The 230,686-nt window shown below is 36.2% G+C and carries 215 protein-coding genes, 20 tRNA genes, 2 rRNA genes, 26 pseudogenes and 5 riboswitches (2 of these 268 cut by a window edge); of the genes and pseudogenes, 181 read left to right on the forward strand and 82 right to left on the reverse strand.

Annotated elements, in window-relative coordinates; genetic code table 11:
• From QRE67_RS03920 to QRE67_RS04025, 22 genes are all read left to right on the forward strand, one after another.
• Positions 1-1,789: ribosomal RNA gene (locus QRE67_RS03920) — 23S ribosomal RNA — on the forward strand (it extends 1,133 nt beyond the left edge of the window).
• Between the two features lie 99 nt (positions 1,790-1,888).
• Positions 1,889-2,004: ribosomal RNA gene (gene rrf / locus QRE67_RS03925) — 5S ribosomal RNA — on the forward strand.
• Positions 2,005-2,009: 5 nt separating this feature from the next.
• A tRNA-Val gene (locus tag QRE67_RS03930) sits at positions 2,010-2,085 on the forward strand.
• A 9-nt stretch (positions 2,086-2,094) separates the two neighbouring features.
• Positions 2,095-2,178, forward strand: a tRNA-Tyr gene (locus tag QRE67_RS03935).
• A gap of 20 nt (positions 2,179-2,198) precedes the next feature.
• Positions 2,199-2,273: transfer RNA gene (locus tag QRE67_RS03940), tRNA-Gln, on the forward strand.
• A 5-nt stretch (positions 2,274-2,278) separates the two neighbouring features.
• A tRNA-Lys gene (locus QRE67_RS03945) sits at positions 2,279-2,354 on the forward strand.
• Positions 2,355-2,366: 12 nt separating this feature from the next.
• Positions 2,367-2,447 (forward strand) — tRNA-Leu (locus QRE67_RS03950).
• Positions 2,448-2,476: 29 nt separating this feature from the next.
• A tRNA-Gly gene (locus QRE67_RS03955) sits at positions 2,477-2,551 on the forward strand.
• A 16-nt stretch (positions 2,552-2,567) separates the two neighbouring features.
• Positions 2,568-2,656, forward strand: a tRNA-Leu gene (locus tag QRE67_RS03960).
• A gap of 3 nt (positions 2,657-2,659) precedes the next feature.
• A tRNA-Arg gene (locus QRE67_RS03965) sits at positions 2,660-2,733 on the forward strand.
• A 9-nt stretch (positions 2,734-2,742) separates the two neighbouring features.
• Positions 2,743-2,816: transfer RNA gene (locus QRE67_RS03970), tRNA-Pro, on the forward strand.
• A gap of 12 nt (positions 2,817-2,828) precedes the next feature.
• Positions 2,829-2,901, forward strand: a tRNA-Ala gene (locus tag QRE67_RS03975).
• A 15-nt stretch (positions 2,902-2,916) separates the two neighbouring features.
• A tRNA-Ser gene (locus QRE67_RS03980) sits at positions 2,917-3,009 on the forward strand.
• A 95-nt stretch (positions 3,010-3,104) separates the two neighbouring features.
• Positions 3,105-3,197 (forward strand) — tRNA-Ser (locus tag QRE67_RS03985).
• 26 nt (positions 3,198-3,223) lie between these two features.
• Positions 3,224-3,300: transfer RNA gene (locus tag QRE67_RS03990), tRNA-Met, on the forward strand.
• A 2-nt stretch (positions 3,301-3,302) separates the two neighbouring features.
• Positions 3,303-3,378 (forward strand) — tRNA-Asp (locus tag QRE67_RS03995).
• Between the two features lie 6 nt (positions 3,379-3,384).
• Positions 3,385-3,460 (forward strand) — tRNA-Phe (locus QRE67_RS04000).
• Between the two features lie 15 nt (positions 3,461-3,475).
• Positions 3,476-3,551: transfer RNA gene (locus QRE67_RS04005), tRNA-Thr, on the forward strand.
• A 3-nt stretch (positions 3,552-3,554) separates the two neighbouring features.
• Positions 3,555-3,625: transfer RNA gene (locus QRE67_RS04010), tRNA-Trp, on the forward strand.
• Positions 3,626-3,637: 12 nt separating this feature from the next.
• A tRNA-Ile gene (locus tag QRE67_RS04015) sits at positions 3,638-3,714 on the forward strand.
• Positions 3,715-3,717: 3 nt separating this feature from the next.
• Positions 3,718-3,792 (forward strand) — tRNA-Asn (locus tag QRE67_RS04020).
• A 1-nt stretch (position 3,793) separates the two neighbouring features.
• Positions 3,794-3,865: transfer RNA gene (locus tag QRE67_RS04025), tRNA-Glu, on the forward strand.
• 216 nt (positions 3,866-4,081) lie between these two features.
• Here QRE67_RS04025 and QRE67_RS04030 read toward each other — a convergent pair.
• The gene (locus QRE67_RS04030) at positions 4,082-4,261 is read right to left on the reverse strand and encodes an Arm DNA-binding domain-containing protein (protein ID WP_286123640.1); all 180 of its coding nucleotides are present in this window, start codon (positions 4,259-4,261) and stop codon (positions 4,082-4,084) included.
• A gap of 860 nt (positions 4,262-5,121) precedes the next feature.
• On the opposite strand from QRE67_RS04030, the gene QRE67_RS04035 reads away from it, so the two are divergent.
• From QRE67_RS04035 to QRE67_RS04080, 11 genes are all read left to right on the forward strand, one after another.
• The gene (locus QRE67_RS04035; RefSeq protein ID WP_286123641.1) at positions 5,122-5,829 is read left to right on the forward strand and encodes a 4'-phosphopantetheinyl transferase family protein; all 708 of its coding nucleotides are present in this window, start codon (positions 5,122-5,124) and stop codon (positions 5,827-5,829) included.
• Between the two features lie 205 nt (positions 5,830-6,034).
• Positions 6,035-6,748 (forward strand): ABC transporter ATP-binding protein, encoded by a 714-nt coding sequence (locus tag QRE67_RS04040; protein ID WP_286123642.1) that lies wholly within the window; start codon positions 6,035-6,037, stop codon positions 6,746-6,748.
• A gap of 136 nt (positions 6,749-6,884) precedes the next feature.
• Complete coding sequence (locus QRE67_RS04045) at positions 6,885-7,466, forward strand: TetR/AcrR family transcriptional regulator (protein WP_286123643.1); 582 nt, start codon at positions 6,885-6,887, stop codon at positions 7,464-7,466.
• 18 nt (positions 7,467-7,484) lie between these two features.
• Positions 7,485-8,189 (forward strand): hypothetical protein, encoded by a 705-nt coding sequence (locus tag QRE67_RS04050; protein WP_286123644.1) that lies wholly within the window; start codon positions 7,485-7,487, stop codon positions 8,187-8,189.
• Between the two features lie 207 nt (positions 8,190-8,396).
• Positions 8,397-9,140 (forward strand): DUF4097 family beta strand repeat-containing protein, encoded by a 744-nt coding sequence (locus QRE67_RS04055; RefSeq protein WP_286123645.1) that lies wholly within the window; start codon positions 8,397-8,399, stop codon positions 9,138-9,140.
• A gap of 20 nt (positions 9,141-9,160) precedes the next feature.
• Entirely contained in the window at positions 9,161-9,382 is a 222-nt protein-coding gene (locus tag QRE67_RS04060) for a hypothetical protein (RefSeq protein ID WP_286123646.1), read from the forward strand.
• Between the two features lie 22 nt (positions 9,383-9,404).
• Entirely contained in the window at positions 9,405-9,596 is a 192-nt protein-coding gene (locus QRE67_RS04065; RefSeq protein WP_286123647.1) for a hypothetical protein, read from the forward strand.
• 21 nt (positions 9,597-9,617) lie between these two features.
• On the forward strand, positions 9,618-9,707 hold the full coding sequence (locus QRE67_RS28570) for a thioesterase domain-containing protein (protein WP_353507065.1): 90 nt from the start codon (positions 9,618-9,620) through the stop codon (positions 9,705-9,707).
• Between the two features lie 83 nt (positions 9,708-9,790).
• A complete protein-coding gene (locus QRE67_RS04070; RefSeq protein ID WP_286123648.1) occupies positions 9,791-9,973 on the forward strand; it encodes a hypothetical protein in 183 nt (60 codons plus the stop codon).
• Between the two features lie 630 nt (positions 9,974-10,603).
• Positions 10,604-11,023 carry a CBS domain-containing protein gene (locus QRE67_RS04075; protein ID WP_286123649.1) on the forward strand — a complete coding sequence of 140 codons (420 nt, stop codon included), beginning with the start codon at positions 10,604-10,606 and terminating at the stop codon, positions 11,021-11,023.
• A gap of 917 nt (positions 11,024-11,940) precedes the next feature.
• Positions 11,941-13,092 (forward strand): DUF3965 domain-containing protein, encoded by a 1,152-nt coding sequence (locus tag QRE67_RS04080; RefSeq protein WP_286123650.1) that lies wholly within the window; start codon positions 11,941-11,943, stop codon positions 13,090-13,092.
• A gap of 285 nt (positions 13,093-13,377) precedes the next feature.
• Here QRE67_RS04080 and QRE67_RS04085 read toward each other — a convergent pair whose 3' ends face one another.
• Entirely contained in the window at positions 13,378-13,713 is a 336-nt protein-coding gene (locus QRE67_RS04085; protein ID WP_286123651.1) for a hypothetical protein, read from the reverse strand.
• Between the two features lie 6 nt (positions 13,714-13,719).
• Positions 13,720-14,871 carry an SH3 domain-containing protein gene (locus QRE67_RS04090; protein WP_286123653.1) on the reverse strand — a complete coding sequence of 384 codons (1,152 nt, stop codon included), beginning with the start codon at positions 14,869-14,871 and terminating at the stop codon, positions 13,720-13,722.
• A 556-nt stretch (positions 14,872-15,427) separates the two neighbouring features.
• Positions 15,428-15,536, forward strand: a riboswitch (TPP riboswitch).
• Positions 15,537-15,597: 61 nt separating this feature from the next.
• Positions 15,598-15,700, forward strand: a riboswitch (TPP riboswitch).
• Between the two features lie 183 nt (positions 15,701-15,883).
• Here QRE67_RS04090 and tenA point away from each other — a divergent pair.
• The 19 genes from tenA (at position 15,884) to QRE67_RS04190 (ending at position 32,803) form a co-directional block, all read left to right on the forward strand.
• The gene (tenA, locus tag QRE67_RS04095; RefSeq protein ID WP_286123654.1) at positions 15,884-16,579 is read left to right on the forward strand and encodes a thiaminase II; all 696 of its coding nucleotides are present in this window, start codon (positions 15,884-15,886) and stop codon (positions 16,577-16,579) included.
• Positions 16,548-17,297 (forward strand): ABC transporter ATP-binding protein, encoded by a 750-nt coding sequence (locus QRE67_RS04100; RefSeq protein WP_286123655.1) that lies wholly within the window; start codon positions 16,548-16,550, stop codon positions 17,295-17,297. The genes tenA and QRE67_RS04100 overlap by 32 nt, the downstream gene beginning before the upstream one ends.
• Entirely contained in the window at positions 17,294-18,046 is a 753-nt protein-coding gene (locus tag QRE67_RS04105) for an ABC transporter permease (RefSeq protein ID WP_286123656.1), read from the forward strand. The genes QRE67_RS04100 and QRE67_RS04105 overlap by 4 nt, the downstream gene beginning before the upstream one ends.
• On the forward strand, positions 18,043-19,044 hold the full coding sequence (locus tag QRE67_RS04110; protein ID WP_286123657.1) for an ABC transporter substrate-binding protein: 1,002 nt from the start codon (positions 18,043-18,045) through the stop codon (positions 19,042-19,044). The genes QRE67_RS04105 and QRE67_RS04110 overlap by 4 nt, the downstream gene beginning before the upstream one ends.
• Before the next feature lie 10 nt (positions 19,045-19,054).
• Complete coding sequence (gene tenI, locus QRE67_RS04115; RefSeq protein ID WP_286123658.1) at positions 19,055-19,675, forward strand: thiazole tautomerase TenI; 621 nt, start codon at positions 19,055-19,057, stop codon at positions 19,673-19,675.
• The gene (gene thiO, locus QRE67_RS04120; RefSeq protein ID WP_286123659.1) at positions 19,668-20,792 is read left to right on the forward strand and encodes a glycine oxidase ThiO; all 1,125 of its coding nucleotides are present in this window, start codon (positions 19,668-19,670) and stop codon (positions 20,790-20,792) included. The genes tenI and thiO overlap by 8 nt, the downstream gene beginning before the upstream one ends.
• Before the next feature lie 195 nt (positions 20,793-20,987).
• On the forward strand, positions 20,988-21,191 hold the full coding sequence (gene thiS / locus QRE67_RS04125; protein WP_286123660.1) for a sulfur carrier protein ThiS: 204 nt from the start codon (positions 20,988-20,990) through the stop codon (positions 21,189-21,191).
• Between the two features lie 2 nt (positions 21,192-21,193).
• Complete coding sequence (locus tag QRE67_RS04130; RefSeq protein WP_286123661.1) at positions 21,194-21,964, forward strand: thiazole synthase; 771 nt, start codon at positions 21,194-21,196, stop codon at positions 21,962-21,964.
• Entirely contained in the window at positions 21,957-22,976 is a 1,020-nt protein-coding gene (locus tag QRE67_RS04135) for a thiazole biosynthesis adenylyltransferase ThiF (RefSeq protein WP_286123662.1), read from the forward strand. The genes QRE67_RS04130 and QRE67_RS04135 overlap by 8 nt, the downstream gene beginning before the upstream one ends.
• Before the next feature lie 16 nt (positions 22,977-22,992).
• Positions 22,993-23,805 (forward strand): bifunctional hydroxymethylpyrimidine kinase/phosphomethylpyrimidine kinase, encoded by an 813-nt coding sequence (gene thiD, locus QRE67_RS04140; RefSeq protein ID WP_286123663.1) that lies wholly within the window; start codon positions 22,993-22,995, stop codon positions 23,803-23,805.
• 94 nt (positions 23,806-23,899) lie between these two features.
• A riboswitch (cyclic di-AMP (ydaO/yuaA leader) is annotated at positions 23,900-24,045 on the forward strand.
• A 96-nt stretch (positions 24,046-24,141) separates the two neighbouring features.
• Positions 24,142-24,540, forward strand: a complete 399-nt coding sequence (locus QRE67_RS04145) for a hypothetical protein (RefSeq protein WP_286123664.1) — start codon at positions 24,142-24,144, stop codon at positions 24,538-24,540.
• 16 nt (positions 24,541-24,556) lie between these two features.
• On the forward strand, positions 24,557-24,787 hold the full coding sequence (locus QRE67_RS04150; protein WP_286123665.1) for a hypothetical protein: 231 nt from the start codon (positions 24,557-24,559) through the stop codon (positions 24,785-24,787).
• 536 nt (positions 24,788-25,323) lie between these two features.
• Positions 25,324-25,467: riboswitch (cyclic di-AMP (ydaO/yuaA leader) on the forward strand.
• A 101-nt stretch (positions 25,468-25,568) separates the two neighbouring features.
• Positions 25,569-25,670, forward strand: coding sequence for a signal peptide protein (locus tag QRE67_RS04155; RefSeq protein WP_286123666.1), 102 nt, complete (start codon positions 25,569-25,571; stop codon positions 25,668-25,670).
• Positions 25,670-25,750 carry a K(+)-transporting ATPase subunit F gene (gene kdpF / locus QRE67_RS04160; protein WP_000972376.1) on the forward strand — a complete coding sequence of 27 codons (81 nt, stop codon included), beginning with the start codon at positions 25,670-25,672 and terminating at the stop codon, positions 25,748-25,750. Before QRE67_RS04155 ends, kdpF begins: the two co-directional genes overlap by 1 nt.
• A gap of 19 nt (positions 25,751-25,769) precedes the next feature.
• Positions 25,770-27,437: a potassium-transporting ATPase subunit KdpA gene (gene kdpA, locus QRE67_RS04165; protein WP_286123667.1), complete on the forward strand. Its 1,668-nt coding sequence runs from the start codon at positions 25,770-25,772 to the stop codon at positions 27,435-27,437.
• A gap of 13 nt (positions 27,438-27,450) precedes the next feature.
• The gene (gene kdpB, locus QRE67_RS04170; protein ID WP_286125183.1) at positions 27,451-29,550 is read left to right on the forward strand and encodes a potassium-transporting ATPase subunit KdpB; all 2,100 of its coding nucleotides are present in this window, start codon (positions 27,451-27,453) and stop codon (positions 29,548-29,550) included.
• Positions 29,551-29,569: 19 nt separating this feature from the next.
• Positions 29,570-30,151 carry a K(+)-transporting ATPase subunit C gene (gene kdpC, locus QRE67_RS04175; RefSeq protein ID WP_286123668.1) on the forward strand — a complete coding sequence of 194 codons (582 nt, stop codon included), beginning with the start codon at positions 29,570-29,572 and terminating at the stop codon, positions 30,149-30,151.
• A gap of 66 nt (positions 30,152-30,217) precedes the next feature.
• Positions 30,218-31,363 carry a KdpD-like non-kinase potassium sensor gene (kdpDN, locus tag QRE67_RS04180; protein ID WP_286123669.1) on the forward strand — a complete coding sequence of 382 codons (1,146 nt, stop codon included), beginning with the start codon at positions 30,218-30,220 and terminating at the stop codon, positions 31,361-31,363.
• Between the two features lie 585 nt (positions 31,364-31,948).
• On the forward strand, positions 31,949-32,803 hold the full coding sequence (locus tag QRE67_RS04190; RefSeq protein ID WP_286123670.1) for a patatin-like phospholipase family protein: 855 nt from the start codon (positions 31,949-31,951) through the stop codon (positions 32,801-32,803).
• Between the two features lie 241 nt (positions 32,804-33,044).
• Here QRE67_RS04190 and QRE67_RS04195 read toward each other — a convergent pair whose 3' ends face one another.
• Positions 33,045-34,346, reverse strand: coding sequence for an NCS2 family permease (locus QRE67_RS04195; RefSeq protein ID WP_286123671.1), 1,302 nt, complete (start codon positions 34,344-34,346; stop codon positions 33,045-33,047).
• A gap of 233 nt (positions 34,347-34,579) precedes the next feature.
• Between QRE67_RS04195 and QRE67_RS04200 the strand changes: the two genes are divergently transcribed.
• The 3 genes from QRE67_RS04200 to QRE67_RS04210 all read left to right on the forward strand — a co-directional run bounded on the left by QRE67_RS04200 (position 34,580) and on the right by QRE67_RS04210 (position 36,979).
• Entirely contained in the window at positions 34,580-35,446 is an 867-nt protein-coding gene (locus tag QRE67_RS04200) for an SDR family oxidoreductase (RefSeq protein ID WP_286123672.1), read from the forward strand.
• Between the two features lie 224 nt (positions 35,447-35,670).
• Positions 35,671-36,432 carry a L,D-transpeptidase gene (locus QRE67_RS04205; RefSeq protein WP_286123673.1) on the forward strand — a complete coding sequence of 254 codons (762 nt, stop codon included), beginning with the start codon at positions 35,671-35,673 and terminating at the stop codon, positions 36,430-36,432.
• A gap of 274 nt (positions 36,433-36,706) precedes the next feature.
• Entirely contained in the window at positions 36,707-36,979 is a 273-nt protein-coding gene (locus QRE67_RS04210; protein ID WP_286123674.1) for a hypothetical protein, read from the forward strand.
• A gap of 65 nt (positions 36,980-37,044) precedes the next feature.
• On the opposite strand, the pseudogene QRE67_RS04215 reads toward QRE67_RS04210, so the two are convergent.
• The 8 genes and pseudogenes from QRE67_RS04215 to QRE67_RS04255 form a co-directional block, all read right to left on the reverse strand.
• Positions 37,045-37,256: pseudogene (locus tag QRE67_RS04215) on the reverse strand (PfkB family carbohydrate kinase); the annotation flags it as partial.
• Between the two features lie 153 nt (positions 37,257-37,409).
• Complete coding sequence (locus QRE67_RS04220) at positions 37,410-37,625, reverse strand: DUF1540 domain-containing protein (RefSeq protein WP_286123675.1); 216 nt, start codon at positions 37,623-37,625, stop codon at positions 37,410-37,412.
• A 72-nt stretch (positions 37,626-37,697) separates the two neighbouring features.
• Positions 37,698-38,099: a thioredoxin family protein gene (locus tag QRE67_RS04225; RefSeq protein WP_286123676.1), complete on the reverse strand. Its 402-nt coding sequence runs from the start codon at positions 38,097-38,099 to the stop codon at positions 37,698-37,700.
• Entirely contained in the window at positions 38,096-38,530 is a 435-nt protein-coding gene (locus QRE67_RS04230) for a disulfide formation protein C (protein WP_286123677.1), read from the reverse strand. The genes QRE67_RS04225 and QRE67_RS04230 overlap by 4 nt, the downstream gene beginning before the upstream one ends.
• A gap of 144 nt (positions 38,531-38,674) precedes the next feature.
• On the reverse strand, positions 38,675-39,556 hold the full coding sequence (locus tag QRE67_RS04235; protein ID WP_286123678.1) for an LCP family protein: 882 nt from the start codon (positions 39,554-39,556) through the stop codon (positions 38,675-38,677).
• Between the two features lie 101 nt (positions 39,557-39,657).
• Positions 39,658-39,906, reverse strand: a complete 249-nt coding sequence (locus QRE67_RS04240; protein ID WP_286123679.1) for a YhdB family protein — start codon at positions 39,904-39,906, stop codon at positions 39,658-39,660.
• A 121-nt stretch (positions 39,907-40,027) separates the two neighbouring features.
• Entirely contained in the window at positions 40,028-40,525 is a 498-nt protein-coding gene (locus QRE67_RS04245; protein ID WP_286123680.1) for a PCYCGC motif-containing (lipo)protein, read from the reverse strand.
• A 562-nt stretch (positions 40,526-41,087) separates the two neighbouring features.
• Complete coding sequence (locus QRE67_RS04255) at positions 41,088-41,681, reverse strand: hypothetical protein (RefSeq protein WP_286123681.1); 594 nt, start codon at positions 41,679-41,681, stop codon at positions 41,088-41,090.
• Between the two features lie 237 nt (positions 41,682-41,918).
• Here QRE67_RS04255 and QRE67_RS04260 point away from each other — a divergent pair, with 237 nt between their 5' ends.
• The 6 genes and pseudogenes from QRE67_RS04260 to QRE67_RS04285 form a co-directional block, all read left to right on the forward strand.
• Entirely contained in the window at positions 41,919-42,479 is a 561-nt protein-coding gene (locus QRE67_RS04260) for a nitroreductase family protein (protein WP_286123682.1), read from the forward strand.
• Between the two features lie 172 nt (positions 42,480-42,651).
• Positions 42,652-44,070, forward strand: coding sequence for a SpoVR family protein (locus QRE67_RS04265; protein WP_286123683.1), 1,419 nt, complete (start codon positions 42,652-42,654; stop codon positions 44,068-44,070).
• 159 nt (positions 44,071-44,229) lie between these two features.
• Positions 44,230-45,453, forward strand: a complete 1,224-nt coding sequence (locus QRE67_RS04270; RefSeq protein ID WP_286123684.1) for a WXG100 family type VII secretion target — start codon at positions 44,230-44,232, stop codon at positions 45,451-45,453.
• A gap of 16 nt (positions 45,454-45,469) precedes the next feature.
• Positions 45,470-45,937, forward strand: coding sequence for a hypothetical protein (locus QRE67_RS04275; RefSeq protein ID WP_286123685.1), 468 nt, complete (start codon positions 45,470-45,472; stop codon positions 45,935-45,937).
• A 102-nt stretch (positions 45,938-46,039) separates the two neighbouring features.
• Positions 46,040-46,507: a hypothetical protein gene (locus QRE67_RS04280; RefSeq protein ID WP_286123686.1), complete on the forward strand. Its 468-nt coding sequence runs from the start codon at positions 46,040-46,042 to the stop codon at positions 46,505-46,507.
• A gap of 27 nt (positions 46,508-46,534) precedes the next feature.
• Positions 46,535-47,167, forward strand: a pseudogene (locus QRE67_RS04285) (SpoVR family protein); the annotation flags it as partial.
• Between the two features lie 84 nt (positions 47,168-47,251).
• On the opposite strand, the gene QRE67_RS04290 reads toward QRE67_RS04285, so the two are convergent.
• Entirely contained in the window at positions 47,252-48,850 is a 1,599-nt protein-coding gene (locus QRE67_RS04290) for a restriction endonuclease (protein ID WP_286123687.1), read from the reverse strand.
• A gap of 186 nt (positions 48,851-49,036) precedes the next feature.
• On the opposite strand from QRE67_RS04290, the pseudogene QRE67_RS04295 reads away from it, so the two are divergent.
• Positions 49,037-50,408 (forward strand): annotated as a pseudogene (locus QRE67_RS04295) (SpoVR family protein).
• Positions 50,409-51,163: 755 nt separating this feature from the next.
• Here the strand turns inward: QRE67_RS04295 and QRE67_RS04300 are convergent.
• Complete coding sequence (locus QRE67_RS04300) at positions 51,164-52,477, reverse strand: STAND family AAA ATPase (protein WP_286123688.1); 1,314 nt, start codon at positions 52,475-52,477, stop codon at positions 51,164-51,166.
• A 60-nt stretch (positions 52,478-52,537) separates the two neighbouring features.
• Complete coding sequence (locus tag QRE67_RS04305; protein WP_286123689.1) at positions 52,538-54,310, reverse strand: metallophosphoesterase; 1,773 nt, start codon at positions 54,308-54,310, stop codon at positions 52,538-52,540.
• Positions 54,311-54,672: 362 nt separating this feature from the next.
• On the opposite strand from QRE67_RS04305, the pseudogene QRE67_RS04310 reads away from it, so the two are divergent.
• The 10 genes and pseudogenes from QRE67_RS04310 to QRE67_RS04355 all read left to right on the forward strand — a co-directional run.
• Positions 54,673-54,800, forward strand: a pseudogene (locus tag QRE67_RS04310) (SpoVR family protein); the annotation flags it as partial.
• A gap of 132 nt (positions 54,801-54,932) precedes the next feature.
• Positions 54,933-55,568: pseudogene (locus QRE67_RS04315) on the forward strand (SpoVR family protein); the annotation flags it as partial.
• Positions 55,569-56,016: 448 nt separating this feature from the next.
• Complete coding sequence (cdr, locus tag QRE67_RS04320) at positions 56,017-57,681, forward strand: CoA-disulfide reductase (RefSeq protein WP_286123690.1); 1,665 nt, start codon at positions 56,017-56,019, stop codon at positions 57,679-57,681.
• A 181-nt stretch (positions 57,682-57,862) separates the two neighbouring features.
• Positions 57,863-58,126: a metal-sensitive transcriptional regulator gene (locus tag QRE67_RS04325; protein ID WP_286123691.1), complete on the forward strand. Its 264-nt coding sequence runs from the start codon at positions 57,863-57,865 to the stop codon at positions 58,124-58,126.
• A gap of 132 nt (positions 58,127-58,258) precedes the next feature.
• Positions 58,259-58,954, forward strand: a pseudogene (locus tag QRE67_RS04330) (DsrE/DsrF/DrsH-like family protein); the annotation flags it as partial.
• Positions 58,955-58,988: 34 nt separating this feature from the next.
• Positions 58,989-59,216: a sulfurtransferase TusA family protein gene (locus tag QRE67_RS04335; protein WP_286123693.1), complete on the forward strand. Its 228-nt coding sequence runs from the start codon at positions 58,989-58,991 to the stop codon at positions 59,214-59,216.
• Between the two features lie 226 nt (positions 59,217-59,442).
• Positions 59,443-59,811, forward strand: coding sequence for a rhodanese-like domain-containing protein (locus QRE67_RS04340; RefSeq protein ID WP_286123694.1), 369 nt, complete (start codon positions 59,443-59,445; stop codon positions 59,809-59,811).
• 13 nt (positions 59,812-59,824) lie between these two features.
• Positions 59,825-60,121: a rhodanese-like domain-containing protein gene (locus QRE67_RS04345; protein ID WP_286123695.1), complete on the forward strand. Its 297-nt coding sequence runs from the start codon at positions 59,825-59,827 to the stop codon at positions 60,119-60,121.
• 311 nt (positions 60,122-60,432) lie between these two features.
• Positions 60,433-60,912 (forward strand): DsrE/DsrF/DrsH-like family protein, encoded by a 480-nt coding sequence (locus tag QRE67_RS04350; protein ID WP_286123696.1) that lies wholly within the window; start codon positions 60,433-60,435, stop codon positions 60,910-60,912.
• 141 nt (positions 60,913-61,053) lie between these two features.
• Positions 61,054-61,584 (forward strand): annotated as a pseudogene (locus tag QRE67_RS04355) (sulfite exporter TauE/SafE family protein); the annotation flags it as partial.
• 66 nt (positions 61,585-61,650) lie between these two features.
• Here QRE67_RS04355 and QRE67_RS04360 read toward each other — a convergent pair.
• Complete coding sequence (locus QRE67_RS04360; RefSeq protein WP_286123697.1) at positions 61,651-62,925, reverse strand: LCP family protein; 1,275 nt, start codon at positions 62,923-62,925, stop codon at positions 61,651-61,653.
• Between the two features lie 547 nt (positions 62,926-63,472).
• On the opposite strand from QRE67_RS04360, the gene QRE67_RS04365 reads away from it, so the two are divergent.
• Complete coding sequence (locus QRE67_RS04365; RefSeq protein ID WP_286123698.1) at positions 63,473-64,471, forward strand: YhdH/YhfP family quinone oxidoreductase; 999 nt, start codon at positions 63,473-63,475, stop codon at positions 64,469-64,471.
• Positions 64,472-64,570: 99 nt separating this feature from the next.
• Here the strand turns inward: QRE67_RS04365 and QRE67_RS04370 are convergent, their stop codons facing one another.
• Positions 64,571-66,226 (reverse strand): Na/Pi cotransporter family protein, encoded by a 1,656-nt coding sequence (locus QRE67_RS04370; protein WP_286123699.1) that lies wholly within the window; start codon positions 66,224-66,226, stop codon positions 64,571-64,573.
• 318 nt (positions 66,227-66,544) lie between these two features.
• On the opposite strand from QRE67_RS04370, the gene QRE67_RS04375 reads away from it, so the two are divergent.
• On the forward strand, positions 66,545-67,420 hold the full coding sequence (locus tag QRE67_RS04375; RefSeq protein ID WP_286123700.1) for an Ig-like domain-containing protein: 876 nt from the start codon (positions 66,545-66,547) through the stop codon (positions 67,418-67,420).
• 21 nt (positions 67,421-67,441) lie between these two features.
• On the opposite strand, the gene QRE67_RS04380 is transcribed toward QRE67_RS04375, so the two are convergent.
• On the reverse strand, positions 67,442-68,644 hold the full coding sequence (locus QRE67_RS04380) for an MFS transporter (RefSeq protein WP_286123701.1): 1,203 nt from the start codon (positions 68,642-68,644) through the stop codon (positions 67,442-67,444).
• Between the two features lie 120 nt (positions 68,645-68,764).
• Between QRE67_RS04380 and QRE67_RS04385 the strand changes: the two are divergent.
• A pseudogene (locus QRE67_RS04385) lies at positions 68,765-69,100 on the forward strand (phospho-sugar glycosidase domain-containing protein); the annotation flags it as partial.
• 239 nt (positions 69,101-69,339) lie between these two features.
• On the opposite strand, the gene QRE67_RS04390 reads toward QRE67_RS04385, so the two are convergent.
• The 3 genes from QRE67_RS04390 to QRE67_RS04400 are packed head-to-tail and all read right to left on the reverse strand — an operon-like array spanning position 69,340 to position 72,298.
• Positions 69,340-70,497, reverse strand: coding sequence for an ABC transporter permease (locus QRE67_RS04390; protein WP_483298698.1), 1,158 nt, complete (start codon positions 70,495-70,497; stop codon positions 69,340-69,342).
• Positions 70,498-70,523: 26 nt separating this feature from the next.
• The gene (locus tag QRE67_RS04395; protein ID WP_286123703.1) at positions 70,524-71,198 is read right to left on the reverse strand and encodes an ABC transporter ATP-binding protein; all 675 of its coding nucleotides are present in this window, start codon (positions 71,196-71,198) and stop codon (positions 70,524-70,526) included.
• Positions 71,195-72,298, reverse strand: a complete 1,104-nt coding sequence (locus QRE67_RS04400) for an efflux RND transporter periplasmic adaptor subunit (protein ID WP_286123704.1) — start codon at positions 72,296-72,298, stop codon at positions 71,195-71,197. Before QRE67_RS04400 ends, QRE67_RS04395 begins: the two co-directional genes overlap by 4 nt.
• 201 nt (positions 72,299-72,499) lie before the next feature.
• On the opposite strand from QRE67_RS04400, the gene QRE67_RS04405 reads away from it, so the two are divergent.
• The 3 genes from QRE67_RS04405 to QRE67_RS04415 all read left to right on the forward strand — a co-directional run bounded on the left by QRE67_RS04405 (position 72,500) and on the right by QRE67_RS04415 (position 75,207).
• A complete protein-coding gene (locus QRE67_RS04405) occupies positions 72,500-73,234 on the forward strand; it encodes a YwaF family protein (protein ID WP_286123705.1) in 735 nt (244 codons plus the stop codon).
• Positions 73,235-73,316: 82 nt separating this feature from the next.
• The gene (locus QRE67_RS04410) at positions 73,317-74,201 is read left to right on the forward strand and encodes an ABC transporter permease subunit (RefSeq protein WP_286123706.1); all 885 of its coding nucleotides are present in this window, start codon (positions 73,317-73,319) and stop codon (positions 74,199-74,201) included.
• Between the two features lies 1 nt (position 74,202).
• A complete protein-coding gene (locus QRE67_RS04415; RefSeq protein ID WP_286123707.1) occupies positions 74,203-75,207 on the forward strand; it encodes an ABC transporter permease in 1,005 nt (334 codons plus the stop codon).
• A 230-nt stretch (positions 75,208-75,437) separates the two neighbouring features.
• Here the strand turns inward: QRE67_RS04415 and brnQ2 are convergent, their stop codons facing one another.
• Positions 75,438-76,757: a branched-chain amino acid transport system II carrier protein BrnQ2 gene (brnQ2, locus tag QRE67_RS04420; protein ID WP_286123708.1), complete on the reverse strand. Its 1,320-nt coding sequence runs from the start codon at positions 76,755-76,757 to the stop codon at positions 75,438-75,440.
• 167 nt (positions 76,758-76,924) lie between these two features.
• Between brnQ2 and QRE67_RS04425 the strand changes: the two are divergent.
• Positions 76,925-77,071 (forward strand): annotated as a pseudogene (locus QRE67_RS04425) (DUF421 domain-containing protein); the annotation flags it as partial.
• A gap of 145 nt (positions 77,072-77,216) precedes the next feature.
• Here QRE67_RS04425 and cotJC read toward each other — a convergent pair.
• From cotJC to QRE67_RS04440, 3 genes are read right to left on the reverse strand one after another with little or no spacing between them, the layout of a single operon-like run.
• Positions 77,217-77,786: a spore coat protein CotJC gene (gene cotJC / locus QRE67_RS04430; protein ID WP_286123709.1), complete on the reverse strand. Its 570-nt coding sequence runs from the start codon at positions 77,784-77,786 to the stop codon at positions 77,217-77,219.
• Positions 77,787-77,798: 12 nt separating this feature from the next.
• Positions 77,799-78,062, reverse strand: a complete 264-nt coding sequence (locus QRE67_RS04435; RefSeq protein ID WP_286123710.1) for a spore coat protein CotJB — start codon at positions 78,060-78,062, stop codon at positions 77,799-77,801.
• 8 nt (positions 78,063-78,070) lie between these two features.
• Positions 78,071-78,286: a spore coat associated protein CotJA gene (locus QRE67_RS04440; RefSeq protein WP_286123711.1), complete on the reverse strand. Its 216-nt coding sequence runs from the start codon at positions 78,284-78,286 to the stop codon at positions 78,071-78,073.
• A 155-nt stretch (positions 78,287-78,441) separates the two neighbouring features.
• Here QRE67_RS04440 and QRE67_RS04445 point away from each other — a divergent pair, with 155 nt between their 5' ends.
• Both QRE67_RS04445 and QRE67_RS04450 read left to right on the forward strand, forming a co-directional pair.
• Positions 78,442-78,831, forward strand: a complete 390-nt coding sequence (locus QRE67_RS04445) for a VOC family protein (protein WP_286123712.1) — start codon at positions 78,442-78,444, stop codon at positions 78,829-78,831.
• A gap of 78 nt (positions 78,832-78,909) precedes the next feature.
• The gene (locus QRE67_RS04450; protein WP_286123713.1) at positions 78,910-79,689 is read left to right on the forward strand and encodes a DUF2935 domain-containing protein; all 780 of its coding nucleotides are present in this window, start codon (positions 78,910-78,912) and stop codon (positions 79,687-79,689) included.
• A gap of 20 nt (positions 79,690-79,709) precedes the next feature.
• Here the strand turns inward: QRE67_RS04450 and ku are convergent, their stop codons facing one another.
• The gene (gene ku, locus QRE67_RS04455; protein ID WP_286123714.1) at positions 79,710-80,534 is read right to left on the reverse strand and encodes a non-homologous end joining protein Ku; all 825 of its coding nucleotides are present in this window, start codon (positions 80,532-80,534) and stop codon (positions 79,710-79,712) included.
• Between the two features lie 145 nt (positions 80,535-80,679).
• On the opposite strand from ku, the gene QRE67_RS04460 reads away from it, so the two are divergent.
• From QRE67_RS04460 to QRE67_RS04475, 4 genes are all read left to right on the forward strand, one after another.
• Positions 80,680-81,231 (forward strand): spore coat protein, encoded by a 552-nt coding sequence (locus QRE67_RS04460; RefSeq protein WP_286123715.1) that lies wholly within the window; start codon positions 80,680-80,682, stop codon positions 81,229-81,231.
• A gap of 345 nt (positions 81,232-81,576) precedes the next feature.
• The gene (locus QRE67_RS04465; protein ID WP_286123716.1) at positions 81,577-81,858 is read left to right on the forward strand and encodes a YkvA family protein; all 282 of its coding nucleotides are present in this window, start codon (positions 81,577-81,579) and stop codon (positions 81,856-81,858) included.
• 10 nt (positions 81,859-81,868) lie between these two features.
• A complete protein-coding gene (locus QRE67_RS04470) occupies positions 81,869-82,474 on the forward strand; it encodes a DedA family protein (protein WP_286123717.1) in 606 nt (201 codons plus the stop codon).
• A gap of 429 nt (positions 82,475-82,903) precedes the next feature.
• Complete coding sequence (locus tag QRE67_RS04475; RefSeq protein WP_286123718.1) at positions 82,904-83,110, forward strand: hypothetical protein; 207 nt, start codon at positions 82,904-82,906, stop codon at positions 83,108-83,110.
• Between the two features lie 205 nt (positions 83,111-83,315).
• Here QRE67_RS04475 and bcaP read toward each other — a convergent pair whose 3' ends face one another.
• Positions 83,316-84,719, reverse strand: coding sequence for a branched-chain amino acid transporter BcaP (gene bcaP, locus QRE67_RS04480; protein ID WP_286123719.1), 1,404 nt, complete (start codon positions 84,717-84,719; stop codon positions 83,316-83,318).
• 243 nt (positions 84,720-84,962) lie between these two features.
• Here bcaP and QRE67_RS04485 point away from each other — a divergent pair, with 243 nt between their 5' ends.
• The gene (locus QRE67_RS04485) at positions 84,963-86,090 is read left to right on the forward strand and encodes a cation:proton antiporter (protein WP_286123720.1); all 1,128 of its coding nucleotides are present in this window, start codon (positions 84,963-84,965) and stop codon (positions 86,088-86,090) included.
• A gap of 161 nt (positions 86,091-86,251) precedes the next feature.
• Here the strand turns inward: QRE67_RS04485 and QRE67_RS04490 are convergent, their stop codons facing one another.
• Complete coding sequence (locus QRE67_RS04490; protein ID WP_286123721.1) at positions 86,252-87,163, reverse strand: DMT family transporter; 912 nt, start codon at positions 87,161-87,163, stop codon at positions 86,252-86,254.
• Positions 87,164-87,388: 225 nt separating this feature from the next.
• Between QRE67_RS04490 and QRE67_RS04495 the strand changes: the two genes are divergently transcribed.
• Together QRE67_RS04495 and QRE67_RS04500 are read left to right on the forward strand one after the other, a co-directional pair.
• Positions 87,389-87,883, forward strand: coding sequence for an Lrp/AsnC family transcriptional regulator (locus tag QRE67_RS04495; protein WP_286123722.1), 495 nt, complete (start codon positions 87,389-87,391; stop codon positions 87,881-87,883).
• A 308-nt stretch (positions 87,884-88,191) separates the two neighbouring features.
• On the forward strand, positions 88,192-88,752 hold the full coding sequence (locus QRE67_RS04500; RefSeq protein ID WP_286123723.1) for a hypothetical protein: 561 nt from the start codon (positions 88,192-88,194) through the stop codon (positions 88,750-88,752).
• Between the two features lie 289 nt (positions 88,753-89,041).
• On the opposite strand, the pseudogene QRE67_RS04505 reads toward QRE67_RS04500, so the two are convergent.
• Both QRE67_RS04505 and QRE67_RS04510 read right to left on the reverse strand, forming a co-directional pair.
• Positions 89,042-90,283, reverse strand: a pseudogene (locus tag QRE67_RS04505) (erythromycin esterase family protein); the annotation flags it as partial.
• A 638-nt stretch (positions 90,284-90,921) separates the two neighbouring features.
• Positions 90,922-91,125, reverse strand: a complete 204-nt coding sequence (locus tag QRE67_RS04510; protein ID WP_286123724.1) for a hypothetical protein — start codon at positions 91,123-91,125, stop codon at positions 90,922-90,924.
• A gap of 673 nt (positions 91,126-91,798) precedes the next feature.
• Between QRE67_RS04510 and QRE67_RS04515 the strand changes: the two genes are divergently transcribed.
• Positions 91,799-92,008, forward strand: coding sequence for a hypothetical protein (locus QRE67_RS04515; protein ID WP_286123725.1), 210 nt, complete (start codon positions 91,799-91,801; stop codon positions 92,006-92,008).
• Here QRE67_RS04515 and QRE67_RS04520 read toward each other — a convergent pair.
• Positions 91,994-92,956, reverse strand: coding sequence for a helix-turn-helix transcriptional regulator (locus tag QRE67_RS04520; RefSeq protein ID WP_286123726.1), 963 nt, complete (start codon positions 92,954-92,956; stop codon positions 91,994-91,996). The two genes, QRE67_RS04515 and QRE67_RS04520, sit on opposite strands and share 15 nt — an antisense overlap.
• 110 nt (positions 92,957-93,066) lie before the next feature.
• On the opposite strand from QRE67_RS04520, the gene QRE67_RS04525 reads away from it, so the two are divergent.
• Together QRE67_RS04525 and QRE67_RS04530 are read left to right on the forward strand one after the other, a co-directional pair.
• Entirely contained in the window at positions 93,067-93,546 is a 480-nt protein-coding gene (locus QRE67_RS04525) for a GyrI-like domain-containing protein (protein WP_286125184.1), read from the forward strand.
• Positions 93,547-93,568: 22 nt separating this feature from the next.
• Positions 93,569-94,033 (forward strand): DUF8821 family protein, encoded by a 465-nt coding sequence (locus QRE67_RS04530; protein WP_286123727.1) that lies wholly within the window; start codon positions 93,569-93,571, stop codon positions 94,031-94,033.
• Positions 94,034-94,265: 232 nt separating this feature from the next.
• Here QRE67_RS04530 and QRE67_RS04535 read toward each other — a convergent pair whose 3' ends face one another.
• The 3 genes from QRE67_RS04535 to QRE67_RS04545 all read right to left on the reverse strand — a co-directional run bounded on the left by QRE67_RS04535 (position 94,266) and on the right by QRE67_RS04545 (position 99,067).
• The gene (locus QRE67_RS04535; RefSeq protein WP_286123728.1) at positions 94,266-95,465 is read right to left on the reverse strand and encodes an ABC transporter permease; all 1,200 of its coding nucleotides are present in this window, start codon (positions 95,463-95,465) and stop codon (positions 94,266-94,268) included.
• Between the two features lie 171 nt (positions 95,466-95,636).
• The gene (locus tag QRE67_RS04540) at positions 95,637-97,061 is read right to left on the reverse strand and encodes an amino acid permease (RefSeq protein ID WP_286123729.1); all 1,425 of its coding nucleotides are present in this window, start codon (positions 97,059-97,061) and stop codon (positions 95,637-95,639) included.
• 153 nt (positions 97,062-97,214) lie between these two features.
• A riboswitch (Lysine riboswitch) is annotated at positions 97,215-97,396 on the reverse strand.
• A gap of 231 nt (positions 97,397-97,627) precedes the next feature.
• Positions 97,628-99,067 (reverse strand): NADP-dependent glyceraldehyde-3-phosphate dehydrogenase, encoded by a 1,440-nt coding sequence (locus QRE67_RS04545; RefSeq protein ID WP_286123730.1) that lies wholly within the window; start codon positions 99,065-99,067, stop codon positions 97,628-97,630.
• A gap of 789 nt (positions 99,068-99,856) precedes the next feature.
• On the opposite strand from QRE67_RS04545, the gene QRE67_RS04550 reads away from it, so the two are divergent.
• From QRE67_RS04550 to QRE67_RS04570, 5 genes are all read left to right on the forward strand, one after another.
• Positions 99,857-101,611: an ABC transporter ATP-binding protein gene (locus QRE67_RS04550; RefSeq protein WP_286123731.1), complete on the forward strand. Its 1,755-nt coding sequence runs from the start codon at positions 99,857-99,859 to the stop codon at positions 101,609-101,611.
• Positions 101,608-103,608, forward strand: a complete 2,001-nt coding sequence (locus QRE67_RS04555; RefSeq protein ID WP_286123732.1) for an ABC transporter ATP-binding protein — start codon at positions 101,608-101,610, stop codon at positions 103,606-103,608. The genes QRE67_RS04550 and QRE67_RS04555 overlap by 4 nt, the downstream gene beginning before the upstream one ends.
• A 548-nt stretch (positions 103,609-104,156) precedes the next feature.
• Entirely contained in the window at positions 104,157-104,954 is a 798-nt protein-coding gene (locus tag QRE67_RS04560; protein ID WP_286123733.1) for an amino acid ABC transporter substrate-binding protein, read from the forward strand.
• A complete protein-coding gene (locus QRE67_RS04565; protein ID WP_286123734.1) occupies positions 104,941-105,642 on the forward strand; it encodes an amino acid ABC transporter permease in 702 nt (233 codons plus the stop codon). Before QRE67_RS04560 ends, QRE67_RS04565 begins: the two co-directional genes overlap by 14 nt.
• Positions 105,643-105,673: 31 nt before the next feature.
• Positions 105,674-106,408, forward strand: coding sequence for an amino acid ABC transporter ATP-binding protein (locus QRE67_RS04570; RefSeq protein ID WP_286123735.1), 735 nt, complete (start codon positions 105,674-105,676; stop codon positions 106,406-106,408).
• A gap of 44 nt (positions 106,409-106,452) precedes the next feature.
• On the opposite strand, the gene sasP is transcribed toward QRE67_RS04570, so the two are convergent.
• Positions 106,453-106,656, reverse strand: coding sequence for a small acid-soluble spore protein, SasP family (gene sasP, locus QRE67_RS04575; protein ID WP_286123736.1), 204 nt, complete (start codon positions 106,654-106,656; stop codon positions 106,453-106,455).
• A gap of 343 nt (positions 106,657-106,999) precedes the next feature.
• Here sasP and QRE67_RS04580 point away from each other — a divergent pair, with 343 nt between their 5' ends.
• A complete protein-coding gene (locus QRE67_RS04580; protein ID WP_286123737.1) occupies positions 107,000-107,245 on the forward strand; it encodes a hypothetical protein in 246 nt (81 codons plus the stop codon).
• A gap of 16 nt (positions 107,246-107,261) precedes the next feature.
• On the opposite strand, the gene QRE67_RS04585 is transcribed toward QRE67_RS04580, so the two are convergent.
• Positions 107,262-108,653 (reverse strand): YheC/YheD family endospore coat-associated protein, encoded by a 1,392-nt coding sequence (locus QRE67_RS04585; protein ID WP_286123738.1) that lies wholly within the window; start codon positions 108,651-108,653, stop codon positions 107,262-107,264.
• Between the two features lie 366 nt (positions 108,654-109,019).
• Here QRE67_RS04585 and QRE67_RS04590 point away from each other — a divergent pair, with 366 nt between their 5' ends.
• Together QRE67_RS04590 and QRE67_RS04595 are read left to right on the forward strand one after the other, a co-directional pair.
• A complete protein-coding gene (locus tag QRE67_RS04590) occupies positions 109,020-110,156 on the forward strand; it encodes a DUF445 domain-containing protein (protein WP_286123739.1) in 1,137 nt (378 codons plus the stop codon).
• Positions 110,157-110,511: 355 nt separating this feature from the next.
• Entirely contained in the window at positions 110,512-110,868 is a 357-nt protein-coding gene (locus tag QRE67_RS04595) for a YlbF/YmcA family competence regulator (RefSeq protein WP_286123740.1), read from the forward strand.
• Between the two features lie 38 nt (positions 110,869-110,906).
• Here QRE67_RS04595 and QRE67_RS04600 read toward each other — a convergent pair whose 3' ends face one another.
• The gene (locus QRE67_RS04600; protein ID WP_286123741.1) at positions 110,907-111,521 is read right to left on the reverse strand and encodes a DNA-3-methyladenine glycosylase; all 615 of its coding nucleotides are present in this window, start codon (positions 111,519-111,521) and stop codon (positions 110,907-110,909) included.
• A 134-nt stretch (positions 111,522-111,655) separates the two neighbouring features.
• Here QRE67_RS04600 and QRE67_RS04605 point away from each other — a divergent pair, with 134 nt between their 5' ends.
• From QRE67_RS04605 to QRE67_RS04615, 3 genes are all read left to right on the forward strand, one after another.
• Positions 111,656-112,528, forward strand: coding sequence for a Cof-type HAD-IIB family hydrolase (locus QRE67_RS04605; RefSeq protein WP_286123742.1), 873 nt, complete (start codon positions 111,656-111,658; stop codon positions 112,526-112,528).
• Between the two features lie 371 nt (positions 112,529-112,899).
• A complete protein-coding gene (locus QRE67_RS04610; protein WP_286123743.1) occupies positions 112,900-114,390 on the forward strand; it encodes a coproporphyrinogen III oxidase in 1,491 nt (496 codons plus the stop codon).
• A gap of 247 nt (positions 114,391-114,637) precedes the next feature.
• A complete protein-coding gene (locus tag QRE67_RS04615) occupies positions 114,638-116,194 on the forward strand; it encodes a fatty acid--CoA ligase (protein WP_286123744.1) in 1,557 nt (518 codons plus the stop codon).
• 578 nt (positions 116,195-116,772) lie between these two features.
• Here the strand turns inward: QRE67_RS04615 and QRE67_RS04620 are convergent.
• Positions 116,773-116,865 (reverse strand): annotated as a pseudogene (locus QRE67_RS04620) (class I SAM-dependent methyltransferase); the annotation flags it as partial.
• Positions 116,866-117,316: 451 nt separating this feature from the next.
• On the opposite strand from QRE67_RS04620, the gene QRE67_RS04625 reads away from it, so the two are divergent.
• The 6 genes and pseudogenes from QRE67_RS04625 to QRE67_RS04650 all read left to right on the forward strand — a co-directional run.
• The gene (locus QRE67_RS04625; RefSeq protein WP_286123745.1) at positions 117,317-117,637 is read left to right on the forward strand and encodes a PadR family transcriptional regulator; all 321 of its coding nucleotides are present in this window, start codon (positions 117,317-117,319) and stop codon (positions 117,635-117,637) included.
• 71 nt (positions 117,638-117,708) lie between these two features.
• Entirely contained in the window at positions 117,709-118,053 is a 345-nt protein-coding gene (locus tag QRE67_RS04630; RefSeq protein WP_286123746.1) for a DUF1048 domain-containing protein, read from the forward strand.
• A 171-nt stretch (positions 118,054-118,224) separates the two neighbouring features.
• Positions 118,225-118,986: an ABC transporter ATP-binding protein gene (locus QRE67_RS04635; RefSeq protein WP_286123747.1), complete on the forward strand. Its 762-nt coding sequence runs from the start codon at positions 118,225-118,227 to the stop codon at positions 118,984-118,986.
• Positions 118,987-119,736, forward strand: coding sequence for an ABC transporter permease (locus QRE67_RS04640; protein WP_286123748.1), 750 nt, complete (start codon positions 118,987-118,989; stop codon positions 119,734-119,736).
• A gap of 64 nt (positions 119,737-119,800) precedes the next feature.
• Positions 119,801-119,893 carry a carboxymuconolactone decarboxylase family protein gene (locus tag QRE67_RS04645; RefSeq protein WP_286125185.1) on the forward strand — a complete coding sequence of 31 codons (93 nt, stop codon included), beginning with the start codon at positions 119,801-119,803 and terminating at the stop codon, positions 119,891-119,893.
• Positions 119,853-120,101: pseudogene (locus QRE67_RS04650) on the forward strand (Tn3 family transposase); the annotation flags it as partial. The gene QRE67_RS04645 and the pseudogene QRE67_RS04650, both read left to right, overlap by 41 nt.
• A gap of 294 nt (positions 120,102-120,395) precedes the next feature.
• Here QRE67_RS04650 and QRE67_RS04655 read toward each other — a convergent pair.
• Complete coding sequence (locus tag QRE67_RS04655) at positions 120,396-120,866, reverse strand: hypothetical protein (protein ID WP_286123749.1); 471 nt, start codon at positions 120,864-120,866, stop codon at positions 120,396-120,398.
• A 203-nt stretch (positions 120,867-121,069) separates the two neighbouring features.
• On the opposite strand from QRE67_RS04655, the gene QRE67_RS04660 reads away from it, so the two are divergent.
• On the forward strand, positions 121,070-122,542 hold the full coding sequence (locus tag QRE67_RS04660; RefSeq protein ID WP_286123750.1) for a SulP family inorganic anion transporter: 1,473 nt from the start codon (positions 121,070-121,072) through the stop codon (positions 122,540-122,542).
• A gap of 238 nt (positions 122,543-122,780) precedes the next feature.
• On the opposite strand, the pseudogene secA2 reads toward QRE67_RS04660, so the two are convergent.
• Positions 122,781-123,023, reverse strand: a pseudogene (gene secA2, locus QRE67_RS04665) (accessory Sec system translocase SecA2); the annotation flags it as partial.
• A gap of 901 nt (positions 123,024-123,924) precedes the next feature.
• Between secA2 and QRE67_RS04670 the strand changes: the two are divergent.
• The 5 genes from QRE67_RS04670 (at position 123,925) to QRE67_RS04690 (ending at position 127,285) form a co-directional block, all read left to right on the forward strand.
• Positions 123,925-124,713 carry an enoyl-CoA hydratase gene (locus QRE67_RS04670; RefSeq protein WP_286123751.1) on the forward strand — a complete coding sequence of 263 codons (789 nt, stop codon included), beginning with the start codon at positions 123,925-123,927 and terminating at the stop codon, positions 124,711-124,713.
• 61 nt (positions 124,714-124,774) lie between these two features.
• Entirely contained in the window at positions 124,775-125,110 is a 336-nt protein-coding gene (locus QRE67_RS04675; RefSeq protein WP_286123752.1) for a YjcN family protein, read from the forward strand.
• A gap of 56 nt (positions 125,111-125,166) precedes the next feature.
• Complete coding sequence (locus QRE67_RS04680) at positions 125,167-125,493, forward strand: nucleoside triphosphate pyrophosphohydrolase (protein ID WP_286123753.1); 327 nt, start codon at positions 125,167-125,169, stop codon at positions 125,491-125,493.
• A 99-nt stretch (positions 125,494-125,592) separates the two neighbouring features.
• A complete protein-coding gene (locus QRE67_RS04685) occupies positions 125,593-126,642 on the forward strand; it encodes a M42 family metallopeptidase (RefSeq protein ID WP_286123754.1) in 1,050 nt (349 codons plus the stop codon).
• 520 nt (positions 126,643-127,162) lie between these two features.
• Complete coding sequence (locus QRE67_RS04690; protein ID WP_286123755.1) at positions 127,163-127,285, forward strand: YjcZ family sporulation protein; 123 nt, start codon at positions 127,163-127,165, stop codon at positions 127,283-127,285.
• A gap of 805 nt (positions 127,286-128,090) precedes the next feature.
• Here the strand turns inward: QRE67_RS04690 and QRE67_RS04695 are convergent.
• Complete coding sequence (locus QRE67_RS04695; RefSeq protein WP_286123756.1) at positions 128,091-128,381, reverse strand: hypothetical protein; 291 nt, start codon at positions 128,379-128,381, stop codon at positions 128,091-128,093.
• A 475-nt stretch (positions 128,382-128,856) separates the two neighbouring features.
• Between QRE67_RS04695 and QRE67_RS04700 the strand changes: the two genes are divergently transcribed.
• The 3 genes from QRE67_RS04700 (at position 128,857) to QRE67_RS04710 (ending at position 130,622) form a co-directional block, all read left to right on the forward strand.
• A complete protein-coding gene (locus QRE67_RS04700) occupies positions 128,857-129,213 on the forward strand; it encodes a nucleotide excision repair endonuclease (protein WP_286123757.1) in 357 nt (118 codons plus the stop codon).
• Positions 129,214-129,363: 150 nt separating this feature from the next.
• Positions 129,364-130,317: a TRM11 family SAM-dependent methyltransferase gene (locus QRE67_RS04705; protein ID WP_286123758.1), complete on the forward strand. Its 954-nt coding sequence runs from the start codon at positions 129,364-129,366 to the stop codon at positions 130,315-130,317.
• A 170-nt stretch (positions 130,318-130,487) separates the two neighbouring features.
• Complete coding sequence (locus tag QRE67_RS04710) at positions 130,488-130,622, forward strand: hypothetical protein (protein WP_286123759.1); 135 nt, start codon at positions 130,488-130,490, stop codon at positions 130,620-130,622.
• Positions 130,623-130,725: 103 nt separating this feature from the next.
• On the opposite strand, the gene QRE67_RS04715 is transcribed toward QRE67_RS04710, so the two are convergent.
• The 3 genes from QRE67_RS04715 to QRE67_RS04725 form a co-directional block, all read right to left on the reverse strand.
• On the reverse strand, positions 130,726-130,911 hold the full coding sequence (locus QRE67_RS04715; RefSeq protein ID WP_286123760.1) for a hypothetical protein: 186 nt from the start codon (positions 130,909-130,911) through the stop codon (positions 130,726-130,728).
• 395 nt (positions 130,912-131,306) lie between these two features.
• Positions 131,307-132,830: a sensor histidine kinase gene (locus QRE67_RS04720; protein WP_286123761.1), complete on the reverse strand. Its 1,524-nt coding sequence runs from the start codon at positions 132,828-132,830 to the stop codon at positions 131,307-131,309.
• The gene (locus tag QRE67_RS04725) at positions 132,820-133,509 is read right to left on the reverse strand and encodes a response regulator transcription factor (protein ID WP_286123762.1); all 690 of its coding nucleotides are present in this window, start codon (positions 133,507-133,509) and stop codon (positions 132,820-132,822) included. The genes QRE67_RS04720 and QRE67_RS04725 overlap by 11 nt, the downstream gene beginning before the upstream one ends.
• Positions 133,510-133,784: 275 nt before the next feature.
• Between QRE67_RS04725 and QRE67_RS04730 the strand changes: the two genes are divergently transcribed.
• The 11 genes from QRE67_RS04730 to lhgD all read left to right on the forward strand — a co-directional run bounded on the left by QRE67_RS04730 (position 133,785) and on the right by lhgD (position 143,572).
• Positions 133,785-134,021 carry a hypothetical protein gene (locus tag QRE67_RS04730; protein ID WP_286123763.1) on the forward strand — a complete coding sequence of 79 codons (237 nt, stop codon included), beginning with the start codon at positions 133,785-133,787 and terminating at the stop codon, positions 134,019-134,021.
• Positions 134,014-134,232, forward strand: coding sequence for a hypothetical protein (locus QRE67_RS04735; RefSeq protein WP_286123764.1), 219 nt, complete (start codon positions 134,014-134,016; stop codon positions 134,230-134,232). The genes QRE67_RS04730 and QRE67_RS04735 overlap by 8 nt, the downstream gene beginning before the upstream one ends.
• A 145-nt stretch (positions 134,233-134,377) precedes the next feature.
• Positions 134,378-134,782, forward strand: a complete 405-nt coding sequence (locus tag QRE67_RS04740) for a DUF4352 domain-containing protein (protein WP_286125186.1) — start codon at positions 134,378-134,380, stop codon at positions 134,780-134,782.
• 95 nt (positions 134,783-134,877) lie between these two features.
• Positions 134,878-135,195 (forward strand): transposase, encoded by a 318-nt coding sequence (locus QRE67_RS04745; protein ID WP_286123765.1) that lies wholly within the window; start codon positions 134,878-134,880, stop codon positions 135,193-135,195.
• Between the two features lie 874 nt (positions 135,196-136,069).
• On the forward strand, positions 136,070-137,509 hold the full coding sequence (locus tag QRE67_RS04750) for an amino acid permease (RefSeq protein WP_286125187.1): 1,440 nt from the start codon (positions 136,070-136,072) through the stop codon (positions 137,507-137,509).
• 40 nt (positions 137,510-137,549) lie between these two features.
• Positions 137,550-138,878 (forward strand): 4-aminobutyrate--2-oxoglutarate transaminase, encoded by a 1,329-nt coding sequence (gene gabT / locus QRE67_RS04755; protein ID WP_286123766.1) that lies wholly within the window; start codon positions 137,550-137,552, stop codon positions 138,876-138,878.
• A 23-nt stretch (positions 138,879-138,901) separates the two neighbouring features.
• A complete protein-coding gene (locus QRE67_RS04760; protein WP_286123767.1) occupies positions 138,902-140,344 on the forward strand; it encodes an aldehyde dehydrogenase family protein in 1,443 nt (480 codons plus the stop codon).
• Between the two features lie 38 nt (positions 140,345-140,382).
• Positions 140,383-140,736 (forward strand): DUF3870 domain-containing protein, encoded by a 354-nt coding sequence (locus QRE67_RS04765; protein WP_286123768.1) that lies wholly within the window; start codon positions 140,383-140,385, stop codon positions 140,734-140,736.
• A gap of 161 nt (positions 140,737-140,897) precedes the next feature.
• Entirely contained in the window at positions 140,898-141,050 is a 153-nt protein-coding gene (locus QRE67_RS04770; RefSeq protein ID WP_286123769.1) for a hypothetical protein, read from the forward strand.
• A 268-nt stretch (positions 141,051-141,318) separates the two neighbouring features.
• The gene (gene glaH / locus QRE67_RS04775) at positions 141,319-142,257 is read left to right on the forward strand and encodes a glutarate dioxygenase GlaH (protein WP_286123770.1); all 939 of its coding nucleotides are present in this window, start codon (positions 141,319-141,321) and stop codon (positions 142,255-142,257) included.
• 82 nt (positions 142,258-142,339) lie between these two features.
• A complete protein-coding gene (lhgD, locus tag QRE67_RS04780) occupies positions 142,340-143,572 on the forward strand; it encodes an L-2-hydroxyglutarate dehydrogenase (RefSeq protein WP_286123771.1) in 1,233 nt (410 codons plus the stop codon).
• A gap of 385 nt (positions 143,573-143,957) precedes the next feature.
• Here lhgD and QRE67_RS28580 read toward each other — a convergent pair whose 3' ends face one another.
• Positions 143,958-144,110 (reverse strand): IS3 family transposase, encoded by a 153-nt coding sequence (locus QRE67_RS28580; RefSeq protein WP_353507067.1) that lies wholly within the window; start codon positions 144,108-144,110, stop codon positions 143,958-143,960.
• A 234-nt stretch (positions 144,111-144,344) separates the two neighbouring features.
• Here QRE67_RS28580 and QRE67_RS04785 point away from each other — a divergent pair, with 234 nt between their 5' ends.
• A complete protein-coding gene (locus tag QRE67_RS04785; RefSeq protein ID WP_286123772.1) occupies positions 144,345-144,515 on the forward strand; it encodes an aspartyl-phosphate phosphatase Spo0E family protein in 171 nt (56 codons plus the stop codon).
• Positions 144,516-144,701: 186 nt separating this feature from the next.
• Here the strand turns inward: QRE67_RS04785 and QRE67_RS04790 are convergent.
• The 3 genes and pseudogenes from QRE67_RS04790 to QRE67_RS04800 form a co-directional block, all read right to left on the reverse strand.
• Positions 144,702-144,896, reverse strand: a pseudogene (locus tag QRE67_RS04790) (DDE-type integrase/transposase/recombinase); the annotation flags it as partial.
• 149 nt (positions 144,897-145,045) lie between these two features.
• Positions 145,046-145,192 (reverse strand): hypothetical protein, encoded by a 147-nt coding sequence (locus QRE67_RS04795; protein ID WP_286123773.1) that lies wholly within the window; start codon positions 145,190-145,192, stop codon positions 145,046-145,048.
• Between the two features lie 362 nt (positions 145,193-145,554).
• Positions 145,555-145,773: pseudogene (locus QRE67_RS04800) on the reverse strand (transposase); the annotation flags it as partial.
• Positions 145,774-146,001: 228 nt separating this feature from the next.
• Here QRE67_RS04800 and QRE67_RS04805 point away from each other — a divergent pair.
• Positions 146,002-146,166: pseudogene (locus QRE67_RS04805) on the forward strand (recombinase family protein); the annotation flags it as partial.
• Between the two features lie 1,071 nt (positions 146,167-147,237).
• Here the strand turns inward: QRE67_RS04805 and QRE67_RS04810 are convergent.
• Positions 147,238-148,659, reverse strand: coding sequence for an IS4 family transposase (locus tag QRE67_RS04810; RefSeq protein ID WP_286121022.1), 1,422 nt, complete (start codon positions 148,657-148,659; stop codon positions 147,238-147,240).
• A 65-nt stretch (positions 148,660-148,724) separates the two neighbouring features.
• On the opposite strand from QRE67_RS04810, the gene QRE67_RS04815 reads away from it, so the two are divergent.
• Complete coding sequence (locus QRE67_RS04815; RefSeq protein WP_286121021.1) at positions 148,725-148,985, forward strand: DNA-binding protein; 261 nt, start codon at positions 148,725-148,727, stop codon at positions 148,983-148,985.
• Positions 148,986-149,276: 291 nt separating this feature from the next.
• On the opposite strand, the pseudogene QRE67_RS28585 reads toward QRE67_RS04815, so the two are convergent.
• Positions 149,277-149,463, reverse strand: a pseudogene (locus QRE67_RS28585) (hypothetical protein).
• A 233-nt stretch (positions 149,464-149,696) separates the two neighbouring features.
• On the opposite strand from QRE67_RS28585, the gene QRE67_RS04820 reads away from it, so the two are divergent.
• From QRE67_RS04820 to QRE67_RS04870, 11 genes and pseudogenes are all read left to right on the forward strand, one after another.
• Entirely contained in the window at positions 149,697-150,458 is a 762-nt protein-coding gene (locus QRE67_RS04820; protein ID WP_286123774.1) for a hypothetical protein, read from the forward strand.
• Between the two features lie 120 nt (positions 150,459-150,578).
• Entirely contained in the window at positions 150,579-151,433 is an 855-nt protein-coding gene (locus QRE67_RS04825; protein WP_286123775.1) for a phospholipase C, read from the forward strand.
• A 414-nt stretch (positions 151,434-151,847) separates the two neighbouring features.
• Positions 151,848-153,131, forward strand: coding sequence for a hypothetical protein (locus tag QRE67_RS04830; protein WP_286123776.1), 1,284 nt, complete (start codon positions 151,848-151,850; stop codon positions 153,129-153,131).
• A 226-nt stretch (positions 153,132-153,357) separates the two neighbouring features.
• Complete coding sequence (locus tag QRE67_RS04835) at positions 153,358-153,669, forward strand: heavy metal-binding domain-containing protein (protein ID WP_286123777.1); 312 nt, start codon at positions 153,358-153,360, stop codon at positions 153,667-153,669.
• A gap of 582 nt (positions 153,670-154,251) precedes the next feature.
• Positions 154,252-154,723: pseudogene (locus tag QRE67_RS04840) on the forward strand (response regulator transcription factor); the annotation flags it as partial.
• Positions 154,720-155,799, forward strand: coding sequence for a sensor histidine kinase (locus QRE67_RS04845; RefSeq protein ID WP_286123778.1), 1,080 nt, complete (start codon positions 154,720-154,722; stop codon positions 155,797-155,799). The pseudogene QRE67_RS04840 and the gene QRE67_RS04845, both read left to right, overlap by 4 nt.
• Positions 155,800-155,875: 76 nt before the next feature.
• Positions 155,876-156,373 carry a DM13 domain-containing protein gene (locus tag QRE67_RS04850; RefSeq protein WP_003202815.1) on the forward strand — a complete coding sequence of 166 codons (498 nt, stop codon included), beginning with the start codon at positions 155,876-155,878 and terminating at the stop codon, positions 156,371-156,373.
• Between the two features lie 246 nt (positions 156,374-156,619).
• Entirely contained in the window at positions 156,620-157,036 is a 417-nt protein-coding gene (locus QRE67_RS04855) for a hypothetical protein (protein ID WP_353507053.1), read from the forward strand.
• A 13-nt stretch (positions 157,037-157,049) separates the two neighbouring features.
• Positions 157,050-157,250, forward strand: coding sequence for a helix-turn-helix transcriptional regulator (locus QRE67_RS04860; RefSeq protein ID WP_286123780.1), 201 nt, complete (start codon positions 157,050-157,052; stop codon positions 157,248-157,250).
• An 80-nt stretch (positions 157,251-157,330) separates the two neighbouring features.
• A complete protein-coding gene (locus tag QRE67_RS04865) occupies positions 157,331-157,543 on the forward strand; it encodes a hypothetical protein (RefSeq protein WP_286123781.1) in 213 nt (70 codons plus the stop codon).
• Positions 157,544-157,625: 82 nt separating this feature from the next.
• A complete protein-coding gene (locus QRE67_RS04870) occupies positions 157,626-157,823 on the forward strand; it encodes a DUF3955 domain-containing protein (RefSeq protein ID WP_286123782.1) in 198 nt (65 codons plus the stop codon).
• Between the two features lie 1,550 nt (positions 157,824-159,373).
• Here the strand turns inward: QRE67_RS04870 and QRE67_RS04875 are convergent.
• The 3 genes from QRE67_RS04875 to QRE67_RS04885 form a co-directional block, all read right to left on the reverse strand.
• A complete protein-coding gene (locus tag QRE67_RS04875) occupies positions 159,374-159,763 on the reverse strand; it encodes a hypothetical protein (RefSeq protein ID WP_286123783.1) in 390 nt (129 codons plus the stop codon).
• Between the two features lie 260 nt (positions 159,764-160,023).
• Entirely contained in the window at positions 160,024-162,258 is a 2,235-nt protein-coding gene (locus QRE67_RS04880) for an N-acetylmuramoyl-L-alanine amidase family protein (protein ID WP_286123784.1), read from the reverse strand.
• 769 nt (positions 162,259-163,027) lie between these two features.
• Positions 163,028-163,270 carry a hypothetical protein gene (locus tag QRE67_RS04885; protein ID WP_286123785.1) on the reverse strand — a complete coding sequence of 81 codons (243 nt, stop codon included), beginning with the start codon at positions 163,268-163,270 and terminating at the stop codon, positions 163,028-163,030.
• A 124-nt stretch (positions 163,271-163,394) separates the two neighbouring features.
• Between QRE67_RS04885 and QRE67_RS04890 the strand changes: the two genes are divergently transcribed.
• A complete protein-coding gene (locus QRE67_RS04890) occupies positions 163,395-163,556 on the forward strand; it encodes a hypothetical protein (protein WP_286123786.1) in 162 nt (53 codons plus the stop codon).
• A gap of 120 nt (positions 163,557-163,676) precedes the next feature.
• Here QRE67_RS04890 and QRE67_RS04895 read toward each other — a convergent pair whose 3' ends face one another.
• Positions 163,677-163,994 (reverse strand): DUF1433 domain-containing protein, encoded by a 318-nt coding sequence (locus QRE67_RS04895; RefSeq protein ID WP_286123787.1) that lies wholly within the window; start codon positions 163,992-163,994, stop codon positions 163,677-163,679.
• Positions 163,995-164,217: 223 nt separating this feature from the next.
• Positions 164,218-164,517 (reverse strand): DUF1433 domain-containing protein, encoded by a 300-nt coding sequence (locus tag QRE67_RS04900; RefSeq protein WP_286125190.1) that lies wholly within the window; start codon positions 164,515-164,517, stop codon positions 164,218-164,220.
• Positions 164,518-164,612: 95 nt separating this feature from the next.
• Here QRE67_RS04900 and QRE67_RS04905 point away from each other — a divergent pair, with 95 nt between their 5' ends.
• Both QRE67_RS04905 and QRE67_RS04910 read left to right on the forward strand, forming a co-directional pair.
• Positions 164,613-165,851, forward strand: a complete 1,239-nt coding sequence (locus QRE67_RS04905) for a lipase family protein (RefSeq protein ID WP_286123788.1) — start codon at positions 164,613-164,615, stop codon at positions 165,849-165,851.
• 10 nt (positions 165,852-165,861) lie between these two features.
• Complete coding sequence (locus QRE67_RS04910) at positions 165,862-166,158, forward strand: hypothetical protein (protein WP_286123789.1); 297 nt, start codon at positions 165,862-165,864, stop codon at positions 166,156-166,158.
• Positions 166,159-166,203: 45 nt separating this feature from the next.
• On the opposite strand, the gene QRE67_RS04915 is transcribed toward QRE67_RS04910, so the two are convergent.
• Together QRE67_RS04915 and QRE67_RS04920 are read right to left on the reverse strand one after the other, a co-directional pair.
• A complete protein-coding gene (locus QRE67_RS04915) occupies positions 166,204-166,488 on the reverse strand; it encodes a hypothetical protein (protein ID WP_286123790.1) in 285 nt (94 codons plus the stop codon).
• 385 nt (positions 166,489-166,873) lie between these two features.
• Positions 166,874-167,226 (reverse strand): annotated as a pseudogene (locus tag QRE67_RS04920) (Tn3 family transposase); the annotation flags it as partial.
• A 181-nt stretch (positions 167,227-167,407) separates the two neighbouring features.
• On the opposite strand from QRE67_RS04920, the gene QRE67_RS04925 reads away from it, so the two are divergent.
• Entirely contained in the window at positions 167,408-167,638 is a 231-nt protein-coding gene (locus tag QRE67_RS04925; RefSeq protein WP_286123791.1) for a hypothetical protein, read from the forward strand.
• Positions 167,639-167,718: 80 nt separating this feature from the next.
• Entirely contained in the window at positions 167,719-169,452 is a 1,734-nt protein-coding gene (locus tag QRE67_RS04930; protein ID WP_286123792.1) for an ABC transporter ATP-binding protein, read from the forward strand.
• A 281-nt stretch (positions 169,453-169,733) separates the two neighbouring features.
• On the opposite strand, the pseudogene QRE67_RS04935 reads toward QRE67_RS04930, so the two are convergent.
• Positions 169,734-169,938 (reverse strand): annotated as a pseudogene (locus tag QRE67_RS04935) (YflJ family protein).
• Positions 169,939-170,230: 292 nt separating this feature from the next.
• Between QRE67_RS04935 and QRE67_RS04940 the strand changes: the two are divergent.
• Both QRE67_RS04940 and QRE67_RS04945 read left to right on the forward strand, forming a co-directional pair.
• Entirely contained in the window at positions 170,231-171,412 is a 1,182-nt protein-coding gene (locus QRE67_RS04940; protein ID WP_286123793.1) for a TerD family protein, read from the forward strand.
• A gap of 45 nt (positions 171,413-171,457) precedes the next feature.
• A complete protein-coding gene (locus QRE67_RS04945) occupies positions 171,458-171,931 on the forward strand; it encodes a hypothetical protein (protein ID WP_286123794.1) in 474 nt (157 codons plus the stop codon).
• Between the two features lie 418 nt (positions 171,932-172,349).
• Here the strand turns inward: QRE67_RS04945 and adhP are convergent, their stop codons facing one another.
• Together adhP and QRE67_RS04955 are read right to left on the reverse strand one after the other, a co-directional pair.
• Complete coding sequence (adhP, locus tag QRE67_RS04950; RefSeq protein ID WP_286123795.1) at positions 172,350-173,372, reverse strand: alcohol dehydrogenase AdhP; 1,023 nt, start codon at positions 173,370-173,372, stop codon at positions 172,350-172,352.
• A 642-nt stretch (positions 173,373-174,014) separates the two neighbouring features.
• Positions 174,015-174,722 (reverse strand): IS6 family transposase, encoded by a 708-nt coding sequence (locus QRE67_RS04955; RefSeq protein ID WP_286123796.1) that lies wholly within the window; start codon positions 174,720-174,722, stop codon positions 174,015-174,017.
• A 357-nt stretch (positions 174,723-175,079) separates the two neighbouring features.
• On the opposite strand from QRE67_RS04955, the gene QRE67_RS04960 reads away from it, so the two are divergent.
• From QRE67_RS04960 to dnaB, 4 genes are all read left to right on the forward strand, one after another.
• Positions 175,080-175,775 (forward strand): hypothetical protein, encoded by a 696-nt coding sequence (locus tag QRE67_RS04960; RefSeq protein WP_286123797.1) that lies wholly within the window; start codon positions 175,080-175,082, stop codon positions 175,773-175,775.
• Between the two features lie 348 nt (positions 175,776-176,123).
• The gene (locus QRE67_RS04965; RefSeq protein WP_286123798.1) at positions 176,124-176,957 is read left to right on the forward strand and encodes a hypothetical protein; all 834 of its coding nucleotides are present in this window, start codon (positions 176,124-176,126) and stop codon (positions 176,955-176,957) included.
• 391 nt (positions 176,958-177,348) lie between these two features.
• Positions 177,349-178,209: a DnaD domain-containing protein gene (locus QRE67_RS04970; protein WP_286123799.1), complete on the forward strand. Its 861-nt coding sequence runs from the start codon at positions 177,349-177,351 to the stop codon at positions 178,207-178,209.
• Positions 178,206-179,498 (forward strand): replicative DNA helicase, encoded by a 1,293-nt coding sequence (gene dnaB / locus QRE67_RS04975; RefSeq protein ID WP_286123800.1) that lies wholly within the window; start codon positions 178,206-178,208, stop codon positions 179,496-179,498. Before QRE67_RS04970 ends, dnaB begins: the two co-directional genes overlap by 4 nt.
• Before the next feature lie 201 nt (positions 179,499-179,699).
• Here the strand turns inward: dnaB and QRE67_RS04980 are convergent.
• Both QRE67_RS04980 and QRE67_RS04985 read right to left on the reverse strand, forming a co-directional pair.
• A pseudogene (locus tag QRE67_RS04980) lies at positions 179,700-180,956 on the reverse strand (DHA2 family efflux MFS transporter permease subunit); the annotation flags it as partial.
• A 12-nt stretch (positions 180,957-180,968) separates the two neighbouring features.
• Complete coding sequence (locus QRE67_RS04985) at positions 180,969-181,121, reverse strand: hypothetical protein (protein ID WP_286123801.1); 153 nt, start codon at positions 181,119-181,121, stop codon at positions 180,969-180,971.
• Between the two features lie 135 nt (positions 181,122-181,256).
• Between QRE67_RS04985 and QRE67_RS04990 the strand changes: the two genes are divergently transcribed.
• Positions 181,257-182,072 carry a TetR/AcrR family transcriptional regulator gene (locus QRE67_RS04990; protein WP_286123802.1) on the forward strand — a complete coding sequence of 272 codons (816 nt, stop codon included), beginning with the start codon at positions 181,257-181,259 and terminating at the stop codon, positions 182,070-182,072.
• Between the two features lie 227 nt (positions 182,073-182,299).
• On the opposite strand, the gene QRE67_RS04995 is transcribed toward QRE67_RS04990, so the two are convergent.
• Positions 182,300-183,112 carry a hypothetical protein gene (locus QRE67_RS04995; protein WP_286123803.1) on the reverse strand — a complete coding sequence of 271 codons (813 nt, stop codon included), beginning with the start codon at positions 183,110-183,112 and terminating at the stop codon, positions 182,300-182,302.
• An 86-nt stretch (positions 183,113-183,198) separates the two neighbouring features.
• Here QRE67_RS04995 and QRE67_RS05000 point away from each other — a divergent pair.
• Positions 183,199-183,390: pseudogene (locus QRE67_RS05000) on the forward strand (DnaB-like helicase C-terminal domain-containing protein); the annotation flags it as partial.
• Between the two features lie 241 nt (positions 183,391-183,631).
• Here QRE67_RS05000 and QRE67_RS05005 read toward each other — a convergent pair.
• From QRE67_RS05005 to QRE67_RS05015, 3 genes are read right to left on the reverse strand one after another with little or no spacing between them, the layout of a single operon-like run.
• Entirely contained in the window at positions 183,632-184,312 is a 681-nt protein-coding gene (locus QRE67_RS05005; RefSeq protein ID WP_286123804.1) for a DUF1266 domain-containing protein, read from the reverse strand.
• 12 nt (positions 184,313-184,324) lie between these two features.
• Positions 184,325-185,623: a J domain-containing protein gene (locus QRE67_RS05010; protein WP_286123805.1), complete on the reverse strand. Its 1,299-nt coding sequence runs from the start codon at positions 185,621-185,623 to the stop codon at positions 184,325-184,327.
• Complete coding sequence (locus QRE67_RS05015; RefSeq protein ID WP_286123806.1) at positions 185,620-187,323, reverse strand: molecular chaperone HscC; 1,704 nt, start codon at positions 187,321-187,323, stop codon at positions 185,620-185,622. Before QRE67_RS05015 ends, QRE67_RS05010 begins: the two co-directional genes overlap by 4 nt.
• Positions 187,324-187,415: 92 nt before the next feature.
• On the opposite strand from QRE67_RS05015, the pseudogene QRE67_RS28825 reads away from it, so the two are divergent.
• Together QRE67_RS28825 and abc-f are read left to right on the forward strand one after the other, a co-directional pair.
• Positions 187,416-187,502: pseudogene (locus QRE67_RS28825) on the forward strand (hypothetical protein); the annotation flags it as partial.
• Positions 187,503-187,890: 388 nt separating this feature from the next.
• Positions 187,891-189,519, forward strand: a complete 1,629-nt coding sequence (gene abc-f / locus QRE67_RS05020; RefSeq protein WP_286123807.1) for a ribosomal protection-like ABC-F family protein — start codon at positions 187,891-187,893, stop codon at positions 189,517-189,519.
• Between the two features lie 329 nt (positions 189,520-189,848).
• On the opposite strand, the gene QRE67_RS05025 is transcribed toward abc-f, so the two are convergent.
• The 4 genes from QRE67_RS05025 to QRE67_RS05040 form a co-directional block, all read right to left on the reverse strand.
• Positions 189,849-190,403 carry a hypothetical protein gene (locus QRE67_RS05025; RefSeq protein WP_286123808.1) on the reverse strand — a complete coding sequence of 185 codons (555 nt, stop codon included), beginning with the start codon at positions 190,401-190,403 and terminating at the stop codon, positions 189,849-189,851.
• A gap of 375 nt (positions 190,404-190,778) precedes the next feature.
• Positions 190,779-191,810 carry a S66 family peptidase gene (locus QRE67_RS05030; protein WP_286123809.1) on the reverse strand — a complete coding sequence of 344 codons (1,032 nt, stop codon included), beginning with the start codon at positions 191,808-191,810 and terminating at the stop codon, positions 190,779-190,781.
• A gap of 426 nt (positions 191,811-192,236) precedes the next feature.
• On the reverse strand, positions 192,237-193,412 hold the full coding sequence (locus QRE67_RS05035; RefSeq protein WP_286123810.1) for an MFS transporter: 1,176 nt from the start codon (positions 193,410-193,412) through the stop codon (positions 192,237-192,239).
• A gap of 358 nt (positions 193,413-193,770) precedes the next feature.
• Positions 193,771-194,082, reverse strand: coding sequence for an ArsR/SmtB family transcription factor (locus QRE67_RS05040; protein ID WP_286123811.1), 312 nt, complete (start codon positions 194,080-194,082; stop codon positions 193,771-193,773).
• A 247-nt stretch (positions 194,083-194,329) separates the two neighbouring features.
• On the opposite strand from QRE67_RS05040, the gene QRE67_RS05045 reads away from it, so the two are divergent.
• The 3 genes from QRE67_RS05045 (at position 194,330) to QRE67_RS05055 (ending at position 197,274) form a co-directional block, all read left to right on the forward strand.
• Positions 194,330-196,000 (forward strand): IS200/IS605 family accessory protein TnpB-related protein, encoded by a 1,671-nt coding sequence (locus QRE67_RS05045; protein WP_286123812.1) that lies wholly within the window; start codon positions 194,330-194,332, stop codon positions 195,998-196,000.
• 463 nt (positions 196,001-196,463) lie between these two features.
• Positions 196,464-196,643: a hypothetical protein gene (locus QRE67_RS05050; protein ID WP_286123813.1), complete on the forward strand. Its 180-nt coding sequence runs from the start codon at positions 196,464-196,466 to the stop codon at positions 196,641-196,643.
• 271 nt (positions 196,644-196,914) lie between these two features.
• Complete coding sequence (locus QRE67_RS05055) at positions 196,915-197,274, forward strand: DUF805 domain-containing protein (protein ID WP_286123814.1); 360 nt, start codon at positions 196,915-196,917, stop codon at positions 197,272-197,274.
• A gap of 366 nt (positions 197,275-197,640) precedes the next feature.
• On the opposite strand, the gene QRE67_RS05060 is transcribed toward QRE67_RS05055, so the two are convergent.
• Entirely contained in the window at positions 197,641-198,003 is a 363-nt protein-coding gene (locus QRE67_RS05060; RefSeq protein WP_286123815.1) for a hypothetical protein, read from the reverse strand.
• Positions 198,004-199,007: 1,004 nt separating this feature from the next.
• Between QRE67_RS05060 and QRE67_RS28830 the strand changes: the two are divergent.
• The 4 genes and pseudogenes from QRE67_RS28830 (at position 199,008) to QRE67_RS05085 (ending at position 202,878) form a co-directional block, all read left to right on the forward strand.
• Positions 199,008-199,522: pseudogene (locus tag QRE67_RS28830) on the forward strand (IS6 family transposase).
• Between the two features lie 124 nt (positions 199,523-199,646).
• Entirely contained in the window at positions 199,647-200,345 is a 699-nt protein-coding gene (gene sdaAB / locus QRE67_RS05075; protein ID WP_286123816.1) for an L-serine ammonia-lyase, iron-sulfur-dependent subunit beta, read from the forward strand.
• 22 nt (positions 200,346-200,367) lie between these two features.
• On the forward strand, positions 200,368-201,258 hold the full coding sequence (gene sdaAA, locus QRE67_RS05080) for an L-serine ammonia-lyase, iron-sulfur-dependent, subunit alpha (protein ID WP_286123817.1): 891 nt from the start codon (positions 200,368-200,370) through the stop codon (positions 201,256-201,258).
• A gap of 300 nt (positions 201,259-201,558) precedes the next feature.
• Positions 201,559-202,878, forward strand: coding sequence for an aromatic amino acid transport family protein (locus QRE67_RS05085; protein ID WP_286123818.1), 1,320 nt, complete (start codon positions 201,559-201,561; stop codon positions 202,876-202,878).
• 101 nt (positions 202,879-202,979) lie between these two features.
• On the opposite strand, the pseudogene QRE67_RS05090 reads toward QRE67_RS05085, so the two are convergent.
• Positions 202,980-203,069 (reverse strand): annotated as a pseudogene (locus QRE67_RS05090) (IS6 family transposase); the annotation flags it as partial.
• Between the two features lie 104 nt (positions 203,070-203,173).
• Between QRE67_RS05090 and QRE67_RS05095 the strand changes: the two are divergent.
• Together QRE67_RS05095 and QRE67_RS05100 are read left to right on the forward strand one after the other, a co-directional pair.
• Positions 203,174-204,604, forward strand: coding sequence for an IS4 family transposase (locus QRE67_RS05095; protein ID WP_286121019.1), 1,431 nt, complete (start codon positions 203,174-203,176; stop codon positions 204,602-204,604).
• A 645-nt stretch (positions 204,605-205,249) separates the two neighbouring features.
• On the forward strand, positions 205,250-206,002 hold the full coding sequence (locus QRE67_RS05100; RefSeq protein ID WP_286123820.1) for a class I SAM-dependent methyltransferase: 753 nt from the start codon (positions 205,250-205,252) through the stop codon (positions 206,000-206,002).
• Between the two features lie 152 nt (positions 206,003-206,154).
• Here QRE67_RS05100 and QRE67_RS05105 read toward each other — a convergent pair whose 3' ends face one another.
• Complete coding sequence (locus QRE67_RS05105) at positions 206,155-206,685, reverse strand: GNAT family N-acetyltransferase (RefSeq protein WP_286123821.1); 531 nt, start codon at positions 206,683-206,685, stop codon at positions 206,155-206,157.
• Positions 206,686-206,913: 228 nt separating this feature from the next.
• Here QRE67_RS05105 and QRE67_RS05110 point away from each other — a divergent pair, with 228 nt between their 5' ends.
• Complete coding sequence (locus tag QRE67_RS05110) at positions 206,914-207,294, forward strand: VOC family protein (RefSeq protein ID WP_286123822.1); 381 nt, start codon at positions 206,914-206,916, stop codon at positions 207,292-207,294.
• A gap of 62 nt (positions 207,295-207,356) precedes the next feature.
• Here the strand turns inward: QRE67_RS05110 and dhaQ are convergent, their stop codons facing one another.
• Together dhaQ and dhaS are read right to left on the reverse strand one after the other, a co-directional pair.
• A complete protein-coding gene (gene dhaQ / locus QRE67_RS05115; protein WP_286123823.1) occupies positions 207,357-208,355 on the reverse strand; it encodes a DhaKLM operon coactivator DhaQ in 999 nt (332 codons plus the stop codon).
• A 12-nt stretch (positions 208,356-208,367) separates the two neighbouring features.
• Complete coding sequence (dhaS, locus tag QRE67_RS05120) at positions 208,368-208,940, reverse strand: dihydroxyacetone kinase transcriptional activator DhaS (RefSeq protein WP_286125192.1); 573 nt, start codon at positions 208,938-208,940, stop codon at positions 208,368-208,370.
• A 274-nt stretch (positions 208,941-209,214) separates the two neighbouring features.
• Here dhaS and dhaK point away from each other — a divergent pair, with 274 nt between their 5' ends.
• Positions 209,215-210,966 (forward strand): dihydroxyacetone kinase subunit DhaK, encoded by a 1,752-nt coding sequence (dhaK, locus tag QRE67_RS05125; protein WP_286123824.1) that lies wholly within the window; start codon positions 209,215-209,217, stop codon positions 210,964-210,966.
• Between the two features lie 219 nt (positions 210,967-211,185).
• On the opposite strand, the gene QRE67_RS05130 is transcribed toward dhaK, so the two are convergent.
• On the reverse strand, positions 211,186-212,259 hold the full coding sequence (locus QRE67_RS05130) for a DUF5105 domain-containing protein (RefSeq protein WP_286123825.1): 1,074 nt from the start codon (positions 212,257-212,259) through the stop codon (positions 211,186-211,188).
• A gap of 584 nt (positions 212,260-212,843) precedes the next feature.
• Positions 212,844-214,046, reverse strand: a complete 1,203-nt coding sequence (locus tag QRE67_RS05135; RefSeq protein ID WP_286123826.1) for an ankyrin repeat domain-containing protein — start codon at positions 214,044-214,046, stop codon at positions 212,844-212,846.
• 183 nt (positions 214,047-214,229) lie between these two features.
• On the opposite strand from QRE67_RS05135, the pseudogene QRE67_RS05140 reads away from it, so the two are divergent.
• The 4 genes and pseudogenes from QRE67_RS05140 to QRE67_RS05155 all read left to right on the forward strand — a co-directional run.
• Positions 214,230-214,724, forward strand: a pseudogene (locus tag QRE67_RS05140) (ABC transporter ATP-binding protein); the annotation flags it as partial.
• Positions 214,725-214,872: 148 nt separating this feature from the next.
• Positions 214,873-215,184, forward strand: coding sequence for a heavy metal-binding domain-containing protein (locus QRE67_RS05145; RefSeq protein WP_207995569.1), 312 nt, complete (start codon positions 214,873-214,875; stop codon positions 215,182-215,184).
• A 245-nt stretch (positions 215,185-215,429) separates the two neighbouring features.
• Positions 215,430-215,777 carry a PadR family transcriptional regulator gene (locus QRE67_RS05150; RefSeq protein ID WP_286123827.1) on the forward strand — a complete coding sequence of 116 codons (348 nt, stop codon included), beginning with the start codon at positions 215,430-215,432 and terminating at the stop codon, positions 215,775-215,777.
• Positions 215,764-216,762, forward strand: coding sequence for an HAAS signaling domain-containing protein (locus QRE67_RS05155; RefSeq protein WP_286125193.1), 999 nt, complete (start codon positions 215,764-215,766; stop codon positions 216,760-216,762). The genes QRE67_RS05150 and QRE67_RS05155 overlap by 14 nt, the downstream gene beginning before the upstream one ends.
• Before the next feature lie 292 nt (positions 216,763-217,054).
• On the opposite strand, the gene QRE67_RS05160 is transcribed toward QRE67_RS05155, so the two are convergent.
• Positions 217,055-217,528 (reverse strand): MarR family winged helix-turn-helix transcriptional regulator, encoded by a 474-nt coding sequence (locus QRE67_RS05160; RefSeq protein WP_286123828.1) that lies wholly within the window; start codon positions 217,526-217,528, stop codon positions 217,055-217,057.
• Between the two features lie 153 nt (positions 217,529-217,681).
• On the opposite strand from QRE67_RS05160, the gene QRE67_RS05165 reads away from it, so the two are divergent.
• The 5 genes from QRE67_RS05165 to QRE67_RS05185 all read left to right on the forward strand — a co-directional run bounded on the left by QRE67_RS05165 (position 217,682) and on the right by QRE67_RS05185 (position 221,701).
• Positions 217,682-218,266 (forward strand): DUF3238 domain-containing protein, encoded by a 585-nt coding sequence (locus QRE67_RS05165; RefSeq protein ID WP_286123829.1) that lies wholly within the window; start codon positions 217,682-217,684, stop codon positions 218,264-218,266.
• A gap of 129 nt (positions 218,267-218,395) precedes the next feature.
• Positions 218,396-218,980: a DUF3238 domain-containing protein gene (locus tag QRE67_RS05170; RefSeq protein WP_286123830.1), complete on the forward strand. Its 585-nt coding sequence runs from the start codon at positions 218,396-218,398 to the stop codon at positions 218,978-218,980.
• Positions 218,981-219,054: 74 nt separating this feature from the next.
• A complete protein-coding gene (locus tag QRE67_RS05175) occupies positions 219,055-219,681 on the forward strand; it encodes an FMN-dependent NADH-azoreductase (RefSeq protein ID WP_286123831.1) in 627 nt (208 codons plus the stop codon).
• 164 nt (positions 219,682-219,845) lie between these two features.
• Positions 219,846-220,976: an MFS transporter gene (locus QRE67_RS05180; RefSeq protein WP_286123832.1), complete on the forward strand. Its 1,131-nt coding sequence runs from the start codon at positions 219,846-219,848 to the stop codon at positions 220,974-220,976.
• A gap of 116 nt (positions 220,977-221,092) precedes the next feature.
• The gene (locus QRE67_RS05185) at positions 221,093-221,701 is read left to right on the forward strand and encodes a 2OG-Fe(II) oxygenase (protein ID WP_286125194.1); all 609 of its coding nucleotides are present in this window, start codon (positions 221,093-221,095) and stop codon (positions 221,699-221,701) included.
• Positions 221,702-222,594: 893 nt separating this feature from the next.
• Here QRE67_RS05185 and QRE67_RS05190 read toward each other — a convergent pair.
• The 3 genes from QRE67_RS05190 to QRE67_RS05200 form a co-directional block, all read right to left on the reverse strand.
• Positions 222,595-223,314 carry an aspartate/glutamate racemase family protein gene (locus QRE67_RS05190; protein WP_286123833.1) on the reverse strand — a complete coding sequence of 240 codons (720 nt, stop codon included), beginning with the start codon at positions 223,312-223,314 and terminating at the stop codon, positions 222,595-222,597.
• Positions 223,315-223,578: 264 nt separating this feature from the next.
• Positions 223,579-224,121 carry a DJ-1/PfpI family protein gene (locus QRE67_RS05195; protein WP_286123834.1) on the reverse strand — a complete coding sequence of 181 codons (543 nt, stop codon included), beginning with the start codon at positions 224,119-224,121 and terminating at the stop codon, positions 223,579-223,581.
• 359 nt (positions 224,122-224,480) lie between these two features.
• Positions 224,481-224,621, reverse strand: a complete 141-nt coding sequence (locus QRE67_RS05200; protein WP_286123835.1) for a YflJ family protein — start codon at positions 224,619-224,621, stop codon at positions 224,481-224,483.
• 136 nt (positions 224,622-224,757) lie between these two features.
• Here QRE67_RS05200 and QRE67_RS05205 point away from each other — a divergent pair, with 136 nt between their 5' ends.
• Positions 224,758-225,117: a hypothetical protein gene (locus QRE67_RS05205; protein WP_286123836.1), complete on the forward strand. Its 360-nt coding sequence runs from the start codon at positions 224,758-224,760 to the stop codon at positions 225,115-225,117.
• A gap of 28 nt (positions 225,118-225,145) precedes the next feature.
• On the opposite strand, the gene QRE67_RS05210 is transcribed toward QRE67_RS05205, so the two are convergent.
• A complete protein-coding gene (locus QRE67_RS05210) occupies positions 225,146-225,331 on the reverse strand; it encodes a YhzD family protein (protein WP_286123837.1) in 186 nt (61 codons plus the stop codon).
• Between the two features lie 502 nt (positions 225,332-225,833).
• On the opposite strand from QRE67_RS05210, the gene QRE67_RS05215 reads away from it, so the two are divergent.
• The 3 genes in view from QRE67_RS05215 to yhaM are tightly spaced (at most 41 nt apart) and all read left to right on the forward strand, a layout consistent with a single transcriptional unit that may run on beyond the window.
• On the forward strand, positions 225,834-227,075 hold the full coding sequence (locus QRE67_RS05215) for a metallophosphoesterase family protein (protein WP_286123838.1): 1,242 nt from the start codon (positions 225,834-225,836) through the stop codon (positions 227,073-227,075).
• Positions 227,072-229,999: an ATP-binding protein gene (locus tag QRE67_RS05220; RefSeq protein WP_286123839.1), complete on the forward strand. Its 2,928-nt coding sequence runs from the start codon at positions 227,072-227,074 to the stop codon at positions 229,997-229,999. The genes QRE67_RS05215 and QRE67_RS05220 overlap by 4 nt, the downstream gene beginning before the upstream one ends.
• Before the next feature lie 41 nt (positions 230,000-230,040).
• Positions 230,041-230,686, forward strand: partial view of a 3'-5' exoribonuclease YhaM gene (yhaM, locus tag QRE67_RS05225; RefSeq protein ID WP_286123840.1) — the 5' portion only. The gene runs 299 nt beyond the window's last position; 646 of the gene's 945 nt are visible here — the first part of the coding sequence; the start codon lies at positions 230,041-230,043; its stop codon lies beyond the right edge, outside the window.

Here is a 230,686-nt window from a genome sequence, read left to right on the forward strand (position 1 = left end):
AGTGCGTAATAGCTCACTAGTCGAGTGACTCTGCGCCGAAAATGTACCGGGGCTAAATACACCACCGAAGCTGCGGATTGATACCTATGGTATCAGTGGTAGGGGAGCGTTCTAAGGGCAGTGAAGTCAGACCGTAAGGACTGGTGGAGCGCTTAGAAGTGAGAATGCCGGTATGAGTAGCGAAAGACGGGTGAGAATCCCGTCCACCGAATGCCTAAGGTTTCCTGAGGAAGGCTCGTCCGCTCAGGGTTAGTCAGGACCTAAGCCGAGGCCGACAGGCGTAGGCGATGGACAACAGGTTGATATTCCTGTACCACCTCTTTATCGTTTGAGCAATGGAGGGACGCAGAAGGATAGAAGAAGCGTGCGATTGGTTGTGCACGTCCAAGCAGTTAGGCTGATAAGTAGGCAAATCCGCTTATCGTGAAGGCTGAGCTGTGATGGGGAAGCTCCTTATGGAGCGAAGTCTTTGATTCCCCGCTGCCAAGAAAAGCTTCTAGCGAGATAAAAGGTGCCTGTACCGCAAACCGACACAGGTAGGCGAGGAGAGAATCCTAAGGTGTGCGAGAGAACTCTGGTTAAGGAACTCGGCAAAATGACCCCGTAACTTCGGGAGAAGGGGTGCTTTCTTAACGGAAAGCCGCAGTGAATAGGCCCAAGCGACTGTTTAGCAAAAACACAGGTCTCTGCGAAGCCGTAAGGCGAAGTATAGGGGCTGACACCTGCCCGGTGCTGGAAGGTTAAGGAGAGGGGTTAGCGCAAGCGAAGCTCTGAACTGAAGCCCCAGTAAACGGCGGCCGTAACTATAACGGTCCTAAGGTAGCGAAATTCCTTGTCGGGTAAGTTCCGACCCGCACGAAAGGTGTAACGATTTGGGCACTGTCTCAACCAGAGACTCGGTGAAATTATAGTACCTGTGAAGATGCAGGTTACCCGCGACAGGACGGAAAGACCCCGTGGAGCTTTACTGTAGCCTGATATTGAATTTTGGTACAGTTTGTACAGGATAGGCGGGAGCCATTGAAACCGGAGCGCTAGCTTCGGTGGAGGCGCTGGTGGGATACCGCCCTGACTGTATTGAAATTCTAACCTACGGGTCTCATCGACCCGGGAGACAGTGTCAGGTGGGCAGTTTGACTGGGGCGGTCGCCTCCTAAAGTGTAACGGAGGCGCCCAAAGGTTCCCTCAGAATGGTTGGAAATCATTCGTAGAGTGCAAAGGCATAAGGGAGCTTGACTGCGAGACCTACAAGTCGAGCAGGGACGAAAGTCGGGCTTAGTGATCCGGTGGTTCCGCATGGAAGGGCCATCGCTCAACGGATAAAAGCTACCCCGGGGATAACAGGCTTATCTCCCCCAAGAGTCCACATCGACGGGGAGGTTTGGCACCTCGATGTCGGCTCATCGCATCCTGGGGCTGTAGTCGGTCCCAAGGGTTGGGCTGTTCGCCCATTAAAGCGGTACGCGAGCTGGGTTCAGAACGTCGTGAGACAGTTCGGTCCCTATCCGTCGTGGGCGCAGGAAATTTGAGAGGAGCTGTCCTTAGTACGAGAGGACCGGGATGGACGCACCGCTGGTGTACCAGTTGTTCTGCCAAGGGCATAGCTGGGTAGCTATGTGCGGAAGGGATAAGTGCTGAAAGCATCTAAGCATGAAGCCCCCCTCAAGATGAGATTTCCCATAGCGTAAGCTAGTAAGATCCCTGAAAGATGATCAGGTTGATAGGTTCGAGGTGGAAGCATGGTGACATGTGGAGCTGACGAATACTAATAGATCGAGGACTTAACCATATAATATGAAGCAATGTTATCTAGTTTTGAGAGAACATAAAAAAACTTGTTGACTTTTTATTTCAATCAGGTATAATAGTGTTTGTCTCAAAAAAATAGTCTGGTAATGATGGCAGAGAGGTCACACCCGTTCCCATACCGAACACGGAAGTTAAGCTCTCTAGCGCCGATGGTAGTTGGGACCTTGTCCCTGTGAGAGTAGGACGTTGCCAGGCAAAGTGGAGGATTAGCTCAGCTGGGAGAGCACCTGCCTTACAAGCAGGGGGTCGGCGGTTCGAGCCCGTCATCCTCCACCATATTATGTCGGAGGGGTAGCGAAGTGGCTAAACGCGGCGGACTGTAAATCCGCTCCTTCGGGTTCGGCAGTTCGAATCTGCCCCCCTCCACCATTTTATAATTTCTTAATTAATGGGCTATAGCCAAGCGGTAAGGCAACGGACTTTGACTCCGTCATGCGCTGGTTCGAATCCAGCTAGCCCAGCCATTTAAGAGCCATTAGCTCAGTTGGTAGAGCATCTGACTTTTAATCAGAGGGTCGAAGGTTCGAATCCTTCATGGCTCACCATTTTAAAATTTTGCGGGTGTGGCGGAATTGGCAGACGCACCAGACTTAGGATCTGGCGCCTTTGGCGTGGGGGTTCGACTCCCTTCACCCGCACTTTTAATCTAATAACTCATACATGTCTTGCGGAAGTAGTTCAGTGGTAGAATACAACCTTGCCAAGGTTGGGGTCGCGGGTTCGAATCCCGTCTTCCGCTCCAATTTTCAGTATGACATGCCGGGGTGGCGGAACAGGCAGACGCACAGGACTTAAAATCCTGCGGTGGGTGACCACCGTGCGGGTTCGACCCCCGCCCTCGGCACCATATGCGCCCGTAGCTCAATTGGATAGAGCGTTTGACTACGGATCAAAAGGTTAGGGGTTCGAGTCCTCTCGGGCGCGCTTTATTAACGGGAAGTGGCTCAGCTTGGTAGAGCACCTGGTTTGGGACCAGGGGGTCGCAGGTTCGAATCCTGTCTTCCCGATAGTTTTAACATGGGGCCTTAGCTCAGCTGGGAGAGCGCCTGCCTTGCACGCAGGAGGTCAGCGGTTCGATCCCGCTAGGCTCCACTTTAATATGAATATGGAGGTATACCCAAGTCCGGCTGAAGGGATCGGTCTTGAAAACCGACAGGCGGCGAGAGTCGCGCGGGGGTTCGAATCCCTCTACCTCCTCCATTTATTTTAAAGGTTTTTTTTGTTATCAAGAGCAACTCACTCATCGGGATTATAACTCGAAAGTAATAAATTGAATTTATTAGATTCAATTTCACGGAGGAATACCCAAGTCTGGCTGAAGGGATCGGTCTTGAAAACCGACAGGCGGTGAGAGCCGTGCGGGGGTTCGAATCCCTCTTCCTCCTCCATTTTTTATAAAAGAATATTGTATCGTCGCGGGGTGGAGCAGTCTGGTAGCTCGTCGGGCTCATAACCCGAAGGTCGCAGGTTCAAATCCTGTCCCCGCAACCAATGGTCCCGTGGTGTAGTGGTTAACATGCCTGCCTGTCACGCAGGAGATCGCCGGTTCGACCCCGGTCGGGACCGCCATTTTTTGGCTCGGTAGCTCAGTCGGTAGAGCAGAGGACTGAAAATCCTCGTGTCGGCGGTTCGATTCCGTCCCGAGCCACCATTTATACATAAACATGCCGGCTTAGCTCAATTGGTAGAGCAACTGACTTGTAATCAGTAGGTTGGGGGTTCAAGTCCTCTAGCCGGCACCACTTAGGGGCATAGTTTAAAGGTAGAACTGAGGTCTCCAAAACCTCCAGTGTGGGTTCAATTCCTACTGCCCCTGTATTAAAGTTAAGGGCCTATAGCTCAGCTGGTTAGAGCGCACGCCTGATAAGCGTGAGGTCGATGGTTCGAGTCCATTTAGGCCCACCATATTCCGCAGTAGCTCAGTGGTAGAGCTATCGGCTGTTAACCGATCGGTCGTAGGTTCGAGTCCTACCTGCGGAGCCATGGCCCGTTGGTCAAGCGGTTAAGACACCGCCCTTTCACGGCGGTAACACGGGTTCGAATCCCGTACGGGTCATAGACTTTATAGTCGTCAGAAATGTTGATTTAACAACGCTTCTGACGGCTTTTTTTGTTTTGACCCAAATTCTAGAATTTCAACCAATTTATCAATCAATCAATTGCTTCTTTATTCCATTCTTTTGTGACATGTAGATAAATTCTTCTTGTCGTTTCAGATCGTTCATACTGTCTGAAGCATTCTTTCATAACCGTACTAAAATTTTTCTTACTTTCAGATACGTATTTTCCTCCTTTTACTTCTTGCAATTATCAGTTCAGCATCTCCTTTTGAAGTAAATTCTCTGCGTGTAGTATATTTGTATTTTCTTGTTTCAGGATCAATTCTTACCAATATTTTGAATAACCAACGTGTTTCACCTTTTTTATTTTTATTCTCTTTAAAACATGCCATGATTTTTCTCCTTCCGTGACTTGCGCTTTTCGGGATTTTCTAAAATATGGTATACTCTACTTGTGAGGGAGGAGTACCAATCTTAGAAATTTTAATTCTAATGGTTGTGCTCTCTTTTTGCGTCAACACATTCTTCATTTGTTCTAACTATATAAATCCATTTTGATTTTTCGACATATAAGCTGCGGCTATGGATAACAAAAGGTGACCTGCACTCGTCTTCTCTCTTTGTTTTCACTATGTCTGGGCAGGAAAAGGATCTGACCGCTTCTATGCATGGCCGGATGCTCTCTCCCACCTAAAAAGAAGGGGTTTATGTCGTTTTTTAAATTTGTATTTATATAACTGCTCATAATGATGAATTATTTCTTCCAGTAGATGCTGTTGATAAAAATTCAATTCCGCTTCTTGAATGAGTAATGATAATACATAATATCCATCATCATCCCAAGCTTTCACCAATAGTTTCACTGCGTTATAGTCTAAACAAACAACTTGAAAAGTTAAACAACAACAAATTAACACGATAAAAATTAACTAGATTTATGGAACAGAATTTGCGGACTGAACAAGAAAAGCTTGAGGGATTGTTAGCGGTTAGTGATGAGCGAATCAAAAGGATGATTAAGTAGATTGTTTAGATAAAGTGAAACTTTAATCAGTGGGGGCTTTCTTCATCCCCACTGATTATTAGCCCTCACCAATCGGGCTTTTACGAGATAAAATTGATATAGTCGTAAATTGCAATGAAAATTCGGGATTTGTAAGAATTTTGATCATCATATTTTGATTTAAAAATGACGCACAATTCATATTTTGCTAAAAAGGCAGAGAGAGAAAAATGAATGGAGGCATATTTTATGATTTTAATTGTAAAAATGGATATCAACAATTATGACCTTGCCACTTTAATGAGGTTGTTGCCTTTTTTAGAACAGGAGACGCAGTTGCAAGTGTCTCGTTTTCAAATGCCCGAGGACAAAAAGCGAACTCTACTCGGTAATTATGTAGCGAAGCACTTAATTGCACGATATACTCAGCAAAATATAGAACACGTACATTTTACGACTAATGCATATGGTAAAAAGATAGTACAAAAAAGTCCTATTTCATTTAATCTTTCTCATGCTGGTAAATGGGTTGTGATTGCCTTATCAACAAATGAGTCAATTGGTGTTGATGTTGAAAAGATGGAACCGATCGATATTTGGGAGGTTGCGACATTCTTTAGCATAGCAGAACAACGGTATTTAAAAGGATTAGTGGGAGAAGAAGCGCAACATGCATTTTATCGTATATGGACAGCGAAAGAAAGCTTTTTGAAATGTATTGGTAGGGGATTAAGTCACCCGCTAGATGAATTTATAGTTCCGCTTCACTCTTCCGCTCAACCACAATCAATTGAAAGTGCAACTGTACACAGTAATACGATTCAAGTATATTCATTTCAAATTGATTCTGAACACTGGTGTAGTATTAGTACAAATGATTTCAAATTTCCGGTAGACATAATGACGTTATCTAAGGATTTTTCAGTCTTAACAAGTGAACAGATGCAGATAAAATAGCCTTAGGATCATCCTCAAATTGGCTATAATTACAGTTGACTAAGTATCGATAACTCAAATAGTGGTTCCTATGACTATTGAGCAACTACTAACGGAATTATGAAAAGAAGTCTATCTATAAAAAAGATAGACTTCTAAAATCCTGTATATTATAATAGTTGTATTAAATGGAAAATTTTATCTATTCCGAAAGGAGTTGATGCGAATGAATGATGGTATTGACATTAAGCATTTGGTCAAAAAAATAGATAACCATGTGATTCTAGATGACGTTTCTCTGGAGATTCCAAAAGGAGCAATTTATGGTATTTTGGGTGCAAATGGAGCTGGAAAAACAACGCTTATGAAAGTTATTTTGAACATGCTAAAGGCATCTAGTGGAGACATTACAATTTTAGGGCAACCAATCGACAGGAGAAATCACCCTGTGTTGAGCGAAGTTGGCTGTTTAATTGAAACACCTATTTTTTACGACCATCTAACAGCAGAGCAGAATCTAATGATACATTGTCAGTATGTTCACCCGATGTTTATTCAAAACATTCAGGAAACGATGGTTCTTGTAGGGCTTGAGGGTAAGGGAAATCATGCTGTTCATACTTTTTCTCTAGGAATGAAACAGCGCTTAGGTATTGCACGCGCACTAGTGACAAAACCTAAAATCCTCGTTTTAGATGAGCCGATTAATGGACTAGATCCTAAAGGAATCGTAGATATGCGAAATTTATTGCAGGATATCAACCAGAAATATCAAACGACAATTTTAATCTCTAGTCACATCATTTCAGAATTGGACAGATTGGCAACCCATATTGCTATTTTGGATCAAGGGAAAGTCATGAAAGAATTTACAATGAGTGCACTTCGTGAAAGCGGTGTTGATTTAGAGGATTATTTTCTAACAATGTTGCATGCATAAATTTTCAAAGAATATTTACTATCCACTTAACTATTATTTTTTTTTGTAATACAATGAACTTATGACTTCAAAAATTTTTATAGTCATAAATACATATAAGTAAATGCAATTTAAATAGGAAAGAGTGGAGAAAAATATGGCTAGAGGATTTACAACAGAAGAAAAAGTGAAAATTAAGGAGAATCTACTAAAAGAATGCGAAAAAAGCTGGGTTGAGTACGGTTACAAGAGAACGAACATTGACTTGTTATGCGCAAAAGTAGGCATTTCAAAAGGAGCATTCTACATTTTCTATCAAACAAAAGAACAGTTATTCTGTGATGTCATGGATCAGATGCAAGAACGGTTGATTCGTTACATGAATGATGAAATTACCCGCAATCCTACAAAAGAAGGGTTCATGAATGGGTTCAAAAAAATGTATCAAGAATATGGGAAAGGAAACTGGGTGAGAAATTTAACTAGTCCGGAGTTTGTTGTCCTTCTGAATAAACTGCCTAAAGAGCGTTTGGAAAATCACAATCCAGATTACACCATGTTTATATTAAGAGATGCCATCGAAAAAAGTCATTTGGTCTTAAAAGTATCAGAACAAAAGGTAATTGGAACTTTATCAGCTTTGTTAGCAATTTTAGGGAGCAAGGATTCCTTAGGCTACGACCATTATGAAGTCTTTGAATTATTGCTTCATAGTGTTATTGATGAATTATTTGAATAATAAATTTGGAGGGAATATGTGAAAAATCTCGTTGCAATTGAGCTGCAAAAAATTAATCTAAAAAACCAATTCTTAGTTTTGCTCTTATGTAATTTATTGATTCTTTTTTTAAGCGTTACTTTAAAAATATTAGTACCAAATCAAATTGAAATGGTTTCCCAGAATGGGGCAGCACTTCCTGCAGTCCAGCTAGAAACAATGACAATTATTGATACTTTAATAAAAGCTGTCTTCATTGTATGGGAAGCCGTTTTGCTTGCTGAGATGATTGTTGCAGAGTTCAAAACCAAAACTGCACTTATGTTTTATACGTATCCTGTTAAGATCACTAAAATTATTTTGGCTAAATTGCTTATTATTTTAAGCATGATGTTTGGATATATGCTGTTGTCTGAGGTTTTTCAAAATAGTGCATTCTATGTTCTTGGTTTGTTTGTACCATCAATGGGTTATCAAATGAATGTAAGCATGTTGCCAGCTATTTTTGTAACAACAATTGCGAGTTTGTTATTAGGGCTGATTTCCTTGTGTGTGGGAATTATGTATCGTTCAACAGTTGGAACTGTGGTGACTTCTATTTTGATATTATGTGTGGTCACTTCCGCAGCGGCCGGTCCTGGGGGGATGATTTCTAAAGTTGCAGTTGCACTAGTCCTAGGGGGGATAGGTTTGATTTCAGGCGGATACGCCCTCAAAAAGATTGCGAGAGAAGAATTGGTTTAGGGGGAATGATTAAAATATAAAGAGGTGTTGGATTTTGGGTAAGGCATATAAAATGAGTTCCACACAAATTAGATGACAATCTCTTGTGCCAATACGATGGGAGCAAGTAAACCAGTAAAAATCATATCTACTATTTCATATACAATCATTTCTTGAGTACCGCTCAAGGAATATTTGAAGGCAAAGAAAGAAGGGAATGAGGGCCAAGTGAAAAAAGCAATACTAGAGAACATGCAATTAATGTTGGAAAGACGTTATATTTCTACCACGTTAAAAAATATAGACATTTACTTGGAGAGAGGTTTGTTAGACATTCAAACAGAAGATAGGGAAGATATTTATGTCGGATATTATTTATCCAATAAAGACAGAGAAAAATCATTTACCTATAAATCTAGTATTGTAGGACAGACATTACATGTGCAGTTGAAACGTAAAAATCTATTTGTGCCATTCAACTTTTTTGATGGCCTTGTACTGAAAATCCGTATTCCTAAATATTACCGTGAAAATATCAATATAGCTACTGCAACAGGACAAATTTTTGTGACACAACAGCAGGCACATTTTAATGAATGTGTTGTTAAATCTACAACTGGCAATATTTCTTTGCTTGAAGTGGATGCAAATCAACTAACTGTAACGTCGACTACAGGAAACATTCAAGTAAAAGTGCCTCTTTCTCAAGAGTTTGATAATGATCGGTTTAAAATAAAAACCACCGCTGGAAAAGTGGTAATTGATGCGATGAATCTCTACCATAAAATGTATGTAAAATCTGTAACCGGAGATATTGTTTTAGGTATAGATAGTCAACTTACCAACTACGATATTCATTTTAAAAGTGTTTCTGGGCGCACGCCTGCAACAAGCATTAAGACAGCCAGCTCTGAAGCTTGTCAAATATATGCAAATACAGTAGCGGGCAATATTTTGTTCGAAAAAAATTAATAAAGAATAGGAGTTTTATTATGTCTTCATTACAATCATTTATGCCTCATATTGATGAATCGACTAGACATTTAGGAAATATGATTTTTATAGGATTTGGTGGTGTTTGTATTTTAATTGGTCTGTTTGTGATGCTTATCAATCGTCGAAACAGTACCAAAATTAGAAGAAATATTGGATTAGGTTTACTGATCGTAGGCGTTTTGTCGCTATTGAATAACTTAATGCAATTACTATATTGAAATCAAGGAGGTATGTAAGGAAATGACAGAAGCTGTATGGGTGTGTTTTCCTCACGCCGCAGGGAATGGCAACCATTATCGTGATTTATTGTCAGCTAACTTTTCAGTGTTAGGCATTGATTATCCGGGTCACGGTAGTCGGGTCCATGAAGCACTTTGTACAGATATGAAGCAATTATTAGACGATGTGGAACAAATGATAAAAAATCAGTGAGAGAAACTAGAAGGAAAGCGTATTTTCTTTTTTGGTCATAGCATGGGCGGTGTGATCGCTTATGAGATTGCTAAGCGCTTAGAAAAAAACAATTTTCCATTGAAGGTTTAGTTATTTCTTCTAAATCTTCTCCAACATACGATTTAGAGCATCGTGTTTCTTATCAAAGAAATAAAGATGAAGTGGACGGTTTGTTGCGAAAATTAGGTGGTACTCCTGCAGAAGTGTTGGAACATGAAGAATTATGCGAATGGGTTAAGGAAATCTTGTTTGCAGATTTAAGAGCCTTGCACTCTTATCAAACATTAGGTGTGCGAACAAGGGAGAAAGTAGTACCTGTGAATGACCCCTCCTTAACAATCTTACGAGTTGTTTGAAGAAGGGGACTTCTGTTGGAGTACTGTTAAATATTCCAATTCACTTGTTGTGCGGAACAGAAGATGTAGTAAGTGCTGAAAGTATGGAAAGTTGGGCATGTTATACTCGTTTTCCGTGTCAGATACTACAATTGCAAGGGAATCATTTCTATTTTATAGAAAGTAAGAACGCTTTTGAAGCGATACTTTAAGGCATTTTACAAAAAAGTCAGATTGAAGTGTTCGTCTGAATGAAAGCCTATGATTAAGAAGCTGTTAAATGCCAACTTGAAAAAGGCGCTTAATGGATTTTTTCAAGTTGGAAGTTGGTATCCTTTTTTCAGATTCCGTGCAAGTCCTTATACGTGCTTTTTCTAATCTTCCTTCTTTTTACATTAATGGTATCAAAACCTTAACTTACGCTATCTACATAGTTTTCGTTATTGAAATTCTCTTTATAAAGGAAGTTGTTGGGAAAGGATTTAATGAGTCCCGTACAGCCCATAATGAAAGAGTCAGCAATTTGCTGGCTCTTTTTTCTTGAGAGAAAAATCATGTAAGAGTTCAATTCTTTCTTAACATACCATGTGAAATAAATAAAGGGAATTTGGAAAAGCTATAGTATGTATAAAAAGGAGGGAATAGAATCACATGACAACAGTAAGAGAATTTATGAGTACCGATATTGTACAATGTACACCGTTAGATAATGTATATGAAGCGGCTGTGAAAATGAAAGAAGAAGCAATTGGTATGATTCCAGTTGTAGAGAACAATCAAGTAGTTGGTCTTGTTACAGATCGTGATTTAGTTGTACGTGGAATTGCGGAGAAACATCCGGGCTCTAATAAAATTACAAATGTGATGACCACGGATATAGTTTCAATATCCCCTAACGATCCCATTGAAAAGGCAACAGAGTTAATGGCACGATATCAAGTAAGAAGACTACCAGTAGTAGAAAACGGGCAACTCATTGGAATGTTAGCACTAGGTGATTTAGCAGTAACAGAACAAGCGGATGATCAAGCAGGATTTGCTTTAAGTGAGATATCAGAGCATACAGAATAAAGAGTGAGTCTTAACACTTTTTCAAAGGAAATAACCTATATAAATACAAATTAAAAAATCGACATAAAACCCTTCTTGTTAGGTGGGAGAGAGCATCTGGCCATGCATAGAAGCGGTCAGATCCTTTTCCTGCCCCGTGCGAAGTGAAAACAAAGAGAGAAAACGAGTGCAGGTCACCTTTTGTTATCCATAGCCGCGGCTATATGTCGAAAAATCAAAATGGATTTATATAGCGTCTCTAGGTATCAAGTGATAGTGTGTCGGATACCTTTTACTAACACTACATAGCAAAAAAGTTGTTAGTATTATGTATCCGAAATGCTATACTGGACATATGTAAGAGCGTTTAGTCCTGTGCCTTCAATTTATTCAACTAAACACCAGAGGAAAATAAAAGACATCGATGAAGCGCTTTAATTTATTTCAATTTCATTTGAAGTTTTGTTAACAACTCTTCTTATTAACGTTTAAAATTATGAAAGTGCTATACTAGTAAATATAAATTCTATACATGGTTATTAATATGATGATATTAATAATTGAGATATAATCTGGTGAATGAACCCTTCTTAACATTCTAACGAGCTGTTTGAAGAAGGGGCTTCCTGTTTCATAGAGCGTTGCTGATTGGATACACAATCAGTCTGACATACTCTCCACAGGCGTCGTTTATACTGTTCGGACACAACCTTGCCCTACAGTCATAAAAAGAACGTATGTTTGTTATTATTCCTATCACTAGCATACACTATGTTGCAAAAAAAGGAAATAAAAGCTTCGTGCTGTTCACGACCACCATTCATCCCTTTCCTACCACCTGGGCCATGCCCTGCACACGCTTGAGGAAGGGGACTTCTGTTGGAGTACTGTTAAATTTTTAGGTGCTTTACATATATAAAAAATGGAGGGGGAATTATATGAGGGCTGTACAGAGCAATCCTAATTGGAATTTGGTTACGGATGCGTATGTTGAACCAGATAATTTTGCGGATTTATTTTCTTTACTTGTACCTGCTCGTCCAAAAGGTGAAGGGAAAGATAGAACAATTTTAGCATGGAAAGAAAAAGAATTTTATAAAAAAGATAATTTAGCTCCATTTATCTTATATGGAATGAATAAAGTGGAGGACTTGCCACAATTTCATAAAGATGAAATACCAACTTTGGTTCGAATTGTTCGTTTATGTCAGGAAATCGGATGGTATAAAGAAGCCTATACATTTATGGTAAGTCAAAGATTAGATGAATTTGTACATACATCAATGGAATATGAAACATGGGATATTTTGACACAAGTTGTAGCTTGGAATTATTTAATTATAAAATATAGAGTCGGTGAATTAGAAAATAAAGACGTAATGATTTGGGAAAGAATTAAATTTAATGAAGAATGTATTGAAAAATGTAATAAACTATTGTCTCATAAAGAAATGATGGAGCTTACATTCTTTTATCTATGTAAGCAGGCAAAAACATTATCAAAGGAGCAACTAGATCAAGAAATGATGAGTTTAGCAGTATACTGTAATAAATATGTTTATGATTTATACATATTTGACTTATTAAAAAAATATCGTAAGTGTACTGATTTTTTAACATACTATGGACCTAGTCGTTCTGTTATTGCATGTCAAAGAGCTGTAATTGCTCAAATCTCTGACCGTCTTAATCCGTTAAAAACAACGCATGTGGATGATTATTTATATGTAATGAAAGAAATGATGGAGCATATGTCGTTTGAGTTTATGGATAAATATGAAAATTTCATTGGAAAGCTGTTATCATATGTACCATTTTTTGAAATGATCCAAGTTCCACAACATGCTTATTATTGTGAAGAGTTGATGTATATTTGTAAGGGAATTGAATACAAAGAAGAAATGCTACGTAATTATATATTTATACAATTGCATGATTGCTTGCCATCATTTATTAAACAATTTTTAAAAAATAAGCGTTATGCAACCATTCATGATATTTTATTTTATTGGTGTGATGATGAACAGAGAATGGGTTTAGAGAAGAAATATAATTTGAGCTTTATTTATGAGCGATATGCTTGTGGATAGCAGCTCTATCTATATAAATTAAAAAATAAAAGCATCTCATTTCAAATGAGATGCTTTTATATAAATACAAATTAAAAAACCGAAATAAAACCCTTCTTTTTAGGTGGGAGAGAGCATCCGGCCATGCATAGAAGCGGTCAGATCCTTTTCCAGCCCAGACATAGTGAAAACAAAGAGAGAAAACGAGTGCAGGTGACCTTTTGTTATCCATAGCCGCGGCTATATGTCGAAAAATCAAAATGGATTTATATATTTTTAATAATCGGTGTATAGCATTCACTCTCTCTATGTTTCTTGCTGTTGTTTCTTACGATAGTCAGGCACGTATATATACTGGGATACAACAAGTAGAATGGCCAGAAAAAATACAGGGAATATAGCAGATCCATGTAAGCCGCTAGAAATCACATTTGTGATAAAACCACTTAGGATAAAAAATGCAGTATACACATGAGAAATTTGTTGTTTTAAGCGAATTTTGAATGCTTCCATCAAGATTTCAAACGTAACAAATAAGATGGTGATAACTAAAAAGACAACATTTGTATTGTAAATTAATAAACAATAAATTAGACCCAAAAAAGCTAGATACTCAATAATTAATGGGATATTACGTGGCATACGATATTACCGAACTAAGTAAGGCAGTGGGTCAACTGCGTTTGTTTTTTCAAAATTCCATTCACCGTTATGTAATTCAAAATGGAGATGTTGTCCAAAAGAATGACCTGTATTTCCCATATGGCCTAATAATTGCCCCATTTGAACTTGATCACCAGCTTGTACAGCACGATCTTTCATATGAGCATAAACCGTTGTATATAATTTTCCTTTTATGTGATGAGTAACGAATACGACGTTACCATAGCTTGCAGAATAGTAGGATTTCAAAACTTTACCTGCAGCCGCAGCTTGAATAGAAACATCTCCAGGAGCTGCAATATCCACACCATAATGCATTTGTTCCCAACTAATATCGAATGTTGAGCTAACTTTACCTTGAGCAGGGAATTTGAAAACAGCTGGAATAGAAGGAGTATCCTGCTTTTCTTGTGGTTGTTTTTGTAGTATATAATGTTGTGCGACATATCCATAACCGGAGCCAAAACGAATTTTATACCAAGTACCCACTGTTTCTACCACTTGTACTTGGGTACCATCTTGTAAAGAGCCAATTGCGGCGGTATTTGTTCCTGCACCACTACGGACTTTTAATGTAGGTGCTGCAACATAATAGGAAGGTGCACCCTGCACAGTCATACCTTTTACTAATGGTTGTGAACTACTAGATACAAAGTCCCTCTTCACGTATCCTACTTTTCCATTGTGAGAGATTTGATACCAATCGCCATGTGTTCCTTGAATGGTAATGAATTTACCGTTTGGTAATACATCAAGAATAGAAGAGTGTGTATTAGGTTCAGAACGAACGTTTAGTACATTTGTATTTACAATATATTGGTTGTTAAGCTGAGCTGGTTTTGTAAATGAAATATCACTCTTTTTTATGTAACCAGTTTTATTTTGTACGTTTACCTTATACCAATCTTGTATTGTTTCAAGAATTGTAACGGGTGTGTTATATGTAATAATGGCAATTGAATCACCATTCACTTCAGCATTTTGATATAACTCTACTGTTTCTGTTGTTACATATCCAATTTTTTCTGTCGGCTTTTGTTGGGCTGCTGCAGTATGCATGTCTATCTCAGTCATGGACGGAAGCAGGGAAGCCGCTGCAACAGTAGCCACCGTAAAAGCTGTAGCTTTCATTTTCATCTAATAATGGACCCCCCTCATAGGATGTATTATTACATTGTTCATTATAGTATAAAGATATAATATTTGTGCGTTGTTTACATCAATGTAATAAGATTAAAAACCTTTTTTAATTGTATAGAAATATATTAAAAGGATAACAGATTTATAACAATTAGGAAACGCATGAAAAATATTCGCGTTTTCTAAACATACAATTTATTTTTACAATAATATATAGTGGGATTTTCATCAGTAGAGAGGCTTTTACCTATTAATGGTGAGCCATGCCATGAGGATTTCTTTATGTATATAAATACAAATTAAAAAACCGACATAAAACCTTTCTTTTTAGGTGGGAGAGCATCCGTTCATGCATAGAAGCGGTCAGATCCTTTTCTTGCCCAGACATAGTGAAAACAAAGAGAGAAAACGAGTGCAGGTCACCTTTTGTTATCCGTAGCCGCGGCTATATGTCGAAAAATCAAAATGGATTTATATATCATATAAACCATTCGTGTAGCTTAAAACAGTTGCTGATGATTGATGACAGTGTTATACTGACTATGTTAATTTAATATTGTGCTAGGAGAGCTGGTGTTGCCGGCTGAGAGTAAGACCGAGAGTCTTTAATCCTTTCACCTGATCTAGATTATGCTAGCGTAGGGAAGCAACTTGGACATGAATGTTAGGTCCCCGTTTCTTTATGTTAAGAAACGGGGCTTTTTTATTTGAAAATTTTATAGAGAAAACCACTAGGGGTGCTGTGAATGCTGAGAGAGGATTAATCCTTAACCCTTACAGACCTGATCTAGGTAATACTAGCGAAGGGAAGTGGAACGACAAATAGATGCTCATTTATTTGTTGTAACCACTTCTTATATATTAGGAGTGGTTTTTTTATTTTTCCGGATCTAATGGGCAGTAAATCTCCATCTCCAAGTCATGAGTAATTAGAGAAAAGAGGGGGAAACCTGCCCGCTGATGGAAGTTGCAATGTACATAAATAGAGATAAAGGAAGGGGAAATACAAATGAAATTTTGTGAGAGATTATATGAAATGGTTCAGCCTGTTTGGGAAAAAAGTCATAATCATCCGTTTGTGACTGGAATGGGGGATGGAACGTTAGAAAAAGATAAATTTCAATACTACATTATACAAGATTATTTATATTTGCTAGATTACGCAAAACTATATGCAATTGGAGTTGTAAAAGCGACGAGCCCACAAGTTATGGCGAAATTTGCTGAACAAATAGATGGTATTTTAAATGGAGAAATGACCATTCATAAGCAGTATGCAAAACGTCTCGATATTTCTGTGCAAGAGATGGAACAAGCGAAACCATCTGCTAAAAATTTAGCATATACGAACTATATGATGTCTGTATCACAAAATGGTACACTTACCGAATTAATTGCAGCATTACTTCCATGTATGTGGAGCTATTGGGAAATTGGAAAGCGTTTAAATGATATTCCAGGAGCGAGAGATCATGAATTTTTTGGCGAATGGATTCAAGGATATAGCTCAGAAGAGTACGGAAACCTTTGTACTTGGTTAATGGATTTATTAAATGAATTAGCTATTGGAAAATCTGAACAAGAACTAGCTCGTTTAGAAGAGATTTTCTTATATTCCAGCCGCTTTGAATATTTATTCTGGGATATGGCCTATCGTAAGGAGATGTGGGGTTTTGAGGAGCAAGAGCATACTACAGTTTCATAATGTTTCCTTTCATTATGATGAAAAGCCAATCATAAATAGTCTTAATGCTAACATACAAGAAAAAGAGTTTGTTAGCATTATTGGACCGAGTGGCTGTGGCAAAAGTACATTATTTCGTCTTATTACAGGATTAGAAGAACCGACGGCTGGAACGATTCAACTGACAGAAACAACAAGTCATCCTGTAGGATATATGCCACAAAAAGATATGCTTTTACCATGGAGAACCATTATTGAAAATGCAGCGCTGCCGCTAGAATGTCAGGGGATAAAGAAAAAAGAAGCTCATACAAAGGCAAAGGCGCTTTTAGAACAATTTGGTTTGCAAGGATATGAGAAAAAATATCCGAAGGACTTATCAGGTGGTATGCGGCAGCGTGTTTCATTTATCAGAACGCTATTAACTGGCGGAGAAATTTTATTATTAGATGAGCCGTTTAGTGCACTGGATGCATTAACGAAGGCCACATTGCAAGAATGGCTGTTTGAACAATGGAAACATTGGCAAAAAACAATTCTATTTATTACGCATGATGTGGAAGAAGCACTTTACCTTTCCAATCGAATTTTTGTTGTGACGGAGCAACCTATCACAACTTTGACAGAGCGTGTTGTTCCACTTGGAGCTGATCGTTCAAGAAAAGATTTGTATAAGCCGGAAATATTAGCTTTAAAAGATGAGCTGCTTGGCATGTTGCAAAGGCAGGTGTTCGTATGAAACGTGTTACAGAATTTTTACCTGCACTGATTGTGAGCAGCATTTTACTTGTTAGCTGGGAAGTGGGAGCTAGGATTGTAGATGAGATGTACATATTGCCATCTCCAACTGCAATTCTAGCTAAAATGTGGGCTTTACGTGACATATTACTGACTGTTCATTTACCAGCGACGCTATACGTAGTATTGATAGGCGTTGTTATTTCTATCGTGTTAGGCGTTGGATTAGCGATGGTAATGAGTGCGAGTACATGGATGGAGAGAGCGTTTTATCCGCTTTTAGTTGCTTCACAAACAATTCCAATTACAGCGCTAGCGCCATTATTTGTTTTGTGGTTTGGTTATTCGATTTGGAGCAAAGTAATTGTTACCGTTTTGATTACGTTTTTCCCGATTGCAGTAAATACGTACGATGGTCTGCGTAGTACGAAAAAGGAATGGGAAGAGCTGTTAGTTACATACGGTGCCACGAAAAAAGATATATTTTTAAAGTTAAAGTTGCCATCTGCACTCCCATACTTTTTCTCGGCTTTAAAAATCGCGGTGCCACTTAGTGTAATTGGTGCCGCGATCGGTGAGTGGCTTGGTGCACAAGCTGGTCTTGGATACTTTAGTAAACGAATGATGACGCAGTTAGACGGAGCAGGCGTATTTGCACCGATTGTATTGTTATCATTGCTTGCTATTTTCTTTGTGTTACTTGTTTCTATATTAGAAAAGAAATTTATTAGTTGGAGGAAACATTCATGAAATTATTCAAACGCATCTTTGTGTTTACATTATTAGTTGCAATGATTGCAGGATGTTCTAGTAATTCATCATCAGAGAAGAAAGAAGCTGAAAAAGAAGTAACAGTTATGCTCGATTGGTATCCAAATGCGGTTCATAGCTTTATCTATACAGCAATTGAAAAAGGATACTTTAAAGAAGAAGGAGTGAAGGTCAATATCAAATTTCCTTCTAACCCAACAGATCCATTAACGTTAGCGGCGGCGGGAAAAGTAACAGTTGGTTTATACTATCAACCAGATGTTGTCATTGCAAAAGCAAATGAACAAATTCCAGTGAAATCAATTGGTACGGTTGTACGCTCACCATTAAACCACGTTGTATCTTTAAAATCAGCAGGGATTACTTCACCAAAAGATTTAGAAGGGAAAACAGTTGGTTATTCTGGAACACCTTTAAGTGAGGCGTATTTGAAAACGATGATAAAAGAAGATGGTGGTAATCCAAACAATGTGAAAGTAGTAGATGTTGGGTTTGATTTAGTACCAGCATTAATTACGAAAAAAGTAGATGCTGTAACAGGAGCATACATTAACCATGAAGTTCCAGTTATGCGTCATCAAGGTCATGAGCCAGCGTACTTTAACCCAGCTGACTATGGCGTGCCAAATTATCATGAACTTGTTTTTGTAACAGGTGATAAAACATTGAAAAAGGATAAGGAAGCGTTGCAAGCATTTTTACGCGGTGCAAAAAAAGGATTTGACTTTATGAAGAAAAATCCAGATGAAGCACTCAATATTTTATTAGATCATCAAGAAAAAGAAAACTTCCCACTTGTTCCAGAAGTTGAAAAAGAAAGTATGAAAATTTTGTTAGAAAAAATGGAAACGAAAGATGAGCCATTTTTATCAGATACAAAAGAGTCGTGGGAAAAACAAAATAAATGGCTGAAAGAAAAAGGCATGACAAAAGAGAATGTTCCTGCAAACGAATTATTTGAAAACATTTTAAAGTAGGCGAATGAATATGAAAGACGAGCTCCATGTTATCTCAAATGGTCAGATGGCATTCAAAGAGTTAGCGAATGTAGCGATGCAAATTGAGAGTGAGATTGATTATTTGCATATTCGTGAGCGTGAAAAAAGTACGAAAGAATTATATGAAGGTGTGGAGGGTCTCTTAAAAGGGGGCTTTCCAGCTTCTAAACTTGTGATTAACGATCGAATTGATATTGCAATTTTGTTAAATATCCCACGTGTACAATTAGGCTATCGAAGTACTAATGTCGGGTCTGTGAAAGAAAAATTTTCTTATTTGCATGTTGGATATTCTGTACATTCTCTAGAGGAAGCGATAATTGCCTTCAAAAATGGGGCAGATTCACTTGTTTATGGGCACGTATTTCCGACAAGTTGTAAGAAAGGTGTTCCAGCAAGAGGGCTAGAAGAAATTTCAGATATGGCAAGACGGTTAACGATACCCATTACAGCAATTGGAGGTATAACGCCTCAAAATACAGCGTACGTGCTTCAAGCTGGTGTGACTGGCATTGCAGTGATGTCTGGAATTGTAAGTGATAGAGAACCGTATGAGCAAGCAAGGCTATACAAGGAAACAATACGAAAGTGGGCGGAAAATCATGAGTAAGATATATGATGTAGCCATTATTGGCGGTGGTGTAATTGGTAGTTCAGTTGCACATTTTCTAGCGGAAAGAGGTTACCGAGTAGCAATTGTTGAAAAGCAAAGGATTGCATCTGAAGCTTCTAAGGCGGCTGCGGGTTTACTCGGTGTACAAGCGGAGTGGGATGAGTACGATCCATTATTTGAGCTTGCTAGAAAAAGCCGTGCAATATTTCCACACCTTGCAGAAGCTTTACGTGAAAAAACGGGTATTGATATTGGGTATGAGGGAAAAGGAATTTATCGTATTGCTCAAAATGAAAATGAGGCGACAAGGTTGCTTCACATCATGAAGTGGCAGCAGCAAATAGGAGAAGCGTCCCATTTTATTTCTGGGGAGCAGCTTCGTGACAAAGAGCCCTATCTATCTCCTTCTATTATTGGGGCGGTGTATCATCCAAAAGATGGTCATGTCATTGCACCAGATCTTACCAATGCGTTTGCGCACTCTGCCGCGATATCTGGTGCAGATTTATACGAACAAACAGAAGTGTTTGATATTCAAATTGAAAAGAATCAAGTAAAGGGAATCGTGACAAATGAAGGTACGATTTTATGTGAAAAAGTCGTGATTGCTGGTGGCTCTTGGAGTACAAAGCTACTTCACTATTTTGAGAAAGACTGGGGTACATATCCTGTAAAAGGTGAAGTTGTTGCCGTGCATAGCCGTAAGCCGCTTTTACAAGCACCTATTTTTCAAGAGCGGTTTTATATCGCACCGAAACGCGGCGGGCGTTATGTCATCGGGGCAACGATGAAGCCTCATACCTTTAATAAATCTGTACAACCAGAAAGTATTACATCGATATTAGAACGTGCTTATACGATTCTACCAGCCTTAAAAGAAGCAGAATGGGAAAGTACATGGGCTGGATTACGTCCGCAATCTAATCACGAGGTGCCGTATATGGGGGCGCATGAAGAAATAAAAGGACTATATGCTTGTACCGGTCATTACCGAAACGGAATTTTATTAAGTCCAGTTTCTGGTCAATATATGGCTGATCTAATAGAAGAAAAGCAAGGAAATCATTTGCTAGATTCATTGCTTTCTAAATCGATTTATATAAATACAAATTAAAAAACCGACATAAAACCCTTCTTTTTAGGTGGGAGAGAGCATCCGTTCATGCATAGCCGCGGTCAGATCCTTTTCCTGCCCCATGCCAAGTGAAAACAAAGAGAGCAAACGAGTGCAGGTCACCTTTTGTTATCCATAGCCGCGGCTTATATGTTGAAAAATCAAAATGGATTTATATAGAAAGGGGATGGAAGCTTGAACTTAAAAATTAACGGCAAGCAAGTAGAGGTGCCAGGTGATGTAAAAACAGTAGCAGGATTGCTGACACATCTAAGCTTAGATACAAAAATTGTTGTAGTAGAACGTAACCAAGATATTTTGCAAAAAGAAGACCATCAAGATACATCTGTTTTTGATGGAGATCAAATTGAGATTGTAACTTTTGTAGGAGGCGGTTGATTATGTTAAACATTGGACCATTTACTTTTCATTCTAGACTTTTATTAGGAACAGGGAAATTTTCTGATTTTGATGTGCAACGAAAAGCAATTGAAGTATCAGAGGCAGAAATTTTAACATTTGCGGTGCGTCGCATGGATATCTTCGATGCGGACCAACCGAATTTACTAGAAAAAATTGATGTGAAAAAATATACGTTACTTCCAAATACAGCGGGAGCAAAAAATGCTGAAGAAGCAGTGCGCATTGCAAAGTTAGCAAAAGCATCTGGACTTTGTGACATGGTAAAAGTAGAGGTTATCGGTGATGATCAAACATTATTACCGGACCCTGTTGAAACGTTAAAAGCATCTGAAATGTTATTAGAAGAAGGATTTATTGTTCTTCCTTATACGTCTGATGATGTTGTATTAGCGCGTAAATTACAAGAATTAGGCGTTCATGCGATTATGCCAGGTGCGTCACCAATCGGTTCAGGACTTGGTATTGTAAATCCACTTAACCTAAGCTTTATCATTGAACAGGCAACGGTACCTGTTATTGTTGATGCTGGGATCGGTAGCCCAACTGACGCAGCATTTGCGATGGAATTAGGAGCAGATGGTGTTTTATTAAATACAGCTGTATCTGGTGCGAAAGATCCTGTCAAAATGGCAGAAGCAATGAAACTAGGTATTCATGCTGGTCGTTTAGGTTTCGAAGCAGGACGTATTGCTCGTAAACGCTGTGCAACAGCAAGTAGTCCATTAGAAGGAATGAGCGTAGTTGAATAATCGATATTCTCGCCAAGAGCTATTTTCTCCTATTGGGGAAAGAGGCCAGCAAAAAATAGGAGAAAAACATGTGCTAATTATCGGTGCAGGAGCACTTGGTAGTGCAAACGCCGAGATGCTTGTTCGAGCTGGTGTTGGTAAAGTAACGATTGTTGATCGCGACTATATTGATTGGAGCAATTTACAACGTCAGCAGCTGTACTGTGAAGCTGATGTGGAAAGTAATCTTCCAAAGGTAGTGGCTGCAAAACGACGCTTGCAAGCGATTAATAGCCATGTGGTTGTAGACGCATATGTGCAAGATGTAACAGCAGAAGAGTTAGAACAGCTCATTACGGATGTAAATGTCATGATTGATGCAACTGATAACTTTGAAACGCGTTTTATTGTAAATGATATATCACAAAAATATTCGATTCCTTGGATTTACGGGGCATGTGTAGGTAGCTACGGTCTTTCTTATACGATTTTACCAGGAAAGACGCCGTGCTTATCTTGCCTACTACAATCGATACCGCTTGGCGGAGTGACTTGTGATACAGCAGGGGTTATTTCACCTGCTGTATCACTTGTTGTGTCGCATCAAGTGACGGAAGTACTTAAAATTTTAGTAGAGGATGAGGAAGCGCTTCGCGACGGACTTGTATCGTTTGATGTATGGAAAAATGAATATTCATGCATGAATGTTCAAAAGCTGCGAAAGCAGAATTGCCCATCATGTGGCGAGGAGGCAATCTATCCATATTTAAGTAAAGAAAATACATCTAAAACAGCTGTTCTATGTGGAAGAAATACGGTTCAAATTCGTCCTCCACATAAAGAGCAACTTGACTTTGAACGATATAAAGGGATGTTGCAAGATCGTGTGGCTGATTTAACAGTAAATCCATACTTATTATCATTTTCTGTTGATGGAAAGAGATTGGTAGCATTCCAAGACGGGCGTGTTCTCGTGCATGGAACGAAGGATATGATAGAAGCAAAAACAATCTATCATCGTTATTTTGGATAGAAAAAGGGTGAGTGAGATGAAAGTGAATAAAGCATTAACGATTGCTGGATCTGATAGCGGTGGCGGCGCAGGCATTCAAGCTGACTTAAAAACGTTCCAAGAACTCGGTGTGTACGGAATGACAGCCATTACTGCGATTACCGCACAAAATACGCTCGGTGTACAGGGTGTGTACCCTGTTGCAATTGAGGGCATTCAGGAGCAATTACATTCGATTGGTACAGATTTAACACCGGATGCCGTCAAACTAGGCATGCTATTTAGTAGTGAGATTATTGGTGTTGTTGCAGAAAATATTAAGAAATTTGATTGGAATAATATTGTACTAGATCCTGTTATGATAGCGAAAGGTGGGGCATCGCTCTTACAACAAGAAGCAGTTCAAGCATTGAAAGAGCATTTATTGCCAATCGCAACGGTAGTCACTCCAAATGTACCAGAAGCGGAAGTGTTAACTGGAATGGAGATTCATAATATTGAAGATAGTAAACAGGCTGCGAAAGTGTTGCATGAGTTAGGAGCGAAGTATGTTCTCATGAAAGGTGGTCATGCGGCGTATCAAGGCGATGAAGTCATCGATTTATTATTTGATGGCGAGAAGTTTATTGAGTACAGAAGTGAACGAATTGATTCAAAACAAACACATGGTAGTGGTTGCACATTTGCATCCGCTGTAACGGCTGGCTTAGCAAAAGGATATCGTACCCAAGAGGCAGTTCAAGAAGCTAAAAGATTTATTAGCATAGCGATTGAACAGCAATTAAATATCGGAAGTGGTCATGGTCCGACGAATCATTTTGCTTATAAACATCAAAAAATACATGCATAAACATTCATATTTTTAAGAGAAGCCAGTTGAAAAAACTGGCTTTTTTATTATTTACTTTTTCCAAAATTAGGGGTAGTATATCATCCATAATCAAATTTCTAGAACGCTGAGTCCAGTATATGGAACGGAGGAACCAAATTGTGCATTGTCACTAGGGGTGAGTCTTTCATAATGAAAGTAGGGCTACTCTCAAAGTCCGAATCCGACAGCTAACTTCGTAAGCGTATTGAGAGGGGATGGTGTAACGATGGATACATCGCTTCATCGATCCGATTAGTGTAAAAGAATCGTAAATTATTATATCGAAATTCTTTTATACTAAGGAGGATGACGTGCATGGATAGGGAAAAAGAATTGACACTCATTTGTGTAGGAGAAGAGAACAAAGTAAATAGTTTACGAGAATTAGCGCCTTTTCAAAGCGATATGATTATTTTTACAGTAACTGAATACGTAGCCGCTGAAGTGCGGGCATGTGGATTTGAAAAAACATATTGTTGTAATGAAGAACAGAAGCTAACAAGTATTTGTAAGGGAGTTAAAAAAGTAATTTTGCTAGGAGATGAACTCCCAACGGTTAGCTTTTTTACAGAACGTATTCGCTTTTCCTTCCAAGCACCCATTACGGTTGTCACAAGAAATAAACAGTATCCGGTTCGGCTCTATCAAACAATTGGAGCTAATTTTGTAGTGTTTACGAATTGTGATAACATTTCATTTTTATTTTTTGAGTAGGGCGGAGGAAATGAATATGAAAGTGTTGTTATGTCATGATATAGCAAACCGATGGGCAATATCACTAGAAAGAGTGCACGAATTAGTAATGCAGGATATGGCCTTTCCAAAGCCATATGTAGTACTGCCGCTAGAAGGTGCAAGTTTATATTTAGAGAATGATATTATCGAGTATGAAAAGAAACATGCAGAGCTAATGCGAGTATGTTTTCGAGGGCGTAATTTGTGCCACTTTTATAATTATTAGATTTGTAATATAAAAGGAGCGAATTCCGGGTACTATGAAAATGGTATTTGGATTATGAGCTCCTTTTTAATTTGTATAAATACAAATTAAAAAACCGACATAAAACCCTTCCTTTTAGGTGGGAGAGAGAATCCGTTCATGCATAGAAGCGGTCAAATTCTTTTCCTGCCCAGACACAGTGAAAACAAAGAGAGAAAACGAGTGCAGGTCACCTTTTGTTATCCATAGCAGCAGCTTATATGTCGAAAAATCAAAATGGATATATATATATCGCTAATAAAGTAAAAAGATGGTTGATATTGTAAATAAAATAGTGCGATTTTCTTCTTGTATTTTCAAAATAAATTTACATAAAATAGTATTTTCAATGAAAACAAAAGGAAAGACAAGGAAACAGAAGATAAAATACATATAACAATGAATGTAAGCGGTTAAATGATAAAATTCTTTCTGTTTTCAGGTAATTTTGTTCTTTACAAGTCAAATATAGAGGAGTATATTTACAATCATAAATTATTCATAATATTTCCAAAAACAACCTGATATCGCTGAGTCCAGAAATGGAGCGGGGGAACCAATTTTGTGCATTGTCACTTGGGGTGAATCTTTCATTACGAAAGTAGGGCTACTCTTTAGGCCCGAATCCGACAGCTAACTTCGTAAGCGTTTGGAGAGGAGGTTTACTTTTGTGTTGTTCATTTTTGAACACTGAGTAGAGCCTCAGTGTTCTTTTTTTAATGGATATATGGTAAAATTTTACAATTAAAAGTGAGGGATTTGTATGCTTGATGTCGTGATGGTCGGAATATTTGTTGTATTAGCAGCGTCTATGGTGGGGCTAGCAAAATGGTCAGATAAAGTTGTGAAGGAAGGGAAGCAATGATGATGATTGCGTTATCGATTATTGTTGCAGCAATTACGGTGTATTTAGTTTACGCGTTATTAAATCCAGAAAAGTTTTAATTAGGGGGAAGCATTTATTATGATTTGGATTGCAGTTGTAATCACAATGTTGTTATTCATTCTTGTTGCAAAGCCAACAGGCATTTATTTAGAGAAGGCTTTTCAAGGAAATAGTAAATTAGATAAAGTGTTTGGGCCTTTTGAAAAGATTATTTTTAAAATTACAGGTGTTAAAGCGTATAACCAGAGTTGGAAGCAATACGCTTTATCGTTAGTTGCACTCAATGGTTTCATGATCATTGTCGTGTATTTCATCTTTCGCTTACAAGGAGTACTTCCATTAAATCCAGCTCATATTGAAGGAATGGAGCCAACGCTTGCTTTTAATACAGCGATTAGTTTTATGGCTGATACAAACTTGCAGCATTATAGCGGTGAAAATGGTTTGTCTTATTTATCGCAACTAATCGGGATTACATTTTTAATGTTTGCCGCACCAGCAACAACGTTAGCACTTGTTATGGCTTTTATAAGAGGATTAGCTGGGAAGGAACTTGGTAACTTTTTCGTAGACTTTACACGAGCTTTAACAAGAGTCTTTCTTCCAATCGCATTTATAGCAGCATTGATGTTTGTTGCTCTTGGTGTACCACAAACATTGGACGGAGCGGTTACAGCTCAGACGATTGAAGGTGTGAAACAAAGTATTTTACGCGGTCCGGTTGCTTCATTCGTTTCAATTAAGGAACTTGGTAACAATGGAGGTGGGTTCTTTGGTGCAAACTCTACACACCCATTTGAAAATCCAGGTCAACTTAGTAACATCTTGCAAATGATGCTCATGATGCTATTACCAACAGCTTTACCATTTACGTACGGAAGAATGGTCGGTAATAAAAAACAAGGACGTATCCTTTTCGTTTCACTGTTTATGGTATTTTTAGTCGGATTTACAACGATTGTTTCATCTGAATTACATGGAAACCCAGCGTTAAATCAAATTGGTATGGAAAATGTGCAAGGTAGTACAGAAGGAAAAGAAGTACGATTTGGAACAGTTTTCTCTTCCTTGTATGCGACAGTAACAACTGCGGCAGAAACAGGTGCTGTTAACACAATGCACGACACGTTAACACCGATTGGTGGATTAGTACCACTTGTCAATATGATGTTAAATACAGTGTTTGGCGGGGTTGGAGCAGGTTTTGTTAATATCATTATGTACGCAATCATCGCTGTCTTTATATCTGGACTAATGGTAGGACGTACACCAGAGTTTTTAGGGAAAAAGATTGAAGGAAAGGAAATGAAATTAATTGCAGTCACGATATTATTTCATCCGTTGCTCATTCTAGGATTTTCAGCATTGGCTCTTTCAACGAATTTAGGAACAGATGCAATCTCACATTCAGGATTTCATGGTTTAACACAAGTTGTATATGAATATACTTCTTCAGCTGCTAACAATGGTTCCGGATTTGAAGGATTAGGCGATAATACACCATTTTGGAATATTACAACCGGTATAGTCATGTTCTTAGGACGTTATTTCAGTTTAATTACAATGCTAGCTGTTGCATATTCATTGAAAGAGAAAACAGTAGTACCAGAAACAGTAGGAACATTCCGCACAGATAATGGTTTATTTGGAGGCATTTTCATTGGAACGATTGTAATCGTTGGTGCATTAACGTTCTTCCCAATGTTAGTACTAGGACCAATCGCAGAATTTCTTACATTGAAGTAATGGAGGGTAAATGATGAGACCTGTAGTGGTAAAAGATAAACAATCTAATCAATCGATTACATCGTCAAAAATAGAAATGGAAAGTGAAGTCAGACAAGCAAAAACAATGGATCGTGACATTATTACAAATGCAATGAAACAATCATTTGCGAAGCTAAACCCGAAAGTGATGGTGAAAAATCCAATCATGTTCGTGGTAGAAATCGGATTTGTTATCACTTTGATTTTATCGTTTCTACCAAGCTTATCTAGTAGTATACCAGGTTGGTTTAATATAACAGTTTCTCTCATTTTATTATTCACTGTCTTGTTTGCTAACTTTGCAGAAGCATTGGCAGAAGGACGCGGGAAAGCGCAGGCAGATTCTTTAAAACAATCAAAGAAAGATGTATTTGCGAATGCAGTAAAAGAAAATGGAAAAATCGTTCAAGTTTCAGCAACGGAGCTTAGAAAAGGTGACGTTGTAATTGTGAAACAGGGAGAAATGATTCCGAGTGACGGTGAGGTTATTAAAGGATTAGCATCCGTTGATGAATCCGCAATAACTGGGGAATCTGCTCCAGTTATTAAAGAAGCAGGTGGCGATTTTTGTTCGGTAACAGGCGGCACAATGGTGGTAAGTGATGAGATTACAATTTCTATTACAAGTAATCCAGGTGAGTCATTTATAGATAAAATGATTTCCTTAGTAGAAGGAGCAGCTCGTCAAAAAACACCGAATGAAATTGCTCTTAACACAGTATTAACAAGTTTAACACTTATTTTCTTAATCGTTGTTGTGACGCTACCAATCTTTACGAATTATTTAGGATTTAAACTCGATACAGCAGTACTTGTTGCACTCCTTGTTTGTTTAATCCCAACAACAATTGGTGGGTTATTATCAGCAATTGGGATTGCCGGAATGGACCGGGTGACAAAATTTAATGTATTAGCAATGTCAGGGAAAGCTGTAGAAGCAGCTGGTGATATTAATACAATCATTTTAGATAAAACGGGTACCATTACATTTGGGAATCGGATGGCACATACATTGCTTCCTGTAGGAAATGAAACGATTGAACAAGTAGCAAAATGGGCAGCACTTGGATCAGTACTAGATGAAACACCAGAAGGTCGTTCTGTGATTGAATATGTGAAGTCAAAATCTTTTTCCTATAATAGAGAGCTTGCAGAAAAAGGTGAATTTGTTCCATTTAAAGCAGAAACAAGAATGAGTGGCGTGGACTTACCTGATGGTGTAAAAGTACGAAAAGGTGCAGTTGGTGCAGTAATAGAGTGGGTACAAGCACAAGGCGGTACGATTCCAAAAGATTTGAATCAAAAAGCAGATTTAATTGCAAAAGAGGGCGGGACACCACTTGTAGTTGCAGTGGATCATCGTATTTATGGATTAATATATTTAAAAGATACTGTGAAACCAGGCATGCGTGAGCGTTTTGAACAGCTTCGTCAAATGGGGATTAAAACAGTCATGTGTACAGGGGATAACCCATTAACAGCAGCAACTATTGCAAAAGAAGCAGGCGTGGATGAATTTGTGGCAGAATGTAAGCCGGAAGATAAAATTGCTGTTATTAAAGCAGAACAAGAAAAAGGGAAACTTGTTGCGATGACAGGTGATGGTACGAACGATGCGCCAGCTTTAGCGCAAGCTGATGTTGGGTTAGCGATGAACAGTGGTACAACAGCTGCAAAAGAAGCTGCCAATATGATTGATTTAGATTCTAATCCAACAAAAATTATTGAGGTTGTAGGGATTGGGAAGCAGCTATTAATGACACGCGGTGCATTAACAACATTTAGTATTGCGAACGATATCGCAAAATATTTCGCAATTATTCCAGCGATGTTTACGTTGGCCATTCCGCAAATGGAAGCACTTAATGTCATGAAGCTAACTTCACCGTTATCAGCCATTTTATCAGCACTGATATTTAACGCCATTATTATTCCATTACTCATTCCTCTAGCAATGAAGGGGATTGCGTATAAACCAATGAGTTCCAATGCACTACTTGGTCGTAACTTGTTGATCTATGGACTTGGCGGGGTAATTGTTCCGTTTATTGGAATTAAAGTAATTGATATGATTGTGGGATTGTTTATTTAAGGAAGAGGGGAAAAGGAAAATGTCCGAAAAACAAAGTATACTTTCACCTGTCATTCGTGTAACCTTTACGTTTCTTGTCGTGTGTGGGCTTTTATATCCATTGCTTGTAACGGGAATTGCGCAAGCTGTTATGAAAGATAATGCGGACGGAAGTCTTATATATAATGAGAAGAATGAAGTAATCGGTTCAAAACTAATTGGTCAAGATTTTAAAGATCCACGTTATTTTCATGGGCGTGTCTCTAGTATAGAATATAAAGCAGAAGCATCTGGATCTAATAACTATGCGCCATCGAACCCTGATTTAGTAAAACGTGTAGAAGAAAGTGTGGCAAACTGGAAAGAAAAAAATCCAACGGTTCCAGTTACTGAAGTACCGATGGATTTAGTAACGAATTCAGGTTCTGGGCTCGATCCTGATATGAGTCCACAAGCTGCTTATGTACAAGTGGATCGCATTGCAAAATTAACAAACATTTCAAAAGAAAAATTGAATCAGTTGATTAAGTCTCAAACTGAGGGACGTGCACTTGGACTATTTGGAGAAGATCGTGTAAACGTTTTGAAACTAAATATTGAGTTGCAAAAAATGATGAAATAGTAACTAGTACTACCTCAATCTTTCGGATTGAGGTAGTACTGGTTGGTAAGAAAGGTTGTGTTTGTAATGTATGCAGATGACCATAAACCGCCATTTCAAAGGCGAACACCTGAAGAATATCTAGAATATATTCGTCAACAAAATCTTGGGAAACTTAAGCTATATGTTGGTGCGGCACCAGGCGTTGGAAAAAGCTATAAAATGTTGTTCGATGCACAAGAAATGAAAAAAGAGGACATTGACATTGTTATTGGTTTAATTGAAACGCATGGGAGACAAGAGACAGCAGAAGCAATTGCTGATTTAGAAAAAATTCCTTTAAAAGAAATGAACTATAAAGGGAAGATATTTTATGAGCTTGATGTAGACAGGATTATAAAAAGGGCGCCGCAAGTGGTCATTGTTGATGAATTGGCGCATACGAACATACCAGGATCTAAATATAAAAAACGCTATATGGATGTAGAAGAGCTATTAGAGGCGGGAATATCGGTATTATCAGCATTTAACATTCAGCATTTAGAAAGTGTTCATGATATCGTGGAACAAATAACAAATGTAAAAGTACGAGAGCGCATTCCAGATTTTATTTTGCAAAAAGCAAATGAAATTCAGCTTGTTGATGTAACGCCTGAAGTATTAAGGAAACGATTAATGGACGGAAAAATATATAGAGAAGAAAAAATTCAGAGGAGCTTACAAAACTTTTTTACGATTAATAATTTAGGTGCTTTGCGGGAGTTATCGTTACGTGAAGTTGCGGATGATATGGATGAAAAAATTAGTCAATCAGCGATGGAACCAATTGGTGTAAAAGAAAAAATTCTTGTATGTGTGCAGTTCACTTCAACAGCAGAAAAGTTAATTCGGCGTGGTTGGCGCATGGCGAATCGATTGAATGCCGAACTATATGTATTAAACGTAGAAAGAGAAGAGATAGAATCTTTATCGACGGCAAAGAAGCAAATCATTGAAGAATGGAAATTGTTAACAAAACAATTTGATGCAACTTTTTTATTAGAAGAGGCGAAAGGAATGAAGCCAGCTGATGTCATTATTAAAGTTGCAAAAAAATTGCAGGCTACACAAATCTTGCTTGGACAATCCGCAAGAACAAGATGGGAGGAAATTCGAAAAGGTTCAATTGTAAATGAAATTATGCGGCAAACGAAGCATATTGATATTCATATTGTCGCTGATCAAAGAACGTAGTGAAAGAGAGAATCTCCAAATACAGCAAAATAGCTGTTTTCGGAGATTCTCTCTTTCGTTTAACGGGCAAAGGAAATGAGATTTATCCCGCTATTCGCGGACAGTAAGACCTCCACCTAAAAATTCAGCGAAAGCAAAGAAGTTAGGTGGGGGCTGATTAAAGTTTCACTTTATATAGCACATAAGAAGTTACATCAACAAGCTGGAGATAAATGGTTGTTACTTTTAGGTAAGTACACAGAAGAGGAATTAGCACTTATTCAACGTTTTGATTTTTCGACATATAAGCCGCGGCTATGGATAACAAAAGGTGACCTGCACTCGTTTTCTCTCTTTGTTTTCACTGTGTCTGGGCAGGAAAAGGATCTGACCGCTTCTATGCATGACCGGATGCTCTCTCCCACCTAAAAAGAAGGGTTTTATGTCGGTTTTTTAATTTGCATTTATATAGAAAAGTAGTATGAAGAATTTTCCCCCTCATTTCAAGTCGTCTCAATATAGTTTCAGTAAAATCTTATATATAATAGAAAGAGATACTTAACAATGTGAATAATTAAAGAGTCTATATAAAGAGGAGAGAGAGCAATGCTTGAAAATACGGGTTTAGTATTAGAAGGCGGCGGTATGCGCGGCGTATATACAGCTGGGATACTAGAATACTTTATGGAACAGGATTTATATTTTCCATATATCGTTGGTGTCTCAGCTGGTGCGTGTAATGCAGCGTCGTATCTTTCAAGGCAAAAAGACCGAAATAAAACAGTCAATATTGAGTATGTAACGCATCCAAGATATTTATCTTATAAAAACTTTTGGAAAAAACGTCAGTTATTTGATATGAATTTTATTTTTCATGAAATTCCAACGCAGCATGTGCCGTTTGATTTTGACACATATTTCAATAGTACGGAGCGCTTTCTTGTAGGAACGACAGATTGTGAAACAGGCCAGCCCATGTATTTTGAAAAAGATGGTACGGCAGAAGAGGCATTAACATTATTACAGGCATCTAGTTCATTACCATTTATAGCTCCTATTGTAAATTTTCGTGGGAAAAAGTTATTAGATGGTGGCATTTCTGATCCTATACCGGTTCGGAAAGCACAGCAAGATGGTTATGAGAAATCAGTTGTTATTTTAACGAGAAATCATGGGTATTCAAAAAGAAAATCCAAGTTTGGTTGGATTGCAGCAAAAGCATATAAAAAGTATCCAAACCTTGTGAATACGATGCTAGCTCGTTATGAAATATACAATGAGACACTGCATTATATTGAAAAAGAAGAGGCAGCTGGTAATTTATTTGTTATTCGTCCAGAGGTGCCACTGCAAGTGGATCGAATGGAAAAGGACCCGCAAAAATTGCAAGGTTTGTATGACCAAGGATATGAAGATGCAGCAAAACAGTTTGCTGGTTTACAGGCGTTTTTACACGGATAGAATTAAGCGTTAATAAAAAATGTTATGGATAAAGTGAAACTTTAATCAGTGGGGGGGTTCTCCATCCCCCACTGATTATTAGCCCTCACCAATCGGGCTTTTACGGGCAGTTTATCCCCCACCTAACTTCTTTGTTTTTGCTGAATTTTGAGGTGGGGGTATTACTGCTCGTTAATGCGGGATAAATCATATAAAAAGCCTTGGCTCACATCATTGGTGAACCAAGGCTTTTTGTTATCTATTAGTGCGGTAAGAAAATTAACTGATAAGCGAACAAAATACCAAATACGTATACAAGTGGATGTACTGCACGGAATTGACCTTTTGCTATTTTCATAAGCGGGTATGTAATAAATCCAAGTGCAATACCCGTTGCAATGCTTGATGTAAGTGGCATGCTTAAGATTACTAAGAATGCAGGGAATGCTTCATCAAATGCATCCCAATTAATATGACGAACAGAACCCATCATTAGGCTACCAACGATAATTAAGGATGGAGCTGTAATTGCTGAAACACCTGAAACTGCACCGACCAATGGACCAAAGAATGCAGCGACTGCAAAGAGTACCGCAACTGTAATTGTTGTCAAACCAGTACGGCCACCTGCTGCTACACCAGCGGATGATTCGATGTATGCTGTTGACGGTGTTGTCCCAAACATAGAACCGATTGTTGCTGAGAAAGAATCGGACAGAAGAGCACGTCCAGCTTTCGGAAGTTTACCGTCCTTTATGAATCCACCTTGCTCTGCAACACCAAGTAATGTACCCGTTGTATCAAATAGTGTCACAAGGAAGAAGGAGAATACAACACCGTATAGTCCGTAGTTAATAACATCAGAAACTGCAGTGATTGGATTTGAAACGATGATTCCTTCTGGTAATCCAGGCATAGAGGTAATACCTTCTGTGAACGTTAACTGTCCTGTAAAGTAAGCGATAATACCTGTTAGTAACATTCCAAAGAAGAATGCACCGTTCACGTTTAAGGACATAAGTACTAATGTAATACCAAGTCCAGCTAATGCTAGCAGTACAGGAGCAGAATGAAGGTCTCCAAGTCCAACTAAGTTTGATTCATGTTTTGTTACAATACCTGTCAGGCGTAAACCGATAAAAGCGATAAATAAGCCAATACCAGCTGTAATAGCATATTTTAAGTTTTCAGGAATAGCTTCCATTAATTTTGTACGGAAAGATGTGAATGATAGCAAAATTAAAATCATACCTGCTACGAATACAGCAGAGAATGCAACTGCAAATGTCATGCCTTCATGAGCTTTTACAACAGAGTAAGAGAAGTAAGCATTAAGTCCCATACCTGGTGCGATTGCAATTGGTAGATTTGTGAAGATTGCCATAAATAATGTTCCGACAACAGCCGCAATAATTGTCGCTGTAAATGCTTGTTCAAACGGAACGCCTGCATCACCAAGGATGACGGGATTTACGACAATAATATATGCCATTGTTAAGAAGGTAATTATACCTGCCATAATTTCAGTTTTAATAGAAGTTTTATGTTTTGAAAGGTTAAACATATAAACATCCTTTCTTTTTACGAATGATTATCACAACAGTTATATATAATATTCGTTTTTTTGTTATTTTGCAAGAGCTTTATATAAAAAGATTTATAACAATTGATATTTTATGTCTTGATTTCGAATATTAATCACAAAAAATGCGTATATGTTTCGGGTTTTAATGTATAAGTACTTTTCATAATTGTGTACATCATAAGAAAGAGAAATGAGAAGGAGCTGAATGATGCATGTCAGAACAAAAAAAATTTCTAACATTGCCAGCACAGCATCAAAATAAACAACCAGGGATAGAATCGATGATGAATCCCCTTCCAGAGTATGAAGATCCAAATTACCGAGGTAGTGAGAAATTAAAAGGAAAATATGCACTTATTACAGGTGGAGATAGCGGAATTGGAAGGGCAGTATCTATCGCCTTTGCAAAAGAAGGTGCACATATTGCAATTGCTTATTTAGATGAACATGAAGATGCGAAAGAGACAAAGCGCCTTGTCGAGACGCAAGGTGTGAAATGCATATTACTACCAGGGGATTTGAGTAGTGAACAACATTGTAAGCACATTGTAAAGGAAGCGGCTTCGAAGCTAGGTGGTTTAAATATCGTTGTAAATAATGTTGCAGAGCAACATCCACAGCAAAGTTTAGAATACATTACAGCGCAGCAGCTTGAACAAACATTTCGTATTAATATTTTTTCTTATTTTCATGTTACAAAAGCAGCGCTAGCACATTTAAAGCAAGGAGATGCTATTGTAAATACAGCGTCAATCGTAGCATATGAAGGAAATGAACAACTCATCGATTATTCTGCAACAAAAGGAGCGATTGTTGCTTTTACTCGTTCGCTTGCAAAAGCGTTAGTGCAAAAAGGTATTCGTGTAAATGGTGTTGCGCCAGGGCCGATTTGGACACCGCTTATTCCAGCGAGTTTTGATAAGAAGAAAGTATCTGAATTTGGAAGTAACGTACCGATGAAAAGACCAGGACAGCCATATGAATTGGCGCCTGCATATGTATACTTAGCTTCAGGTGATTCTACATATGTATCAGGACAAATGATTCACGTAAATGGCGGGGTAATCGTGAATGGATAAAGTGAAACGTTGATCAGTGGAGAGCTTCATCCCTACCTAACTTCTTTGCTTCTTGAAGAACTTTGAGGTGGGGTTATTACTGCTCGCAAATAGCGGAGTAAAAAGAAAATGAGGATGGAAAATGCCTCATTTTTTTTCGTTAATAAGAATAGAACTCGTAGTAAAAGCTAATTGTACCACTGTATATTGTGGTCAATTTCGAAGTGGCTGTTGAGGTGACCTGGATGAAAAAAATATGTTTCCTTGCAATATTCTTTTTTTGCTTCCCGATGAGCATTTTTGCAAATACAGATCATTTATTACTGATCAATCTTTCGACAAATCAATTATCTTTTTTTGAAAATGGAAATTACGTAAGGACGTTTCCAATTTCAACAGGAAAGGTCAATACTCCAACTCCTCTAGGGACATTTTGCATTATTAATAAATATAAAAATAAAGAATATCATCGTAAGAAAATTCCGGGTGGAGCGCCGAATAATCCGCTTGGTACAAGATGGCTCGGCTTAAATGAAAAGGAATATGCAATTCATGGTACAAATCGAGAAGGAACGATTGGAAGAAGAGAATCAAATGGTTGTATTCGCATGCATGACCGCGATATACAATGGCTGTATGAACGTGTACCTGTGCAGACAAAAGTGATTATCTCTCAGTTTCATACATCTCCAGAATATGCAGCGCATAGGCTCGGGTATCGTGTTGTGAGTTGGCATGGGCGTGTATTAGAAGAAGAACAAATTGGAACATTGACGCTTGTGGATCGTATGAACATATATTGGCAAGAGCCCAATGGTCAGTTTACCGAAATAAAAACGGTATTGCCGAATGAAAGATATGCCGTTTATTCCCGAGGAGAAAATGGAGTATATTATATAGGAAATAATTTGTATATTATGGATGAAACAGGAGAAAAAATTCGTTATGAACAAGTACCTGATTCAATTTTAAGTAATATATATAAACGGAAATATAAAGTGCAGTGAAAGCTACCGAGTTGAGGCGGTAGCTTTTTATATTATAATGAAGAAAGTAAAGATTGACCAATTCGCAACTATTATTTTTCTTTGAATATAATACAGTAAAGATAAAGTGAAACTTTAATCAGTGGGGGTTTTCTTCATCCCCCACTGATTATCAGCCCTCACCAATCGGTCTTTTATGGGTAGTTTATCCCGGTCTAATTTCTTTGGAATCCTCACAATTTTGGATTTGGGGATATTACTACCTATTAATGCGGGATAAGGAGGCAGGTGCGCTGTGAAGAAAGGAAATAGTAAATTTGCCTTTAAAATATTTTTATTAACCTGTTGCTTATTTATTATTTATTTGTATATTTCACTTGTTTTTTCTCTTTACATTCCTTATATTGATTTATTACTTTTAGTGGGCTTTATTTGGTCTTTTGTTGAGGCGAGAGAAGGGGAAGATGGAGTATATCGCTGGATAACGCTGTGTGGAACTGTTTTTATTTTAATTGTGTATATGGCTGTGATGCATGATGCTTGGAAATATGGATTCGCGATTGTGTAAGAGCTCAATTGGTGGAAGCGTTCCATCAGCAGGATAAGGTAAAACGTACTGATGGAAGCTTTACCTTATCCGTATGTTTGTACATCTTCAAGCGTTGGAAGGGAAGCGATTGCTCCGTAGTTTGTGCAAGTTAAGGCTCCAACTTTATTCGCAAAAGAAGCGAATTCGCTTAGAGTTGTAAAGCTCTGCTCTTCTTTTGAAAATTGATATAGCATTCTCCAACAAAGGCAACGCCTGCACCTATTGTGTCCATTTGCTGAATGGAAGATGAAGAAATATCATGACATACAAAGTCGGTTAATAATTCACCAATACAAAAAACGTGTCTCATCCTGTTTGCTCCTTACATGTTTTTTCATACATATTATGAAAGAAATGAGAGAGAAAAAAAGGAAAATACCCATCTCCAGAGGGGATGGGTATTTGTGTATTAATATTTTGGTCTAAATGTTTGGCAACATGTTTCAACGCTTGTTGATGCTGAACTTTCTAGCATTTCTCCAGTTAAAACTGCATTTGTATAAGAGTCATCGCCTGCTTGCGCTGCATTTTGAGCGTCAGGCTGAACGACGATAGCACTAGCTTGACAAAAGTTACCTTGTCCCCAAAATGAACAATTGGAAACAGAGCAGCGTACGTCTGGCATAGAATCCCCTCCTTATACATTAGTGTGGGAATTTACACACGTTTCATGTATAAAGGAAGTTTCCTTTTCTTGTTACTTTTTGTTCTCGTTAAACCATTTTTTAAATTTATCTTTTGGTTGTTCACCACTAATACGGCTTACTTCTTTTCCATCTTTGTAATGGATAATAATCGGTGTACCTTCAATTTTAAATTCGTCCCATCCAGCTGGATACTTTTCTAAGTCAATAACTTTCATGTCAATGCTCATATCTTTTGCCATTGGAACAACGACAGGTGATACCCTTTTACAATGTGAACAATTTGTTTGGTAGAAGTAAATCGTTTGGTCTTTTTTAGCTTCCATATTCTTTTGAAGATCTGTAAGAGAGATACTATTTGTGTAGTAATCGTCTTTATTTTCCATTTGTGTTATAGCAGAAATAGCTACAAGTAAGGCGATTATAATACTGCCAAATATAAGTATTTTTTTCATTTTTTCATCTCCTTATTTGTTCTGACTAAAATAAAGCTACAAATTGCAATGATAACAAAAGCGATAAGTGCTAAAAACGGGATTGTAATGAAGCCAAACCAGTTTATATATTCTCCCGTACAAGGCACACGCCCGCAAACGGCTCCTGCTTCTGAGAATGCAGAAATTTTTTGAATTGCGTAATGATATAACGAAATACAGCCACCGATGCTTGCAAGCGGTAAAGAATATGTAGCAATACGGTAGTCTTTTTTCACAACTGCAATGCCAAGCAATAAAACAAATGGATACATAAAAATGCGTTGATACCAACATAACGTACATGGTTCAAACTTCATGACTTCGGAAAAGTATAAACTTCCAAGTGTAGCAATAAAAGAAGCTCCCCAAGCAGTAAACAATGTATATTCTTGTTTTTTCTCACGTTTCATATTTTTTACCTCTCTTATAATAGTTACATACTAAATTATAGTATGAAGCGTATAAGAAAATAAAGAGAAAATATTTTTAATACGGAAAGCTTTGTATGAAGAAAACTGGAAAATAAAAAAGAACAAGGCTAATATACCTTGTTCTTAAGGGAGGTTTACAGCTTTTGAAGTGTGGAAAAAATTTTGGATTGCTTCTTTGTTTTTTTCGGGATGAACTTTTAATACAGAACCAGCATGTTCAATAAGAGCGGGCTCATATCCGTTATCAATCGGAATTCGCATCGTTTCCATTTCTTCAATGGGTTGAAACAAAAGGCTACTTCCAAGTGTAAAGAGCGTTGCTATATCTATATTTGTTTTTATGTATGGTGACAGTTCATGCGCCATCATCGGCAAGTCAAGTACACCGTCTACAGATTGGACTTTATCGGTAAAGGTTTGTTTTAATGCTTGCAGCACTTCTTGCTGGCGTTTGACGCGTCCGAAATCACTTTCGGTATCATGGCGAAAACGGGCGTATTTCAGTAATTCTTTCCCATGAAGACGTTGTAAGCCAGGTTGTAGATGGAATCCCATATCATCGATAATCGCTTGTGTAACATGGACCTCAATTCCTTCAGGTGCAACTGTATCAACAATTTTAACAAATGCTCCAAAATCTACAGTTACATAATGGGAAACATTGATTCCGAAATTATGTTGAATGGTCTTTCGTAATAATTCAGGACCACCGTAGTAATAGGCGGCGTTGATTTTATTATACTTTTTATCATAGGAAGGAATTTCCACATAGCTATCTCGCATAATAGAAGCGAGTTTTGCTGTGTGGTCTTTTTTATTATACTGGGCAACCATAATGGTATCAGCGCGAGCTTGTTGTTCACCACGTGAATCACTTCCGATAATTAGGACATTCCACACGTTTTTCTCTTGTTTCGCACCTTGAAATGACTCAGGTTTAGCTTGTTTCTCACAACCGATTAGCAATATAGTGATGCAGAGAAATAAGTAAAAAGGTTTATGCAAACAATCACGTCCGTCCATTAAATAATTGATATATGTATTATGAACATTCTTATGGAAAAATATTCAAAAAACGCTATTCTCAAAGGAGAATAGCGCATAGGTTATATTTGTACGTGCTCTACTTCTTCTACATGTGACTTTTGTGATGCATGGTCAATGTATTGAAATAAGAGTTGAAGCTGTTTATCCAATTCTGGTAGTTCTTTTCCATATTTATAAGCATGTAAAAAGTGTTCAATGCGCTTAGAAAATAAATGATCATCAGTTTGCACCATTAAAACAAGCAACTTGTCCCAATTACAACAATACGTGTAATAGAGAGCTTTATCGTAGTCGTTATATGTGTACATTGTGTACCCTCCTTACTGAGGAGTTATATATAGTGTACGACAAGAGAGGAGAAATACACTTGAAAGAATTTGTTAAGGAAAATGAGGAGTGAAAAATAAAAAACGAGGAATTTCCTCGTTTTTACGCTTTTGGCATCGGCGTAGGTGTTGGTTTTGCATAGCCTTCTTTATATTTTTTGTCGATATAATTTCGGATTTCAAGGGTGGATTTTCCTTTTTGTTGCATGGATGCGGATTCGGCTGCAATTTCTAAACAGTTCATACATGTTGTTGCATGAGAATCCCAAACAACTTCGCCATTTGATTTGATCTCATGAATAAAGCAATTTTTATTGCTTTTATGTCCCACACTTTCACCACAACCGCAGTAACAAGGTATCCATTCTAATAGGTCAGCGTTTTTTCCCGCAGTAGCATAAATTTCTTTCATTTGCGGATCTAATTTTTCCAAAAAGGTTGGCAGTGTGTCAACTCCTTTTGTTGTTTCTTGGATATCACCTTGCTGTGAGTGAGAGGCATGTTCTTCTTTTGGTTCGGAAGATTGTTTCTTGTCTGCGGTACCGCAACCAGCAAGTATGAGGCTGCTTATTACAAATAGAGAGAATAGATACTTTTTCATATATTTACCCCTTTACTTTAATATTAGTTAAATTGTACCAAATTCTCTAGTTATATCCTATGTAAAAGTTTGATCCTGCTATTCCCAGACAGTAATATCTCGACCTCAAAGTTCGGCAGGAAGCAAAGAAGTTAGGTGAGGGCTAATAATCAGTGGGAGATGAAAAAAATCCTCACTGATCAAAGTTTTCCCTTATTTATTTTTTTTAGTCGTAAACAAATAGAGTGCCACAGGAAAAAGCAAGGAATATAGACGTATACGAGATACAAACCAGCTTTAGAAACGAAAGTATTGAGTGCATTTACGTTCTCTCGATTTGTAAATAATGAAGAAATGATCAATATGAGTATGATGGAAAATGGAGTAGTGATTTTAAAGGAATGCGGAAAGAGCGTTTCATTAGTAAGCGCAACATAATCTTCACCTCTTTCCCTTATATGGAATACTCTAGTTAGTTTTTTGGGAAGATCTTTTTCTATGTTTGTATAAAAGGTTAATATGCATGTTTAGTGGTAGAAAAGATAAGAAAAACGAGAAGCAGTTGCTCCTCGTTTTTCTCTGCCTACTCCGTCTTTTTTGCTTTCACAGACTGTATTAATTTGTGCATCTCTGCTCGTATATCTTCTTTTTTTACATTTAGTTTATCCGCGATTTGTTTTATATGCATACCATCTTTTTTCATTTGTAGTACATCATTTAGCGGTGTATTACTTTTTTGCGCAATGATGGTAAGAATTACAAGGTGGCGTAGATGAATATTATAATCTTTCATCGTTTTCTTCACTTGTTCGGGCGTTGATTTTTGCATCTCCGCTACTTTTTGAAGTAATGCTTCTTTCATTTCTTTACTCATATGATGTTTATGTAGTTTCTTTGGATCAACACCGAAATGTTTCGCTGTGTCTTCCCAAGATTTCGTTTGTTTATAGTATGCTAGTACGGTGTTAATATCTTGTTTAGTTATTTTTGCAAGGTGTGCTGCTTTCCAAATTTCATGCTTTTGATAACCTTGTTGTTCTAATGATTTTAGTTGCTCTTCTGAGATTAATTTATGATGCATCGTAATCTCTTTTGGTGTGGAAGCGGATGCTGGAAATACTACAATTCCGCATAGCAATGCTGCAGCCAAAAGACTTGAAATGAATTTTTTGTACATATATATTCCTCCTAATTGAATAAAATGGAAAACGTTACATGTAGCATGTCCCCAATCTGTGAAAAACTTGTGAACATTCTAAGTTTTTTTCTTCACAACATGAGGAGAAAATTTTTATTAGTTTTCTAACATAAAACATTGATTAACGGTAGAAAACTAAGTTATAATCGAAATTGATAATCTTTATCATTGAAAATAAATATCATGTATATAGATGAAAATAAGGGAGAGAGAAATGTGACTACATATACTTCCATTGCAAATGTTATTAAAGAGAGACGATCGATTCGTAAATTTACAGATAAAGCAGTAGCAAAAGAATTACTAATTGAATTATTAAATGACGCAACGTGGGCACCAAATCATCGCCATCGCGAACCTTGGCAATGTAAATTATTTATCGGAGAAGGACGTAAGACATTGGTAGAGGCTGTGTTAAACTCTTTCACAGACGAAGAAAGAGAAAAAAGAGGCCAAATATTATCGGATCGCTTTATGAGTACACCAGCTCAAATTGTTGTCTATATGGATGAAGATCCGCGCCAAGTACAGCGTGATGAAGACTACGCAGCGGTATGTGCATTTATGCAAAACTTCCAATTGCTAGCATGGGAACGTGGATTAGGAGCTGTTTGGAAATCAGGTGGATTGAATTACAATCCTATATTTATGGAAGGAATCGGATTAACAAAAGGACAGCGTATTGTCGGAATTCTTCATCTTGGTTATTTCGATAAGGCACCTGAAGGAAAAGCGCGTACGCCGATTACGGAGAAGTTAGAAGTGTTTGAAGGTTAATATATAAAGTGAAAATTTGATTAGTGGGGGTATCATTGTCCGCGAATAGCGGGATAAAGAGAGGCATTCTTGTTTTGGGACAAGAATGTCTTTTTATTATGCAATCAATCTTCATGAAAGCTTGTTTTCCTTCATACACTTTCATAAGGGAAAGTGTAAGGAGGGAAAAGATATGAGAAGTAGTGATGATAAAGCGCTGCAATATGCAATTGCCGAAATTACTGAAATTGCAACAGGGTTTGGACTTGATTTTTATCCGATGCGATATGAAGTATGCCCAGCGGAAATTATTTATACATTTGGTGCGTATGGGATGCCAACACGCTTTTCACATTGGAGCTTTGGAAAGCAGTTCTTTAAAATGAAGTTACATTACGATTTAGGGCTGAGTAAAATATATGAGTTAGTTATTAACTCCGACCCATGTTATGCCTTTTTATTAGATACAAACGCATTGATTCAAAATAAATTAATTGTGGCACACGTATTGGCACATTGTGATTTCTTTAAAAATAATATTCGATTCTCAAATACGAAGCGCGACATGGTAGAAAGTATGGCGGCAACGGCAGAACGAATTAAAGCATATGAACATAAGTATGGAAAAGATGAAGTAGAAACGTTTTTAGATGCTGTTTTGGCAATTCAAGAACATATTGATCCATCGCTTATGAGACCGAAGCTTGCTTGGAGTATAGATGATTTAGAAGAGGAAGAAGTAGAAACAAAACGAGCATCACAGTATGACGACCTATGGAACTTAGATGACCGAAATAAAAAACGAGAACGACCAAATATGAGAAAGAAAAAGAAAATCCCACCGCAGCCAGAGAAAGATTTACTCCTCTTCATTGAAGAATACAGCCGGGAATTGGATGAGTGGCAACGTGATATTTTAACGATGATGCGAGAGGAAATGCTGTATTTCTGGCCGCAGCTGGAAACAAAGATCATGAACGAAGGCTGGGCTTCGTATTGGCACCAACGCATCCTTCGTGAAATGGACTTAGGTTCAGATGAAGCGATTGAGTTTGCAAAGTTAAATGCAGGTGTTGTTCAACCATCAAAAACAAGTATTAATCCATACTACCTCGGCATTAAAATCTTTGAAGATATTGAAGAGCGTTATGACAATCCGACCGAGGAAATGAAACGCCGCGGTGTGAAACCTGGATCAGGGCGGGAAAAAATGTTTGAAGTGCGTGAAATCGAGTGGGACGTATCGTTCCTTAGAAATTACTTAAATAAGGATCTCGTTATGCGAGAAGATATGTACTTATTCCAGCGCCAAGGCAAGGAATATAAAGTCGTTGATAAAGATTGGGAAAACGTTCGCGATCAGCTCGTCAATATGCGCACAAATGGTGGTTTCCCGTATTTAGTAGTTGAAGATGGAGATTATTTGAAGAATGGTGAGTTGTATATTAAGCATTCTTATGAAGGAATAGAGCTTGATTTGAAATACTTAGAGAAAGTATTGCCATACATTCATCAGCTATGGGGAAGAACGGTGCATATGGAGTCGAGTGTGGAGAATAAAGGTGTTGTGTTTTCATATGATGGGAAGATGGTGCACCGGAAGTATGTGTGAAGTTACTGTTAAACAGTGGCTTCTTTTTTTGTGGATATTATTTACAAATAAAACAGAAACGAAGATGCAATTTTTTGTATAATAAGAATAGTTAAATGTTAAAGAATGTATACAACAAGAATCAACAGCGATTCTAAGGAGAAAGGTGGAACAGGTGAGTTGGTAAAAATCCAAGTGAGACCTGATACATTAGAAGAAATCGCAAGTTCTTTTGCACGAGCAAAAGAAGATAGTAAAAAAAGGATTCAAGATTTGACATTGACTATTTTTAATTTACAGATGCAGTGGATTGGAACATCGCAGCAACGATTTTATTCAGACTTTTTCGAAGCGAAAAAGCATATGGAATCATACATAAAACACTTGAATTTTACAGAATTAGAGTTAAGAAAAATTGCGAGAAAGTTCCGAGAGGCAGATGAAAAAGCATATGGGAACTATGATGTACTGGAGGAAATATGGACAGGTGTTCAAAGGGGAGCAGGTAAGGCAGTAGAAGATACTGTTGAAGGAGTGAAAGACTTTTTTGGAGATGTAAAAGAGTTTGCAGAAGATTTATGGACGGATCCTGAGGGAGTATATGAGGATATAAAAGAAGAAGTAAGTGATTTTATAGAGGATCCTTTCGGGAAACTAGAAGAGTTTGCAGATCATTCCGTTCAACAATTAACACAAACATGGAATGTATTATCGGATTCATTTATCCGCGATGTTATATATGGAGGTGCTGAGGATACTACGGCATGGTTTGCATATGCTTTGACGAGCGTAGGGCTTGGCGTAGCTGGAACAAAGGGGACAGGCGCTTTAAGGAATGGAGTTAGATGGGGTAGGGATTTACCTTCTATGTTTTCTTATGAAATGAGAGGTGGCTTGAGCCCTGCATATGGAGGGAATTCGTATCTGCGTCGTCCTAATATGGAATCTCCATCCAATGATACATTCCGATATTCAATGGCAGGAGTAAGTAGAGAATACAGTCACTTGAAAGATTTAGATAATTTTAAAGTAGGAACAAAAGAAGATGCATTGAAACATATTTTTCAAGGTGAATTGACGAAAAAAGGAAAAGCAATAGGGTTTCATTATAAAGGGACTGAAAATGCTCAGGGAAAGATTATTGGAGAAATAGAGGGACCGAACAAACAGGGGATTTATCAAGCTAATGTAGCAATTGATGGCAAATTAAAGAATGCTAAATCAACGTTTTTTCCAAAAGATTGGACTGAACAACAAGTAATTGACTCTATTAATGAAGCATTTAATAATAAAGAGTTATATAAAGGAAATCGATATATTGGAATTACTACTAATGGTATAAAAATAGAAATGCAAATTAAAAATGGAAAGATTACATCAGCGTATCCTATATATACCCCATAGAAAGGAAGGATCGATAGTGATATTAAAATATCCTTATAAAATTAAAATTCATGAAAAATTTGGTAGTGTTAGAGTGGAATTTGAAAATGAACAAGAACCAAAAAATAATGAATTGATTTCTTTGTTTTTTGGAAGTGATGTACAACCATCTATTGGCTCTGTTAAGGATACAATTGGAGAATTAGATTCTGTGCTTAATGGTAAAAAAGAAAAATTTGAATGTAGTTATAATGGGAGTTATATTGAAGTGGATAAACATCAGGTAATAATCGAAGAATTATTTCCAGATGATGATGATAATCCTTTAACATGTCAAATTGAAACAATTGAATTAAGAAAATTACTATTAATATGGTATCGAGCTGTTGTAACATATCAAAATAAACAAGGAGTAATAGAAATAAAAGAAAAAGAAGAAGCATTAGATTGGATTGAAGAGCAACAAAAAATCGGTGATAAGTTAGAAGAGAATTTGGAAAGATAAATTGCTTAAACAGAAGCAGAATAGAGATAGAAATGCAAAGTAAAAAAGGGAAATTATATCAGTAAATCCTGTATATTCATGATTTTGAAAGAGAGGAAAATTATGCAATTAAAATACCAATATCATTTTACTAAATTGGAACGATTTAATGATGTAATGATTGAATTAAACGAAAATGAGACATTATACAACCCAGATTTAATAACGATTTTCTTTAGTAGTGATATTCAAAGAGCTCATTCATCTGTAAAAAAAGCGATTGGAGAATTCGATAAGGTTTTAAGTGGAGTAGAAGAACAATTTCAATGCAGTTACAATGCAACGGACATTGAGATGGATCGATATAAAACAGTAATAGAGGAGCTGTACCCAGATGATGAAGATCATCCATTACAGTGTGAAATTGAAACAATAGAATTAAGGAAATTACTTTTAGTGTGGTTTGAAGAGTTGACCCAGTATAGATATACACGAGGAAAAATTAAAAAAAAAGAAAAAGAAATAATATTAAACTGGATTGAAGAGCAACAAAAAATCGGTGATAAGTTAGAAGAGAATTTGGAAAGTTAAATAAAATAAATAGCACCTTAACAATACGAAGGCTGGGCTTCGTATTGGCACCAACGCATCCTTCGTGAAATGGACTTAGGTTCAGATGAAGCGATTGAGTTTGCAAAGTTAAATGCAGGTGTTGTTCAGCCATCAAAAACAAGTATCAATCCATACTACCTCGGCATTAAAATCTTTGAAGATATTGAAGAGCGCTATGACAATCCGACCGAGGAAATGAAACGCCGCGGTGTGAAACCTGGATCAGGGCGGGAAAAAATGTTTGAAGTGCGTGAAATCGAGTGGGACGTATCGTTCCTTAGAAATTACTTAAATAAGGATCTCGTTATGCGAGAAGATATGTACTTATTCCAGCGCCAAGGCAAGGAATATAAAGTCGTTGATAAAGATTGGGAAAACGTTCGTGATCAGCTCGTCAATATGCGGACGAATGGTGGCTTCCCGTATTTAGTAGTTGAAGATGGAGATTATTTGAAGAATGGTGAGTTGTATATTAAGCATTCTTATGAAGGAATAGAGCTTGATTTGAAATACTTAGAGAAAGTATTACCGTATATTCATCAGTTATGGGGAAGAACGGTGCATATGGAGTCGAGTGTGGAGAATAAAGGTGTTGTGTTTTCATATGATGGGAAGATGGTGCACCGGAAGTATGTGTGAAAGCATTTATAGTTAAGTATTAATTAAAGTGAAAAGTAAAATATGCAATTTGAAAAATAACGGGGTAAATTTACCCCGTTATTTTTATCTATTTAATGTTATATTAAGAGTCGAATAGCCGAATTTGTTAAACAAGTATAAAAGATTTTGACCATCAATAAGCGTAATTGGCTTATCCTTTATAAATGCGACGGAGTCTTTTCCGAATGAACTTGTTGTTACTAAAATTCCCTTTGTTGCCCCTTCGTGAAGCATAGTTCCATATAAATCACGTACTGCGGATACAGGCACCGTCATATTATATCGTTTTGCCTGAATAATAAATTTACCACCTTTAATTGGATCAGGATCAAAGGCAATAGCATCTACTCCGCCATCGCGACTGGCTTGTGTCACTTTGACTTCGGCACCGTCTTCATTAAACATTTTTTCAAATAATTCTCTGACTAGATGTTCAAAGTCTTCCCAATGCATAGTAGCTAAGTTGTCTGCAGAAGTAAGATTAGCTAAAACCTCTTTTGATTCTACAAAACGTTTGTCAGTCGTTTGTAGAGTCATAATGGGTTTGACAGGAGCTAATGTTGTAAGCTTACCTGCAAATAATCCTTTTAGACTTTGAATACACTTTTTGTAGTCTACTCTGTCCAATTTTATGGATTCAAATTCTTCTCGGGATGCTTGTACAGAAATAATGCATGAGGTAGAATCATTCCCTGTTGCTTCGTCTATATAACTAATCCATCCATTAAATACAACAATATCTACATCGTTGTTATATACAGCTTCAAAAATTTCATGGATTGTTCTTAATGTTATTTGGAATACTACAGATTCATAAAATTCTTCAAACTCTTTCTTTTTCATTTCGACTGATTTGACTTCTTTTCTTGTAGCGATATATTTGTACTCAATAATATTGGGAATTGAAGCTGGATTAGGGAGTTTATATGATACAAGTAGTGTATTTAAATCTTTTCGAAACTGTACATCATATTCTTTCTCAATTCCATCAGGATAAAGAGAGTTCTCTAATACCACATTTACATATTTCTCAATTGCTTCAGATTCTCCTAATTCAAACTGTTTTTGCCAGTTCGTGATGCTGTCATTGTATTGTAGTTGTTCTAACTCAAATGTTTCTTTTTGATGAAGGTGTTCTTTGAGAGCATCTTCTTTTTGCTTTTCGTATGTATCATAGGCTTCATCGTATTCTTTCAAGGCTTTTTCATAAGCCTCTTTCGCCTGTTCTTCTAACTGAATTCTTTTACGTTTGAGAGGCGATATAAATTTCTCTAATATTCCTTCGGCTGGAACGTTATATGTTTGTTTGAAACTATCTAGACTAGGTTTTTGTGTATTAAAAGAATCGTGTACAAATGTTGGATAAGTGTCATACTTCTTTTGGGATTTCCAATCTAGGGTGTCGTCAACTTCTAGGGTAGTATTTAAAATATTTTGATACTCACTAATTACTTCTTGAGCAGCGATTGTGTCAAACTCTGTTTGCATTTTTATATCCTGAATCTTGTCTCGTTCACGCTGTTTCATTTCTGCCTGTGCCCATTTTTGTTCTTGCTCTTGTATCTTTAGATTCAATTCCCAAGAGGAGGCAGCTTTTATTAGTTTACTTTTTCTTAAATATTCATTACTAATGGTTTTTTGATAATGGTATCGATTTGCCATGCTTACACGCCCTTTACAAGTTCAAAATATCCTTTTCTATATTTTACCTGCATAACAAATTAGAGTAAAGATATGGAAGAAGGTGTGAAGTCAGTTTAGTGAGATTCTTAAAATAGTTCTCTTTTAGGAAGGAAACAGGTATGAAATATGATTAAATAACGTGAATTAGAATATTCTATAGAATAGATTTTAGAGAGTTTTGAAGGGTTCAGGCTCGATTTTTATCCGATGAGACATTAAGTTTGTCCTGCTAAGATTATATACATTTAGTGCATATGGAATGCCTACTCGTTTTTCACACTGGAGCTTTGGAAAGTAATTTTTTAAAATGAAGCTTCATTATGATCTAGGACTAAGCAAAATTTATGAATTGGTAATTAACTCGAATCCATGTTATGCGTTCTTATTAGATACAAATAGCCTTATTCAAAATAAGTTGATTGTTGCACATGTATTGGCACATTGTGACTTTTTCAAAAATAATATTCGATTTTCAAATACTAAACGAGACATGGTCGAAAGTATGGCTGCGACCGCAGAACGAATTAAAGCATATGAACACGAATACGGAAGACAGGAAGTTGAAAAGTTTTTAGATGCGGTACTGGCGATTCAAGAACACATTGATCCTTCATTGGTAAGAAATAAACTAGCGTGGACAATGGATGATATGTATGTGGAAGAAAAAGAAGAAAGAAGAAAAACAGATTACGATGATTTGTGGGGATTAGATGATGAGAAGAAAAAGAGAGAGTCTCCACTTATTCGTAAGAAAAAGAAATTCCCACCGCAACCAGAAAAAGATCTATTGCTGTTCATTGAAGAATATAGTCGTGAATTAGAAGAATGGCAGCGAGATATTTTAACGATGTTGCGTGAGGAAATGCTCTATTTTTGGGCGCAAATGGAGATGGGAATAATGAATGAGGGTTGGGCAAGTCTGTGGCATCAAAGAATTTTACGAAAAATGGATTTAACTTCAAGTGAAGCAATTGAATTTGCAAAATTAAACGCAGGTGTAGTTCAGCCATCTAAAACAAGCATTAATCCGTACTATCTAGGAATTAAAATGTTTGAACACATTGAAGAACGTTATGACAATCCGACTGAAGAAATGAAACGAAGAGGGGTTAAGGCTGGATCAGGTAAACAGAAGATTTTTGAAGTGCGTGAGCTGGACAGTGACACATCCTTCATTCGTAATTATTTAACAAAAGAGCTTGTAATGCGAGAAGATATGTACTTGTTCCAAAGGCAAGGAAAAGAGTACAAAGTTATAGATAAAGAATGGACACATGTACGAGCTCAGCTTGTAAATATGAGAACAAACGGTGGATTTCCATATTTGATGATTGAAGATGGCGATTACCTAAAAACTGGTGAGCTATACTTAAAGCATTATTATGAAGGAATTGAACTTGATTTGAAATATTTAGAGAAAGTATTACCTTATATATATCAACTATGGGGAAGAACAGTTCATATGGAATCCGTTGTGGAGAATAAGGGTGTTGTGTTTTCTTATGATGGGAAGATGGTGCATAGGAAGTATGTGTAAAAAAGGCAGTTATCTTGGATATGAAAAATCTAAGATAACTGCCTTTTTTCAGTATTTTCTTCTGATAAACAAGAGGATATTACTTATGTGTTATTCCTTTCAACTCTCTGTAAAATGCCTTGTATAAAAACTATTGCCCCTTTAATAATAATATTTTGAACTTCTTTCTTGGTTATAGATACTATATATGTATCCATATTTTCAGCCCCATTGTGTAGGTGGATAGTTTTGAAGTTCTTTCAGCTGGAATAATATTTATTATATCTTGTCCTTGTTCTCTCACAAAAGAAAACATCCAATAGACGCCTTCGTGAGTGAACATATTCCTTACTGTATTAAACATATTTGCTACCATTTCAACCGTTGTAGGCTGAGAAGGGCTACAACGGTTGAATATTACGAATTAATATAAGTTGATCTTCTTGTGAAATACAGTCTTAAAAAAAATCTTGAAAAGTATCCTTTCCCGATTGTATCTTCTCCATTTCGTTAGCTAACGTTATATGTCTGTAAAGTTGATGAAGAGCTCTTTTGGGTGCTGGATTAGAATGATTTTCACATATCAAGACAAAATCTATAGCTTCTTGTTTCGATTTAAAATAAGGATTACAAAAAGTAATTAATTCAGGTATCAATTTTTTAGCAAAGCCTCTGTATCCTCTTTAAAAAATGCACTTAATCCTTTGAACATTAATCTTAACCTCATTTATTTAATCTAATGGGGAACAACATGAAATAAACTTAAAAGAAATATACTAGATTGCTTCATCTTTACTTTGTATTATCATAGCCTTCTTATTTAAATCCGTTATCATTCTAGTTTTGACTTGAACTTGCTGATTTAGCGTGCCGTCTGACGTTACATCGAAAATTAAATTGTTTAATTGATTAATGTCATTTTCAGAATGATGATAAAATAAGCGATAATAAAGTAATTTAATCATAGCTGTTTCTTTAATAAGTTTTGATTTATTATTTTTTAAAAATTGTTTCATAAATCCAATATAATTTTCTAATCTGAGATCGCTGTACAAGCAAATTAACATAAACTTTTCAAAATCAGTATCTACTTCTTCTATAACTTCCGCTATAATTTTTTTTAATTTAGGTGTTCCTAAGCTATCTAAAATAGAATGCTGCATAATAATAGGTATACCGGTCTTTAAAATATATTCATATTTCTTCAGCATTTCTTTTTCAAGTTCTTCCCCCTGCATATCATCTGCAATCTTATCTAGTACAGCCTTATATAGTACGCCAATAAGCTTAGTAAATCGGTTTATACTCTTTTTTACAGCTTCTTTTTTTACTTTTTTCTCTACGAGCTCTAAGTTTTTAACTAAACTAGAATATAACATCAGATTGTCCATGAATTCAATTTCAGATGCACGCTTTCTATGTTGAGTGGAACTATCTATTTCTTTGGGTGACTTTGGTACATCGCTCGATTTTTTTACATCTAAAATTTCATCTTGTTGTTCTTCAGTCATTGTAAACTCACTTAGCATTTGTTTCAGCTCTTCAGATTTAAGTTTTTCTGACACGATTGCATCGATAGGTAAATTACCGATCTTTTCTATGTCTATTATCTCATCTATAGCTTCAAAAGATTTCATTAAGCGTTCTTCAAGAATCTCTAAAATACCATGACTATTCTTCCTTGTTAATCCTGCTAGGTATATTATTTCATTCTGATATAATAAGTAATAAGGCTCTGAAAGAATTTTGTCACGAAACTCCTTATTCTCTTCCATCAACATATACTTGGCTACAAATAACTCATAAAAACATTGGAAACGGAAAAATACTTTACCATTTCCACGTACTAAAATACCTTTTTTAAAAAAGACGGATTTGAATTTTTCTAGCGGTGCATCTAGCCCCTTACTTTCAAAATAATCGATTGTGAAACGCCCAAATTCTAATTCCTCCAAGTAATAATTTTCTTGCATGGTCATTTCTGCCGCGAAACATGATAAATAGTCAATTTTAATTGTGTAATCCAAAGTTTCATATTTTACTTCATCAGTATGTAGTTTTTCTAATAATATTTCGATAAAGCGATCCACAAGAGATGCTTCATTTATTGGTATAAATTGTGATTGCTTTTCAATAATACTCAACAACAATTAAATATTAAGGGGAGTTTTAGGTAACCCCACCGTTGTAATTATTTTGGTGATTCTATCCAAGATGATATCGTGGTCAATATGGTTTTGTGGAAACCAATTTTTAATTAACTTACGTGTTTGATTTCTTGTATATGAATATACATAATACGTTTCAAAATTATTAGATATAATGGGCGTTTCTTTTATTTTAATTGTTTCAAGTACATCTTCATCCATACTCAAAATTACTTTTATATTTGGATAGGTTTTCATAAATTCATCAAGTTTACTAAGTTTCTTGTCATTTTGGCACTCAAAATCATCAACTAATAAAACAATGTTTTCGGAAGCTAATAATTCTTCAAAATCAACATTAGTCACGTTATACTCTTGGAAATAGTTAGAAACAGCTTTTTCAATTATATTTCTACCTTGAGGTAATTCATTGAAATTTAAAAATATTGGTAATTTCAATGAACCTAAATATTCATTGAAATAATAATAACCAATGTAGTTTAATAATGTAGTTTTTCCTATTTCTTTTTTCCCTACGAAAATTAAATTTTGATTTTGAGACAAAATCGTCTGTAATTCTTCGAATGTCTCTGGATTTGTTTTCCCAAAGCTTTCAGGTTCCTTAGATAATAAAGGTGAAACATAAATATCTTTCAAGTGTTTCGGTGCAGATGTATCAATTGAAAGTGATGTAATCAATTTCTCATTTAAACTTTGAATGACACCTTCTTTCATACGCATCTTTATTTCAATTTTTTTTTTTTGTATTAACTCTTGTACTAATTGTTCCTCACTAGTGTTATTTCTAGTAGGAATTGTATATCGTACTTCCCCGTTTTCAACAAAATTCAAAGCTTTATCAAATTCACGTCTTTTATCATAATACTGGCGTAGTAGCATATGAACTTCGCCAGTGTCTGTATCATAGGTTGTTAACGCATAACCGTTAAATTCCCTACCTTCGAAGATTGCTCCACAACGATAAAAAATTGTAGTGTGTACCGTGTTTACAATCTGGTTAGGATCATGAGCATGTAGATGACCATGGAAAACCATATCAAAATTTTCAATTAGCATTGACTGAATGGACTCTTTATCAAAGTCTTTTAGCCAATCCAATGGATGATGAAACATAGCAATTTTAAGATCTACATCACTCAAATCATTTAAGGCATTATCAATTTGTCTTTCCCCAATTAATAATTTACCTCTATCATCATCCCCCCCGAATGCACACCATGAAGAGTTTAAGCATGCAATTCCTATTCTAAATCCGTTTTTTTCAAATACATATGTAGAATAAAGATTGTTTCGAGAAACTTCATATTGGTTACCTTTGTCATAAAATAATTCAAGAAATTGATAATAATCTTCTAATCTTCTAAATAATACATCTTTATTTCTTCTTTCATCATCAATAAAAGTATTCAACTGGTCACGGTTGAGAAACTTGTCACTTAAATTACCATCAACATAAGGATCAATCTTATCCCTATTAACATCATGATTCCCTGGAACGAAGAATATATTGTCCTTATCTTTGTTAATACTAGACAACAATGGATTGATAAACTCAGTTTCCGCAATATCGTACTCATAATTCCCATCTAGTCCCTGAGAACCATTGTTAATAAGATCACCGTTAAATAGAACGAAGTCAACATCTTTATCCAGCTTTTGAACATCCTTGAAAAAAGCATTTAAAACAATTTTGACATCCTTTAATCTTGATTTGGAAATATGTAAATCAGAAACATTTAGAAATGTAATCTTCAAAATTTGTTCCTCCTCATGATATTAAAAATCAAATTACCCAAAGAAAAATTTGAATTTTGAGGTGAATTTATGGAATTTGAAAAAATTATTAAGTTGTTGAAAAGAATAAAAAGTAAAGAAGCTCAGAGCTTATTATTACGACAATTAGAAAAAAAGATTCCTGATGAATCTAAGCAAATATAAATCTATCCGTAAGAAAATATAAATCTATCCGTAAGAAAATTATACCTCATAAGGGATTTTTTCCCATCGTAATCTATGGAATAAGATACATCTTCTATTACTACTTAGTTTTCTTTATTTGATTGAATTTTCATAATGTAATCATCGAAATGTATTGTGAATAAGCATCTTAATCATATGAAGGCTGGGCAAGTCTGTGGCATCAAAGAATTTCGAAAATTCAATGGACTTAACTTCAAGTGAAGCTATTGGATTCGCAAAATTAAACGCAGGTGTAGTTCAGTCACCCGAAACAAGCATTAATCCATAGTATCTCGGAATCAAAAATTTTTAACACATCGAGGAACAACGGTAACAATCGATCCGAAGGAATGAAATGAATGGATATTTTATGATGGATGAGGACGAATAAAGAGTTGAATTTAGAGCACCTTAGCAGAACGAAGGCTGGGCTTCGTATTGGCACCAACGCATCCTTCGTGAAATGGACTTAGGTTCAGATGAAGCGATTGAGTTTGCAAAGTTAAATGCAGGTGTTGTTCAGCCATCGAAAACAAGTATTAATCCATACTACCTCGGCATTAAAATCTTTGAAGACATTGAAGAGCGCTATGACAATCCGACCGAGGAAATGAAACGCCGCGGTGTGAAGCCAGGATCGGGTCGGGAAAAAATGTTTGAAGTGCGTGAAATCGAGTGGGACGTATCCTTCCTTAGAAACTACTTAAATAAGGATCTCGTTATGCGAGAAGATATGTACTTATTCCAGCGCCAAGGCAAGGAATATAAAGTCGTTGATAAAGATTGGGAAAACGTTCGCGATCAGCTCGTCAATATGCGGACGAATGGTGGTTTCCCGTATTTAGTAGTTGAAGATGGAGATTATTTGAAGAATGGTGAGTTGTATATTAAGCATTCTTATGAAGGAATAGAGCTTGATTTGAAATACTTAGAGAAAGTATTGCCATACATTCATCAGCTATGGGGAAGAACAGTGCATATGGAGTCGAGTGTGGAGAATAAAGGTGTTGTGTTTTCATATGATGGGAAGATGGTGCACCGGAAGTATGTGTGAAAGCCGCCTCACATGAGGTGGTTTTTATTTTTGATGTTTTGCACCTATTGAGGTGATTTCTTCTTTAATAATAGGATTAATTATAGAGGGATTTCCTACATTTCCTAACATTGTTTCAATTTTGTGAACAAGTAGAAATATTGAGCTCCAAATATTGCACTAATGTTTTTTTACATTTATTATATACCTATACGGGTATACGTAATTTAATCTTGCTGCATTTATCCCGCTATCGGTAGGCGGTAAGACCCTCACCTCAAAGTTCAGCAAAAAGCAATGAAGTTAGGTGGAAGATAAACTGCCCGTAAAAGCCCGATTGGTGAGGGCTAATAATCAGTGGGGGATGAAGAAAACCCTCACTGATTAAAGTTTCACTTTATATCTCTGTGTGTAAAAATCAAAACACGAAGGGAAAAAAATTGAAAATGATTGAGGAGGTAAAAGAAAGATGAGTAAAAAAATCCTTGTAGTTGGTGGAGTTGCTGGTGGAGCATCAGTTGCAGCGCGTCTCCGTCGTTTAAGTGAAGATGATGAGATTATTATGTTTGAGCGCGGAGAGTATATTTCGTTTGCCAACTGTGGACTGCCATATTATATCGGCGGAGTCATTCATGAAAGACAAAAGCTGTTAGTGCAAACAGTAGAAAAAATGTCAAAGCGTTTTAATTTAGATATTCGTATTTTAAGCGAAGTCGTGAAAATTAATAAAGGAGAAAAAACAATTACTGTTAAAAATGTAGTAACAAATGAAACGTATGAAGAGTCTTATGATATTCTGATTCTCTCACCAGGTTCTAAGCCAATTTTCCCGCCTATTCCAGGTATCGAAACAGCAAAAGCGTTGTTTACATTACGAAATGTACCTGATACAGATCGTATTAAAGGATATATTGATGAAAATAAACCTCGTCATGCCACTGTAATTGGTGGAGGCTTTATTGGAGTTGAGATGGCTGAAAATTTGAGAGAAAGAGGAATTGAAGTAACACTAGTGGAAATGGCAAATCAAGTGATGCCACCAATTGATTATGAAATGGCAGCATATGTACAAGAACATATGGAAAACCATGGAGTTCAGCTCATTTTAGAAGATGGAGTAGATGCTTTTGAAGAAGATGGAACAATTATTCGCTTAAAAAGTGGTGCGAAAATTCATACAGATATGATCATTCTTTCTATCGGTGTTCAACCTGAGAGTAGTTTGGCTAAAGATGCTGGTCTTGAACTGGGAGTTCGAGGCACAATTAAAGTAAATGAAACACTACAAACTTCTGATTCATCTATTTATGCCATTGGCGATGCGATTGAAGTCAAAGACTTTGTGACTGAATCAGAAACAATGATTCCACTAGCGTGGCCAGCAAATCGTCAAGGTCGTATGTTAGCGGATATTATTCATGGTAATACAGAATCTGTATATAAAGGAACAATGGGTACATCGATTGTGAAAGTATTTGAATTAACGGTAGCTTCAACAGGAGTAAACGAGAAAGTATTAAAACATTTAGGTATACCCTATGAGGTAGTTCATGTACAAGCAAACTCTCATGCTGGTTATTATCCAAATGCATATCCAGTGTTATTAAAACTCATTTTTAATAAGGAAACAGGAGAAATGTATGGAGCGCAAGGCATAGGACGTGATGGAGTCGACAAGCGTATTGATGTTATTGCAACAGCAATGAAAGCAAAACTAAAGGTAATGGATTTACCTGATTTAGAATTAGCATACGCACCACCGTATTCTTCTGCTAAAGATCCTGTAAACATGGTGGGGTATGTGGCAACCAATATAATTGAAGGTCTTGTGGATACCGTACAATGGCATGAGATCGATGATATCGTCGAAAAAGGTGGATATTTAATTGACGTGCGTGAACCATATGAATTAAAACAAGGAATCATTAAAGGGTCTGTCAATATTCCATTAGATGAACTACGGGAGAGATTAGATGAAATCCCAATGAATCAAGATATATATATTACGTGTCAACTTGGTATGAGAGGGTATGTAGCGGCACGTATGTTAATGGAGAAAGGGTATAAAGTAAAGAATGTAGATGGTGGTTTTAAATTATATGCGACTGTTTTGTCTATGAATGTTTCACATTAAAAGTCATTCTGTTTTTTTGTTTAGAATACATGATCAATTTTTAAAAATTAGGGTTTACAAAATACCCCTTGAGGTATAATGTAAGAGATGAGTTCAAACAAGGACTTCACTCAAAAATTGATTTTGACATGATCATAAGTAATGTAATTATATATCTATAAAAGCATTTGGAGGTAGAGAATTGGAATACAGTGAAGATGTTAAAAACCGTCTCAAGCGAATTGAAGGTCAAGTTCGTGGTGTTCTTCGTATGATCGAAGAAGGTAAAGAGTGTAAAGACGTGATTACACAGTTAAGCGCATCAAGATCTGCAATGGATCGTACAATTGGGTTAATTGTAGGAATGAACTTAGAAAAGTGTTTGCGAGAACAATTTAAAAAAGGCGATATGTCAAATGAAGATTTAATAAAAGAAGCTGTACAGCTTCTTGTAAAAAGTAGATAATCTGTCAAACGAATGCGTTGACAGATTTTAAAAATAATATCAATATACCCATACGGGTATGAGTATAAAGAACGGAGGATATAAATCTAAATATAAGTTTACAAAGCAACTTACGGAAGGAAAAGAGCAAATGTTTCAAGTATTCCTGAACTCGTAGATATGGCCAAAGAGTTAGGTATCAATATGATTGTGTGTCAAATGACAATGGATGTGATGAACTTGAAAAAAGAAGACTTAGTAGAGGATATTGAAGTTGGCGAAGCCATCACATATTTAGAGTTCGTAAAAGATGCGGAAGAAGTCGTATTTTCTTATGAACGACTTGTAGAAGGAACAGTGATTGCAGTTGGAACAACAAAAATTGACATTCAAGTGATCTATTCACCAGGACATACAATTGGAAGTACATCATTCATTATAGATGGTTTCTATCTTCTATCAGGTGACATTCTATTTGTAGATTCTATTGGTCGTCCAGATCTTGCAGGTAAAGCGGAAGATTGGGTAAGTGATTTACGTAATACTTTATATAAACGTTATAAAGTATTATCCCAAGATTTAATCGTTTTACCAGCTCATTATTCTAAAGTGAGTGAAATGGATGAACAAGGCATGGTTAGCGCAAAATTAAAAGATTTATTTGTACAGAATGCGGGATTAAATATTGAGGATGAGGCAGAGTTTCGTAGAACAGTTACAGAAAATTTACCACCTCAACCAAATGCATATCAAGACATTCGTCAAACAAATATGGGGAAAATCAATCCAAGTGAAGAAGAAAAACGCGAAATGGAAATTGGACCAAATCGCTGTACGGTTCACGAATAAATCAAAAATAAACATACTATCGGGGGTATATAAAATGGATGCAAAACAAGTATTAGACACAAAAGGATTAGCATGCCCAATGCCAATCGTAAGAACAAAAAAAGCGATGGATGCTTTACAATCTGGAGAGATTCTAGAGGTTCATTCAACAGATAAAGGAGCTATAAAGGATATTCCAGCTTGGGCACAAGCTGGCGGACATGAAGTATTACAACATATTGAAGAAGCTGGTGTGCTAACATTCTGGATTAAGAAAGCGTAAGAGAAAGAGGCTGCTCTATGAATACATCAGCTTAACACAATGTATATGTAAATGATAAAAGGTTGTGTTCGGAGTAAAGTATTGTGATTAGAACCTTTTGAATCATGTTAAGTCGATAGCAACTCCATGATACAAGTAGTGAAAAAATTATGTAGAAGTAAAATATTAGAAATGTATGCAACGTAATGATGAAAAGTGAACAACAAAGGATTGGAGGTCATGTTGTATGAGTACGAATATGGCATTGAATATCGTTTTCATTGTACTTATTTCTTGGTTTATTGTATCTCGTTTTTTACCAGTTAAGGGAGTAAGAAATATAAATGGAAAAGAACTCAAAGAGGAGATGAATAAAAAGAATAAACAATTTATTGATGTTCGTACACCAGGAGAATTTAAAGGTAATCATATTCACGCTTTTCGTAACATTCCATTGAATGAGCTAGTACAGAAAGCAAATAATTTAGATAAAACCAAAGAAGTGGTAGTAATTTGCCAGAGTGGAATGAGAAGTAAACAAGCAACAAAAGTATTAAAGAAACTAGGATTTAAACACATTACAAATGTTTCAGGCGGTATGAATGCTTGGAACTAAGGAGGCATTACAAATGAAAGAAATTACAGCTAAAGAATTAGAAAATAAACTTATGAATGATGAAGAATTAAACATGATTGACGTGCGTGAAGTAGAAGAAGTTACAGAAGGAAAAATTCCAGGAGCGCTTCATATTCCACTTGGCTTATTAGAGTTTCGTATGCATGAATTAGATAAAAACAAAGAGTATATCATGGTATGTCGTTCTGGTGGCAGAAGCTCGCGAGCAGTTCAATTTTTAGAGAGTAATGGTTTTCTAGTTATTAATATGAACGGTGGCATGTTAGCTTGGGAAGGAAAACTAGAATAATAGTCAAGTGTATGAAAAATGATATGTATAAATACAAATTAAAAAACCGACATAAACCCCTTCTTTTTAGGTGGGAGAGAGCATCCGGCCATGCATAGAAGCGGTCAGATCCTTTTCCTGCCCCATGCGAAGTGAAAACAAAGAGAGAAAACGAGTGCAGGTCACCTTTTATTATCCATAGCCGCGGCTTATATGTCGAAAAATCAAAATGGATTTATATGAAAGAAAATGCAAAGACTCTCAGGAAAGAAAGGACTTTGCACGAACTATTGATTACCACGTGGGTATGAGTGGAAACGGGAGGGGTTATCATGGGACAACAGAAAAAGACAACAATTGTATTGTTTAGCGGAGATTATGATAAAGCGATGGCAGCGTATATTATTGCAAATGGTACAGCAGCGTATGATCAAGAGGTTACGATTTTTCATACATTTTGGGGACTTAATGCGCTTCGTAAAGATGAGCATGTCCCTACAAAGAAAAATTTCTTAGAAAAAATGTTTGGAAAAATGATGCCTCGTGGTGCTGATAAGATGAGCTTATCTAAAATGAATTTTGCTGGTATGGGACCGAAAATGATTAAGCATGTGATGAAGAAACACAATGCAATGCCTCTACCAGGTTTAATTGATATGGCAAAAGAACAAGGAGTTAAACTGGTAGCTTGTCAGATGACAGTTGATTTATTAGGGCTAAAAGAAGAAGAAATTATGGAAGATGTAGAATTTGCAGGAGTGGCAGCGTATTTAGCAGATGCTTCTGAAGGAAATATAAATTTATTTATTTAAATTTTAGACTTAAAAAAACCCCAACGGGTAGTGGTATTGAGCATGTTGTGACATGAAAAATTTGTTTGACGTGTATGGAAGGTATTCAATTATAGGATACATTTTCGCAAAAAAGGGGAAGGGGAAGAATGAACATGAGCCTTAGTTTTATTTATGGGAACGAGCATTTTAATGGGGAGTTTTGTAGGTAGTCTAGGTTCAAAGATACTAGATGAGAGCCAAATTAATATTGTGTATGCAATTTTAGCTACGATTGCAGCCTTTATGATGTTTGTACCGAAAAAGAACCGTGAGGATATATCATTAGAGGCACTTACTTATAATAAATGGTTAGCTAGTGCATTAGCATTTTTAGTCGGGGCATCTGCGGGAATTGTTGGAGCTGGAGGAGCATTTCTATTAGTACCAATTATGCTCGTTATTCTCAAACTTCCTACGCGTGTAACAATCGCAACTTCATTAGTGATTACCTTTATTTCATCTATAGGTATTATGATTGGAAAAATTACGACTGGACAAGTTGTGGTACTTCCTTCTATTATTATTGCTATCGCAAGTCTACTTGCTTCGCCTATCGGAGCGAGTATAGGTGAAAAAATGAATCAAAAAGTATTACAGTGGATATTAGCGATATTAATTGTCGCAACATCGGTTAAAATATGGATACAGTAGAATAAAGTGAAATGAAGAATAAAAAACATAAAAAAAATCAGCCCTACCTCCATAGGGCTGATTTTTTTATTCATTATCATTCGATGTTGTTTCTGTCTCACCATTATTATTGCTTTCGTTATTGCTGTTGCTATCCTCGGAGTTGAGAGTACTATCGTTATTGTTGTTGCTGTCCTCGGAGTTGAGAGTACTATCGTTATTGCTGTTGTTGTCCTCGGAATCTGCTTCTTTTACTTTCTCGGAACTCTCTTTTTTCTTGCTCTCTTTTTGGCCTTTCTGTGAGTCAGTTGTTTTATACTCAGATAGCCCAAGATGAGTACGAAGTTGATTTGTTAGATCTGTTACATCTTTTTCTTCAGGTACATAGTAGTATGTACCACCGCTACCCGGACGACCACATTCATCATCACCAGCTGACATATAACAATCTTTACCGGTAATTTGTAATTTTTCAATTGAAGAATCTGAACCGTATTTATAGAATGACAACATCTCATCAAATGTTAAGTTCGTAACAAATTGTCCGTTAATATCATCAATAATAGTTCCTACTTTTGTAACAGAGTCAAGACTTGTTAGTTTTTTGAGAATGGCTTCGATAACAAGTTGTTGACGTTGTCCACGCATTGCATCACTATCAATATGGCGTGTTCTAGCAAGGGCAAGTGCTTCTTCACCGTTTAATTCTTGTACCCCTTTTTTGAGGTGGATTGCACCAGCATTATCGTTGCTATCTTGTTCAGTAAATTCTACAGGTACATCAACTTCAATGCCGTCTAAGTCATCAACAATTTTCATAAATGATTTAAAGTTGAATTTTACGAAGTAATCGACAGGGACGTGAAGTAATTTTTCAACTGCATCAATACTAGCCTGTGGTCCACCATCTTTACCATTTTTGGCAGAACCGTATGAATGTGCATGTGTAATTTTATCGTTCTTTTTTTCTACTGGAATATAAGTATATGTGTCTCGTGGAATGCTTAAAAGTTTAACGGTTTTACTATCTTTATTAAAAGTTGCAAGTAACATTGCATCTGTCCGTACAGCACCACCGTATTTTTTGCCACGTACGTCGCTTTCATCAACACCCATTATTAATACAGATACATTATTAGAAATAGGTTTAACTGCTTTATCACGTAAGTCAGACTTATCGCCACGCTCTAAATCGTGAGCGGCATTTCGAACGGCAGAGGATGCTTTATTTACTAAAAACCATGTATAGCCGCCTCCTACTATAAAAAATAATAAAAGGATACTTATAATGATTTTGGTCTTTTTCTTACCTGTTTTCTTATTATTTCGTGTATTTTGTTGCAAAAGTGGGTTTTGCTCCATTTCATATACTCCTTCATTTGGATTGAAATACGACACTCATACCAACTAATTATAATGAATCCTAGCGAAAAAAGACATTACAAATCATTAACAATTCGTAAAAATTCAAAATATTTTATGAAAAGTCAGATTTTTCGACTTCATTTGAAGGGGAATTAAGGAAATATGAGTAATGAAACACACATAATTCATTCTATTGGAAGTTTCGACATATAAGCCGCGGCTATGGATAACAAAAGGTGACCTATACTCGTTTTCTCTCTTTGTTTTCACTATGTCTGGGCAGGAAAAGGATCTGACCACTTCTATGCATGGCCGGATGCTCTCTCCCACCTAAAAAGAAGGGTTTTATGTCGGTTTTTTAATTTGTATTTATATAGAAATACGTGCTATGAGAAAATAGTAGGGAAGTATGATTTGTTGAAATATGTTCAAGAGAGCGATTACTTGGTACTTTATTGGTCTTATATAATAAAGTAGAACGATGTCAATGTGCCCGTTTAATCGGGATAAAATATAAAGTAGGCAAATAAAGGAGAGAGACAGCATGAATGGTACAACATTCCAAGCGATGCTTGTAAATGAAAGAGAAGGAAATCAATTTGAACGAAGTATTGTAGAGAGAAGTATAAGTGACCTACCAGAAGGAGAAGTATGTATTCGTGTTCATTACTCCTCATTAAATTATAAAGATGCACTTTCAGCAACAGGGAATAAAGGGGTTACAAGAAAATATCCGCATACACCAGGGATTGATGCAGCGGGTGAAGTTGTTAGTAGTACAGATGCTTCCTTAGAGCAAGGCGATCAAGTCATTGTAACGGGATATGATTTAGGAATGAATACATCTGGTGGATTTGGCCAATATATTCGTGTGCCAGCATCATGGGTCGTTCCTTTACCTGAAGGACTTTCACTAAAAGAAAGTATGATGTATGGAACGGCAGGTTTTACGGCTGCCTTATCTGTGTATAAGTTAATGGCATCAGGTGTTACACCAGAGCAGGGGAAAGTTCTTGTCACAGGAGCGACAGGTGGAGTTGGTAGCGTTGCTGTTAGCATTTTAGCCAAGCTAGGATATGAAATTGTGGCGGCAACTGGAAAACAAGACGAGAAGGATATGCTGCGTCAGTTAGGTGCAAAAGAAGTAATCAATCGTGATCAAATCAATGACCAATCTGGAAAACCGATGTTAAAGGGCGTATATGCGGGTGTGATTGATACTGTTGGTGGAAATACATTGGCAACGGCCCTTAAAGTTGTTCAATACGGAGGTAGTGTGACAACATGTGGTAACGTTGCGGGACATGAGCTTGCAACATCTGTCTATCCATTTATTTTACGCGGTATTAACTTGCTCGGGATAGATTCTGTGCAATGTTCGATGACAGTAAGAAAGCAAGTTTGGTTATTATTAGCGGAAGAATGGAAAAATCCAGAGTTATTACGTTATACAGTAGAATGTAAGTTAGAAGGATTAGATGAAAAGATTGAACATATATTACAAGGGAAATTAAAAGGGAGAACGATTGTAAATCTATCATAAAGATTATGTTTATTAATTGTATAGTAGTAGATTTTGTTGTTAATTAAATATTAAATAGAGGGGAGAAAAGACGACCTTATAAAAGGTCGTCTTTTCTTACTATAGTGTTTGCTTTAATACTACTTTTCCTTTTTCACCTAAAACAGCATCTGCAATATTTACAGCGTGGTCACCAATACGCTCTAAGTTACTTACCATATCAACATAGATGATACTTGCATCGCCTGAACAGCTACGTTCATTTAGACGCATGACATGACGTTTACGTAGAACACGTTCCATTTGATCAATTTTACGTTCTTTCGTAATTACAGTTTGTGCAAGTTCTACATCGAAGTTTGTTAAAGCTACAATTGCATCTTGTAACGTAGATGTTGTTAATTCAAGCATTTCATTTAATTCTGCCATTGCTATATCTGATAGTGAAGCACGATTAGATATCTGGAAGTCCACAAGTTCTACTAGGTTTTCTACATGATCACCGATACGTTCAATATCACCGACAACGCCTGCTAATACAGATTGTTTTTCAGAATCAACGGATGATAGTGGTTTTGCTGAAAGAGACACTAAATACTCTGTAATTTTTTTATCTAAATTGTTAATGGCTCCTTCTAATTGAGCAACCATATCGGCATGTTTCTTTTGTTTTGTATTTAAAAATTGATTTGCTTCTTTTAGTCCGTGTAATGAGAATTCCGCCATGCGTACAATTTCTTTTTGTGCTTCTGTTAAAGCAATGGCAGGAGATTGTTCAATGAAAATTGGGTTGAGATGTTGCGGCTTGAAGTCAATTGCTGCATCTTCCCCGCGTATGATTTTTGTTACAATCCATGCTAAAACAGCGATGAACGGGAACTGAATAACTGCATTAGTTACGTTAAATGTTCCATGTGCAAAAGCAATTGTCATTTCTGGATTTAAGTTTAAGGATTGCTGGAAATAAGTAATTAAGTTTGTAAATGGAACTAATAAAATGGTAAAGATAATGGTTCCAACAATATTAAAGATAACGTGAACTAATGCTGCACGTCTTGCTGCGATAGAAGTACCAATTGCTGCTAAGACAGCAGTAATTGTTGTTCCAATATTATCACCAAATAATACAGGCAGGGCAGCTTTTAAATCGATTGCCCCTTGACCAAATAGTTCCTGCAAGATTCCGATTGTTGCACTTGAACTTTGTACAATTAAAGTAAATATTGTACCAACGATGACCCCTAGAATTGGACTGTCGCTCATGCTTACCGTTAATTCCTGGAATGATTCTAGAGAACGTAGTGGTTTCATACCAGTGCTCATTAATTCTAAACCAAAGAATAACATACCGAATCCGAATATTACTTGACCTAGAGATTGTACTTTTTTATTTTTAAAGAAGAATAATAGGATAGCTCCAACTGCCATAACAGGAAGCGCATATTCTCCGATTTTGATTCCGATAATAAATGCTGTAACAGTTGTCCCGATGTTAGCACCCATAATAACACCAATGGCTTGTCTAAGTGTCATAAATCCAGCACTTACAAGTCCGACTGTTAAAGCGGTTGTTCCCGAACTAGATTGAATGAGTACGGTAACTAACATACCAGCTAATACGCCCATAAGTGGGTTTGTTGTAAAGCGATCAAGGATATCACGAAGGCGATCACCTGCTGCTTGTTGCAGTCCATCTCCCATGTACTTAATCCCGAATAAGAAAATACCTAATCCACCAATAAATTGGAAGATCATATCTTGAACATTAAATTCCACGTATTCCACTCCTTAAATTTCATGTACGGTGTAATTATTAACTAAACGTTGGGGTACTGTAAACGGTTTATTGATAAAATTTACACTAATTTTACAAATGGATAAAAAGTTTACATTTGTGTAAAGGAATCACTGGATTTAATTGGTTTTAATATTGTATGTAGGGTTTTATTGTAAAGAAACCACATTTTATTTAAAAGTTCTTTTCGTAGTGTTTATTATCCATGTATATGGAAGTAAGTGAAAAAAATATTAATATTCATCAGAAAAATGGTAAAATAAGTTAGGGAGAACAATACTACATAAGTGGGGATGGTAATGAATAAATTGGGGAAATATGCAATGCTGTTAGTTATTTTATGCGGAGTAGGCTTAGCAGGTTGTAATTCTGAAAAACAACAGGCTGATACAAAAGTAACGAAGGAAGATCAATTTGAAGAAGTTCCCGTACAGGCATCTATTACTGCTAAAGAGCCAATGGAGATAGATTTAAAACATAAAATTGATCCTGGAACAGTGACATCTGAATCTGTTTATGTGATGGATGAAGAAAACGCGAAAGTAGAAAGTAAGCTGAAAATAAATGGAACAAAGCTCATTATCGAGCCGCTGAATAAAGAGAAACAACAAGGTACATATACTGCATTTGTAACAAGTAAAGTGAAAGCAGCAGATGGCTCTGAAATTGGAAAACCGTTGAAAGTAGTTTTTAAAGTGAAAGAAGATCAAAAGGAAAGTGCTGCTGAACAAACAGAAAAGAAAAATGAACCCCAAGTAAATGAAAATGTACAAAAAGAAGTGGACAGTACAAAAGATTTTACATCGTATAATGGAGTGTGGACAGATTCAGACGACTATTGTGGAAATGGGGTTTTTGCCACAATACAGTTTAGTGAAAAAAATGTAGCGAGAGTTCAATTAGGTGCGCAAATGCATGCTCAAAAATCGAGGAATTGTGAAAATGCTAAGCCTGATGGAGCACAGGAAGGAGCTATTGTTACATTTGACAACAATGGAGTTGGAACATTCTCATTTACAAATATAAGAAGTAATGTATTGCAAAAGGCAACAATTCAATTAGCTGGAAATAAGGTTCTGTTAACGACAAAAGTTGTTGCTTCTGGAGAATATGGATCTGAGACATATTTTGGAGATAATGTAACAACAAAATTAAAGTATCATCGTGATAAATAAGAACATGAAAAAGCTGCTGGTTCATCCAGCAGCTTTTTCATGTTCTTTATCCATCCGCTTTTGCTTTCGTACATTTGTAATGTAAATAAAGAGAAAAGCGATAAGTAAAACAGACGAATAACGATATACAGTGGCATAGTCAGTAAAGTGTGCGATAAATCCAAAGATAATTGCCCCGGCCCCAATGCCAAGGTCAAATACGGAAAAGAATGTTGCTGTTGCAACGCCGCGGCGATGTGGTGCGACGCGGTCAATCATCCATGCTTGCAGTGCAGGTTGGATCGCGCCAAATCCGCTTCCGTAACAGCTTGCGGCAAGAATTAAACTTGGTATTGTCGTTGTATATGACAGAAGAATAATCCCTGCGAATGTCAGGATAACGCCAGGAATAATAACAAATGTGTGACCTTTTGCATCGTATAGTTTTCCAGAGAATGGACGTGTTACGGCAATTGCAAGTGCGTTAAATAAAAAGAAAAGGCTAATATCAGCAATGCCAACCTGTGTAGCGAATAACGTGATAAAGCTACCGATCCCCCCGTACATTAATGTGATACACAATATTAATAATGAAGGAAGTAAAGCTTTTTTCTCAATAAATCCATCTAAAAATGATTCTTGTGTATGCTGAATTGGTTTTGCGGTTGCTTGAATCGTCAGTAGTTTTGTTAATATTAATGAGACAACTGTGCAGGATAGGGCACATAAAAAAAGAATTGTAAAATTGTACGTTTGCATAAGCCATAGTCCAATGAGGGGACCTAGCGCCATCGCTATCGTTCCGGATAATCCGAAATATCCCATTCCTTCACCACGGCGGGCAGCTGGAATTAAATCGGAGACAACGGTTCCATATGTAGTGGTTGTAATACCAAAACCGGTTCCATGTAAAATACGAACGGCGAGAAGAAGAAAGACAGTTGAGGCAAAAAGATAGCTACCCATGGCGAGTAAACAAATGGCAGTTCCAATCATTAAAATCATTTTTTTACTGTATTTTTGTAGTACATTTCCTGTTAATGGTCGAATAATGAGTGCTGCTACAGTAAACATCCCAACAACAAATCCAATGTTTGAACTTGTGCCACCAATCTCTTTTACATAAACAGGCAAAGTTGGAATTAACATTTGAAACCCCAAAAACATACATAAATTTGCTAGAATAAGAGCCATAAACTCTTTTGTCCATAACGGTTCTCGCTTTACGAGCACTGCTTCTCCCATATATTCAGCCCCTATTTATTTTTTCTTTGTTCTCTCGAGTATATGTATTGGTCAATGTAACAGTCAAGAAAGCTGAATTGAAATGACGTAACAATTTTTCGACGAAAAAATTTACAAATTTATGAAACAACTACGGATTTAGATCGGAAAATTGTATTAGAAGAGCCTCATTTCTATCGTGGGGATGTGTCTGAATATATGATCCGTTCAACACAAAGCCGTGTGAAATATAAAAAAGAAGATTTTAAACCGCATAATACAAGAGCGATTAAACGTGGTGATATTCTCATTGATAATGAGCAGTATGGGCAGTATAAAGGTGAATTACAAATTGCCTTAAAAGATATGGTTAATACGGGAAAAACGAATGTGGTCGGTCGTGTAATTGAAGAAGAGATTTTCCTGCTAGATTATTTACAGGCTTGGGATAAATTTGGATTTACGTTAAAGAAATAGTCTCTATAATAAATCCATTTTAATTTTTCGACATATAAGCCGCGGCTATGGATAACAAAAGGTGACCTGCACTCGTTTTCTCTCTTTGTTTTCACTATGTCTGGGCAGGAAAAGGAACTGACCGCTTCTATGCATGGCCGGATGCTCTCTCCCATCTAAAAAGAAGGGTTTTATGGCGGTTTTTTAATTTGTATTTATATAAATAGAAACAAAGCTGCCTATGAAGGCAGCTTTGTTTCTTATTCATATCGTAAACATTCAATTGGATCAAGCTTCGCAGCTTTGTTCGCTGGAAGTAAACCGAATAGAATACCGATTAGCATAGATAATGCTACGGAAGTAAGACCTAATTTTACTGAAACAACAAGTGGCCATCCGGCGAACATTGCCACAATCCAAGCAAAGAAGATACCGAGCATGAATCCAATGAAACCACCTAGAGCAGTTAAGATACAAGACTCAATTAAGAATTGCAGTAATACTTTTCCGCGCGTTGCACCAAGTGCTTTACGGATACCGATTTCACGTGTGCGTTCGGTTACAGATACAAGCATGATATTCATAACACCAATACCACCAACTAATAGTGAAATTGCTGCGATACCACCGAACACACTTTTTAAGATGCCTGTAAATCCATCGATTTCTTTTAAGGCGTCTTGTGGATCGGGAACGCTGAATTTTCCTACGTGTTCTGGTTTTTTCATATCATTCAGTTTTGCTACAACTGCTTTTTGAACGGTTTGTTTATCATGGCCAGAAGCGGTTTTTACTGTAATACCGTCGTAATTATTTTTTCCAAATAATACTGGCCAGTTCTCTGCAGAAATTGCACCTTCTTTAAAGTCCATACCACCCATCATTGCTTTAGTAGAATAGACACCGACTACTTTATAGGGAGTACCTTTTATATCTACATATAAGTTTGGTTCCCAAGAAGAGAATAATTTATCGAATGCATCTTTGTTTAATACAATGGTATGTTCAGGTTTATCTAAGTCTGAAGCTGTTAAAAAATTTCCATGCTCTAACTGAATATTAGCTTCATCGTTGAAATAATCGCCTTTAATGCCTTTAAGGTCGACATCAAGTTCTTTTTTTCCAGCATAAATTTTTTCTTTAGATGAAACGTTTGGATATACGTCTTTTACGCCGGGAGTTTTTAAGACACTTTCATACATGCTTCCAGAGATTTTTCCATCCATATCAGAATAGTCGTCTGTTCGATAATTGACTTGAAACTCATCTTGCTTTTCTTTTCCAATTTGTTCACGGAACTTTGCGTTTGTTCCATCACCGATAGAGATAATGGTAATAATTGCACTGACTCCAATAATAATCCCAAGCATCGTTAAAACTGAACGCATTTTATGAGCGAAGATGGAGGATAGGGCCATGCGTATATTTTCACTTGTGTTCAAAATTAACCTCTCCAATCTTGGACGATAATTCCGTCACGAATTACAATTTGGCGTGCTGCCGCTTCCCCGATTTCACGATCATGGGTAATCATAATGATTGTTGAGCCTTGTTTGTTTAATTCGTAAAAGAGATCCATAATTTGTTTACTTGTTTTTGTGTCTAATGCACCGGTTGGTTCATCCGCTAAAATGAACTTTGGATTATTAACAATCGCACGAGCGACCGCAACACGTTGCTTTTGACCACCTGATAATTCATTTGGCAGGTGAGTTGCACGATCTGCCAGACCTACTTTTGTTAACGCGGCTAATGCACGCTCACGTCGTTCTTTTTTATCGATCCCAGCGTAAATAAGCGGTAATTCAACATTTTGCAGTGCTGTTAAACGAGGGAGTAGCATAAAGTTTTGGAATACAAATCCAATTTCTTTATTTCGAATATGTGCGAGTTCCGTTTCAGACATGCTAGAAATGTTTTGCCCAGCTAATGAGTAGGTGCCAGTTGTTGGTTTATCTAGGCAACCAATGATATTCATTAATGTCGATTTACCTGAACCAGATGGACCCATAATGGAAGTGAATTCACCTTGGTTAAGTGTTACATCAATACCGTGTAAGATTTGAACTGTTTCTTCACCGTTTTGAAAGGATTTCGTGATGTCTTTTAAATCAATCATTCTACGACAACCTCCATACCATCTTTTAAGTCTTTTTCTGGTTTAGAGATGATTTGGTCACCTTTCTTTACGCCAGTAACTTTTGCTTCGCCATCTGTTTCAAATTCAACTGTAACTGCTTGTTCTTTTGCTTTACCGTCTTTAATGATGAATACAACATTTTTATCACCTTTTTTCACGATACTGCTTTTCGGAACGACTGTACCACTTGCTTCACCTGACTTGCTTGTTACATATACGTGGAAACCAGTTTGTAATTCTTCATTGTTATCTAATGTAACGATAAATTGATAGTTAGATACTGTTTTGTTCTCATCCACGCTCTTTAATGGAGTTGTACTGATTTCTGTTACTTTACCTGTCCATGTTTTACCTGCTACCGTTTTTGATGTAACAGTTACTTCTTGCCCTATTTTTACTTGCGCTAATTCATATTCAGATAGTTGTCCTTTTACTTTTAATGGACCAGCAGTGCGAAGTGTAATACCACTCATACCAGTTTTTTCATCCATACCTTTTGTGATATCTTCAACTACGCCATCAACTGGGCTTGTTACAGCAAGTGTATTTAATTTTTCGTTATTTGCTTGAATCATTTGTGTTGCTTTTTCTACTTCGAATTTTTTCATTTCAAGCTGCGCTTCTTGCCCTTGAATCTCAGATTCAGTTGCTTTTAGCATTTCTTGTGGAGAACCAGCATTCTTATCTTTTTGCAATTTTTGCTTCGCTGCATCAATTTGTTTTTTTAGTAATGCTACTTCTTTTTCAGCTAACTTTTTTTGCATCTCTGCTTCCGTTACGCCTAACTTAATTGAAGGGTCATTATATTTAAATAGCAGTTGTCCTTTTTCTACTGTATCGCCTTTTTTAACAGAAAGTTCATATGTTCCTTTTGATGGATCAAACGCAATGGTTTCTGTTCCGTTTGGAATCACTTCACCGCCAAATTTTTGTGCGTTTTGTATGCTTTTTTCTGTCACTTTATAACCGCTGTATGCCATAGCTACGTCAGAACCACCACCTGCAAAAGCAAAATACGATCCTGCTGCGATTCCGATTGTTACTAAACCAGTAAGTAATACTTTATTTTTCTTTTTCATTTATCTCTCACCTTTTCGTTCGTTTTAGTATCTGTTTCTAAGTATAGGAGAGAGAGAGAATATGACAAATCGTTTTAACTTACAATAACATTACAATTTTGTAAGGTTGAGATGTTACGATATATATAGATGAAAAGCAGATTACTTGACGGTCTTTTTCTTTCTTACAATAATGTTGTATGTAGCAAAGGAGGAAAGAGAGTGGACAATTATTTTAGTGCTTTTCCAATAAAGTCATTTGTTCCATATTCGAAACAACATGTAATTATACTTCTTCTTATCGGTATAGGAGCTTATTTTCTTTATCATTGTCAGGGTATACTCCGCGAGCAGCAATGGAATATAATGATTCGATATACAATTGCCTTTCTTTTTATAGGAAGTGAAATTGGACTTGATGTGTGGCAAGTGAAGGCTGGAATTTTTCAGTTAAGTACATCATTGCCATTTGAGTTGTGTACGATTAGTTTATTATTAGCAACAATTATGATGTTAACAAAAAGTTATCGAATCTATGAGATTGTTTTTTTTACAGGTATTATTGGGGCATCACAAGCAATTTTAACGCCAAATTTACAATATGCTTTCCCGCATTTTCGCTTCATAGAATATTTCATCGCACATGTATTACTCATTTGGGCACCACTCTTTATGACGTGGGTGGAAGGGTATCGCCCTACTTTTCAATCGATTAAACGTACGATGATCTTTTTAAATATAATCATACCGATTGTGTCGATTGGGAATTACATGACTGGCGGTAATTATATGTTTTTGGCACATAAACTAGAAACAGCATCATTGCTTGATGTGTTAGGGCCTCATCCGTATTATATTATTTCACTTGAAATCGTTGCATTTATGGGATGCTTGCTATTATATATGCCATTTGCGAGAAAAGAAACGAATATACAAAAAGAATCACTAGGCTCATAGTCTAGTGATTCTTTTTGCACAGAAAATATTTACAATTCTGAAAATTATTTATAGAATAAATTTATGGGGAGGGAAGGGGAGAATGTCTAAAAGGATCGTAGTTCATAGTTTTGAAGTTTTGTTACAATTATTTCTATCTATTATAGGTATCATTTGCGTAGGAGCTTTACCAGGGTTATTTCAAGGTTTGCAAATGAATGTTTCTAATTATATACAGACACTAAAACAACTAGGTGTGGGACTATTACATATTTCATCATTAACGTATATTCCGATTACACAGAGTAAACACCCAAAGCCACGCGACTTATTTCCACAATTGTTTGTACACTATAAAGAGACAATGATTGTCTTTTTAGCTTCATTTTTTATTTCACTGATTGTCGCTTTTGTCATTGTATACATTTTATTACGAAGTAACGAAAAGTTCCAAAAAAGAATCAAATCTTTTCTACTATTGTTAGAGTCTATTCCAGATATTTTACTGATTATCGGTTCTCAGCTCTTTGTTATTTGGATTTTTCAACAAACGGGTATTTTAGCAGTAAATATTGCAGGGGTGGGCGGGAAATCTGTAATTGGTTTGCCAATTATATGTTTAAGTTTACCCACTACCATCATGTTTGTTAAATTGCTAATGCTGCGCTTTGATACGGAATTGGAAAAAGATTATGTGCTATTTGCAAAAGCAAAAGGACTAGATACATTTTATATTTTAAATCATCATGTTTTGCGAAATGTATTATTAAGTACGTTATATTTTGCAAAAACAAATATTTGGTTTATGTTATCCAATCTATATATTATTGAGTATTTGTTTAACACGCTTGGTATTTTTATATTCATCAGAGAGCATCCGACAGTTGAAATATTTACGGTAAGTTTACTGTTACTGTATATACCAATTTTCATTATCTTTAAGTTAGCTCATTATTTTGTTCCTGCTTCCATAAAGGAGGCGAAATAAGATGTGGTCATTCTTAAAGCGCGATAAGCGTTTTTGGTTCGGTCTTCTATTCTTGGTAAGTATAGTTCTAGCTAGCATTGGAAATACAATATGGAACAACGGAGAGATTCGCAGAGTATCTATTTTGTATGATTATGATGGAAAAGGTGGTGTACTAGCAGCTCCTTTTCCACCATCATGGCAATTTTGGTTAGGGACGGATCGAAAAGGATATGATTTATTGCACTTAATTGTAGAAGGTGGGAAATGGACGATTGGCATTGCTCTTCTTATTGCGTTGTTGCGTGTTCTGTTTGGTATCCTTTTTGGTGTCCTTTTAGGGACGTATGTAAAACGTGGCTTTGCAAAAATAGAAGCGTTTTTTGATAGTTTTACAGTCATTCCGATGGTTATGATTGCCTATTTTATGTTGCGGAGTGCAATTGTGTTTGGAAATGGTGAAATGACATCTTCTTTTTATGAACGAGCATCGTTTGAAGTTATTTTATTGACAGTTCTTGCAGTGCCAACACTTGCAATTTATGTAGCAAATGAAGTACGGAAATTATTTACAGAAGAATTTATTGATGCTGCAAGAATACTTGGGGGGAGTAAACGACATATTGTCTTCAAACATATATTTCCTCATTTGTATACAAGCTTTGTTATTGTCTTTATCCAACAATTTGTACAAACGCTTATTATTTTATTACATTTAGGAATGCTTGGTTTATTTTTTGGTGGGACAATTGTTTTTTATGGTGAGGATATAGATTCTGTTACTCATGAATGGTCTGGTTTAATTGGGGCGTATTTTAGATCTTTAACGGTTCATCCATGGATTCCTCTTGTACCCATTATGTTTTTTGGTTTAACCATTTTTTCAGGGAATATCATGGTGCTAAGCATACAGCAAGCAATGGCGAAGGCTAGATTGGGAGAAGGAGTAAAGACAGAGAAGATAGAGGAAACAAAGTCTTTATCCCAGCCGAAAGAAGATTTATTTACGTTTAAGCATACTATATAAATACAAATTAAAAAACCGACATAAAACCCTTCTTTTTAGGTGGGAGAGAGCATCCGGCCATGCATAGAAGCAGTCAGATCTTTTTCCTGCCCCAGACACAGTGAAAACAAAGAGAGAAAACGAGTGCAGGTCACCTTTTGATCCATAGCCGCGAAGGTAGTAGTGGTAAAAGAGGCTGGTCGCACATTAAAAGAAGCACTCATTCTTGTACGAATGAGTGCTTCTTCACTTTATTTTGTAGAAACTTCACCTTTTATCTGTGTCTGTGGTAGGAAGTAACCGATAATACCGCCAACGATTGCTGGAACAATCCACCCAATTCCTAATTTGTAAAAGGGAATTGTACTTACGATAGATGAAATAGCAGCTGGCATCATTCCTACATTATCAAGTGCGTGAATGCAGCTAATGATAAATGCCGCAACCATTGCACCGATGTATACAGATGGTTTACATCTCGTATATCTATCAATAAATGATACGAAAATTAAGATGATTGTAATCGGATAGAGAATAATTAACACAGGTAATGTAATTTTGAGTAATAAGCTTAATCCTAGGTTTGAAACGATAAAACTAAAGATACAAACATATAATACGAGTTTTTTATAAGAAACATTTTTCAATATACTTGTGAAATAGTTAGCGAAAGCACTGACTACACCAATAGCTGTCGTCAAGCAAGCAAATATAATGGCGATGCTGAGTAGAATATTACCGCTTGTCCCAAATAACTGATACATCACAGTTGCTAACAGCTGTCCGCCGTTTTCAAATTGTCCTAGGTTTCCGCTTGATGCCCCGATATATCCGAGTAAGAAATAAACGATTGTTAAGAAGAGAGCAGCAATGCTTCCGCAAATAATCGTATATTTTGCAATTGCCGTTTTTTCTTGTACACCATTTTGACGAATGGCATTGACGACAATGGTTGATAAAACGAGAGCACCGATTGCATCTAATGTTAAAAACCCTTCTAAAAATCCTTTGAAAAATGGAATCTCTTTATAATCACCAACGGGAGTTACAAACGAACCTGCTGGGGAAATAATGGCTTTTGTTGCCATAATAGCAATGATTCCAAGTAAGATTGGCGTTAATATTTTTCCGATATGATCAACTAATTTGGATGGGTTTAATGATAAGAAGTAAACAACCGTAAAGAAAATAAAGCTAAAAAGTAACATGGAATACCATTGTTCTTGGAAAAGTGGTGCGATTCCAATTTCATATGAAACAGATCCAGTTCGTGGAATAACAAATAGTGGTCCGATTGAAAGATAGATAATAATGGCTAATACTGCTGCAAATTTTGGATGAACACGACTTGCTAGATTTTTGAAACTACCACCTGCAAGAGCGACAGCAACAATTGCTAATAATGACAACCCTACATCCGTAATAATAAAACCTGAAATAGAAATCCACATATTTTCCCCTGAAGAAAGCCCAAGAAGAGGCGGGAAAATCATATTACCAGCACCGAAGAAAACCGCAAATAGCAATAAGCTAATCGAGAGAATTTGCGATGGCTTTAAAGTTGTGCGCATATATAGAAAATCCTCCTAAACATCATTTTGTCGAAAATTCAAATAATTTGTCGAGTAACTGTTTTAATTTTAAAGGTCTGATGATTAGAAAGCAACAGGAAATTTTAAATTATTTAAAAATTAATGCGTTAAGTTGAATAATTATACTTTTTGTATGTCCCTAATCTATGGTGACATTTTTGATCGTTAAACTACTTGGGAAAACACAAATTAACCAAATTATACCATTCAACTTTATTTCTGCTCTTGTTTTAGGAAACTTCGTAGGGGATGCTGTTTATAATAAAGAGGCCCATGTGGGGAGAATCATATTTGTGGTTACAGAAAGAGTTAAAGATGCAAAAAACGGATTTGAAAGAAGTTTGCTATGCGGATTGGACAAAAGGGGAACACCTTTTTATTCGAAGATATTAGTAAAAAAATATGCACATATCCTTTTGATATGTGCATACAAAATAGTTAAAAATAAATTTGTCTGTCTCGTTCTTCTTTTAATATTTCAACAGCTTCACGGAAACGTTGGGAATGAACAATTTCACGTTCTCGTAAAAAGCGTAAACTATCATTTATATCAGGGTCATCTGACAGGTTGATAAGCCATTGATAGGTTGCTCTCGCTTTCTCTTCTGCTGCGATATCTTCATATAAATCTGCGATTGGATCTCCTTTTGCCTGTATGTATGTTGCTGTAAACGGAACGCCCCCTGCGTTGTGATAAAATAATGCACTATCATGATTGGCGTACTGAGCATCAAGTCCAGCTGCTTTCATTTGTTCCGGTGTTGCGTCTTTTGTTAATTTATAAATCATTGTTGCAATCATTTCAAGGTGTGCAAATTCTTCTGTTCCGATGTCTGTCAATAAACCAATGACTTGGTCTGGAATCGTATAGCGTTGGTTTAAATAACGGAGGGCAGCAGCTAATTCTCCATCTGCACCGCCATATTGCTCAACTAATAATTTTGCGAGTGCTGGATTACAAGTACTGACTTTTACAGGGTATTGCAATTTTTTTTCATATATCCACATATTGTATCTCCTTTATATTTGCCATGGCCAAGGACCTTTGCTCCAGTCCCATGGAGCGTTAGAGTAGCTATTTCCATACTGCTGAAGTGGACCATATTTCTCCTCGATTTGTTGTTTTAATAATCTACGTTTATAGGAAAAATCATTAAATTGTTTAATAGCAGTAACATCATCTGGATGTGTGTCTAAATAAAGAGTAAGCTCGATTAATACAAAATCAAGTTCTTGCAGTTCTTCCATCCATGTATAAAATTCATCTGGCAATGTTTGAGCCACGATTGTTCTCACCGCCCTTTCTTATATGGATTTTCGTAATAATCATAAAAAGCAGGCCATAAAGTGCCTTTCTTTAATGCTTCTTTTGGTGGGAATTGTGGCAAATTTGGTGGTTGAAATCCCATATATAAATGAGGAGGAGTTGAGTAATATTTCTTTCCAATGGGAGGGCAAGGATCTTTTGGACTATGGTACGGTGTGTATGATTTCATAAATTTATCCATGATATAAACCTCCTTTGTAAAGTGAAATTTTGATCAGTGAGGGGGATTACTGCCCGCGAATAGCGGATAAAACGATATCACTATGTATTGTATTCAGACATAATTGCCATTTATGACTCATATAGAAAAACTAATAGGGACAAGGGGGAGAATATGTGGATAACATTAAAAACTCTATTGTATTAGAGGTACGAAATTTGAAGGAAACACTATATTTTTATGAAGGTGTATTAGGGCTTGAGCCTAGTATGAAGCGTCCACAATTAGATGTACCTGGAGTATGGTACGATATCGGCTCAATAAGGATTTGTTTTATAGTAAATAAGAAAAGAAGAGATGTATCTGATGAAACATTATCGACGCAAATAGAATTAAATTTACCGTTTTGTGATCTGGAAAAGGTCCAGAAAAAGTTAGAATTCTATCGTGTGGCATATAAAGAAATAGCAGATGACCATGAGGAGAAAAAATCTATCATTGTGTATGATCCAGATCAATATAGGCTTCAAATTGATTCATCAGTTAGAAGGAAAGAAAGTAGTTAAAATTCCCGCTCTGTACATACAAGCATGTTTCACAAATATAAATAATAAGGAATGTATGTTGCAAGGGGGCGTAATAGAATGGACCGAACGTATGAAGAAAGTGCGTTGTTTGAACATAAATTTTGGTTGAAGGTTTTAGGTGATCATGCACAGTTTATGGCAGATGCACTAGCTCCAAAAGAAACGGAAGATATTCAAACAGCGATGGGATTTGTGCAAACCTTTGATAGGTTTTTACGTAATATTCACACTGTTGATTTGGTTAACTTTGCGAAAGAGGCAAAAGAAGTAGCAGAGAAGTTTAGAGAATTTAAGCTGAGTATATTAAGAAAGCAGTTAGAAAGAAAAGTTGTTATAAATTTTACATCGATATTTCTCAATCATATGGTGAATGAATTGGAAGAGTACATAATCGTACTAGAATATTTAATAAAAGCAGAAGTACCACCTGTTTTCCATGAATTACATTATCACCTCGTTTGGTTAACGGATGCAGCGGGGCATGCTGGTGCAATAACAAGCAAGTTAGACCTTGTTGAAAAACGTTTGAAAGAGAAGAGTGAAGAGTATGAAAAGCATTTTGAGCAATTTTACTTAAAAGCTGTGGAAATGACCGGTTATTTGCGGACAGAACTACACTCTTTTCCGGCTTTAAAAAAATTTACAAAAGATGTTTCATTAGAACTGACATTATTTTCGCGGTTTCTTCATGAATTGGAGGAGTTAGAGTTATCTGAGCAAATATTAGGTACATTATCTGGAAGAATGGCAGATCATATGGCAAGAGAAGAATGTTATTATTTATTGAAATTAGCGCAGGCTTCTGGATTGGAAATACCAAAGTGTAATCCGCTTTAAGAATACACAAAAAGCCGCAATTATGTGGCTTTTTGTGTATTTGTTTTTTCTTTTTTCTTGATTGTTTGTTGTTTTACTTGTTCAATGCTAGCATTTAATGTTTCCATAATATTTATAATATCTTTTGGATGGGACATGATTTCAGTCTCTTGTTGTTTTTCAATTTTTTCTTCAATAAAATCAAGAAGGGCTTCTCGATATTCATCTGTATATTCTTCAGGAACAAAGGGAGTTGTAAGGTGATGAATTAAGTTCATTGCTGTAACTACTTCTTGTTTTTGGAGTGGTGTCTCTTCGTTCTTAGGGAGATTTGGAATGTCTCTTATGTTTCGTATTTCATCTGGATAGTGAATAGTTTGTAGAATGAGTCCTTCTTGAAAACTACGAATAATAGCTAAATGTGTTTTTTTGCGAACGGAAATATGAACAAGTCCAAGTTTGTTTGTTCGTTCAAGTGCTTCTTTTAGCAATAAATATGCCTTTTCTGAACCTGATGTAGGACCGATAAAGTAAGAACGGTCGAAAAAAATAGAGTCAATTTCATCGTTTTGAACAAAAGAAAGAATACGAATTGCTCTTGGTTCAAGTGCTTTTTGTAGATCAGCTAATTCTTTATCTTCCAAGATAATATATTTATGTGGCTCGTATTCATAAGCTTTTACAATATCTTCTTCATTAATGTCATCATCCGAACAGTCAGGAGCAATCTTTTTATATTTAATCGGAGTAAGGCATTCCTTATGAAGGTGTAGAAACTTAATATCTTTTTCTTCTACAGCACTATATAATTTGATGCCAATTTTTAATAAACCAAGTGAGAGAGAGCCTTTCCATATTGTATGCATATGAGTTTCCTCCTTATAGAAAGAAGATGGATATATGTATTATATGGATGTAAGAAAACCTCTATTCATTCTTCCACTTTTCGTATAGTATTTCTCTCTTCTTAGGGGATGCTAGAAAGTGAATGTGGAAAAGGAGGAATAATAAATGCAATTAGCTACACATGAATTACGAGACTTAAGTGAATTGATTATGGGCTGTTACAACACGATTAATACAATGGCTACCTACATTCAACAAGCGCAGGAACTTGAATTAAAGCAGATGTTACAGCAGCACTTTCCGCTTCATGTACAGGCCTATAATTTAAAAGTGGGATTTGTACAAAGTGAGTCGACTCCAAATATTTCACAGTTTCAGCCCTCAAAATTAAATCCAATATTAGCTTCTTTTACACAAGCATCTGTCCGAGAATACCCATCAATTACACCAAGTATGGCTGCACAGCCGGCCAATGATCGATCAATTGCTACAGGTTATTTATTACATCAAAAATCTTCGGCATTAAATTATGCGGGCTCTTTATTAGAATTTGCAAACCCAGATTTAAGAACAGTTTTGGAAATCTCATTTTTAAATAGTAGTCGACATGCTTATGATATTTGGCAGTATATGGTGAAGAAAGGATATTATCCGCTATCACCAGCACCGCAATCTGAAATACAAGCGATAGCAAGTATCTATCAGCCGTTACAATAAAGCGAAGGGTTTTACGGGTAAGTTTATCTTCCTCCTAACTTCTTCGATTCCTATTGAACTTTGAGGTGGAGGTATTACTGCCCACAAATAGCGGGATAAATAGAAAAGGATTGACAAGTTCTATCAAATATTTTAAGGTTATTTTATAAAATTGCGTATATAAAGGGGAGTAACTTATTACAATAAAGTCGTCATTACAGGGAGAAACCCTCGGCTTTATTGGCAACAATTTTGTTGTTAGTGAGACCTTTACCAGCAATGGTAAGGGCCCCTTATTGTCTTTTTAGGACCTTTACCATGTTTGGTAAAGGTCCTTTCTGTATATAGAAAAAGGAGAGGTTCTCAATGAAAAAGTTTATCAACCGATTTCGATTCATGCTTCAGTTTCGTCGATTTGGCCCATTTTTATATGACTTTTTTACATCAAAAGAAGTCGCTGTTCAGAAGAAAATCATATCAATTGGTCTTCTAATTGGATATGTAGTATTTCCATTTGATATAATTCCAGATTTTCTTTTCTTATTTGGTGTGCTAGATGATATTGCGGTCATTACGTTTATCTTACAGCAAATTGTGAAAATCGCACCGCCTCACCTACAAGAAAAATATAAATTGAACAAAGGATAGGAGTTAACAAATGGAACAGTTTATTTTAGATGTGATTGAATATTTAAAGCAGTTTTCTTATTTTGGTGTCGTTCTAGCATTAACATTTGAATTTATTCCGGCAGAAATTGTATTGCCACTTGTTGGGTACTGGGTGTATGAAGGTGATATGAATTTTTGGCTAGCAGTATTAGCAGGGACAATCGGAGGAACGACAGGACCATTAACACTATATGCTCTTGGTTATTATGGTGGTCGTCCTTTATTAATCAAATATGGGAAATACTTTTTTATAAAAGAAGAACAAATTCAAAAGGCAGACGATTTTTTTGGGAAATATGGCCCGATTGTAGCATTTGCTGGGAGATTTGTCCCAGGAGTTCGTACACTTATATCCGTTCCATGCGGAATGGCAAAAATGAATATTTGGCAGTTTAGTATTTACACATTTTTAGCGATGCTACCTTTAACGACTATATATGTATATGTAGGTATGAAGCTTGGACCTCATTGGAACAAAGCAGGTGCGATGGTAGAACAATATATGTTACCAATGCTAGGAGTAGTTTGTATTGTTGTAGTGGGAATTTTAATCTATAAATTTGTGAAAAAGAGAAATAAAGCAGAGTCTATGTGAAAATATATAAATACAAATTAAAAAACCGACATAAAACCCTTCTTTTTAGGCGGGAGAGAGCATCCGGCCATGCATAGAAGCGGGTCAGATCCTTTTCCTGCCCAGACATAGTGAAAACAAAGAGAGAAAACGAGTGCAGGTCATCTTTTGTTATCCATAGCTGCGGCTTATATGTCGAAAAATTAAAATGGATTTATATAGATGAATTATACATGGAAAATATGGTTTACACATTAGCTATAAAGTTTATCCCGCTATTTGTGGGCAGTAATACCCCCACCGCGAAATTCGGCAGGAAGCAAAGAAGTTAAGTGTGGGATAAAGAAAACTTCACTGATCAAAGTTTCATTCTATACCATTCTTCGCCATGAAGGGGAATTCACTTTATGTTAGAATAAACATAGATGAAAAACTAAAGGAGCGAATTACGTGGAACAGAAAAAGATAAAAAGAATCCTTGAATATATATGGATCGCCGTAGTGCTTCTCGTTGGATATTACTTTTTGAAAGAAAAAAGCATATGGGTTCTTTTTCTTATGACATTTTTATTAGCTGGACTAGGAACGTTGTTTATTAACTTTTTCTTTGAGAGTATGAATGCTTGGAAGAAGAAAAAGGAAGAAGCAAAACGATAAAGAAGGATGAATATGCAGAAGTGGAAACTGGCATATCAACTTGTTGTGATAATAATTGTAATCACAACAAATTGTGAACTATGCTTCATCACTCGGAGATTGGGCCTGGTTTACAGCTTGCATCGGCATACTTTTCATTCTACAAACGGTAACAGGAAAAGAAACACGAACGTAAGGAAGCTCGCCAATGTGGCGAGCTTTTTCTTTAGGCTTCTTTTTTCTCATCGGTATTTTTTTCGGTAAGTAAATGGCTATTGCGTCTAGAATAGAAGAAATAGACGCATAGTCCAATTGCAAGCCAGACAGCAAAGCTTTTCCATGTTGTTGCAGAAAGGTTAATCATTAAATATATACAACAACAGATTGCAACGATTGGTAATACGGGTACGAATGGAGCGCGGAAACCTCGCTGTAAATTTGGATGTGTTTTTCGTAAAATAAGTACAGCGAAGCAAACGAATGAAAAGGCGGTTAGTGTACCGATATTTACTAAATTCGCAAGCAAATGTAGATCTAGTAAGCCTGCTAATAATGCGGCTGCAATCCCAGTAATCCATGTGTTTAATAACGGTATTTTTACTCTTTGATTGACGCGTGCCAATGCTTTTGGAAGGAGACCATCCCGGCTCATCGCGTAGGAAACGCGAACTTGTCCATACATAACGACTAAAATAACGGTCGTCATTCCGGTCATTGCTCCGACGGCTAATAAACCAGCAATTGTATCTTCACCAACAAACTGAAGAGCAAAAGCAACTGGGTCCGAAACATCTAACTGCGTATAAGGAACCATCCCTGTTAACACAAAGGATACAATCATATACAAGACAGTACAGATGAGAAGGGAACCGATAATACCAATCGGTAAATCACGCTGTGGCTTTTTCGTTTCTTCAGCGGCTGTTGCAATGGCATCAAAGCCTAAGAAAGCAAAGAAGACTGTCGCTGCACCTGTAATGATTCCATCATATCCAAATGGTAAAAACGGTGTCCAGTTTTCTGGTTTTACATATTTGGCACCTGCTACGATAAAGGCAATAATTACCGCTAATTTAATTAATACCATTACGTTATTAATGCGAGCGCTTTCGCGGATTCCGCGGCTAAGAAGTAGTGTAATAAAAAGTAAAATACATACAGCTGGTAAATCAATTATTCCCCCCTTTCCCATACCGGGGGCCGAGGCAATGATGGCGGGTAGATGAATGTTAAAACCATGCAGCAATGATTGCAAATACCCTGACCAGCCAACAGCTACCGCTGCAACGGCTAGCAAGTATTCAAGCATTAAACACCAGCCAACAATGAACGCAACAATTTCTCCAACTGTCATATACGCATACGTGTAAACGCTTCCGGAAATAGGGATGGAGGAAGCGAATTCTGCATAACAGAAGGCAACACAAGCACAAGTAAACGCAGCAATCAGAAAGGATAACATAATACCCGGACCAGAATGCTTAGCAGCTACGATCCCTGTTAAAACGAAAATGCCTGTCCCAATTACAGCTCCAATGCCTAAAAAGGTTAAATCTAATGCAGTTAATGTTCTTTGCAGCTGCCGTGATGATTCAGTCGTCAACGGTTTTTTTCGTAATAATGATTTCACATGGACTCTCCTCTCTCCTGATCAATCGCCACACCTGCGAATTATAATATGAGTCCATTACAAAATAGTATGTAAGTGAATAGAGGTACAGTTGTGTATTGTTTTAAAAATATAGGATTGCTGTAATAATTTTAATATAATTCAGAATATTTTGTCAAATAAAATTATAACAAATAAAATCATACTTTTAAGGAAAAACTATCTTCAGGAATAAAAGCACTTTTAAAAGTAGGAGAAGATATTATGCTGTTTTATTTTGAACTTGTCGTTATCTTACTTTGTACGAAGTTGGCTGGTGATATTAGCGTTAAACTTGGTCAGCCATCTGTATTAGGTAAATTAATTATCGGAATTATTATCGGTCCCGCTGTCTTTGGAATTATTAATAGTTCAGAGCTTATTGATGAACTAAGTGAAATTGGTGTATTGTTACTAATGTTTATTGCGGGGCTGGAGACCGATTTAGAGGAATTAAATCGTAATCTGAAATCTTCGTTTGCGGTAGCGGTAGGCGGTATCATTTTTCCATTTTCCGGCGGGTATCTTGCAGGTTTAGCCTTTGGAATGCTACAATCGCATGCGATTTTTCTAGGGCTACTCCTTTGTGCTACTTCTGTGAGTATCTCTGTTCAAACATTGCGAGACTTAGGAAAAATGAACACGAGGGAAAGTACAACAATTTTAGGAGCTGCTGTTTTTGATGACATCATTGTTGTCATTTTGTTAGCATTTGTGATGAGTTTTTTAGGTACACAAGATGTAAATCTCACACTTGTGATTGCAAAGAAAATCATCTTTTTTGTCAGCATTGTTCTGATTGGCTGGAAGGGTGTTCCGTTTATTATGAGAATGTTGTCACCACTTCGCGTATCAGAAGCATTAATTAGTGCCGCACTAATCATTTGTTTCTCATTTGCGTATTATAGCGAGGCTATGGGGATTGCTGGGATTATTGGGGCGTTTGCAGCAGGAATCGCTATTTCACAAACGACATATAAGCATGAGGTAGAACATAAAATAGAGCCTATTGCTTACGCAATTTTCGTGCCAGTCTTTTTTGTTAGCATCGGTATGGAAATTACGTTTCAAGGAATCGGGGATCAAATATGGTTTATTGTCATTATGACTATTATTGCGATACTGACAAAATTAATTGGATCTGGTTTAGGAGCACGATTAACCGGTTTCAGTATACAGTCTTCTATTAGTATTGGCGCTGGTATGGTATCGAGGGGAGAGGTGGCCTTAATCATAGCTTCCAATGGACTTGCAGCGAATATGCTAGCGAAGGAAAATTTTACATCTATTGTCATCGTTGTTATTTTAACGACAATTATTACACCGCCGCTATTGAAGAAATATTTTGTATAAAAGAAAGGAGCTTATTGCATTTTGATAAGCTCCTTCGTTATGGCTCGATCCCGCACGCGATGTGATTCGTTCTGTTGAATCAAGAGCACAGCATTTTTTTAGAACCAGAATAATCTTTAAGATATCGGCATTTTTTTGATATACAGATCATGCTATACAACTTATAAATGACTACGTGCAAAAGTTGTGCTTGGCTGAGGTACGACTGTTTTAAAATGGGAAAATAAATAACAGCCAGTAACCACAACGAAAGTGCCGACGATTTGAACCCACGTAATTTGTTCTCCTAGGAAAAGAAACGCTAAAATAGCGGTAAAGATTGGATTGAAGTTTAGAAAAATACCGGACGTAGTTGCTCCTAATTTTTGAACACCAATATTCCAAAATACCATACAGACAACAGTTGAGATTACACCTGTGTATAGTAATGAGGTGATAAATGAAGCGTCGATATGAGAAACAGTAAAATGAGAAATGTTAAATGGAAGCAGTATGATGACACCGAAAATTCCAGAATATAATGTCGCCATCATCGGTGTTGTTTTCTTTGTTGCCCATTTGCTGCAAACAGAATAGATACCCCATATACAGACAGCGGCTATCATCCATAAATCCCCGCTATTGAAATGTAATGAAAATAACAGTGCTATATTTCCTTTTGAAAGTACGAGAACAACGCCAAATAGAGAAAGAATCATAGAAAGCATTTGAAGCGTGTTTATTTTTTCTTTTAAGAATAAAGACGAAAATAGAGCAATTGAAATTGCATTTAATGTAGAAATGAGTCCAACGTTTGTTGCAGATGTTTGTTCTAGTGCTAGAAATTGAAAAATGTTGAAGAGAACAACGCCAGTTAATCCCATGAATAGTAAGGGAAGGATTGCACCACGCGGCGGCAAAATTTTCTTTTCTTTGAACCAGACAAGCGGTAATAGGCAAATGATCGCAATCATCCATCGTAAGCTAGTAAGAGTCATCGGAGAAGCATGATCGACAAGTGATTTTCCAACAACAAAGTTTCCACCCCAGAGTAAGCTTGTTAACAGTAATAAAAAAACATAAAAGTATGGCATATCATGAAACCCCTTTTCAAAAGTAAGAAAGATGAATAACTGAATTGTAAATAATTTTAACATTTTTCTTGTTTATCTTATATGTTGTTTTGTATAATTGATAAAATTCAAAATAATAATAGATAAAGTGTCTTGTTTAGCGAATTTTATTCGATTTTTCGATGAGTAGGATATATTTTTTCGAAGAATCGTCGGTCAGAAAAGAGAGAACAGGGGGTTACTTACATGGAATCGTCCATTATTAAAGTGTTAGATGATTTAGACCTTCAAATTTTAGATGTGTTGCAAAAAGAAACACAGGTAAGCAACGCAGAGCTTGCGCGCCGCGTCAATTTGTCACCGCCTGCGATGCATGCACGGGTAAAACGCTTGGAAAGTGAAGGGTTTATTGATAAGCAAGTTGCGATATTAAATCAGGAGAAACTCGGCTTTGATTTATTATGTTTTATTTTTATGAGCACAAACATTCATCAAGCTGAAAAACTAGAAGTATTAGAAAGAGAATTGAAATCTATGCCTGAAGTACTGGAATGTCATTGCTTAACAGGGGAATACGATTATCTTTTAAAAGTAGCAAACCGAGATCGGAAGGAACTAGAGTATTTTATTAGAAAGCTAAATAAGCTTGGGATTACGCGGATTCAAACGAGCTTAGCGCTAAGGGAGATTAAGTATTCAACTGTGTTGCCGATACGAAATGAGAAAACAAGCACCGAATGATAGTGGTGCTTGTTTGGATTGTCAACACTAATAATCGTGCTTTGTTAGGTTCACCCGAGGGTAAAGTATTTTTCCTAACAGATATACAAGTTTCAGAAAAAGGAAATATAGTAACTAATTATTCTTTAAATCAGTTTATTAAAGAACATGAGATTTCTGGCCTAGAGTGGAATACTCTTTATGAAATTACAATTTAAGATTCGAAGAAACAATAAAAAGAGTTTCCAAACATGCATGCTTCTTTGTAAGTTAAATTTATTCAACTAACGCATGCGTTAGTTGAAGCTCACGATTTGAGGGTGTAGAGAATGAAGTTTGAATATCAATTAACTGGTTTAGGTTGGGCTGAAGGAATTATTGAAATCAATAATCAGGAACACTATTTTGAAATTAGTTATCTAACAGATGGATTAGGGGATTTTTTGAATGGACTTATGCTGTTAAATAAATATTGTGTTCCAGATGATGAGTGTAGAGAAAATGTTAGTTTAGAATGGAACTCTGAACCAGCAGGTACAAATATATTTTTACAATTGATAGAAGATAATACGCTTTTTATAAAGGTTATAAGTTATAAAGACCTTAATTTGAAACTGAGTCCAGAAGTAGAAATAGAAACAAAATGTTCTTATACTGAATTTTTACGAAACGTAATTAAGGAAATAGATTTATTAATAAAAAAATATGGAATCGTAGGATATCGTAAAACATGGTATGAGCATGATTTTCCTTTAAGTACTTTTTTAAAATTAAAACACTACATTGTTAATTCAAAAAGATATACTACGCAATTGGTAGAAGTGTATGGAGACGGATTAGAAAAAACCGATTTACAAAATGATCTTGATTTATTAATGATGAAAATTTAATTTCTAATTCAACTAACGCATGCGTTAGTTGAATTACAGCAAAAGATGTTGTTGTGGTAAATGAGGTCATATGTAGTACAAAAAAGGATAGATGCAATCAGGTATTCTTCCCTGTTGATCTATCCTTTCCTTTGAATCATTCTTTTATAAAAATGTTTAATCACCTCTGTGACCCTTAAACCATTAAATGGCCCTTTAATGGTTTAACATGACTGACGTTTTTAAACAACTTTATTGTCACTTACACTACCATCGATACCATACCGCGTTGAGCCACATTATTACAGATTTATTGATTTAGTTGAGATGGACTCACTTTTTGAATTTGAACAAGTATGTCAAACGATTTACCTAATGATATATCAACAGTTTTTGGTATGTCAGGGCCTTCGGTAGTTATTCCAGAAAAAATTGGATGTTGTTTGTTTAACCAAGTTTTTGTCACTCCGTTTGCCTTACGTAAATCAATAAAAAATTGGTTGTTTTTGACTTGTCCAAGGGCGTAGTTATAACTGTTTGAATTATCTGATTTTAACGTTCCATATGGGCCAAATTCATGGTTACTATTATAAACATTATATCGTCCTTCATAAACAGATGTTCCAATAGATACATACCGTTTTCCATAATGTTCTGCTAAATGTTGCCCAGCTACTTTAGGGTATATAAAAGGTATCATATTTGTTTTCGAAACGTGTCCATTATGTCCCCATACAATTGTTTTTCCTAAATGTTCTTCTGTCCACTTCGCATTTTCATACATTGCAATATCATGTTTCAAAAAAAAGTCTGACGGTTTATCAGGAAATGATGCTGCCACTGTAGTAAACTGCTCGATAATACGGGCATTTTGTTTTATCCATGCGAACTCTTTGGATTTTCCATTTAGATTACTTTTATTTTGTTCTAATAAAGCACTGATTTGTTTAGCATCTGAAATATATTTTTCTTTATTTTCTTTCGTAAGGCTGCCAAAGATATTAATATCCTTTGTTACAGGAATAAGGCCTTTTATCTTCTCTTCTAAACTAGGCACAAGATCTGGATTATTTCTTTTTACATATTCTGTTATATTATTATAAACATTTTCGTTTACTGATTGTATATCCATTCCAATGACACGCACTTTGGATTTATGTTTTGGATCAGCATTGTATTGGCGTATCCATTTAAATAGATTTACTATTTCTTTCGTGTTAAATTCAGGCGATAGATGTTGGCTTGGGTTCCCTTTACCAGTAAGAACATAACGATCAAGCTTCAAAGCTCTGTCCCATCCCTCTTCTAAAACTAAGTTGGTAAAGCCCTTTTCAGATACTAAATAATTAACAATGCGATGTTTCATTGTAAAAACTTCATGAGCCCCATGCGTAGCTTCACCTAAACCTACGATTGAAGCTGATCCTACCATATCCTTAAGTGGTTTTAAATCATTAAGAGATGCAGTTGGATTAGTTGTTTTTAAAGGCTTTGCATGTTCTTCTAACCATTCGGCTATTGGATTTGTATTGTAGGGAGCTGTAACTCCGATAATCATTTTTTTTTTCATAAAAGCCTCCTAAAATACTTATTTATTAGTTTTTTGATATGTTCAAAGAGCTTCCGATTGAATCATTAATTCTCCTCTCACTGTTATATAAATACAAATTAAAAAACCGACATAAAACCCTTCTTTTTAGGTGGGAGAGAGCATCCGGCCATGCATAGAGGCGGTCAGATCCTTTTCCTGCCCAGACATAGTGAAAACAAAGAGAGAAAACGAGTGCAGGTCACCTTTTGTTATCCATAGCCGCGGCTATATGTCGAAAAATCAAAATGGATTTATATAAGATAAATTTATTCTAGTTCCTAAAACTCACTTATTTCTTAATAGATTCTTAAGAAACCATTAATTTACTCATGTCAATACAAAAAACAAAATAATCTGCCACTCAAAAATACAGGGAGCAGGTTATTTTGTTATTCATTTCGCAAGCTTAATGCTCAAGTTAGTCATTTTCAAAAAACATACTTCTAAAATTCTGCCAATCCAACTGAGGAAAAGAAACAATTATGAAATCAATTAGAATGGCTGACTATGGTGAAGAAAACATAACCAATATTAGATAAGAATATATGCAAAAAGCGAATTACTCTTAGAATGATTCGCTTTTTGCATAGCTTTCTTTTCTAGAAAACATCTTCTTGCGCTAGGACATTGGGTGCATTTGGTTCCATTAAAAGATCTTTCAGTTCACCGATTTCGGAGAGGGCGACGAGGATATAACCACTAATTAAGACAATGAGTCCAATGACTCTTAATGTTTGCAGGCTAATATTTCTTTGGTTTTCCTCAGAATTATTTTCGGGCGTTGAATTGGGCGTATGGTTCATAATAGGGCTCCCATCATTTTGTTTATATTTATAAGGATATAAAATATATTCGTTTTTCATAAAAATCCGGAAGTATAGTCATTTTCACTATATGAAAAATGCCTAAAAGAAGTGATTGGAAATCTGGAGATACTTTTCTAAGTGGAATAAAAAAAACCGCAATTCGCGGTCTATTTGTTTTGCTATCGGGTGTTTTTATTCAAGGAGGAGTCAGTAATTTATAACATATTTGTTGATTTACAATAAAGTTATTTAAAAAAGCCCATTTAGTTATTCAACAATCGGGCCAGATTCTGGAGTAACGTCCGAATGATATAGAAGGGTGCTTAGTCACTATGAACTGCACCCCAATTGTTAGACATAACTGACAATTGGAGGTGCAGTTTTTATCTTGTTTTCATATATCACCTCCCAAATTCTTAATTCTTATAATTAAAATATTTCAATTATTAAGAGTTTTTCCCTACATTAATAGATACTTTTTTATAGACTTGCCTTCAGAAATCTATTACTGTGCTATTGGTATGCTCATTTTACTGTTATAACAAGTTCTTGTATTGCACAATATATGTTGTATAGGGGGAGTGACAGCTTCGCTGGTACTACCCAAAATATGCAGTTAATAGAAGAATTGCGGACAGATCGGGAACGGATGAAAGAAATGCAGGAGTGATTGAAGCGAATAGAGGAAGCTGATCAAGAGCGGGCAAAAGCAGATCGGGAAAGGTTTGATCGTATAGAAGAGCATATAAAGGCCTTCAAGAAGCAGCGGCAGCAAGTAAAAAAAGTTTTCTCTGGGTGTGCGGAAATAAGGGGTAACTGGCAACTGGCCAAGCTCAAAATTATTTGGGTTTTAACTGGCCACTGCTTATGGGCTGTATAAGCATAATCTCTCTTGTAAACTTTCTAAGACTTCTTCTGGCACTTCCCTGACCTTGATATCCCCACCTAGGAAAAGTAGCCAATTTGTTATTTCGGTCAATTCTTCGGGCTTATTAACATTGATAAAAGCCTTTAGAATGGCTGTGGTTTGGTAAGGATTCGTATAGGAAATTGAAACTTTTAAAGGATGGTATTTTTTGAACTGGGCAATCGCTTTTGGACCAAGTTCAAGGACAAGGTTGATTACTTCTTCCTGCTTACTTAGTGTTTCTAAAATCTTTTTCTTACTTAATCTTTTTTTCATCGGGTAGGGTTTGACATTGGTGAGATGGTCGACAGGAAAAATCTGCTTCTTTTCTTCCTTTAAGTCAAAGCCTTCAATCAGCCAAAGGCCTTTTTCATGATAAAGGTGCAAGAGATAAATTGGATAAGACTTTATTACCTTCTCTTCTTTGATAGTAATCAATAAATAGCTATCCAAAAGAAGGATTTGGATGAGTTTTTCTAACATGGGATGGGGGAGGTCTGAAAGTTCAAGTAGGTCGGGATTATTGGGGTTGGTCCCTTCAAAAAGCAAGATCTGATTTAAAAGAACAAGGTCATCTTGCTGGTTTTCTGAGATGAGGCCTAGTAATTTTTCAGCTAAAGACTGACGACTCTTTAGATAGGGGAGTTGTTGATTTCTTGTGGCCATAAAGGCAATAAAAAGAGCTTTGACCTCATTATCGGTAAAGCGAACATCAGGCAGGACAGAGTTGTGCATGACAAAATAACCCCCATCCCTTCCAACTTCAGCGACAAGTGGCATCCCCATGGCCTCAATTTCTCTGATATCTCTAATAGCTGTCGAACGAGAGATGTTAAATTCTCGCATGATTTCAGAAATTGTAAAGTGAGCACGGTTGTTGATATACCGCATGATGATATTAATCCGTTCAACTTTTTTCATCTGGACTCCTAAACAGTATCATTTTTTGACATGATTTAAGGCTATCATATACCCATCAAGTGAAGAAGACAAGTCATTTGATTAATTTAAAAAAGAGGAAGGTTTTGAATATGGCCGATTATACCCTAAAAGAAAAAGACAGCTTTATCGTTTTAGGTTTTGGAACTGAGCTAAAGAGCGATTACACAGACTTTGCTGGCTTAAACAAGGAAAAGTCAGACTTTTGGCAGGCCGTCAGCCAAGATGGAAGGCTTGACACTTTAAAAGCCATAGCCACAAATGACTACGTTTTTGCCGTGAACGAAGCGGTGAATAACAAGATGATGCATTATGCTGGCGTCATGACAGAGGCATCGGCACTAGAAGAAGCCAGAGTTATCCAATTTCCTAAGGGGGAATACCTAGTTGTTAAAGGGGAAGGGAAGACGGCTGATGAATTGAATAATAAGCTTGCTGGCCTTGCCTTTGGTCAAGTCTTGCCAGAAGCAAAGAATTTTGCCTATGTTGGTGGGCCAAATGCAACGGTTGAGATGGGGCAGCGAAACGGCTTAGTTTTTGGTGAAATGTGGATTCCTGTTGTTAGGAAATAAAGAGATAAAAGGAGGGATGGAAATGTCCTATATCGTTGATTTTAAAAATGTGTCTACGGTTGGTTTAGAGTCTTCACCTGTAATAGAAGCGCTTGCTGGTTTACGTGCTAATGAAGCCCGTTACTTTATGAACAAATACAAGCATGAATTTACAGTTGTACCAGCTAGCGAAAGCCAGGAGACCCTTGATTATGTGAACCGAATTTTGAAAGAAGAACGTGATATTGAGTTTGCGGCCAAACCTTTAGAAACGTCGCGTTTTCAAGTGGAAAATATCAAAATTGCCTACGTCTTTTATGAGGATGGTCTTGCGGTCAACGTCATGTATACGGTTGATGATCCTAAGAAGCGGGCCGTTGGTTTTAAGCTTTCTGAGGGGATGGAGGTACCAAAGGAGCTAGAAGGGAAGTTTAAGTTTGCTAGGCAGAAGTCTAAACTAGCTGGAACAATTCGAGGTTCGTTTTTTGTAATTAAAGGAGAATATTAAAGTAAGCAAAAGCGCAACTGAAGGGGATAAGATGAAACGCTCAACCAAACGAATCATAGAAGTGTTCCCAAAATTTAGAGGTAAATAAGCGATTTTAGGACTAAACCTATATTTTGGTTATTCCTTTAAAGGGCGCGTTTGTTGAACAAGAAGTAAAAGGGTATTACATATTAGTCATGTATAATATGTAACACCCTTAATTTTTTATGGCTTTTTACAATTATGATTTCAATTATAAAGAAGAAATTCGTTTTTTTGTTTTGGGCAGAATAATAAATTTCATGAAAAACATTCCAATTATAGCAGTGAAAAGAGTAGGTAAGAACTGTTGAGTGCGAGCAAGTATAATAGCGGTAAACACTATTAATTGCACGCATGTTACGAAAAAGACAAGCGTAAGAAATTGGCGTATTCTTTCTTCATAAGAAATGGGATATAATACTACGATATTATTTCCTGAAAAATACTTCCATAGGGCACGAAGTTGGATAGACGACATGTATAAGAGACATAAAGTAACTAAGCCTTTCGCAAGTGGAGTAGGTACATAATATACAACTCCGATGCCGACGATAGTCAATCGAATGTATATTCCAAAATAATCATTGGTCCGAAGAAAGGCTAAAGTGTACAAATATAAGAAAGTAGATTGCTTTTTATGTAGGAAAGGTTCCAGCCAACTTGTAAGCCATGTTCTTTGTTTTACTTGTTTCTTTAGTTGCGGAACATCTGTAAAAAAGTTAGCAAACTGATAAAAGCGCATGTCCATTTTTTCTTCTTGTTCGATTACATATTCCCACCCAATTCGTTTAGGGGCTTGTTTTAATGTATAAAAAAGAAAGAAGAGAAGAAGTAATAATCCCACTCCTAATAAAACAAACGAAACAGATTGAAAGAGCATATATACAATAAGTATGTTACAACTTGTCCGAATGATGAACCAAAGATGAGAAGTATGTCGATCTCTCCACATCCAACTTATGCATATATTCCATCCTTTTACAATTGCTAAAATGAAACATATCGTACCTACAAAAGGAATGGTTACGTGTAAAGTTTGCATCGCAAGTGGTGTAATGATGAGTACAGCACATAGCAATAGAAAAAGCTGAATGACATAATTATATAGAAGAGATTGTTTAAAATAAGATGTCAATTTCTCTTCAAGTGCCAGTAGATAGACAGCATCAGGCTTTTGGATAAAAGTACGAATAGGGCATCTAGTTACAATGATTGTCAGCAGAGATATAATGATGAATAATGAGACTCCTTTAGAAGGAGATGTTTTAAGAAATTTTGCGTAATAATATGCACCAATACATGAGACGAAGATGAAGCTGTATAGTAGACCGCTAATCATGCGTGCAAAGTACATGATGACGTTTTGAAGATGTTTTTGAAAACGAGCACCCCATAATGTTTCAATTGTCATGTTTCTCACCTCTGTCTTTTATTATAAAGTGAAACTTTAATCAGTGGGGGTTTTTTCATCCCTCATCTATCTTCTTTGCTTTCGCCGAATTTTGAGGTGGGGGTATTACTGCCCAAGAATAGCGGAATAAAGGTTTCTTTCTTATACAAAAATAAAAACGAGCAAATTGCTTTATGCAACATGCTCGTTTTCATTTTGAGAATTTTTTTTATTATCCCGCTTCATTAATGGATAGAAGGCAAAGCCGATTACAAATAATCCAATCCCAAGTAGGAATGTTTTTAAGTCTGCGGCTCCTGTTTTGATGACCCATAGTGCATATACAATTGCTATGGTCGCGACAATACCATCCATAATGCGCGTACCTTTTTCATTTTCATATGTTTCACCAGTTGCGACGAGTTTTAATTGGAAGATTGGTGAAACGAGATATGGAATTAAGTAAGCCAGCGTTGATACGGTAATAACAAATGTATACGCTTCGGCAATCGTTCCTGATAGTGTTGAGAATAAGAACACTTGCGACATAATATTTGTTAGTCGCAAGGAATGAATCGGACTTCCCTTTTTGTTTGTTTTTGCAAAGAATGAAGGGAAGAATCCTTCTTTTGCTGCTTGATACGGTACTTCTGAGCTTAATAAAATCCAGCCTAGAATGGAACCGAATAAGGAAGTAAGGGCAAGAAGTGCCATTAATTTCCCACCACCATGTCCCATTGCAGCATTTAATGCATCTGCTAATGGACGTTCAGAAGTTTGTAATTTATCAATGTGAAGAACACCCATTGTTAAAATGGTAATTCCTAAATAAATTCCTACTGTTAAGAGTAAGCCCGTTACAGTTGCTCGTTTCACAACTTTGGGGGATACAGCGCGATTCGATAATAATACAGCTGATTCGATCCCAATAAATGCCCACAATGTTGTGAGAGCGGCTAAGTTTACTTGTGAAAGTAGTCCATGTGAAACGCCTTCTTTATCGATCATCGCTGTATACCATTGACCAAATTTTGAGGCTTGAAATGCAAATAATGTCACAACGATGAACAGAAGGAATCCAGTAACTTTCGTTGTTGTTGCTAAAAAGTTTAATTTTCCAGCTCCATTTACACCGTTTGTTAAAATCAAATGTGTGCCCCATAGCAAGAAAGAACAGATGGAGAACGTAATGAGTTTTCCAACTTCAATATCAAAAGAACCAATTGAAAATAAAAGACGCGTATCTTTCATAATTGGGAAGAAAAGCGATAAGTAACCCGCAAAAGATGTAATAATAGCAACGTTACTCGCCCAGTTTGCAACCCAATAGCCCCAAACCATGCTAAAACCAGCCATTTTTTTCTTTTTTGGTGATTTGAATAAAGCGTATGCGTGACTTTGTGGCCCTGTTGTTAAATCAGGACGACGAATTGCTAAATTACCGAAAACAAGCGCTAGCATTAAAACACCAAATCCTGTTGTTAACCAAGCTAACGTAACGCCGAGCGGGCTAGCTGTTTGTGCCAATGTACTTGGCACCATAAAAATACCAGCGCCAACCATGTTACCGACAACAAATGCTGTCAGTACCCAAAAGCCCCATTTTTTCTGTTGCATAAAAGAATACCTCCAAAGTTAGTATAACCAAGTCAAGCGAGGAGATATGTATGTCTTCCGAAAAAGGAAGAAAAGCAAGTTCCATACAAAACAAAAAAAAGCACGTGGAATTGTCGTTACGCGCTTTCTATCTTATAAGAAACCCACGACATACCTCTCGATAGCTCTCCACAAGCAAAATGCCTGTGACAGTTCTGCACCTATTCAATGCAGACCCAGCAAGAATGTACAGTGGGTACTTCTTACTTCGGCAACCATTCCTTTCTCATTCGTTCATCAATGCCACTACATTTCCCGAAATGATACTCTTAATGACTGCAACCTCTACCTCACCGAGATACGAATGAGGATTTTATGTATAAAGTTAACGTAATCAAGGGTAACAAATGTATTTTTATTCGTCAATGGATATAGTAATAATCAGACTATGGTGAACACTTTGTCATTAAGAGCAGGAAGGAAAGCTTTATATTATTGTTGTGTTTTCGTGTTTCTACAATAAAAAAGAAGCTGATAGCCAAAAGTCCACGACAAGTGGTCTCTTGGCTCAGCTTCTATATGAAAAATTATACTAAGTTTAGTACAGTTACTTTCTCGCGTGTCATAGATTCAAGGCTCTTGCGAATACCTTGTGCACCCATACCAGAACCTTTTACACCGATGAATGGGAAGTGGTCAGGGCCACGCTCTGTACGTCCGTTAATTTGAACGGAGCCAGTGTCGATTTTGTTTGCAATTGCAAATGCTTTATTAATATCTTTTGTGAAGACACTTGCTTGCAGACCAAATTCTGATTTATTGGCAATTTCAATTGCTTCTTCATCAGAAGAAACGCGAATGATTGGAAGAATTGGGCCGAATGGCTCTTCCCAAGCAACTTTCATTTCTTCTGTAACATTGTCAATTAATGTTGGGTAAATTAAGTTGCGTTCACGTTTATTACCGATCACGATTGTAGCGCCTTTTTCTACTGCATCGTCAACTAATCCTTGAACGAAATCAGCAGATTTATCGTCGATTAATGGCACGATTGTGCTGTCTTGTTCTGGAGAACCGACAGATAATGCAGCCACTTGTTCTTTTAATAAGCTTACAAGTTCGTCTGCTACTTTTTCATTTACAAGCACGCGTTTAATTGCTGTGCAACGTTGACCTGAATAAGAGAATGCACCACTAATGATATGGCTTGCAGCTTCTTGTAGGTCAGCATCTTCGCGTACGATACCAGGATCCTTACCACCAAGCTCTAATACAAGTGGAATCATAGCCGCTTTTTTCGCTAAGTGAGCTCCTGTATTTGTACCGCCTGTGAACGATACCATATTTACGCCAGGATGTTCTACTAAGTAGTCACCAATGACAGAACCGCGTCCTGTTGCTACGTTTACAAGTCCTTTTGGAAGACCCGCTTTATGAAGTGCTTCAACCATTTTAATACCGCTAATCGCGCCTTGTGTTGCTGGTTTAAAGATAACAGCATTTCCCATAATAAGAGCTGGTGCAAGTTTTGCAGCAGATAAGTTTACAGGATAGTTAAATGGTGCAATTGCTAGAATTACGCCGCGCGGAACACGTTGAACAATAGCAAGTTTGGATTTAGATCCACCAGGGAAGCTATCTCCCATCATGCTTTCGCCATGCATATGAAGTGCTTCATCTACAGTGTAACGAATTAAATCTGCTGTACGAACAACTTCTTTTTTCGCATCTTTATAGCCTTTACCGACTTCTTTCATTACAATATCAGCAATTTCATCTTGCATATTTATGAGCTCATCAGCCCATTTATATAAATATTTTGCGCGATCTTGAAGAGACGCTTCAGCCCATTCTTTTTGCGCTTGTTTTGCAGATTCAATCGCTTCATCAACTTCTCCGCGAGTAATTGCTTGTACTTTACCGATTACTTCATGTAAATAAGGTGATGGGATATCAATTGTTTGTCCAGATGAACTTTCTCTCCATTCACCGTTTAAATAAAATTTGTATGTATTGCTAGTTGTCATGATTAGTCCTCCTAAAATAGCAACTTGTAAGAGTGAGTATATGGTGATTGTAGGGCGTTTGAGAATATTTTTCAAACAAAATGTTTGTGAAAACGGTTACTCATATGAAATTTATTTTGTATGCCTTTTCATGCGGTAGTTAACCTTATTTGCACGTGAAATATAGGGTAATCTGTATAGTATCAATAGACGCATTTTTAAGTTCGTTTAGATTGTAGAAACTTTATCTCCGCTATTTGCGGGCAGTAATACCCCAACCTCAAGATTCTAAAGAAACCAAAGAAGCTAGGTGGGGGCTAATAATTAGTGGAGGATGAAGAAAACCCCCACTGATTAAAATTTCACTTGATACAATTGTTAAAAAAATAATTGACAGAAAAGTCTCTAAAGTTATAAAATTAAAAATGGAAAATAAAAACAAGGAGGTGTGCGTAATGATTGTAGTTGTAAATTTGACTGGCTTAGCTATATTACCTGGAGTGAAATATCCATATCATTACGCAACCTGTACGGAAAGATAGAGCTTTTTTGTTTTTTGAAAAAGCGTACGTTGCGTATATCGTAACGTACGCTTTTATGCGTTTTTCGCATATCGTCAAGCGGCGGTATGCGTTTTTTTGTCCCTTTTTTGGGTGTTCCCATACTTTTTGTATGGTTTTCATACTACATCGAATATAGAAAGGAAGGGAAAATGATGAAACAATACGGTCTTCGAAATGTAAAAGCAGGAGTTTTTGATACCGGATAATGGAAATGGGATAAAACGAGATTTGGAAGGGAGAGATTATATTGTTTTCAGTATTACAAAAGCTAGCTTGGTTTTTTAAAGCGCATTGGAAAAGGTATAGTATAGCGATTGGGGCGCTTTTAATTGTAAATGCAATTGAAGTTGTTCCCCCAAAGGTACTCGGCTTAGCAATTGATGATATAAAGGCAGGAGCTTTAACGAGTGCGGTGATTATGAATTATGTTTGGATCCTGTTTGGGGTAACGATAGGAGGGTATGCGCTCACCTATGTATGGCAACAACAATTATTTGGCGGGGCATTCGTACTTGAAAAAACGATGCGTTCCAAGTTTATGGGACACTTGCTGAAAATGACGCCAACTTTTTATCACAAGAATCGTACCGGTGATTTAATGGCACGGGCTACAAATGATTTAAAAGCGATTGCCATGACTGCAGGGTTTGGTATATTGACACTTCTTGATTCCAGTTTATATATGTTGACGATTGTGTTCATGATGGGATTTTCAATTAGTTGGCAGCTGACGATTGCTGCGCTTTTACCGCTCCCAATTATGGCGTATGCCATGAATATATATGGGAAGAAATTACACGAACGCTTTACGATTGCCCAAGATGCTTTTGGGGATATGAATGATAAAGTACTCGAGTCGATTGCAGGTGTTCGTGTGATCCGTGCATATGTACAGGAGAAAGCTGATGAACAAAGGTTTCATCACTTAGGAACAGATGTGTACGAGAAAAATATGAGAGTGGCAAAAATTGACGCACTGTTTCAGCCGACAGTCAAAATGCTTGTTGGACTTAGTTATTTAATTGGTTTAGTATACGGAGCGTTTTTAGTATTTCAAATGAAAATTACACTGGGAGAACTTGTTTCCTTTAACATCTATCTTGGGATGATGATTTGGCCGATGTTTGCCATCGGTGAATTAATTAATGTGATGCAGCGCGGAAATGCCTCGCTTGATCGTGTAAATGAAACATTAGCGTATGAGCCTGATGTGAAAAATATGAAAAAACGAGCGCATGTATATAAGCCGGAGTATGTTGATTTTGATGAGGTATCTTTTTTATATCCAACATCGTCAGAGCTCAATCTGAAAAATATTTCTTTTTCATTAAAGCAGGGAGAGACACTTGGAATCGTTGGGAAAACCGGAAGTGGTAAAACGACACTTGTTCGTCAACTTCTTCGCCAATACCCGCTTGGAACAGGAGAAATTAAGGTATCAGGTGTTGCACTAGGTGAAATACCAATTGATCATGCACTAGGCTGGATTGGATATGTACCGCAAGAACATATTCTATTTTCAAAAACAGCGCGTGAAAATATTTTATTTGGGAACAGAGAGGCAAGTAGAGAAGAGCTTCAAAAGGCAATTGAAATTGCTGCGTTTAAAAAGGATTTAGAGTTTCTTCCAGAAGGATTAGAGACGCTTGTAGGGGAAAAGGGTGTTTCTTTATCCGGTGGGCAGAAGCAGCGAATTTCGATTGCACGCGCAGTGATTCAAAATCCAGAAATATTAATTTTAGATGATTCTTTATCTGCTGTTGATGCTCGTACAGAAGCGGCAATTATTGAAAATATAAGAAGAGAACGGAGCGGGAAAACAACGATTATTACAACGCATCGCCTATCTGCAGTGCAGCATGCTGATTGGATTCTCGTTATGGATAATGGTGAGATTATCGAAGAGGGAACACATGACAGGCTCGTTCATGAAGAGGGTTGGTATGCAGAACAATTCGAAAGACAGCAAGGAGAAAGTATAGAGGGTGAGGTGAAAATATGAGTGTCGGAAAAAGGTTATTTCAATATGCAATGAAAGTAAAAACAACCATTATTGCTGCACTTGCTATGTTGTTGATTTTCGTTATTGCTGAGCTTGCAGGTCCATTTGTTGCGAAGACGATGATTGATGATCATATTGTCGGAATAGAGAAACCATGGCATGAAACGGTGAAAGGTGAAGATGCCGTTTCTTATAATGGCACTTGGTATAAGCGAAGTGATCGTTTTGAAAAAGGAGAACAAAAAGGAAAGGAAGTTCGAGTGATACAAATTGGCTTTAAGTATTATTTTGTCCCAAATAAGATTTCCTTTGAAGGAGCACGTTCTATAAAAGGGGATATCATTACCGTTCAAAGCGGAAAAGCAACGCAAGTGTATAAAGCAAAAATGTTAACAGGGGCGGAAGTGTATTCGTTTTATGAACCGGAGATAAAAAGGTTACTCCTGCTTGGCGGAGGTTACTTTGCCTTATTATTGATTGTGTCATTATTTGCATATGGTAAGCAGTTTTATTTACAGAAAGCATCTAATAAAATTATTCAAATTATGCGTGAAGATGTATTTTCGCATATTCAAACATTGCCGATTCGTTATTTTGACCATTTACCAGCGGGGAAAATTGTATCGCGTGTAACGAATGATACAGAGGCAATTCGGGAGTTATATGTAACGGTTTTAGCAACATTTATTTCTAGTTTTATTTACATTATCGGGATTTTTGCTGCTTTATTTTTGCTTGATATAAAGCTGGCGCTCATGTGTTTACTCATTGTACCAATTTTAATTGTGTGGGCTATTATATATAGAAAGTATGCTTCTGTATACAATCATAAAATGCGCTCTCGTTTATCAGATATTAATGGTACAGTGAATGAATCAATTCAAGGGATGCCAATTATTCAAGCATTTCGTCAAGAGCGCGCGACAAAAGAAGAGTTTGAAGAATTAAATGAAGACTACTATAAGTATCAAAACAAAATTTTAAATTTAAATGCAGCAACATCGCACAATTTAGTAGGGGTGCTTCGTAATATTGCTTTTACAGCGGTGATTTGGTATTTTGGCGGTGCTTCTTTAAGCGCTACAGGCCTTATTTCTTTAGGGGTGTTATATGCCTTTGTAGATTATTTAACACGACTCTTTTCACCAATTACGAATATGGTGAATCAGCTTGCAAACTTAGAGCAAGCACGCGTTGCATCAGAGCGCGTATTTGAGTTGTTGGATGAAACAGGAGAAGCTGTGCACGAAGAACACATACCACGTCTTAGAGGTCATGTTCGATTTGATGATGTTTCCTTCTCTTATAACGGAAAAGACGAAGTGTTAAAAAACATTTCTTTTGAAGCGAAAAAGGGAGAGACAGTTGCATTGGTCGGTCATACTGGATCAGGAAAAAGCTCGATTATGAACGTGCTCTTTCAGTTTTATGAATTCCAAAAAGGAAAACTTACAATCGATGGGCGTGATGTAAAAGATATGCCAAAACAAGCGCTGCGTGAGCATATGGGAATTGTACTGCAAGATCCGTTCTTATTTACAGGAACGGTTGCATCGAACGTGAGTCTAGAACATCCGAAAATTTCGAAAGATAGAATTGTAAAAGCACTTCATGATGTGGGAGCAGAGCGATTTGCAAATCATATAGAAGAGGAAGTTACCGAAAAAGGGAATACACTTTCTACTGGAGAACGACAGCTTATATCATTTGCACGAGCTTTAGCATTCGACCCGGCTATTTTAATTTTAGATGAAGCGACGTCAAGTATTGATACAGAGACAGAAGCGATGATCCAACAAGCATTGGAGGTTGTAAAGAAAGGAAGAACAACATTCATCATTGCCCACCGCCTTTCAACGATAAAGAGTGCCGATCAAATTATTGTTCTTGACCGAGGGACCATTCTTGAAAAAGGATCACACGAAGAATTAATGCAGAAAAAGGGTCGTTATTACGAAATGTATAAAACACAGATCGAAGGAAGTCACAGTGCATAATGTTCATGAAATGTTTTCTCCCTTTGTCCATATGATATTTTGGAGAAAGGGGGGAATGGTTGTGGAAGAATTATCCCGCTATTTACAGGCAGTAATACTCACGCCTAAAAATTCGGTAGAAAGCAAAGAAGTTAGGTGGGGGATAAACTGTCCATAAAAGCCCGATTGGTGAGGGTCAATGATCAGTGGGGATGAAGAAAGCTCCCACTGATTAAAGTTGCACTTCATCAGTTACATGTAACATTGCATTCTTTTTATGATTGTGCAGGATGATGAGATATTGTGTATGGGACTCTTAAAGGAACTTGCTTTGTTTAGCAAGTTCTTTTTTATATAGGTAAGGCAGTATTGTTTTACCTTTTTCTTTATAAATGCTATATTAAAAAATGTTACTTATTTTTTGTATGTTATGATTTTACACCCTTTTGTTTGATTATGAAGAAAAAGGATACACTAATGACGAACATTTTCATTGAAAAATGATTCAGGATTGCATACAATCAATATAGCTTTTAAATTCCTATCAGAATACTTGGAGGATTAATATCATGAAAAAATTATTTTCAGTGTTTGCAGTAGCCACGCTTGCGGTCGGTATTGTAGCGGGCTGCGGCAAAGAAGAGAAAAAAGATACAGCGAGTCAAGATGCATTGCAAAAAATAAAACAAAGCGGTGAAATTGTTGTTGGTACAGAAGGTACATACCCGCCGTTTACATTCCATGATGAGAGTGGAAAATTAACTGGATTTGATGTTGAGTTAACAGAAGAAGTTGCAAAACGTTTAGGTGTAAAACCAGTGTTTAAAGAAACACAATGGGACAGCTTACTTGCAGGACTTGATGCAAAACGTTTTGATATGGTTGCAAACGAAGTTGGGATTCGTGAAGATCGTCAAAAGAAATATGATTTCTCTAAACCATATATTTCTTCTTCAGCAGCTCTTGTAGTTGCAAAGGATAAAGATAAGCCAGCTTCATTTACAGATGTAAAAGGCTTAAAAGCAGCGCAATCTTTAACTAGTAACTACGCTGATCTTGCAAAGAAAAATGGTGCGGAAATCACTGGTGTAGAAGGCTTTAGCCAAGCAGTAGAACTACTTAATACAGGGCGTGTTGATTTCACAATCAATGATCGTTTATCAGTATTAAACTATTTACAAACGAAAAAAGATGCGAATATTAAAATTGTTGCTACAGAAAAAGAAGCAGCACAAAGTGGATTCTTATTCCGCAAAGGCAGCGATAAGCTTGTACAAGAGGTAGATAAAGCGTTAGAGGATATGAAAAAAGATGGTACGTACGACAAAATAGCGAAAAAATGGTTTGGTGAAGATGTATCTAAGTAGTGCAATTATCAGTGCAGATCGATTATCGGTTTGGGTAGATATTATGCAAACTTCCTTCATGCCTATGCTGAAGGAAGCTCTTTTCACGACAATTCCATTAGCGCTTATTACATTTATCCTTGGTCTTATATTAGCGACGCTTACAGCTTTAGGACGTATTTCAAGTAGTCGCATTTTACAATGGATCGCTCGTATCTATGTATCTATTATTCGCGGAACACCACTTCTTGTACAATTGTTTATTATTTTCTATGGACTTCCAACACTGCATATTGAGATTGAACCATTCACAGCAGCTATTATTGGATTTTCATTAAATGTTGGTGCGTATGCATCTGAAATTATTCGTGCGGCTATCCTATCGATTCCGAAAGGGCAATGGGAAGCAGCGTATACAATAGGGATGACGTATCCTCAAGCATTAAAGCGCATCATTTTACCACAAGCAACACGTGTATCGATTCCGCCACTTTCGAATACATTTATTAGTTTAATTAAAGACACTTCATTAGCATCTTTAATTTTAGTAACAGAAATGTTTCGAAAAGCGCAGGAAATTGCAGCGATGAATTATGAATTTTTAATTGTGTACTTTGAAGCAGGTCTCATTTATTGGGTAATTTGTTTCTTACTTTCTATCGTACAGCAAATATTAGAAAAGCGTTCAGAACGTTATACGCTAAAATAATTATCCTTTTACAAAAGGAGTTTTTGTTTTTATGATTTCAATTCAACATTTACAAAAGAGTTTCGGTGATAATACCGTACTAAAGCAGATAGATGTATCAGTGGATAAAGGTGAGGTTGTCGTAATTATCGGACCATCTGGATCTGGTAAAACAACATTTTTACGTTGCCTCAATGTACTAGAAACACCGAATGCTGGCATCATTCGCATCGGTGATGAAGAGCTGGATTTCTCTAAAAAAATAACGAAGAGCGATATTGTAAAACTTCGTACACAAACAGGTATGGTATTTCAGCATCATAATTTATTTCCTCACTTAACAGCCGTTCAAAATGTAATGGAAGGGCTTGTTACAGTGAAAAAGATGGGGAAAGAAGAAGCAAAGAAAAAGGCGACATCCGTCCTTGGAAAAGTTGGACTAGGAGATAAATTGGATTTATATCCATTTCAGCTTTCAGGTGGACAACAGCAGCGCGTTGGGATTGCCCGTGCGCTTGCGATGGAGCCGCAAGTTCTATTATTCGATGAGCCAACTTCAGCGCTAGATCCTGAGCTTGTGCAAGAAGTGTTAAAGGTGATGAAAGAACTTGCGAAAGAAGGAATGACGATGGTCATCGTAACGCATGAAATGCGCTTTGCCCATCAAATTGCAAACCGCGTTATCTTTATGGATGGTGGTGTTGTCGTAGAACAAGGCACACCAGAAGAAGTGTTTACAACTCCAAAAGAAGAGCGGACGAAGAAGTTTTTACAAATGCTTCAATAGAAAGGTCTCAAGCGAATGCTTGAGACCTTTTTTGCCATATATATTTATTTGTGGAATCCGCCAAGGCTTTGTTCTGCCATTGCTACTAAACGTTTTGTAATTTCTCCACCAACAGAACCGTTTGCACGAGCTGTAGAATCAGCTCCTAATTGTACACCAAATTCTTGTGCGATTTCGTATTTCATTTGATCGATTGCAGCTGATACACCTGGTACTACTAATTGATTTGAAGAATTTTGGTTTGCCATAGGAATATATCCTCCTTAGGGTATAAGAGATTTTTTTTGGTTGGACTAGCTGGACTTGAACCAGAATCGCCCCGTTTGGCGCTAATCCATCGTTTGAGGTGAATGTATTCATAGTATGGATGATACGTAGAGAGATATGCAGATTTTAAATTTGTAATTTTTGTAAAAATACATCTTAGAGAGAACAAAATGAAGTATCGTTGTATTTTTGTAAAAGAAGGCTACACTAATCGTGAATATCGCGTGAAACTTCTGTCAGTGTGGTGTTTCATTCACCACTTATCTTCTGTATTTTTTAGAACTTTGATACGGTATACAGTGAATTGTGTTTGGAGGAATGTAGATGGCGATGTGTCCGCTTTGTAATGCACTGGAAAATCAAACATATACTTGTCAAGCTTGTACGAATATACTCCAAGATTACGGTAAAGTTGTGGATTATATAGATCCTTATAACGCATATATGGATCAAGATTTATTAATAGCAGTAGACGGTTTAACATCAAACAATTCTCAGCGATATTGCATTCACTTTTTTTATTGCGGGGCGTGTGAAGAACAAACGGAAATAACAGTGAGGCTTGTGTAACGTAAAACTTCCACCTCTAAGGTAAGGTGGAAGTTTCATCTTCTTGAAACAGCTCTTCAGGACGTTTGAAAGAGTGTTCTGCTAAATGCATCGCATATTCATAAAATAATTGTCTCGTCAGCTGGCTGCTTTCTTGTAATTTTTCACATTGAAACATAGTTCTTCCTGGTTTGGAATTTGCTTCAAATAACCAAATTTGACCTTCTTTATCAAATCCGATATCAAATCCAATTTCTCCAATAAAGCCCTCGATTCCCTGATCTAACATGGTGCTGAGCTGCAGCACAGCAGATGTTAATTGATTTGTATTCCCGATGCGATCTGTTGTGTTTGGGAAAATGTCTTGAAGTAGCTTTATTTCTCCTCCGTTATTAATATGAGTTGTCATACTTCCTTTTCCCGCAATTTTAGCAACGATGGCACTGACTGTCCAAGCGCCAAAGCGATTTTTGTTTGTATGAATCCGAAAATCAACAGGTTGCCCGTTAACGCGCATTAATGAAATTCCTTGTTGTACAATAAACGTTTTTAAATTATGTCCTCGCATCACATGATTCATTAAAGTTTCTAACGAGTAATATTTTCGTAATTTATTTTGCTCACCTTCGCGGTAGCGACAATAATAGCTGTTTTCTGCAGAAGAATAGAAAATTTGATAAATATTCTTTCCTAAGCTACCATGTATGGGCTTCATATAAACATGTTTGTATTTGGATAAGAAACGTTCTACTTGCTCGAAATGCCGAAACATTTCTGTTTTTGGTAACAAGGAAGAGACTGTTTTTTCGTTTGCGAGAAGTTGATGTATATCCCATTTATTAAAAAAACCTGGGTTAAACCATGGAATCGCATATTCTGTTTGCAATCGCTTTTTACTCCGAGAAATTGGTTTGTAAAGCTCTGCTTGGCGGTTGGGTAATCGGTCATAAATGACGTTTGGAAAAGGAACGTTACATTGTATCCAGTTTCCGTCTTTGAAAAAGTACCCATCAATTGTTTCTTCTTCCCAATTGATATGTTGTGCACCAAATAAAAATACGAATGGACATAGCGAGTCAGATGGAGTCAGTAAATCTCCAAGTGTAATCGAACGGTTTCCAATGGGATCAGATGCTGATTCGGTAAAACCGGTTGTGAAAATGCCAATCAGTGGCCCAAATATAAGTGTTTGATTTTGAATGAAAGCATGAATGCTAGTTGGGAATGGAAGACAAAGTGCTTTCGCAATCTGTTCACCAAGTATAATTTCATGAGAATATGTGTAACGAATTTGAATATCCTTACATGCCATATAACGTGTTCCGAAAGAAAGAGATTGAAGAGAGGAAGTATTAGAAAATATATAGGGTAGTGTTAGAGATAGCGGCTGATCTTTAGAAATTTTTAATGTGTAAATATGATCTTTCAATCCAGTTCTCCCTCCTTTGTATGATAATGAGGCGTACATGCATGTATGTATAGTTGTTAGGTGGGACTTGTAATCCTGCCAAATGGGCGGTTTTACGTTATATATGCCTTGCAAACATACTTCCATAACATTATACTGTTGTCCGCATAACGATATGCTATTTTCTGCTGGGTGTGTGCTGGAAATGATATGGAGTAAAATTTCTATCATTTTTAAGCAGCTAAGCTGTTAGCGGTTATCTATTTTGCTTCTCATTAAGAATTGAATTATGTTGTAGAGCGGGATCATATAGAGAATCAAAATGAATGGATTATAATATTGTAGTAAAATGTGTGTATATTGGAGAAATGGAAGGTTGGTATTGTAATGAATATGTGGTTAAGTATAGTAACAACGACGGGCATAGGAGCGGTGATTGGTGGGTTTACGAATCATTTAGCGATTAAAATGTTATTTCGTCCTCATCGCCCCGTTTATATTGGAAAGTTTCAAGTGCCGTTTACACCGGGATTGATTCCGAAACGTCGTGATGAATTAGCAGTTCAATTAGGGAAAATGGTTGTCGATCATTTGTTAACACCGGAAGGGATAGAAAAGAAATTAACAAATGAAGACTTCCAGCGGGAACTGATGATCTGGACACAAACAGAAATGGACAAGTTTTTCATGAATGAGCAAACATTACGGGACGTATTAGAAAAATGGGAAATGGGATATGTAGAGAGCCGTGCCGTCCAACAAATTGAAAGAATCATTGCGGAAAAGATTGATGTATTCTTATCGCAATATTATACATATACATGGGAACAAGCTCTTCCCACTTCGGTTCATGAAAAAGTGGAGCAAACTATTCCAAGGATAGCCTCTTTCATTGTGAAAAAAGGAATTGAATTTTTTGAAAGTGCAGAAGGAAAACAACGTCTTTCAAAAATGATCGATGACTTTTTTGCTTCACGAGGAACGTTATTAAATTTAGTCGGTATGTTTTTAGGGAATGTAAGTCTAGTGGATCGTCTGCAGCCAGAAGTTATTAAGTTTCTACAACAAGACGGAACGAAGCAGTTGCTAAACGATGTGTTGCGAAAAGAATGGGAGAAATGGAAAGGGCGAGAAGTGAAAGAACTGGAGTCTTTTGTATCAAAAGAGGCGGTTATACAAACAATGATATCCACGATAAAAGTCGAAGAAACAGTAGGTACTTTCTTAAATCAATCTGTTCGAAAAGCATGTGAGCCTGTGCGAGAAGAGATTGTCCAAAATATGATTCCGAAGCTAGTGCAAAAAGGCTTGAAATGGGGCATAAGCAATGTGGGAAATGTTCTAGAGCGCTTGCATTTAGCGGAGATTGTGCAACAAGAAGTATCTACATTTTCAACAGAACGATTAGAAGATCTTGTGTTATCGATTACGAAGAGTGAACTGAAGATGATTACATATTTAGGAGCGCTATTAGGAGGGACAATTGGGCTTGTACAAGGTGTATTATTACTGTTCCTATCCTGATTTATGTGCTATATAATTACAAATTAAAAAACCGACATAAAACCCTTCTTTTTAGGTGGGAGAGAGCATTCGGCCATGCATAGAAGCGGTCAGATCCTTTTCCTGCCCCATGTGAAGTGAAAACAAAGAGAGAAAACGAGTGCAGGTCACCTTTTGTTATCCATAGCCGCGGCTATATGTCGAAAAATCAAAATGGATTTATATATATTCTATTCTGCGGCTAGATGTAAAGAAAGTGAAACCTCTTCACATCTCATGCATAGTTTGATATTGTAAGAAGGTACATATCAAAAAGTACCCAAAGGGTTGCACAGAGTGTATGATAGCTCTAGCCCGCTAAAGGAGGAAATATAAAATGACGAAGAATATTCATGATGTTGCATATGAATTACAAACAGCAATTACAGAAAATGCAGATTTCCAAGCTCTAAAAGCAAGCTATACAGAAGTACAAGGAGATGCGGATTCAAAACAATTATTTGACCATTTCCGTACAATGCAAATGGGCTTACAACAAAAGATGATGCAAGGTGAAGAAATCACAGAAGAAGATAACAAAAAAGCACAAGAAGTTGTAGCACTTATTCAACAAAATCCAAAAATCGTAAAGTTAATGGAAACAGAGCAACGTTTAAATGTTGTAATCGGCGATATTAACAAAATTATCATGAAGCCACTTGAAGAATTATATAGTGCATATATGCAAGCTTAATAAAACAGGCGTTTCCTCATAAAGAGGAAGCGTCTTTTTTATTTAGAAACGAACGGATGCTGCTTGAAATAAAAGCGCCATGGATAATGAACAGCTTCTTCCGCATAGTCAATATTAATACGTGGCCCAGAGACAATTTCATATCGAGAAGATAAATGCTCTTCTTCTGGGATAACATCAACATACAGTTCATCACTTTGCAGTGATAAACCTCTTTGTTCTAAAGTAATACCCATTGCACGGCAGAGTTTTCCTGGTCCGTTCGTTAAATTTTTATATTGTGCTTTCGTAATGTCAGTTTTACCGTAGCGTGCAACCTTCATTTCTTCAATACCTTGTGTTGGTTCCAATGCGCGAATAAGTACGCCTTGCGGAATACCAATTGGGGCCGTGATGATATTAAAGCAATGATACATACCGTAAATGAGGTAGACATAAGCGTGTCCTGGTGAACCAAACATAACTTCTGTTCGATCTGTACGTCTTCCGCCATAGCTATGTGCAGCTTTATCATCGGGACCTTTATATGCTTCTACTTCTACAATCATTCCACTTCGCTCTATACCATCTACGATATGGACAAGTTTATGACCAAGTAATCTTTTGGCAACTTCTAATGTATCGCCTTCATAAAAAGATAGGGGGGCTTTCATATTCGTAGCTCCTTTACCGATTGGCTATCTATATTAAACCAAATTTTCCACAGAGATTCCAACTCGTTCTAATTAACAATTTAATTTCATAAATTATGGATAGAGTAAAAGCAGCTAAGAGGAGGGAATGCGACATGATTTATCGCTTATTGGCTCTTAATATAGATGGAACATTGCTGCAGAAAAATGGAAAGATACCAAAAGGAACACGAGAAGCCATTGATTTTGTGAAACGAAAAGGTGTATACGTTACGCTGTTTACAAGTCGTAACTTTCAATCTGCTCATAAAATAGCAAAATCGTTAAAGCTAGATTCGATATTAGTTACGCATAGCGGTTCCTTTATTTCCGCTTCATTAGATAAACCGTTCATCCAAAAACGATTATCTGAGGAAAAAACATTTAATATGGTGCAAGTACTTGAACATTTTGAGTGTAATATCCGTATTTCACATGAACGCTTTTCTATTGGTAACCGTGAGCGCAATACATCAAACTTAATTGCACGCACTGTATTATCAAGTACAGATCCGCTTTTTTATCCTGTTCAATTTGTGGATTCATTAGGTGACGCACTCCGTGATCAGCCTGTTGCTGCTCCAAAGATTGATGTTGTCTTTACAAGCAGAGGAGAAAAAGAACGAGCGCTTAAAACATTGCGTAAAGCGTTTGAAGATGTAGAGTATATAGAATGCGATAGGGGAAAAGTAGAAATTCTTCCGCCGCATGTATCGAAATTAAGAGGTTTACAATTACTAGGAGAGCACCTTGGAATAGAGTTAAATGAAATGGTAGCAATTGGTGATAGCTTAGAAGATCTAGATGTCATTGAAAGTGTAGGATTAGGAGTTGCAATGGGAGATGCACCAGTTGAATTGAAAAAAGCAGCGGACTGGATTACACGTTCCAATAGTGAAAATGGAGTAGAGTATATGATTAAAGAACATTTTCGAAAGCAATTTCCACTGCCATTTCTCAAAAACCATACACAGGCTAATAAATGGTGAAAGGGTATCTCCGAGAAGTAGCCTGATAGCTACTTCTCGGAGATGTTTTTTTATGAACGTATTATCGCATAATCGATATATAAATCCATTATGATTTTTCGGCATATAGCCGTGGCTATGGATAACAAAAGGTGACCTGCACTCATTTTCTCTCTTTGTTTTCACTTGGTATGGGGCAGGAAAAGGATCTGGGATGCTCTCTCCCACCTAAAAGGAAGGGTTTTATGTAGGATCAGAAAGTTAATCATAAGTTTTGAGATTACAAAAATCCCACTACTTTTCTTCGGGAAAAATGAGGTAAAAGCTTCTGTATTGACCTGTAAACGCCCTTCAAGTAAACTAAAGAGAGTTTACAAATGAAAAGGTGATAATTGTTGTTAATTTCAATTAAAACGTTACAAGATGATCGTTTTTTACGCCCGCTGCAAAATATTAGCGGCTTATTTTTTGAAGAAAGTACGATAGGATTTGAAAAAGAAGACGCAAATCTTATTGTTGATATACATGTAGAGGGAAATGTAACAGCGTCTGCTCGTTTAACAGATGTTGCAACTGGAAATGTATATGAAGAAACGTTTTCGAAAGATTTATCTTTCTTTACAGAAGAAAAAGAACGTATGAAACAAGTAAAGCACGTTGTTTCTTATGTGTACCTATCTGTTCTGCAGCAGCTAACAGGACTTGAGCAAAGTTGGGGGATTTTAACAGGAGTACGCCCAACAAAACTTCTTCACAAAATGCTGCAAAATGGTATGACAAAAGAAGAAGCGCATAAAGAGCTTCGTGAAAGTTATTTAATTCATGAAGAAAAAATTGAACTTCTGCAGCGTATTGTAGACTGTCAATTAGCGGTTGTTCCAGATTTATATCGTTTGAAAGAAGAAGTGAGTATTTATATAGGTATTCCGTTTTGTCCGACAAAGTGTGCGTATTGTACATTCCCGGCTTATGCGATTAATGGACGCCAAGGATCTGTTGATTCTTTCTTAGGCGGTTTGCACTATGAAGTTCGTGAAATAGGTAAGTTTTTAAAGGAAAAAGGGGTAAAAGTTACAACGATTTATTACGGCGGCGGTACCCCGACAAGTATTACAGCAGAAGAGATGGATATGCTGTATGAAGAAATGTATCAATCGTTCCCTGATGTGAAAGAGGTGCGTGAAGTAACAGTTGAGGCGGGTCGTCCGGATACAATCACACCAGCAAAACTGGAAGTGTTAAACAAATGGAATATTGACCGCATCAGTATTAATCCGCAGTCCTATCATCAAGAAACATTAAAAGCAATCGGACGTCATCATACGGTGGAAGAAACGATTGAGAAATACCATCTTGCTCGTGAAATGGGCATGAACAATATTAATATGGACTTAATTATTGGTCTTCCTGGTGAAGGTCTAGACATCTTTAAACATACGTTAGATGAAACAGAAAAGTTAATGCCGGAATCGTTAACAGTTCATACGCTATCATTCAAACGTGCTTCTGAAATGACGCAGAATAAGCGTAAATATAAAGTGGCAGGCCGCGAAGAAATTACAGCGATGATGCATGAAGCGGAAGAGTGGACGAAGAATCATAATTACGTGCCATATTACCTATATCGCCAAAAGAACATTTTAGGTAACTTAGAAAACGTTGGCTACGCGATGCCATCGCAAGAAAGTATTTATAATATCGTAATTATGGAAGAAGTACAATCCATCATCGGTCTTGGCTGCGGTGCATCTAGTAAATTTGTTCATCCGCAAACAGGTGCGATTACACACTTCGCAAACCCGAAAGATCCGAAATCATATAATGATGGTTATATTAAATATACAGAAGATAAGCTCGAGATTTTAAAAGAGTTATTCTCCTAAGAGGCTGACCTAAAAGTTCACGTATAGTGGACTTTTAGGTATCAGTCTCTTTTTTTATTTCGTTGATGCCCGATTGGTTTAACGAATCATTCATGAGAAGATGGAACCCCCTACGGATGAAAGTTTCATTTTATTTGTAAAACAATGTCGAGAATAATCAGAAAATGAAGGTAAAAATATGCAGGAAGATGTCTGCTTATGCACGAAATGATAGATTTATGAAAGATTTAAGGGGGTATATTTTGATATGTATATGACCATTGGAAGAATTTTCGATTTAGCGGTAGGGAAGTATCCGAGTAAAGAAGCATTGGTCGAACCAGAAAAGAATATTCGATGGACATATAAACAATGGGATGAACAAGTTAATAAAACTGCACAGGCACTGTTAGCAGAAGGCGTGAGAAAAGGGGATTGTGTATCTGTTTATTTATACAACTGTCATGAATTTGTAAACGTTTACTTGGCTTGCGCCAAAATCGGTGCGATATTCAATCCAATTAATTTCCGCTTAAAAGCAAAAGAAGTAACTTACATTCTACAAGACGCCTCCTCCAAAGTTGTTGTATTTGAAAAAAGTGTCGAGCAGGTAGTTGCAGCGATTGAACGAGATTTCCCAAACAGTTCTTTTTGGTATATTGAAGATGATGCCCCTTCCTATGCTACTTCCTATCATGAAAAGGTAAATGCTGCATCGTCTGAACCGGTAGACATTGAAATTGAAGAAATGGACTATTGTTCGATGCTCTATACAAGCGGCACGACGGGTCATCCGAAAGGGGTGCTGCACCGTCATCGCGAAATGGCAGAGCATAGTATGATTTGCACGTATTTCTTAAAATATAATCGTCATAGTGTTGGACTCGCAGTAGCACCGTTATATCATTGCGGTGAATTAAATGCAGGTATTTTACCGCGCATTCAAGTTGGCGGGAAAAATATCATTTTACATCACTTTGATACGAAAACGGTTTTACATACGATAGAGAAAGAAAAGATTACAACATTTTTTGCAGCACCAACAATGTGGAATATGATGTTACAAGAAGATTTGTCGCAATACGAATTACAGTCGATGAAAATTGGAATTTACGGCGGGGCTGCGATGGCACCAGCGCTTGTAAAAGAATGTAAAGAGCGTCTTCATATCGACCTTGTCCAAATTTATGGGATGACGGAGATGGGGCCGGTTGTTGCATTCTTAGTGGAAGAGGATCAAATTACGAAAGCTGGCTCAGCGGGAACACTATGTTTTAGCCACGAAATTCGTATCGTAAAACCAAATGAAGATGAACCGGCAGAACCAGATGATGTTTTACCACCGTATGAAGTGGGAGAAATTATTTTACGTGGACCATCTATGATGGCAGGGTATCACAATCGTGAAGAAGCGACCGCAAAGTCTCTATACAAAGGCTGGTATCACTCGGGTGACCTTGGTTATTTAGATAAAGATGGCTATTTATATGTAGCAGATCGCGTTGATGATATGGTTATTAGTGGCGGGGTGAACATTTATCCACGTGAAATTGAAGATTTCTTACATAGTCATGACGGCATACTAGACGTTGCGGTACTTGGCGAACCAGATGAACTATGGGGTGAGCGTGTTGTTGCAGTGATTGTTAAGAAAGATGAACATGTAACGGAAGAAGATTTAGAAAGATATTGTAAAGAAAGCGATGAACTTGCTGACTATAAACGCCCACGTCATTACGTATTTGTCGATGAGCTCCCTCGTAATGCGAGTGGAAAGTTGCAGAAATTTGTACTCCGAGAATCGTTAAAAGGTGTGAAGAACTAATAAAATGCAAAAAAAATGCCTTTCCTTAAAATTATCAAGACCTAATTTATAATAATCGTTATTAGATCACTCTCCTAACATATTAGACATATACAACATGTTAGGAGAGCTTTTAATTAAATTAATCAAAAAATCAATTTAATTAAATGTAGCTTTTGAATAAAGTTTAATTAAATATAGGGGTTTAGCCGAGATACGTGTAAAAACGGGCCATAAGATTACTTTTTTTTCCATATCTACGATATACAAAAAAATTAAAGAAACACGAATTTTATAGGCTAAGATATTTTTTGGAAGTAAAAACTTTGATTATTCTGCTCAGTGTAAAAAAATCAAGGTTTTTTATTTGTAGAGTGACAATAAAGTTATTTAATTTTTGATGTAGATTACTTCACCGCACTTAAAAATATAACAATAAAGTCGTTTAAATCTAAGAGTTATTTCATAATCGCGCCCGATAGTGGAAAAGTTAAGAACGCGAAGGAGTTACATTAATAATCCTCAGTTATTTTACTAAAGCTCCCGTGAACCCAAAAAGAAAAACGTCCCCACATCTTGCAGGAACGCATAATAAACATTTACTTTTCTGCTGAGATTATTAAGAACATAGGTCTACGAAGTTCTTCATTCATTTCGGGAATACTCTTTAACATTTCTTCAGAAGGAATTGGTCACTGGAAGTAGGAGAAAACCTCATCGTTTTCACACCAGAGAAACCGGGAACCTACATGTACAGCTGCTGGATGGGAATGATTCGCGGTGTAATCATTGTGAAAGAGGCATAGGGGGAAGTGAAAGCTCCATAAAGAAAATCGACTGTATCCAATGGGGATAGCTGGTTTTAAAAATATTTAGAAAATCCAGTTGACAGTTCATCTACTGAGTGTTACGATATACCTGTAATATGTCACACTGGATACCAACACCACTGAATAGTGAGGTTGCAAAAATATTTTTAAGAAAAATATTGTAACACCTTCTACTCGGTGTTACAATATACATGTAATAAGTAATACTGAATAGCGTGATTTCCTAAAAGCTATTCAGTAAAAATTTCCCTTAGTACTCTGTTATACTGAATATAAGTCAGACAAAATAGAGGAGGCAGAGGAGGATCTGAACATGGAAAATTTAACTGAAATGCTGAAAGGTTCGCTGGAAGGCTGCGTGCTGGAAATCATTAGCCGCCATGAAACCTATGGTTACGAGATTACCCGCCGCCTGAACGAGCTTGGGTTTACCGAAGTCGTGGAAGGGACGGTCTATACCATCCTCGTGCGATTAGAAAAGAAAAAACTTGTGAATATAGAAAAGAAACCGTCAGATATGGGGCCGCCCCGCAAGTTTTACTCACTTAATGAGGCTGGTCGCCAGGAACTTGAATTATTTTGGGGAAAATGGGATTTTGTATCATCAAAAATCAACGTCTTGAAGTCAATCTAGCTGCATAAGATATTCCGTACAATATTTTTGGAGTGTCTTGTTCAGCTTTATAAAAAAGGAGGAAAAATAACATGATGGAAATGTTCAAAAAAATGATTGGTGATAAAAAAGAATACAAGATGATGATGGCACGGGTTGAAGCCCTGCCAGAGGACTACCAGTTTGTATTTAAGAAAATTCAAAACTACATGTGGAATTTCTCAGCGGCGGGCAGCGGGATGGATATGCTGCACATACAGTATGAATTAATCGAGTTGTTCGAATCCGGTGCGGCGGAAGGCAGACAAGTGCTGGAAATCACTGGGGACGATGTGGCGTCCTTTGCCGACGAACTAGTGGCAAACGCTAAAACCTATATCGCCAAGTATCGTGAAGATTTGAATCAGAGTATCATGAAGCGATTGGGAAAAAAATAAATTCAATAGATAATACCGACTGATTAGCTGGTTACAAATGTGAATTGTCGCCTTCGCTATTCAGTTATATTTTTAACCCGGTAGTAAGTTATACAGATTATCAGTCAGACTGAATAGAAGAGTATAGGCAATCTAGCTCCGCAAAGCGCTTTTTATAAGGAGGAAAAAAGTATGAGCAATGCAGCGATTTCTGTAAAAGGGTTAAAAAAATCCTTTAAAGACAAGGAAGTCTTAAAGGGGGTGGATTTTGAGGTGCAGCGTGGCGAAATTTTCGCACTGCTGGGCTCAAATGGAGCGGGCAAGACGACGACGGTCAACATCCTCTCGACGCTGATGAAGCCCGATGGCGGCGAAGTAGGTATTTGCGGCTTTGACGTCCAGCGTCAACCGGATCATGTTCGCCAGAGCATCAGCCTGACAGGGCAGTTCGCAGCTTTAGACGGCATGCTCACCGGACGGGAAAACTTGATGATGATCGCCAAGTTGCGGGAAGTTTCCAATCCCGCTCAAGTCGCCGACAATCTGCTTGCAAGATTCAGCCTGAACGATGCGGCCAACCGCCGGGCGGACCAGTATTCCGGCGGGATGAAGCGCCGGCTTGATATCGCCATGAGCCTGATCGGGACGCCAGCAGTCATTTTTCTCGACGAACCAACGACAGGGCTTGACCCCGAAGCTCGGATTGAAGTCTGGGATACTGTCAAGGAGCTTGCCGGCGGCGGCACGACCATCTTGCTGACGACCCAGTACCTGGAGGAAGCCGAACAACTGGCGGACCGTATCGCCATCCTGCATGGCGGAAAAATCATCACGACCGGTACCCTTACCGAACTCAAAGAGATGTTCCCGCCAGCGAAAGTGGAGTACATCGAGAAGCAGCCGACATTGGAGGAAATTTTCCTCGCGATCATTGGCAAAAAGGAGGAGATGTAAATGAAAAGTAAAACAGGGGTATTACTAGGACGTTTAATGCGCAACATCATGCGCAGCCCGGATACGATTATCACGGTGGCGATTACGCCGATTATGATGATGCTGCTGTTTGTCTACGTATTTGGCGGCGCCATAAAGACAGGCACGGACAACTACGTCAATTATTTATTGCCGGGAATCTTGCTGATGGCTATCGCATCCGGCGTCGCTTACACTTCACTGCGGCTGTTTACGGATGTAAAGAGCGGGCTGATGGCGCGTTTCATTACCATGCCCATCAAGCGCTCGTCGGTATTGTGGGCTCACGTGTTGACCTCGCTTGTTTCCAATGCGCTTACTGTCGTGATTGTTATCCTCGTCGCCCTCTTGATGGGCTTCCGTTCCAGCGCTGGTATCCTGGATTGGCTCGCGGTAGCTGGGATACTCGGGCTGTTTACGCTGGCGCTGACATGGCTAGCTGTCATTCCCGGATTGACAGCGAAGTCTATGGAAGGAGCGACAGCCTACTCGTACCCGCTGATTTTCCTGCCGTTTATCAGTTCGGCCTTTGTCCCCACCGAAACCATGCCTAAAATTGTCCGTGCGTTCGCTGAGAACCAGCCCGTGACTTCAATAGTGAATACGATTCGTGCCCTCTTGTATGAAGGGTCTGTTGGCAACGGTATCTGGATCGCGCTTGCCTGGTGCGTCGGCATCATGATCATTGCTTACTTCTTCGCCAGTAAAGTATTTAAACGTCAGTTAGGGTAAGTACACCATTATGGGATTAGTCATATCCATAGTCAGCCACTGCGATGAATGCATTTGCTACCACATGGAAGTCTGCTTAAATGCCGGGGCAACCATCGATGAAATCATGGAAACCCTCAAAATGGCTTTTTTTCGGTGGAGATGGGGTTATTTCTGAAAATGATCCGGAAGAACAAGAAAAACGTATTAAATATAATGATCTCGTTGCTAATGCTGTTATTTTTCAGAATGTTGTTGATATAACGCTAATTTTATGGTCTCTCATGAAGGAAGGGTAAAAGTTTTCGCGAGAAGATCTTGTTATGCTGAGTCCATACCTTACAAGGCACATTAAACGTTTTGGTGATTATGTCATCGATTTATAAAACATCCCTCAACCAGTAGAGGAGAATATACCGGTATAAACATAAAATGGGTCATCGACTGGAAATAAAAGTAAGGCTATGACCCGTTTTTACACGTATCTCGGCTGAACCCCAAATATAATACTCAAGCCCACATTTTACAGCAAATAATGACATTATATATATAATAGACATTTTTTTGAATATATGATTATTCTATCTATTTTACATAAAAAATAGGATAGCATGTTCTATATTGAACATGCTATCCTATTATCATTTTAGTATGGTTAAAAATTTGGAAAGGCATTTTTTTTACTTGCGTGAGAATCCTTCTTCATCAAGATACTCTGCAGCTTCTGGATAAGAATTAAATGTGCCGTCTAAGTTTACACCAGCGTATACATTCCACATATCATCTTCTTGCATAAGAGTGAGGATATGTCCATCTTCATTATGCCACTCTTCTTCTGCAGCAGGTTTAATTGGTGCTATTTCTTCTTCTGGTTCTTGAGAAAGAAGCTCGATAGATTTTTCAATTAATGAACGTAGTTCGTCTGCTGAAAATTCGCGGATGTTGACCATACCTTTATCATCTGTCTTATAGCCGCGAATTCCGCTAGCATATACGAAGCCATTTCCATTCGGATGTAAATGATATACAACGTTCTTTTTATCTGAGTGACTTTCTTCAAAGTGAAAGTTTACACGTTTTAGTGATACGTTTTTTCTTTCTAATTGTGGGAAAGATTCGATAATCGTTAATTTTTCTTCAAAAGTTAGCATATTGCCTCCGATATATAGTAAGAGATTTAATTTGTTCATTATAGCACAGTCATCTATATTTCCAAAGGTAGATATGTGATCAGTTTTAAATATGAACGCGTTTTCTTCACGATACTGTAAAGAGTTTATATGGAAAAGCGGTGACGAACTCATATTTTCTCGATACAATGAAGTTTGGACATTATATAGAGGTGGTTTTTTTTATGATTCAAAAGATAGCAAAAGAATGTTTAGCTGGTTTTACAGTTGCGATTGTCGCAATGCCACTCGCAATTGCATTTGGGATTGCGGCGACGGGAACGTCTGAAGGTGCTTTGGTTGGATTGTATGGTGCCATTTTTGCAGGACTATTTGCAGCGTTATTTGGTGGTACAGCAGGGCAAGTAACAGGACCAACTGGTCCAATTACAGTCATTGCGACAGGCATTATCGCAAGTTATGGATTAGAAGCGAGCTTTATCGCATTTATGATGGCTGGCTTGTTTCAAATCTTATTTGGGGTATGTAAGCTAGGATCTTATATACGCTATATTCCGTATTCCGTTGTTTCGGGATTTATGAACGGGATTGCACTCATTATTATTTTAGGTGAAATGAAGCATGTAAAGAATAGCTTTTTACTTGTTCTTTTAACAATCATCGTTATGCTTCTTTCAGGGAAATGGATTAAGGCGATTCCAGCGAGCCTTGTTGCACTAGTTGGGGTAACGGCTGCATTACCATTATTTTCTCATTTACTAGAGGGGCTTACCATTCAGTTACCGTTTATGGGAACGATTTCTCTTAATAAAATGATTGAAAAAATTGGAGAAATCCCGGAAGCGATACCTTCTCTTCATCTCCCAACTTTTAGCGAATATTCCGTACTTGAACTTATCCTCCCGGCGCTTAGCATCGCATTATTAGGCTCCATTGACTCTTTGTTAACATCCGTTGTTATGGACAATGTAACAGGCACACGTCATAAAAGTAATAAAGAGCTCATTGGTCAAGGGTTAGGGAATATTGTTAGCGGCTTATTTGGAGGTTTAGCAGGGGCAGGTGCAACAGTAAGATCGATTGTGAATATAAAAAGCGGCGGAAAAACAGCATTATCAGCTTCTATGCATAGTGTCATTTTATTTGTCTTTATTATGGGACTCGGCGCTGTTGTACAATATATTCCACTTGCAGTATTGTCAGGTATTTTAATTTTAACAGGTATCGGAATGTTTGATTGGGACAGCATGAAGAAAATGCATGTGGCACCAAAAGGTGATGTGATTGTGATGCTTTTAACAATGATTATTACGGTGAAATTTGATTTAATGATTGCTGTTGCATTTGGAATTCTTCTTTCCTTCGTCTTGTATGTTGTGCAGTGTAAAGAACGAAAAGCTTCTATTATAAAAGAAAAAGATGCAACGTATGTGATTCAAGGACCACTTTCCTTTTTATCTGTCGATCGTATTTTTGCTTCACTACAAGAAGCAAAATCACATATGACATTGCGTTTGAAGGATGTACATTATATGGATGCTTCAGGAGCGATGGCACTATTAAACTTTGTCGATCATTCGGAGAAAACAGGGACAAGTGTAACACTCGAACATGTACAGCCGCATATTAAAAAGACGCTTCTTACGTTGGCAAATGAGGGACAGCGTGAAAAGTTACAAATGGTGAAAGAACAGTAGAATTGTAATAGGAATAAAGCGTCAATCTGCAAAGGAAGGCGCTTTTTTTCAAACAGAAGGGAGGATAAAAGTCCAACGTATCCTTCCCTTTCTTTGCTTTTTTAACTCATTATGCATTTTGCGGAACGATTAAATGACGTGCGATATATAAACACATTTCTTTTTCAAATTTGCTGTATGTATAGAAGAAAATTTCGAGATCTTCTTTTTGATAAATACGTGTTGGATCTCCCTGTTGATACTGTTGTAATCCGAGTACAAGCTTCGCGGTTTCACGTACGACAGCAAATGCTTCTACTTTTGTATCGTCAATTGTGTTCCCATTTTGAAGCATCTCATTGAAACTAGCAGTTTTTGGGTGCAATGCCTTGTCAGATAGTGCTTATATTTGTGGTTCAAGTGCATTAATCTCATCAACAAGTAGTTCATATTTTTTAAGCTTACGCTTTGGTGAATCCCCTAATATTTTTTGAACGAATATTTATATCCCTCTTACTGAAAATAGCCTCATTGCTTAGGAAAATAGTTTTTTAAACCAGTGTATGATTGGTCTAATAATTTCTATATAAATCCAACGGACAGGTATGTATATGAAAAACTTCCAAAGCCAGCGGATAGGATGAAATATAAGATAAACCCACAGCCATTTGATTCCTTTAAACAGAATGGTTACTGCAATTCTACAATAGTTTAGAACTGGTAGAATCACCTCTGTATAAAACCAGCGTAGCCCATATCTCCATAATAAGAATAAAGGATAGTAAATGATGTAGTATAGAAAGGGAAATAGAAGGTTATGCCAAACAAAGTGAACAAGTGGAACTAAAATCTTATTCCAAGCGTACATACAGATAGGAAGTAGGACATGGAACCACAACCAGCAAAAAGGAATCTTAAATAGATAGTGCCAAATTGGCTTCAAGAGTGAAATCCATATCCACTGAAGAATAGGGTGGATGAATGTATTCCATAGCCATTGAACTGGTAAGGTGACTACATAGGTCCAGATGAATTTTAAAATTTGTAAAGCAAGATAAAAAGGAAAGTACAGGATGAAAACTATACTTCGTAGTATATACTTCAGAATTGATGTCAATTCTAGCAAAAAACTCACATCCTTAAGTTAGATAATCTCCTATAATTCTATAAGATTGTGAAACATGTTGTCTATTTGTTCCAACCATAATACTGTCTTACATTGCTAAAATTGTTGGAATCCCGTAGTATATTCTAGAAAAAGCAGTTGTTTTCTTGCATTATAATAGGAAATATGTAAATTTCTAAGTCTATTAGACAGAAAATTAAGAAAAAAGAAGGATTTTGTAACTCCTTTCTATAATTATATAAGTATAATCTTTAGAAGAGGGAGAGGAATATATATAATGGAAGTAACAAGTAAAACAGAATCTGTAGTTGTACAATATGAAGGGCGAGTAGCGACGATTATGATTAATCGTCCAGAGGTGTTAAATGCGTTAGATGAACCTACAATGCAAGAACTATTAGCAAAACTGAAAGAAGTAGCAGAAAGCTCCGTACATGTCGTTGTATTGTGCGGGAATGGTCGTGGCTTTTCTGCAGGTGGAGATATTAAATCGATGCTTTCCAGCAATGATGAAAGCCGCTTTGATGGTATCATGAACACCATTTCTGAAATTGTTGTGACATTATATACGATGCCGAAGCTTGTTATTAGTGCGATTCATGGACCAACAGCAGGACTTGGCCTGAGCATCGCTTTAACGGCTGATTACGTGTTGGCAGATCATTCATCTATCATTGCAATGAACTTTATTGGAATCGCTTTAATTCCAGATGGTGGTGGTCATTACTTCTTACAAAAACGCCTCGGTGAAAATAAGGCGAAACAACTCATTTGGGAAGGGAAGAAGCTTTCTGCAAGCGAAGCGCTAGAGCTCGGTTTAATTGACGAAGTAATCGGTGAAAACTTCCAAGGTGCTGTAAAACAGAAAATCAATGAATGGTTACAAAAGCCAATTCAAGCGATGATTCAAACGAAACAAATCTTATGCGAAGCCAATCGTTCTAATTTAGAGCAAACGTTGCAGCTTGAAAAACGCGGACAATTTGCGATGAGAAAAACAGCCGATCATAAAGAGGGAATTGCTGCATTTTTAGAGAAGCGTTTACCGGCGTTTAAAGGGGAATAATAGGGAGAAGGTGTTAACACGATCATAAGTGTTAGCACTTTTTTAGATAACGAGGGAAGAGATGAAGAAAGAAAGCAAAAGAAGAATTATATTTATTATTAGTTCATTCATATTTATCTATTTCGGTTTGCATAGCACACCAACTCTTGCAGTTCGTACAGCATTATTTTTTGAAGGGCATCCAAGTGTCGCTGTGAAAGGAGAAATAACAAAGGAAAGAAATCTACAGAAAGAAGCAGTACCTGCAGCTTATCAAACATTGTACGGGGAGGAGAATAATGAACCAGAACACTATTTTTTTCCGCACGTACAAGCGCATGGAACAGGAATTGATATGATCAGTGCATGTGTGAGGAAGCAGTGGTTATTCTATAAAGCAGAGCTAGGATGCTACTAAATATAGAAAGAAGATATGCTATAGTATAAGTATGATATTTTGGTGGAGGTAGAACTATGTCAACTTATAATAAGCTAGTCAGAGATCGTGTTCCAGAAAAGATTTTAATGTCTGGAAAAACATATACATCGAAAAAACTAACGGGTCAAGCATACATACAAGCGTTATCAAAAATCGGAACGGAAGAAATTCGTGAGTTCGCTTCTATGAAAGACCGTGAGCATGCGTTAGATTCACTTGCAGATGCGCTAGAAGTTATTATGGCACTCGCGCGTGCAGAAGGGGCAACATTTGCTGATGTAGAACGTATCCGCAAACAAAAAGAAGCGGACAGAGGTGGGTTTCAAAGAGGAATCTACTTGATGGATGTTTCTGAGGAATAGTTTGATAGATTGTATACAAAACCTCCATCGTTATAAGTGGAGGTTTTCTAGTGATTCCGGTATACTGAATATTAGAAAAATAAAGTAGGGGGAACTACATTGGCACATCATGCAAAAGAAACGATGGAACTGATTAGGCAGCTTGTTTCCATTCCAAGTCCGTCTGGAAACACAACGAAAATCATTAACTTCATTGAAAACTACGTAAAAGAATGGAATGTAGAAACGAAGCGTAACAATAAAGGCGGTTTAATCCTTACATTAAAAGGAAAGAACGACGCACAGCACCGTCTATTAACGGCTCACGTTGATACGTTAGGTGCAATGGTAAAAGAAATTAAAGAGGATGGCCGTTTGCGTTTATCGATGATTGGCGGATTTCGCTGGAACTCTGTCGAAGGAGAATATTGTGAAATCGAAACATCTGGCGGAAAAACATATACAGGCACAATCTTAATGCATCAAACATCCGTCCACGTATACAAAGATGCTGGTGAAGCGAAACGCGACGAAAAGAATATTGAAGTTCGTATCGACGAGCGTGTATCTTCAGCGGATGAAGTTCGTGAACTAGGTATTGAAGTAGGCGATTTCGTCTCATTTGACCCGCGCGTTCAAATTACAGAGAGCGGCTACATAAAATCACGCCATCTAGATGACAAAGTAAGCGTGGCAATCTTACTAAAATTAATTAAAAGATTACAAGACGAAAACATCACATTGCCATATACAGCACATTTCTTAATCTCTAATAATGAAGAAATTGGTTATGGTGGTAACTCTAATATCCCAGAAGAAACAGTGGAATACATCGCAGTTGATATGGGAGCACTTGGAGATGGACAAGCATCAGACGAGTACACAGTATCCATCTGTGCGAAAGACTCTAGCGGTCCATATCACTATGGCTTACGCAAACATTTAGTTGAACTTGCGAAAGCAAACAATATTGAGTACAAAGTAGACATTTACCCATACTACGGATCCGATGCATCCGCAGCAATCCGTGCTGGCGTGGATGTGAAACACGGATTAATCGGTGCAGGCATTGATTCTTCTCATGCATTTGAGCGTACACATGAGACTTCAATTGCACATACAGAGGCACTTGTGTTTGCGTATGTATTGTCTGCATTAATTGAAGAATAATAGGTGAATCGCGTTTTATATAAATACAAATTAAAAAACCGACAGAAAACCCTTCTTTTTAGGTGGGAGAGAGCATCCGTTCATGCATAGAAGCGGTCAGATCCTTTTCCTGCCCCATGCGAAGTGAAAACAAAAAGAGAAAACGAGTGCAGGTCACCTTTTGTTATCCATAGCCGCGGCTTATATGTCGAAAAATCAAAATGGATTTATATAGTATAGAATGATGAACGAGGAGAGTGATTGGTATTTACATACTGATCACTCTCCTTTTTAGATTAATAGTATCAGTATGTACAGGATTTAAGGATTCATTGTAATTGTCCTGAATTTTTTGCACCAGAACCATGTATTGAAATCAATAAAACAAATAACAACAATAAGGAAAGGCGGATTAACTCCGTTTTTTCTTTATTTTCTAAAGGACCTGCTCACTTCTCATTGAAAAACATAAAGTAATGTAAATCCGTTAAACAGTCAATTACTCACTGGTTTTATCTCCTTATGAAAAGGAGGGAATAATATGGGTCGTGGAGTTGGTTGCGATGGCTTCGGTGGAGGATTTGCTTTACTGATCGTGCTATTCATCCTGTTAATCATTATTGGATGTAGTTGTTGGGGCGGCGGTGGAGGATTCGGATACTAACCAAGAAAAAAGGCACTCATCTCGAGTGTCTTTTTTTGTATATATAAAGTGAAACTTTTATCAGTGGGGGTTTTCTTCATCCCACACTGATAATTAGTTGAACCAATCGGGCTTTTACGGGCAGTTATCCTCCACCTATCTTCTTTGTTTCTCTCTGAATCTTGAGGTGGGGGTTTTACTGCCCGTTAATGCGGGATAAATACAAATTAAAAAACCGACATAAACCCCTTCTTTTTAGGTGGGAGAGAGCATCCGGCCATGCATAGAAGCGGTCAGATCCTTTTCCTGCCCATGCGAAGTGAAAACAAAGAGAGAAAACGAGTGTAGGTCACATTTTGTTATCCATAGCCGCGGCTTATATGTCGAAAAATCAAAATGGATTTATATACGCATAATAATTGTTCTCTGTATACGCAGTTTTATAGTATTACCCCACTAAAAAAAGAGTTTTCTCTATAACCATAGTGAAAAATATCTATACTAAACATTAGCAATTTTCCGTATAAAGATTATCAATTTACTATATATCCCATTAATGATAACGTTATTTATGAAGAGGCTTTCTTGTTTCTTGATTTATCCCTAATCAAATCCTTTGACTCAAATCATGATTCTCCCAAGGTCATGAGCTCTCAACAAAAAGCACTCATTTGAGTGTTTTTTGTCTTTGATACAAAAAGCCCCACAATTAAGTAGGGCTCAAAAGTTGAACACTTTGTATGCTCACCTTGATCCTATTACATGAATGATCTACTAGCAAAACAGTAAAATTGAAAAAGACATTTTTAACAGAGGGTTTTCCTGATCATATCGTTTCTTTATTTCTTTTTTCTAATTTTTTCTCTATTTTCCATAAAAATTTCCAGAACAACAATGAAAATAGCCAGAACAATAAAATAGGAGAAAAATCATAAAGGAATGTTAAAAATGATTCCTCTTTTAAACCTAATACGTTTACCCCAAAATTAGTATAAGCAATCCACATATCAATCATCTTGATTGTTGCCTTGAAAGTAAACCATAACCCAATTGGTGAAAATATTAATGCAATGATTACAATAAAGACTATCCAACCATTCCCCTTATATCTATCCATACACTATCCCCTCTTTAAAATTTCACATATTATATCTGATTGGTAAAATAAGTTTTAGAAATAGGGAAAAGTTTATCACTTACCCACCTAAAAAACAATATTGAAACAAAATACCACTCTTTTTAGGTGTAAAAATCATAAACATATCCCTCCCTAACACTACTCATTTTACCATATTATTCAAAATCTACATAAACCACTTCACTAATTATGTAAGAAATAGTAAACATATTATCAAACATCTTACATGCTTTTTTAGAGTAGTAGTAGCAGTATTTTTCAAGTTTTAGAGATTACTTGCAAGTGACTTGAGGTTTTTGCACTAGAGCCATTAGGAATAAGAGCGCCAAGTGTATTGGATACATAAGTTTTAGTTTGCAATAACAAGTCAACAATGAAGAGGGAAGCTATAATAGATTTTATTTGAAGCCTGTGATATCATTTAACTTTATATAGAAAGAGGACGTGAGTGATAGTGATTACAATTAAAATACCTAGACCTGATATTACAATTACGAAACAGAAAGATCCGGAACTAAGTAATATGTATGGGTTTACTGATTTTCACCTAATTCCTAGAGATAAAGGTGGAATCTTTATGTTTTATAACAACAAGAATGAATTAATGTTTGTTGGTAAGGCAAGAAAATTAAGACCAAGAATTAAAAAACATTTTGAAGATACTGTATCAGTAATCAAAGACCATAGAGATGCTGTAAGCAAAATTGATGTTTGTCTTGTAGAAAACGCGATGGAAAGAGAAATTTATGAAACATATATCGCTAATAAACAAAAGTCGAAATATAATGTAGACAAAGTGTTCTTTAAATAAGTAAAAGCTCATAAAAAAGGACTAATAAAATGAGACAACCTTGCCTCGGCTTATTAGTCCTTTTTTACCGCTTGCAACGTTACGTTGCACAATGATACGGATATCGTTTGAGAGAAAGAACAATTTGATACGATAAAGGATGGGAATAGATTGGATAATCATAGCCGAACACCGGCGTTTATATATACGTATGCATTCCGCGAGGATGAACGCTCTTTATGTTACATGGAGATGCGCTCGCTTTTTGGAGTCGAGTCTCAATTTAACATTTTGAAAAGTACAACTAAAATCGATCCGAGCCGAAGCCCGTTTATTAAAGAGCGGATTGAAGTGATGTACGAAGGAGATGACTTGTCAGATATTTTGAAGCAAGTAGAACAGATTGATTTGTCTGGATCAACGTTCAAAGTCATCTTCGTTAAAATTAATGATCTCGATGAATCGGAAAAAATAGAATATGGGGAACGACGTGTAATTGAGCGAGACATCGGCATGCATATTGAAGGTGAAGCTGATGTGCATCATCCAGAGCGTGTATTTGGCATAGTTACTCTTGGGGGACGTTGGTATTTCGGAACATATATTGAAAGCGAAGCTGTTTGGTTTCATCACGTGAAAAAACCACGCAGCTATTCTACGTCACTGAGCACACGTGTAGCGAGAGCGGTTGCGAATATCGCTGTTCCAAATCCTGATGGAGTCAGGGCGATTGATCCATGCTGTGGCATTGGAACGGTATTGGTGGAAGCACTCTCTATGGGCATTGACATCGTCGGCCGTGATATAAACCCTCTTGTCGTAATCGGATCAAGAGAGAACATTGCACATTTCGGGTTCGAAGGAGACGTAACGGTAGGACCTATCGCAGAAGTCACAACAAACTACGATGTAGCGATTATCGATATGCCGTACAATCTATTTACACATGCAACACCAGAAGATCAGTTCTCGATTCTCAAGCACGCGCGCCGTTTCGCGAAAAAAGTGATTGTTGTAACCATCGAAACAATGGATCACATGATCGAAGAAGTTGGATTTGAAATCACAGACCGCTGTGTAGCTAAAAAAGGGAAATTTTCTCGGCAAATTCTTGTTTGTGAATAGGGAAGTAAGGGAAGACCAATGGGTGCATTGGTCTTTTTTTGTTTACTTTTCATTTTTAGTGGAACAATTTCACTTTGAAGGTAAGGTAGAGTGGGATATGGACACGAATAAGCACGGTAAAATGCGCTATTACTTATATAAAGGCGTGCAAAAAAGGACATCGCGGCAAAATGGAGGATATTAGCGCAAAAGGCCGAGGCGGCAAGGTCGGAAGCGGTGTATCCGGTGGAGAAGAGTCACTATCTTCATTATTATTTGCGCTTGCTTTACTGCAAACAATTGAAGCATCCCCTAGCTGTTATTGAAATACAGTGAAAGTTACGTATACGATACATTAAATAGAAAAGAATTTCTAGACTAATAACTAAAAGAAGGGGGCAGGTTCATTTGAACTGCCTCTTCTTTCTTTCATACATGTTTATCTGCCTGATCCAGCAGGTTTGCCAGTATCATGCTATTCTCTTGATCCGCATCGTATTGTACAATATCGTCATACTCAAATAGTTCAAATCCTTCACCAAATTCTTGTTTCATGAATTCCATAAATTCTCTAATGTTTTCTCCAACTTCTTTATTACGGCGAAACTCCATCATAATCGCCCTAAACCTGTGCGGAGGAATGTCGCATTTAATATGATAAGATTTGCTGATACTAAAAGAATCCCCTGAATCGTATAAGCTGTATGTATACAACAGAAATTCAGCCCCCTTCTTACATGATATGTATATCGTTCCATAATTGAATAAAATTCATCCATCCTTATGAATTGTTACAAATCATTGTTAAGCCAAAACGAGGGCTACTCCAGTTTAGGTAGCCTCTTTTTGTGTAGGGGAGGATTGTCGAATGGTCGATATCCTATGTCGAATCGCCGATATATGGTGAGAAACGGTCGATATATTTTGAAAAGCGCTGATATATTTGAAGAAACGGTTGATATCGTTTTATTGATTGATAGGGATAGATTATTTTTGATTTTTTTCTTGAGTCATTTTTTGCTCTTTATTTTGTTAGGTAAAGTAATGACAAATGTAGTTATATTATTTTCACTGGTAACATCAGTCCGACCCTTGTGCAATTCCACAAATCTCTTGACAACAGCTAAGCCCAATCCAGTGCCAATATAATCTTTTTGTACAGCTTTTGCTCGATAAGAATGTTCAAAAATCTTATCAATTTCATCCTTTGGTATTTCTACGCCTCTATTTCTTACGGTAATTTGAATACTTGTTTCATCCGAAGACAATCCAATATAAATCTTTTTTGGTTCAAACGAATACTTCACCGCATTTTCCATAAGGGAATCTAATATTTGAAGGATATTCTCATACGGAATACATGTGAAGATGCCCTCTTGTATGTTTTGTTCAAAGATAATGTTTTCGTTATCTGTTCTTTTTCTAGCCATGTAGTGATAAATATGACCAGACAAATCATAATTTTTCTCATTTTCTGTTTGTATTTCTTGTAATTTTGACAATGTAATAATCTTATCTGTCATAGAGGCGATTCGCTCAACTTGTGTGTTAATAATATCGAGCCGTTCTTCTACCTTTTTTTCATTTTTAAATCCGAACATGCGGAAATAATCAACGGATTGCTGTATAGATGTTAGCGGCGTTCGTATTTGATGTGTAATTTCACGAGCGCTTTGCTGTTGAGACTGTACCGCTTTTTCCGCTCGGTCCAAAATAATATTCACTTCATGCGCTAATTTACTTAGATAGGGATTATTACTTGGATGATGAGAAATTCTTTCATGAAAATTAGCTTTGTTTACATGAATTAACTTTTTTAGTGCTTTATTTAACGGTACAAATAGGTCTCTCGTTGCAAAAATCGCCGCTAAAAAAGCTGCTACATAAACCACGATAATAGAACTAATAAATTGAAATAGAATGGTTTTCACACGAAAAAAAAGTGCATTCTCAAGATTAAGGTAACTCGCAACTGTTCCTCGAAATTCAGGATAGTCATACATTCTTCCTACACGAGTGAACCAATGCCCCTGTTCTTTTATAAACTCAATTTTATAATCTTTTTTATAAAAGCCATGCTTCGATAAATACCTATAGTTTGCTACAGTCATATTTGTCAATGCGTGAAAGAATGGATTGGTTCTTCTAAAATTAAGACCTTTCCATTCAATACCACTCATGAATGGCTCATCCTCGTGATGAAGAAGATTGAACCTATCGGTGTATAAATGAACCGTTTGTTTATCTATGTTGTGTATAGCTAAAAGAGATACATCTCCCGTCATCCATTGAAAATGCTTATCTTTTGTTTTTTGAGACATAGCACTATCAGGAACGCGTAGGAGATCCGGCGCTACTTCAACCATCATCGTTTGCCAGCGATGGTGATTGGTTAATACTTTATTCATTTCATTTAGCAAAAGAATCGGGAGTCGTATCATGCTTACAACAATAAAGACAATGGAAACAAAGAGTGCAATTCGAAGGGATAATCGAGAGTATAAACGAATAGGACTAGCTTCCTTAGTCTTCAATGATATATCCTACCCCTCGTACAGTTTTTATATAATCAGATGAGATCGTCTCGCGTAATCGCTTAATCGATACATCAATTTTGTTTTTGTCAGAATCTGATATATCGTCGTATCCCCATACTTCTTTGGCTAATTCCCCGCGTGAAACCGCATGGTTTTTATTTTTAAGTAAACATACAAGGATGTCGAACAGTGTAGGGCTTAGATGAACCAACTGTTTCCCTACCGTTACTCTACGACTGTTTAAGGATATTGATAGATCTTTGTAAGACAATAAGCCGGTATCATGCTTTGAAGATTTTTCCAATCTTCGCACCACTGTTTGAATTTTTGCAATCAATACAGATAAATTATAAGGCTTTGTAATATAATCTTCCGCCCCCGAATACAGCCCTTGTGTAACATCTGTAGGATCAGCTCTAGCAGTTAGGTACATATATGGAATATTCTTTTTTTCATTTACCATTCTAGCCACGTCAAAACCAGAAGACAATAAGCCATGTTGGGCATAAGTATCCAGCGTTATATCTAAAAGCATTAAGTCATATTCGTTTTCTAGCGCGGCATCGTATGTGTCTTTAGCATTATTAAAGTAATCCACCTCAAATGATGCCTCTTGTAACATCTCCTGCAAAAAAGATCCAATCTCCGTATCGTCATCCAAAATTAATAATCGCATATTCTCCACCTCTATTTTAATTTTTTACAATGAGGCGAAAAATATTTATCTCCTGAATGGATTAAAAAGATTTAGGTTTGCCTTTTTAAGATGACATAATTCTTACAATCCTGTCAGAAAACATTCACCAAATGGTAAGTGGTGACTCTCTGCCTATCATGGTTTAATAAGTCTTGTGACAACAATAACAACTAATTGCTATGATGTTTTTGTTGGAGGGAACTCCTGCTATACAAGAGGATTTCCGTACATCATGAAGGGAGAATAAATGTTTCATGACAACTAAATTTGAACATGAAGCATCAGAACAACAGGTGATTATACCAAACCAATTTGAGTTTAAAGAACCGCCTGCACATAAGTTCTTGCTTTATCCATTAGGTTTAGCTATGCGGTTAAAATTAACTTCTAATGATGCTTTGCTTCATGCTTATCTAGTTGATTGCAAACTATGGGCATTATCTCCTAACAAACAAAACAAACACTTAGGAGGAAAAATAAATTTTGAGTAAAATTAAAGAAATGTCTACTGGTAAGAAGGTTGCTTTAGAATTGGTTGTAGGATTGATATTGTTGGTAATAGTTATTAAAGCATTACCTGCTTTGATTCTAGGTGGAATTGGTTATGTAGCATATAAGAAACGTTGGAAGAAGTTAGGCGTTACATTTATGGTAATTGGTGCACTAGCTTTTGTAGGAAGTCTATTACCTAAAGATGAATAGGCTGTTGCAACAGAATCTAAGCAAGCAGTTGTAGAGAAAGAAAAGCCTAAAGAGGAAGTTAAAGAAAAACCTAAAGAAGAACCTAAAGAAGAAACCTAAAGAAGAACCTAAAGAAGAAACTAAAGTAGAGGAAAAGGTTTACGGTATTGGTGAAGCAGTTAAAGCAGGCAATTTTGAATTTGTAATTAATGGTGTTAATGAAACAAATAAATTATCTAGTGGAAATCAATTCATTAAAGATGTAACTACTGAAGGAAAGTTACTCGTTATTGACTACACAGTAAAAAACTTAGATACAAAAGCTAGAATGATGGATGGTAACTTATTCAAACTTAAAGGCAATGGTGCTGAATTTGAACCGATGAATAAAGCAGAGGTTATGATGATTTTAGGGGATAAGAACTTATTTTTAGAAGAAGTTAATCCTCAAATGTCTCGTAGCGGTAAGATTGTGGTTGAAGTTCCTGCTGACTTAAATGCTTACAACTTAAAATTATCCAGTGGTTTAGGTTGGTCTGGTGGAGAATACGCTACAGTTAAATTAAAATAAGGGATTGGGTAATCTATTTAGCCCCCTAATGAATTTGGACACCTGTTAAGAGTGGTTTTATACTTAAGGTAGCCAAAAATGAAGGGGGCTTTTTGATGCAAAGAAGAAAACATTCTGTAGAATTTAAACAACAGGTGGTACAAGAGGCGATTGATACCGGAAATAGAGCTTTAGTGGCAAGGCGTTATGAACTTAGCCCTAACCTTGTAAGCAAATGGGTGAAAGCTTTTCAAGAAAGCAGATCTTTAAATACTTCCAGTGTTCAAAGAGGAGTTTCCCCTTCAGGACTTAAAAAACTAGAGGCAGAAAACGACCAGCTTAAAAAGTTATTAGGCGAAAAAGACCTAGAAATTTCTATTCTTCGTGACGTGCTAAAAAAGAAGAACCCTCACTTACTGAAACGCTTGAAGTAGCGGACGAGTGGATTGCGAAAGGCTATTCTGTGCGCAAAGTCTTAAAGATAAAAGTTGAAAATTAACGAAATGCGGATTTGAGGTGAGAGAATTTTCTTACCTCAAATGAAATATTGAGTAATTCTATGAAATAACGAGTTAAGAGTAGTATGTGTCCAAAATTAGGGGGTTAATCCGATTCTATTGACCAAGGCTTTATGTATGGATGGAGTTTTCAGGATATAGATGGTCATTTTGGAAGGTATATATAAGGATGAAAGTGTAGTCGATTAAGATCAACACTACCATGGAAGAACGAAAAAGCTTCCATCATCTGTGGTGCCGCACCACGGCATGGGTGGCTAACGAGTGCGATAGTTGAAGTTCCATGGAGTTGCTGCGGCAGCTCTTTTTTTATTGTGCTAGCGGGAAAGAATGTCTTCTAGTAGATTTGTTGCTTTTTAAGAATATCTAGGCTTATTCCTGTTAGTAGTTAGTTCGATTTAATTACTGAATTTAAAATAAAAGTTGAATATTCAGTCTTTTTGTATTATTATTAGCTTATTATCGGATGACAGTGATTAGCCTCCCTGCAAGCCCGGATATGCTTTCTTTCAATTAAATAGAGGATGATTGGCTTCTTTCCACTTGAACTTCCTTAGCAGGAAGACGAGCCATAGGGATAGAGACAGTAAAATCCAATGTAGCTCTGTACATTGTTTTTCTGGCTCTTTTTATTTTTCCTATAAATAGGGTGAGTATTACATGTGCTTATCAGAAGGTTCATTTATAGGTGGGTTTTAAGAAAGCGTTAACAATAATGATCGATGTTTAAATCTTATGTATGTTCACTCTAATAGAAGGATTTATGAAAATAAATACTTATAGGTTGGTGATGTTTTTGGTTAAAGCAAAAAAAGAACTACAAAAAGACTTGAAAACCAGGCATATAACAATGATTTCAATTGGTGGGGTTATCGGGGGCGGCTTATTTGTAGGAAGTGGGACAATTATTCAATCAACAGGCCCAGCTGCAATCTTGTCCTACATTATAGGTGCTTTAATGGTGGTACTCGTGATGCGGATGCTGGGGGAGATGGCTGCGGTAAACCCTGATAGTGGTTCTTTCTCGACATATGCTCATAAAGCAATTGGACCTTGGGCAGGGTACACAATCGGTTGGTTATACTGGTTCAATTGGGTCATCATTATAGCAATTGAAGCGGTATTGTTAGGTGTTATGATCAACAATTGGTTTCCTTCCATACCAGCATGGTTAGCGAGTTTACTTATGATTGTCCTCATGACGACTACGAATATCTATTCAGTAAAGTTATATGGAGAGTTTGAATATTGGTTAGCGTTTATCAAAGTTGTAGCGATTCTTGCATTTTTAATTTTAGGAATTTCTATGATTTTTGGAATTGTTCCTGGTGTAGATAGACCGGATTTTTCTATCCTCTCTGAAAACGGAGGCTTTTTTCCAAAAGGGATTGTGCCTGTATTGCTGAGTGTTGTATTTATTTCTTTCTCTTTATCGGGGAGTGAAGTAGCTGCTATTGCGGCCGGAGAATCTGAAAATCCAGAGAAAAATGTTATAAGAGCAATTAACAGTGTTGTATGGCGTCTTATGATTTTCTTTGTAGGCTCTGTAACGATTTTGGTTATTTTTATGCCGTGGAACAATGCGTCATTATTGAAACTGCCATATGCAAGTTTATTTCAGATGGCAGGAATCCCTGCTGCTGCGGAAATTATGAACGGGGTTGTGTTTCTATCTTTGCTTTCGGTTCTGAATTCTGGAATATACACGAGTTCTCGCATGTTATTTTCACTTGGTAAAAAGGGAGACGCTCCTCTTATTTTTTCAAGGTTAAACAGTAGAGGTACACCAATTTGGGCGATATTTGCAAGTATAGTATTTGCATTCATTTGCGCCATGCTAAAGTTTATATCTCCTGATAAATTATTTGCTTTTTTAGCGAATAGCTCTGGTGGCGTTACGATGCTTATGTATATGTTTGTTGCAGTTTCTCATATTCGATTAAGAAGAGAAGCTGAAAGAGAAGACCCAGGAAGACTAAAGGTGAAAATGTGGTTATTCCCTTATCTCACGTACGCAACACTTGCTATGATTATCACTATATTTGTTTCACAAGCGTTTATAGCGGATATGCGTATGCAATTTTATATGACGATTTTAGCTACTGCCCTAGTAATAGCATTCTATTTTCTAAGAGTTAAAAATAAGCAAGTATCTATAAAGGAAGATGGAACAAATTTAGATGATTTTACGATTATAAAAGACTCGGGAATTGGTTTAGAGAAGGACTAAGTAGCATTTAACACAAAAAAATGAAAAAGGGGTATGTTCCATGTTAAAAGAAAAGCAAGATATTATAACTACAAAATCTGATCGTTTACATGAAAGAAGAAACAATGCAGTGCCTGCAGGTCCATATAATATTACGCAGTTATATGTTCAATCTGCAAAAGGAGCGGTTATTACTGATATAGATGGTAACGAATTAATAGATTTTGCAGGCGGGATTGGTATGCAAAATGTAGGGCATTGTCATCCGAAGGTAGTACAAGCAATTCAAAGCCAAGTGGAATCTTCTATTCATAGTTGTTTTCATGTAGCACCATATGAAAGCTATATTGAATTGGCTGAAAGACTGAATGAATTAACACCAGGAGATTTTAAGAAAAAAACAATGTTTGCAAATAGCGGAGCTGAAGCGGTAGAAAATGCTATAAAAATCGCTAGGAAAGCTACTGGGCGCAGTGCTATCGTTTCGTTTGAGCGTGCATATCACGGACGTACACTCATGACAATGTCTCTTACAAGTAAGGTAAAACCTTACAAGCATGGATTTGGCCCGTTTGCACCAGATGTATACAAGCTACCTTATCCGTATTATTACCGTGCGGAAGACGGCATGACGAAAGAAGAAGTAGATGGGCAAATTTTAGCGTATTTTGAACGTTTTCTGTTAGAAGAGGTGGCAAGCGATAATATTGCTGCTATTATTTTGGAACCGCTTCAAGGTGAAGGTGGATTTATTGTCCCAACTGCTACTTTTATACAAGGAGTAAGAAACCTTTGTGATAAATATGGAATTATTATGATCGCAGATGAAATTCAAACGGGCTTTGCTCGTACAGGTAGTTTATTTGCAATGGATCACTTTGGCGTAGCTCCTGATTTAATGACATTTTCAAAATCAATTGCTGCAGGTATGCCGCTTAGTGCTGTGACAGGAAGAGCGGAATTAATGGATGCACCTGGACCAGGACAGCTTGGCGGTACTTTTTCAGGGAGCCCGGTTGCTTGCGCGGCTGCTCTAGCTGTTTTAGATGTAATAGAAGAAGAGAATTTAGTAAAACGTGCCGGGGTAATCGGTAGTCGTATGATGGAAATATTCAATAGCTGGAAGGATAAATATGAATTAATTGGAGATGTGAGGGGCCTTGGGGCAATGGCGGCTATCGAGCTTGTAAAGGATCGAAATACGAAAGAGCCGGCAACGGAAGAAGTGAAAGCAATTATGCAAGAAACACATAACAAAGGTTTAATCACAATAAGTGCTGGTATTTATGGAAATGTACTTCGTTTCTTACCGCCGCTTGTTATAACAGATGAACAGCTTGAAGACGGGCTAGCGATTCTTGAAACTGCGATTGCTAAGCTATCAAAATAAGAAACAATGATGGAGGTGAGGGAATGAGGTTCTTAAATTATATAAACGGTAAATGGATAGAACCATCTACTAATCAATATTCGAAAAACTATAATCCGCATAATGGAGAAGTGTTAGGTGAATTTCCATTAAGCTCAGCAGATGATACACAAGCAGCCATTGCATCAGCGAAAGAAGCCTTTCAAAATTGGCAAGGGTTATCGTTTCATGAGCGGGCGAGTTATTTATGGAAAGCAGCAGCGATTTTAAAAGAACACGTGACTGAAATCGGTCAAGATCTAACAAGTGAGGAAGGAAAGACACTCGCTGAAGGGATTGGAGAAACGAAGCGAGCAATCAGTATTCTTGAATACTATGCGGGGGAAGCGAATCAGCCGATGGGAGAAATGATTCCTTCCGCAAACCCGAAAACGATGCTTTATAGTAAACGCGTAGCTGTTGGACCAGTAGGACTCATTACGCCGTGGAATTTCCCAATTGCGATTCCGGCATGGAAATTGGCCCCGGCACTTATTTATGGAAATACAGTTGTCATTAAACCTGCTGAAATTACACCAAAATCAGTATATCATCTCGTAAATGCTTTCCATGAGGCAGGAATTCCTGCAGGAGTTATAAATTGTGTATTTGGGAAAGGTTCAGTAGTCGGAGCGGAATTAACAGAAAATCCTGATATAAAAGCGATATCCTTCACAGGTTCTAATAGCGTAGGCAAAACCATTCAGCAAACAGCGATTGCAAATGGGAAAAAGGTGCAATTAGAAATGGGAGGAAAAAATCCGCTCGTTATATTAAAGGATGCTGATATCCAGAAGGCGGTCGATATTACGATAAGAGGTGCATTTATGTCAACAGGACAAAAATGCACAGCGACAAGTAGGGTGATTATTGAAGAGGGTATTTATGAGGAATTTCGGAATGAGCTCCTATTACGCACAGAGGCTCTAAAAGTTGGAAATCCATTAGAACAGGATACGTTTATGGGGCCATGTGTTTCTAAGAACCAACAGCAATCTGTTTTATCGATGATTGAAGCGGGTAGAAAAGAGGCTTCCTTGCTTTACGGAGGCAGTGTACCAAAAGAAAATGAGTTGAAACAAGGATATTATATTTTACCGACTATTTTTGAAGATGTAGCGCAAGATGCACGAATTGCGAAAGAAGAAATTTTCGGTCCTGTTATTTGTTTGTTTAAGGTGAACAATTATCAAGAGGCTATTCACTTGGCTAACGATACGAAGTATGGACTCAGCGCATCTATTTGTACCAATAATCTTAGCCTTGCCCAGCAATTTATCGATGATATGGAGGTTGGCATGGTCCATGTAAACTCGGAAACTGCAGGAGCAGAACCGCAAGTTCCGTTTGGAGGAATGAAAAATTCTAGTGCTGGACCACGAGAACAAGGAAAAACAGCTGCAGAATTTTATACAAGAGTAAAGACCGTATATGTCGATCAAGTATGAGTTATAGAATTAACAATGCATAATAATGGGGGATGAACATGCGTAAAGGGACTTTTTTCATGGCAGGACATTCGAGGCTTCCAAAAGGAATGGCTGTACGCAGTGTCTATGAAACATTAACAATTACAATAGAGGCGGATCACAAATATCATGTCATTATCGAATCATCATGTACCCTTGCTACGGGACATGGGAGGGACTTTATTTCTCAAATTTTAAGAGGGCATAGTTTACGAGATGGTATTGAAGATATCATTCAAGAAATCTCCCATCATTATCAAGGGAAAGCACAAAATGCGATTATTAGCGCTTTAAAGGACTTGTACCGTCAATATACGAGTTATGTAAACGGTGACCAACCGCAGGAGGAATATGAGGAAACGACTCCGTAACAATAGCTTTTTGATGCAAAATAAAATCATAAAAACTGTCGAGTTTATTGCACTTTATTTTTTAAAGAGCGTTCATAAACGAGAGCCAGTTATGTTCCTGCTTATTTAGCAAGCGGAATATAACTGGCTTTTTTATTTTTACCAAATAAGGAGGCAGAGGAATGTCAAAATCAAATGAATTTCAAGGTGCAAAACAGGAAAAAACAAAAAGAGGATGTATGGAAAATGGTGCAGTGAAATCTTGTAAAATGTGTAAAATATGTGGGCGCAATAAAGCGGGTTTAGGATATACGACCGTTAAAATTGAAAAGTAAATGATAGAAACACATTGACAGTAAGAATATTTTGAATTATCATTTAATTATAAAATGATAAGATCCATACGAGAAATTAGCCTTCTCTATATCCGATCTTCATTTTCTGCTTTGCTCATATTGGAATAAAAAAACTGTCTATTATTACTGTACTTTAAGAGATTAAAGAACACTCGTAATTTCAAGCCAGTTGTACGTTTCTACAATTTTTATATTGTAGATGCGTATGACTGGCTTTTTAGTTTACCTAGAAGAAGGAGGAATTAAAATGTCAATGATTACGGAACAAGAAGTGAAAATGAAATTTGCAAAGAAATATGAGGGATATGAAATAGTTCCTCATCCAGAACATAAGCGGTTGTATCATATTGTGTTAGATCAGCAATTGCTTCAACAATTTTTCGAAGAGGTAAAAGAACACTCTGAGCAATCATTACAATATATTCCTTATTCCCGCTTTATCCTTGCTGATCAGATGAAAAAGCTCTTTGGTGAATCCTTTATGGAGAATGTTCGAGGTGTTATTCATGACCGTGAAGCGGGTGGATTTACAATTGGTGTACAGGGAGAAACGACAGAAGCAGGAGACTATGTGAAGTTTGCAACGGCATTAACACATTTAATTGGTACGTCTAACTTTGATGCAATGACAGGAACGTACTATGCGAGATTTAATGTAAAAGATACAGAAAGCAGCGATTCTTATCTTCGTCAAGCATATCGATTATTCACGCTTCATACAGACGGAACATTTGTTGACGAACCTACAGATTGGCTTCTTATGATGAAAATTGAAGAAAAGAATGCAGTAGGGGGCGAGTCGCGTTTACTTCATTTAGATGATTGGGAAGAGCTTGATAGATTTCGGAAGCATCCACTTGCTTCTGTCAAAATCACGTACAAAGCACCTCCAAGTAAAAATACACAAGAAATCGTATATCGTGAAACATTTTTTGATGTGAACAATGCACCATGTATTTGCTTCATCGATCAATTTGCTTATCCGGATAACATTGAACAGGCAACATATTTGAAGGAATTATCAGCTTCTGTTGAAAACTCTCAAGCAACACATGCATTAAAATTACCAGTTGGTGATTTAGTCCTTTTAAATAATCTATTTTGGATGCACGGGCGCGCTCCTTTTCAGAAAAACAAAGATTTATATAGAGAGCTCATGCGCCAACGCGGCTGCTTTTCTAAATAATAAATTTGGCGGGTCTTAACATAAGGCCTGCCTTTCATAGTATAGGGATATATGCAGAGAGAAGACATAAGGGGGAAGTTATATGTATGATTTTATCATTATCGGCGGAGGGATTGTTGGCCTTTCAACAGGGATGGCCTTAACAAAAAAATTCCCTCACGCCAAAATAGCAGTAATCGAAAAAGAGAACGAACTTGCGCATCACCAAACGGGACATAATAGCGGTGTCATTCATTCCGGTATTTACTATAAACCAGGCAGCTATAAAGCGAGATTTGCGAAAGAAGGAAACGCAGCGATGGTTCAGTTCTGCAAAGAAAATGGCATTGCCTATAACATGTGCGGAAAAGTGATCGTCGCGACAGAAAAAGAAGAACTTCCTCTTTTACATAATCTATACGAGAGAGGTCTGCAAAATGGTCTAGATATATCTAAAATCGACCAAGGGGAATTAGCGGAAATTGAGCCTCATGTAAAAGGATTAGAGGCCATTCGAGTTTCTTCCTGCGGTATTGCCGATTATAAAGGAGTCAGTCATACATTTGCACGTATCATCCAGGAAAGCGGAGGAGAAGTACATTTAGGAACAAAAGCAGAACAAATTTTTGAGAAAAAAGATTTCGTTACAATCGAAACAAATCAAGGCGTCTTTGAAACAAGATTTCTCATCAATTGCGCTGGATTACATAGCGATCGAATCGCCAAAAAAACAGGAATACTAACAGATATGAAAATCGTCCCTTTTCGAGGCGAGTATTATGAACTTGTTCCAGAACGACGTCATCTCGTGAAACATTTGATTTACCCTGTTCCCAATCCAGACTTCCCATTCTTAGGCGTTCACTTTACAAGAATGATAAACGGAGACGTCCATGCTGGACCTAATGCAGTATTAAGCTTTAAGCGAGAAGGCTACACAAAAAAAGACTTTGACCTAAAAGACTTCATGGAAACAATGACCTATGCCGGCTTTTGGAAAATGGCAATGCCCAATATGAAAGAAGGCCTAAAAGAAATGGTCCGCTCTTTCAGTAAACAATCCTTTCTCAAAAGCTTGCAGCGCCTCATACCAGAACTTACAGACAAAGATATCGTCCCAACCCACGCCGGTGTAAGAGCGCAGGCGATTCTATCCAATGGAAACATGGTAGATGACTTTTGTATTATTTCAGGTATAAACTCCATGCATATTTGCAATGCGCCATCCCCGGCGGCAACGGCTAGTTTGAAAATTGGAGAAGGGATTGCAGAGCAGATTCCGGATGTGGTGGTGGATCGGGTGAGTTCGGCTGGGGTGTTTCGGGTGAAGGCTTAATTGGGAGGAGGCTACCTTTTGGGGTGGTCTTTTTTGTGTTTGTTTAGGTATGTATATATAGAATGGGACAGCTTTGCTGATAAGCTTGTGGACAGATGTCCTAGAGAAATTACAAGAACAAGGTATATGACAGAACCGTTTAGCAACAATGAAAATACAGTATAGGAATAAGCTGGTGTTTGGATGGTGGTGTATATGAGGCTACCCGTTTGGGATAGCCTCTTTTTTGTGGGAGATATTGTCGAATGGTCGATATATTTTGAAAAGCGCTGATATATTGAATAGAACGGTTGATATCGTTTTATTAATCGATAATGATAGATTATTTATTTTTCATTGTTTTGATACTACGTCAAGAAAATAGACACAGATTTCTCCACTAATCTTAAGCTACTTGAATGTAATATTGTTGTTCGTATTCATTTGGTGTACAGTAGTCGATCGCTGAATAAATTCCCTTTGAATTGTAGAAGAATTCGATATATTCAAAGAGGGACTTTTTTGCTTTAATTCTTGTTTTACACCACGTTTGTTTAATGTTTTGGCAATTTTTACGCTGCCATAGCGCTGGTTATGTTCTAGGTGAGTTTGTAAAACTTTTTGAGACTCCCAAAACTAAGCACATCTTCTCCACTCGGTAATGGGAGCAATTCTTTTGAATAAATTCATATTTTACCGATACAAAAACAGTTTAATTATTTACAAAATATTTTAATTATTAATTATAATTCGTATAATTTTCATATCAAATAGGATGGCAGGGGGTATTGGTATGAAAGTGATAGATGTACAAGAAGCCATAGAAGAAAAAAAGAAAGAACTCATTGAGCTCATTAGAAAATATGATTTTACACATAACAAGGTCATTACCTGTAGTCAGGAATTAGATGCTTTAATATACCATTTGATGAAAAAACAACAAACATACAGTTTGAATATATAGAGAGATTCTTAGTAAATCTTGTAACATTTTCATATCCTACATGCTAAATCTGAAAGTTGTAGTATTTTACGTCATATCCACACCTGTAGGTAGTTACAGAACCTGTAATAGGGAATAATTTGGGTTCTGGTGCAAATACTTAGGAAAGATATAAAGAGGCGAAAAGTTTCCTAGTGGAATCTAGTCTTAAGCAGCAATTCCAAATAGTTGATGGATGAACTTCACTTGATTTTGGACAGACTTGTCCAGTAAAATAAGTTGCCCTTTTTTTACCATATGCATAGCTTCTATTCCAGAAATAATGGATGTAGCTGTGCGAAAGGATTTCAATCCTAACATCGAACGAACTCGCTTTTTAATAAACCGATGATCTTGTTCCACTTGAATAAATTTCGCTTTTCCATACTGATCACGCACCTTTTTAGAGTAATAGTATCAGTATGTCCAAGATTTAGAGATTACTTGCAATTATCTTGAAGTTTTCGCACCAGAACCTTCCTTTTTCTATTTATCCATTTACACAAAATATTTTATACTCTCGCTTTTGGTTTTGGCTCATATAAAGCGTTTAATAAGTGATTATATTCACTTCGTGTAATTTCTTTATTATACAATTGAATTAATAAATCTTTATGTTCTTTTGAAAAAGCCATTTTGTTAAAAAACTTAGGATACATATAATTATTCTCTCCACTTCATGTCGGTTCTAAAATTTCATGTTGCTTTCATTTAATTCTTATAAAAATTACATTATCGTGAATTTATAACATCACTCCCTTTTCAAAAATACTCATCAGATATCAACATTAGTATTTAACAGAGCATAAAAAAAGATTCTTCTCTATTAGAGATTACTAAGGTATCCTTCTACATTGAAAAGTAGCTTAATAATAACTTATATAAATTAATTTATTTATACAATTATACATATTTAATTGAATCAATTTCATAATTGTTTCTTTTCCTCAGTTGGATTGGCAGAATTTTAGAAGTATGTTTTTTGAAAATGCTAAGCGGCTTGGTTCATTTCTCTCATTTCCTAGTTGATTCGATCTACAGCTAACTTCGAGGCATTATAAACAAGCGTCACAAGATCGAAATGTACCTTTTCTCGTTTTCCAGATCGATATCGGACATTTTTTAACTGAAAGAATTCTTTTAGGTATGCGTTTACTCGTTCGACGGCACTTCTTTGATTGTAAAGCTTTTTCCATGCTTCTGATCCACGGCCCGGGGCGCTATATTTCCGAATATCGGTTCTGGTGCAAAAATGATTACGTAGATAATCCAACATGGAGGTTATATTTTTATGTGAAAGAGTTGTTCGGGAATTAATATAAAAATCCGTATTTTTATACTTTATAAAGATTGAATGTTCGTAATTAATCTCATATTTTTGTGTGTATTTTGACAGCGTTCGAGGTTTGCACCAGAGCCCTTCTGATGATGAACAAGATTTCAATTGAGAATAAATACAAGTAGACTTTTAGGAAGACCTAAAACAAAAATTACAGATGAATTTATTGTTGCTTATGAGGAGTGGAAAAAAGGTGATATTTCAGTATTAGAAGCGATGAGAAGATGTAATATGACAAGTCCGACATTTTATCGGGTTGTAAAGAGATATGAAGAAAAGGAATGTAGTAAATAATCGTATACAAGTACTCTCTTACGATAGATATGTGAGGTGCATGAAAATACAAAGAGGGAAAAGAATGATAAACATTCTTTTCCCTCTTTACCTACTGGAACTTTCATGCTCATTAGCTTTTCGGTATATCGAAAAATGCTGTAGAATTTCCCTTTTCCATTATAGCAATAAAACCAGCTTATTTTATATGTAATATTGCATATTAAAATGTATTGATATATATGTAAACGCTTACTATAATAAGAGTATAAAGAGTTAACACATCTTAATACTCAAAAAAGAGGAGGAAATAATATGACAATCGCAATGGCAGTTTTGAAATTTGTAGGTGGAGTACTTCCATTAGTAGCAGAACTTTTAAAAGCAGTAATGTAAGTTCATTATTCCGCAATTATATGTAAAAAAATATCATACAAATGATCTGTATATCAAGAATGAATTGATGTGCAGATCATTTGTGTGAGCAAACTTTAAACAAGAAAAAGAATCCCAGAAATCATAAGGGATTCTTTTTCTTTATGTAATTACGGCATTAACATTTTTGCTACCGATAATGAGACATTATGTCAACCTCACATAAATAAGATATACAAGATAAGAGTTGAAAAACAAAGAAAAAACGGTTCTGGTGCAAACAATCTATAAAATTTGGACATACTGATACTAGTAGGAGCATGGCAATGATTACTGATTTTTGGGGCCACTCGCCATTTTAAGTTAACAGAACTAGAATTCCGTTAACTTTTTTAGATGAATTTGACAAGGTTTGTCTACAGAACACCTGTAAACAGTGATGAAAATAAGTTTACGGAACATATTTAAAGAAAACGTTCTCGAAGACTTCAAATCTAATTACCTAGAAATCATCGTTTTATCATACATTTCAAAGTTTTTTACAAGTGGCCCGGAAAAGAACGAATCGTTGTCGTACCCCATCGCCATCAAGTTAACGAGAAATAAATACAGGTATATTTATAAAATTGCTTGTTACTCCCTGAAAAAATAAAAAATCGAAAAAAACTGCATGATAAATAACCCTTACGGGCTAGATTTTTTAAAATATATCATTTCTTACTTGGATAGATGTTGTTCGTATGCAATACCTAAAATATCAAACACCGTTTTCTTTCGATATCGATGCGATTTCCGTCCATTTTTATCAAGTAAATGGAACAAGCGAAGAAAACTTTTTGTTAACTGGATCGATTGAAGTTGTATATGGCGATATAATGTTCGAAAGTAATCGTGAATCATATACATGGCTTTCCATTCACTTAACTCTTTTTGTTTCTTGACCAGTAATAATTGCCTCATTTGAAACATCACAGTAGAGGATAATAAGAGCGCAATTAACTTTCCATAGATATGACACTCTAACCGTTCCTTTTTTACATTTGTATTGTGATGAATATGAAAAATAGATTTCCATGTTTTAAAAATGATTTCGATTTGCCAACGAAGGGAGTAGAATTCATGAATGGCTTCTTTTGAGACATATTCCGATGGAATATTGGTAACGTACACATTGATTCCTTGCAGTTTTTTGGTTCGATCGCTAAAAGTCATATTCTTCTTTTTCTCTTTGTATGCACGATCTTTTCTACGTTGTGCTTCTTGCTCAGGGGTTAGTCTGTAAATCACGGCTCGTGCTGGAAGTCCATAACTCCGACCGATATAAACAACAGGAATTTCATAACATTCACCCGGCTGTAACTGATTCATGATGGCTTCTAAGTCAATCATTGTGTATTGATATTTTTTCTTAATGGATCCGTTTTTAAAGGTAAGAACATGCTCATTTTTTTGAAATATTTTGGTGTTCATTTTTAATCGAGATAAATAGTACGCCCCTTTTTGTTGGATTGCATCTAAATCAATTAAACTAAAATACCCTAAATCTCGTATGCATAAATCTTGTAAATCAACAGTATGTTGAATCTCTTTCCCATAATTCACATCATTTTGTTTACCTGGCCCCACTTCAACATGTAAAAATTGCCCACTCAGCAAATCGTATTCTAACTGTATTTTTACGCCAGAAGCCTTTCCACTTCCTCCTGAACCAGGATAAGCCGTCGCAAGTTGATCCGAGACTTGAAACGTGGTGGCATCTAAAATCCGAATACGACGAAAATATGCTGAAAAAGAGGAATAGAGAGATGTCATGGATAACAATTGTTTTTGTAATAACTGTGAGAATAAAGAGCGTAAAAATTCCACTGCTTGTGCATTCAACCTTAGATTTAGTCCTTCTGGACTCATCAGGACGCCGGTTTCTGATTCCAAATTTCCACATAGTCTAGCCAGAGAATAACTCGCAATGTCTTGTCCCATCCCAATACATAAGGCAGATAAATCTTGTGCCCTGAATTTACTGTTACGTTGAACAAACTGAGTTTGTTTGGCAAGCTCTGTTAATGCTTGTGGTGAAAAGACGCGTTGTAATTCCTCTGAAAGCAGTCGAAACACTTGAGAACTAGATAGTTTTTTCATAAATATCCCTCCGCTTTTTCTTAAATTTTATACAATAGAAAGAAAAAGGAAAGAGGGAAGCAGACATGTATCCACTAGGTTCTAAAGAACGTCCTATCATCGTAAAGGTTTCGTCTAAAGCAAGAGCAGAGAAAGTGGCTGCGATTTGTGAGGCATACAATTTTTACTACATAGTTGGACTAGAATTCAACGAAGATGTGACGGATTTAAAAAAAGCAATCAAAGATTGCTCAAGGCCAGCAAATATTTATGAGAGTTGTTCATGTAACAGTGGGAAGAGGTACAAGTTTTGTTGTATGAACAAAGAAATTGAGCTGGATATATAAAACAAGATACCCTCATTTTTTTCGATTTGGGGGTATCTCGTTTTTCTTAACTTGATGGCGATGTTTCCGTACCCCTAAAAAGGTTATCAACTGTTAGTTCACATAAATACCGTTATCGGTAGAAAAATGTTAAAGCCATAATTACAAATAAAGAAAAAGAATCCCTTATGATTTTTGGGATTCTTTTTCTTGTTTAAAGTTTGCTCACACAAATGATCTGCACATCAATCTATCTTTGATATACAGATCATTTGTATGATAATTTTTATAAATAATTGCGGAATAATAAACTTACATAAATGCTTTTAAAAGCTCTTGTACGAATGGAAGTACTCCACCTACAAATTTTAAAACTGCCATTGCGATTGCCATGTTATTTCCTCCTCTTTTTATGTATTAAGATGTGGTACATCTTTATGTTTTTATTATAGTAAGCGCTTACAATAATATCAATACATTTTGATATGCAATATTGCATATCTTATATAATTTATATATTTAATTGAATAGATTACCTGTAAAGCTAATGAACATGCAGGTTTTCTTTTTTGTGTGCTAGTTTCATCAGCAAATACGTCAGACCTTTGAAAGACTTTTGTAACATTTATGAAAGAGAAATGAAAGATTTGTTAGCTAGGATGAGGCTTGTTTACTAGTAGACGATGCGCGCAGGGAGTAAAACCATTAGCGAAAATAAGGAGATATTAAGACATGTTGATTAAAAGAAAACTACCTATACTTACATTCTTAGCACTAATATTTAGTTTGATAGTTACTGTTTTTCCTACAAATTCTGCTTATGCAGCTGAGGACAATCGTATACTTGATATTTATGGGGATCCAGTCCAGACATCTAAAGATTATATAATGGTACGTAAAATTTGGGATGGTAAGCCTCGGTATGCTGCTTATGCAGGTGTAGGTGAGAAGAGACTTGGAGTAACTTATGAGAAGTTTGCGGGTTGGCATTATGTAATTCAGTATAAAGATAAATCTTATTATGGTACTGCTGAGACTCATAAGGATACAAAAGGTAATGAGTACTATGGTACACCTATCAATTTTGAAACTCCAGATGGGGTAGAAAGTGATGGATATATAAGACATAATACGCCAGTTACCATGTCAATGTGGATTGGGGGACCAAATGCTGAGGCAGGAGGAATTAAAAAATATGTCAATGCAGGGAATCGCGGCTGGATTTATTTTAGCGATCAATCAAAAAGTACGTTAACAGTTCAGGAACAAAATGCAAAGGAAATCAATTTAATAACAGGTAAAACTGATTATCTTAGAGATAAAATGGGAAGACCTACTGATTGGTACAATGCAGATCCACAAAATTCTGAGTATGGAGTTACATCATATTTTGAGCTAGAGACTTCAGAGCAACCATTTTCAAATCAAGATAAACTATGGGGAAGTTCTGCGCCGCCATATCAATCTGGTTATGAATTGGTACCTTTACAATAGGGTATTTGTTACATTCGGCTTTATAAAACTGTACTTATTAGCATTTAACGTGTCTTCCGGTAAGGTAAGAGAAAACGCTATGAAGGAAAGTTAAATTATATATCAAATGGAGGAATATTTATGAAAAGAAAAATTATTGCTATAGCTTCTGTAATTGCTTTAACAGCTCCTATTCAAAGTGTGGCGTTTGCACATGAAAGTGATCACCAGTATGATCCACCTATTGCTCAAAGATGGTCAGCAGAATCTATACATAATGAAGGAGTAAGTTCTCATTTATGGATTGTAAACAGAGCCATTGATATTATGTCCCAAAATACGACTGTTGTGAAGCAAAATGAGACAGCTCTATTAAATGAATGGCGTACGGATCTAGAGAAAGGCATTTACTCTGCGGATTATCAAAACCCATACTATGATAATTCCACATTCGCTTCACACTTCTATGATCCTGATTCAGGAAAAACGTATATTCCATTTGCTAAACAAGCAAAACAAACAGGAGCGAAGTATTTTAAACTAGCTGGTGAAGCTTATCAAAATAAAGATCTGAAAAATGCATTCTTTTATTTAGGATTATCACTTCATTATTTAGGGGATGTTAACCAGCCTATGCATGCAGCAAACTTTACTAACATTTCGCATCCATTTGGCTTCCACTCAAAATATGAAAACTTCGTTGATACAGTGAAAGACAATTATAAAGTAACAGATGGAAATGGCTATTGGAATTGGCAAAGTGCAAATCCAGAAGAGTGGGTTCATGCATCAGCATCAGCAGCAAAAGCTGATTTCCCATCAATTGTTAATGATAATACGAAAAATTGGTTCCTAAAAGCAGCGGTATCACAAGACTCTGCTGACAAATGGCGTGCTGAAGTAACACCGGTAACAGGAAAACGTTTAATGGAAGCACAGCGTATTACAGCTGGATATATTCATTTATGGTTTGATACGTACGTGAATAACAAATAACAAAATAAACTTATACATGGCAAAAGTTATGTATGTTATAAAGTGAAACTTCCAACGGTGGGGGCTTCATCCCCCACCTATCTTCTTTGTTTCTCTCTGAATCTTGATGTGGAAGTCTTACTGACCGCAAATAGCGGGATCAAGTAAAACGGAAACGACTATTGGGTTCAAGGGTCATCCTGAGAGTAAATACTATAATTTGAGTTTGATAAGTGTATTTTAGAAATTTCTAAGCCTTTCAAATCAATGAAAGATTTTTGTAACATTTATGAAAGTAAATTGAAAGATATATATAATAAGATGAATATATTAAAGGTGATTTTATTTTAATCCCAAGTAAAAAGTATAAGCAATGTACAGTATAATTTCATTTTTGTAATCTTGTAGAAATAATAAAAGAAAGGGAGCGATCATATGAATTATAAGAAAAAAGTGATTCCCGCAGCATTAGCATTTGCTGTTCTAGCAAGTCCAGTTTTTTCTTTAAAAGCAGAAGCAAGTACAGTATCTTCAGCTTCTAGTGCAATCACTTCTGTTGAAAAAGAAAATCCATCATTAAATCTTAAAGATGGACAGGTATCTGAAGAAAATTCCAATGTAAAACAAGAATTTGATGCAAATTATATCAATAATAATATTATTAGAGCGAATTTTCCATCTGTTACACCACCTCATATCAAGCAAGCAAAGCCGCTTACATATGTATATTTAGATTATTTTTATACAAATAACAATAAAATTATTGGGGAGTGGAGAAACAAAGAACTAAAACATATGGATCCACCACCTAGATTTTATTATGACTTACAATTTATGGGGTATAGCCAATCCCAAATCGAAGAATATTTTGGAAGTACTTATGGAGAGGCCTTTGTAAAAGGACTTGTTCTGGAAACATTAGAAAACTTTTTCCAAACTCGTTATGCTCAAGATCCTAATGATCCTGATGTACAAAAAATATTACAATCTAAATATTACGAAAAAAGTGAAGCTGAAGATTCATTTTGGTTGCCAGAATTTTTCCAAGGAAATGGTGGTTTAGAACGAGCAATTCTAGAGGAATTTGGAAAGAAAAGTTTAGATGAACTTGGAATCCAAGTCATTTGGGGCGATAATAATTGGGGCGCTGAAAAGGCTGTAACAATTGGTTATTCAGCGAAGACACCATTTAACCCACTAAAAGATGCTGAACTAACTGAAAAGAAATATCTTAAGAAAGTTCCTGGTGGATCAGCATCAATTCCAGCTAAAAATACAGGATATGAAGTAACATTTGACATCAAAACAGGGTTGACTAATGAACAATCACAATCATTTGCTCACACAGTAGGTGTAAATGCCGGTTTTGGTATTGAAGATATTTTTAACATTGGAGCAAGTTATGAGTTCCAAAGTACATTTGGTACAAGTATCTCATTAAGTGAAGAACAAACAGTATCCCGTAAATTTAGTCTTACTAACGATACTGATAAAACAATTACAGCAGCATTATATCAAGTTACTGCTGAGTATAGCTTAAAACCTGGATCGGTCGCTGCGGGAGCTGTAAATAAAACAATAAATTCACCTTTTGCACAGTTTTGGCAAGGTGGCGGTTATTGGGATACAGCTACAAAAGTTAAACCATCATCTACTTCAACAGGTGCAATTAAAACAGATGATTTAAAACTAGTTCGTTCAGATGTACTAGAAAAGTAAGGAGATACGGAAAAGATACCTTATTTTCTTAATGAACTGTTAATTCTTAAATAAATTCACCAATTAGAACTACCATATAAAACTTACTTTCATCTTTTTCACTCATGAAATCTTACAAAAGTGTCATCTTTATGTAAGGTAATTAGATAGTTCATTTACGATTTCAATGTGATAATAAAAGTATAAGAAATAATAAATTTTTAGATATTATAGGAGAGTGCTAGTAATGATTATAACAACAACTTCTGCCATTCAAGGAAAAGAAATTATTGAGTATATTGACATTGTAAACGGTGAAGCAATTATGGGTGCAAATATCGTACGCGATTTATTTGCTTCTGTTCGTGACATTGTTGGTGGCCGTTCTGGTGCATATGAAAGTAAATTGAAAGAAGCACGTGATATTGCAATGGAAGAAATGAAAGTTCTTGCGAAGCAAAAAGGTGCAAATGCAATTGTTGGTATTGATGTAGACTACGAAGTCGTTCGTGATGGAATGTTAATGGTGGCCGTAAGCGGTACAGCGGTACGTGTGTAAATAGATAGAATGTGGATTTTTCTATAGTTGTTATGTATTTTCTATAAATATAGATACATTATGTTTATGAACACATCACAACACATAAAAAAGGAAGAGAATTATAAAAATTCTCTTCCTTTTTTATGTGTTCATAGATTTAGTAATACAGAGAAACCTTGATACGTCTGCAAAACCGTTCCAAAACATCAAAAATATATTTTAGGAACGTTCTTGAAAAATAAATACTTTTAGGTACATATTTGCTTATTCTTTAAAGGAATTAACCGTTTAAAAAGGTAGACTCTATTGGGATATAATTGTGAATCTTTGATTAATGTTCCATAAAGGGGGAGTAAGACGGTTCGTGCTCTAGTCCGTCAGATATTTACATAGAATAAAAAACAAATTGTGAACCCATTAAAACCTCTGAAAGAGTTTTGTAACATTTATGAGAGAAAGATGTAAGAGTTTTAAATTAAGATGAACTTACTGATATTGATTTTATATCAGCCGTTATTAAAAAGTACAAGTAGAGAGTGAGGAACAGCATTGTATTTAAGCTAAGCAAACCAAACTAAACTCTACTCTACTAAGAGAGGGAAACAAGAGGAAAAGGATCGAATTTTAGGCTTAACAATAGGGGCAGATGATTATCTAATAAAGCCTTTCTCACCTCATGAATTAGTACTAAGGGTTCAAATTATACTAAGAAGAGGCAATCAGATACCGATACAAGCAAAAGAATCCCTATCAGAAGTGATAGAATTTCCGGATTTGAAAATTTATCCAAAAAAGAGAGGTGTACTTGTTTGTGAAAATGAAGTTGAGTTAACGGTGAAAGAGTTTGAAGTGCTTTATGTCATGGCAAAGCATCCAAAACAAGTATTTTCTCGCTCGCAACTTTTTGAACTTATTTGGAATTTTGAACATGAAGGGGCTACTAACACAGTCACTGTGTTAGTGAGTCGTTTACGTGACAAGCTGGAGAAGCCATACGATAAAGAATCGTTGGATTCATACGGTTTGGGGGATAGGATATCGCTTTGAGACAAATGGAGGAAATGAAACATGAGATTACGTATTCAATTGTTACTAATGAATTTATTAAGTACCAGTATCATGGTAATGGCTATATGGTATAGTGAGACAAAAATGTTACTTGAACCGGAACAAACGCGGTTATTAACAGTAATCGCAGTTGTAGCATTCATTATTTCAACGTTTATTTATTGGTTAATGACACGCCCTATCATGAGGTCCATTCAAAATTTAATTGAATTAACAAAACAATTTAGTGATAGACAATTTGAAACGATGTATATAATTGGGCAAGAACCAAAGGAGTTTAAAGAGTTAGCAACAGCCTTTCAACAGATGGCAAAAAAGTTAGAAGAAGGGTTTACTAAGTTAGAAGAAGGGGAAAAAGCACGTAAAGAGCTGATTACGAATATTTCACACGACTTACGCACGCCTATGGCTAGCATGCAATTGATGATAGAAGCAATACAAGATGACCTCGTTGAAGATCCTGAAATGAAAAAGCAGTATTTAGTGACGACCTTAAAAGAAATAAAACGATTAAGTGGATTAATTAATGACTTATTTGATCTTTCAAAGTTAGAACTTGGACAAGTAGATTTTTATCCAAGTTTAACACATATGGACAAAGTCCTCTTAGATGTACTTGAGTCATATTCTGTCTTATTAGCAAACAAACAAATCGATTTACAATTGTATGTTCCTGATACATTACCTCGGCTTTTAATCATGCCGTGTAAAATAGCACGGGTTATCAGTAATTTGTTAGATAATGCGATTCGGTATTCACCTGTCTCCGGAACAATTGAGTTGATTGTAGAGGAAAATAAGCAGAAGCAACAAGTCCAATTCATTTTGCGTGATGAAGGAGAAGGAATTACTCCCGATGACCAATTACGCATATTTGAACGCTTTTTTAGAACAGATCAATCCAGAAGTTCACAATCTGGAGGTTCCGGTCTCGGACTAGCCATTACAAAATCATTAATTGAAATGCACAAAGGAGAAATTGGTGTGAGAGATCGCCCAGATGGAAAACAGGGAAGTGAATTTTGGCTTACTCTTCCCATCACATCAGAAAAAAATAAGACTGCTGAAAGACTTTTGTAATATTTATATTATAGAAACGAAAGACTTTCTTGTTACCATACCACTAAACAGTATACTACAGGAGGACTTTTACTTTATGAAAAGAAAATATGTATTGCTTATAGGAGGTTCCATAATTGTTGGGGGAATTTTATGGTCATTGTTCCGCCCCGAGAAATTATTTATTGATAAGCAAGTGAATGAAGCATTGCCACAAACAGAAATACAATCAAACAAAACAAAACAACAAGAAGAACGAGTAATAAGTACAGGTCAGTTTCAAAACGGTGTTCATGAAACAACTGGAACGGCAACGATCCATCAATTAGGGGATGGAAAGCGTGTTTTACGACTTTCAAATTTTTCAACTTCTAATGGGCCAGATGTTCGAGTTGTATTAGTTCCTACGAATCGTTTGAAAAATAATGAAGATGTTAAAAACCATCAGTATATTGAATTAGGAAAGTTAAAGGGAAACAAAGGAGACCAAAACTATGAAATTCCTGAAGGGATAGATGTAAGCACATACGGTTCGGTTTCTATATGGTGTAAGAGATTTAATGAAAACTTTGGTGCGGCTTATTTTGAAAAGTAAGAAAGAACATAAAAATGAGGCTTGTGTACATGCCCTACATCCATCAACTTAAGCATTTAGGCTAATTTTAAAGTTAAAAGCACGATATTATTCTCTTAACGTACCATTTTCTTTTTTCGATCGTGTCGGACCATAAACAAGAATCTAAAATAAATTAATTCTGGACATCCTCTTCAAGATAGGATAATATGAAGTTTGCTTCACATGAAGTAAACTTCATATAGAGTTATGTTAGGAGTGATTTGTTTGAAAAACAAATTTAAAGAGCTTTATTTATGCTCGTTTGCAATTATTGCAATAGGTCTTATTGAAATATTTTTTGACTACACTGAAGCTAATTTTAGTGAAGGTTTTTATTTGGGGAATTTAAAGATACTTACAGGAGCAATCTTTTTAATTTTTGCTTTAGTGTCTCGAAGTAAATATAAGTCGAATCGTAAACAGTTAGAAAAAGAGCTATCAAAGGAATATGATGAAAGGGATGATTTAATAGAAGGGAAAGTTGCACAATTTACCATAAGTATTCTAATGGTTATGATTATTCTTATGATGTTTCTTTCAAAATGGGTTATAATCCCAACAAATACTGGGCTATTTATCATAATAATATGTTGCTTAATTACTAAAATATTAGCTAAAAAATATTATAATTGTTTTCTTTAATTAGGAGATTACTATGAAAAATAGAATAAAAGAGTTGCGTTTAAAACATGGGATAACACAACAAGAATTAGCTGATAAAGTATTTGTATCTTCACGAACGATTATTTCATTAGAAAAACAACAATATAATCCATCTGTTTTACTAGCATATAGAATATCTGTGGTTTTTAACCTATCAATTGAAGAAGTTTTTATATTTGAAGAAGATGACTAATAGTAGTATACAAATACTATTGGCGAGAAAAATTTAAACAATATAGTAAAATACAAATAGTGAATAGAGGTAAATATATTATGATTTTAAAACTAGTATTTATACTTTTTGGAGTAGTCTTAGTATTATGGGGTATATATAGAATGAAAACGGATGATGCATTTGCAGGAAAAACACAAACAAGAAAAAACATTTTCAATTTCTTAATTTTAGGAGAGACGTCTGGACTTGGACAATTATTAGGTGGAATATTGTGTATAATTTTAGGGATTTTATCTTTTATAATTAAATAATTTATAAATGGGTAGCTCCAACGTTACTAACTATAAATCACTTATTTTGTATCAAACAATCCTTACATACGGAGGTTTTAAAATGAAAAAATATATTTTAGCTTTAATACCATTTATCCTAGGGATAGGGTGTGTAGTTAGTTATAATACTATCGGATCTAAAGTTGCATCGGATGGTACTCTTGTGGAACCATTCTATTTACTACCAATGGGTTATTCATTTTTAGCTATCGGTATAATTAGTCTTTTTGTAAGTAAAATTAAAAAAGTTAATAAATAGACTAAAAAAAGAGCCTTAATAAGGCTCTTTTTTTAAATCCCGTGAAAAGTTGTTTTTTTATGGTTTTCCCATTGTATTTGGGTGTGAGGCAGTGATTGGGGTAAAGCGAAGCAAGACGATAGCCCCTTATAATGTCATAATTGGTTACAATTTCTTTTAAAATGAATGTAAACTTTACTATATTGGTTTACATTTATTCCCTTGATTTTATTGAATTTATCACAATTTACCTATTTTTCTTAAAAACGAATAGGAAAGTATACATTCAAAACGCCATAAATAAGGTTTCCATGGCATCATCTTAAATATCATTAAGTTATCATATAAAGATGTATGTTATAATACATTCAAAAGGATGGTATCCTTTTTCTTTATCTTTGGCTTAAGCCAACTCATATAATATAAGTACCCAAACGAAAATATGTGAGCCTTAGTAAAAAGAACCTTTTAAAAGGTTTTTTTTACTTTAAAAATTATTCTATCTATCAATTTTATTCAGTCTATATAAAGTTAACATAACACCACTTACCGGTAGAAAAATGTTACAGCCATAATTACAGATAAAAAAAAGAATCCCTTATGATTTCTAGGATTCTTTTTCTTATTTAAAGTTTGCTCACACAAATGATCTGCACATCAATTTATCTTTGATATACAGATCATTTGTATGATAATTTTAAAAAATAAGTGCAGAGAATTATATTACATGAATGCTTTTATAAGTGTTGTTACTAATGGAAGTACTCCACCTAAGAATGTTAAAACTGCCATTGCGATTGCCATAATCATTTCCTCCTTTTTAATATTAAGATATTATGAATCTTTATACTCTTATTATAGTAAGCGCTTACAAACGTATCAATACATTTCGATATGCAATATTACATCTTAAAACCATGTTTTATACTGTTATAATAGAAGAGGTAAATTCTACAGCATTTCTCGAGGAACTAAACAGCTAATGAGCATGAAATTTCTCGTAAATAAAAAAGGAAGAGAATTATAAAAATTCTCTTCCTTTTTTATGTTTTCATAAACATTACTTATCTATCTTAAGAAGGTACACGTATACGATTATTGGTTCTGGAACAGCTTATTTTAGAAAGTTTAATTTAGATTTTATATTTCGAAATTATTTTGATATTGTCGACGAAAGCTATCCATACGAATAGCTTTTTGAATTTTGTAAATAGTATTTCGCGTCAATGTCCAGAAAGTCCTATGTTTGTGAACAGAGGATAAAACGGAATAGTATTAACATTTTCTAGCTATAATCATGTTCATAAAGCGTGGAAACAAATCAATGTTCAATTAAATTTTGGTTTTTATCTTTCTGAACATATATTTATCTTTGAAAAACACCATCATGATAGGGTTTTGTAGTCCTTAGCATACAATTTTTCCAGAATGATATAGTGACTCTTATTAGGAAGCGTTGTTGCGGACTAGAGCAAGAACCCTGTCACTAGACCAAAAAGAATAGCGCTTTTTTCGTTTTATAGATATAAAATTATTTTCGCTTGATGGTAATGTATGATGGCCCTTTATACTCAAATTTCATTTAGCTTGAAAAGATCTTGAAACAAAAATACAGTTGTTATGATAACCATTCCAAAATTAAATGCAAGAGCTATTAGATTAGATAGGTCTGTAATAGGTAATAACACAATACTTAGTGAGAAAATTGACGCAATAAAAGGAATAGATTGTTTTATTTTTGTTATAAAATAACCTGTACTTTTCTTATTTTTCTTAAGAGAAGTCATTTTTAACCCAATAAATATCAGTAAAGGAGAAGTAATAAAGATCCCCAACCACCCTACAGCATCTTCAACAAACCAAGGTAAGAATCGCATCCTTGAGGAAAATATAAATAAGTTAAGTATTAAAAGAAATAATTGAATAAGAGATAATTTTATATTTATGTTTGTTTGCTCCATCTTGCTAAACCTCCGAAAAATAAATTATTTAAACACATACAGTTGTATCATTTACGGTAACCATTAACATTCCGTCACAATCGAAAATTCCTAGTTAATTGGATTTACATTATAACTAAGTTGGAATTATTCGATTTTATCATGTATTTATCCTATATCCATCAAGTTAATAAAAATCCTCCAGATGCTGAAAGCATTTGGAGGTCGTGGGGATCTCATTTAGCGAGTCATATTTATAAAAAATAGACTTTTTTTGATCATTAATAGCCTTTGTGTCCATGGCTATCAAATTTATAGGTTTTTCCGTCAATGTCAACCTTGGTATCTGTATAAATTGAACCATCCTGTTTAGCATAATACGTAAAGTATCCGTAATAAGGGAAATGATACCCACCACCAACTGAGAACCATCCTATCTTAGCTGCTCCAGATTCATCGAAGTAATACCATTTCCCATCGATTTCTTGCCAGCCCGTTTGCATTACGCCTTTATCGTCATAATGGTATATCTTACCATTAGATTTATCAAACCCTGTTAGCTTAGCTTCTCCGTCATGATTAAAATAATATCTTTTTCCGTCAATGGTTTCATGTCCATCGAAAGTATAGTGTGCGCCATCTTTGAAATGGTATTTTTTCCCATCGATTGTTTTCCAACCAGAATAAGTAGCTCCTTCTTCTAAGCTATAATAGTGAATTGCATCCTTTTTCGTTCCATCAGGTTGAGGGAACGCTCTCTTTCCAGTCAGTCCTGGTTTTCTAGTAGAACCTTCGTTCTCAAATGTTACTTGTTTTCCATCAAGAGTAACCGTTTTAGGACTAGTTAGTGCGTTTCCATTCAGATCAGTAGCTCTCTCAAGCACACCTTTGTCAGAAAAATGAAGAATGACATGTTGATCGTCTAGACGTAGTTGCTTTGTAGTAGACTCGTAATTTTGGAAATAATACGTTTTTCCATCGATTTCTCGGAAGCCTTCTTTAATAAACGCTCCAGACTCATCAGAATAGTTTTGATCTCTCCACGCTGATCGTTGCAGAGCACCTTTATCATCAAAGTGGTAGTACTTCCCATCAACCTCATGATTTCCATTTGAGCCACTTGTCGATAATACTGCCCCAAAATGATCCGGATGAAAATAATATTTCTTACCTTCAATTTCATGCCAACCCTTTAAGAAAACTCCATCAGAACCTGCATAATAATAATCAGAACCTCTGTTTACCCAACTGTTCTTTATCACGTTCCCAGAAGAATCTTTTGCAGTCCATTTCGTAAGATCCTTTTCATCATCTTTGATCTCTACTTCATCATACTTTTGTTTTTCATTTTCTATACCCGGATACCACTCTCTTAACCAATTGTGAATTTCATTGTTGTTTTTTCCAGTGAAACGAATTTCGGATTTGAAACTCCAATCAGTACCAAATTGGTGAACATTTTGATTACCAGCCAAACTTACTCCATTCTTGTTTTTTAAATGGAACTGGAATTTATTATCATGAGAATTGCCGGTCTGAACAAGCTCAAACACTTCATCATCACCAATCGAATCAGAATATTGAAGTGCATTTCCTTCTTTCCCTGAAAGATATTTTGAACCTGTTTTTACCAATACTTTATTCGTCCCTTTTTTATAGGGGATAATTTGATAAGGTTTACCATCATTTAGTATACTAAATGGTAGTGAAATAGGTGTCTCTAGGATTTTTGTAGATTCCGCCAATATATTAGTTGAGCGATCATTAAAATCTGCAAGAGCTTTAGGGTCATTCTTAACATAATTCTCAAGAACATCTTTGGATACTGGCTTTGAAGTCAATGTTGATATTCGCTTTTCCTCATCTGATAACTCAGCAAATAGGGTATCTGTACCTCTAGCAAATGACCATTCAGAAGTAGATGATGGGTATCTTTTCTTATGAAATGGAATAACAAGTCTTGGGTTTTTACCAGATGTTTTTTCTACGAATGCTGTTTGACCTTGATTCATCACAACTCCGGTCTTTCCTTCGTCTAATTGTGCTTGTGTAATGTAAAGAAGATCGTGTTCTGAGACAGATTTTGCATCAGGGTTTAGATCTATAATTGCACCCGCTTCAGTAATTTTAAGCTGCTGCCCAGATCTTAATTTATGAATTTCAATTTTTCCATTTGGATAGAGTACTTTAACTGATTTAGTAAAATTTGAATCACCTTCTGTATGATGCATGGAAATATTAAATTCCCCAGATGTAAAATTAGGAGCCCTGTAAGTTATATTTTCTGCATATACATCAATGTGAGTGCCTGGTCCTGGATCCTTTGGAGATATTCCAAGTCCTTCATAAATGTCTTTTACAATACCTAATGAAGTAATAGTTACATCTAGTACCGTACCTATTCCTGCGCTAGCCTTGTTTTCTGCAATAGGAGCCACTGAAAAAAGAATACCTAATGCTGCTGCGGTAGGAATTACTTTCTTTCCAATTCCAATTGTTTTAAATGTTTTCTTCATTTTTGTTGTCCTCTCTTAGTAAGATTTAGCTTAGATTGCTTGTATATAACACTGTAAAAAAATAACCACATAAAGACTGTGGTATATTGATTTAAAAATATAAAATGAATATCTGTAAGTTCATCTTAGCTTTAATACCTTTCATTTTTCTTTCGAAACTGTTACAAAACTCTTTCATCAATATCGTATAAAATTCCGAATTTTATACGATATTCTGTATTTTTTCAGCTTGGCCCCATGCTCATTAAGTGAAGATTTTGAAGTATCCACAAAACAGAATTTTTATTTGTAAAATTAATTAAGTAGTAAACAAGAAAGGCTGGCAAAATGCCAACCTTTCTTGTTTTTTGGGTATCAATTTTTTATTTTAATAAGTCAATAATAACTAAAAGGAATGGTTTGTCTCGTTCTTGTTATACAAAGGCCTTTTCTTTTTTTAGATATGTCATAATTACACGAATAAATAATAATAAAGGTGTAGTAACGAAAATTCCAAGTAAACCGAAACGATCTTCAACAAACCAAGTTAAGAACGGCATCCTTGAGGAAGATATAAATAGGTTAAGCGATTGTACGAATAATAATCTCATACTTATATTTTTGTGATTTATGGTGTTAACCCTTCGCAAAAGTGTATTTTTGCACTGTATTATCGGTGGTTTACTTATGTGTCAATCATTTTATTCCTATCGGTATGTCCAAGTTTAAGAAATTACTTGCAAGAGTCCTGAAATGTTTGTATTAGAAGCAATTCTAGCAGATTAAAATATTATTTTTCAGGATCCAAACTAATTGATCCCACTTCATAATTATTTTCGTAATCGATTGTTGCTGTAGCTTTTCGATTTTTATTTCCTTTCACATGTCCAATTACAAATATTCCACCTAAATCTTTTGGAGCAAATTTTGTTTTTGTTACAACTATGTCTATATTTTCAGTTTCTTTAAAATGTTTTATAGCGGTTTCTTTTGCTTTGTTAATAATTTCTTCTTGTTTCTTATCATCATTCATGTTACATCCTCCTAGAATAATAGAAAATATGATAAAAACATAAATTATTTTTTTCAAAAAACTCCCTCCAAAAGTGGTATGCTTTATTTAAGAATAACTTACTTTTTTTGGGGAGGGGAAGAGTTTGGATGATAAAGTTTTAGATTTAACTTATTATCGATTATCTCAGGATGCATATATGAGTGAAGAAGACCTGGGGGGAGAAGCTAAAATTTATGAACCAGGAACTAAAAATGTTATTCAAAAATGGCAAGTAAATAAGGATGAGATTTTACTGTTTTGCTAGTGGGGGACGACTGTAATATGATGAGGTTGTTCATCCAACTGAATGGTTTACTTCGTCTCCCTACACAATGTGTAGGGAGTTTTTTATAAAGAAAAGGCACTCTAATGAGTGCCTAAATAATTATTGTTTCAAATCAAAATTAGCAGTTGTTGAGACGGAACCAATGTGATAGTCATTAGCATATTCTACTGAAGCGGTAAATTCTTTGCTTTTATCGTTTGTTACATAACCTGAGATAAAAATAGTTTGAAAATCTTTTGGACCAAATTCATGTTCAGTGATTGTTACATCTACACCTTGGAGTTCTTTGAAATATTTAATAGTCTCCGCTGTTGCTTTATCAATTACTTGTTGTTCCTCTTTTTTATTTTCCATAGTACATCCTCCTAAAAATATGAGTGTCAAGACAACGATTAATCCTAAACTATATTTTTTCAATCATAGACCCTCCAGTATAATTAGATTTAATAAGGATTTCTCACAAGCTAAAAAAGCACTCACTTTTGCCAATAGTGGGTGCTTTTTCGTTTTCATTATTTAGTAGTGATAATTATATTTAAATCTTCATTAATGTCTACAATAATGATAATCATAATTGAACAGTTTACCCGTAGGCCCTGCACGTTTATAAGAATGTCCTAATTATATTTTATAGTATAATTTATTTATTATCAGAAATGTCCCAACTGCTTGATATTGAACTAATGTGATAATTATTAGCATATTCTACGTCTACTGAAAAGGTTTTATTCTTGTCGTTAGTAACATATCCAGAGACAAAAACAGTTTGAAAATTTGCCGGAGCAAATCGAGATCCGGTAATTGTAACATCTAAATTATGTTTTTCTTTTAAATATTTCACTGTATATTCTTCAGCTTTTTTTTTGATTTCTTCTTCTTGTATTGTTTTTTCATTGTCGTTATTCACTAAGTATCCCCCCATAATTATAGCTAAAATCATTATAATTGGAATTATAATATATTTCTTCTTCAAAATTTTACCACTCCTTATATAATTGATTATACTATTTTACTAAATTTTAGGGGGGATTAATAATGTCTACTAAAAATATAACAGATTTAACCATGTATGAATTATCTAAGAATGCTTATAAGTCAGATAAAGAAAGAGGTAAATATGTAACTATTAAGAATGATGATGATGAAATTGTTCAAAGCTGGAAAGTACATAAAACATTCCATGATAAACAAACAGGAATGGACGCTGTAGTGTTTGAAAGAGAAGTAAATGGAAAAACACAAGTGATGGTGGCTTTCCGTGGCACAGAAGGAGATAAAATTTTTGAAAAGGATTCTTTAAAACCTGGAGAAGGGATGAAGGACGCTTTAACAGATGGCAAGTTTTTTATTAAGAGAGACGGTGTTCATGACTCAGCGCCAGCTCCAAAGGCAGGAGAAAGAGGAGAAGATCCAAGACGATATTGGAACGAAGAGAACAGACAATGGGAATATCACAATCAATTTGAACAAGCTGAAAAAGTAATGGAACAGGTAAAGGAACATTATAAGGGGAAAAATGTAGACTTATACGTTACAGGCCATTCTTTAGGTGGCGCTTTAGCTGAGTATGTTGCAGCATTTGAAGAGAGTGTAAGATGTTTGTCATGGAATGCGCCAAGTGCAAAACATTTACTACCACCAGATTTGCAAGAAAGAGCCGATAATGGTGAGTTTAAGGACAGAATCGTGTCTATTGTTCATGGATCAGATACCATTGGGTATGGTCCATTTGGCCCTTATGATGGTCATATCGGCTCTACATATTCTGTGTCGCAACCCCCGTCAAAAAAAGATATAGAAGCTTTACGGAATTTACCCCCATCACAGCAGCTTTTATTATTAGCAAAAAGGTTTCAAGATTCTATTTCGGGACCTGGTTATCATTATCAAGATAAAGAAAATTTCCAATTTGGGAAAGATGGTAATTTATCAAATTCATATCTTTTGAATGTAGATACAGGGGAAAGGGTATATGATTCACCTGGTAAGTTATTAGGTGGTGGAGAAATTCGTGTAGTAGTAGAGCATTTAGAAGAAGCTGTAAGACGTATGAAGCAAAATGCACAAGAATTTCAAGACAGGGTACCGAGATTAACTTCAAATATGATGGATTTATTAGAAACAGCTGAAAGCAAACGATTAGAAGCTAAGATAACAAATATACGTGCACATGTTGAACATTTGAGCTTTTGGTATATCCGTACAGCTACTGAGATTTCAAATTTTATTGAAGAGAAAGTACATGCTTATAAAAAGGTAGATGGACAAGAATAGGGGGATTATTATGCCAAGAATTTATTTAAATGAAGAAGCTTTGAATCAAGCCTTACAACAATTTGAGCATATGATTCAAGATTTAAATCATAATAAAAGTGTAGTAATCAATATTCATGATTTACTTCTAGCAAGTTGGTCGCAACTTGGTGTGGGGAAGAAAGCAATTGGTGATTTAGAAGATTTCAGAAAAAATATTGAAAAAAGAATGGAAGAATTAGAGTCTGATAAGCATGAATTAAAGAGTGCAATTGATTTAATCAAAGCGCTTGATCAAAGTTATGACTATATGGGACCTAAATATTAAAAAAACACTCGTTAGGAGTGTTTTTTTATTCAAATCAGTATTTTGTTATTGTTCTCTGTTTACATAGTCTTCTATGAAACCTTCTAGTTCTTCTTTTATTTCTTCTGGTTTCATTTCATCTACAGGTTTATAGTTACCATTTTTATCGTAATTAGCTGAGTCTTTCTTTGGATCATACATTGATGGTGGATTTTGTTCTTTTGGTAATGCTGGCTGTTCGTACTTAGGAGTAGTAGGTTGCTCCTGTTTAGGTACAGGTGTTGGAGTTATATTTGTATTAGGTGATATTGCTCCCCATATTTGTGGATCAACCTTATTCAATAGATCCATAAATTCATTTAAGGTAATTGCCGCGTTTGATATTTCAATTTTACCATTTTGAAATTGTGTCGTATTATTACTTACAATCGCATCTCTTAAAGTGAAAGATCCTGACGATACCCCTTATAAGGATGTTCATCCATCTATTTTCTTCCTGGGGGAGCACCACATTGCCATCAAGCTAGTATTTTGAAGTGTCCCCAAAACAAAAATTTTATTATTTTACAGTTATTTATGAGAATTCAGCTCATTTTTTTCGTTTTGGGGAACAACCAATTTCTTAACTTGATGGGCATGGGGTTCTGCCGACAAAACGCGGATATTATACGCTAAGACATTTTTGGGGCAGATAAAACCCTAATCTCCTTACGCTAAGCAGGAAATCAGGGTCTTTTTATGTCCTTAAAGGACGGAGCGAATGAGAATTACTGGCAGTAAAGTTGTACTCACCTAGAAAATTAATGTGCTCCCAACCAAGAGGTGAGATATGAGGGAGCAACTCTTCTCGATGTTTGTCCATCTTCTTCATATGTTCAATAGCTTGAGACAGATACACAGTGTTCCAGATGCTGATTGCATTGATAATCAGATTTAATGCACTGGTGCGTTGTAATTGATCTTGTAGTGCCCGTTCTCGAAGCTCACCGCTAAGGCATTCATAGCTTCTCCTTTATTCAATCCTCTCTGAATCCGTCGGCATAAGGTTTCGCTAGAAATATAGTCTAGGATAAACAGTGTCTTTTCAATTTCCTGCCCCATGCTAAGTGAAAACAAAGAGAGAAAACGAGTGCAGGTTACCTTTTGTTATCCGTAGCCGCGGCTCTATGTCGAAAAATCAAAATAGATTTATGTATAGCAGTTTTAGTTTGCAACCTAATACAATGAGAGCTAAACTCGTATGATAAAAGTTTGAAAGGAGCATTCTTATATGATGGAAGATTTGTCGTTACAAGATGTGTGTGAGGAATTAGAGAAAGACGAATTGATAGCGTTAATAAAGCATTTGGCAGACCATTACCAGGACATAGATATGGCTGTAATAGATTGGATTATTGACCTTGGCCCAGCAGGAGGCGATGCAGGTGGGACGATTGTGGCAGAAGGAACACCTGAAGAAATCGCAGCTATAAACGAATCTCATACTGGTGCTTTTTTATAAGTGTTATAATGAATCAAATAGACGACACCTCAACATTATGAGAGGTGTTCGTCACCATTTTTTCAAAGGAGTTAAAATAAATGCAAAATCAAAAAGGTGGCTTGAAGCCATTTATAAACCTTATTTTATCAACCAATATACCAAAATTGACATTAACGATTGGATTAATAGGGAGTATCATTACAACGATTGTTGGACTCTCTATTCCATTGCTTACAAGAGAACTCGTCGATGGTTTCTCTACAGCATCCATTTCTATCACTCTCATTATTGCTATTGCAGCTGTTTTTCTCTTACAAGGTGTAATCGATGGACTATCGACTTATTTGTTAGCTTCAGTTGGTCAAAAAATTGTAGCTCGGTTAAGAGAGAAAATGTGGGTAAAGCTCATTCGATTACCAGTAAGCTACTTCGATAAACAACAAAGTGGGGAGTCAGTAAGTCGTGTTGTAAACGATACGGGAATTGTAAAAGATTTAATTTCACAGCACTTTCCCCAATTTATAACAGGAATCATTTCCATTATTGGAGCCATTATCATCTTACTCATAATGGACTGGAAAATGACTCTCTTAATGTTAATTTCTATTCCTCTCACAATGGTGATCATGATGCCTCTCGGAGGGAAAATGTCCAAAATTTCTCGTAGTTTACAAGACGAAACTGCAACATTTTCAGGGAGTGTTCAACAGACGATTAGTGAGATTCGCTTAATGAAATCCTCCAATGCAGAAAAATTTGAAGAAGAAAAAGGAATTAAAGGCGTGAGCAATTTGCTTACGTATGGACTAAAAGAAGCAAAGATATTTGCCCTTATTGGTCCAATTATGTACACAGTCATTATGATTGTCATTGTTATGATCATTGGTTATGGAGGAATACGAGTAGCAAACGGCTCGATGTCAACCGGTTCTCTCGTTGCCTTTCTACTATATCTTTTTCAAATCATTTATCCGATCACATCTTTTGCAATGTTTTTTACACAACTTCAAAAAGCAAAAGGAGCAACAGAACGAATCATTGATATCATGGAACTTCCGTTAGAAGAAGGTCAAGAAGGTTTAGATATAGATATTTCTAATGAACCTGTTCATATCGAACATGTATCGTTTGCTTACAGTGAAGAAGAGCCCGTTATCCAAGACGTATCCTTTGAAGCAAAGCCTGGCCAAATGATTGCATTCGCTGGACCAAGTGGTGGCGGAAAAACAACGATGTTCGGATTACTAGAACGATACTACAAACCAACATCTGGTGAAATACGAATTGGGAACACCCCGATCAATCAGTTATCATTAAAATCATGGCGTAGTCAAATTGGCTATGTATCACAAGAAAGTGCAATGATAGCTGGTACCATTCGAGAAAACTTATGCTATGGACTAAAAGGTTGGGGAAATATATCAGATGAACGTTTATGGGAAGTCGCAGAAATGGCATATGCTGATGAATTTATCAAATCTTTCTCACATGGATTGGATACGGAAGTCGGCGAGCGCGGCGTAAAATTATCAGGTGGACAAAGACAGCGAATTGCTATCGCACGGGCCTTTCTACGAGATCCAAAAATTCTCATGATGGATGAAGCCACCGCAAGTTTGGATAGCCAATCGGAAAGTATTGTCCAAGAAGCTCTATCACGATTAATGGAAGGGCGAACCACCTTCGTCATTGCCCATCGATTATCTACCATCGTTGATGCAGATCAAATCATTTTCATCGAAAAAGGGCAAGTAACAGGAAGCGGGACACACCATGAATTAATCCACTCACATGAATTATATCGAAAATTTGCTGAACAACAACTAACTTAAAGCAAACCCATATAAATTGATAGTCTTACAGATGAGCCTGTCCTCCAGATTTTCTAGAGGATAGGATTCATCCTAGTTCTTACATGAGGACATCCCTAGATGGCTATCATACCGAACACTGTTTTTACTTGTTGATATTGTTTCATACAGATTATAGAAGTGGATTCGAAAATAAACTCATAAATGACGTTCTACGTACATGCAATATCAAGCATTTTTTTAGTTGAAAGGGCTGCTCTCCTCTACTTTAAGAGGAGAGCAGCCCTTTCAGTATAGACAAATTATTGTTTCTGCTGCTCTTCCTGCGTTCGCAATAATAAGTTTCGCAAAACATGCCCCCGGTAACTCTCCAACTTCCGCCCCTCATAATAACGAATCCCTAACTTTTTAAGCTCTGCTACATACCATCCCTTTGTTCCGTAGTACATGGGAGTCACTTCCTTTTTGCTTTTAAACAGTATATGATTTGAAATTTATAAATTTCATTTTTGTGGAAAGAATTTATCCCGCATTAACGGGCAGTAATACCCCCACCTCAAAGTTCTGCAAGGAGCAAAGAAGTTAGGTGGGGGATAAACTGTCCGTAAAAGCCCGATTGGTGAGGGCTGATGATCAGTGGGGGATGAAGAAAACCCCCACTGATCAAAGTTTCACTTTATGAGGTCATATAGACTTTTTTGAAATTATTAATTTGATATTTATACTCTGAAATTGGAAAAACAAGGGTATAATCGAATTGTGTAGAAAAATATGACATTTTTAAGATGGGGGAATGATGATGGTGCATACTTTAGTGAGGGGACAAAAGGCCGATATTACAAAGGCTCATCCGGGAGTCGGTAGTTTACTAGTAGGATTAAATTGGAATGCTCTGGTGAATATGGAAGTAGATGCATCTGCTTTCCTAGTAGGTATGAATGGGAAAATTACAAAAGAAGAAGATTTTGTATTCTATGGACAACCGTATTCTAGTTGTCAATCAATCAAATTAAATCAAGATGTTTCAGGTGGGAATAAACAAGAGTTTTTGTTGGATCTTACTCGTATGAAAGATGAAGTCCAAAAAATTGTGTTTTCGATTACAATTCATCATGCTGAGGAAAAGAAACACTTCTTCCGAGATGTTACTCACATTCAATTGGGAATTAGGAATGCACAAACGAAAGTAGAAATTACTAATTTCCTTATTACATCCTCCTTCACAGATGAAAGTGCCATTATTGTAGGCGAATTGTATCGACATGCAGGAGAGTGGAAATTCAACCCTATTGGATCGGGATATTTTGGCGGATTAGCAGCTTTATGTGAAAATTTCGGGATAGAGGTTGCTGATGATGAAGAGCAAGTACCTCCTCCTATAGAGAAAAAAACAATGCCTACTCCAGCACCGATACAAACATCTATGAATATCACGAAGGTTGAATTGAAGAAAAAACAATCTATTAATATACAAAAATCTAAGATGGTAACGGCTACTCTTGAATGGGAGACAAATAAGGATTTGGATTTATATTGTTTCTATGTGACAAAGAATGGAGAAATAGGAAAGATTTATTATAGAAATTTAGGGTCTTCTAATGTGTCACCATATATTGTACTTGATGGAGATGCACAAGAACCAGGTAAAGAAACGATTCGTATTTATCGGCCTGAAGCTCTGAAGTATGTTTTGTTTGCTGCATATAGTGCCATCGAAAATGGGATAGGTAGCTTCTATTCTATGAAAGCAAAGGCAGTTGTAGATAATCATATGGGGAATGTCGTAACAGCTCCTTTATTAGAAAGAAATGATAATGCTTATTGGGTATGTATTGCGCATATTGACTTTACAAATCAAAACGAAATGAAAATCTCTCATGTAGAAAGCTATTCTCAAGATCATTCTGAGGCTTCACCGCTGTTATATGAGGATGGAAAATTCCTTATGGATGTTGGGCCAGTGGAGTTTAAGAGTGAATAGGGGTATGAAAAGTATTTTAAGTGATACAGTGGGAGGTGGATATTTATGCGGTTAGAACAAAACGAATTGTTCGAAGGAGAAAGGGTTGTGATTGAACGGAAAGCCAATGCAATCATTAATTTTAAAGATTTTGGAATGGAGAAAATCAAACACAGTCCTTTTAGAAAAAAAGAAGCTATTGGTGGAAAGTTATATGTAACGAACTATCGGTTTATTTTTAAATCCCATTCTCTAAATCGAGTAAGAGGTATGTATAGTATCCTACTACCTACAATTCAATCTGTTAGAGATATTTCTTTTCTTCTGGTGAAAAAAATTGAAGTAATTTCAAACGGGAATACGTACGTATTTGTGGTATGGGGAATCAAAGAGCTTTTAGAGGAAGTAGAAAGAGTGAAAAGTAACCTTTCAATGGAAGAGAAGAAGTGGTTGGAAAATATAAGGAATTCTAATGATGAAAAATGTGGAGAAGGGCTAAAAAAGTTTAAAGGGATGGAGGAAATCATGAAGCATTTTTAATAAAAGAAGACTTCCGTATGATGATTTTTGATAAATTTTTCAAATCTATCCTGTATATCCCTATTTTCATCCCGCTATTCGTGGGCAGTAATACCCCCACCTCAAGATTCTAAGGAAACCAAAGAAGATAGGTGGGGGATAAACTGTCCGTAAAAGCCCGATTCGTGAGGGCTAATGATCAGTGGAAGATGAAGAAAACCCCCTTTAATGCAAAATCTTACTGTTGTATATCTATGGAGTCCAGTCAGCTATCAAATATTATGGCTCAGACGTTCTTTATAAACGTATAAAAGAGCAGCCAATAACTTGGTTGCTCTCTCTAAATTACATCTGATTTAATCGGTTTTTCTCACCATATGTCTGAAGTGTATGTGGCAATACATGAGTGATTGGTGAGTTAAGTTGTGTTAGATTGTTATTAATTTTTATGCATATCTATAACCATACGACCTTGTATTTTTCCTGCTTCCATTTCTTCAAAAATATCATTTATTTCATGAAGACATCTAGTTTTTACAATTGGAACTACTTTTCCTTCTGCACCAAATTGGAAAGCCTCCTCTAAATCTTTCCTTGTCCCAACTAGAGATCCTACTATTTGGATTCCATCTAGCACTGTTTTCACAATTTCTAGATCCATAGTTTCAGGTGGTAACCCAACAGCGACTACCTTAGATGCCGCACGGACAGAGTTTACAGCTTGGTTAAACGCTATTTTTGAAACAGCTGTAACAACCGCCGCATGTGCCCCGCCCACTTTTTCCTGAATCCATTCACCTGCATCACCATCTGTTAGAGGGTTACAAACAAGATCTGCACCCATTTCTTTTGCTAGTTCTAATTTATCATCATTAATATCTATCACAATTACTTTTGCGTTAAATACATTTTTCGCATATTGAAGAGCAAGGTTACCTAATCCACCACAGCCATAAATCGCAATCCACTGACCTGGCTTAATATCAGAAACTTTAATGGCTTTATAACACGTTACACCTGCACAGGTAATACTGCTTGCTTGAGCGGGGTCTAATCCATCAGGTACTTTGACAGCATAGTCAGCTGCTACAATACACTGCTCTGCCATTGCCCCATCTACACTAAATCCAGCATTTTTTACGCTTCGGCAAAAGGTTTCTCTACCGGTCAGACAGTATTCACACGTTCCACATCCTTGATAGAACCAAGCGATGCTTACACGATCTCCAACTTTTAAGCTCTTGACATCATCTGCAATTTCTTTCACAATTCCAATGCCCTCATGTCCAGGAATTCGACCCGGAACATCTCCAAAGTCACCCTTTATTACATGTAAATCAGTGTGGCAAACACCACAATATTCAACATCAACTAGCGCTTGGCCAGGTTCTAGTTTTGGTACTTCTACTTCAATAATATCTACTTTACCGGGATTTTTTGAACTTACTACTGCTGCTTTCATTATAAATCCTCCTGTAAAGCATGAATTGTGAAATACTTCACAAACTAATTATATATCCTTTAACCAAAAAAACAATTTATATTCTAATTTGTTCAAAAATCCGTAACATTCACTCCCATAAATTTTACACACATGTGTATAAAGATAATTTTGGAGTGAGTTATTCTACGATCAAGTAACAGTTAAGTTTAGAATTGAATGTAATGAAACTAATAAAAAAGAGCATCGAAGGAGAATGATCTAAAACGGTAGAAGGTGTGATTGAACTGAATGAGATAAAAGAAGTGATGGAATCTACTGTGCTATACTACATGTGTAACATGACAGAGAGATAACGTATTGTTGTAATGCGATAATATTTGGAATAAAACTGGAAAAATGGTTTATTTTCTGTTTTTTATAATACATGATGGTGGTGTTAGAAATGGACTACAACTTTGAAATTTTATCGCTTCTAGATAATTCGATTGAGTTTGAGAAATTGCATAGTAAGTTTAATCGTTTTAACCCTTTTAAAATATTGCGAGTAGATAAGTTTGAGATTAGGCACTCAAATATGATTTCTTGGCTGCTTGATCCGGTTCTGGTGCAAAGATTGCATTTATTTGAAAGAGGTATATAGATTCCTAATGGAATCTATTCTTATGCAGCCATTCCGAATAGTTGATGAATAAACTTCATTTCATTTTGGACAGACTTGTCCCGTAAAATAAGTTGGCCTTTTTTAATGATATGCATCGCTTCTATTCCTGAAAGAATAGATTTAGCTGTACGAAAAGATTTCAATCCTAACATTGAGCGAACTCTCTTTTTAATAAAACGATGATCTTGCTCTACAATGTTATTAAGGTATTCTACCTGCCTTATTTGGATGCCTACAGGCATCTTTTTCTCTGTCTTCAACTCTTCAATCGCTATAGGATAGGCCAGGTTTTTGTCTACTGTAATCACACGGGGCTTTGAAACATGAAAAGACTGCAAAGCTTTCTTGAAAAAACGCTTTGCAGCCCTATGATCTCTTGTTTTGCTTAAATGAAAATCAATTGTATTTCCTTTTGAATCAACAGCACGATATAGGTACATCCATTGACCTTTGATTTTCACATACGTCTCATCGACTCGCCAAGAATCATTGGTTGACTTAAGATGACGTCGTACTCGCTTATCTAATTCGGGACCATATTGATGAACCCATCGCATGATAGTTGTATGAGCAAGGGATAGCCCGCGTTCTTCCATCATTTCGACTAAATCACGAAAACTGAGGTTGTACCGTAAGTACCATCTCACGGTTAATAAAATAATATCCGGTTGATAATGTTTCCACTTGAATAGATTTTGCTTTTCCATACCAATCACATCCTTTTTTAGAGTACTAGTATCAATATGTCCAAGTTTAGGAGGTTACTTACAAGTGTTTTGGAGTGTTTGCACCAGAACCAGAAATTGAATGGCTTACTTCGTGATGGAGGATGGCTATATTTTAAAAACAGAGAAGAAGCATTACTTGAATTTGAACATAACTACAGGGAGTATGATCGAGGATATTGTTTTACCTGTGATAGCAGAACAACCCCGAAAAAATGCAAAAGAGTCGGATCTACATTTAGATAAGGAAATGTTTTTGGAGATATCTCATGGCAATATAAAGGTGCTAGGCATGGCTTTGAGGACGAAGAAGGTTAAAATGAAGGGAGTGTCATTAATATGGCAGAAACAAGTCATATGGAGATTGCGGATAGACTAACAGAATATCGTATTGCATATGGTGATGAACATGATCGATTAGCCAGTAAATATAACTGGATTCAAGGAAAGGACATAAGGTTAACTGGATTAAGCAAAATAGCTAATTCTTTGGATTTTGCAAGAACGGGAATTTATTTAGGGCGTTCTAAGTACTATAAAAGGGTTCCAGAACAAAAATTATTACCAGATTCAAATTTAGCAACGAATGAAAAGAATACTGTTAAAAAAAATATACTAAATGAGTTTCATGCAGGAATAAAGAGAGGTTTTTTCCTATCATTACATATGTCAGTAGAGAGTACTATTAGAGTAACAGCTAAAGGGTTAGGGTTAGAGAAAGATAATTTTTATGAAACATATAAAGATTTATTGAATCAATTGAACCCAACAAAAAAAGATGAATTCATGCGCCTTCTAAATGTTATTAGAAATGTACGTAATACAATTCATAATAATGGGGTTTATAGTAATGCTAATAAAAGTATCTCGTATGGAAGATCAACTTATACTTTCACAAAAGGGGCACGTGTTCCATTAAGGTGGGCAGATATAGATGATTTTTTAGAGGGTACTTTGGAAATGTTAGTGACTATTGCTGAACACCCAAGTATTCATATTCAACCTGTGTCGAATATGGAGGATCCATCTGCATGATATATAAGGGGAGATATCATTAATATGTTTGGTATCTCCCTTTGTTTAGTTAGTTTACCCTATCCAACGATACGGTGAACCGTATCACAAATAGTGGTAAAACAAAAAGTAGAAATAGTTGTGAATAAGAGTATTTTAGAAATTTTATAAGAGAACTCATTAGGAAAGAAATGTTATAATATAGGTGGATTACAAAAAACAGACTTCATAAGATTTTAGAAGTCTGTTTTTTTATAAATGAATGAGGAAAATTGGAGATTAAAAATCAATTATCCTAAGATTGGCCTCATTAAACAGGAGAGTATTTCTACAAGTGATTTGAAGATATTTATATGGGAGAGATTAAGTATGGATGCAGTTAAGCATAGAAAGACAGGAGAAATTTACTCTGCTTATCAAGTTCAGAATATGTCCGAAGAAAAACAACTTGAATTAAAGGGGTTAATAATTTGTAGAGAATGTGGGAAAAATGCTTGGTTTAGGAAAAAATCAGTAGATGGAAAAGAACCTTGTTTTTCTGCAAAACATGATAAAGACTGTAATTTAAAGAAATCTAATACTTCCGCTAATACTGATGAGAGTAGGGTGTCTCAAAATAAAATAGAGGCTGATACAAATAATATAGGTATCCTTTTTAAGGATTACTTTGGTAGCACTATACATTCTGAAGATGATGATCAAACAGAGGACTTTGGAAAAACAGGTAATAATCAGAATATCTATGATAAAGATCCAACACAAAAGATACAGAAGAAATGGACTCTTAAAAGGATATTAGACTGTGTTTTAGATAATAATCTTGATAAGCAAGGAGTTTTAATAACTATTGATAATAAGGAAATACCACTTGAGAATATGGTCAATTCTTGGAATTCACTTACTGTACATCAAAGTGGTGTCCAAGGTTTCTTTTGGGGATTTCTTCATAGTTCAGATAACGATATATGGATAAACTCTGATAAGAGATATCCATATAAAAACTTTAGCATTAAGTTAAATGAAAAGGTTAAAAGGAAATTTTGGTTATCTTTGGGTAATATTAAGGGGAAGTGGAAAGGCGGAGTCCCTGCTATAGTATTTGGGGAACTTAAGTTAGTTTCATCTGGTAAATTTTATGTAGAGGTAGATAATCTTACAAGGTTGTATGTTAATCGTAGAGTTTATAAGTCAAATGCTAATTAGCTTTTGTTTTCTCTAGTACCCAATATATATAAGAGAGTAAAATAAAAGGGCGCATTCAAAATATAGAGTGCGCTCTTTTTAAATTATAGACAGGGTTATTGTATCTATTGTATTTGATAATCTAAAAGCAAGCCAGCAACGCCCAAATGAGTGTCGCTGGTTTTCTTCTGCATAAAACAGCCCCTTCCAAACCCCTACCAAGCCCCTTACAAGTAATAAATCATTACAAAAACAAAACAAAAAAACTACTACAAGCATTATTCAAAAAGAATGTATGTCGTAGTAATTTTTAAAAATATAAAATTATATAACCAAATTCCCTCCCTCATCCTTATATACATGAAGGAAACGGCAATTTCCTATTTACCATTAAAGAGTGGAGGGAATAAACATGGCAGTATACCGTAATGTACAGGTGAATTTTTGGCAGGATGATTTTGTATTGGACTTAACGCCGGAGGAGCGATACTTTTATATATATTTGCTGACATGTTCGAAAACTACGCAATGCGGTATTTATCCGTTACCGAAGCGTTTGGCGGAAATGGAAACGGGCTACAACAGAGAGACTGTCGAGAAGTTACTGCAGCGGTTCATCGAATATGGAAAAATATTATATGATGCAGAAACGAAGGAGTTATACATTCAAAATTGGTTGCGCTATAATCCAGTCACGAACACGAATGTTGAGAAATGCGTATTGCGTGAGTTAAAGGCTGTGAAAAGCAAAAAGTTTGTACATATGTTTCTTCAAAAATGCTTGGAGGAAGAGCTGAGCATTCCGCTATTATTAGAGCATTTCGGCATGCCGGTTGAAGCGTCTCAGGCTATTCCTCAAGAACCCATTGAAAGCTGTGAAGCAGATGAAAAAGTAGAAGAAATGGATCCAGGAAGCAGTGTATTCATGTTTTATGAACAAAACTTCGGTAGTTTATCACCTTATACTGCGGATGAATTAAGTGAATGGATTGCAGATTTGTCAGAGGAGCTTGTACTGAAAGCACTCCAGATTGCGCATGAAAACAACAAGCGGACGCTTGCTTACGTGAAGGGCATTTTACGAGATTGGCACGGAAAGGGATATACGAAGCTCATTGAAGTAGAGGAAGCGACAGTGAAGTTCCGGAAGAAGGAACCGTCTGCCAGTCATGAGACTGAGAAGTTTTTGGAGGAGTGTGAAGAGTGGGAGAAAAATGTACCGTCTGAAGAAGAGTTGCAGAAGTTCTTACAGGAACAGGGGTGGCGTCCGTGAGTATTCAAAACGCCCAGGCTGAACAGACGGTATTAGGATCTTTGCTTCTCGATGGTGAACTTGTTAAGGAGTGTCGTCTGACCGAGCGGCACTTTTCTGTGACTGTGCATCAAGCCATATTCAAGTTGATACGGAAAATAGAGGAAGACGGACAGCCGCTTGACCTTGTCACGCTTGTTTCTAAAATGGAACCCTCCTTTTTGGAACAAATTGGCGGTATTGAATACTTTGTAAATATAATCGAGAGTGTTCCTACTACTGCCAACTTCTCCTATTATGAGGGGCTTGTTCGGAGCGCATGGAAAATGCATCATGCGGGAATCATGGCACAAAGTATGAGTGAACGGCTTCTTGCAGAGAAGGATGAGAAAATAATCGGCGAGACGATTACGGCACTCTGTGAACTGGAAGAGGTGGATTGTACACTGGATTTTGAGCTGAAGGATGCTTTAGTCAGCTTGTATGAAGAGCTTTATCAGGAAACAGAGGAGCTCATAGGCATTGAGACCGGCTTTTCAGCTTTAAACAAGATGACGAGCGGTTTGCAAGAAGGCGACTTTGTTGTGATTGGTGCACGGCCTTCTATGGGAAAAACGGCGTTCGCCTTAAATATTGCGCTTCATGCGGCAAAATCGGGTGCGGCAGTTGGGCTGTTTTCTTTGGAGATGAGCGACAAGCAACTGCTGAAACGGATGGCTTCCTGCGTCGGCGAGGTGTCGGGGAAAAGGCTGAAAAATCCAAAGCATCGTTTTACGATAGAAGACTGGAGAAAAACAAGCCAAGCATTTGCGGAAATCGGAGATCTGCCCCTGGAGATTTATGATAAGGCGGGGGTTACAACACAGGAGATTTGGATACAAGTACGAAAGCTGAAACGAAAGCATGCAAATAAAAAACTGCTGGTCATTATTGATTATTTGCAGCTTATTACAGGTGATTCGAAATATAGGGGAAATCGGTTTCAGGAAATGAGTGAAATCTCCCGTAAGTTGAAGTTGATGGCACGCGATTTGAATGTGTGCGTAGTAGCACTGTCGCAACTGTCCCGTGCGGTGGAGTCGCGTTACGATAAGCGTCCGCTTTTGTCTGATCTGCGGGAGACAGGGCAGATTGAACAGGATGCGGATTTGATTATGCTGATGTATAGGGAGGATTATTATGATAAGGATACTGAGAACAAAGATGTTACAGAGATTCATGTGGCGAAGCATCGGAATGGGCCTGTCGGGATGATGAAGCTACGGTTTTTGAAGGAGTATGGGAGGTTTGTGGAGGGGAAGGGTGGTTAAAAATTGACTAGTGAGTTTCCTACCTAAAATGATCTTGATTCTTTTTTCAGACAGTCTGGATAAGACTAAGAAGTTGCTAATCAAAAATTTCTTCAAGCAGTAGGTAATGTAATCGAATTGAGGTCTACATTAGGAGTATAAAAAAGACACTTCACCGAGTGTCTTTTTATTTCAGATTAATTCGTTATAAAAATTTTAAACTTAGTCCTCGCTAATACGTTTGCGAATGAAGAGAGATAAAATAGTGGCGATGACTGCTAATCCAATTGTTACAAGAGATGTGTAGTTAATCGCGTCTAATAATCCTTGGTTACCTGCCATAACAGCATCCATTGTTGTACTTAATTCTCGTGTACGGTCTGCGGCATATGTAGTCATTAATGTAACAAAAACAGCTGTTCCGATTGCACCTGCAACTTGTTGAATCGTACTATAGACGGCTGTACCCGAAGGATTTAAACGGTTTGGCAATTGGTTTAAAGCATTCGTTTGAATTGGCATCATGACTAAGGCTGTCCCTATATTACGTACAGCAAACCAAGTTGCCACATAATATGTTGAAGTATCAAACTCTAAAATTGCCAAAAAGTAAGTTGAAATCCCAATGACTGGGAAACCGATCAAAACTAATGGTAAGGCGCTAAATTTATCATATAATTTACCTACATAAGGCATACAAAGAGCCGTTAATAACGAACCTGGTAACATTACAAGCCCTGATATTAAAACAGAATGCCCTTGAACCGTTTGTAAAAAGTAAGGAAGTAAAATCATTCCTGAATACATAATCATTGATAAAATAATACAAAGAATCGAACTTAAAGAAAACATCGAATAATTGAAGACACGTAAATCTAATAATGGATTTTCAATTTTGAATTGTCGAATTGCAAAAATAGCAAGTATCACAAAGCCAAAAATGATAAGACCGTAAACAGTGATATCTCCCCATCCTTTTGTACCTGCACTACTAAATCCGTATAAAATACTTGAAAAACTGATTGTTGATAATGCAACCGAAATTGCATCAATTTTTGTATCTCGCTGTTCTAATACATTTTCTAATTTCCAGATTGCTAGTCCTAAGCTAATAATAGCAAATGGAGTAACCGCAATAAATAACATACGCCAACCGAAGCTATCAACAATAAATCCTGAAATCGTTGGACCAATAGAAGGCGCAAACATAACGATTAAGGTATAGATTCCTAATGCTTTCCCACGCTCTGCCTTAGTAAAGCTCACAAGCATGACATTCATGAGAAGTGGCGATAAGACAGTTGCACCAATTGCTTGAATGATACGAGCAATGAGTAAAAGGGAAAATGTATTTGCAAAAATAGCTAAAATTGTCCCAACTGTAAAAGTAAACATAGCTGTAATGAATACGTGTTGACTTTTAAATTTCGTAATGAAATATGCACTTGTCGGGATAAGTACCCCAGCGACTAACATATAAGCTGTTGTAAGTCATTGTACTGTTGAATATTGTTCTACATGTAAATCTTTCATAATCATAGGTAAGGCGTTATTTAACAGGACATTGTTTAAAATCGCTACGAATGATCCAATCATCATGATAGTAATCATGAAATACGGTGTTTTTTTTGTTTTTTGTTCCAAAATGCATCATTCCTTTCATACTTAACACATTGTATACGAATATTTTTAAGGTGTAAACCTTAAGTATATTTTTTATACATCGAGTTCATTATGTTAAAATGAAATAAAATAAGATGAAGTAGAGGGATTAACGAAATGGAATCTAAACAACAACAAATTGCGAATCAAACATTGAAGCTTATCGTAAATCAAGGGATTGAACATACATCTTTACAGGATATATTGGATGCAGCAAACATTTCTAAAGGGACTTTTTATAAGTATTTTTCATCAAAAGATGAATGTATTGCACAAATTATTAAACAAACATATGGGAAAATTCGAGAAGAACTCGATCAATTATTGATTGATCAATTACGAAGTAATCAAGCGATTTTTAAAGAACAACTTATACTTTATTTAACTCGCACTTATTCCTATTATTTAAATGAATTAATTCGTACGATCCGTCAAGGGCAAAGTACTGATTTACGTAAGATGGTGTTTCAAGAAGAAAAAAGGGACATTCAGTGGATGGCAGAGCGATTGGTTGAGGTCAAAGGGGAAGTAATACGCCCATATAGTAAAGAAGTGATGTCATTTTTCTATGGCATGTTACAAACTGTAATTGTGATTAGTAAATCATCACAAAAATCGATTATCCCTCAAAAAGTAATCCATCTTATATATCGCTATGTAGAGCTTATATTGGCAGAAATGATGGAAACAAAACAGGCTATTTTTTCTATAGAAATGGATGAAGAAATGCAACAAAGAGAATCCCTTGTAGAAGAATTAAAAAAACTTCAGGGTGGGGTTGTAGGCAGAGATAAAGTATTAATAGAAGGATTGTTAGAAGAATTAAATCGTAAAGAAATTCGTTATCCAATCGTAGAATCTTTGTGTTCATCTTTAAGTCCGGCGCTGAGTGGAATAAGTGAGCAAATAAAAAAGACATTGAAAGAAAGGTAAATAATATATACTATTTTGGAGGCTTCTATGTATGTTAAAACCCGGAGTACAAATCAAGAATAAGATTTGTACTCCGGGTTTCAGTATTTTTAATTATAGTTGAATAAGAATGTATCCAAAAATTATCTTAATGTATCTTTGATTAATATGTTTTTATTTATTTATAAATAAAAAAGGATAGATGCAGTAGAATGTTCTACTACTATCTATCCTTTTTATCTTATGAATTATTGTGCTTTAAATTCAATCACTTGATCTTGATTGATTGTTTTTCCATCTAAAAGGCCTTTTGCTGTTATATAAATAATTGTTTTTTGGGAGTCTTCAAGTTGACCAATTGCATACGTTGCGGTGAAGCTACCGGTGCTTAGTTTCCACTGTTCACCATTCCATCTGCCAGTTATTTTTTGAGCATCGGAAGCTTCGACTTTATCATCGTAATTTAGTGTACCAAACTCTGTTTTTAATGTATTGCTGGCAAAATCAATTTGAACTTTGTTTAATAATTTGATTGGAGAGCTAGTTTGAATCTCGTATACATTGCTATTGATCTTTTTGAAGCGAATTTTCCCTTCTTGTCCTTTAACAAGTTTCATATATTGATCAGATGATAGGAACAGTTCATATTCTTCCTGTGTAATTCCCATATTTTCATGATATGCTAATCTTTCTCCAGGCTGTGCTGCTTTTATATACTCCATGTACCACGTATAATTTTTTTGAAGACTCGCTTGCATTTTTTTATTAATTTCCTCAAGTTTTTGTTTCATATCATCTTGTATTTGTATTGTCATAATATCAGCAGGTGTTTCTGATTTTACTAATAATCGTGTGATGAAATCTTTTGTACTCTGATTGGTAGGTGATAAAACTTCTTCAGTTTTTTTCGGATTCGTATCCTGTTTATCCTCATTTTTTGTAGATTTCGTTGTTTCTTCTGCCGCAGTCTTTTTTGTATCGACTGGTTTACTTTCAGTAGAATTATTACATCCAGCTAATAAAAAGAAACTTGTAAGTGCCCCTAGTATGATTTTTTTCATTAAAAATTCCCCCGTATTTTTTCATAAAAACAAATAATACCATAATTATACATTGAAAATCTTGCCATAACAACTTGCTGTTTTGGCGGGAAACAGGGCAGATTGAGCAGGACGCGGATGTGATTATGCTGATGTATCGGGAGGATTATTACGATAAGGAGACAGAGCACAAGGATATAACAGAAATTCATGTGGCGAAGCATCGGAACGGGCCGGTTGGGATGATGAAGCTGCGGTTTTTGAAGGAGTATGGGCGGTTTGTAGAGGGGGGATTTTAGGAAAGGGTTATATAAAGTGAAGTTTCCATCAGTAGGCTCTTTTCATCTCATGTTGATGGAAAGCTTTCGCCGATCTAAAGATCGTGAAAAAAATTGAACAGAAGTACTACCTAGACGAATTGGGAACGATTTGGAAAAATATTTAATCGAACATATGCCGATGAAAATTATTGATAAAAAATCCTAGAAAATCATAGTTCCTAGGATTTTTTATCAATTTGGTTAAGAAGCATAGCATGATTTAACTTAAATCTTTAAGTAGATTATTTTCCCATGGAACAACACTCAATAGAGTTTTTTTATAATCAAACAAGTGCGATACGTAATTAATATTATACTTATCTTTATTTATGAATTCTATATCATTTGCGTTAAAGTGGCTGCCGATACGAAAGGCGTTAAAATACTCATGCCAATCCGAATAAGAATGTTGTGAAAGTCGTGCAGCCTGTATCATAAAGTTCTTTGCTTCCTGTTTTGATAAATAACCGAGTCTTCTACCGACCCGACATAAACAGATACACCATGCATAATCAAACGCTGCAATTCCGGAATCCGTCAAAATGTGTAATCCGTAATTAGCAATATAAAGTTTTTCATAGTCAGGATGGTCTTTCGATAATTGCTTTCGCGCTGCCTCGGAAAGAGGAGTCAATTGATGGCGTATACGATTAAATTCCTGCCGTGTTCCTTCTTCTAAAAACCAAATGATTTTCTCTTTTAACTCCGTCGAATTTTCGATCTTCCATGTCCATAACACGTTCTTCAAAAAACGTTTCCCAATAAAGCGGTCTCTGATAAGGGTAAATTCATATCGGGTAAAATAGTTTGTAAGGTAAACGCAATTCAAACAAACGGAAGACAGACAGCGGAAATATAGTTCGAGCTGTTTCTCTCGTTTTCTTTTATATAAAACAGGCATTCTGTCTCCTCCTTATGCTAATGTTTTAAGCCTAACGAATTTCCATGCTTCCCAAATAAGTGGGAATAGGAGAAGTAATGCATATTTAGATGGTAATGGGGTTAAAACAATAAGAATCATAAAGAGCAAATAAACCCAGGTGCGGCTAATAAATAGAAATAAAAAGTATAGCGCATAGCGGATAATAAACTTCATATTTATTTCTTGTTTCTGTCTCTTCTCTGGAATTTCAGTGTGAATTCGAATACAGTATGAACGAAATTCGAAGCGTTCCACATAACGCTTTACCACATCCAACGCCCTAGTGGCTACAGTTTCTATATCACCTGATTCGAACGAATACTTCACTATTAAGAATTGTGCGTCCATATGCTCCGGCTCAATCGACAGTAGATGCTCACAGTCCTTGATAGCATCTGCAAACTGCCCGCGGTCATAGTAAATCTGGGCCCGATAAAGTAAACCATCTAGGTCATCCGGGTAAATGACAAGTAAGTCATTGAATGATTGTAACGCACGTTCTTTATTTTCTGTACGCAAATAATAAATGCCCTGCATGCGTAAAAGGTCCGGATCTTCTTGATAAAGCTCGTATGCAAAATCGAGCGCACTTTTTGCCGCTTCTAAGTTATTGATCATAAGTGTGCGCTGGGCTTCCTCACGCAAATGTAAATACGCTTCGAAATCTAAATCATTACTTTTCTTGAAAATATCGTAATGCATTTCCTTCGCACCGCTAATTCTCTCTAGAAGAAATTGTACTGTTTCTTCACCATATTCAAACTCCAATTCCTCTGTTTGTTCACTAAAGCGGAATACATTGTCGAAAAGTTCCCAAGTCGAGCGGGAGAAATGGTAATGATATTGTAAAAATTCTATTAATCTATCTTGAAGCGCTTCGGCATATTCTACGTCCCATATCACATCGGAACTTAATAATTCTTCCCAATTTTTCAATTCGATTCGTGCAAAGAAATCGTTATACAGCGTCTCGATTTTTTCCATAAATGCGTGAACGGGATGTTCTGAAACGAGAGTAGCGGCAAGTTCAGCGTTATTATCAATCTGTGAAGGAAATACAGGATTGATGTAGAAATTCTCTTCGTTTTCATCCGTTTTTTGTAGTTGAGAGAGAGGTGTATTCTTCATTTGTTTTGCGCTTTTTATCGCTTTATCAAATGCTTCTCTCAGTCGCTGATATCCTTCAGGATCGTCTTCAGGATGATAAATCTTTAGAAGCTTTGCATAAGCCTTTTTAATAGCCGCAACATTATCGGTAGGCTCAATTTCTAACGTTTCCCAAATGCTCATGAATGACCGATCCACCTTTCTATATTCTCTAAATGTTCTTTGAATATATGAGCGGCTTCTTTCACTTTTTTATCATTTTGCGTTGTAAGCGCATGTTCAAATCGTTGTAACAAGATAGCGACTTTCTGGCGTTCGTCACCGAGTAACTCTTCATAGAGCCGTTCGCCTTTTGCGAGTAATAATCGGTTTTCAGACCGGTCTCGTGGATGAATTTTAATTTCTTTTAATTCCAAGAGTCTAGCTTCGATTTCTTCTTCTGTAAGGTTTCCAGCATTTTGTTGAATAACAGCTCTTTTTTTCTCTCCAGTTGTTGTACTTATCAATTCGACTTCGAGAATACCATTAATATCGTATGTATAACGTACGTCAACAGATTCTTTCCCAGCGGAAGCGGGAGGAACTTTAATGTTGAGTTCACCAAGTTTCAAGTTGTTTTTTACTAGACGGTTTTCTCCTTGATACACATCGACACGTATGGATCTCTGTCTATCATTGACGGTATAAAGTCGCTCCACTCTACTTACAGGAATCGGTGTATTTCTCTCGATAATGGGTAAGAAGTATCCGGACTCTTTTGTACCGTCTCTAAATTCTTGAACAACGTTTGTTCCTAACGTATATGGACAAACATCAGTTAAGATGACTTCTTCTAACGCTTTGTTTCGTTCTTTTAAGGCAACTTGAATCGCAGCGCCTAGAGCAACCGTTTCATCAGGATTAATATTCGCATAAGGCATACGTCCGAACATTTTAGAAATGACGGATTTAATAAGTGACATTCTTGTCGCACCGCCAATTAGAATGACAGCATCTAAATCTTTAGGGTTTAGCGACGCATCGCGAAGCGCGCGTTCAATCGGGTAGCGAAGTCGTAAGAGAAGCGGGGTTACTAATTTTTCAAATTCACTTCTATTGATACGCGTTTCGTACGTTTTATTATCAATAACGACTTTCATACTTGCGGCAGGTTCATCACATAATGTAAGTTTGCAACGTTCTGCTTGTGTATAAATTAAAGATAGAGTTTTTGAGTCAAGGGAATCGGAATCGAGCTGGTGTGACTCTAAAAAAAAGGACATTAGACTTTTTGTGAAGTCTTCGCCTCCAAGGTAATTATCGCCGGCAATCGATTTAACATCCATCACTCCTTCAAATAATTCCAAAATGGACACATCGAATGTACCGCCGCCTAGATCAAATACAAGAAATTTTGTCTCTGCCGCTTCCTGATACAGTCCGTAAGCGATAGCAGCTGCCGTTGGCTCACTAATGAGACGTTCAACTTTTAATCCAGCAATTTCAGCAGCTCGTTTTGTCGCTTTGCGCTGAGCATCGTTGAAATAAGCAGGTACGCTAATGACAGCACCAGTAACCGCTTCGTTTAAATAAGCTTCTGCATCTTGTTTTAAAGATTGAATGATAAAAGATGAGAGTTCTTCTGAAGAAAATGTGTACATACCTAACTCGTATTTTTTTTCTGTTCCTATAAATCGCTTAAACGTTGATGCTGTAACGTGCGGATGGGTAATAAGCCGTTCTTTGGCGATGCGTCCGACTAAAATTTCACCACTCTCTTCAACGCTGACGACCGATGGTGTAATATATTCGCCAAGTGCATTCGGGATAAGGGCTGCACCATTATCCGTCCAATAGGCTACTAAACTATTTGTTGTTCCTAAGTCAATTCCAATCGTTGCCATAATGATCTCCTCTCCTTTTTCCTCTGTTTTATTATACCATTATAATAAGGAAAAGTATGTTAAAGATGGAATAATGAGGTTTTGTTTCTTAAAAGGTAGGAAAACGTTTTTTAGAAGTGAAACAATTAAAAAAATGTTTTAAGGAACGAACATTATTTGAGAAAGTTAATTTCACAATTTAACATGGTGAGAAGATTTCAATAATAGGTCCTAATGGCTGTGGGGAACCGCCACATTGCCATCAAGCTAAGATAAATGTACTTTTCCTTACCTATCTTTTTTGTACTATAAATAATCTCATTTACTAATACAACATTACCATGCTACAATATCATTACTAATGACGGAAAGGATGATGGGTGGCCGATGATTAACTAATCTTATTTTTAAATGTTGAAATTGGATATTTCAATTTATAAAAAATAGGATTAGTCTGCCCATTTTCCATAAGAAAGTAGAGCTATTTAATAAAATAGCTTATTTGGGTATAAATAATATAACGACTAATCCTGCCAAATTTAATTGGGAGGATTTTTTATTCTCCTTTTAAAGAGAGGAATAGATGGTATGAAGGAACTTTTGAAAATAAAAGATGTCTGTGTGGAAATAATGGAGAATACTCTGTTAGAACAAATTAATACTACAGTAAAACAGGGAGATATCATCGGAGTAATAGGAAAAAATGGTGTTGGAAAATCTACTTTGTTACAATTGATAAATGGAAAAATAGAACCAACAAAAGGACAACTAGAGTGGCAACAGATGAACGTAACGATGGCATATGTTGAACAAGAAAAAGAGACATTTACATCTAACGAAGTAACAGTGGTAGAAGCGGAACTTCTTTCAAAATGGGGCGTACCAACAAACGATTTTCATAAGTTGAGTGGTGGAGAAAAGCTTAAAATCCGACTTGCAAAAGGATTTGCGGAAGGTGCAGACCTTCTAATGTTAGATGAACCGACGAATCATTTAGATGAACAAAGTACAGAATTTCTCATTGAACAGATAAAAAATACTAGTGGAATAATCATCGTTGTATCACACGATCGATATTTCTTAAATGCTGTTGCAACGAGAATTTGGTCGATAGAAGATACAAAACTAATTGAGCATCAAGGGAATTATACCAGTTATATGAAAGTTCGAGAGCATAGGAGACTCACTCAGCGGCGCGAATATGAAAAGCAACAAAAAAACATCGAACGTATAGAATCACAAATGAAAGAATTAACATCATGGTCGCAAAAAGCACATGCACAGTCGACAAAAAAAGAGGGCATTAAAGAATATTATCGTGTAAAAGCAAAGCGAATGGATGCGCAAGTAAAGTCGAAACAAAAGCGTCTGGAAAAAGAGCTTGAAAAAATGAAAACAGAACGTGTTAAGCTAGACCCTATTGTAGAATTTTCAATTCAAGCAAATAAAAAGGTAGGAAAACGTTTTTTAGAAGTGAAACAATTAAAAAAATGTTTTGAGGAACGAACATTATTTGAGAAAGTTAATTTCACAATTCAACATGGTGAGAAGATTTCAATAATAGGACCTAATGGCTGTGGGAAAACAACATTATTGAAGATGATTATGGGACATGAAACGGTTGAAGGAGAAGTATGGATTTCACCATCTGCAAACATTGGTTATTTGACGCAAGAAGTATTTGATTTACCACTTGAAAAAACACCAGAACAGTTATTTTATAAAGAGACTTTTGAAGAAAGAGGAAAAGTACAAAGTTTAATGAATCATTTAGGATTTAAATCTTCTCAATGGAAAGAGCCAATCAAGCACATGAGTATGGGTGAGCGTGTAAAGTGTAAGCTGATGGCGTATATTTTAGATGAAAAAGATGTGCTTATTTTAGATGAACCGACAAATCATCTTGACTTACCTTCACGTGAGCAGCTTGAAAGTACATTAGCACAATATAATGGTACACTGCTTGTTGTTTCACATGATCGGTACTTCCTTGAAAAAACGACTAGCAGTAGACTGGTGTTTTCAAACAATAGCATACAAAAGCAATTGAAAGAAACATCTCAAAAAAGAGATAATCTCGCTGAATTACGTTTAAAGCTTGAAACAGAAAGACAAGAAGTTTTAGGGAAACTCAGCTTTTTAACTCTTAAAGATGAAGCATACATGGAACTTGATAAAAGATTCAAAGAACTTACAAAGCAAATAAAGGAGCTTTAATTGAAAATACTTGTATAAGAATTTATTAATGATCGAAGAAATCTGAGAAATCAAAAGCGATACTGATACTAAAGTGATTGATATTTTGTGTAAGTGACTCTATTGTGCATTCTATGGCATTTACTATATTTACTTCTGTGGCTTATAGATTTAAATTCATTTATACATTTTGATTCCGAGAGTTTGATTAAACTTTAAATTCTATACTAAAAAGGAACCATAACTTTGTCAAAGCGGCAAACTTATGGTTCAAATCATATCGTCAAATAATCCCCATCCATTTGCTTAGGTGGGGATCATTTGACGATTCCAATTGTTTGTCTTTTATCTTATTTTTCGCCTGGATTGTGGAATGGAAAAATATTATGTAATTCAAGTAAAAATCGACCTGTACGTTCTACATTCGATGTCTTGTCATTATATGGTGTATATTCTTCTAGTCTCCAAGAGGGGAGATCTTCTCCTTCATTTGGCAAATCATAATCTCCACCGCATGCATCAGATAAACGATAGAGAACACCGTTAATAGCTGATCTAGCTATCCAGTACGCAAACAATCCTATCTTTTCAGGTGAAATCCCTGCATGTACCATTTCTTTTAAAATCAAATCGTCTGAATCGGGAGTCGCTTGTTCATTAGCACGTTCAATAGAGCGTTGAACCCAGCTCTCACTGTTATATAAATACATATCTAATATTTCTTGTAGTGGTCTTAAAAAACGAAAGCTAGCAAGAACAGCTTCCTTATCTTCTATCTCATCCTTAGCCCAATATTCCGGAAACTGTACTCCAAATTCTTTTAATATTTGGGTTACATTTTCTTTCGTAGGATTCTTGTTAAAGTCTTCTAAAATGGGGATTAAATCATCCTTCATATAATCCATATGGCCTCTCCTTTATTTGTATTTTTTGATATTTCTTCTTTCATTATAATACTAAAAAATAAAGGTTTGCTTAAAAGATAAATCCTAATAAATAGTCATTTGCAGGGGATTGAGATTTTTCTGATTTTGGACAGGCTGATTTGGTAAATGAATGTGTTCTTTTTAGAGTAGTAGTATCAGTATTCCAAAGTATAGCATTTTGCACTAAAACCTATTTTTATAAGTTGGTATGTTAGAAAATAAGATTTTCTAATTCCACAGGTGCTTTTGTAAGTAATTCATAGCCTTCATTTATTATTAATACTGTATCTGAATGCCTGAATCCGCTAACATCATCTATTAAACCGTTCAACTATCAAAATCAATAAGTTTCATCTATTGTACACCGCTTTCTAAAATCGAGAATTTCTTCTTTTCACAATCTATTTCTGCTATCGCACCATAAGGCAAAATCAACTTAGGTTCGGTATGACCAAAATTTAAATTATAAAGAATCGGCAAATCTTCTAAACAATATTCTTTCATAACTGTCAGAATTTCATGTTTGTATTCTTCATAATACTTCTCGTCTTTCGGTTTACCAAAAATGATCCCCTTCGTTTTTTGTAGAATGCCTTGTGCAGCATAATTTCGTAACCAATACTTTATATAATTAGGTTCTGGCTTATCTTCAGATGTTTCAAAGAAAAGGATGCTGTTCTCCCAATATTTGTTCTCAGGCCAAAGTTCCGTTCCTTTTACGAACTCCAGTACTTCTATACAACCTCCGATTAAACGGCCTTGTACGATACCTGAGCCTTGAAGTAGTTCATATCCAGTGTTCTGTTGCATCGTACGCCGTTGATTCTTGTTCGATTCTATCCATTCTAAACGCTCACTTGTCCATTCTTTAGCCGGTTGAATTTCACCAATAATCTCATTTGAAAAGAGCGTTCGATTCACCATTTCAATCGTATATGGATCCATCTCAACATTTTCAGCAAAATCGGTTAAAATTGCTGGACCGTAAAAAGAAGAAATGCCTGCTTTATGACAAAATAAATGTGAAATGGTTACATCAGAGTAACCCATAAAAACTTTTGGATTTTCACGTATCACATCAAAATCAATATAAGGAAGTAAGCGAATACTATCTTCTCCACCAATATTCGCAAAGATGCCTTTAATGCTTTTATCTTGAAATGCCATCATTAGATCCATCGCACGAGCTTGTGGGTTCTCATAAATATAATCTGAACCTTTCAAACTATTTGGCATAGATACAACCACAAGACCAAAAACTTCTTCTAATCTCTTTATGCCTTGCTCATAACGCCATCTAAGTTCCGGATCACCTGCGCCTCCCCAAGAAGGACTGACTGTTGCGACACGATCTCCCGGCTGTAATTTCTGTGGCTTTATTAACACATTAACTCCCACCCTTATATAATTCGATTAACTATGACTATACAATCCGCATAGTTGAAGAACATAGCATATGACTTTTTTCTACATCATCAAAAAATCCCCTGCTATTATGCAAGGATGCGGGCAAAATTCAATTATTTGATCCAGCGCCCTCAAACGATTCGATATACAAAACAAAAGTAAATGAGAAGCAATATGGGACTAGGTTGGCATGAACCTAGTCCTTTATTTATATAGAAGGATACGTCTGAAATATTTTTATGATTTACCTGATGAGGGTTCCAAGTGACTAAAGATTAACCCTATAATATTAAAAATTAAGATTTGCGTAAAAGTAGTTCCCTTAAGAAATTGAATTTGGCGTTTTTAGACAATTAACTAATGAAAAATAAGTTTGTTTTGTGGTTATATGAATATAAAATTATTTTAGCTTGATAATGATACTTGGTTACTAGAGCTGAAAAATTTTAGTTTTATAATGATTAATAAAAACGAAAGCAGTGTAAATATAAATCCGCTCCAGATAAGCTGGTGAATGCCTAATTGAGAGATGAACCAGCCACCAATAGAGGTTCCTAAAGTAATTCCAAGGTTTGAGAATGAAACGAATAGGCTATTGCCAAATTCGGGGGCTTCTTTGGCTTCACTTATTAACCATGTTTGACCAATAATTAATCCCCCGGAATGTACGATTCCCCAAATAAACACCATAAAAATCATAGGAACAAAGTAAGGCCCTACATAATAAACCAATACATAAACGACTGCATATAAAATAGGAAACGATATGACGGTATGTACTATACTTTTTTGCAGAAGAGCTCCAAATACATGATTGCCTACAATCATAATGACGCCAAATATAAATAGCATGATACTGATGAGAGAGCCATTCATGTCTGTTACTTTTGCAAGGTACTCAGCAAAGTAACTGTATACCGAAAACATAGCTGCAAAAAGAAAGGTAACAGTTGCGATATTTAACCATATTGTTGGTTTACGCAATATACGAATTTGCTTACCAAAAGACATTCTTTCTGTAACAGGCATAGAAGGGAGTAAAAGAAGTATTCCGATAAATGCAAGGGCATTTACAATTGCTCCAAATAAGAAAGCAATTTCTAATGAAAATTGTTCTGCAAGGTAAGAAGTTAATGGTACACCTAAAGCGAATCCAACAGTAATACCCATAAAGACTTTTGTAACTGCTTGGCCACTTTTTTCTGGTGGAACAAGTTTCGAGGCAGTTACAAGAGCGATTGAAAAGAAGAGTGGATGAAGTGCTGCTGGTAAAATGCGAAAAATAAGCATAACTTCAAAGTGTGTTGTATAAGCGTAAATAATATTAGAAACAGCAAAAATAAAGATGGATGTTAATAAAACTGTTTTGCGATTTATCCCAGATACGAGCAGGATTAAAAACGGCCCAGAAATTGCAACAACTAGAGCGAATATACTTACTAATAATCCCGCTTGTGAAGTTGAAATTCCAAACTTTTCAGTGATTTGTGGTAAGACGCCGACAATACTCATCTCTGTTGTAATAATTCCAAATACACCTACTGCCAGCATAATAATAAGTAGAGGGTTTATTTTTTTCATTTATAAAAATCTCCATTCTTATAGTGATTTTAAAAGCATAAATTCTTGAGATTTATAGGTTCCAATTCATTAACGTAAAAAATAGTTAAGCATTGTGGCAAGGATGATGGGAACAAAGGTGCCATCATTCTATTCGTTATGTAAGGTGTATAACAATACAAAATAACAGATATCTGTATAAGTAGATATGAAAAGCGAAAAAAATCCTCCTTTCTATTTGTTTTACTATTCGCAGGCAGTAAGATCCTCCCGCCTTAAAATTCAGCAAAATAGTTAGGGGAGGGGACTGCCTGTAAAGCAGAATTCATGAAAGCGAATCATCATTGGGGATGAAGAAATTTTCCAATGATGATTCGCTTTATAATTCGTTTTGGACGTACTCGGAAAATTCTTGTATTGTCTTTTCATTTCGACGATAATACGTCCATTTCCCAATTCGTTCGGATTCTAATAATCCTGCTTTTTTCATCGTTAATAGATAACTAGAAATAACGGATTGGGCTAAGCCGGTTTTGAGTTGGATATCTCCTACACATACCCCAACTTGAAAACTAATCCCTTGTTCTAAATAAGGCTTTTCATCAAAATACTTTTCTGGATTCTTTAACCATAATAAGATTTGACGTCTTGTATCATTTGATAATGCTTTATAAATTAATGAAGGTTCCATAAAAACAATTATATCTACTTTTATAGATTTGTAAATAGGAGACGTTGAAAATAATGGCAGTATCTTTTTACTCTTAGAAAATAATTGTAGTTTATCATTTCAACCGAGAAGACCCCCTCCTCTAAACGAAGTAAAGGTGGGGGATGAATCGGTTTTTTCTTTTTTTAAAGAAAACCATCTTTTTTGTAGAACGTACGTTCCGTTTTGTTGTATAATTGTCTTATCAAACAAAATGAGGTGAGAACAGGTGAAGAAAGCGTATTTTTCGAAACGGATCTATAAAAGGGATGTACCGTATGAAATGGTAGATACATTGACAAAGACAATGGAAACATTTAATCGGGCGAAACGCTTTGCATTTCAAACGATTGTTCGGGAAAAACGTTGGAGCCGTAAGATGCATACAGATAGTCTTCATCTTGTTCTCAAGCGGAAATATCAATTGAATGATTACTATGCAAACAGTGCGGTGCAAGAAGAAAAGGCGTTGTTTACAGGTTTAATAGAGTTGCAGAAGATATATGAGAAACAAACACAAGAGAAGCTCAAGAAAATCAAAAAGAAGTTGAAGCAAGAACGTACAAAACTGACAAAGCTTCGTAAAATCAAACAAAGTTGTGTGAAAGGAAAGATTACGTTTCCCAAAAACTCCCGCTTTTCGAAGAACAATAATATTATCTCCTTGTCTCGTAAAGAGGACACATTCATTTGGCTGAATGAATATCTGTTTGAGCACCAGTACTTAGATGTTCAAATCAAAAGGATTCAAGCAAAAATCGGTCGTTTGACTCACAGGCAATACCGTTTAAAGCAGAAGCTTGAATCGTACCAAACGCATATTCCTAGCGCGGTGTTTGGGAGTAAAAAACTGTTTCGGTCTCAATTTACAATCGATGAGTTTATACATAACCATGACAAATGGAAAACATTATTTTTCCGCGCTCGAAATAAACAACTCATTTTATCTGGCCGTAAAGATGCCAAACACGGAAATTTTGTGTTTCAGTATGTTATTGAGAGTCAGGAATTATGGATGACGACAAGTACAGGAAAACCGGTTATGTTTCCAACTGTCACATTCCCGTATGGACAAGAAATCATTGAGGAAGTAATCACAAACCAATTACAGTGTAAGAATAAGAAAAAACACGGCAAACCGATTGCGTGGTCTGTTGAAGACTATGGTGAGTATTATATTGTGAAATGCCTAGTCGATGTACCGGAAAAACCTCACACGAATTACAGTAAAGCGGATGGAGTGATTGGTGTAGATTGTAATCTAAATCATTTTGCTTGGGCGCATGTAACGAAGGATGGGAATTACAAAGGAAGTGGTTCCCTCCGTTTTTCCATGATAGGTAAATCTACCGGACAAATCACAAAGATAATTGAAGCGGAAGTCATTCGATTAGTTGACTTAGCAGAGCGGTATAACAAGCCGATTGTAATAGAAAAGTTAGATACCACGCAATCTAGGGCAGGGGATCGGTACGGAAGTAAGCGAGCGAATCGAATGAAGAGTATGTTCGCTTATAAGAAGATGACAGACGCAATTCTGGGTCGTGCGGATAAAATGGGCGTGGCTGTCTTTCAAGTCAATCCAGCATATACTTCTATCTCAGGGAAGATGAAATATATGCGGAAACTTGGCATCTCTATTCATCAATCTGCGGCCTTTACGATTGGGCGTCGTGGATTAGGGTATAAAGAAAAAGTGCCTCAAGTGCTTCAACCTTATATTCTAAAGAAAGAAGCGCACCACTGGACCCATTGGCATCAATTAAACAATCGATTTGATATTCGTACGCATCATTTCTATCAGTTATATCATGTGAATCAGCCGAAAGAGGCATTACAAATCGAACGATTAGACTTATTTGAAAGTGAAAAGAAAAAACTAGCAAAACTGTTTGCATAATGAAAAAGACGCCTTGTCCCAGTCTCTTACACTTGTCACCAGAGCAGATAACAGGTCTAGGAACTGGATGAATGACAGGGTGTTCTTCGCCTCGATATAAGAAAAAAGTAGCTGTACCTGTTCTATTTTCCTCGGAGGATAGAAAGAGGTCGTCTTGCATAAGGATACTACCGAATTTCTATATCGTTGTATCCTCTTTGTTGAACGAGAGGAAGTGTTTTTGTTAGGGCAGAAACAGTAGAATCCCCCACCTCAAGCTCGTGTAGAGGTAGGTGGGGGTAGTTCAATAGCAATCGATAGATTCGTAAGAAAAATCCATCCTTTTCAATGAATCTACTAAAAGGATAGCTTTTTATAGATTCATAGCACATTTATTAAGGTGACTTGGTGGGAGGGGAGAGCGTTAAGTAAGTCTCAGTCCAATAAAAAGGGTCAATTTATTATTAATTACGGAGGTAATATCATGCTGCTTTTTCTTTGTATAATTTTAATAGGTGCTGCACTTAGTTTAAGAATAGTAGCCATGAATATGATAAAACGTCAAGAAATAGAGTCTTTGTACGTTTACTGCTCAAAATGTAATAAAAAGATTAGAAAAGGGAATTTAGCTCCTTATTGTTCAAAATGTAACTTATTTTTTTAATGAAAAGGACTGTATTAATTATAAATAAATCAGTTCAATAGATTGTCCATAGGGTATTATTGCTTTAAAAAATACAAGTATACTTGATATCAAAAGTATAATATATTGCTTACTTTCACTGATGGAATGATTTTCATTGTAAAATGTTTTTTTAATCAAACATTTTCTTAAAACTTTCTAGACAGTATTGAGATGAAATGGTATATTCTATAAGAAAATTCCGAAAATTACTATTTATTGATAATATAAAATAAGAAAGGGGGAACCTTGCATGCAATGGTATTTAAAAGCACTTAAAAACTATGTAGGATTTCAAGGGAGAGCTTGTCGTAAAGAATACTGGATATTTACCCTTGTTAATTTCATAACCTTCTGGGTACTTGTATTTCTTGGAGCAGTATTTGGAGACGCATTTTTGACACTTGGAGGACTATATGTTCTGGTAATGATATTGCCAACCTTAGCTGTTGGCGCTCGCAGACTTCATGATATAGGAAAAACCGGATGGTGGCAGCTGCTAGTCCTTATTTATTTGATTGGTGATCTCATTCTTCTTGCATTCTATATCCTGGAAAGTCAAGAAGAGGATAACAAATACGGACCAAACCCTAAGTTTGATGTAAAGCACTAATATTCTTATTACTAAATAAATAGATTAATAACCTATGAATAGTTTCCTTATAGGTTATTAATCTGTTTATTTAATTTAAGGTGTGTTTAGCTTTAAGACCGGATTCCCCCCTAATTTTGGACACATACTATCTTTAACTCTTTGTTTCATAGAATTGCTCTTTATTTTGGCAAGTTGCTTCTTTTTTCATATGAGACAAGAAAAAATCTCGTCTCATACTCTAACTTATTTTCTTAACTTGATGGTGATGACCCATAAGAGTGCTTTTCTCTTTATATCATACCTTTTAGTACAAAAGTAATTATTTAAAATAAGCATCTCTAAATGAATACTTTAAAGCTAAGTATTCTCCGTACTTAGCTAATCCTACGAGTCCCCACCATCGAATGAATCATTATGGCTTGCTGAATCTGAACTATGACTGTCATTTCCTAAATCATGATCGATATTTGAATCTTCATGGGCGCTTTTCATAGCTGCAACAACAAAAGATGTTGTCATCACTGCATTCATCCAATCTGCTTCAGCATCTTTAGTAGTTATTTCTGAATTCTTATACGCCACTGTATCTTTTGTTGAAGAATGTTCTTTTAGTTCTTTTTCAACAGAACGACGATAATTCATTGTTTTCCCGAAAATCTTCATGAATACTAATAAGATGAAACATATTATGGATATTATTAGGATAAACAAAATGAAGTATAAAGATAAATCTAATATCTCTGTCATATGTATACCTTCCTATCTTAAGTGATAATTCATGTTCTAAACAAAATAGCATCTTCAATATTTCGATACCTATGTATTCTTCGTTTATTTACTAAGTAAAAATACAATATATATAAAGTTAAACAATAACAAAAAATTCGTCACTATGAAATAACAAATATATACAGAAGCACAAACAGGAATAAAATCGATTCTGAACAAAATACTGATTTGATGGACACCTGTGATGAGTGTCTTTTCTATTTCATGAAAAAAATTTAAGAAATCTTGCATTTCATGCGTTGCAATAATTCTTGTTTAAATTGTTCATCTATAAATAATAATTCTCCCTTTTTATTTCGAATTAAGGGTAGCACCACATCGCCATCAAGCTAAGGTTATGTAAAGCCAATTTTAGGGGGTATTTTGTTTTATTAGCTTGATAGCGATGTGGCGGCACCCTGAAAAAGAAGTTCCTTTTTTCTGAAAAGTGTATATAAATGCAAAATGAATAATAAATATCCAAAAGGATTTTATATTTCCTTAATTTATTCCTTTCCATCTACATTAATCATTTATTATAACAGCTTTCACGTCTAAAATAAGATGTTTCAACAAAGGAAAATATAAGTATCTTTATAATGAGTTCCCAATATAATCAATGTGTTAATCAAAGGAACTCTGTGTTATTTTTGCTTTTCTACTAACTAATACAGCTTCAAACAATGGACACAATTGCTACATGCCAAGTGTAATTTATTATCCATTTAAAATTCTATTTATTCAATATTTCTAAAAATAAAAAAATATTAAACTCATAAATATACAAGTTATAATGAGGGCGTCGAGAGATAATCTATTACCCCCGGAGAAAATATCAAACCTGGTTCTGGTGCAAAGATTCTAAAGACCTTGCAAGTAATCTTCTAAAATTGGACATACTGATACGATTACTCTAAGAAAGGTGTGTGATCAGAAGGGAAATTTATTCAATATGAAAATGGAAGCGTTATCAGCCGGATCTTATTTTGTTAACAGTACGTTGGTACCTGCGGTACAACTTAAGTTTTCGTGATGTAGTAGAAATGATGGAGGAACGAGGATTATCCTTGGCTCATACCACGATTATGCGTTGGGTCCATCAATATGGAACGGAGTTTGAGAGAAGAATCCGACGTCATCTCAAACAAATGATTCATGGAGAGTGGATGAAACGTATATAAAGGTAAGGGGACAATGGATGTATTTCTATCGTGCTGTTGATTCTGAAGGAAACACAATTGATTTTTACCTAAGTAAATCTAGAAATCATAAGGCTGCAAAGCGATTCTTCATAGAAATGACACCATTAAGCTCAATGGTATTAACAGTGCTGATTGGATTGACAGAGGTACCAATGGCAATTGATGCTGCTTTAGGTTGTTATGGAAGCTCTATATTAAACTTCATGTCATTTAAGAAAATGAAATTTGGTGATAATTCTAATACAGTTTTTATTACAATTGAACTTCTTTCTCAAGCTGACATTTTAATAGATTGACCTGTTCTGATTTTTGAAACAAATGTAATTGCAGAAAATAAAAGCTGGAACATATTTTGAATTGGTCATTCTAATAGCTTAGATTCAACTGCAATTAAAAATAATAAATTATGGGGGTGCTTATATGAACATGAATGTAGCATCTATTAAAGAAAAAAAGGTTGTTAAATACAAAAGTTGTTTTGATGTGATTGGGCCGGTAATGATAGGTCCTTCAAGTTCACATACTGCAGGTGCTTTAGCTATTGGAACAGTTGCCAATAAATTATTTCAAGGTCTTCCAAAAAAAGTCGTGGTAAGGTATTATGAATCATTTGCTGAAACCCATAAAGGACACGGAACTGATTTTGCAATTATTGCTGGGATATTAGGATTTGCTGCCGATGACAGCAAAGTGCCAGATGCTATTAAAATAGCAGAATCTAAAGGCATTGACATTACCTTTATTGAAAAAGCGGGTGATAGTCCTGCTGGTCATCCAAATACGGCAGATGTATATCTAGAGGATGAAAGTCGAAGTATTAGAACGATAGGTATTTCGGTCGGCGGCGGATTAATTGAAGTCAAACATGTTGAAATTGACGGATTTAGCTTAGATCTGCAGGGGCCATTGCCAGTTATTATTGCGATTTCCGAAAGAGCTGACTTTGAATTTGTCTTACGCAGGATCTTTAAACAATATGATGTGGAAATTAACGACTTTCATAGTTTAGAAGAAAGCGGAAAATATTTATATGCATTCGATTTGGATTCGCTATTGCCTGGTGATGCTCAGAAAGAATTGGGAAGTTTAAGCAGTATCGCTAATATCATTATTCTTTAGTTACATTAAGGGGTGAAAAAATATGTATATGTCCATAAAAGAAATTGTAGATGCAGCTAATAAAAGGCAAAAGCCGATTTATGAATTAGCAATCGAACAGGAAATCGAACAAACTAAAACTTCTTATGAAGAAGTTTGGAGTAAAATGGAAAAAAATTTAGCGACTATGGAAAATGCCATAAATAAAAGTATCGAGGGCGACGGGGTATTTTCTCCGACCGGTTTAACCGGAGGCGATGCTGTTAAAATAAAAAAATATCGAGAAAACGGAAAAACTCTTTCTGGAGATTTAATGGTGTTAGGGGTTCAAAGTGCTATCGGTGTTAATGAAGTAAATGCTTCATTAGGGGCTATTTGTGCAACTCCAACAGCAGGTGCGAGTGGGACAATCCCGGGAGTCCTATTTAGTATTAAAGATACGTTTCAGTTAGGTCATGAAGATATGGTCCATTTTCTATTCACTTCATCTTTATTTGGAATGATAGTCGCAAATAACGCTTGTATTTCCGGAGCGTACGGAGGATGTCAAGCTGAAGTAGGCAGTGCCTCAGCAATGGCGGCGGCTGCAGCGGTAGAAGCTGCTGGAGGAGCGCCACAGCAATCTTCTGAAGCTTTCTCAACCGCATTACAAAATTTACTCGGTTTAGTTTGTGATCCGGTCGCTGGTTTGGTAGAAATTCCTTGTGTAAAGAGAAACGCCATTGGAACGGCAAATGCTTTAGTAGCAGCGGACATCGCATTAGCCGGCATAAACAATATCATCAATGCTGACGAAGTTATTGAAGCGATGTATAGAGTTGGAAGACAGTTACCTCGCGAATTAAGAGAGACAGGTTTAGGCGGAATTGCAGCCACACCTACAGGGATCGCCATTAAAAGTAAAATTTTTGGAGAGAAACAATTAAAGCAATAAACAGTTATTGGAAATATTGTGAAATAGTTAACAATTCTATTCTCTTCTCTATTGTTCTCCTAAGGATGCCTGTATATCGAGGGCCATTATCACTAAAATATACTACTATACAATTAAAATGTTTTGTGAACGCTAACAAATCTATCAGGTTGATGACTAGCGAATTTTTCGATTTTGATCAACTTAGAAGAGGGATGCACGATGCGGCGCACCTTGTAAGCAATTCATTTTTCAAGAATGGTCTATATTCCTAAGCCTTAAAAAGAGACGTAAGAATAGGATACAAGGAGGAATTATTATATGAATGGGAATACTGCAAAAAAAATAGAATTTCAAGCTGAAAATACTGCAGTAAAAAATGAGAAATATCTAGACCCTAAAAAGTGGCATAAACAGGATACTACCTGGGCATTGAGCCTTTTTGGAACAGCAATTGGAGCAGGAGTACTCTTTTTACCTATTAATGCAGGTTCAGGTGGTTTATTATCATTACTGTTAATTACCATACTTGCATATCCCGTTATGTATTACTCACATAGGGCGCTTGCTAAAATGATATACGCTTCTAATTCTGCTGATGAGGGGATTACAGGTACAATAAGAGAGTATTTCGGAAATAAGGCAAGTATAATTTTTAACATAGTATATTTCGTCTCAATTTATACTATCGTGCTGATGTATTCGGTTGCACTTACAAATACTGCAAGTAGTTTTATCGTGCATCAATTGCACATGCAGGAGCCTCCAAGGGCCATTTTATCGCTTGTATTAGTACTCGGTCTTATAGCTATACTAAATTTTGGTCAAGATATCACTGTAAAGATAATGAGCATGCTAGTATATCCTTTCATAGCTTCTCTACTTTTTATCGCAATATCTTTGATTCCACAGTGGAATACGTCAATGCTTAGTTTTTCAAGTGTTTCTACTGCTTCAACAGGAACAGGATATTTTGGAACGATATGGATGATACTACCAATCATAGTATTCTCGTTTAATCATTCTCCTATGATTTCGTCATTTGTTATGAAACAGAGAGCTACCTATGGAATAGAAGCTACTGATGCCAAATGTGCTCAAATACAAAAAGTTTGTTATATCATGACATTCGCTGTTGTTATGTTCTTCGTTTGGAGCAGTACCTTGAGTTTGACTCCAAATGATCTTACAATGGCAAAAGAACAGAACTTGTCAATCCTATCATATCTTGCTAATGAGCTTAATTCGCCTATAATCACTATTGCAGCTCCTATCATTGCTTTTACGGCCATAACAAAGTCCTTCCTTGGCCATTATATAGGAGCATATGAGGTAATGCGTGACATGATTATCAAGTCCAGTAAAACACGCGGAAAAGATATAGGAGAAAAAACAGTTAAGACAATGATCCTTACTTTTGTCGTATTAACATGCTGGTATGTTGCTTATGCAAATCCAAGTATTCTTGGACTCATTGATGCCCTTAGCGGTCCGTTAGTTGCTGCTATCTTATGTCTATTACCAATGTATGCGATCCATAAAGTACCAGTACTAGCTAAATACAAAGGGAAAATAAGCAATGTATTTGTCATTATTATAGGTATACTTACTGTCCTAGCAAGTATTAATTCATTATTCTAATTCACTATTGAAAGATTCCTAGCAGAATTGAATTTTTATGTTGTTAAACCAAAGAGATCATGGATAAGATATATCTGTTTTTGGACAGACTTCTCACTTTAGAGAGTTTGTCCTTTTTTAATCATATGCATAACTTCTATTCCAGCAATCACTTTTTTAGCTATTTGCAATGATTTTAATCCAAGCATATTGGGGTGCCGCCACACATCCATCAACTTAAGGATTTAGACTATTCTTGAAGTTAAAAGCACGTTACTATTCTCTTATGTTAATGAGAAAGGATGACGTGCTTTTTATGAATATGCATCAAAAACAAGAGTTGTCTTTATTTGCTGAAGAGTTATATCGATATATGTCTCCCGCTACACTTAATCAATTAGCTATAGAAGCAGGCGGAATGAAACGAAAACGGAAATGCCATGGGCACCATTTTTTATCTTTATGTGTATGGTTAAATCAACAAATCGCTACTACCTCTCTTACTCAACTTTGTAGTCAATTAGAAACTTCAACAGGAATTTTATTAAGTCCTGAGGGACTTAATCGACGATTTAACTCGGCTTCTGTAGCCTTCTTTCGAACTGTATTTACTACACTTCTACAAGCTAAAATTGGGGGATTATCTAAGATTTCTCATTCTCTTTCTGCTTACTTTGAGCGTATTCTTATCCTTGATTCTACAACATTTCAAGTGCCGGATCGATTTGTATCTACTTATCCTGGTGCCGGAGGATGTAGTCATAAAGCTGGTGTGAAAATTCAACTAGAGTATGACTTGTTGAGTGGAGAATTTTCTGATGTGAAAATTGAACCAGGAAAACGAAGTGATCAGGCGTATGGTGCGACTCGAACAGGCATGGCACAAAAGAATGAACTATATATTCGTGACTTAGGATATTTTCGTTTACAAGACTTTAAGTCTATTCAAGATAAGCAAGGATATTATTTATCACGTCTTAAGTTACCAACTAAGATATATAGAAAAGAATTCGAAACAGTCGTGTTTAAAACAAAACCCGCTCAACTGAGGCCGGTATATATACAAATTCATTTGGAAGACATCATGAACCAATTACAACCTGGCCAAGTGTATGAATTACATGATGTATATGTAGGGAGCAAAGACAAACTACCTACTCGCATTGTGGTTTATAAATGTACGGAGGAGCAAAAACAAAAACGCCTACGTGATCGAGCTATTCGTGAAAAGAAAAAAGGAATTACATATACAGAGCGTACGAAACTTTTACAAGGAATTACGGTATATATGACAAACATTCCTACGGAATGGGTACCAAAAGAGAAAATCTATGATTTATATTCACTACGTTGGCAAATTGAACTGTTATTTAAAATATGGAAATCCTGGTTTCAAATTCATCGTTGTAAATCTATTAAACAAGAGCGATTAGAATGTCATCTTTATGGACAACTCATTAGTATCCTATTATGTTCTTCTACAATGTTTAAGATGAGAGAACTCCTGTTACGTAAGAAACAGAAAGAGCTAAGTGAATATAAAGCGATGTACATAATTAAAGATTATTTTTCACTTTTTTACCAAGCATTACACAAAAACACCCAAGAGCTATCAAAGGTTCTCCTTCGTCTGTTTAACCTCCTACAGCGCAACGGACGAAAATCTCATCGATACGAGAAAAAGACAGTCTTTGATATTTTGGGTGTTGTGTATGAGTATACCACTTCTACTCATCAGGTAGCATAGTAAAAAAATTCAAACCCGTCAGGGTTTATTTGATATGCCTACTTTTATAACATCTATAAACGATAATAAAATACTACGTGAAAAAACCGCGTTTTGTATAAAAATATACCTTAAGTTGATGGATGTGGGGTGCCGCCACATGCCCATCAAGCTAGGATGACTTTATACCCATATTGAACAAAAAAACACTATTCTTTTTTGTAGAAATATACAGAAAGGATAGTGTTTTTCTCGTTTTGTAGACATAAATATATCTTAATTTGATAGCCATGCAGGATGATCCAATGTGTTAGGCTGTGTTTCGTTTTAGTATGTAGATCTTCTTTTGATGTTATGATAACAGAAAAGTTTATCTAATAGTGTGTATTTTACAACGTACACAAAAGAATGTTATAGAGTATAATTAATATAATCTTTCAAATGGGGTGAAGTGGATGACTTTCCGTATTGTTCGAAGTAACTAGTTTTCGGGCTGGCAAAAAACGCGTACCAGCCATCAAGGGAGAAGTCTGCCCTTTTTCGGAAATGAAAACTTTGAATCCGTTGCGGTAGTCACCGTTATTATTAAACCAAGGCACGGGATTGTTTCATTAACAAGTCTCAGAACCTTAGTTTTTATACTCTTTTGGAAGGTGGATATACAATATGAATGAATTAGATTACAAAAATTTTTATGATAAAGTCGGAAGATCAAACGGCTGGGATTTTAGTAAACTTAAATACGTAACTGAAGGTGCTACGTGGGAGTTTTATGAAGAAGTAATAGAGAGATGCAAACCCTCAGATGTTTTGCTGGATATTGGTACAGGCGGGGGAGAAAATATATTAAAAATTGCATCGGCAGCTTCATGTATAATTGGGATTGATAATTCAAGTGGAATGATAGAAACAGCACAGTCTAACTTGGGAAAAGCACGTGTGTCAAACGTTAAAGTTTTCAAAATGGAGTCCGAAGATTTGACATTCCCAAATTCCTTTTTTGATATTGTGTCTAGTTGTCATGCACCTTTTGTGGCGGCAGAAGTAGCACGAGTAATAAAAAAGGGCGGTATCTTTTTAACGCAGCAAGTCAGCGAACATGATAAATTGAACTTAAAAGAAGCGTTTGGAAGAGGGCAATGCTTAGGGAAAAAAGACGGCACATTAAAAGAAAAATATGTCCGAGAGTTGAAGTGTGCGGGCTTTGCTGATGTGCAAATCTTAGAGTATGATGCGATTGATTATTATCAAACACCCGAAGACCTCATTTTCCTATTAAAACACACGCCTATCATACCAAGATTTGGTGAAGAGAAAGAGGACTTTGACATTTTGGGAAAATTTATTATAACAAACAAAACTGAAAAAGGAATACGTACAAATTCAAAACGTTTTATGATAATAGCTAATAAATCTTAATCCTTGTTATATTAACAGGGGTATTCAGTATAAATGGTAAATTACAAAAGCCGATTTCCATAGTTTATAGGAGAACGGCTTTTTTGTGTGGGTACCTGTTATTATCTAATTGAGAATTTCGTAGTTCAAAAAATCTCATTAAATCAATTTCACTAAACGAATTTGTACATAAGAATATCATCCACATATTCATTATCATTCATTTTAAATTCTTTCATTTTACGGCCTTCTTCAATGAAGCCCATTTTTTTGTACAAAGATATTGCACTATGATTTGTTGAGAAAACTCCTAAACTTACTTTTTCAATGAAAGGATTTTTCTCTGCCCAGTCTAATAAAGCATGTAGTAGCATTTTTCCAATTCCTAGTCCTCTGTAATTTTTACTGATCATTACTCCAAAGGAACCGGTATGAGACAATCGTTTTTTATTTTCGGTGAGAAATACGATCCAACCAGCAACTTCTCCATCTTTTTCAGCTACAATTAATGTTTCTCTTTCATCCTCCAATACGCCCTGTACCCATTCTCTTTGTTGAGCTGACGTTTTATTAAATTCTTCGGATAACGAAATGAGAAACTTGCCTTCGGAAACAACTGATTTCTGTATGTCTAAAATTGCCTCGGAATCTTCTATTTTTCCAGTACGAATCATGTAACTAACAGTATCTTTTGAAATTGGCAATTATATTCCCCCTTATAAAATATTTTGTTAATATTCTATGCCTTCCTTATAATCTCCTACTTAAACTAAACTGCTCCGTTAGTTTCTGTAATACTTTACTTTTTAGGAGGAAGTTTTAAATGATTGTCGTATTTATTAAGTTGTCATTGAGTATCAGAAGCCTTGGCGATGGAAAGGATTAGGAGCATCGGGTTTTGTATTTACTTATGTAAGGGAATGGAAAAGTCTATGATTAGTAAAGTCGGTCAAATTATGTTGTATGTAAATAACCAAGATGAGGCAGTGGATTTTTGGACAGAAAAAGTAGGGTTTAGTGTAATTTCTGAAGAAAATAACGGTCAAGGAATGAGATGGATTGAAATTGCTCCAACAAAGGGCGCAGGAACAAGCATCATTCTGCACAATAAGGAATTTGTTGCTAAAATGTCACCTGGAGTCAACCTTGGTACACCTTCTTTAATGTTTTTTTCGGAAAATCTCGATGAATTACGTGGCAACTTATCAAATAAAAATATCAAAGTCGGAGAAATTGTAAATATGCCTTCAGGCAGAGTATTTAACTTTGCTGATAATGAAGAAAATTACTTTGCTGTAATGGAGAAAAAATAAATTGCCAATCAACTAATATCCATTTTAGGCGGCTGACAGGAATTGTCGGCCGCCTTTTCCAGCTACCAGCTAGCCACCTCAACATTTGCTTTTAACCATTTTTCCCAAAGTGGATCTTCTATTTTAAGGAAGCTTAATGATGTGCCTTGCATGTCTAAGGAGGTTAGGTGGGTTCCGACTTTTACAAATCGAATATCTAATCCTTCCAGTTCGCATAAACGACGAATGTCATTTGCGAAGATATACTGTTCCATTAATGGGGTCGCACCTAATCCATTAATAAGGATGGCAAACTTGTCACCTTTTTTCCAGCGGTAAATACTTTTGAGTTTATTCATAAGTTCAATAGCCAGTTTTTCAGAAGAAAATAATACTTCTTTACGGTACCCTTTTTCTCCATGGATGCCGACCCCATAAAACACTTCATCGTCTTGTAAAGTAAAAGAAGCTTTTCCCTGGATAGGGTCGGTTGCTGGAGAAAGTGCAACTCCTAATGTATGCAGATTCAGAATGACAGAACGACCAATGTCCGTTAATTGTTGTAATGAATAGCCTTCAAGAGCTGCTGCTCCGAGTATTTTATGAACGAAAATCGTGCCAGCTACTCCTCGTCTTCTTTTATTAAAGGAAGCATCATCTTCAATGGAAACATCGTCATTTACAATGACATGATCAACAAGTCTTCCTTCCTCTTTTGCTAAAGATTCAGCAGTTAAAAAGCTTTCTACGTCAGCTTTGAAGTTTTTAATAATGAATAGGATACTCTTGTCCTTAGGCACAGAGTGAATTGCTGCCAATACTTGTTCTGGTGTAGGTGGGGTGAAGATTTCCCCGTTGACCGCCACTGAAAGCATTCCTTTTCCTACATAACCAACATCAGCTGGTTCATGCCCACTACCGCCGCCGCTTATAATGACAACATCTTGCCCAATTTCGGCAAGGTCTTTCCGATAAATGATGTTGTATTTTGCGTTATAAGATATTCTATCGCTATGTTCAAAATAAAAGCCATGTAACATATCCTGAACAATATTTTGAACATCATTCATAATTTTTTTCATTGTTTTTCCACCTTATGATTTGTTTGCTGATTGCTCTAGTAAAAGTACTAATTGATTGTTTATCATATTTTTGATCATAGAAGACATGATAGATGGGTCTACAGTGCAATGATTTTCAATCCAATCTTTTATCGTCCCAACAAAGCCGTGACTATAAAAAGAGGCTAGAGTATCTTTTTTTACCTCAGAAATAGCTAATTTACAGCCAATTAATAGTTCATCGATAATCTTGATGTATAAGTTTTTCGTATGTTCAAATAGATAATGATTAAATGAATTTTGCTCGATTACTTTAAATGCATTTCGGTAGAATCGCTGATTTTGATGAAAGTAATCAAATAATAGGTCGAAGATATTCTCCCATTTCTCATACTCAAGAAAGTCTATAATATTTTCCTTCGTTTCTTCTTTATAAATCCAACCTAACAATTCAAATTTATCTTTAAAATGATAATAAAAAGTTTGCCTGCGCATCTGACAATTCAACATAATATCACTCACGGATATTTTATGGAAAGGTTCCGTTTCCATTAATTTTTTTAATGAGTTCGCTATGATTTTTTTAGAAATTATAGAAGAGGTCATCTTAATCATCCCTACAACTTTATTCGTTTTTAATAATAGTAACATCCCATCTATAAATGAAGCGGGCGTTTTTAGACAAATCATTGATTTTGTCCGTTTACCATAAACCGCTTTCATTTTACTATAGTTAGTAAGAATGCGCTTTCAAATATATCATAATTCAGAAGGGAATGTATCGTGGCAGGAATCCCTTATGAATCAATGAAATCATGGAAGTGTGGATACGAATAGGTTTGCGAAAAATGTAACAAAACTTACAGAGGAGGAATAAAAAATGAAAAAAATTATAAATAAACCTGAAACTCTCGTTATGGAGATGTGTAATGGGATGGTTATGGCCCATCCGGAACTCGAGTTGTTAAAAAAGTATAAGGTAATTAAGAAAAAAGAAATGAACGAAAATAAGGTAACCTTAATTAGCGGTGGCGGTAGTGGACATGAACCGGCACATGCGGGGTTAGTAGGAAAAGGAATGCTGGATGCTGCGGTATGTGGGGACGTGTTTGCTTCTCCTTCACAAATACAGGTATATCAAGCGATTAAAGCAACAGCAAGCAAAAAAGGTACTTTGCTAATTATTAAAAACTACAGCGGAGATATCATGAACTTTAAAAATGGTGCTCACTTAGCTACTGAGGATGGCATTCAAGTGGAATATGTCCGTGTAGATGATGATATTGCAGTAGAAGATAGTCTTTATACAGTAGGACGCCGCGGTGTTGCAGGAGTTGTGTTAGTGCATAAAATTGCTGGTGCAGCAGCTGAAGAAGGTATGGATTTAATGCAGGTCAAAGCTGTAGCGGAAAAAGCAGCGGCAAATGTTCGAACAATTGGCTTAGCACTAACTTCCTGTACAGTTCCCGCTAGTGGATCGCCTACTTTCAAATTGGGTGAAGATGAGATGGAATATGGCGTCGGTATTCACGGAGAGCCAGGCAGAAAACGAGAAAAAATTGTGACTGCAGATGAATTGGCTTTACGTATGACAAATGATCTTGTGAAGGATTTAGGAATAGATGAAGATGCTGAAATTGCTGTTCTAGTAAATGGTTTTGGCGGTACACCGCTTCAAGAGCTTTATCTGTTTAACAATGCAGTTACTAGAGAGTTAAGTAAAAGAAATATACGAATAAATAGAGCGTTTGTCGGTAATTACATGACTAGTATCGATATGGCTGGGATTTCTCTAACAGTGATGAAACTAGACGATGAGCTAAAGACATTGCTATCGAAAGAGTGTAATACACCTGCATTTAGAGTAGATGGACCAATTGAGAGTGTAGAATACGTTGATATTGAGGATCAAGAAGAAGAGAAGCCAGTTTTCTTTGAGACGGAAACAGCGGAAGAACACGCTGTCATCAAGGATGAGGTAATGACATTAAACAATATGATCTATCTTGTAGATAAAATGAGCGAAATCATTATTAAGAACGAAGTGCCATTTTGCGAATTAGATACGCATGCAGGCGATGGTGATTTCGGGATGAGTGTCGCTAAAGGGTTCAAACAATTGAAGCGTGAATGGAGCACGATTTTGGATCAAGAGCATTTAAATATCGGTACTTTCCTTGATGCATGTTCTATGGTCATTATGGAACATTGCGGAGGAGCTTCTGGTCCAATTTGGGGCGGAGCTTTCCGAGCAGCAGGTAAGGCTATGGAAGGGAAAATGGAATTAACAGTCGGAGAGTTTGCTGAAATGTTGCATGCTTCAGCCGAGGGTATACAGTCCATTGGCGAGCGATCTTTCGGAAGAGGAGCAGAGGTAGGCGATAAAACCCTTGTGGATGCGCTTGTGCCTTGTACAAATTCTTGGTCAGAAAGTGCTGCAGCTGGTACGGACTTTAAGACTGCTTTTGAAAAGGGAGCAGAGGCTGCCGTTAAAGGAGCGGAATATACAAAAGAAATCGTAGCTCGAATGGGCCGCGCTGGTACGGTTGGCGAAAGAAGCTTAGGTTATCCTGATGCTGGTGCTTTTGCTCTAGGAGTTATTTTTACGGAGCTTTCTAGCAGTCTAAAATAATGGTAGTTCGATGTTTGTAGATACTGGAAAGTACAAATTGTGTAGATAAATAGAAGGAAAATAAGAAAGAGGCAACGTTCAATAAAAAGGTACCTTATGAAGCAGCAGGTACCTTTTTATTTTTATTCTTTTCTATGTAGATATCTTTAATGGATTCTCAAGGATAAAAAACACTCTTAAACTTCAAAGAAAAGGAGTCAAGAGTGTTTTTACATCTTTCTATTGTTTTAAAAATTCTTCCATTATTTCCATTATGTCCTCTGCATCGCTTACTTTATCTTTTGAAAAGCGCCATTGGTCTTTTCCGTATCGCTCCATCTCAACTTTTATTACTTTTTCTTTATCTGAAGCCTTCGCTTCTGGCAATATGGATATAAGATAATCAAACGATTGACTAAATAATTTAGACCGTTCGATTCCTGGATTTTCTCTTAGTAATCTTTCATTTTCGTTATTCAATTTTGACTGCAATTCACTCAATAATAATGGTTTCACTTTTAATTCTACTTCCACTTTATCATCCTCAGGATAAGAACTTACTGATTTTACTTTAAATGTAACTTTTTTCTGCAATACAGATTTTAACTTTTTATAATAACTTTCAAATTGCTGGTCACTAATTTCATTATACGTACTGGACGTTGCATCTTTTTTAAATTCTTGTAGTATATTCTGAGTAAATTGCTTTCCATCTTCGCCGGATAACTTATTAATCTTGTCTATATCTTTATCATAATAAATAGCATTTATGTAGGCTTTTAGAGCTTCAGCTGGTTTGTTGAAGTCTTTTGTATTCTTTTCTATTTCTTTCGTATCAATTTTAAAAGAAACTTTTTCTGTTTCCTCTTCTCTTTCTTTTGTAGCCTCATCGGAATAAACAAGTTCATATGATGAAGCTTTATTCACATCGTAGTGTAGGGTCCCAGATATTTTTTTACCAGGTTCTAAATCTGTTAAACGTAATTTATCTGAATCAGCCTTATCATATTTTTTCATTTTTTCATCATCTTGATATAGAGCAAAGTCATGGGGTGATATCTCTAACGTTTTATCCCCTTTATTTTTTACACTCACTTTAAATTTTAAAACTTTGTCTTTACTTATTTTCCCCGTATATCCACCCAGTGGTAATACGTACTCAACATTTTCAACTTCAATTTCCAAATTTTTCGAAGACGACGATGCTTTTCCATTTTTTACGACTGTGGAACTTTGTGAAGAACTACAACCATTCACAATAGTTACTGTAAATATAAACACAAAGCAAAGCATAAAAAACTTTCTAAGTTGCACTTAAAACCCCTCCATTACCTTATTAAAAAACATTTACTATTTTACCATAAATTCCCGAGTATTATTTCTATAACTATATAAATCTAAATTAAAAAATCGACATAAAAACCATCTTTCTTTTTAGGCGAGCGAGAGCATCTGACCATGCATAGAAGCGGCTAGGGCCTTTTTCTGCCACATGCAAGGTTTAAAACAAAAGGAGAAAGCAAGTAGCGGTCATGTTGTATTCTGCATAGCAACGACTTATATGTCGGAAAATCAAAATGGATATATATATAGTTTAATTAAATTAATTAATTTCGATATAACAGCAAATAGAAAAAGAATGATTTGAGCAATCTTTTTTCAAATCATTCTCTTATAATATGAATCAATGATAGCTTTGAAGTATAAAGGGGGAAATCGCATGCCCAGCAACTTAAGATTTTGAAGCACCCCTAAACGAAAATTTTACTTCTCTACAGTTAGTTATTTATAAGGGTTCATCTCATTTTTTTCGTTTTGGAGAACAAATAATTTCTTAACTTGATGGATGTGGTACTATCCCTAAAATACAAAAATATTGTTGGCGCCTTCATTCTTTCTTACATGTTCGAGTTCAACAGGTCGACGATCTCTTCGTATCCAAGTCGCTCTGCAGTTTCGATAGGGGTTTCTTTTAATTTTTCATTATTTGGCATACTGTATAATGTTGCTTTCGCATGCAAGTTCGGTTGGTGTTTTAGTAACACTCGAACAACTTCAATAAAGCCTCGTTCACATGCAATATGTAATGGCGTGATTTTTCCTTGTCCTGTACTATGAATATTAGCCCCATTTTCTAACAACAACTCTGCCATCTCTGGTTTATTGCGGTCGCAAGCAAGGCTTAGTGCACTCCTTTTGTATTCTTCTAATAATTCCATATCAATACCGTTGTCTATTAAAACCTTTGCCGCTTCAAGATTGTTATCTTCCACTGCGTAGTGGAGCGCTGAATGTTTCCTGCTTGTCACCGCATTTATATTGGTAACGCGGTCCAAAATATATTGAACAATTTCTTGATTACCAGAACAACTAATTAAATGAAGAGGCGTGACTTTTCCCACCATGATTTCATTTACATCTTCGCCTTTATGAATGAAATATTTTACAATTTCCGCGTTACCTTTTCCGCATGCTAGGGAAAAAGGTGTTTCCCCATGATATTTAATCTTCAAATCTGCTTCCGCTTCCACTAGTAATGTAACAATCTCAATATTGCCATTTAGACAAGCGATGTGAAGTGGTGTCTTTCTATCAGGCCCTTTTTTATTTAATGCGGATGGTTTAATATTTACTAATTTTTCTTTAACTGTTTCTATGTCATTCTTCATACAAGCATAGTTTAACGTTTTCTTAAAACTTTCAGCTTTAATAGCGCGCTCTAGTTGTGATTTACCAAAATCAGAGGCTGGCTCAATATGATAGCGGGTGTATGCAAGCCAAAGTAATGCAGAACTGCACTCTAAAGTAGGGTTTAAATCATCATAATAATCAATCTCATATAAACCATCTGTTTTGACAGTTAAAACAAACGCAGTCCAGTTTGGTTCCCTGGTATCGCGTACTCTTTGAATATTGTCCATAATTTCATTATATGGAAGTCCTTCTGAGCCATGTGAGAATACGCTAGTAGATTCATAATGAAAATAATTATATGCCGTGACAACTCCATTATAAAATGCAAATAACATCGATTTCTCAGCTGCATTGGGTACATGCTTTAACATGATTTCAACAAGTGTTTCTATATATTTGTTTTTCAATTGTTTCACCTCTAATAATAGTTTTTCATTAACGACGTAATTATTCGAATTTCCTAACAAAATAATAATAAAATATAAACTACACTTTCTATGATTCTTGATTTTTATTCAACTTTCCCATGTATTTTACCATTTTTTCTTAGTTTGCCGGTAATGTGACGCCCCCATGTTCATCAAGCAGTTTACCCTTTAGGAACAAAGATGATTTCATCTAACATTCTTTTTTCAGTGGTACCTTTTTTAAACAATAAAGATGTTTATGGATTAGAAACGAGTAGCGGGGAAATTCTTGCATATTTTCATACTGAAGCTGACGGCTATGATTGGGTGATCTATGATTCAAATTATAACCGCATTGGTATGTTCAAAGAAAAGATGATACAAGGATTTGGCACGATACGTGGTTCTTTGATGACTGATAAAGTAACAAAGTTGTCCGATGTAGAAGTTGAGTTTGATTTTATTCAAACTACTCTACGTACAATTGATGGACCTATATTAGCAACCGGTAAGCAAGGGTATATGCCTATAGAATGGAGTGAAAGATTTATGGGATTAAATGTGCCTACTATTACATTAGGTTCCAATATGTCTAAGAATGAAAAAATTCTTGGTCTAGGGGTGCTTCTTTATAGCTTCCACACAATTGAGATTAGAAAAAGTAGAGCGAGCGTCTAATGGGGGAAATGTAGTGTTTATATATGAAACCTTACAAAGATGTCATCTTTCTGTAAGGTTATTAGATAGTTCATTTATTTTTTCAATGTAATAATAAAGGTATAAGAAACGCCAATAAATTTTTATAGATTATAGGAGAGTGTCAGTCATGATTGTAACAACAACTTCTGGAATTCAAGGGAAAGAAATTATTGAGTATGTTGATATTGTAAATGGTGAAGCTATTATGGGTGCAAATATTGTCCGCGATTTATTTGCTTCTGTTCGTGATGTTGTAGGTGGCCGTTCTGGTGCATATGAAAGTAAATTAAAAGAAGCGCGTGATATTGCAATGGAAGAAATGAAACAACTTGCGAAGCAAAAAGGTGCAAATGCAATTGTTGGCATTGATGTAGATTACGAGGTTGTTCGTGACGGAATGTTAATGGTTGCAGTAAGTGGAACTGCCGTACGTATATAAAATAAAAAAGCATCTCATGAAATGATATGATAATCCCCTTAGAGTAGACATACTCTAAGGGGATTTTTATATGGAAAACTTACGATGTAAAACTCAATAGCAAGGTTTTCCATAGTGAGGATAAATGATATTTATGTGTTTCTTAACGAATTATTTTTTTACATCGATTTTGGAACAATAATGGTGTATGACGCATAGTATAAAACATATACTGTATAACATACACCAAGAAAAGAGGTGGATGAATGAATAGTTTATTAAATTCATTAACGACAGAGCTTAGGAGAGGAACTTTGACGTTAGCTGTTTTAAATCAATTACAAAAGCCCCAGTACGGATATTCACTTGTTCAATTGTTGGAACAGTCAGGTATTAACATTGATCAAAGTACTTTATATCCATTGCTACGCCGCTTAGAAAAACAGGAGTTAGTAACAAGTAGCTGGGATACCTCTGAGAGTAGACCACGTAAGTACTATGTTCTAAGTGAATATGGTTTAGAGATTTTTTTACAGTTAAAAAGGGAATGGATGGACAATTCTAAAAAACTATTAGAAGTGTTAAAAGGGGAGGAAGATGATGAATCTAATTGAGATTTATATACAAGAAGTGACTCGAAGACTGCCTGAAAAAAGTCGTGAAGATATCGCTCTCGAATTAAGATCGACCATTGAGGATATGTTACTTGATGATTACAGTGAAGAAAATACAAAAGTGGTCCTTGAAACATTAGGGAATCCCGCTATATTAGCTAGTAAATACCGAGATCAACCAATGCATCTTATTGGCCCACACTATTTTGAGACATATGTTACGTTATTAAAAATGATTTTACCGATTGCTGCTACTATTTCTCTAATCTCGCTCATTGCCGAATACTTTATAGGGTATCGTGGCGAAGAAGCAGTCATTAATGTGATTGTAGATATTTTTAGTTTTGGTATATGGAAAATCATTGAAGTAGGTATGCAAGTCTTTTTCTGGCTTACACTTGTTTTCGCGCTTATAGAACGGGTCGATCATTCAAAAGCAAGTCACCCATTCACAACAAAGTTTACCAAATGGACAGCGGACAATTTGAAAAATATACCTTATATTCCTAAGAAAAAATCTATCGCAAAATTTGAAGTATTTGGAAGTTTATTATGGACTGCTATTTGGGCAACAGTTTATTTTTACGCAAATCATCTTGTAGGTATATATAGAGGTGGTAAACACGGACTTGATTTTGTGGCTCCAGCTATTAATCAAGATGTATTGCTTCAGTATTGGCCAATCGTTCTTGTTGTGATCGTTTTGGAAATAGCATTGTCTATTTATAAATTAATTAAGGGACAATGGACAAAAGGAATAGCAATATTTAATACAGCTTTCCAGCTTATTGGAACCATTGTATTCATTGTGATAGTAACGAATCCAAATGTAATGGACCAAGATTTTATTACGTATACAGCTGATTTATTCACTATTACTACTAAACAACTTGAATCGCGGATAGTTGGCGGTGCAATTTTCTTCTTTATGTTATCTGCGGCAATCAGTGTATTTGATAGTATCCGCAAGGCTAAAATTCATTAATCAGCATTTGCCTATTACAATAATGGGGCTTAGTTTAACAAGCCATCCCTTAAAAAAGTCGGATTCTTAGCGTACAGGAAATCGGCTTTTTCTTTTTAGAAATTTGCTTAGCGTACAAAATTTCCGAAATGTTGGCTGTACCCCATGCCCATCAAGCTAATATTTTGAGACACCCCCATAACGAAAATTTTGTTTCCATTTGGATAGAAAAATACTTACTTTTATCGTTTGGGGGATTATCTGTTTCTTAAGTTAATGGGTGCACGGTTAGTCCCCTTTATAAACTCATTATTTACCAGACAGGTCTTAACCTCGATGATGATTTACCCTCATTTGCTTCATAAACTAACTTTGTTAAATCTTCCTTGAGCATTTGCATTCGTTCAGCGCCTATGTTTTCAATCCAACGTTGTTCAATTTCAGTTAGTATCTTCTCTTTTGCTTGCACTACTAGCCAACCTTTTTTGGTCAAAACAATAATTTTCCCTCTCTTATCAGTTGGATGAGCTTTGCGTATTACATAACCACTTTTCTCAAGATAATCCACCATTTTACTCACAGCTTGCTTTGTAATTCCTAAATATTCGGCTAGTTCTATACCTGTCGCTCCATTAGGAGTGATGCATTTAAACATAAAACCATGTACAGGTCTAATATCTCCAAATCCCAATTCACTCAATTTGTCATGTAGTTCATTGATTGATGCGCTAAAGGATAATGACAAAAGTGACGTAAGATCCAATTCACTAAATACTTGATGACTCATACATAAAACCTCCTTAAATAAAGTCAATCAGGTTGACTACATCTAATTTCTATTGTACTATATGGCATATAGTCAATCAAATTGACTATAATTAGTTATAAGAGATATAAAGGATTCAACGAAACAAAAATTAATAAATTATGGAGGTTTCTCATGGCTAACATCGTGAAAATTAGAGGAAGTGTGTTTGCCCCGTATGCTTGGTTGGAACCTATTAAAGATCCTACAACAGGAAAACTTTTTGAATATACTGGTGATGCACGTGAATTTACACCTTATGCTGTAAACACAATGCGGTCAAGATTAGAGCAAGAAGTAATTATTGATTTTTATAAAAAAGAAATTTTTTCACATGCAAATGCTTGTATCGTAACTGTGAAAATTACAAATCCAGATGGTTCTATCGAGTATAAAAAAGGGAAAACAAGCACAGAAAATATTGTATGCACTAATGTTGTGTGGGGTACTGATGCAGTTTCTTTTAAAATGAGTGCAAGTGCCAGCAATCCTTTAAATACAGCAGCACCTGCAGCTGACTATGTATTAACTATACACGTTAACAAAAGTGGAGTTGCACATATTGAAGGTTCCCATGATGGATTCCCTTGCTATGAATTTTATAAACAAACAGATTTTGGTCCATTTGAATTAATATATACACATGATTTCAGAAAAACTGGTGACACTCCAGCAGCGCTAGCTGGGGAAATGGAATACAGTTTTAAAACGACAATCTAGATATAAATACTGAATAGAAGTTTACAAGCAGCAAAATTATTTATACGAAAGAAATTGCGATCTGTTTTGCTCAATGAGTCAATATTATTATTATCCAAAATAAAATTAAGAATTGCAGAGGTGTGTCTCATGACTAATATCGTTAAAGTTAGAGCAAGTGTATTTATTCCAATGTCTTGGACTGAACCTAAGAAGGATACTCAAACAGGAAACGTGATTCAATTCGAAGGTGACTCACGTGAATTTACACCATATGCTGTAAACGCTATGCGTTCCAGAATTGAACAAGAAATAGTTGTAGATTTTTATAAAAAAGAAATTTTCACATATGCGAATACCGGCATAACAACAGAAAGAATCACAACTCCTGATGGTTCCGTTAATAAGAGAACAGGAAAAGCTAGTACGGAAAATATTTTGTGCACTGATGTTGTATGGGGATCAAATGACGTCAAGTTTCAAATGAGTGCAAGTGCTAGCAATCCATTAAATGTATATGCACCTCCCGTTGACTACCTATTAATAGTACATGTCAAAAAAGATGGTACTGTCGATATTGAAGGTGCACATGATGGATTCCCTTGTTATGAATTTTATAAGGAAGTAAATTTTGGTCAGTTTGAGAAAATTCATACACATGACTTCAGAGAAACTGGTGATACAGCTGAAGCTCTAGGTGGAGACATGGAGTATAGTTTTAAAAAGATATTATAAAGAACAATATAATACCCTTTTTATTAAATAAATATATAACAACATAAAAGAGTGAGTAACAGGAGGAAAAGAGAATGACAACAGTTTTATTTGTAAAAGCAAACAATCGCCCATCAGATCAGGCGGTTAGTGTGAAATTATATGAGGCTTTTTTAGCGAGCTATAAAGAATCACATCCAAATGATACAGTGGTAGAGCTTAATTTATACAATGAGGAATTGCCATATGTAGGAGTAGATATGATTAACGGTACATTTAAGGCTAGTAGAGGATTTGATTTAGCAGCAGAAGAAGCAAAGGCTGTAGCTGTTGCTGATAAATATTTAGATCAATTCCTTGCAGCTGATAAAGTTGTGTTTGGTTTCCCATTATGGAATTTAACAATCCCAGCTGTACTACACACATATATTGATTACTTAAACCGCGCGGGTAAAACATTTAAATATACGCCAGAAGGTCCAGTAGGTCTTATTGGAAATAAGAAAATTGCATTATTAAACGCAAGTGGCGGTGTATATTCTGAAGGACCAAAAGCCCCAATGGAAATGGCTGTTAAATATGTAGCAAGTATGATGGGCTTCTTCGGTGTAAAAGATATAGAGAAAGTAGTAATTGAAGGTCACAACCAATTCCCTGATAAAGCAGAAGAAATTATTGCCGCAGGGCTTGAAAAGGCTGTTAAAGTAGCAAGTACATTCTAATTAACAAAATACTTGTCACTCAATATGGCAGTACCAACACTTTTATAGCGGTGGTACTGCTTTTTTATTCGCTTATCTCGCTACTTTGGGGCAGTAAGGAGCCAATTGATGCGAGCTTTCCATTCTCAACTTATTAAATCGATAGAAAGAAGGATTACATTACAATGGAACGTTTATGGACAAAAAACTATATAATGCTGACCATTACAGCGTTATTACTATTTAGTGGTTTTTATTTACTAATGCCAACACTACCTATGTTTATTAAGCAATTAGGTGGAAGTGAATCTCAAGTTGGATTTATTATTGGAGTGTTTACAATATCCGCAGTAATTTTTCGTCCTATTATTGGAGGATTAATGGATCGGTATGGTCGACGGGTATTTATAATAAGCGGACTACTATTTTTTGCAATTACAATGTATTTTTATGATTGGGTAACAGGAGTTATATTTTTAGTGATATTACGTATCCTCCATGGAATCAGCTGGGCAGTTGCTACAACTTCGACAGGAACGGCTGTGACTGATATTATTCCACAATCTCGTCGTGGAGAAGGAATGGGATGGTATGGACTTGCAATGACTTTAGGTATGGCTTTAGGACCAATATTAGGTCTTTGGGTAGCAAAATCATTTTCATTTCATTATCTATTTCTTCTATGCACAGCATTAGCAATTATTGCATTAATATTTGCACTTGGTATAAAAATACCAGCAGTTCAAAATACATCAAAAAAACCAATATCATTTTTTGAAAAAACAGTCTTACCAATAGCTATTGTTACATTTTTCCTATCCATTACTTTTGGTGGCATTACAACATTTTTACCACTGTTTGCAGCAAAAATCCAAGTTAATGTTGGTACTTTTTTCTTAGTTTATGCTATCACACTTACAGTAATTAGACCGCTTGCAGGGAAGATATCTGATAAACATGGGGAAGGATTCATTATTGTCCCTGCACTTTTTACACTGATAGTCGCACTATTAGTCCTAACAATGACAAAAGGGCTTGTTGGACTAGTTATTACAGCTATCTTGTACGGAATTGGATTTGGATCAGCACAACCTGCTCTTCAAGTAGCAATTCTACGATTAGCTCCACCAGAGAAAAGAGGAGTAGCGAATGCTACATTTTTTACTGCTTTTGATTTAGGAATTGGTTTAGGTGCTATTCTTCTAGGAGTTGTTTCACAGCTCATGGGATATCAAATGCTATTTATTGTTTGTGCTGTATCTGGGTTTGTTAGTCTGTTAATTTTTATTTTGTTTGTAAAAAAGACGCTAAAATAACTTTTTAATTTACGAAAAAATTGCGATTCCGTTAGAAATCTACTATTATCCGTGTTCTTTTTCATATATTTGCACCAGAACTGGAAAATTAAACAGTTGAAAATAAGGAACTAACGATTTTTAACCACATTGGAAACACAATTGTAACAGATGATAGAGAAATCCAAATTATTTCAAGATTAGAAGAACCTCTTATTGTCGTGTTAGCAAATGTATTAAGTGATGAAGAGTGTGAAACGTTAATTGAAATGTCTAAAAATAAAATGAAACGTTCTAAAATTGGTGTTTCGCGCAAAATAAATAACATTCGGACGAGTAGTGGTACGTTTTTAGAAGAAAGTGAGGCCGTTACTAGAATCGAAAGACGAATCGCTTCAATCATGAATGTTCCTGCCCCACATGGAGAAGGGTTACGTATTTTAAAGTATACAGTTGGCCAAGAATATAAAGCGCATTATGATTTTTTTGCAGAAAACAGTGCGGCAGCAAATAACAATCGTATTAGTACCCTTGTCATGTACCTAAATCATGTAGAAGAAGGCGGAGAGACTTTCTTTCCAAAACTCAACCTTTCTGTATCTCCGAAAAAAGGAATGGCGGTATATTTCGAATATTTTTATCAGGATGCATCATTAAACAAGCTCACTTTACATGGCAGTGAACCTGTTATCAAAGGTGAAAAATGGGTTGCGACGCAATGGATAAGAAGAAGACCTTTGTATTAAGATAACACTCAATTACGAGTTTTTTATCGTTCTCCGACTTCTTGTTTACTTAAGAAAAGAGCGCAATTGTGGAGCCACACAGGTAGAGAATGATCAAACTTTTTTATAAAACTGAAACTTAAATCTGCTGGATAATAATCCATCTTGATTAATCTTTTTTTCAAAATAGATTATTTTTATTTGGCTCAAAATGCACGTTCAATTGATATTTTTGATTAAACTTTTTTCAAAACTACAACTATGTGAATTAAAGTTCTCAAAAACGATTATTTTGGGTCAATCGAATATCAAGCAATTTTCGCCAATTTTTTGTTGGGAAACTTTCCTAAAACTTATCTCAAAAACTATGTCCTAAAAATGTACGTTTTTGCCTTGTTGGGGTCACCATACAGGTTAACTTTATTGGCTATTGGCGGAAAGTATTTTAAATCTACAATTTCAATGCTTTCCAAAATATTAGGATGCTTTTTCACTTTATAATTCACATAATATTCAAAATATTAACTTTCAATACACTAATATTTGTTATAGAATAAAAGTGTTCTAGTAGTTCAAGATAGTGATCCCTAGTGTTTGTATTAAATTAGTTTGTTTTGCCCTATAGTTTACATTATTTCAAAAGAACTTGTATTTTTCTTACAAGTTCTTTTTTGTTTTGCCTATAATACCGAATGTAACCTTTACTATATTAGTTTACATTCAAATACCCATAAACATTGGCTTCATCCTAATTTCCCTGATATCTTCAAAATTAACGAGAAAAGTATACATTCAAAACACTATAAATAAAGAATTTAGGATACCTATAAACAAAAAAAGCTAGATCCATGCTAGCTTTTTTTACATAATTCTCGTTAGGGAAAGTTAAACTCAATAACATACATCACAAGAACTTAGCTCTTAAAACTCTCCACATTTTCTTTATTCAAAGCATATTCAACAGCACATTGAGCATGAATACGGGTAGTATCAAATACTGGTACTTTGCAATCTTCTTGTGAAACTAAAAGGGTAATCTCTGTACATCCAAGAATAATAGCTTCCGCTCCATCCTTAATAAGATTATCTATAATTTTTATGTATTTTTCTTTTGATTGAGAAAATATTTTTCCAAGACACAATTCTTGATAAATGATATTATGAACAATTTTTCTGTCTTCTTCATTAGGAACAAGAACATTTAAACCATATTTATTTTTTAATCGTCCTTTATAAAAATCTTCTTCCATCGTAAACTCTGTAGCCAAAAGACCTACTTTCTTAATCCCTTTCTCCATAATTTTAATTGCAGTTGCATCTGCAATATGAAGTAATGGTATAGATAAAGCTAATTCTACTTCATCAGCCATTTTATGCATCGTATTGGTGCAAATTATAAGAAAATCTGCACCACCACATTCAATCTTCTTACTAGCCTCAATCATAATTTGAGTAGCTTTTTCCCATTCTCCTTCATGTTGAAGTGTTTTTATTTCTTGAAAATTTACTGAATACATAAGACTTTGTGCTGAATTATGACCACCTAATTTTTCCTTAATCAATTCATTAATTAACTTATAATAAATAACTGATGACTCCCAGCTCATTCCACCAAGTAGACCAATAGTTTTCATATTTACCATTCCTTTACCTTATTTTGAAGTAAATCATATGTTATTACATTCTGGTAATTATAAAAGAATCCTTGTGTATATATCTTACTTATGTGAAGTTAACATAACACTACTTATCAGTAGTCCATGTATCTAGAAATCTATAAAAATCCCTTCAGAAGATCTGAAAGGGACTTTTCATTTATATAACCCAGATTATCGAAGGTAAATAGACAACCGTACTTTACTGAACATTTGCACCGTTAGTTGAACAAGAATATTTCTTTATTCTTGATACCATCCTTCATCAAATTCAAGTTTTAATGCATTCCCTAAGTATTTTCCAAATCTAATAAATCCTCTGCCTCGTGCTGTAATTACGTTACCATCTTGCACGACTAATTCTTCCGAAAAATTCTCTTTTTCAAATACACCTAACTTGTTCATATTTTCTTCTGTAAGTCCAACTGTATATTTTTTACCTTTTAAAACCCCTGCTTTTGCTAACAGGAGGGGGGAACTTGATATGCTTGCAACAACACGTTCTTTAGTAGCTACTCGCTTAATAAAATTAAATAATTTTTCTTCGTTAATTAAACCCATAATATCCATACAACCAGTTAATAATAGGCTATCTACTTCTTCAAGGTTAAGTTCATCAACAGTAGTGTCAGTTACACAAGATAATCCTGACTCACCTTTAATAGGGAGATGATCTAATCCCACAGTAATAACAGGTTTTTTCCCTTGCATTAAAATAGACAAAGCCACACTTAACTCATATTCACTGAATTGCGGATATAGTAAAACAGCTGTTTTTTTTAACACGATTTCTCCTCCTAAAACTAATTCTATATCTCTTGTTTCGTTATTCTACGTATTAAAAATTTTGAAATGCACGTATTAACAGAACAGCTAATCGGGCTATTACTTAACATAACGCCCGTTACCGGAAGTTAATTAAAGTCATCTGGAGCCCAAACAGCTACTTCATCTCCACCATAGTTCCCCCATCAACCTAAGAGTTTAAATTGCCCCCCAAAAATCATTTTCTCTTCACGGTTCTTCGTTTGATGATGATGTGACGCTTCTCTCATTAGAGATTTATGATGCTGTGCATTTCGCTTTCGCTAGTAAATACAAAGGAAAAGGAGCAACGTCCAATAAACGTTGCTCCTTTTCAGTTATTAAGCTGACGCTCTCTTAACTCTCTCAAGTAAACTAGCTAACACATGTGTACGGTAGGATTCTAGCTTTTTACCTTCATAATAACGCACACCTAATTTTTTCAATTCACTAACGTACCAACCCTTGCTTCCGAAATACATAGAATCGCTCCCCTTCAAGTTTTTTATGTGTTCTGATTGTACTGGAGGTACGGGAAATGAATTTCCATATGAAAATGGTTAACTTCGGTGTAAAAGACATATATACTAGAGATAGTATATAACGAGGTGGAAAAACGTGATTATAGAGAAGCACGAAATTCAAATTGACCAAATTACGAGTGGAAAGGCGAATATATTTACTTTCTACCGAAATAAAAAGCAAATTGACGATCCATTTTTACAATTGCAAGAGCCCTCGCTTACGGCCAACTACTTTTTCCATTTTCATTTGGATGCAGAAAGCTTGCGTCTTCTGCAGGAAGAGTTTCCGAGCGTGTATCCGTACGACGGGAATGGAACCATTCACGATTGGACGGAAAAGATGAAAGATGAATTGCAGCGCCAAATTCAAACTGGACAGTGGAATAGGCGCGTGCGGTTTGGAAATCGTGTTCTAGATGTGGTTTTCAAGTGGTGTGATGAAGATATCGAATGAAAAAGAAGCGGATATGACGCTTCTTTTTTTAGCGCTGGAATAAAACAAGCTTTCCTGCTGAAGATGTGCAACGGTGCGTATGCTCATACAATTGTTTTTCTCGTAAAATGGTTTCACCTTTTGATTTTGCTTCTGTTTCTGTCGCGGCCTCGAATGATTCGTCTAGTGCTTTCGAACCATCTTTTTCAAAGACTGTTAGTGTGTATACTCCCATGAAAATTCCCCTCCAAATAAAAATCAGAATGTTATAACTATTTTGTCATAAAACGATAGAATATGCAAAGAAATATGTGACATAACGTGTTAAAATAAAATGAAACTTTGGTCAGTGGGGATTCCCACTGATGATTAGCCTTCACCAATCGGGCTTTTACGGGCAGTTATCCCACAGCTATCTTTTGCACTGCTTTGCATCTTGGGATGGGGATTTTACTGCCCGAGAATAGCGGGGTAAAGTGAAACTTATATAGGGAGTAAGCTAGTTTGCTTGCATTAGAGTAAGGATATATATCCATTTTGATTTTTCGACATATAAGCCGCGGCTATGGATAACAAAAGGTGACGTGTACTCGTTTTCTCTCTTTGTTTTCACTTCGCATGGGGCAGGAAAAGGATCTGACCGCTTCTATGTATGAGCTGATGCTTTCTCCCATCTAAAAAGAAGGGTTTTATGTCGGTTTTTTAATTTGTATTTATATAGAAAGGATTGTTTATTTGTGAAACAAGTAAAGTTTATACATGCAGCCGATTTGCATTTAGATAGTCCATTTAAAGGGTTGGAAATGAATGTACCAACTAGAGTTTGGGAAAGAATGAAGCAAAGTACGTTTCAGTCGTTTGAGCGTATTGTAGATAAAGCGATTCAAGAACGCGTTGATTTTGTGTTACTCGCAGGAGATTTATATGATGCCGAAACGAGAAGCTTGCGGGCACAAGTATTTGTGAGAGAGCAAATGAAGCGGCTTTCGCAGTATGAGATTCCGGTTTATATCATTCATGGAAACCATGATCATTTAGGCGGAAGCTGGGCGGCAATTGAGTTTCCAGAGAATGTTCATGTGTTTACAGAGCCGTACGTAGAGGAGAAATCATTCTATAAAGATGGTGAACTGCTTGCGTCCATTTATGGGTTTAGTTACTTGCAGCAAGCTGTAACGGATAATATGACGGATCAGTATAACAAAATGAGTGATGCTCCTTTTCATATTGGCATGCTTCACGGAAGTGTCGAAGGAGATGCGGAGCATAATCGTTATGCACCGTTTCAACTCCGGGAGTTAAAAGAAAAGCAGTTTGATTACTGGGCCCTCGGCCATATACATAAGCGAGAGATTTTATCCGAGGAACCGTATATGATTTACCCAGGTAATATACAAGGGCGTCACCGGAAGGAAACAGGAGAAAAAGGGGCGTATGTAGTTACGTTAACAGAGCAAGAAATGGCGTGTTCGTTTTTCAGTGCGGCGGATGTAATTTGGGAAGAAACCGAGATTGTAATCGATGAACTGCAAACGGTGGACAATTTGATGGAGGCTTGTACGGAAGCAATCAATGAATGGCGCAAAGAAGAGGAAGGAACGCTGCTGACAGTTGTGTTTACAGGACAAGGACCACTTTCTTCCTATTTACGAGATGAGAAGCGAGTAGAAGAGATTTTTCATATTTTAGCAGCGGGAGAAGAACGAAGAGATTTCGTATACGTAATCAAGTGGAGAAATGAGACGATTTCGTTTGCTGACATTGAACGGTTAAAAGAGGAAAATCATTTTGTTGGCAGTGTGCTGCAAGAGCTAGAATCTTTTTCGAATATGGATGCGGTGCTGCGAACAATTTGGACATCCCCTGTTGCTCGTAATGTCATTGAATCTTTTTCAGAAGAGGAAAAAGCGGAGATTCAAAAAGAAGCAGAGAATATTATATTAGAGCAATTATTTGAGCAAGAAAGGGGCAAAAAATGAAGATTGAAAAACTCCATATTTACGGTTATGGGAAATTAGAAAATGTGGAAATCGACCTTTCATTGCTGACGGTGTTGTACGGAGAAAATGAAGCGGGAAAATCAACGATTCGCTCGTTTATGAAGAGTATATTGTTTGGTTTTCCGACAAGAGGACAGCGGCGCTATGAGCCGAAAGAAGGCGGGAAGTATGGCGGTGCGATGACCGTGATAACAGAGCAGCATGGGCGTTTAAAAATCGAGCGTCTTCCAAAAACGGCTGCTGGTGAAGTGACGGTTTATTTTCAAGATGGAAAAACAGGCGGCGAAGAAGTGTTGCATGGGTTGTTAAGTGGAATGAACGAAGGACTGTTTGATTCTGTTTTTTCATTTGATATGCACGGTTTGCAAAATATTCATCATGTAGGCGAAGCAGAAATCGGGAATTATTTATTTTCAGCAAGTGCAGTTGGAAGCGATGCGCTACTGCAACTAGATAAAAAGTTAGAAAAAGAAATGGAGCAGCGTTTTAAGCCGAATGGTCGTAAGCCAGAAATTAATGCGTCGCTTCAAGAAGTAAAGAAAATCCAGGAGAAGCTTACAGAGTGGCAAGGGAAAATTGATACGTATGAAAAGCTGACGCAGCAGCAAAAAGAGTGTGAACAGCGCCTCGTTTCGATTCGTAATGAAAAAGAGATGGCAGGGAAGCGAAAGCAAGACTATGAAGTGTTAGCAGCACTGCAGCCACTTGTTATTGAACAGCGTGCATATGAAAAATTGCTAGAAGAGCAGGCGCAGCCATTTCCTGTTCGCGGCATGATGCGTTATGAAACGATAAAGGCAAAGCTTGAACCACTTCAAGTGCAAGTAGATGCATTGACGAAAAGAATGGAAATGGTGCAATCGGAAGTAAATACAATCCAAATACAAGAAGAACTTCTTCAAAAAGAAAGCTATGTAGAAGAATTGCGCATGCAGTATATGTCATACGAAAATGCACGCCAAGAAATACGTGATCTCACAGGGCGCCTTGGACATATAAAAGATGAGATAGAAGAGCTTGAGCAGCAAATTGGTACGACATTTGAGCGAGAATCAGTCCTTTCGTTTGATACAAGTCTTGCGACAAAAGAACTAGTGACACAAACGGTGCAAAAGGCGAGGGAACTAGATGGGCGAAAGCAACAGTTAGATGAACGCTTTAAGGCTGTACAAGAGCAGTTAGAAGAGCAAGAAGATAACGTGAAGCAAATTCGTCAACAAATGTTGTCTGATGAAGAGCGGCAGACATATGTAGAAAAAGAGAAATCGTTTCAAGAAGCAATGTTTGCAGGAGCCGGTGCTGAACGTGTGAAACGTAAATATGAAGATCGGATGAAAGAAGTGCAGCAGAAAAAGCAACGTTGGCAGATGATCTGCTTTCTTTTATTGCTGGTGAATACAGGTGTTTTACTGACAAGCTTATTTCTTAATAACCGCACGTTGTTATTTACAAGTGTCCTATTTTTTGTAGCAATTGTGCTTGTCCTTATTTTATATAAAGACACCGCTTCTGGCGGCTTGCAAGAGGAACTGCTTGAATTGCAGCGGAGTACGGGAGGAAGCCAAAATGAAGAGGCGCTTTCAATCCGTCATCAACTAGAAAAAGATGAAGAAATCCGTAAGTTATTTGAGCGAGAATCTTATAAGTTACAACAAATGGAACGGACATATGATAAAGTCGTTTCTGCATACGAAGAATGGGAACGGGATACGTTTCATGTGCAAGAGCAAGCCGGCGTGTATAAAGAACGTTATATGTTTCCACACTTTTACACACATGCACATCTATTGCCAGCATTTGAACGACTTGAAAAAATGCAGCAGTTATACCGTGAGTTAGGGAAACAAACGGAGCGAAAAAAATTATTACAAGAAATGATTTCGCAGTTTGAACATAAACTAGAAGACGTTATGGAAGATACAGCTTCCGGCAATCTTCATATGATAAGCGACCGTATCCAAAAGGAAAAAGAAAAACAGCAAACGCGTCAGCAACTTCTGCAAAAGCTGACCGATTGGCAGGAAGAACACGGATTATTACAGCAGCAAGTGCAGCAACTAGTAGCAGAAAGAGATCAGCTATGGAATATGGCAGGATCTGCTGATGAAGAAATGTTTTTTGAAGCAGGTAAGCAAGCAGAAAAAAGGGAAGACGCAGAGAGACAAGTGCAGCGATTACTGCCGCAAATTGATATGTTAGAGCAGCGCCTAACAAGTTTATCGCTGGGGGAGCATTATCAAGTCCAAGGATATGAGGGACAACTTCGGCAAGAGGCGCTGCTTATTGAAAAGCTCATGTTACAGGAGAAGGAAATAACGCACCGTATTGCGGAATACCGCGTTGAAATTGCTAACTTAGAAGAAGGCAGTACGTACGGTGATTTACTGCATGAATGGGAAATGAAAAAGTCACATGTACGTGAGCAAGTGAAAAAGTGGGCCGCGTATGCGACAGCGAAAACAGTGTTAACAAAAACGAAACAATATTATCATGAAGTACAGCTGCCACGCATTTTGCAAAAGGCGGAGGAGTATTTTGTATACTTAACAGGTGGCCAGTATATAAAGATCTTTTCACCGTCAGAGGAGGAACCATTTATAGTGGAACGCGGCGATGGCACTCGTTTTTACAGTCATGAACTGAGTCAAGCGACAGCGGAACAGTTGTACTTGTCACTCCGTTTTGCGCTAGCCCAAACATTTGAACACTCGTATCCATTTATTATCGATGATAGCTTTGTGCATTTTGATGCACTACGGACGGAAAGAACGATAGAGCTTGTGAAAGATATTGCGAAAGATAGGCAAGTGATTTTCTTTACATGTCATGCTCATCTATTATCTTTCTTTAAGGAAAAACAGATTATGAAATTAACACGTGAACGTAAAGCAAATGCCATGTAATATGCTATACTAAAAGTACTTAAGTTGGTGGAGGAATCAGAATGAAAAAGAAAATTGCAGAATATGAAGTTGGTGAACAAGTCGATATCTTTTTGTTAATTAAGACAGCAACAAAAGGAATCGCAAGTAATGGGAAGCCGTTTTTAACAGTTATTTTACAAGACCAAAGCGGTGATATTGAAGCAAAGCTATGGGATGTATCACCTGAAGTGGAGCAGCAATATGTAGCTGAAACAATCGTGAAAGTAGCTGGAGATGTTCAAAATTATAAAGGACGCATTCAATTGCGCGTAAAGCAAATTCGCGTTGCAAATGCAAATGAAGTGACAGATATCTCAGACTTTGTAGAAAAAGCGCCAGTGAAAAAAGAAGATATGGTCGAAAAGATTACGCAGTACATATTTGAAATGAGAAATCCAAACATTCAACGTTTAACGAGACACTTATTGAATAAACATCAAAATGAATTTTTAGAATATCCAGCAGCAACGAAAAATCACCATGAGTTCGTATCAGGACTAGCGTACCACGTTGTATCGATGCTTGATTTAGCAAAAGGAATCGCAACATTATATCCGTCTCTAGATAAAGATCTATTATATGCGGGTGTTATTTTACATGACCTTGGTAAAGTCTTTGAATTATCCGGTCCAATTTCAACAACATATACGCTAGAAGGAAACTTGC

The organism is Bacillus sp. DX3.1 (assembly GCF_030292155.1).
Taxonomy (GTDB): domain Bacteria; phylum Bacillota; class Bacilli; order Bacillales; family Bacillaceae_G; genus Bacillus_A.

Bases quoted from the DNA above. Each gene is read 5' to 3' on its own strand.
- QRE67_RS04255 (WP_286123681.1), bottom strand. From the start codon at position 41,681: ATGTACAAAAAATTCATTTCAAGTCTTTTGGCTGCAGCATTGCTATGC.
- QRE67_RS04990 (WP_286123802.1), top strand. From the start codon at position 181,257: ATGGAATCTAAACAACAACAAATTGCGAATCAAACATTGAAGCTTATC.
- QRE67_RS04375 (WP_286123700.1), top strand. From the start codon at position 66,545: ATGAATAAATTGGGGAAATATGCAATGCTGTTAGTTATTTTATGCGGA.
- QRE67_RS04835 (WP_286123777.1), top strand. From the start codon at position 153,358: ATGATTATAACAACAACTTCTGCCATTCAAGGAAAAGAAATTATTGAG.
- QRE67_RS05085 (WP_286123818.1), top strand. From the start codon at position 201,559: ATGAATGGGAATACTGCAAAAAAAATAGAATTTCAAGCTGAAAATACT.
- QRE67_RS04710 (WP_286123759.1), top strand. From the start codon at position 130,488: ATGGAGGATATTAGCGCAAAAGGCCGAGGCGGCAAGGTCGGAAGCGGT.
- QRE67_RS04150 (WP_286123665.1), top strand. From the start codon at position 24,557: ATGAAAGTGTTGTTATGTCATGATATAGCAAACCGATGGGCAATATCA.
- QRE67_RS04770 (WP_286123769.1), top strand. From the start codon at position 140,898: ATGTCAAAATCAAATGAATTTCAAGGTGCAAAACAGGAAAAAACAAAA.
- QRE67_RS04525 (WP_286125184.1), top strand. From the start codon at position 93,067: ATGGCCGATTATACCCTAAAAGAAAAAGACAGCTTTATCGTTTTAGGT.
- QRE67_RS04470 (WP_286123717.1), top strand. From the start codon at position 81,869: ATGGAACAGTTTATTTTAGATGTGATTGAATATTTAAAGCAGTTTTCT.
- QRE67_RS04870 (WP_286123782.1), top strand. From the start codon at position 157,626: ATGAAAAAATATATTTTAGCTTTAATACCATTTATCCTAGGGATAGGG.
- QRE67_RS04345 (WP_286123695.1), top strand. From the start codon at position 59,825: ATGAAAGAAATTACAGCTAAAGAATTAGAAAATAAACTTATGAATGAT.
- thiO (WP_286123659.1), top strand. From the start codon at position 19,668: ATGAGTAAGATATATGATGTAGCCATTATTGGCGGTGGTGTAATTGGT.
- QRE67_RS04955 (WP_286123796.1), bottom strand. From the start codon at position 174,722: ATGGAAAAGCAAAATCTATTCAAGTGGAAACATTATCAACCGGATATT.
- QRE67_RS05165 (WP_286123829.1), top strand. From the start codon at position 217,682: ATGGCTAACATCGTGAAAATTAGAGGAAGTGTGTTTGCCCCGTATGCT.
- QRE67_RS04440 (WP_286123711.1), bottom strand. From the start codon at position 78,286: ATGGATAAATTTATGAAATCATACACACCGTACCATAGTCCAAAAGAT.
- QRE67_RS04240 (WP_286123679.1), bottom strand. From the start codon at position 39,906: ATGTACACATATAACGACTACGATAAAGCTCTCTATTACACGTATTGT.
- QRE67_RS05040 (WP_286123811.1), bottom strand. From the start codon at position 194,082: ATGGAACCTTCATTAATTTATAAAGCATTATCAAATGATACAAGACGT.
- QRE67_RS04675 (WP_286123752.1), top strand. From the start codon at position 124,775: ATGAAGAAAGAAAGCAAAAGAAGAATTATATTTATTATTAGTTCATTC.
- QRE67_RS04145 (WP_286123664.1), top strand. From the start codon at position 24,142: ATGGATAGGGAAAAAGAATTGACACTCATTTGTGTAGGAGAAGAGAAC.
- QRE67_RS04390 (WP_483298698.1), bottom strand. From the start codon at position 70,497: ATGGCCCTATCCTCCATCTTCGCTCATAAAATGCGTTCAGTTTTAACG.
- QRE67_RS05110 (WP_286123822.1), top strand. From the start codon at position 206,914: ATGATTAGTAAAGTCGGTCAAATTATGTTGTATGTAAATAACCAAGAT.
- QRE67_RS04880 (WP_286123784.1), bottom strand. From the start codon at position 162,258: ATGAAGAAAACATTTAAAACAATTGGAATTGGAAAGAAAGTAATTCCT.
- QRE67_RS04595 (WP_286123740.1), top strand. From the start codon at position 110,512: ATGACGAAGAATATTCATGATGTTGCATATGAATTACAAACAGCAATT.
- QRE67_RS04965 (WP_286123798.1), top strand. From the start codon at position 176,124: ATGGATGCAGTTAAGCATAGAAAGACAGGAGAAATTTACTCTGCTTAT.
- QRE67_RS04795 (WP_286123773.1), bottom strand. From the start codon at position 145,192: ATGTATCCTAAGTTTTTTAACAAAATGGCTTTTTCAAAAGAACATAAA.
- QRE67_RS05005 (WP_286123804.1), bottom strand. From the start codon at position 184,312: ATGCCTGTTTTATATAAAAGAAAACGAGAGAAACAGCTCGAACTATAT.
- QRE67_RS04265 (WP_286123683.1), top strand. From the start codon at position 42,652: ATGAGAAGTAGTGATGATAAAGCGCTGCAATATGCAATTGCCGAAATT.
- QRE67_RS04760 (WP_286123767.1), top strand. From the start codon at position 138,902: ATGAGGTTCTTAAATTATATAAACGGTAAATGGATAGAACCATCTACT.
- QRE67_RS05015 (WP_286123806.1), bottom strand. From the start codon at position 187,323: ATGGCAACGATTGGAATTGACTTAGGAACAACAAATAGTTTAGTAGCC.
- QRE67_RS04850 (WP_003202815.1), top strand. From the start codon at position 155,876: ATGAAAAGAAAATATGTATTGCTTATAGGAGGTTCCATAATTGTTGGG.
- QRE67_RS05160 (WP_286123828.1), bottom strand. From the start codon at position 217,528: ATGAGTCATCAAGTATTTAGTGAATTGGATCTTACGTCACTTTTGTCA.
- QRE67_RS04105 (WP_286123656.1), top strand. From the start codon at position 17,294: ATGAAACGTGTTACAGAATTTTTACCTGCACTGATTGTGAGCAGCATT.
- kdpDN (WP_286123669.1), top strand. From the start codon at position 30,218: ATGTATGCAGATGACCATAAACCGCCATTTCAAAGGCGAACACCTGAA.
- QRE67_RS04640 (WP_286123748.1), top strand. From the start codon at position 118,987: ATGAAAAGTAAAACAGGGGTATTACTAGGACGTTTAATGCGCAACATC.
- QRE67_RS04485 (WP_286123720.1), top strand. From the start codon at position 84,963: ATGCTGTTTTATTTTGAACTTGTCGTTATCTTACTTTGTACGAAGTTG.
- QRE67_RS04395 (WP_286123703.1), bottom strand. From the start codon at position 71,198: ATGATTGATTTAAAAGACATCACGAAATCCTTTCAAAACGGTGAAGAA.
- sasP (WP_286123736.1), bottom strand. From the start codon at position 106,656: ATGGCAAACCAAAATTCTTCAAATCAATTAGTAGTACCAGGTGTATCA.
- QRE67_RS04725 (WP_286123762.1), bottom strand. From the start codon at position 133,509: ATGCGATTATTAATTTTGGATGACGATACGGAGATTGGATCTTTTTTG.
- abc-f (WP_286123807.1), top strand. From the start codon at position 187,891: ATGAAGGAACTTTTGAAAATAAAAGATGTCTGTGTGGAAATAATGGAG.
- QRE67_RS04530 (WP_286123727.1), top strand. From the start codon at position 93,569: ATGTCCTATATCGTTGATTTTAAAAATGTGTCTACGGTTGGTTTAGAG.
- kdpF (WP_000972376.1), top strand. From the start codon at position 25,670: ATGATGATTGCGTTATCGATTATTGTTGCAGCAATTACGGTGTATTTA.
- QRE67_RS04820 (WP_286123774.1), top strand. From the start codon at position 149,697: ATGTTGATTAAAAGAAAACTACCTATACTTACATTCTTAGCACTAATA.
- dhaS (WP_286125192.1), bottom strand. From the start codon at position 208,940: ATGACCTCTTCTATAATTTCTAAAAAAATCATAGCGAACTCATTAAAA.
- QRE67_RS04495 (WP_286123722.1), top strand. From the start codon at position 87,389: ATGGAATCGTCCATTATTAAAGTGTTAGATGATTTAGACCTTCAAATT.
- QRE67_RS04745 (WP_286123765.1), top strand. From the start codon at position 134,878: ATGCAAAGAAGAAAACATTCTGTAGAATTTAAACAACAGGTGGTACAA.
- QRE67_RS04830 (WP_286123776.1), top strand. From the start codon at position 151,848: ATGAATTATAAGAAAAAAGTGATTCCCGCAGCATTAGCATTTGCTGTT.
- QRE67_RS04460 (WP_286123715.1), top strand. From the start codon at position 80,680: ATGCAATTAGCTACACATGAATTACGAGACTTAAGTGAATTGATTATG.
- QRE67_RS04825 (WP_286123775.1), top strand. From the start codon at position 150,579: ATGAAAAGAAAAATTATTGCTATAGCTTCTGTAATTGCTTTAACAGCT.
- QRE67_RS04625 (WP_286123745.1), top strand. From the start codon at position 117,317: ATGGAAAATTTAACTGAAATGCTGAAAGGTTCGCTGGAAGGCTGCGTG.
- QRE67_RS04380 (WP_286123701.1), bottom strand. From the start codon at position 68,644: ATGGGAGAAGCAGTGCTCGTAAAGCGAGAACCGTTATGGACAAAAGAG.
- QRE67_RS04660 (WP_286123750.1), top strand. From the start codon at position 121,070: ATGATTCAAAAGATAGCAAAAGAATGTTTAGCTGGTTTTACAGTTGCG.
- QRE67_RS05010 (WP_286123805.1), bottom strand. From the start codon at position 185,623: ATGAGCATTTGGGAAACGTTAGAAATTGAGCCTACCGATAATGTTGCG.
- QRE67_RS04190 (WP_286123670.1), top strand. From the start codon at position 31,949: ATGCTTGAAAATACGGGTTTAGTATTAGAAGGCGGCGGTATGCGCGGC.
- QRE67_RS04860 (WP_286123780.1), top strand. From the start codon at position 157,050: ATGAAAAATAGAATAAAAGAGTTGCGTTTAAAACATGGGATAACACAA.
- QRE67_RS04810 (WP_286121022.1), bottom strand. From the start codon at position 148,659: ATGAAAAAACTATCTAGTTCTCAAGTGTTTCGACTGCTTTCAGAGGAA.
- QRE67_RS04205 (WP_286123673.1), top strand. From the start codon at position 35,671: ATGAAAAAAATATGTTTCCTTGCAATATTCTTTTTTTGCTTCCCGATG.
- QRE67_RS05095 (WP_286121019.1), top strand. From the start codon at position 203,174: ATGAATATGCATCAAAAACAAGAGTTGTCTTTATTTGCTGAAGAGTTA.
- kdpB (WP_286125183.1), top strand. From the start codon at position 27,451: ATGAGACCTGTAGTGGTAAAAGATAAACAATCTAATCAATCGATTACA.
- kdpC (WP_286123668.1), top strand. From the start codon at position 29,570: ATGTCCGAAAAACAAAGTATACTTTCACCTGTCATTCGTGTAACCTTT.
- QRE67_RS04680 (WP_286123753.1), top strand. From the start codon at position 125,167: ATGTCAACTTATAATAAGCTAGTCAGAGATCGTGTTCCAGAAAAGATT.
- QRE67_RS04155 (WP_286123666.1), top strand. From the start codon at position 25,569: ATGCTTGATGTCGTGATGGTCGGAATATTTGTTGTATTAGCAGCGTCT.
- QRE67_RS04200 (WP_286123672.1), top strand. From the start codon at position 34,580: ATGTCAGAACAAAAAAAATTTCTAACATTGCCAGCACAGCATCAAAAT.
- QRE67_RS04075 (WP_286123649.1), top strand. From the start codon at position 10,604: ATGACAACAGTAAGAGAATTTATGAGTACCGATATTGTACAATGTACA.
- QRE67_RS04280 (WP_286123686.1), top strand. From the start codon at position 46,040: ATGCAATTAAAATACCAATATCATTTTACTAAATTGGAACGATTTAAT.
- QRE67_RS04090 (WP_286123653.1), bottom strand. From the start codon at position 14,871: ATGAAAATGAAAGCTACAGCTTTTACGGTGGCTACTGTTGCAGCGGCT.
- QRE67_RS04750 (WP_286125187.1), top strand. From the start codon at position 136,070: ATGTTTTTGGTTAAAGCAAAAAAAGAACTACAAAAAGACTTGAAAACC.
- sdaAB (WP_286123816.1), top strand. From the start codon at position 199,647: ATGAACATGAATGTAGCATCTATTAAAGAAAAAAAGGTTGTTAAATAC.
- glaH (WP_286123770.1), top strand. From the start codon at position 141,319: ATGTCAATGATTACGGAACAAGAAGTGAAAATGAAATTTGCAAAGAAA.
- QRE67_RS04600 (WP_286123741.1), bottom strand. From the start codon at position 111,521: ATGAAAGCCCCCCTATCTTTTTATGAAGGCGATACATTAGAAGTTGCC.
- QRE67_RS04035 (WP_286123641.1), top strand. From the start codon at position 5,122: ATGATTTTAATTGTAAAAATGGATATCAACAATTATGACCTTGCCACT.
- QRE67_RS04715 (WP_286123760.1), bottom strand. From the start codon at position 130,911: ATGATGGAGTTTCGCCGTAATAAAGAAGTTGGAGAAAACATTAGAGAA.
- tenA (WP_286123654.1), top strand. From the start codon at position 15,884: ATGAAATTTTGTGAGAGATTATATGAAATGGTTCAGCCTGTTTGGGAA.
- QRE67_RS04450 (WP_286123713.1), top strand. From the start codon at position 78,910: ATGGACCGAACGTATGAAGAAAGTGCGTTGTTTGAACATAAATTTTGG.
- QRE67_RS05190 (WP_286123833.1), bottom strand. From the start codon at position 223,314: ATGAAAACTATTGGTCTACTTGGTGGAATGAGCTGGGAGTCATCAGTT.
- QRE67_RS05150 (WP_286123827.1), top strand. From the start codon at position 215,430: ATGAATAGTTTATTAAATTCATTAACGACAGAGCTTAGGAGAGGAACT.
- QRE67_RS04590 (WP_286123739.1), top strand. From the start codon at position 109,020: ATGAATATGTGGTTAAGTATAGTAACAACGACGGGCATAGGAGCGGTG.
- QRE67_RS04195 (WP_286123671.1), bottom strand. From the start codon at position 34,346: ATGTTTAACCTTTCAAAACATAAAACTTCTATTAAAACTGAAATTATG.
- QRE67_RS04360 (WP_286123697.1), bottom strand. From the start codon at position 62,925: ATGGAGCAAAACCCACTTTTGCAACAAAATACACGAAATAATAAGAAA.
- QRE67_RS04960 (WP_286123797.1), top strand. From the start codon at position 175,080: ATGGCAGAAACAAGTCATATGGAGATTGCGGATAGACTAACAGAATAT.
- QRE67_RS04510 (WP_286123724.1), bottom strand. From the start codon at position 91,125: ATGAACCATACGCCCAATTCAACGCCCGAAAATAATTCTGAGGAAAAC.
- lhgD (WP_286123771.1), top strand. From the start codon at position 142,340: ATGTATGATTTTATCATTATCGGCGGAGGGATTGTTGGCCTTTCAACA.
- QRE67_RS04690 (WP_286123755.1), top strand. From the start codon at position 127,163: ATGGGTCGTGGAGTTGGTTGCGATGGCTTCGGTGGAGGATTTGCTTTA.
- QRE67_RS04785 (WP_286123772.1), top strand. From the start codon at position 144,345: ATGAAAGTGATAGATGTACAAGAAGCCATAGAAGAAAAAAAGAAAGAA.
- QRE67_RS05145 (WP_207995569.1), top strand. From the start codon at position 214,873: ATGATTGTAACAACAACTTCTGGAATTCAAGGGAAAGAAATTATTGAG.
- ku (WP_286123714.1), bottom strand. From the start codon at position 80,534: ATGCATACAATATGGAAAGGCTCTCTCTCACTTGGTTTATTAAAAATT.
- QRE67_RS05180 (WP_286123832.1), top strand. From the start codon at position 219,846: ATGGAACGTTTATGGACAAAAAACTATATAATGCTGACCATTACAGCG.
- QRE67_RS04230 (WP_286123677.1), bottom strand. From the start codon at position 38,530: ATGAAACGTGAGAAAAAACAAGAATATACATTGTTTACTGCTTGGGGA.
- QRE67_RS05170 (WP_286123830.1), top strand. From the start codon at position 218,396: ATGACTAATATCGTTAAAGTTAGAGCAAGTGTATTTATTCCAATGTCT.
- QRE67_RS05025 (WP_286123808.1), bottom strand. From the start codon at position 190,403: ATGGATTATATGAAGGATGATTTAATCCCCATTTTAGAAGACTTTAAC.
- QRE67_RS05050 (WP_286123813.1), top strand. From the start codon at position 196,464: ATGCTGCTTTTTCTTTGTATAATTTTAATAGGTGCTGCACTTAGTTTA.
- QRE67_RS04030 (WP_286123640.1), bottom strand. From the start codon at position 4,261: ATGGCATGTTTTAAAGAGAATAAAAATAAAAAAGGTGAAACACGTTGG.
- QRE67_RS04465 (WP_286123716.1), top strand. From the start codon at position 81,577: ATGAAAAAGTTTATCAACCGATTTCGATTCATGCTTCAGTTTCGTCGA.
- thiD (WP_286123663.1), top strand. From the start codon at position 22,993: ATGAAAGTGAATAAAGCATTAACGATTGCTGGATCTGATAGCGGTGGC.
- QRE67_RS04940 (WP_286123793.1), top strand. From the start codon at position 170,231: ATGGTGCATACTTTAGTGAGGGGACAAAAGGCCGATATTACAAAGGCT.
- QRE67_RS04995 (WP_286123803.1), bottom strand. From the start codon at position 183,112: ATGAAAAAAATCATACTAGGGGCACTTACAAGTTTCTTTTTATTAGCT.
- QRE67_RS04110 (WP_286123657.1), top strand. From the start codon at position 18,043: ATGAAATTATTCAAACGCATCTTTGTGTTTACATTATTAGTTGCAATG.
- QRE67_RS04520 (WP_286123726.1), bottom strand. From the start codon at position 92,956: ATGAAAAAAGTTGAACGGATTAATATCATCATGCGGTATATCAACAAC.
- QRE67_RS04540 (WP_286123729.1), bottom strand. From the start codon at position 97,061: ATGCAACAGAAAAAATGGGGCTTTTGGGTACTGACAGCATTTGTTGTC.
- QRE67_RS04615 (WP_286123744.1), top strand. From the start codon at position 114,638: ATGTATATGACCATTGGAAGAATTTTCGATTTAGCGGTAGGGAAGTAT.
- QRE67_RS04045 (WP_286123643.1), top strand. From the start codon at position 6,885: ATGGCTAGAGGATTTACAACAGAAGAAAAAGTGAAAATTAAGGAGAAT.
- cotJC (WP_286123709.1), bottom strand. From the start codon at position 77,786: ATGTGGATATATGAAAAAAAATTGCAATACCCTGTAAAAGTCAGTACT.
- QRE67_RS04400 (WP_286123704.1), bottom strand. From the start codon at position 72,298: ATGAAAAAGAAAAATAAAGTATTACTTACTGGTTTAGTAACAATCGGA.
- QRE67_RS04340 (WP_286123694.1), top strand. From the start codon at position 59,443: ATGAGTACGAATATGGCATTGAATATCGTTTTCATTGTACTTATTTCT.
- QRE67_RS05055 (WP_286123814.1), top strand. From the start codon at position 196,915: ATGCAATGGTATTTAAAAGCACTTAAAAACTATGTAGGATTTCAAGGG.
- QRE67_RS04900 (WP_286125190.1), bottom strand. From the start codon at position 164,517: ATGATTTTAGCTATAATTATGGGGGGATACTTAGTGAATAACGACAAT.
- QRE67_RS04630 (WP_286123746.1), top strand. From the start codon at position 117,709: ATGATGGAAATGTTCAAAAAAATGATTGGTGATAAAAAAGAATACAAG.
- QRE67_RS04635 (WP_286123747.1), top strand. From the start codon at position 118,225: ATGAGCAATGCAGCGATTTCTGTAAAAGGGTTAAAAAAATCCTTTAAA.
- QRE67_RS04605 (WP_286123742.1), top strand. From the start codon at position 111,656: ATGATTTATCGCTTATTGGCTCTTAATATAGATGGAACATTGCTGCAG.
- sdaAA (WP_286123817.1), top strand. From the start codon at position 200,368: ATGTATATGTCCATAAAAGAAATTGTAGATGCAGCTAATAAAAGGCAA.
- QRE67_RS04335 (WP_286123693.1), top strand. From the start codon at position 58,989: ATGGATGCAAAACAAGTATTAGACACAAAAGGATTAGCATGCCCAATG.
- QRE67_RS04555 (WP_286123732.1), top strand. From the start codon at position 101,608: ATGAGTGTCGGAAAAAGGTTATTTCAATATGCAATGAAAGTAAAAACA.
- gabT (WP_286123766.1), top strand. From the start codon at position 137,550: ATGTTAAAAGAAAAGCAAGATATTATAACTACAAAATCTGATCGTTTA.
- QRE67_RS04910 (WP_286123789.1), top strand. From the start codon at position 165,862: ATGCCAAGAATTTATTTAAATGAAGAAGCTTTGAATCAAGCCTTACAA.
- adhP (WP_286123795.1), bottom strand. From the start codon at position 173,372: ATGAAAGCAGCAGTAGTAAGTTCAAAAAATCCCGGTAAAGTAGATATT.
- QRE67_RS05035 (WP_286123810.1), bottom strand. From the start codon at position 193,412: ATGAAAAAAATAAACCCTCTACTTATTATTATGCTGGCAGTAGGTGTA.
- QRE67_RS04065 (WP_286123647.1), top strand. From the start codon at position 9,405: ATGACAGAAGCTGTATGGGTGTGTTTTCCTCACGCCGCAGGGAATGGC.
- QRE67_RS04245 (WP_286123680.1), bottom strand. From the start codon at position 40,525: ATGAAAAAGTATCTATTCTCTCTATTTGTAATAAGCAGCCTCATACTT.
- QRE67_RS05100 (WP_286123820.1), top strand. From the start codon at position 205,250: ATGAATGAATTAGATTACAAAAATTTTTATGATAAAGTCGGAAGATCA.
- QRE67_RS04545 (WP_286123730.1), bottom strand. From the start codon at position 99,067: ATGACAACTAGCAATACATACAAATTTTATTTAAACGGTGAATGGAGA.
- QRE67_RS04925 (WP_286123791.1), top strand. From the start codon at position 167,408: ATGATGGAAGATTTGTCGTTACAAGATGTGTGTGAGGAATTAGAGAAA.
- QRE67_RS04905 (WP_286123788.1), top strand. From the start codon at position 164,613: ATGTCTACTAAAAATATAACAGATTTAACCATGTATGAATTATCTAAG.
- QRE67_RS04815 (WP_286121021.1), top strand. From the start codon at position 148,725: ATGTATCCACTAGGTTCTAAAGAACGTCCTATCATCGTAAAGGTTTCG.
- brnQ2 (WP_286123708.1), bottom strand. From the start codon at position 76,757: ATGCGCACAACTTTAAAGCCATCGCAAATTCTCTCGATTAGCTTATTG.
- QRE67_RS04365 (WP_286123698.1), top strand. From the start codon at position 63,473: ATGAATGGTACAACATTCCAAGCGATGCTTGTAAATGAAAGAGAAGGA.
- QRE67_RS04565 (WP_286123734.1), top strand. From the start codon at position 104,941: ATGTATCTAAGTAGTGCAATTATCAGTGCAGATCGATTATCGGTTTGG.
- kdpA (WP_286123667.1), top strand. From the start codon at position 25,770: ATGATTTGGATTGCAGTTGTAATCACAATGTTGTTATTCATTCTTGTT.
- QRE67_RS04290 (WP_286123687.1), bottom strand. From the start codon at position 48,850: ATGGCAAATCGATACCATTATCAAAAAACCATTAGTAATGAATATTTA.
- QRE67_RS04930 (WP_286123792.1), top strand. From the start codon at position 167,719: ATGCAAAATCAAAAAGGTGGCTTGAAGCCATTTATAAACCTTATTTTA.
- QRE67_RS04060 (WP_286123646.1), top strand. From the start codon at position 9,161: ATGTCTTCATTACAATCATTTATGCCTCATATTGATGAATCGACTAGA.
- QRE67_RS04130 (WP_286123661.1), top strand. From the start codon at position 21,194: ATGTTAAACATTGGACCATTTACTTTTCATTCTAGACTTTTATTAGGA.
- QRE67_RS04080 (WP_286123650.1), top strand. From the start codon at position 11,941: ATGAGGGCTGTACAGAGCAATCCTAATTGGAATTTGGTTACGGATGCG.
- QRE67_RS04350 (WP_286123696.1), top strand. From the start codon at position 60,433: ATGGGACAACAGAAAAAGACAACAATTGTATTGTTTAGCGGAGATTAT.
- QRE67_RS04875 (WP_286123783.1), bottom strand. From the start codon at position 159,763: ATGGAGCAAACAAACATAAATATAAAATTATCTCTTATTCAATTATTT.
- QRE67_RS04865 (WP_286123781.1), top strand. From the start codon at position 157,331: ATGATTTTAAAACTAGTATTTATACTTTTTGGAGTAGTCTTAGTATTA.
- QRE67_RS04695 (WP_286123756.1), bottom strand. From the start codon at position 128,381: ATGGATAGATATAAGGGGAATGGTTGGATAGTCTTTATTGTAATCATT.
- QRE67_RS04915 (WP_286123790.1), bottom strand. From the start codon at position 166,488: ATGGATCTATTGAATAAGGTTGATCCACAAATATGGGGAGCAATATCA.
- QRE67_RS04655 (WP_286123749.1), bottom strand. From the start codon at position 120,866: ATGCTAACTTTTGAAGAAAAATTAACGATTATCGAATCTTTCCCACAA.
- QRE67_RS04220 (WP_286123675.1), bottom strand. From the start codon at position 37,625: ATGCCAGACGTACGCTGCTCTGTTTCCAATTGTTCATTTTGGGGACAA.
- dhaQ (WP_286123823.1), bottom strand. From the start codon at position 208,355: ATGAAAAAAATTATGAATGATGTTCAAAATATTGTTCAGGATATGTTA.
- QRE67_RS05155 (WP_286125193.1), top strand. From the start codon at position 215,764: ATGAATCTAATTGAGATTTATATACAAGAAGTGACTCGAAGACTGCCT.
- QRE67_RS05175 (WP_286123831.1), top strand. From the start codon at position 219,055: ATGACAACAGTTTTATTTGTAAAAGCAAACAATCGCCCATCAGATCAG.
- QRE67_RS04845 (WP_286123778.1), top strand. From the start codon at position 154,720: ATGAGATTACGTATTCAATTGTTACTAATGAATTTATTAAGTACCAGT.
- QRE67_RS05220 (WP_286123839.1), top strand. From the start codon at position 227,072: ATGAAGATTGAAAAACTCCATATTTACGGTTATGGGAAATTAGAAAAT.
- QRE67_RS04570 (WP_286123735.1), top strand. From the start codon at position 105,674: ATGATTTCAATTCAACATTTACAAAAGAGTTTCGGTGATAATACCGTA.
- QRE67_RS04970 (WP_286123799.1), top strand. From the start codon at position 177,349: ATGGCAGTATACCGTAATGTACAGGTGAATTTTTGGCAGGATGATTTT.
- QRE67_RS04410 (WP_286123706.1), top strand. From the start codon at position 73,317: ATGTCTAAAAGGATCGTAGTTCATAGTTTTGAAGTTTTGTTACAATTA.
- QRE67_RS04765 (WP_286123768.1), top strand. From the start codon at position 140,383: ATGCGTAAAGGGACTTTTTTCATGGCAGGACATTCGAGGCTTCCAAAA.
- QRE67_RS04225 (WP_286123676.1), bottom strand. From the start codon at position 38,099: ATGAAAAAAATACTTATATTTGGCAGTATTATAATCGCCTTACTTGTA.
- QRE67_RS04885 (WP_286123785.1), bottom strand. From the start codon at position 163,270: ATGAATGATGATAAGAAACAAGAAGAAATTATTAACAAAGCAAAAGAA.
- cdr (WP_286123690.1), top strand. From the start codon at position 56,017: ATGAGTAAAAAAATCCTTGTAGTTGGTGGAGTTGCTGGTGGAGCATCA.
- QRE67_RS05060 (WP_286123815.1), bottom strand. From the start codon at position 198,003: ATGACAGAGATATTAGATTTATCTTTATACTTCATTTTGTTTATCCTA.
- QRE67_RS04580 (WP_286123737.1), top strand. From the start codon at position 107,000: ATGGCGATGTGTCCGCTTTGTAATGCACTGGAAAATCAAACATATACT.
- QRE67_RS05210 (WP_286123837.1), bottom strand. From the start codon at position 225,331: ATGGGAGTATACACACTAACAGTCTTTGAAAAAGATGGTTCGAAAGCA.
- QRE67_RS04040 (WP_286123642.1), top strand. From the start codon at position 6,035: ATGAATGATGGTATTGACATTAAGCATTTGGTCAAAAAAATAGATAAC.
- QRE67_RS04730 (WP_286123763.1), top strand. From the start codon at position 133,785: ATGACAACTAAATTTGAACATGAAGCATCAGAACAACAGGTGATTATA.
- QRE67_RS04560 (WP_286123733.1), top strand. From the start codon at position 104,157: ATGAAAAAATTATTTTCAGTGTTTGCAGTAGCCACGCTTGCGGTCGGT.
- QRE67_RS05200 (WP_286123835.1), bottom strand. From the start codon at position 224,621: ATGTATTTCGGAAGCAAGGGTTGGTACGTTAGTGAATTGAAAAAATTA.
- QRE67_RS04490 (WP_286123721.1), bottom strand. From the start codon at position 87,163: ATGCCATACTTTTATGTTTTTTTATTACTGTTAACAAGCTTACTCTGG.
- QRE67_RS04535 (WP_286123728.1), bottom strand. From the start codon at position 95,465: ATGACAATTGAAACATTATGGGGTGCTCGTTTTCAAAAACATCTTCAA.
- tenI (WP_286123658.1), top strand. From the start codon at position 19,055: ATGAAAGACGAGCTCCATGTTATCTCAAATGGTCAGATGGCATTCAAA.
- QRE67_RS04645 (WP_286125185.1), top strand. From the start codon at position 119,801: ATGGAAGTCTGCTTAAATGCCGGGGCAACCATCGATGAAATCATGGAA.
- dhaK (WP_286123824.1), top strand. From the start codon at position 209,215: ATGAAAAAAATTATAAATAAACCTGAAACTCTCGTTATGGAGATGTGT.
- QRE67_RS04500 (WP_286123723.1), top strand. From the start codon at position 88,192: ATGAAGTTTGAATATCAATTAACTGGTTTAGGTTGGGCTGAAGGAATT.
- QRE67_RS04945 (WP_286123794.1), top strand. From the start codon at position 171,458: ATGCGGTTAGAACAAAACGAATTGTTCGAAGGAGAAAGGGTTGTGATT.
- QRE67_RS04415 (WP_286123707.1), top strand. From the start codon at position 74,203: ATGTGGTCATTCTTAAAGCGCGATAAGCGTTTTTGGTTCGGTCTTCTA.
- QRE67_RS04085 (WP_286123651.1), bottom strand. From the start codon at position 13,713: ATGCCACGTAATATCCCATTAATTATTGAGTATCTAGCTTTTTTGGGT.
- QRE67_RS04670 (WP_286123751.1), top strand. From the start codon at position 123,925: ATGGAAGTAACAAGTAAAACAGAATCTGTAGTTGTACAATATGAAGGG.